199 protein-coding genes, 1 pseudogene and 1 riboswitch (2 of these 201 cut by a window edge) are annotated in these 230686 nt (G+C 62.2%); of the genes and pseudogenes, 107 read left to right on the top strand and 93 right to left on the bottom strand.

The genetic code is table 11. The features are described 5' to 3' along the window. Together DWV00_RS02280 and DWV00_RS02275 are read left to right on the top strand one after the other, a co-directional pair. Window positions 1–1063, top strand: partial view of a porin gene (locus tag DWV00_RS02280; protein ID WP_115531889.1) — the 3' portion only. Its footprint begins 80 nt before the window's first position; only the last 1063 of its 1143 coding nucleotides appear in the window; the start codon falls outside the window, past its left edge; the stop codon is at window positions 1061–1063. 120 nt (window positions 1064–1183) lie between these two features. Next, window positions 1184–2698 carry a carboxylesterase/lipase family protein gene (locus tag DWV00_RS02275; protein WP_115531888.1) on the top strand — a complete coding sequence of 505 codons (1515 nt, stop codon included), beginning with the start codon at window positions 1184–1186 and terminating at the stop codon, window positions 2696–2698. 67 nt (window positions 2699–2765) lie between these two features. On the opposite strand, the gene DWV00_RS02270 is transcribed toward DWV00_RS02275, so the two are convergent. The 10 genes from DWV00_RS02270 to DWV00_RS02225 form a co-directional block, all read right to left on the bottom strand. Beyond that, window positions 2766–3470: an ABC transporter ATP-binding protein gene (locus tag DWV00_RS02270; protein WP_115531887.1), complete on the bottom strand. Its 705-nt coding sequence runs from the start codon at window positions 3468–3470 to the stop codon at window positions 2766–2768. Then, a complete protein-coding gene (locus DWV00_RS02265; protein ID WP_115531886.1) occupies window positions 3470–4177 on the bottom strand; it encodes an ABC transporter ATP-binding protein in 708 nt (235 codons plus the stop codon). Before DWV00_RS02265 ends, DWV00_RS02270 begins: the two co-directional genes overlap by 1 nt. Further along, entirely contained in the window at window positions 4167–5123 is a 957-nt protein-coding gene (locus DWV00_RS02260; protein ID WP_245964681.1) for a branched-chain amino acid ABC transporter permease, read from the bottom strand. Before DWV00_RS02260 ends, DWV00_RS02265 begins: the two co-directional genes overlap by 11 nt. Next, window positions 5116–5997, bottom strand: coding sequence for a branched-chain amino acid ABC transporter permease (locus DWV00_RS02255; RefSeq protein WP_115531884.1), 882 nt, complete (start codon window positions 5995–5997; stop codon window positions 5116–5118). The genes DWV00_RS02260 and DWV00_RS02255 overlap by 8 nt, the downstream gene beginning before the upstream one ends. Before the next feature lie 105 nt (window positions 5998–6102). Beyond that, window positions 6103–7362, bottom strand: coding sequence for an amino acid ABC transporter substrate-binding protein (locus DWV00_RS02250; RefSeq protein WP_115531883.1), 1260 nt, complete (start codon window positions 7360–7362; stop codon window positions 6103–6105). Between the two features lie 704 nt (window positions 7363–8066). Further along, window positions 8067–9383 (bottom strand): MFS transporter, encoded by a 1317-nt coding sequence (locus DWV00_RS02245; protein WP_245964680.1) that lies wholly within the window; start codon window positions 9381–9383, stop codon window positions 8067–8069. Between the two features lie 61 nt (window positions 9384–9444). Beyond that, on the bottom strand, window positions 9445–10518 hold the full coding sequence (locus tag DWV00_RS02240) for an isocitrate/isopropylmalate dehydrogenase family protein (RefSeq protein ID WP_115531881.1): 1074 nt from the start codon (window positions 10516–10518) through the stop codon (window positions 9445–9447). Between the two features lie 13 nt (window positions 10519–10531). Beyond that, window positions 10532–10957, bottom strand: coding sequence for a cupin domain-containing protein (locus DWV00_RS02235; RefSeq protein WP_115532232.1), 426 nt, complete (start codon window positions 10955–10957; stop codon window positions 10532–10534). Window positions 10958–10989: 32 nt separating this feature from the next. Beyond that, the gene (locus DWV00_RS02230; RefSeq protein ID WP_115531880.1) at window positions 10990–12360 is read right to left on the bottom strand and encodes an NAD-dependent succinate-semialdehyde dehydrogenase; all 1371 of its coding nucleotides are present in this window, start codon (window positions 12358–12360) and stop codon (window positions 10990–10992) included. Window positions 12361–12389: 29 nt separating this feature from the next. Further along, window positions 12390–13277 carry an amidohydrolase family protein gene (locus tag DWV00_RS02225; protein WP_181885321.1) on the bottom strand — a complete coding sequence of 296 codons (888 nt, stop codon included), beginning with the start codon at window positions 13275–13277 and terminating at the stop codon, window positions 12390–12392. Window positions 13278–13564: 287 nt separating this feature from the next. Here DWV00_RS02225 and DWV00_RS02220 point away from each other — a divergent pair, with 287 nt between their 5' ends. The 4 genes from DWV00_RS02220 to DWV00_RS02205 all read left to right on the top strand — a co-directional run bounded on the left by DWV00_RS02220 (window position 13565) and on the right by DWV00_RS02205 (window position 18366). Further along, entirely contained in the window at window positions 13565–14440 is an 876-nt protein-coding gene (locus DWV00_RS02220) for a GntR family transcriptional regulator (protein WP_115531878.1), read from the top strand. A gap of 268 nt (window positions 14441–14708) precedes the next feature. Further along, entirely contained in the window at window positions 14709–15350 is a 642-nt protein-coding gene (gene otnC, locus DWV00_RS02215) for a 3-oxo-tetronate 4-phosphate decarboxylase (RefSeq protein ID WP_115532231.1), read from the top strand. Window positions 15351–15392: 42 nt separating this feature from the next. After that, window positions 15393–16598 carry an AAA family ATPase gene (locus DWV00_RS02210; protein WP_115531877.1) on the top strand — a complete coding sequence of 402 codons (1206 nt, stop codon included), beginning with the start codon at window positions 15393–15395 and terminating at the stop codon, window positions 16596–16598. 4 nt (window positions 16599–16602) lie between these two features. After that, complete coding sequence (locus tag DWV00_RS02205; RefSeq protein ID WP_115531876.1) at window positions 16603–18366, top strand: cobaltochelatase CobT-related protein; 1764 nt, start codon at window positions 16603–16605, stop codon at window positions 18364–18366. 44 nt (window positions 18367–18410) lie between these two features. On the opposite strand, the gene otnK is transcribed toward DWV00_RS02205, so the two are convergent. The 6 genes from otnK to DWV00_RS02175 all read right to left on the bottom strand — a co-directional run bounded on the left by otnK (window position 18411) and on the right by DWV00_RS02175 (window position 25684). Further along, window positions 18411–19685 carry a 3-oxo-tetronate kinase gene (gene otnK / locus DWV00_RS02200; protein WP_115531875.1) on the bottom strand — a complete coding sequence of 425 codons (1275 nt, stop codon included), beginning with the start codon at window positions 19683–19685 and terminating at the stop codon, window positions 18411–18413. 18 nt (window positions 19686–19703) lie between these two features. After that, window positions 19704–20690, bottom strand: coding sequence for an amidohydrolase family protein (locus DWV00_RS02195; protein WP_181885320.1), 987 nt, complete (start codon window positions 20688–20690; stop codon window positions 19704–19706). Between the two features lie 80 nt (window positions 20691–20770). Next, the gene (locus tag DWV00_RS02190) at window positions 20771–21841 is read right to left on the bottom strand and encodes an isocitrate/isopropylmalate dehydrogenase family protein (protein ID WP_115531873.1); all 1071 of its coding nucleotides are present in this window, start codon (window positions 21839–21841) and stop codon (window positions 20771–20773) included. Between the two features lie 111 nt (window positions 21842–21952). Beyond that, window positions 21953–23293 carry an MFS transporter gene (locus DWV00_RS02185; protein WP_115531872.1) on the bottom strand — a complete coding sequence of 447 codons (1341 nt, stop codon included), beginning with the start codon at window positions 23291–23293 and terminating at the stop codon, window positions 21953–21955. A 14-nt stretch (window positions 23294–23307) separates the two neighbouring features. Next, a complete protein-coding gene (locus DWV00_RS02180) occupies window positions 23308–24402 on the bottom strand; it encodes a porin (protein WP_115531871.1) in 1095 nt (364 codons plus the stop codon). Between the two features lie 343 nt (window positions 24403–24745). Beyond that, on the bottom strand, window positions 24746–25684 hold the full coding sequence (locus tag DWV00_RS02175; protein WP_115531870.1) for a GntR family transcriptional regulator: 939 nt from the start codon (window positions 25682–25684) through the stop codon (window positions 24746–24748). Window positions 25685–25875: 191 nt separating this feature from the next. On the opposite strand from DWV00_RS02175, the gene DWV00_RS02170 reads away from it, so the two are divergent. Both DWV00_RS02170 and dctA read left to right on the top strand, forming a co-directional pair. Further along, window positions 25876–26538, top strand: coding sequence for an aspartate/glutamate racemase family protein (locus DWV00_RS02170; RefSeq protein WP_115531869.1), 663 nt, complete (start codon window positions 25876–25878; stop codon window positions 26536–26538). Window positions 26539–26607: 69 nt separating this feature from the next. Continuing rightward, window positions 26608–27969 carry a C4-dicarboxylate transporter DctA gene (dctA, locus tag DWV00_RS02165; RefSeq protein WP_115531868.1) on the top strand — a complete coding sequence of 454 codons (1362 nt, stop codon included), beginning with the start codon at window positions 26608–26610 and terminating at the stop codon, window positions 27967–27969. Between the two features lie 35 nt (window positions 27970–28004). On the opposite strand, the gene DWV00_RS02160 is transcribed toward dctA, so the two are convergent. Continuing rightward, a complete protein-coding gene (locus DWV00_RS02160) occupies window positions 28005–28298 on the bottom strand; it encodes an antibiotic biosynthesis monooxygenase family protein (protein WP_115531867.1) in 294 nt (97 codons plus the stop codon). 250 nt (window positions 28299–28548) lie between these two features. On the opposite strand from DWV00_RS02160, the gene DWV00_RS02150 reads away from it, so the two are divergent. Then, entirely contained in the window at window positions 28549–28764 is a 216-nt protein-coding gene (locus DWV00_RS02150; RefSeq protein WP_181885319.1) for a hypothetical protein, read from the top strand. 38 nt (window positions 28765–28802) lie between these two features. Next, a complete protein-coding gene (locus tag DWV00_RS02145; RefSeq protein WP_147297817.1) occupies window positions 28803–30026 on the top strand; it encodes a S53 family peptidase in 1224 nt (407 codons plus the stop codon). Window positions 30027–30035: 9 nt separating this feature from the next. On the opposite strand, the gene DWV00_RS02140 is transcribed toward DWV00_RS02145, so the two are convergent. Further along, complete coding sequence (locus DWV00_RS02140; RefSeq protein ID WP_115532230.1) at window positions 30036–31151, bottom strand: aromatic ring-hydroxylating oxygenase subunit alpha; 1116 nt, start codon at window positions 31149–31151, stop codon at window positions 30036–30038. Window positions 31152–31392: 241 nt separating this feature from the next. Then, entirely contained in the window at window positions 31393–31839 is a 447-nt protein-coding gene (locus DWV00_RS02135) for a MarR family winged helix-turn-helix transcriptional regulator (RefSeq protein ID WP_115531864.1), read from the bottom strand. A gap of 174 nt (window positions 31840–32013) precedes the next feature. Here DWV00_RS02135 and DWV00_RS02130 point away from each other — a divergent pair, with 174 nt between their 5' ends. Continuing rightward, window positions 32014–32631 (top strand): glutathione S-transferase family protein, encoded by a 618-nt coding sequence (locus tag DWV00_RS02130; RefSeq protein ID WP_115531863.1) that lies wholly within the window; start codon window positions 32014–32016, stop codon window positions 32629–32631. A gap of 190 nt (window positions 32632–32821) precedes the next feature. Here DWV00_RS02130 and DWV00_RS34440 read toward each other — a convergent pair whose 3' ends face one another. Next, complete coding sequence (locus DWV00_RS34440) at window positions 32822–33070, bottom strand: hypothetical protein (RefSeq protein WP_245964723.1); 249 nt, start codon at window positions 33068–33070, stop codon at window positions 32822–32824. On the opposite strand from DWV00_RS34440, the gene DWV00_RS02125 reads away from it, so the two are divergent. Both DWV00_RS02125 and pstS read left to right on the top strand, forming a co-directional pair. Next, window positions 32958–34250 (top strand): MFS transporter, encoded by a 1293-nt coding sequence (locus DWV00_RS02125; RefSeq protein ID WP_245964717.1) that lies wholly within the window; start codon window positions 32958–32960, stop codon window positions 34248–34250. The genes DWV00_RS34440 and DWV00_RS02125 overlap by 113 nt on opposite strands. Window positions 34251–34340: 90 nt before the next feature. Beyond that, entirely contained in the window at window positions 34341–35432 is a 1092-nt protein-coding gene (gene pstS / locus DWV00_RS02120; RefSeq protein ID WP_115531862.1) for a phosphate ABC transporter substrate-binding protein PstS, read from the top strand. A 64-nt stretch (window positions 35433–35496) separates the two neighbouring features. Here pstS and DWV00_RS02115 read toward each other — a convergent pair whose 3' ends face one another. The 5 genes from DWV00_RS02115 to DWV00_RS02095 all read right to left on the bottom strand — a co-directional run bounded on the left by DWV00_RS02115 (window position 35497) and on the right by DWV00_RS02095 (window position 40878). Then, complete coding sequence (locus tag DWV00_RS02115; RefSeq protein ID WP_115532228.1) at window positions 35497–36282, bottom strand: IclR family transcriptional regulator; 786 nt, start codon at window positions 36280–36282, stop codon at window positions 35497–35499. Window positions 36283–36389: 107 nt separating this feature from the next. Continuing rightward, window positions 36390–37298, bottom strand: coding sequence for an SMP-30/gluconolactonase/LRE family protein (locus DWV00_RS02110; protein WP_115531861.1), 909 nt, complete (start codon window positions 37296–37298; stop codon window positions 36390–36392). Then, window positions 37295–38131 carry a citryl-CoA lyase gene (locus DWV00_RS02105; RefSeq protein ID WP_115531860.1) on the bottom strand — a complete coding sequence of 279 codons (837 nt, stop codon included), beginning with the start codon at window positions 38129–38131 and terminating at the stop codon, window positions 37295–37297. Before DWV00_RS02105 ends, DWV00_RS02110 begins: the two co-directional genes overlap by 4 nt. A gap of 19 nt (window positions 38132–38150) precedes the next feature. Next, window positions 38151–39611 carry an MFS transporter gene (locus DWV00_RS02100; RefSeq protein ID WP_245964679.1) on the bottom strand — a complete coding sequence of 487 codons (1461 nt, stop codon included), beginning with the start codon at window positions 39609–39611 and terminating at the stop codon, window positions 38151–38153. 55 nt (window positions 39612–39666) lie between these two features. Further along, window positions 39667–40878 carry a CaiB/BaiF CoA transferase family protein gene (locus DWV00_RS02095; RefSeq protein WP_115531859.1) on the bottom strand — a complete coding sequence of 404 codons (1212 nt, stop codon included), beginning with the start codon at window positions 40876–40878 and terminating at the stop codon, window positions 39667–39669. Window positions 40879–41161: 283 nt separating this feature from the next. Here DWV00_RS02095 and DWV00_RS02090 point away from each other — a divergent pair, with 283 nt between their 5' ends. From DWV00_RS02090 to tal, 12 genes are all read left to right on the top strand, one after another. After that, complete coding sequence (locus DWV00_RS02090) at window positions 41162–42139, top strand: sugar-binding transcriptional regulator (protein ID WP_115531858.1); 978 nt, start codon at window positions 41162–41164, stop codon at window positions 42137–42139. Then, window positions 42136–43737, top strand: coding sequence for an FGGY-family carbohydrate kinase (locus DWV00_RS02085; RefSeq protein ID WP_115531857.1), 1602 nt, complete (start codon window positions 42136–42138; stop codon window positions 43735–43737). The genes DWV00_RS02090 and DWV00_RS02085 overlap by 4 nt, the downstream gene beginning before the upstream one ends. Before the next feature lie 26 nt (window positions 43738–43763). Then, the gene (locus tag DWV00_RS02080) at window positions 43764–45272 is read left to right on the top strand and encodes a glycerol-3-phosphate dehydrogenase (RefSeq protein ID WP_115531856.1); all 1509 of its coding nucleotides are present in this window, start codon (window positions 43764–43766) and stop codon (window positions 45270–45272) included. Window positions 45273–45314: 42 nt separating this feature from the next. After that, window positions 45315–46247: a TIM barrel protein gene (locus DWV00_RS02075; protein ID WP_115531855.1), complete on the top strand. Its 933-nt coding sequence runs from the start codon at window positions 45315–45317 to the stop codon at window positions 46245–46247. Between the two features lie 148 nt (window positions 46248–46395). Next, window positions 46396–47052 carry a DUF2291 family protein gene (locus DWV00_RS02070; protein WP_245964678.1) on the top strand — a complete coding sequence of 219 codons (657 nt, stop codon included), beginning with the start codon at window positions 46396–46398 and terminating at the stop codon, window positions 47050–47052. Further along, the gene (locus DWV00_RS02065; RefSeq protein ID WP_115531853.1) at window positions 47049–48611 is read left to right on the top strand and encodes a sugar ABC transporter ATP-binding protein; all 1563 of its coding nucleotides are present in this window, start codon (window positions 47049–47051) and stop codon (window positions 48609–48611) included. The genes DWV00_RS02070 and DWV00_RS02065 overlap by 4 nt, the downstream gene beginning before the upstream one ends. Before the next feature lie 27 nt (window positions 48612–48638). Further along, complete coding sequence (locus DWV00_RS02060) at window positions 48639–49730, top strand: ABC transporter permease (RefSeq protein ID WP_115531852.1); 1092 nt, start codon at window positions 48639–48641, stop codon at window positions 49728–49730. A gap of 69 nt (window positions 49731–49799) precedes the next feature. Then, on the top strand, window positions 49800–50753 hold the full coding sequence (locus DWV00_RS02055) for a D-ribose ABC transporter substrate-binding protein (RefSeq protein ID WP_115531851.1): 954 nt from the start codon (window positions 49800–49802) through the stop codon (window positions 50751–50753). 92 nt (window positions 50754–50845) lie between these two features. Beyond that, complete coding sequence (locus DWV00_RS02050; protein ID WP_245964677.1) at window positions 50846–51625, top strand: triose-phosphate isomerase; 780 nt, start codon at window positions 50846–50848, stop codon at window positions 51623–51625. A gap of 43 nt (window positions 51626–51668) precedes the next feature. After that, the gene (gene derI, locus DWV00_RS02045; protein ID WP_115531850.1) at window positions 51669–52124 is read left to right on the top strand and encodes a D-erythrulose-4-phosphate isomerase; all 456 of its coding nucleotides are present in this window, start codon (window positions 51669–51671) and stop codon (window positions 52122–52124) included. A gap of 1 nt (window position 52125) precedes the next feature. Next, window positions 52126–54153, top strand: coding sequence for a transketolase (gene tkt / locus DWV00_RS02040; RefSeq protein ID WP_115531849.1), 2028 nt, complete (start codon window positions 52126–52128; stop codon window positions 54151–54153). 98 nt (window positions 54154–54251) lie between these two features. Beyond that, window positions 54252–55205 (top strand): transaldolase, encoded by a 954-nt coding sequence (gene tal, locus DWV00_RS02035; RefSeq protein WP_115531848.1) that lies wholly within the window; start codon window positions 54252–54254, stop codon window positions 55203–55205. Window positions 55206–55553: 348 nt separating this feature from the next. Here the strand turns inward: tal and DWV00_RS02025 are convergent, their stop codons facing one another. Further along, window positions 55554–56846 (bottom strand): NRAMP family divalent metal transporter, encoded by a 1293-nt coding sequence (locus DWV00_RS02025; protein WP_115531846.1) that lies wholly within the window; start codon window positions 56844–56846, stop codon window positions 55554–55556. A gap of 144 nt (window positions 56847–56990) precedes the next feature. Between DWV00_RS02025 and DWV00_RS02020 the strand changes: the two genes are divergently transcribed. Continuing rightward, window positions 56991–57590: an FUSC family protein gene (locus DWV00_RS02020; protein ID WP_115531845.1), complete on the top strand. Its 600-nt coding sequence runs from the start codon at window positions 56991–56993 to the stop codon at window positions 57588–57590. A gap of 9 nt (window positions 57591–57599) precedes the next feature. On the opposite strand, the gene DWV00_RS02015 is transcribed toward DWV00_RS02020, so the two are convergent. Then, window positions 57600–58490, bottom strand: coding sequence for a LysR family transcriptional regulator (locus DWV00_RS02015; RefSeq protein WP_115531844.1), 891 nt, complete (start codon window positions 58488–58490; stop codon window positions 57600–57602). A gap of 210 nt (window positions 58491–58700) precedes the next feature. Between DWV00_RS02015 and DWV00_RS02010 the strand changes: the two genes are divergently transcribed. Beyond that, a complete protein-coding gene (locus tag DWV00_RS02010; RefSeq protein WP_115531843.1) occupies window positions 58701–59441 on the top strand; it encodes an SDR family NAD(P)-dependent oxidoreductase in 741 nt (246 codons plus the stop codon). A 22-nt stretch (window positions 59442–59463) separates the two neighbouring features. Here DWV00_RS02010 and DWV00_RS02005 read toward each other — a convergent pair whose 3' ends face one another. From DWV00_RS02005 to DWV00_RS01995, 3 genes are all read right to left on the bottom strand, one after another. Beyond that, window positions 59464–60696, bottom strand: a complete 1233-nt coding sequence (locus DWV00_RS02005; protein ID WP_115531842.1) for an NAD(P)/FAD-dependent oxidoreductase — start codon at window positions 60694–60696, stop codon at window positions 59464–59466. 132 nt (window positions 60697–60828) lie between these two features. Beyond that, window positions 60829–62358: an amidase gene (locus DWV00_RS02000; protein WP_115531841.1), complete on the bottom strand. Its 1530-nt coding sequence runs from the start codon at window positions 62356–62358 to the stop codon at window positions 60829–60831. A gap of 28 nt (window positions 62359–62386) precedes the next feature. Then, on the bottom strand, window positions 62387–63670 hold the full coding sequence (locus DWV00_RS01995; protein ID WP_115531840.1) for an MFS transporter: 1284 nt from the start codon (window positions 63668–63670) through the stop codon (window positions 62387–62389). A gap of 103 nt (window positions 63671–63773) precedes the next feature. Here DWV00_RS01995 and DWV00_RS01990 point away from each other — a divergent pair, with 103 nt between their 5' ends. The 10 genes from DWV00_RS01990 (at window position 63774) to DWV00_RS01945 (ending at window position 75136) form a co-directional block, all read left to right on the top strand. Next, complete coding sequence (locus tag DWV00_RS01990; protein WP_115531839.1) at window positions 63774–64370, top strand: helix-turn-helix domain-containing protein; 597 nt, start codon at window positions 63774–63776, stop codon at window positions 64368–64370. A 35-nt stretch (window positions 64371–64405) separates the two neighbouring features. Next, entirely contained in the window at window positions 64406–65299 is an 894-nt protein-coding gene (locus tag DWV00_RS01985; protein WP_115531838.1) for a LysR substrate-binding domain-containing protein, read from the top strand. 211 nt (window positions 65300–65510) lie between these two features. After that, the gene (locus tag DWV00_RS01980; RefSeq protein ID WP_115532225.1) at window positions 65511–66869 is read left to right on the top strand and encodes an MFS transporter; all 1359 of its coding nucleotides are present in this window, start codon (window positions 65511–65513) and stop codon (window positions 66867–66869) included. A gap of 38 nt (window positions 66870–66907) precedes the next feature. Beyond that, complete coding sequence (gene gudD, locus DWV00_RS01975; protein ID WP_115531837.1) at window positions 66908–68248, top strand: glucarate dehydratase; 1341 nt, start codon at window positions 66908–66910, stop codon at window positions 68246–68248. A 67-nt stretch (window positions 68249–68315) separates the two neighbouring features. Next, window positions 68316–69233, top strand: a complete 918-nt coding sequence (gene kdgD / locus DWV00_RS01970; RefSeq protein ID WP_115531836.1) for a 5-dehydro-4-deoxyglucarate dehydratase — start codon at window positions 68316–68318, stop codon at window positions 69231–69233. Window positions 69234–69455: 222 nt separating this feature from the next. Next, window positions 69456–70157: an ABC transporter ATP-binding protein gene (locus DWV00_RS01965; protein ID WP_115532224.1), complete on the top strand. Its 702-nt coding sequence runs from the start codon at window positions 69456–69458 to the stop codon at window positions 70155–70157. After that, complete coding sequence (locus tag DWV00_RS01960; protein WP_115531835.1) at window positions 70154–71557, top strand: ABC transporter permease; 1404 nt, start codon at window positions 70154–70156, stop codon at window positions 71555–71557. The genes DWV00_RS01965 and DWV00_RS01960 overlap by 4 nt, the downstream gene beginning before the upstream one ends. Window positions 71558–71581: 24 nt before the next feature. Next, on the top strand, window positions 71582–72358 hold the full coding sequence (locus DWV00_RS01955) for an outer membrane lipoprotein-sorting protein (RefSeq protein WP_115531834.1): 777 nt from the start codon (window positions 71582–71584) through the stop codon (window positions 72356–72358). 21 nt (window positions 72359–72379) lie between these two features. Next, entirely contained in the window at window positions 72380–73633 is a 1254-nt protein-coding gene (locus DWV00_RS01950; RefSeq protein WP_245964676.1) for a hypothetical protein, read from the top strand. An 81-nt stretch (window positions 73634–73714) separates the two neighbouring features. Then, on the top strand, window positions 73715–75136 hold the full coding sequence (locus DWV00_RS01945) for a sensor domain-containing diguanylate cyclase (RefSeq protein ID WP_115531832.1): 1422 nt from the start codon (window positions 73715–73717) through the stop codon (window positions 75134–75136). Window positions 75137–75326: 190 nt separating this feature from the next. Here DWV00_RS01945 and DWV00_RS01940 read toward each other — a convergent pair whose 3' ends face one another. The 3 genes from DWV00_RS01940 to DWV00_RS33580 all read right to left on the bottom strand — a co-directional run bounded on the left by DWV00_RS01940 (window position 75327) and on the right by DWV00_RS33580 (window position 77407). After that, window positions 75327–76559 (bottom strand): type II toxin-antitoxin system HipA family toxin, encoded by a 1233-nt coding sequence (locus DWV00_RS01940; protein ID WP_115531831.1) that lies wholly within the window; start codon window positions 76557–76559, stop codon window positions 75327–75329. After that, entirely contained in the window at window positions 76556–76864 is a 309-nt protein-coding gene (locus DWV00_RS01935; RefSeq protein WP_115531830.1) for a helix-turn-helix domain-containing protein, read from the bottom strand. The genes DWV00_RS01940 and DWV00_RS01935 overlap by 4 nt, the downstream gene beginning before the upstream one ends. Before the next feature lie 135 nt (window positions 76865–76999). Then, window positions 77000–77407 carry a hypothetical protein gene (locus DWV00_RS33580; RefSeq protein WP_147297816.1) on the bottom strand — a complete coding sequence of 136 codons (408 nt, stop codon included), beginning with the start codon at window positions 77405–77407 and terminating at the stop codon, window positions 77000–77002. Between the two features lie 571 nt (window positions 77408–77978). Here DWV00_RS33580 and DWV00_RS01925 point away from each other — a divergent pair. Genes DWV00_RS01925 through DWV00_RS01915 form a run of 3 tightly spaced genes read left to right on the top strand, consistent with a single transcriptional unit; the run spans window position 77979 to window position 80411 of the window. Beyond that, the gene (locus tag DWV00_RS01925) at window positions 77979–79031 is read left to right on the top strand and encodes an aromatic ring-hydroxylating oxygenase subunit alpha (protein WP_115531828.1); all 1053 of its coding nucleotides are present in this window, start codon (window positions 77979–77981) and stop codon (window positions 79029–79031) included. Between the two features lie 22 nt (window positions 79032–79053). Then, window positions 79054–79224, top strand: a complete 171-nt coding sequence (locus tag DWV00_RS01920; RefSeq protein WP_115531827.1) for a rubredoxin — start codon at window positions 79054–79056, stop codon at window positions 79222–79224. Beyond that, entirely contained in the window at window positions 79221–80411 is a 1191-nt protein-coding gene (locus tag DWV00_RS01915; protein WP_115531826.1) for an FAD-dependent oxidoreductase, read from the top strand. Before DWV00_RS01920 ends, DWV00_RS01915 begins: the two co-directional genes overlap by 4 nt. 256 nt (window positions 80412–80667) lie before the next feature. Here the strand turns inward: DWV00_RS01915 and DWV00_RS01910 are convergent, their stop codons facing one another. Beyond that, entirely contained in the window at window positions 80668–81588 is a 921-nt protein-coding gene (locus DWV00_RS01910; protein WP_115531825.1) for a LysR family transcriptional regulator, read from the bottom strand. 217 nt (window positions 81589–81805) lie between these two features. Then, window positions 81806–82648, bottom strand: a complete 843-nt coding sequence (locus tag DWV00_RS01905) for a class I SAM-dependent methyltransferase (protein WP_115531824.1) — start codon at window positions 82646–82648, stop codon at window positions 81806–81808. A gap of 73 nt (window positions 82649–82721) precedes the next feature. On the opposite strand from DWV00_RS01905, the gene DWV00_RS01900 reads away from it, so the two are divergent. Then, the gene (locus DWV00_RS01900; protein ID WP_115532223.1) at window positions 82722–83162 is read left to right on the top strand and encodes a helix-turn-helix domain-containing protein; all 441 of its coding nucleotides are present in this window, start codon (window positions 82722–82724) and stop codon (window positions 83160–83162) included. 7 nt (window positions 83163–83169) lie between these two features. On the opposite strand, the gene DWV00_RS01895 is transcribed toward DWV00_RS01900, so the two are convergent. The 3 genes from DWV00_RS01895 to DWV00_RS01880 all read right to left on the bottom strand — a co-directional run bounded on the left by DWV00_RS01895 (window position 83170) and on the right by DWV00_RS01880 (window position 86485). Continuing rightward, window positions 83170–84099 carry a DMT family transporter gene (locus tag DWV00_RS01895; protein WP_115531823.1) on the bottom strand — a complete coding sequence of 310 codons (930 nt, stop codon included), beginning with the start codon at window positions 84097–84099 and terminating at the stop codon, window positions 83170–83172. 239 nt (window positions 84100–84338) lie between these two features. After that, a complete protein-coding gene (locus tag DWV00_RS01890; protein ID WP_245964675.1) occupies window positions 84339–85745 on the bottom strand; it encodes an ATP-binding protein in 1407 nt (468 codons plus the stop codon). Window positions 85746–85762: 17 nt separating this feature from the next. Continuing rightward, window positions 85763–86485: a response regulator gene (locus DWV00_RS01880; protein ID WP_115532221.1), complete on the bottom strand. Its 723-nt coding sequence runs from the start codon at window positions 86483–86485 to the stop codon at window positions 85763–85765. A 252-nt stretch (window positions 86486–86737) separates the two neighbouring features. On the opposite strand from DWV00_RS01880, the gene DWV00_RS01875 reads away from it, so the two are divergent. The 3 genes from DWV00_RS01875 to DWV00_RS01865 all read left to right on the top strand — a co-directional run bounded on the left by DWV00_RS01875 (window position 86738) and on the right by DWV00_RS01865 (window position 88834). Then, a complete protein-coding gene (locus DWV00_RS01875; RefSeq protein WP_115531822.1) occupies window positions 86738–87010 on the top strand; it encodes a hypothetical protein in 273 nt (90 codons plus the stop codon). 45 nt (window positions 87011–87055) lie between these two features. Further along, window positions 87056–87382 (top strand): hypothetical protein, encoded by a 327-nt coding sequence (locus DWV00_RS01870; RefSeq protein WP_115531821.1) that lies wholly within the window; start codon window positions 87056–87058, stop codon window positions 87380–87382. A 552-nt stretch (window positions 87383–87934) separates the two neighbouring features. After that, a complete protein-coding gene (locus tag DWV00_RS01865; RefSeq protein ID WP_245964674.1) occupies window positions 87935–88834 on the top strand; it encodes an LAPAL motif-containing putative phage structural protein in 900 nt (299 codons plus the stop codon). A 72-nt stretch (window positions 88835–88906) separates the two neighbouring features. On the opposite strand, the gene DWV00_RS01860 is transcribed toward DWV00_RS01865, so the two are convergent. Beyond that, complete coding sequence (locus DWV00_RS01860) at window positions 88907–89611, bottom strand: SDR family NAD(P)-dependent oxidoreductase (RefSeq protein ID WP_115531820.1); 705 nt, start codon at window positions 89609–89611, stop codon at window positions 88907–88909. Between the two features lie 184 nt (window positions 89612–89795). Here DWV00_RS01860 and DWV00_RS01855 point away from each other — a divergent pair, with 184 nt between their 5' ends. Both DWV00_RS01855 and DWV00_RS01850 read left to right on the top strand, forming a co-directional pair. Further along, complete coding sequence (locus DWV00_RS01855; RefSeq protein WP_115531819.1) at window positions 89796–90728, top strand: LysR family transcriptional regulator; 933 nt, start codon at window positions 89796–89798, stop codon at window positions 90726–90728. Window positions 90729–90751: 23 nt separating this feature from the next. After that, window positions 90752–91255, top strand: a complete 504-nt coding sequence (locus DWV00_RS01850; RefSeq protein WP_115531818.1) for a GNAT family N-acetyltransferase — start codon at window positions 90752–90754, stop codon at window positions 91253–91255. A gap of 36 nt (window positions 91256–91291) precedes the next feature. On the opposite strand, the gene tam is transcribed toward DWV00_RS01850, so the two are convergent. Then, a complete protein-coding gene (gene tam / locus DWV00_RS01845; protein WP_115531817.1) occupies window positions 91292–92095 on the bottom strand; it encodes a trans-aconitate 2-methyltransferase in 804 nt (267 codons plus the stop codon). Between the two features lie 135 nt (window positions 92096–92230). On the opposite strand from tam, the gene DWV00_RS01840 reads away from it, so the two are divergent. After that, window positions 92231–93127: a LysR family transcriptional regulator gene (locus DWV00_RS01840; protein ID WP_115531816.1), complete on the top strand. Its 897-nt coding sequence runs from the start codon at window positions 92231–92233 to the stop codon at window positions 93125–93127. Between the two features lie 30 nt (window positions 93128–93157). Here the strand turns inward: DWV00_RS01840 and DWV00_RS01835 are convergent, their stop codons facing one another. The 6 genes from DWV00_RS01835 to DWV00_RS01810 form a co-directional block, all read right to left on the bottom strand. Then, window positions 93158–93982 (bottom strand): OmpW/AlkL family protein, encoded by an 825-nt coding sequence (locus tag DWV00_RS01835; RefSeq protein WP_115531815.1) that lies wholly within the window; start codon window positions 93980–93982, stop codon window positions 93158–93160. Window positions 93983–94005: 23 nt separating this feature from the next. Next, window positions 94006–95262 (bottom strand): DUF2957 domain-containing protein, encoded by a 1257-nt coding sequence (locus tag DWV00_RS01830; RefSeq protein WP_115531814.1) that lies wholly within the window; start codon window positions 95260–95262, stop codon window positions 94006–94008. A gap of 170 nt (window positions 95263–95432) precedes the next feature. Continuing rightward, window positions 95433–95903, bottom strand: coding sequence for a hypothetical protein (locus tag DWV00_RS01825; protein WP_115531813.1), 471 nt, complete (start codon window positions 95901–95903; stop codon window positions 95433–95435). A gap of 84 nt (window positions 95904–95987) precedes the next feature. After that, a complete protein-coding gene (locus tag DWV00_RS01820; RefSeq protein WP_115531812.1) occupies window positions 95988–97592 on the bottom strand; it encodes a DUF2957 domain-containing protein in 1605 nt (534 codons plus the stop codon). A 756-nt stretch (window positions 97593–98348) separates the two neighbouring features. After that, window positions 98349–98549: a hypothetical protein gene (locus DWV00_RS01815; protein WP_115531811.1), complete on the bottom strand. Its 201-nt coding sequence runs from the start codon at window positions 98547–98549 to the stop codon at window positions 98349–98351. Window positions 98550–98709: 160 nt separating this feature from the next. Continuing rightward, window positions 98710–99339, bottom strand: coding sequence for a LysE/ArgO family amino acid transporter (locus DWV00_RS01810; RefSeq protein WP_115531810.1), 630 nt, complete (start codon window positions 99337–99339; stop codon window positions 98710–98712). Between the two features lie 97 nt (window positions 99340–99436). On the opposite strand from DWV00_RS01810, the gene DWV00_RS01805 reads away from it, so the two are divergent. Both DWV00_RS01805 and DWV00_RS01800 read left to right on the top strand, forming a co-directional pair. Then, a complete protein-coding gene (locus tag DWV00_RS01805) occupies window positions 99437–100333 on the top strand; it encodes a LysR family transcriptional regulator ArgP (RefSeq protein WP_115531809.1) in 897 nt (298 codons plus the stop codon). Between the two features lie 180 nt (window positions 100334–100513). Continuing rightward, a complete protein-coding gene (locus tag DWV00_RS01800) occupies window positions 100514–101089 on the top strand; it encodes a helix-turn-helix domain-containing protein (RefSeq protein WP_115531808.1) in 576 nt (191 codons plus the stop codon). Between the two features lie 70 nt (window positions 101090–101159). Here the strand turns inward: DWV00_RS01800 and DWV00_RS01795 are convergent, their stop codons facing one another. Together DWV00_RS01795 and DWV00_RS01790 are read right to left on the bottom strand one after the other, a co-directional pair. Then, window positions 101160–101996, bottom strand: a complete 837-nt coding sequence (locus tag DWV00_RS01795) for a DUF72 domain-containing protein (RefSeq protein WP_115531807.1) — start codon at window positions 101994–101996, stop codon at window positions 101160–101162. A 37-nt stretch (window positions 101997–102033) separates the two neighbouring features. Continuing rightward, the gene (locus tag DWV00_RS01790; RefSeq protein ID WP_181885317.1) at window positions 102034–103548 is read right to left on the bottom strand and encodes a peptide MFS transporter; all 1515 of its coding nucleotides are present in this window, start codon (window positions 103546–103548) and stop codon (window positions 102034–102036) included. 478 nt (window positions 103549–104026) lie between these two features. On the opposite strand from DWV00_RS01790, the gene DWV00_RS01780 reads away from it, so the two are divergent. Then, window positions 104027–105382, top strand: coding sequence for an OprD family outer membrane porin (locus tag DWV00_RS01780; RefSeq protein ID WP_245964715.1), 1356 nt, complete (start codon window positions 104027–104029; stop codon window positions 105380–105382). A 108-nt stretch (window positions 105383–105490) separates the two neighbouring features. Here DWV00_RS01780 and DWV00_RS01775 read toward each other — a convergent pair whose 3' ends face one another. Both DWV00_RS01775 and DWV00_RS01770 read right to left on the bottom strand, forming a co-directional pair. After that, a complete protein-coding gene (locus tag DWV00_RS01775) occupies window positions 105491–105736 on the bottom strand; it encodes a hypothetical protein (RefSeq protein WP_115531803.1) in 246 nt (81 codons plus the stop codon). A gap of 256 nt (window positions 105737–105992) precedes the next feature. Beyond that, window positions 105993–106562, bottom strand: coding sequence for a TetR/AcrR family transcriptional regulator (locus DWV00_RS01770; protein WP_115531802.1), 570 nt, complete (start codon window positions 106560–106562; stop codon window positions 105993–105995). 431 nt (window positions 106563–106993) lie between these two features. Here DWV00_RS01770 and DWV00_RS01765 point away from each other — a divergent pair, with 431 nt between their 5' ends. Next, on the top strand, window positions 106994–107566 hold the full coding sequence (locus DWV00_RS01765; protein ID WP_115531801.1) for a J domain-containing protein: 573 nt from the start codon (window positions 106994–106996) through the stop codon (window positions 107564–107566). Between the two features lie 48 nt (window positions 107567–107614). Here the strand turns inward: DWV00_RS01765 and DWV00_RS01760 are convergent, their stop codons facing one another. The 3 genes from DWV00_RS01760 to sbcD all read right to left on the bottom strand — a co-directional run bounded on the left by DWV00_RS01760 (window position 107615) and on the right by sbcD (window position 113317). Continuing rightward, complete coding sequence (locus tag DWV00_RS01760; protein WP_425452706.1) at window positions 107615–108454, bottom strand: oxidoreductase; 840 nt, start codon at window positions 108452–108454, stop codon at window positions 107615–107617. A 154-nt stretch (window positions 108455–108608) separates the two neighbouring features. Next, a complete protein-coding gene (sbcC, locus tag DWV00_RS01755; RefSeq protein WP_115531799.1) occupies window positions 108609–112079 on the bottom strand; it encodes an exonuclease subunit SbcC in 3471 nt (1156 codons plus the stop codon). Further along, a complete protein-coding gene (sbcD, locus tag DWV00_RS01750; RefSeq protein ID WP_115531798.1) occupies window positions 112076–113317 on the bottom strand; it encodes an exonuclease subunit SbcD in 1242 nt (413 codons plus the stop codon). The genes sbcC and sbcD overlap by 4 nt, the downstream gene beginning before the upstream one ends. Window positions 113318–113591: 274 nt before the next feature. Between sbcD and DWV00_RS01745 the strand changes: the two genes are divergently transcribed. The 4 genes from DWV00_RS01745 to DWV00_RS33875 all read left to right on the top strand — a co-directional run bounded on the left by DWV00_RS01745 (window position 113592) and on the right by DWV00_RS33875 (window position 116346). Continuing rightward, the gene (locus tag DWV00_RS01745) at window positions 113592–113960 is read left to right on the top strand and encodes a helix-turn-helix domain-containing protein (RefSeq protein ID WP_115531797.1); all 369 of its coding nucleotides are present in this window, start codon (window positions 113592–113594) and stop codon (window positions 113958–113960) included. A gap of 9 nt (window positions 113961–113969) precedes the next feature. Further along, window positions 113970–115295, top strand: coding sequence for a type II toxin-antitoxin system HipA family toxin (locus DWV00_RS01740; RefSeq protein ID WP_115531796.1), 1326 nt, complete (start codon window positions 113970–113972; stop codon window positions 115293–115295). A 129-nt stretch (window positions 115296–115424) separates the two neighbouring features. Then, complete coding sequence (locus tag DWV00_RS01735; protein ID WP_245964673.1) at window positions 115425–115712, top strand: hypothetical protein; 288 nt, start codon at window positions 115425–115427, stop codon at window positions 115710–115712. Between the two features lie 117 nt (window positions 115713–115829). After that, a riboswitch (SAM-I-IV-variant riboswitch) is annotated at window positions 115830–115933 on the top strand. A gap of 41 nt (window positions 115934–115974) precedes the next feature. Next, window positions 115975–116346 (top strand): hypothetical protein, encoded by a 372-nt coding sequence (locus tag DWV00_RS33875; RefSeq protein ID WP_181885315.1) that lies wholly within the window; start codon window positions 115975–115977, stop codon window positions 116344–116346. Here the strand turns inward: DWV00_RS33875 and DWV00_RS01725 are convergent. Continuing rightward, a complete protein-coding gene (locus DWV00_RS01725) occupies window positions 116325–117728 on the bottom strand; it encodes a GntP family permease (RefSeq protein WP_115531794.1) in 1404 nt (467 codons plus the stop codon). The two genes, DWV00_RS33875 and DWV00_RS01725, sit on opposite strands and share 22 nt — an antisense overlap. A gap of 350 nt (window positions 117729–118078) precedes the next feature. On the opposite strand from DWV00_RS01725, the gene DWV00_RS01720 reads away from it, so the two are divergent. From DWV00_RS01720 to DWV00_RS01695, 6 genes are all read left to right on the top strand, one after another. Next, window positions 118079–119545: a sigma-54 interaction domain-containing protein gene (locus DWV00_RS01720; RefSeq protein ID WP_115531793.1), complete on the top strand. Its 1467-nt coding sequence runs from the start codon at window positions 118079–118081 to the stop codon at window positions 119543–119545. A 104-nt stretch (window positions 119546–119649) separates the two neighbouring features. Next, window positions 119650–119931, top strand: a complete 282-nt coding sequence (locus DWV00_RS01715; protein ID WP_115531792.1) for a hypothetical protein — start codon at window positions 119650–119652, stop codon at window positions 119929–119931. A gap of 164 nt (window positions 119932–120095) precedes the next feature. Then, a complete protein-coding gene (locus DWV00_RS01710) occupies window positions 120096–120383 on the top strand; it encodes an H-NS histone family protein (protein WP_115531791.1) in 288 nt (95 codons plus the stop codon). A 155-nt stretch (window positions 120384–120538) separates the two neighbouring features. Continuing rightward, complete coding sequence (locus DWV00_RS01705) at window positions 120539–121816, top strand: NupC/NupG family nucleoside CNT transporter (protein ID WP_115531790.1); 1278 nt, start codon at window positions 120539–120541, stop codon at window positions 121814–121816. Window positions 121817–121858: 42 nt separating this feature from the next. Continuing rightward, window positions 121859–122248 (top strand): cytidine deaminase, encoded by a 390-nt coding sequence (locus tag DWV00_RS01700; protein WP_115531789.1) that lies wholly within the window; start codon window positions 121859–121861, stop codon window positions 122246–122248. Window positions 122249–122274: 26 nt separating this feature from the next. Further along, entirely contained in the window at window positions 122275–123240 is a 966-nt protein-coding gene (locus tag DWV00_RS01695; protein WP_245964672.1) for a nucleoside hydrolase, read from the top strand. 243 nt (window positions 123241–123483) lie between these two features. Here the strand turns inward: DWV00_RS01695 and DWV00_RS01690 are convergent, their stop codons facing one another. Next, window positions 123484–124284, bottom strand: coding sequence for a CerR family C-terminal domain-containing protein (locus tag DWV00_RS01690; protein WP_245964671.1), 801 nt, complete (start codon window positions 124282–124284; stop codon window positions 123484–123486). Window positions 124285–124408: 124 nt separating this feature from the next. Between DWV00_RS01690 and DWV00_RS01685 the strand changes: the two genes are divergently transcribed. The 8 genes and pseudogenes from DWV00_RS01685 to DWV00_RS01645 all read left to right on the top strand — a co-directional run bounded on the left by DWV00_RS01685 (window position 124409) and on the right by DWV00_RS01645 (window position 135693). Then, a complete protein-coding gene (locus DWV00_RS01685; RefSeq protein ID WP_115531787.1) occupies window positions 124409–125551 on the top strand; it encodes an HlyD family secretion protein in 1143 nt (380 codons plus the stop codon). Further along, entirely contained in the window at window positions 125544–127145 is a 1602-nt protein-coding gene (locus tag DWV00_RS01680; RefSeq protein ID WP_115531786.1) for an MDR family MFS transporter, read from the top strand. Before DWV00_RS01685 ends, DWV00_RS01680 begins: the two co-directional genes overlap by 8 nt. A 27-nt stretch (window positions 127146–127172) precedes the next feature. Further along, a complete protein-coding gene (locus DWV00_RS01675; RefSeq protein ID WP_115531785.1) occupies window positions 127173–128660 on the top strand; it encodes an efflux transporter outer membrane subunit in 1488 nt (495 codons plus the stop codon). A gap of 269 nt (window positions 128661–128929) precedes the next feature. Continuing rightward, a pseudogene (locus tag DWV00_RS01670) lies at window positions 128930–130726 on the top strand (glycosyltransferase); the annotation flags it as partial. A 353-nt stretch (window positions 130727–131079) separates the two neighbouring features. After that, on the top strand, window positions 131080–131988 hold the full coding sequence (gene galU / locus DWV00_RS01665) for a UTP--glucose-1-phosphate uridylyltransferase GalU (RefSeq protein ID WP_115532219.1): 909 nt from the start codon (window positions 131080–131082) through the stop codon (window positions 131986–131988). 385 nt (window positions 131989–132373) lie between these two features. After that, the gene (locus DWV00_RS01660) at window positions 132374–132676 is read left to right on the top strand and encodes a hypothetical protein (protein ID WP_115531783.1); all 303 of its coding nucleotides are present in this window, start codon (window positions 132374–132376) and stop codon (window positions 132674–132676) included. A 189-nt stretch (window positions 132677–132865) separates the two neighbouring features. Continuing rightward, window positions 132866–134974: a phosphocholine-specific phospholipase C gene (locus DWV00_RS01655; RefSeq protein ID WP_115531782.1), complete on the top strand. Its 2109-nt coding sequence runs from the start codon at window positions 132866–132868 to the stop codon at window positions 134972–134974. A gap of 272 nt (window positions 134975–135246) precedes the next feature. Next, a complete protein-coding gene (locus DWV00_RS01645; protein WP_115531781.1) occupies window positions 135247–135693 on the top strand; it encodes an HU family DNA-binding protein in 447 nt (148 codons plus the stop codon). Between the two features lie 133 nt (window positions 135694–135826). Here the strand turns inward: DWV00_RS01645 and DWV00_RS01640 are convergent, their stop codons facing one another. Then, on the bottom strand, window positions 135827–137290 hold the full coding sequence (locus tag DWV00_RS01640) for a cytochrome-c peroxidase (RefSeq protein WP_115531780.1): 1464 nt from the start codon (window positions 137288–137290) through the stop codon (window positions 135827–135829). Between the two features lie 122 nt (window positions 137291–137412). Continuing rightward, the gene (locus tag DWV00_RS01635) at window positions 137413–139101 is read right to left on the bottom strand and encodes a phospholipase C (protein ID WP_115531779.1); all 1689 of its coding nucleotides are present in this window, start codon (window positions 139099–139101) and stop codon (window positions 137413–137415) included. A gap of 504 nt (window positions 139102–139605) precedes the next feature. Here DWV00_RS01635 and DWV00_RS33870 point away from each other — a divergent pair. Then, window positions 139606–139773, top strand: a complete 168-nt coding sequence (locus DWV00_RS33870; protein WP_181885314.1) for a hypothetical protein — start codon at window positions 139606–139608, stop codon at window positions 139771–139773. A gap of 156 nt (window positions 139774–139929) precedes the next feature. Here DWV00_RS33870 and DWV00_RS01625 read toward each other — a convergent pair whose 3' ends face one another. Both DWV00_RS01625 and DWV00_RS01620 read right to left on the bottom strand, forming a co-directional pair. Then, window positions 139930–141099 carry a porin gene (locus DWV00_RS01625; RefSeq protein WP_115532218.1) on the bottom strand — a complete coding sequence of 390 codons (1170 nt, stop codon included), beginning with the start codon at window positions 141097–141099 and terminating at the stop codon, window positions 139930–139932. Window positions 141100–141475: 376 nt separating this feature from the next. Next, on the bottom strand, window positions 141476–142384 hold the full coding sequence (locus DWV00_RS01620; protein WP_115531778.1) for a YihY/virulence factor BrkB family protein: 909 nt from the start codon (window positions 142382–142384) through the stop codon (window positions 141476–141478). A gap of 321 nt (window positions 142385–142705) precedes the next feature. On the opposite strand from DWV00_RS01620, the gene DWV00_RS01615 reads away from it, so the two are divergent. Beyond that, window positions 142706–143035 carry a hypothetical protein gene (locus DWV00_RS01615; protein WP_115531777.1) on the top strand — a complete coding sequence of 110 codons (330 nt, stop codon included), beginning with the start codon at window positions 142706–142708 and terminating at the stop codon, window positions 143033–143035. Window positions 143036–143078: 43 nt separating this feature from the next. Then, on the top strand, window positions 143079–143279 hold the full coding sequence (locus DWV00_RS01610) for a hypothetical protein (protein ID WP_147297815.1): 201 nt from the start codon (window positions 143079–143081) through the stop codon (window positions 143277–143279). Here the strand turns inward: DWV00_RS01610 and DWV00_RS01605 are convergent. Together DWV00_RS01605 and DWV00_RS34860 are read right to left on the bottom strand one after the other, a co-directional pair. Continuing rightward, window positions 143269–145440, bottom strand: a complete 2172-nt coding sequence (locus tag DWV00_RS01605) for an EAL domain-containing protein (RefSeq protein WP_115531775.1) — start codon at window positions 145438–145440, stop codon at window positions 143269–143271. The two genes, DWV00_RS01610 and DWV00_RS01605, sit on opposite strands and share 11 nt — an antisense overlap. A 111-nt stretch (window positions 145441–145551) precedes the next feature. After that, window positions 145552–147105: a methyl-accepting chemotaxis protein gene (locus tag DWV00_RS34860; protein WP_115531774.1), complete on the bottom strand. Its 1554-nt coding sequence runs from the start codon at window positions 147103–147105 to the stop codon at window positions 145552–145554. Between the two features lie 344 nt (window positions 147106–147449). On the opposite strand from DWV00_RS34860, the gene DWV00_RS01595 reads away from it, so the two are divergent. The 5 genes from DWV00_RS01595 to DWV00_RS01575 all read left to right on the top strand — a co-directional run bounded on the left by DWV00_RS01595 (window position 147450) and on the right by DWV00_RS01575 (window position 153338). After that, entirely contained in the window at window positions 147450–147911 is a 462-nt protein-coding gene (locus DWV00_RS01595) for a DUF3331 domain-containing protein (protein WP_245964670.1), read from the top strand. A gap of 69 nt (window positions 147912–147980) precedes the next feature. Continuing rightward, window positions 147981–149033, top strand: coding sequence for an alpha/beta fold hydrolase (locus DWV00_RS01590; protein ID WP_115531773.1), 1053 nt, complete (start codon window positions 147981–147983; stop codon window positions 149031–149033). 220 nt (window positions 149034–149253) lie between these two features. Then, complete coding sequence (locus DWV00_RS01585; protein ID WP_115532216.1) at window positions 149254–151008, top strand: cytochrome c biogenesis protein DipZ; 1755 nt, start codon at window positions 149254–149256, stop codon at window positions 151006–151008. A 91-nt stretch (window positions 151009–151099) separates the two neighbouring features. After that, entirely contained in the window at window positions 151100–151891 is a 792-nt protein-coding gene (locus DWV00_RS01580) for an alpha/beta fold hydrolase (protein WP_115531772.1), read from the top strand. Between the two features lie 28 nt (window positions 151892–151919). Beyond that, window positions 151920–153338, top strand: a complete 1419-nt coding sequence (locus DWV00_RS01575) for an amidase family protein (protein ID WP_115531771.1) — start codon at window positions 151920–151922, stop codon at window positions 153336–153338. A gap of 75 nt (window positions 153339–153413) precedes the next feature. On the opposite strand, the gene DWV00_RS01570 is transcribed toward DWV00_RS01575, so the two are convergent. Both DWV00_RS01570 and DWV00_RS01565 read right to left on the bottom strand, forming a co-directional pair. Then, window positions 153414–154118 carry a response regulator transcription factor gene (locus DWV00_RS01570; protein WP_115531770.1) on the bottom strand — a complete coding sequence of 235 codons (705 nt, stop codon included), beginning with the start codon at window positions 154116–154118 and terminating at the stop codon, window positions 153414–153416. A 37-nt stretch (window positions 154119–154155) separates the two neighbouring features. Further along, window positions 154156–155436 carry a GAF domain-containing sensor histidine kinase gene (locus DWV00_RS01565; protein ID WP_115531769.1) on the bottom strand — a complete coding sequence of 427 codons (1281 nt, stop codon included), beginning with the start codon at window positions 155434–155436 and terminating at the stop codon, window positions 154156–154158. A 330-nt stretch (window positions 155437–155766) separates the two neighbouring features. Here DWV00_RS01565 and DWV00_RS01560 point away from each other — a divergent pair, with 330 nt between their 5' ends. The 4 genes from DWV00_RS01560 to DWV00_RS01545 all read left to right on the top strand — a co-directional run bounded on the left by DWV00_RS01560 (window position 155767) and on the right by DWV00_RS01545 (window position 161513). Continuing rightward, on the top strand, window positions 155767–156444 hold the full coding sequence (locus DWV00_RS01560) for a TetR/AcrR family transcriptional regulator (RefSeq protein WP_115531768.1): 678 nt from the start codon (window positions 155767–155769) through the stop codon (window positions 156442–156444). A gap of 57 nt (window positions 156445–156501) precedes the next feature. Then, the gene (locus tag DWV00_RS01555; RefSeq protein WP_115531767.1) at window positions 156502–157356 is read left to right on the top strand and encodes an FAD binding domain-containing protein; all 855 of its coding nucleotides are present in this window, start codon (window positions 156502–156504) and stop codon (window positions 157354–157356) included. Further along, window positions 157337–160156: a molybdopterin-dependent oxidoreductase gene (locus DWV00_RS01550; protein ID WP_115531766.1), complete on the top strand. Its 2820-nt coding sequence runs from the start codon at window positions 157337–157339 to the stop codon at window positions 160154–160156. The genes DWV00_RS01555 and DWV00_RS01550 overlap by 20 nt, the downstream gene beginning before the upstream one ends. 79 nt (window positions 160157–160235) lie before the next feature. Next, the gene (locus DWV00_RS01545; protein WP_115531765.1) at window positions 160236–161513 is read left to right on the top strand and encodes an MFS transporter; all 1278 of its coding nucleotides are present in this window, start codon (window positions 160236–160238) and stop codon (window positions 161511–161513) included. 81 nt (window positions 161514–161594) lie between these two features. Here DWV00_RS01545 and DWV00_RS01540 read toward each other — a convergent pair whose 3' ends face one another. Both DWV00_RS01540 and DWV00_RS01535 read right to left on the bottom strand, forming a co-directional pair. Continuing rightward, entirely contained in the window at window positions 161595–161981 is a 387-nt protein-coding gene (locus DWV00_RS01540; RefSeq protein WP_115531764.1) for a BON domain-containing protein, read from the bottom strand. 255 nt (window positions 161982–162236) lie between these two features. Next, window positions 162237–162785: a GNAT family N-acetyltransferase gene (locus DWV00_RS01535; RefSeq protein WP_115531763.1), complete on the bottom strand. Its 549-nt coding sequence runs from the start codon at window positions 162783–162785 to the stop codon at window positions 162237–162239. A 217-nt stretch (window positions 162786–163002) separates the two neighbouring features. On the opposite strand from DWV00_RS01535, the gene aldA reads away from it, so the two are divergent. The 3 genes from aldA (at window position 163003) to DWV00_RS01520 (ending at window position 167403) form a co-directional block, all read left to right on the top strand. Further along, window positions 163003–164424 carry an aldehyde dehydrogenase gene (aldA, locus tag DWV00_RS01530; RefSeq protein ID WP_115532215.1) on the top strand — a complete coding sequence of 474 codons (1422 nt, stop codon included), beginning with the start codon at window positions 163003–163005 and terminating at the stop codon, window positions 164422–164424. A 121-nt stretch (window positions 164425–164545) separates the two neighbouring features. Continuing rightward, window positions 164546–165763: a mandelate racemase/muconate lactonizing enzyme family protein gene (locus tag DWV00_RS01525; protein ID WP_115531762.1), complete on the top strand. Its 1218-nt coding sequence runs from the start codon at window positions 164546–164548 to the stop codon at window positions 165761–165763. Window positions 165764–165789: 26 nt separating this feature from the next. Further along, the gene (locus tag DWV00_RS01520; RefSeq protein ID WP_115532214.1) at window positions 165790–167403 is read left to right on the top strand and encodes a GMC family oxidoreductase; all 1614 of its coding nucleotides are present in this window, start codon (window positions 165790–165792) and stop codon (window positions 167401–167403) included. A gap of 134 nt (window positions 167404–167537) precedes the next feature. Here the strand turns inward: DWV00_RS01520 and DWV00_RS01515 are convergent, their stop codons facing one another. The 3 genes from DWV00_RS01515 to DWV00_RS01505 all read right to left on the bottom strand — a co-directional run bounded on the left by DWV00_RS01515 (window position 167538) and on the right by DWV00_RS01505 (window position 170488). Next, window positions 167538–168416 (bottom strand): LysR substrate-binding domain-containing protein, encoded by an 879-nt coding sequence (locus DWV00_RS01515; protein ID WP_220274654.1) that lies wholly within the window; start codon window positions 168414–168416, stop codon window positions 167538–167540. A 172-nt stretch (window positions 168417–168588) separates the two neighbouring features. Then, a complete protein-coding gene (locus DWV00_RS01510) occupies window positions 168589–169413 on the bottom strand; it encodes a quaternary amine ABC transporter ATP-binding protein (protein WP_115531760.1) in 825 nt (274 codons plus the stop codon). A gap of 115 nt (window positions 169414–169528) precedes the next feature. Then, window positions 169529–170488: an ABC transporter permease gene (locus DWV00_RS01505; protein ID WP_115531759.1), complete on the bottom strand. Its 960-nt coding sequence runs from the start codon at window positions 170486–170488 to the stop codon at window positions 169529–169531. 336 nt (window positions 170489–170824) lie between these two features. On the opposite strand from DWV00_RS01505, the gene fae reads away from it, so the two are divergent. From fae to DWV00_RS01490, 3 genes are read left to right on the top strand one after another with little or no spacing between them, the layout of a single operon-like run. Then, window positions 170825–171355, top strand: coding sequence for a formaldehyde-activating enzyme (gene fae / locus DWV00_RS01500; protein ID WP_115532213.1), 531 nt, complete (start codon window positions 170825–170827; stop codon window positions 171353–171355). 31 nt (window positions 171356–171386) lie between these two features. After that, complete coding sequence (locus DWV00_RS01495; protein WP_115531758.1) at window positions 171387–172406, top strand: aldo/keto reductase; 1020 nt, start codon at window positions 171387–171389, stop codon at window positions 172404–172406. Next, the gene (locus DWV00_RS01490; protein WP_115531757.1) at window positions 172403–173857 is read left to right on the top strand and encodes an NAD-dependent succinate-semialdehyde dehydrogenase; all 1455 of its coding nucleotides are present in this window, start codon (window positions 172403–172405) and stop codon (window positions 173855–173857) included. Before DWV00_RS01495 ends, DWV00_RS01490 begins: the two co-directional genes overlap by 4 nt. Before the next feature lie 137 nt (window positions 173858–173994). On the opposite strand, the gene DWV00_RS01485 is transcribed toward DWV00_RS01490, so the two are convergent. From DWV00_RS01485 to DWV00_RS01470, 4 genes are all read right to left on the bottom strand, one after another. Beyond that, a complete protein-coding gene (locus DWV00_RS01485) occupies window positions 173995–174903 on the bottom strand; it encodes a LysR substrate-binding domain-containing protein (protein ID WP_115531756.1) in 909 nt (302 codons plus the stop codon). A gap of 82 nt (window positions 174904–174985) precedes the next feature. Then, complete coding sequence (locus DWV00_RS01480; RefSeq protein ID WP_115532212.1) at window positions 174986–176098, bottom strand: porin; 1113 nt, start codon at window positions 176096–176098, stop codon at window positions 174986–174988. A 167-nt stretch (window positions 176099–176265) separates the two neighbouring features. Next, window positions 176266–177306, bottom strand: a complete 1041-nt coding sequence (locus tag DWV00_RS01475) for an ABC transporter substrate-binding protein (RefSeq protein ID WP_115531755.1) — start codon at window positions 177304–177306, stop codon at window positions 176266–176268. A gap of 91 nt (window positions 177307–177397) precedes the next feature. After that, on the bottom strand, window positions 177398–178528 hold the full coding sequence (locus DWV00_RS01470) for a mandelate racemase/muconate lactonizing enzyme family protein (RefSeq protein ID WP_115531754.1): 1131 nt from the start codon (window positions 178526–178528) through the stop codon (window positions 177398–177400). A gap of 215 nt (window positions 178529–178743) precedes the next feature. On the opposite strand from DWV00_RS01470, the gene DWV00_RS01465 reads away from it, so the two are divergent. Then, entirely contained in the window at window positions 178744–180204 is a 1461-nt protein-coding gene (locus DWV00_RS01465; RefSeq protein WP_115531753.1) for an aminotransferase-like domain-containing protein, read from the top strand. A 132-nt stretch (window positions 180205–180336) separates the two neighbouring features. On the opposite strand, the gene DWV00_RS01460 is transcribed toward DWV00_RS01465, so the two are convergent. From DWV00_RS01460 to DWV00_RS01430, 6 genes are all read right to left on the bottom strand, one after another. Continuing rightward, window positions 180337–181269 carry a LysR family transcriptional regulator gene (locus DWV00_RS01460; RefSeq protein ID WP_115532211.1) on the bottom strand — a complete coding sequence of 311 codons (933 nt, stop codon included), beginning with the start codon at window positions 181267–181269 and terminating at the stop codon, window positions 180337–180339. 78 nt (window positions 181270–181347) lie between these two features. Continuing rightward, window positions 181348–182298, bottom strand: coding sequence for a DUF979 domain-containing protein (locus DWV00_RS01455; protein WP_115531752.1), 951 nt, complete (start codon window positions 182296–182298; stop codon window positions 181348–181350). Continuing rightward, a complete protein-coding gene (locus DWV00_RS01450; RefSeq protein WP_115531751.1) occupies window positions 182295–183104 on the bottom strand; it encodes a DUF969 domain-containing protein in 810 nt (269 codons plus the stop codon). Before DWV00_RS01450 ends, DWV00_RS01455 begins: the two co-directional genes overlap by 4 nt. Window positions 183105–183220: 116 nt before the next feature. After that, on the bottom strand, window positions 183221–186877 hold the full coding sequence (locus DWV00_RS01445) for a hydantoinase B/oxoprolinase family protein (protein ID WP_245964714.1): 3657 nt from the start codon (window positions 186875–186877) through the stop codon (window positions 183221–183223). Window positions 186878–187137: 260 nt separating this feature from the next. Continuing rightward, window positions 187138–190878, bottom strand: a complete 3741-nt coding sequence (locus DWV00_RS01440; RefSeq protein ID WP_147297814.1) for a hypothetical protein — start codon at window positions 190876–190878, stop codon at window positions 187138–187140. Between the two features lie 718 nt (window positions 190879–191596). After that, on the bottom strand, window positions 191597–193234 hold the full coding sequence (locus DWV00_RS01430) for an amidohydrolase family protein (protein ID WP_115531748.1): 1638 nt from the start codon (window positions 193232–193234) through the stop codon (window positions 191597–191599). A gap of 345 nt (window positions 193235–193579) precedes the next feature. On the opposite strand from DWV00_RS01430, the gene DWV00_RS01425 reads away from it, so the two are divergent. The 6 genes from DWV00_RS01425 (at window position 193580) to glnA (ending at window position 200011) form a co-directional block, all read left to right on the top strand. Then, window positions 193580–194650: a M35 family metalloendopeptidase gene (locus tag DWV00_RS01425; RefSeq protein ID WP_115531747.1), complete on the top strand. Its 1071-nt coding sequence runs from the start codon at window positions 193580–193582 to the stop codon at window positions 194648–194650. Window positions 194651–194710: 60 nt separating this feature from the next. After that, a complete protein-coding gene (locus DWV00_RS33575; RefSeq protein ID WP_147297813.1) occupies window positions 194711–195004 on the top strand; it encodes a hypothetical protein in 294 nt (97 codons plus the stop codon). A 322-nt stretch (window positions 195005–195326) separates the two neighbouring features. Next, window positions 195327–196550 (top strand): M20 aminoacylase family protein, encoded by a 1224-nt coding sequence (locus tag DWV00_RS01420; RefSeq protein ID WP_115531746.1) that lies wholly within the window; start codon window positions 195327–195329, stop codon window positions 196548–196550. Next, window positions 196547–197692 carry a trans-sulfuration enzyme family protein gene (locus tag DWV00_RS01415; RefSeq protein ID WP_115531745.1) on the top strand — a complete coding sequence of 382 codons (1146 nt, stop codon included), beginning with the start codon at window positions 196547–196549 and terminating at the stop codon, window positions 197690–197692. Before DWV00_RS01420 ends, DWV00_RS01415 begins: the two co-directional genes overlap by 4 nt. 161 nt (window positions 197693–197853) lie before the next feature. After that, window positions 197854–198381 carry an Lrp/AsnC family transcriptional regulator gene (locus tag DWV00_RS01410; RefSeq protein ID WP_115531744.1) on the top strand — a complete coding sequence of 176 codons (528 nt, stop codon included), beginning with the start codon at window positions 197854–197856 and terminating at the stop codon, window positions 198379–198381. A 214-nt stretch (window positions 198382–198595) separates the two neighbouring features. Further along, a complete protein-coding gene (glnA, locus tag DWV00_RS01405; protein WP_115531743.1) occupies window positions 198596–200011 on the top strand; it encodes a type I glutamate--ammonia ligase in 1416 nt (471 codons plus the stop codon). A 148-nt stretch (window positions 200012–200159) separates the two neighbouring features. Here glnA and DWV00_RS01400 read toward each other — a convergent pair whose 3' ends face one another. Further along, entirely contained in the window at window positions 200160–200726 is a 567-nt protein-coding gene (locus tag DWV00_RS01400) for a helix-turn-helix domain-containing protein (RefSeq protein ID WP_115531742.1), read from the bottom strand. A gap of 599 nt (window positions 200727–201325) precedes the next feature. Between DWV00_RS01400 and DWV00_RS01395 the strand changes: the two genes are divergently transcribed. After that, window positions 201326–202408 carry a branched-chain amino acid ABC transporter substrate-binding protein gene (locus DWV00_RS01395; protein ID WP_245964713.1) on the top strand — a complete coding sequence of 361 codons (1083 nt, stop codon included), beginning with the start codon at window positions 201326–201328 and terminating at the stop codon, window positions 202406–202408. 50 nt (window positions 202409–202458) lie between these two features. Here DWV00_RS01395 and DWV00_RS01390 read toward each other — a convergent pair whose 3' ends face one another. After that, window positions 202459–203361 carry a LysR family transcriptional regulator gene (locus tag DWV00_RS01390; RefSeq protein ID WP_115531741.1) on the bottom strand — a complete coding sequence of 301 codons (903 nt, stop codon included), beginning with the start codon at window positions 203359–203361 and terminating at the stop codon, window positions 202459–202461. A gap of 175 nt (window positions 203362–203536) precedes the next feature. Here DWV00_RS01390 and DWV00_RS01385 point away from each other — a divergent pair, with 175 nt between their 5' ends. From DWV00_RS01385 to DWV00_RS01375, 3 genes are all read left to right on the top strand, one after another. Continuing rightward, the gene (locus DWV00_RS01385; RefSeq protein ID WP_115531740.1) at window positions 203537–204562 is read left to right on the top strand and encodes a carbon-nitrogen hydrolase family protein; all 1026 of its coding nucleotides are present in this window, start codon (window positions 203537–203539) and stop codon (window positions 204560–204562) included. 94 nt (window positions 204563–204656) lie between these two features. Further along, window positions 204657–205646, top strand: coding sequence for a molybdopterin-dependent oxidoreductase (locus tag DWV00_RS01380; RefSeq protein WP_115531739.1), 990 nt, complete (start codon window positions 204657–204659; stop codon window positions 205644–205646). Between the two features lie 44 nt (window positions 205647–205690). Further along, entirely contained in the window at window positions 205691–206869 is a 1179-nt protein-coding gene (locus tag DWV00_RS01375; protein ID WP_115531738.1) for an aminotransferase class I/II-fold pyridoxal phosphate-dependent enzyme, read from the top strand. A 229-nt stretch (window positions 206870–207098) separates the two neighbouring features. Here the strand turns inward: DWV00_RS01375 and xopAK are convergent, their stop codons facing one another. From xopAK to DWV00_RS01350, 6 genes are all read right to left on the bottom strand, one after another. After that, entirely contained in the window at window positions 207099–207650 is a 552-nt protein-coding gene (xopAK, locus tag DWV00_RS01370) for a XopAK family type III secretion system effector (RefSeq protein ID WP_115531737.1), read from the bottom strand. A 565-nt stretch (window positions 207651–208215) separates the two neighbouring features. Next, window positions 208216–208377, bottom strand: a complete 162-nt coding sequence (locus DWV00_RS33865; protein WP_181885313.1) for a hypothetical protein — start codon at window positions 208375–208377, stop codon at window positions 208216–208218. Between the two features lie 126 nt (window positions 208378–208503). Then, on the bottom strand, window positions 208504–209196 hold the full coding sequence (locus tag DWV00_RS01365) for a response regulator (protein WP_115531736.1): 693 nt from the start codon (window positions 209194–209196) through the stop codon (window positions 208504–208506). Between the two features lie 11 nt (window positions 209197–209207). Next, window positions 209208–210371 carry a M24 family metallopeptidase gene (locus tag DWV00_RS01360; RefSeq protein ID WP_115531735.1) on the bottom strand — a complete coding sequence of 388 codons (1164 nt, stop codon included), beginning with the start codon at window positions 210369–210371 and terminating at the stop codon, window positions 209208–209210. A gap of 24 nt (window positions 210372–210395) precedes the next feature. Continuing rightward, complete coding sequence (locus DWV00_RS01355; RefSeq protein ID WP_115531734.1) at window positions 210396–211928, bottom strand: amino acid ABC transporter permease/ATP-binding protein; 1533 nt, start codon at window positions 211926–211928, stop codon at window positions 210396–210398. Window positions 211929–211978: 50 nt separating this feature from the next. Beyond that, on the bottom strand, window positions 211979–212818 hold the full coding sequence (locus DWV00_RS01350) for an ABC transporter substrate-binding protein (RefSeq protein ID WP_115531733.1): 840 nt from the start codon (window positions 212816–212818) through the stop codon (window positions 211979–211981). A gap of 216 nt (window positions 212819–213034) precedes the next feature. On the opposite strand from DWV00_RS01350, the gene DWV00_RS01345 reads away from it, so the two are divergent. After that, a complete protein-coding gene (locus DWV00_RS01345; RefSeq protein ID WP_115531732.1) occupies window positions 213035–213517 on the top strand; it encodes an Lrp/AsnC family transcriptional regulator in 483 nt (160 codons plus the stop codon). 360 nt (window positions 213518–213877) lie between these two features. Beyond that, window positions 213878–214714: an ABC transporter substrate-binding protein gene (locus tag DWV00_RS01340; protein WP_115531731.1), complete on the top strand. Its 837-nt coding sequence runs from the start codon at window positions 213878–213880 to the stop codon at window positions 214712–214714. Between the two features lie 162 nt (window positions 214715–214876). On the opposite strand, the gene DWV00_RS01335 is transcribed toward DWV00_RS01340, so the two are convergent. Beyond that, on the bottom strand, window positions 214877–216010 hold the full coding sequence (locus DWV00_RS01335) for a M24 family metallopeptidase (RefSeq protein WP_115531730.1): 1134 nt from the start codon (window positions 216008–216010) through the stop codon (window positions 214877–214879). A 183-nt stretch (window positions 216011–216193) separates the two neighbouring features. Then, window positions 216194–216670 carry an Lrp/AsnC family transcriptional regulator gene (locus DWV00_RS01330; protein ID WP_115531729.1) on the bottom strand — a complete coding sequence of 159 codons (477 nt, stop codon included), beginning with the start codon at window positions 216668–216670 and terminating at the stop codon, window positions 216194–216196. A 176-nt stretch (window positions 216671–216846) separates the two neighbouring features. Here DWV00_RS01330 and DWV00_RS01325 point away from each other — a divergent pair, with 176 nt between their 5' ends. Then, window positions 216847–218085 (top strand): diaminopropionate ammonia-lyase, encoded by a 1239-nt coding sequence (locus DWV00_RS01325; protein WP_115531728.1) that lies wholly within the window; start codon window positions 216847–216849, stop codon window positions 218083–218085. 5 nt (window positions 218086–218090) lie between these two features. Then, window positions 218091–219284, top strand: a complete 1194-nt coding sequence (locus DWV00_RS01320; RefSeq protein ID WP_181885312.1) for a M20 aminoacylase family protein — start codon at window positions 218091–218093, stop codon at window positions 219282–219284. Window positions 219285–219383: 99 nt separating this feature from the next. Here the strand turns inward: DWV00_RS01320 and DWV00_RS01315 are convergent, their stop codons facing one another. Continuing rightward, window positions 219384–220256 (bottom strand): branched-chain amino acid ABC transporter substrate-binding protein, encoded by an 873-nt coding sequence (locus tag DWV00_RS01315; protein WP_425452693.1) that lies wholly within the window; start codon window positions 220254–220256, stop codon window positions 219384–219386. An 820-nt stretch (window positions 220257–221076) separates the two neighbouring features. Between DWV00_RS01315 and DWV00_RS01310 the strand changes: the two genes are divergently transcribed. Further along, complete coding sequence (locus DWV00_RS01310; RefSeq protein ID WP_115532207.1) at window positions 221077–221547, top strand: Lrp/AsnC family transcriptional regulator; 471 nt, start codon at window positions 221077–221079, stop codon at window positions 221545–221547. 22 nt (window positions 221548–221569) lie between these two features. Here DWV00_RS01310 and DWV00_RS01305 read toward each other — a convergent pair whose 3' ends face one another. From DWV00_RS01305 to DWV00_RS01295, 3 genes are all read right to left on the bottom strand, one after another. Then, a complete protein-coding gene (locus tag DWV00_RS01305) occupies window positions 221570–222595 on the bottom strand; it encodes a bile acid:sodium symporter family protein (protein ID WP_115531727.1) in 1026 nt (341 codons plus the stop codon). 86 nt (window positions 222596–222681) lie between these two features. Further along, window positions 222682–224118 carry a M20 family metallopeptidase gene (locus DWV00_RS01300; RefSeq protein ID WP_115531726.1) on the bottom strand — a complete coding sequence of 479 codons (1437 nt, stop codon included), beginning with the start codon at window positions 224116–224118 and terminating at the stop codon, window positions 222682–222684. A 46-nt stretch (window positions 224119–224164) separates the two neighbouring features. Further along, entirely contained in the window at window positions 224165–225397 is a 1233-nt protein-coding gene (locus tag DWV00_RS01295) for a diaminopropionate ammonia-lyase (protein WP_115531725.1), read from the bottom strand. A 472-nt stretch (window positions 225398–225869) separates the two neighbouring features. Between DWV00_RS01295 and DWV00_RS01290 the strand changes: the two genes are divergently transcribed. The 4 genes from DWV00_RS01290 to DWV00_RS33565 all read left to right on the top strand — a co-directional run bounded on the left by DWV00_RS01290 (window position 225870) and on the right by DWV00_RS33565 (window position 229782). After that, window positions 225870–227168: an SLC5/6 family protein gene (locus tag DWV00_RS01290; protein WP_245964669.1), complete on the top strand. Its 1299-nt coding sequence runs from the start codon at window positions 225870–225872 to the stop codon at window positions 227166–227168. A gap of 61 nt (window positions 227169–227229) precedes the next feature. Continuing rightward, on the top strand, window positions 227230–228816 hold the full coding sequence (gene ggt, locus DWV00_RS01285) for a gamma-glutamyltransferase (protein ID WP_115531724.1): 1587 nt from the start codon (window positions 227230–227232) through the stop codon (window positions 228814–228816). A 275-nt stretch (window positions 228817–229091) separates the two neighbouring features. Further along, window positions 229092–229529, top strand: a complete 438-nt coding sequence (locus DWV00_RS33570; protein ID WP_147297811.1) for a hypothetical protein — start codon at window positions 229092–229094, stop codon at window positions 229527–229529. Window positions 229530–229557: 28 nt separating this feature from the next. Then, window positions 229558–229782 carry a hypothetical protein gene (locus DWV00_RS33565; RefSeq protein WP_147297810.1) on the top strand — a complete coding sequence of 75 codons (225 nt, stop codon included), beginning with the start codon at window positions 229558–229560 and terminating at the stop codon, window positions 229780–229782. Between the two features lie 266 nt (window positions 229783–230048). Here the strand turns inward: DWV00_RS33565 and DWV00_RS01275 are convergent, their stop codons facing one another. Beyond that, window positions 230049–230686 carry the 3' portion of a TorF family putative porin gene (locus tag DWV00_RS01275; protein WP_181885311.1) on the bottom strand. The gene runs 46 nt beyond the window's last position, so only the last 638 of its 684 coding nucleotides appear in the window; its start codon lies beyond the right edge, outside the window; its stop codon occupies window positions 230049–230051.

The raw sequence follows: 230686 nt of genomic DNA, 5'->3' as shown, positions 1-230686 counted from the left end.
CTTGTACGGGATCTTGGATACCGGCATCGAGATGGTGACGCATGCCGACGCAGCGGGAGACCGAGTCGTGCGCATGCCGGGCCTGACGGGTTCGATGCCTTCGCGCTGGGGATTGCGCGGCAAGGAAGATCTGGGTGGCGGCCTCGCGACGATCTTCACGCTCGAAAACGGCTTCAACACGCGCGCCGGCGACATCAACCAGGGCGGACGCCTTTTCGGGCGCCAGGCGTGGGTGGGATTGTCGAGTCCATACGGTGCGCTGACGTTCGGCCGTCAATACACGATGACGTTGTGGGCGATCGTCGACTCGGACATCCTCGGCCCCGACATCTATGGCGGTGTCGGCTCGTTCGACGCTTATGTGCCCAACTCGCGCAGCGACAACACGATCGCCTACAAGGGCACGTTCGACGGATTCACGGCCGGCGCGACCTGGTCGTTCGGCCGCGATTCGGCCGGCACCGGCAACTCGCCGGGGCAGGGGACCTGCGCGGGCTCGCTGCCGGGCAACGCCGAGGCTTGCCGGCAGTGGTCGGTCATGCTGCGTTACGACGCCGCCAACTTCGGCATGGCGAGCGCCTACGACGAACAGCGCGGCGGGCCCGGTGCAGCGGCCAACATCTTTAACGGGGCCGCGCCGTTTCCTCTGACGTCGAGCGGCGACAAGGATGTGCGGATGCAGCTCAACGGCTACTACAAGCTCGGCGCATTCAAGGTGGGCGGAGGGTGGCTCGGCCGTCACGTCGAAACCATGTCGCCCGGCGTGCCCGACGTGCGCACGAACACCTGGTACCTCACCGCCAGCTACTTCGTTACGCCGGCCGCGATCGTGGACGGCGGCGCATATCGGACCATCGACTCGGAACAGGACACGCGCGGCACGATCGCCACGCTGCGCGGCACCTATTTGCTCTCCAAGGCGACATCGGTCTACCTGCAGACCGCGTATCTCTTCAACAGCGCCAAGGCGAAATACACCTTGAGCCAAGGCGGACCGGGCGCGACGCCGGCAGCGGGCGCGGGTCAACTGGGTTTGATGGTGGGCCTTCGCCACAGCTTCTAGGCGGATGGTGAAGTGGGGCAGTTCCTCATTCCTTCAACTGGGACAAACTAGATCATGAGAAGACATAGCGCAAAGCGGTGGTTGGCCGCGGGCGTCGCTTTATCCGCGTTGGCAGGATCGATGTCTGCATTAGCGGCGAGTGCCGGTACCGGTAGCATCGCGATGACTCAGTCCGGCGAAATCATGGGCAACGCACCGGATGCATCGGGCGTTGCGAGCTACAAGGGCATTCCCTATGCCGCTCCGCCGGTGGGGCCGCTTCGCTGGCGCGAACCGCAGCCGGTTCAGCCGTGGACGGGCGTGCGCGATGCGACGCAGTACGGGCATACCTGTTGGCAAGGAACGGCGTTTGGGCCGGTGGACAACAGCCAGGCGAGCGAGGATTGCCTGACCGTCAATGTGTGGACCGCAGCGAAGGGGCCGGGTGCGCGTCTCCCGGTGATGGTCTGGCTGCACGGCGGCGGCTTTCAGTTCGGGACCTCCGGCGACCCGCGTTGGGAAGGCGAAAATCTCGCGGCGAAAGGCGTCGTCGTCGTCTCGGTCAATTACAGGCTCGGCGTACTCGGCTTTCTCGCTAGAACCGATCTCGACCGGGAGGCACCCGGTCATTCGTCCGGCATGTACGGCATCGAGGACATGATCGCGGCGTTGCGATGGGTCAAGGCAAACGCGACCGCATTCGGCGGCGATCCCGGCAACGTGACCGTGTTCGGCGAATCGGCGGGCGCTCACGCCGTCGGCATCTTGATGGCTTCTCCGATGACGGCGGGACTCTTCTCGAAGGCGATCGCAGAAAGCGGTGCGTTTTGGGAAACGCCTAAAGGCGTGATGGCGAGCCATGCCGCGGCCGTGCAGGTCGGCGCGCAGCTCGGCGCGGCATCGGGGCCGCAGACGATCGCCTCGCTTCGCGCTATGTCGGCGGCGCAGGTCATGGCCGATCCGACCGAGCCTGCGTATAGTCCGAGCGTCGATGGCTTCGTGCTGCCCGCAGACCCTGAAAGCCGCTTCGCTCAGGGGCTGCAGCGCGCCGTGCCGCTGCTCGAAGGTCAAAACGCCGATGAAGGCACGATCTTCGCCGCAACGTCCGGCATACCCGGCGATTCGGCGAGCGACTTCATTTCCGCGGCGACCAACGCATTCGGCGCTTCGAACATCGACCGCTTCTTGCAGCTCTATCCGGCCGCCAGCGACGCACAGGCCAAGCAGTCTCAGGTGTTGCTCAGCGGGGATCTGGTGATCGCATCGCAGACCTGGCAAATGGCGAACCTGCAGTTGAAAAGCGGGCACCAGCCCGTCTATTCCTATTACTTCAGCCAGACGTCCGCCTACAATCCGCTGCCGATCCACGTTTCGGAAGTTCCATACGTGTTCGGCAATCTGGTGCCGAACGGCCATGGCGCGCCCGACGCAACGGACGTTGCGCTGTCGAATGCCATGTCGTCGTACTGGACGAACTTCGCGAAAACCGGCAATCCGAACGGAGCGGGGTTGCCGGGTTGGCCGGCCTATACCGGCGCGGGCGGCACGGTGATGGGCCTGGCTACGCCGTTGCAGCAGCAAGCGGAGGTAGGGACCGCACGGTTCCAGTTTCTGAATAGCTTCCGGACGCCGGGCAATCTCGGTTTTCATTTCTAGTGCGTAAAGCCGGAGCGGCTGTGCTTCACCTGCCGCCGCTCCGGCATCTCCGCCTATCGCTCCGTCGTCACAGCCCGAAGTAAGTCTCGCGCACGGCGTCGCTCGCCTCGAGTTCCTGGCGTGTGCCTGATACACGCACCTTGCCGTGGTCGAGCAGATACCCTCGGTCCGCCAAATCGAGAAACGCGATGTTCTGCTCGGCGATCAACAGCGACGTCCCATCGCCGATCGCCGTGCGCAGCGCGTCGATGACGTTCTTGACGAACACGGGCGCGAGCCCCGAGGAGGGCTCGTCCATCAGCAGCAGGCGCGGTTCGGAGATCAACACCTTCGCAATCCCGAGCATCTTGCGTTGCCCGCCGGACAAGCTCGCCGCCGCGGCGCGCCTTTTTTCCGCCAGCGCGGGAAAGAGGCCGAACAGCACTTCCTTGCGCTGCCGAATCTTGGCCTCGGACATGAAGTAGCCGCCGAGCGCGATGTTCTCGTCGATCGACAGCGTCGGGAACACGCCGAGTTCCGACATGAATGCGATTCCGCGGCGGATCCGCTGATCAGGCCGCATCATGTCGATGCGCTCGTCGTCGAGCGTGATGCGCCCGCCGCGGCAAGGCAACAGCCCGATCAGCGTGCGCAGCAACGTCGTCTTGCCCGCGCTGTTCGCGCCGAGCAGCAGCACGGTCTGCCCGGGATCGACCTGCATGTCGACGCCCCACAGAACTTGCATGGCACCGTAGCCGGCTTCCACGCCTTCGATTACCAGGGATGCCGTCATCAGGCCACTCCAATGAATGCCGCAATCACTTCGGGGTCGCGCGAGGCGGTCTCGAGCGAGCCCTCGAACAGCATGCGCCCTGCGCCGAGCACAATCACGCGCTCGGTGATGCGGTTGAGAAAATCGAGCAGGTGCTCGACCACGATCATCGCGATGCCGCGCGCCGACAGTTTTTCGAGCAGCTCGGCAATCACGTTCAACTCGGCCGGGTTGAGCCCGGCACCGATCTCGTCGACGAGCAGCAGCTTGGGCCGCGTCGCGAGCGCCCGCCCGAGATCGAGCAGCTTCTGCTGATTTACCGTCAATGCCCCGGCGACGCGCGACGCCAGGCCGGCCAAGCCGATGTCCTCGAGGATCGGCTCGATCTCCCGCGGATCGAGCCGCACGCTGCGCGCGGCGACTTCGATGTTCTCGCGCACGGTCATGTCGCGGAACACCTTCGGCACCTGGAACGTGCGGTTGATGCCGAGATGCGCGCGCCGATGCATCGGCAGACGGTTGATCTTGTGCCCCATGAAATCGATCGTGCCGTGGTCGGCCTGCAAGAGCCCGGAGATCACGTTGATCGTGGTCGTCTTGCCCGAACCGTTCGGGCCGACGAGGCCGACGATCTCGCCCGGGGCGACGCGGAAGTTCACGTCGTTCAGGACGACTTGCGCGCCGAAGTGCTTGTGGATGCCGGCGAGTTGAAGCAGTTCAGAAGACATGGATCCCCCGGCGTTGCAGCAGCGACAGGAGACCGCCCGGCAGAAAGAGCACGAGCAGCACGATCAAGCCGCCATAGATGAACTGGAAGTACTGCGGTGTCGAGATGCCGATCACCGAGTACAGCGTGTAGAGCAGCGACGCGCCGACGATCGGCCCGATGACCGTGCCGACGCCGCCGAACAGCGCGAACACGATGGCGAACACGGAGAACTGCAGCGTGAACACCGCGTCCGGATAGAACACCGAGATGCCCCATGCGTAGACGCCGCCTGCCAATCCCGCGACGAACGCGGAGACGAGCCATGCGGCCAGACGCATGCGCACGACGTCGATGCCCGCCATCGCCGCGCTCACCGGATCCTGCTTGACGGCGCGCAGGGCCATGCCGAAGCCCGACGTGCGGAAGTAGGCGGCGAGCGCACAGGCGATCAGCAGCACGGCGAGCATGCAGTAGTAGCTCGCTTGCGGGTTGTAGACCTGTTCGATCTTGAGACCGTACGGGCCGCCCGTGATGCTGGCGAGATTCGGGTTCGACACGACGAAGTAGATGATCTGCGACGCCGCGAGATTCGCAATCGAGAAGTAGGCGCCCGACAGACGCAGCAGCGGCCCGAGCACGAGCCCGATCAGCGCGGCCGCGAGACCGCCGCCCACGACGCAGGCGAGCACCGGCAGGTGGGTGTGCATGACGAGCAGCGATGTTGCATAGGCGCCGCTGCCGAAAAAGCCCACGTAGCCGAACGGCAAGTAGCCCGTGAACCCGTACAGCAGGTTGAGTCCCTGTGCCAGGACGATGAAAGCCATCATCGTGAACAGCAGCGACTGGTTGCCGTACAGGTGCGGCGCGACGAGAAAGACCGCGGCGAGCACCGCGAGCAGGATGGCGCCCGCGCGCATGCGGCGCGGCGCGGGCGGGCGGGTTTCGGTCACAGTGGGATTAAGCAAGACGCACCGCCTTTCCGAGCAAGCCTGAGGGGCGAATGAGCACGATGATCAAGAGCAGCGCGTAGGGCACCACGTTCGACCACGACGAGTAGTAGGTTTGCATCAGCATCGTGCCGAGCCCGAACACGAGGCCGCCGGCGATCGTGCCGAGCGGATTGCCGAGCGAGCCGATGATGACGATCGCGAAGGCGGTGGTGGTGAGGCTGTCGCCGAGGTCGGGCGAGACCGATCCGAGCAGATACGGGACGAAGACGCCGGCGATGCCGGCGAGCGCGAGACCGGCGACGAACGCGATCGTCGAGACGCGGCGCACGTCGATGCCGGTTGCGATGGCCTCTTCCTGATTGGCCATCACGGCGCGCGTCGCATAGCCGAGGCGCGTGCGCGAAAAGTAAAGCCACAGCACAACCAATGCGGCGATGCTGACGCCCGCGGCCCACCACCAGCTGTCCGGAAACTGCTGGCCGAAGAGGCCGAGGTTGCCGCCGCCGAGCGCATCCTCGGGCAGCGAGCGCTGATCCGCGCCGAACCACAGCACCGTTAGTGCTTCGAGCATTTGGCCGATGCCGAAGAACAGGATGAACGAGAGCATTTCGGGGTCGTCGCTGCGCTGCAGCCGCGGGACGACCGCACGATACAGCGGCCAGCCGACCACAATGGCGCCGGCCACCGAGAGCGGCACGGCCCACAGCGGATTGAGCCCGAAGCGATCGACGGCGAGCCAGGCTACATATCCGCCGAGCACGATGAACTGCCCATGCGCGAGATTGATGATGCGCATGACGCCGAACACGAGGTTCAGCCCCAAGCCCACCAGCGTGAAGAAGATGCCGTACAGAATGCCGCCTAGAACGGCATATGCGAGAAGTTCCACGTTTGTCCCTTCGCAAGCGAGGAGGAGGCGGCCGGCGCCGTCGCGGGCACCGGCTGCGTCCTAATTACTGATTCCCGATTCCTGATGAAGCGATGGGGTCGGCGATCAGTGCTGCGGTGCCGGGAACACCGGCTTGCCCGTGGCATGCTCTTGCGGATACACGACAACGAACTTCAGGCCTTTGTTGCCGTCCGGCACCATCTGCGCGACCGGGAACGGCTGGCCGAGCTGCGCGCCGTTGGCGTTGATCTGGAACGCGCCGAGCAGCGTGGTCGTCTTGCCCGACATGTCCATCAGTGCCTGATGGAAGTCCGTTTGCGTGAATGCCGGCGCATCGCCGAGCATCTTCTGCATGACGAGGCCGGTGTTGTAGCCCGCCGAGTCGAGGAAGGTCGGATCCTTGTGCAGTGCCGCTTGGAACGCCGTCGAGAACTGCTCGGTGTTCATCCCGTAGCTCACCTTGTCGTACTTCACGAGCGGCGGCGTCGGATACGTGTACGTGTAGGCGAGCGCGTCGACGCCGACGTTCTTCGTGAGCAACTGCAGCAGTTGGCCCGGGAAGATCGTGAAGGTCATGTCGAAGTGCAAGCCGCTTTGCGACAGCGCGCGCAGGAACGCGATGTCGTTCGGCGCATAGCCGAACTCGAGCACGGCTTGCGGGTTGGCGGCCTTCACCGTGTGCAGGAGCACGCTGTAGTTCGATTCCGTCGTCGGGACGCTGTGGTAGTAGACGGGCGTGATACCGCCCTTACCGAGTTCCGCCTTCATCGTCTCGGCTTGCGATGCGTCGAAGTCGTTCGCGCCGTAGACGATCGCGACGCGCTTGATCTGCTGCTGCTTCAGGAAGTTAGCGAGCGGAATCGGCCAGACCGTCGACGAAGGAATGCTGACGTCGGCGAGATAGTCGGTCTTCTGCGTGAAGAAGTTCGCGCCGGAGCCGGTCGGGTCGATCAGCAGAAGATGATGCTCGGCCGCGAGCGGCACGGCGACCGACGTCAGCACGGAGCCGAAATCGGCGACGAGCACGTCGACCTTGTCTTGCGTGATGAGCTGGTTGTAGAGCGTCGTCGCGGTCGACGTCGAGCTTTGATCGTCATAGGCGACGATCTTCACCGGAATCTTCTTGCCGAACGCTTTGACGAGCACGCCGCCTTGCTTGTTGACGTCGTCGGCCCAGAACTTCAAGCCTTCGTATTGCCCTTGGGACGCGACGGCGAACGGGCCGGTGCTCGCATAGAGCGTACCGATCGTGATTTGCGCGGGCGCCGTTGCGGCATGTGCGCCGAAGCTGGCGAGGGCGCAAGCCACGGCCGCGGCGGCGGTTTTCAGGGTAGCGAGCGTTTTGCGGGTACGACTGGCGTGCATCGAGGTCTCCTCAGGAGCGTGATGAAACAACACCGACCCACGGCACGTCACGGCACGAAGCCGGCGCGCGTGGCCCAGTTCTTCTGAATAGGGAAGCGGAAAGGAATGGATGATCGACGTCCGGGGCGTTTGCCCAGATCCGTTACCCATCTCTGAGGGATGAGTTCATTGGGGTGTCTCCTTGCGAGTAATCGAATATTTTGGAGTTATCTAATGCAATGAGCGTGCCAACTCGCGCGGATGCCGGCAGCCTCGATGCGGCGGCCGATCGGCAAGCCGCCATGTGCCAGGTGTGCGGAAACCCGCAAATTTCGAGGAATGGCTTGGCTGGAAAATGTGACAGCTCCTGCTGTGGCCCGACTCGCCGAAGCGCCGTTCAATTCGGTTTCGGACCGGTTCGCAGCAAATACTGCGCGGGGATGACCACACAGTCAATCCGTACATCATTCCATTTCGCTCGGCGAGCGGGCCGCCGGCATCATGGGGGCGATCCGCAGGCCGGCTTCAGCATACGAACCTCTTGACGAGACCTTTCGTTTGCTTGACTGGGCGTGAGGCGGCGCCGAAAAGGTGCGAGGTGTGAGCAAGACGCTCAAGGGCCGCTCGCTGAAAAGCCGCCGAATTTAGAATTCGAAGAATGGCGGAATGCGCATGAAAAATGCCCCATTTGAGGTCGCTATGGTGCCATAGCGACCTAGCTCGATCTAGCGAGCTTTCTTGAGCAGCAGCGGGATGGTCGAAGTCAACACGGCGGAGGCAACCAGAACCGCTGCCATTGCCCATATGCCCGCGGAGAACGTTCCGGTGGCCTGCTTCAGGACACCGACGAGATATGGACCGGCGAACCCGCCGAGCGTGCCGATCGAATTGATGAAGGCCAATCCTCCCGCTGCCGCTATGCCGGTAAGAAACTGAGTCGGAATCGTCCAAAAGATCCCCCGCGCAGAACTGACCGCCAGCACCGCGAGACTGAGGCCGACCATCTCCATCGCGATTCCATGCGCGACCGCGGAGATGACCATGCCGATCGCGCCAAGCAAGCATGCGCTAGCGAGGTGGAAGACGTTGCGGCCGCTCCGATCGACGGCGCGTGCCCAGATCAGCATGCCGAAAACCGCCGCGATATACGGAATCGTCGACAGCATTCCGACCGAGAATAAGGTGAAGCCGTGCGATTTGAGGATGATGGGTAGCCAGATGCCCACACCGTACGAGCCGAGCACGAAGCCGAACTGAATCGCCGCCAGCAGCAGCACGCGGCCATCCTTCAGCGCGGAGAAGAGCGCTTTCTTAGGCTGCGCTTTGGGCTCTTCCCGCAGCATCGCGATCAGTTCGCCGCGCTCTTCCTGGGTCAACCAATGGGCATCCTCCGGCGTATCGCGCAGCCAAGCGAGCACGGCGAATCCGACCAAAACGGCAGGCAGGCCCTGGACGATGAACATCCACTGCCACCCCTGCAAGCCGGCGAGACCGTTCAGGCCGAGCAAGGCCGCCGAAAACGGACCGCCGACGATCGATGCGAGCGGCACACCGAGCGTGAAGAAAGCAAGCACGCGCACGCGATATTGCGCGGGGAACCAGCATGCAAGATAAAACGTGACGCCTGGAAAGAAGCCTGCTTCGGCGATGCCGAGCAATAGCCGAAGAAGGTAAAAGCTCGTTGGCCCCTGGACGAGCGCTGTCGCCGTTGCGGCAATGCCCCAAGTGATCATGATGCGTGCAAGCCAACGGCGCGCACCGAATCGATATAGCGCAAGGTTGCTCGGAATTTCGAACAGGCAATATCCGGCAAACAGAACACCGGCACCCCAACCGAACTGCGCAGGCGTCAACCCGATGCTGCGGTTCATCGTCAGCGCGGCGAACCCGACGGTCGTGCGATCGATCATGTTGAAGATGAACGCGAGCGTCAACAAGGGCAGCAGGCGCCATGCGTTCTTGCGCAGCACGCGCTGCCGGATCGCGGCCCGATTCGATTGAAGATCGGCCGCCCCGTCCATCGGTACGGATTGGGAGTGCATGTGTGTCTCCGGATTGTTTTCGTGGTGCTAAAGGGGCGGGCGCCCGCCCCGCGGTGCGCGGTTAAGCGGCGATGACCGCGTCCGCGACTTGCTTGCCGAATGCACTGCAGCCCATCGTGCCGCCGAGATCGGCCGTACGCGTTGCGGGATTGGACAGAACCGCATCGACGGCGGCGTCGATCGCGTCCGCCGCTGCGACAAAACTCGGCTTGCCGCGACGCTCGCCGATCCATCGCATCAACATGCCCACCGACAAGATCATCGATGTCGGGTTGGCCTTGTCCTGATTTTGGATGTCGGGCGCCGACCCATGTTGAGCCTGCGCGCAGCAGAGGTCGTCACCGGCCATCATCGAGCCGCCGAGCCCCAGGCTTCCGCACAACTCGGCTGCGAGATCGCTGAGAATGTCTCCGTAGAAATTGCTGGCCACCAGCACGTCGAAGCGCTCGGGCGATCGGACCAGGTGCGCGGTCGAGGCATCGACCAGCAAATCGTTCAGCTCCACTTCCGGGAAGTCCTTCGCGACGTTGCGGACGCATTCGAGAAAGAGCCCGTCGGTCATGTGGAAACTGTTCGCTTTGTGGATCGCCGTCACCTTCTTCTTGCGCTTCATCGCCAGCTCGAATGCCCGGCGTGCGATGCGTTCGCTGCAGTGACGCGTGATTTTGCGCACGGATAGCGCCATGTCGGGAGAAGGCATCATTTCGCCCCAGCCCAAATGCATGTTGCGATCCGGATAGAAGCCCTCGGTCGCCTCGCGCATGATGACGAGGTCCATCGTCTTGCCTTCGCGCAGGTTCGACGTGAGGAACGGGCGAGTGCGCGACGGGCGCACGTTCGCGTATAGATCGAGATCGCAGCGGAACGCGGCGGAGACGTTGCGGCCGCCTTTGTCCGGCGGCGGATAGTCGGCGTGCGACACAGTGCCCAGAATCAGGCCGTCGTAGCTGGGGGCTTTCTCCAGCACGTCCGGCCGGAGGGTCGTCCCATACTTTTCGAGGCTCGCGAAGCCGATGTCTTCGAAGTCGAATTGCAGGCCGAGATCGAACAGTTGATCGGCGTGGCGAAGGACGTCGACCGATGCTGCGACGATTTCAGGACCGATGCCGTCGCCGGGGCAAACAAGAATACGCATGATGTTTCGCTCTTCAGTTCGAAGGAGTTTGGTGTTCGGCGGAGACGGGCCGGGTGTCGCCGTTGCTCGCGAGCGTGCGCGTCGCGTCGGTGCGCGCGTAGATCCACAAGATCTTCATCGGGTTCGTCTGCGACAGATTGCGGAAGCGATGCGGGACGTTGGGCGGAATGAACGTCGCGTCGAGCGGTTTCAACCGGTACTCGAGCCCGTCGATGTCGAGCATCGCGTCGCCTTCGACGAGCACGACGCTTTCCTGGCAGTTATGGCTGTGAAACGGGATTTCGACGCCGGGTGCGAAGGCGGTATAGCCGGTGATGAAGCTGTCCGATCCGACGGATTTGCCGACGAGCGGCGTGGTGCTTGCGCCGCCTCCGCGATCGTAGGCGGGCAGGTTGTCGGGCTGCAGCAACACGGCACCGGAAGGGGTCTTGATCGTCATGATGTACTCCGATTGAGCGGGAGGGGCTTGGCTCAGCGAGCCGGGCCAACCCATACGGTCTTGATGTTGGTGAATTCGCGAATGCCCACGGCGCCGAGTTCTCGGCCGTAGCCCGATTGCTTGATTCCACCGAACGGCAGGCGGGCATCCGATGCGACGAGGCCATTGACGAACACGGCGCCGGCTTCGATGCGCCGTACGAGCTGCTTCGCGCGAACGAGATCGCCGGTCCAGAGTGCGGCGCCGAGCCCGAATTCGGTGGCGTTGGCGAGCGCGATGGCCGAGTCGATATCCTTCACGCGCAGAATCGCGGCGACGGGGCCGAACGTTTCTTCGCAAGCGGCGGCCATGTCGCCCGTGACGTGGTCCAGTACGGTCGGCGCATAGAAGAAGCCCTTGCCCGGCAGCGGCTGTCCACCGGCCTTCAACACTGCTCCGGCGGCGACCGAGCGCTCGACCTGCGCGTGTAGCTCTTCGCGCAGGTTCGCGCGAGCCATCGGGCCGATCGTGGTCGTGCGATCGGTCGGGTCGCCGACCTTCAACTGAGCGACCCCGGCGCAAAACAATTCGGTGAAGCGATCCGCAACGGCTTCGTCGACGATGAAGCGCTTCGACGAGATGCAGCTTTGACCGGTGTTCGAGAAGCGTGCTTTGACCGCGGTTTTCGCGGCCGCTTCGATGTCGGCGTCGGCCAGCACGATGAACGGATCCGATCCGCCGAGCTCGAGTACCTGCTTCTTCATCGCGCTTCCGGCTTGCGATGCGACCAGTTTGCCGACCGCGGTCGAGCCGGTCAGCGTGACGGCTGCGATACGCGGATCTTCAATGAGGGCGGCGACGTTCGCGGGCTCGATCAGCAGCGAGGCCACGAGTCCCGCCGGCACGCCGGCTTCGGCGAACACCGAGTGGATCGCGAGCGCGCATTGCGGCACGTTGCCCGCGTGCTTGAGGATCGCGCCGTTGCCCGCGCAGAGGGCCGGTGCGGCAAAGCGGATGAACTGCCACACCGGGTAGTTCCACGGCATGATCGCCAGCACCACACCAAGTGGGTCGTAGACGATGTAGCTCTCGTTGGCGTTGCTCCCAACGGCTTCGTCGGCCAGGTACTGTGCCGCATGCTCAGCGTAGAACTTGCACGTCCATGCCGATTTTTCGATCTCGCCTTCGGCTTCGACGATCGGTTTGCCCATCTCCAACGTGATCAAGTTCGCAAGCTCCGCCTTGCGGCGCAGAAGAACGTCGCCGATGCGCGCGACGGCTGCCGCGCGCGCGTGCACCGGTTCGAGCGCCCAGCGACGCTGCGCGTGCTGCGCATCGGCAAGGGCATGCTCGATACGTTCTGGCGAATCGGCATCGAAAGTGGCCACCACGGCTTCGGTGGCCGGATTCAAAGTACGGAACATGTGAAGTTACCTTTGATGGAGAGGCGGGGTTAGCGAGTCGGTGCGGCGAAGCCGTACAAATTCATGGGGTTCTCGACGAGGATTCGGCGACGCAGCGGCTCGTCTTTTGTCCACGTCTGCAAGCGATCGAGCGCGCAGGCCGCGTCGATATTCCTGAACGGCTCCACCTGCGAAAGATCGCCGCTGCGTTGCGCGGCGCTGCCGGTATGAGGCCAGTCCGATGCCCAGACCATTCGATCGGGCCGAGCCTCGATCAGGCGAACGGCGATCGGGTCCAGGTCGGCATAGTCCGGTGCTTGCTTCGACGCGCGATAGGGCGCCGAAAGCTTGACGTACGTGCGCCCTGAACGAACGAGGGCAATGACGGCGTCGAATGCATCGTGTTGCCCGGGCTGATTCGCGGCTCGCGCGCCGGCGAAGTGATCGAGGACGACCGGCACGCTCAGTTGCTCTATCCCTCGCGCCATCGAAGCCACCACGTCGACATCGGCGTAGATCTGGATCGCCCATCCGAGTTGGCCGACAACGTCGGCTGCATGCCTTAGCTGTTCGAGCGCGGCCGAGTGATCGCGATCTAGGTTGGCGGCGAGATTCAAACGGATACCGCGCACGCCTTGATCGTGCATCGCGCGCAAATCGCCGATGGTTGCGGCCTTCGGGTCGATGACGGCGACACCTCTCGCCCGGTCTGGCCCGAGTTCGCGGAGGCCGGCCAACATCGCGGCGTTGTCGGTGCCGTATACGCTGGGCTGCACAAGCACGATTCGATCGATGCCCAGCCGTTCCTCGAACGCAAGCAAATCCGCGACGCGGACGGTGCCTGGCGTGTACGAGCGCTTAGGCGCATACGGAAAGCGCTCCGGGTCGAACAGGTGCACGTGGCAGTCGCAACTGCCGGGTGGAAGCTTGAGATGCATGTCCGTCCCGAGCGGCGTAAGGTGGATCAGCGTTGGTTGGTATTTTATGCATTCAAGAAACCAAGTAAAGTGTTTTTTGAGATGATAAAGTACCATCAAGGGTAAACGAGTATTTGTCTGCGATCCTGGGGTGAATCGGGAAATGCCGCGAAGAATGTGGAAAGAGGAGGCGTTGGAAGCCCTTCGAGATGCCTGAGGCTGGCGGGGTGATTAGGGATATTGAATCGATAAAGTGCCAACTATGCCTGTGCTAATATCGACGCGGACGACACCACTTCCCTCACAACATGGCCCGCCCTCTCGCCGACCTTCTCGCGGCGAACATTCATCAGCACATCGCGACGTCCGGAATCGCGCCGGGCACGCGTCTGCCCGAGCGGATGCTGGCCGAGCAGTTCAACGTGTCTCGCTCACCGGTGCGCGAAGCGCTGAAGCGTCTCGCGGCGCAAGAGATCGTCTTCGCGCATCCCGATGGCGGGTATGCGGTGGCGGCGGCCGCGTCGAAAGCGACAGTCGATGCCGACGAGTCCAATGACGGCGACGATGACGAGGCAACCTACCTCGCGATCGCCGAGGACCGACTGGCCGGAACGCTCGCGGATCGCTTCACGGAGAACGAGTTGATCCGCCGCTATGGTGTGACGCGCGCGCAGTTGAACGCGATCCTTCGGCGCATGGCGCAGGAAGGGTGGATCGAAAGACGGCCGGGGCACGGATGGATGTTCTTGCCGGTGCTGACTTCGGCGGAAACCTATCGGCAGGGCTATCGCTACCGCTTGCTGATCGAATCGGCCGGCGTGATGGAGCCGACGTTCCGGCTCGACCGCGAGGCATTGCTGCGTTGCCGAGCCGAGCAGGAAGCTTTAGTGAACGGCGGTGTTCGCACGGCCTCTCCGGCAGCGCTGTTCGATGCGAACAGTCGTCTTCACGAAACCATCGCGGCGTGCTCGGGCAATCTATTCATTCTGGAAGGATTGCGTCGGCTCGACCGCCTGCGCCGTCTGATGGAATATCGCAAGGCGGTCGATCGCGACCAAGCCGAGCGACGTTGCCGGGAGCATTTGACGTTGATCGACCTGCTGCTTGCCGATCAGCGCGAGGCAGCCGCGGACTTTCTGAAACTGCATTTGCACAACGCCGCGCGCGAGAAGGCGAGCGATTGATTAGCGGCCAGGCTGCGGCGCGCTCGAGCGCAGCACAAGCGATTACTGCGGCACCCCGCCAGCCGTAGAACAGAGGAAGCCGGAGTCGTTGGCGGAAGCACCGTGTTCAAGCCCCAGGTCATGCCGGGCATGAGTTTCATTTTGTACTTTATGATAAACGAGTACAATTTAAGGCAAGCCAATTCTGATGAGTGGCGGCGCGGCTGCGGTTGAGCACATCGCCGCGTCGCTCGCCGCTCGTCTTGCCATGCGTTTGCCCGGAGGATCCATGGGAACTGCCGAATCTAAAATTCGCGAAGAGATCTGCACAGTCGGCGCGAGCCTTTACGCTCGCCGATACACGGTCGGCAGTGCGGGCAACATCAGCGCGCGCCTCGACGATGGGTGGCTCATTACGCCGACCGACGCGTGCCTCGGACGGCTCGATCCGAATGACATCGCCAAAGTCGGTCCAGACGGCCAGCATGTGTCGGGCGGCCGGCCGTCGAAAACGCTGGCGCTTCATCGACGGATCTACGAGCGTTCGAGCGAAACCCGAGGCGTGGTCCACACGCATTCGACGAATCTTGTGGCGCTGACTTTAGCGGGTGTCTGGAGCGTCGATGATGTGCTGCCGCCCATCACACCGTACTATGTGATGAAAGTGGGCCACGTGCCGTTGATCGGCTATCGCCGGCCCGGCGCCCCGGAGGTGGCCGACCAAGTAGCGGCGGTTGCCGGGAAAGTGCGAGCCGTGTTGCTTGAGCGACTAGGCCCAGTGGTGTGGGAACGATCGGTGTCGGCCGCATCGTTCGCCTTGGAAGAACTCGAGGAAACCGCGGCCTTGTGGATGTCGCTCGGCGCTTCGGCAACGCCGCTGCCGGATGATGCGATCGACGAACTACGCAATACGTTCGGTGCCCGCTGGTGATACACGGCCAACGGGCATGAGCCTAGCATCGACTAACGTGCCATGAAATCGACAGCCGAAAATACCGCCCAAGATCAGAATTTGCTCGGCGCCTATCGTCATCCGACGGATCGGTCCGCCGGTCAGTGGGCCGTGAGCCGATCCGACCGCCCACAGCTGTACCGGATCGAGCATCGGCTCGCCGGCGGCGAGGTGCATATCGATACGGTGGTGGATCTCGACAACCTCAAGTCGAAGCTGCGGAAATGGCGGCGGGAAGGTTTTGTCCGGCACGACGCTGGGGCGCCCGACAAGCCTTCTGCAAATGGGTCTGCGTTCCTGCGCGATTTGCGCGAAGGACCACCCCATGCGCAGCACGACGCGGGCAAGCCGGGCCGCACGGCGGCCATTGGCCAAGTCGTCATGCCGCTCGGCGCGGGTGGTCCTCTCGTGCCGGAGGAGAACCCAGCCTATCTATTCGCCGCGCGTTCGGACGATATCCTGCGCGACGTCGTCGAAAATCGCCGCCTCCTTCTGATCGGCCACACGGGCACCGGCAAGACCAGTCTCATCGAACAGATCGCCGCGCATACTCATCAGGGTGTGCTGCGCTCCAACATGAACGGCCAAACGACCGTCGGCGATTTCGTTGGTTTCTGGACCGTGAAGGGCGGCGAAACGATATGGATCGACGGCGTGCTGCCCACGGCAATGCGCGAGGGCCTATGGCTCATCGTCGACGAGGTCGATTTCGCCGAGCCGGCTATTCTCGCCGTGCTCACGGCGGTGCTCGAACCGGGCGGCCGCTTGCTGCTGAAGGAAAAGGGCAACGAGATCGTCGCTCCTCATCCATCGTTCCGGCTCTTCGCGACGGCCAACGCCGTGGGCTCGATGGGGCAGTATCGTCATCTCTATCAAGGGGCCAACGTGATGAACGAGGCCTTTCTCGATCGCTGGCGCGTCTATCGCATCGACTACCTTTCGCGAGAAGACGAAGCGCAGGTGCTGCGGCGTACTTTCGGCCCGCGCATTTCGGAAGCGATGGCGCGCACCTTGGCATCGATCGCCGCCGAGTGCCGCGAGGCATTCATGCGCGAGGACCTTGCGGGCGCGTTTTCCACGCGGCGGCTGCTCGACTGGACCGCCCTCATGCTTCGCACGAAGGACCCCGAAACCGCGGCGGGGCCGACCATCTACTCGAAGGTCAGCGCCGAGGATGCGCGGTTGATCCGCAGCATCATCGAGCATCATATCGGCGTCGAAGAGTAGGGCGATGAGCGAGGTACCGATCGAACCGGGCGACGACACGTTAGCGTATCTGTCGCGGCTCGCTCGGGCGCTGACGGGGCGCGATCGTCTCGAAGTGGTGATCGCGGACGATGGCGATGACCCGCACCTGAGCGAGGACCGGTTCGTGCTGCCGGAGATTGCGTCGGGCGCCGATGCGTCGATCCGGATCATGACCATGACCGGGTACGTCGACTTGCTGGCGGCGCGTGCGCGCTTTTCCGACTACGATGCGCTCGATCGCTTGCACGCGTCGGCGGCACGTCGGCTCGCGCAAGCGATCGAAGACCGGCGCGCGTGCGAACGTCTCATGGAGATCTTCCCGGGTGCTGCCTCGTTTCTCTCGCATTCGCGCGTGCAAACGGCGCGTGCCATGAGCGTTCGCTGGACGAAACTCAGTTGGGCGGAGAAGCTGACGTGGCGCGTCGAACGCTTCCTTTGGAACGAAACGCCGACGGCAACCGAATCGAGCCGCTCGCTCGATGCCGCGCTAGGTGCGAGCGGCGATCTACTCGATCGAGCGCGCATGACGGCTTCGACGGGCGACAGCATTCGCATCGCAATCGATCTGGTTCAGCGCATTCGAGGCCTTTCCGCCGGCAACGTGAACAACATGATGTTCACTGCCGGCCCTCAGAGCACGCTCGACGCTGCCGTCATCGAGAGCGAGATGGCGTTCGACGATCCGGGAGCCGCGGAGGACCCATCCACGTCGAATGCGGCTGCTTCTTCGAGCGGCGGAACACCAGCGCAAACGCAAGCCGAATCCGACGCCACCGATCAGCCCGCCGGCGAAGCGTCGGCGCATCCCTCCGCTTCGTTTCTTGGCAGCCGCCCAACGTTGTCCGTGCCGATCACGACGCAATTCGACGTCGAAACCGATTTGACCGGCAAGGGAGATCCCGTTGGTTGGCGAAAGCTGAGAAGCGCGGCGCGCGCCCAGACCGAATCGCTCAAGGCCAAGCTCGAGCGAGCGCTCAAAGCCGACGAGCAAACTCACTGGAAGCGCGAACAGGAGCGCGGCGAACTGGATCGTCCCTCGCTTGCGCGGCTCGCGACGTCGCCCGGGTACCGCACGCCGTTTCGGACGAAACGTGTCCGACCCGGGCGCGATGCGGCCGTGACGCTGCTCATCGATCGCAGCGGTTCGATGGCGGGCAACAAAATCGAGTTGGCCAAGCTGTGCGCCGCCGCGCTCAGCGATGCGTTGAGCCGGCTGGATTTTCCTTTCGAAGTGCTCGGCTATAGCTCGATAGAGGACGAGGCGATGCGCGAGTACCACCAGCGATGGTTGGCAAACGGCAACACGCCGCGCGGCTATAACCGCTTCGTCGAGCGGCTCGATCTGCAGATCTACAAGCGCTTCGATTCCGACAACCTCAGTGGCTTGGCTTGCGTCGAATGCGGCCACGAGAATCCGGACGGAGAAGCGTTGAGTTGGGCGTCGGCACGACTGCTCGCGCGGCGCGCACACCGGCATATCTTGATGGTGCTGTCCGACGGCTACCCAGCGACGGGCGACGGCCATCCCGCCGTACTTCGTACCGATCTGCACCTGCGCGTCGACGAACTGCTGGAGCGTGGAGTGGAGTTGGTCGGCGTGGGCGTTCTCGCCGATGCGGTCAGGGACTTCTATCCGACGAGCATCGTCGTCGAGCAACTGCACGATTTGCCGAGGGCGGCTTTCGACGTGCTCGGCCAAACGCTTCTGAAGCACAGGGAGTGGATGCTCGAGACGCCGCGCGCCTGAGCATCCTGGCGCGCGGCTTTACTGTGCGGCGCCTCGCGGCTGCATCACGGTGCCGTCTTCAGGGCCTTCTCGAAGAAATCGATCGTTCCGAAGTTTCCCGACTTGAGCGCGAGCGCCAACGGCTGCTTGCCGCTGCCGATGGTCCACGGCACACCCGGATCGATCGGGGCGCCGATGCGCAGCGCCGGAACATCGAGCGCCTTGACGACCGCGCCTGAAGTCTCGCCGCCCGCGACGACGAGCTTGCGCACGCCGTGCTGTTCCACCAAGGCGCAGGCGATCTTGGCCAATGCCTGTTCCATCAACGCACCCGCCTTCTCGACGCCGAGCCTTTCCTGCGCAAACTTGACGACATCCGGCATTGCACTGCCGTAGACGAGAACCGGTTCGCCGCCGACGCGCTCGGCGGCCCAGGCGATGGCCGCTTCGATTTGCCCGTCGCCGTCGGCCAGCTTCAACGTGTCCAACTGGAATGCCGGACGAGTGCGCTTCCAATGTTCGACCTGGGCGTTCGTCGCGACTGAGCAGCTCCCCGAGAGGACGACGCTGCGCCCCATGATGGCTGGCAGGACCGCTGCCGTGGATATCGACGCCGTCAGCTTTCCGGCGGCGCGAAAGTTGCCGGGAAGACCCATGGCGATGCCGGACCCACCGGTGATCAATCGATGGCCCGATAGCGCGACGCCGATGTCGAGCAGATCGCGCTCAGTCACCGCATCGACGATCGCGTACTGCACGCCCTCCTTGCGAAGGGCATCGAACTTGCCGGTAATCGAACCGGGGCCGCTCGAAACGACGTCCAGCATCACCGAACCGACCTTGGCTCGCGTCTGGCATTGCAGGACGCGAACAAGATTCGATTCGGTCATCGGCGTGAGCGGATGATTGCGCATGCCCGATTCGCTAAGCAGCGCGTCGCCGACGAACAGATGTCCCCTGTAAATCGTTCGGCCGTTTTCGGGAAAGGCAGGACACGCGATCGCGAAGTCGACGCCGAGCGCATCGGCCAGCGCGTCCGCCACGGGGCCGATGTTGCCCTTCGGCGTCGAATCGAAGGTCGAGCAGTATTTGAAGAAGAACTGCTCGCAGCCGGCGCGCCTTAACCATTCCAACGCGGCGAGCGACTCGCTGACGGCCTCTCTCGGATCGACCGTCCGGGTCTTCAGTGCGATTACGATGGCGTCGGCGTCCGGCACGCCGGCCTGCGTCGGCACACCGATGGTCTGAACGGTTCGCATCCCGCCGCGCACGAGCGTGCTGGCTAGATCGGTGCCGCCCGTGAAATCGTCGGCGATGCAACCGAGTAAAGGCTTATTCAAGAGTTCACTCCGATCGAATTACGCCGCGGCTTTCGAGAAGCCGAACAGGCGCGTGGCGTTGTCCACGAGCAGCTTGTGTCGTTGCGCTTCCTGGGGTGCCCAGTCCTTGACGAGCGTGAAGTTGCGTCCTTCGTCCTCGTCGCGAAACGGCTCGATGTCCGTGGGTTTTGCATTCGCCGGGCGGGAACTGCCGCCCGTATGCGGCCAATCGCTTCCCCAGATGACCTGATCCGGCGAGGCTTCGACGAGCGCCCGGCCGATCGGAATCGTATCGGCATATCCGGGCTTCTTCGCCGAGATCTGATAAGGGCCGGACAGTTTGACGAATGCCTTCTTCGATGCCATCAATGCAACCAGGGCCGACATGCCGGGCTGCTCCGGACCGGCCGCCGCCTTCGCCAAACCAAAGTGATCGATGACGACTCGATGGGGTTGAACTTGGATGCGCGGCGCGAGCTCGTCGAGAATCGGCAACGCGGCATAGATTTGGATGATGAACGGCTTGCCGCGCAAGGTCTCGACCGTTTGCTCGAGGCGCGTCACGGCCAAGTCCAAGTTGCGGTCCTTGCCAACCTCGAGATTGATGCGCACGCCGACCACGCCGGCACCCGCCAAGTCGTCCAACTGCTGGCTCGAGAACGTCCGATCGATCACGGCGATCCCGCGTGCGTTGCTTCCGACCTGGCGCAGCGCGTCGAGCAGGCACGCGTTGTCGGTGCCGTAGACGCTCGGTTGCACGAACACGGTCCGGTGCACATGGATCGCGGCGTGAAAGCGCTGCAAGTCCTGCACGGTCGCGGACGGCGGCGTGTATTTCCGCTTCGGAGAATAGGGAAACTTCTCCGGATTGAAGATGTGACAGTGTGAATCGACCACCCCGATCGGTACCTTGAAGCCGATGGGAGACATATGTCCCAATTCCTTTGCCATGACGTCCTGAAACCCGGTAAGCGACGCGCCCAGTGCTGCCCCCGTCATGATCAGCATCTGCCTGCGGTTGACCATTTCGCTGTCTCCTAGATTTTTATCGATGTAGATCCGCATGAAGGCGCGGGGCGCACGCGGCGCCCGCGCCGAGAAGGGTGTCAGCCCGCCAGCACGCGAGCGACTTCGTCGCCGAATGCCTTGCAGCCGAACCGGCCGCCCAAATCCGGCGTGCGCATGGCCGGATGCTCGAGAACCTTGTCGACGGCCGCTTCCATCGCCTTGCCGGCTTCGACGAACGACGGGTTGCCGTGGTGTTCGCCCATCCACTGGATCAGCATGGCGACCGACAGAATCATCGACACCGGATTGGCCTTGTCCTGGCCGGCGATATCGGGTGCCGAGCCGTGCTGGGCCTGAGCGCAGCAATGCGTGTCGCTCGCCATCATCGAGCCGGCCAATCCCAGGCTGCCCGAAAGCTCGCTGGCCAGATCGCTGATGATGTCGCCGTAGAAATTGGTCGCCACGAGCACGTCGAAACGCTCGGGCGTACGGACCAAATGGGCGGTCGATGCGTCGACGAGCAGATCGTCCACCTGCACTTCCGGGAAATCCTTGGCAACGTCTCGAACGCATTCGAGGAATAGCCCGTCCGTCATGTGGAAGCTGTTGGCCTTGTGGATCGCCGTGACTTTCTTATTGCGCTTCATGGCGAGCTCGAACGCGCGGCGTGCGATCCGCTCGCTGCAATGGCGCGTGATCTTGCGCATCGAGATGGCCATGTCGGGGCTCGGCATCAGCTCCGCCCAGCCCTTGGTCATGTTGCGGTCGGGGTAGAAGCCTTCGGTCGCCTCGCGCATGATCACGAGGTCCATCGTCTTGCCTTCGCGCATGTTCGAAGTCAGGAACGGGCGGGTGCGTGCCGGTCGAACGTTCGCGTAGAGATCGAGGCCGATGCGAAAGCCCGCCGATACGTTGCGGCCGCCTTTTTCCGGAGCGGGATAGTCGGCATGAGACTGCGTGCCGAGAATGACGCCGTCGTAGGTTTTGGCCTTCTCCAGCACTTCGTCGCGCAGCGTCGTGCCGTATTTTTCAAGACTGACGAAACCGACGTCGTCGTAGTCGAACGACAAATCGAGGCCGAATTTTTTGTCCGCCGCCTGCAGGACGGCCATCGAGGCGGCCGTGATCTCGGGGCCAATGCCGTCGCACGGCAACACTAGGATACGCATCAGAGAATCTCCACAAAGTCGGCAGCTCGCGCGCCGAGGAAAACATCGATCAAATTGTACTTTATCGCATGTTAGTACAATTTAGGGGTTTATTCTAGAGTTAGAGGCGGCTCAATTTGCCCGTGGCTTGGTCAGCGAGGTGGGCTGCCCGGCCCGTTCGTTACCCACCGCGTCCGATCGGCCGACGATTAGGACGATGATGCCGCTCAGCGCGAGGAAGCCGCCGAGCATGGCCAGCGCCCAGACATACGAGTGCGTTGCCTGCCGAATCCAGCCCGTCACATAGGGGCCGACGAAGCCGCCTAGGTTGCCGAACGCATTGATGAAGGCGATGCCGACGGCCGCGGTGGCGCCGGCCAGCATGCTCGCCGGCAAGGTCCAGAAGACGGTGTTCGCCACCCACAGGCCGGTTGCCGCAACGCAGAGCGCGCCCATGGCGATCCACGGGTTCGCCGATAGGCTGGCGATCACGAAGCCCGCTGCTCCGATGAACGCGGGCAGGGCGATATGCCACTTCCGCTCGCCGGTCTTATCCGAGTGCCGGCCGATGACGATGCTCGCCAAGGCCGCGAATACATACGGCAGGGCTGAGGCGAATCCGATCTGAAACGTGTCGAGGTTGCCGAAGCTTTTCACGATCTGCGGGAGCCACAGCGTGATGCCGAAGAACGACAAGAGCACGCAGAACTTCGAGAGCGCGAAGGCAAGCGTCGGCCCGTGGACGAACACGTCGCGCAGGCTGACAGGCGCCCGAGAGAGCGCTTTTTTTGCGCGCGTCTCTTCGGCGATCTTTTCGGTTAGCCACACGCGCTCTTCCGGTTCGAGCCAGCCGGCATCCTTCGGTTGCTCGGTCAGCCAGACGAACGTGAGGATCCCGAGCAGGATGGCCGGCACCCCTTCGGCGATGAAGAGCCACTGCCACCCCGCGAAGCCGCCGAAATGGTGCGAATACCGGAGGATCGCCGTAGAGAGCGGGCCGCCGATGATGATCGAGATCGGATTGCCGAGCATGAAGACCGTGATGGCCTTTGCCCTTTCCTCCGCGGGAAACCAGCCCATCATGTAAAAGAGCAGCCCGGGAAAGAATCCCGCTTCCGCGATCCCGATCAGCGCGCGCACCGTATATAACGACGACGCGTTGAAGACGAATGCCATGAGCGTCGCGAGGATGCCCCAGGTAATCATGATGCGGGCGAGCCAGACGCGCGCGCCGACGCGCTGCAGAACCAGATTGCTCGGAACCTCGAATGCGACGTAGCCAATGAACAGGATGCCTGCGGCGAATCCATAGGCGCTGGGCGAGAGGCCCAGGTCCTTGTTCATTTGCAGCGCGGCAAAGCCGATGTTGACGCGATCGAGAAAGTTGACGAAGAACATCGCGATCATGAAGGGAATCAAGCGTCTCGACACCTTGCCCATCGTCCGCACGTGAATGTCGGGTTTCATGTTCATTGGCCGCTCCGGAATCAGAAGAAGTGCTGCAAGCCCACGCCGACCATCGTTTGATGGTCGGTGTTCGCCGGCGAGAGGGTGTAGATCTGCGCGGTGTAGCCGTGCTTGGCGCGCTGGTAGTCGACCGTCGCGTAGACGCTCGTCGCCTTCGACAGCGAGTAGGTCGTCGTGAAGCCGACTTGATTGCGCGTGCCTTGCAGGATCACGTTCTTCTTTTCGTCGTTCGGCTTGGAGTAGAAGTACCCCGCCGCAACCGAGAATGCCGGCGTGATCAGGTACTGCGCGCCGAACTCGATCGTATCGACGCGGTCGCCCGTCGCGGTCCAGGTGGAATTCGTGTAGAGCGCCGACACGCGCATCGGGCCGAACTGATAGCGTGCGCCGGCTCCATACGTGCGATAGCTGCTCAGCGCGTTGCTTTCCTTCAGGTTCGTCCAGACGGCGTTCGCGAGCAGGCCGCCGTGTTGGTACTTGAGCCCGAAGCTCTGCGTGGTGCCGTTGGAGAACGCGCCGGCTTGGCCTCCGAAGCCATAGAGTGCGCCGAGCGTGAAGCCCCCGACGGCTGTGCTCGTGAGTTTGGCCGAATTGTCGACGCGCGCACCGCCGACGCGGTCGAGGTCGGCCGTGCTGCCGTTGTTGCCGAGCAGCGCATTCGCGGTTCCGGGACGATGCATGAACGAGCCGACGTAGTTCGATACCGCGATCGGCGCGAAGTCGTACATGAAGTCGTACTGACGGCCCAAGCTCAACGTGGCCCACGGCGATTTGAGCCCGACCCACGCCATGCGGCCGAACAGCCGAGTGACGGCTGCCGTCGAGCCGGAAGCACTCGTTCCCTGCCCGAATGTGCCGTTGTTGCCGTTGAACCCGTTCTCGAGTTGGAACAGAGCGTGCCAGTTGCTGCCCAGGTCTTCGTCGCCGCGCAAGCCGAATCGGTTGCCGTTGAACATGCCGCTCGTTTCTTGCGTTTGGGCATGCCCACCGGCGTTGCTCGCGTACTGAACCCCCACATCGATGATTCCGTACAGCGTCACACTGCTTTGGGCAAAGGCGCTCGTCGCCAACAAGCATCCGGCCGCGGCGCTCAACCCCATCACTAACTGCTTCATCTAAACGTCTCCGTTTGTCGTTGTGATTTGTACTATGTTGATATAAAAAACAATGAAGATCGCGAAAGAGAGGCTGATTCGACGTGCAGGCAGGGACTTCATCGAAGTTTCATCTGCCGGCACGTAGCCGTCTTTGCCTCAATCTCATAATGTACTTTATATCAACAAGATACAATTTACGACGAAGATGTATGTGCTTGGCACCCGCGTATACCCGACTTTCGGGATGCCGTCGAAATAGGGTGGGTTGTGGGCGCGCGAAAGACGCGGGGGGGGCAAATCGTCAGAGAGCCGCTGTCGGGCCGGCCCCTGACGATAGGATGTCAGGCTATTGAGAGTCGGGCTAGAGGTGCGCTTCCGGGGCCGTGCGCGCAGCGGCTTCCTGCGCTTCCTTTTCTTCGGCGCGCGCCTTGATCTTGCTGACGACGTCGAGGTGCTTGCGCATGAACGCGGCCGCGTGATCGCGGCTTCCGCTCTCGATGAGATCGAGCATCTCGAGATGTTCTTGGCACTGCCGGATCAGGCGCGTCCGGTCCGTTGCGGCCTTGTATTCCATGAATCTGCGCAGCTGATTCTGGCGCTCGAGTGCTTCGATGAAAAAGCGGTTGCCCGAACAGCGCACGAGCATCTCGTGGAAATCGGACCCGTTCTTGAACAACGTCGAGCGCGGCAGCTTGAAGATGTCGCCCTCGAGCATGTCCGTCTGGATTTTGCGGGCTTTCGCGAAGCCGGCCTTGTCGATGCGGAACGTGGGCTCCAGCAGTGCTGCGGGTTCGATGGCCATCCGGAAGCGATAGCTTTGGATGTGCGCCTCGCGATCGTGCAGGAACGGATTGATACGCCAGCCCTGTCCCGGTTTGCGCGAGATCATGCCTTCATTGGCAAGCCGGGTCAGCACCTTCAGCAATTGCCCGCGCGGGACGTCCAGCCGCCGCAGCAGCTCGGCTTCGTAGAACTCCTCCGGTATCTCGCCGCTGAGGCATTCGTCCGAGACACGCAGATAGAGGTCCTCGTGCGGGTCGACGCCGAACGGCAGTTTCGCGATGTCGATGCCATGTGCATCGACCGCGAGAAAAATGCCCCGGTTCGGCTCTTTGACGACCAGTCCGTGCTGGGCGAGCAGTGCCAGCCCCCGGCGAATCGGCGAGCGCGACAGGCCAAGCTCGGCGGCCAGCGCCTCTTCGCGCAGATGCTCCCCGGCGGGCAGCGAACGCGTGCGCGCGATATCGATGATTTTGGCGGCGACCTGGTCGGCCAGCGCGCCTGTTGTCTCGCTTTTCATGATGCTCGACAGTCTAACCGAAGCTTGGTGCCAAGGATTGTCCTGTGCCCGAAGGAAGGACGCTCCCGACATGGCGCGCTTCCTCTGACTGCGCGCTGCGGCGAAGCGCCCGGATTCGGGTCTTCCCGGGCGTTGTTCCGTGCAAAAATGTACTATATTGCGATTAAATACAATTTGGAGTTGCGCCGTTCATGTCGGGTCGTCCTCGCATCGGTCTTATCCATGCCACCGCGCTTGCGATGGCGCCTATCGCGGAGAGCTTCGCGCGGCTTTGGCCCGAAGCGATGCTTCATCACGTGCTCGACGAGTCGCTGACCGCCGACCTCGCGGCGGCGGGCGGTCGGATCGAGGCAATGACGCCGCGAGTGGCGTCCCTGGCACGCTACGTCGTCGATGCCGGCGCGGGCGGTGTGTTGTTCACCTGCTCGGCGTTCGGCCCCGCCATCGAAGTCGCGCGGGAACAATTCCGCGTTCCGGTCTTGAAGCCGAACGAAGCGATGATCGACGAAGCGTTGGCGCTCGGCGACAGGATCTGCCTGGTCGCTACGTTCGAGCCGGCGCTTGCGCCGATCGAGCAAGAGTTTCATGAACGGGCCCACCAGTTGAAGCGCGCGATCGTCGTCGACAGATGTTTCGTGCCTGGCGCGATAGACGCACTGCGTCGTGGGGACGAAGCGCTTCACGATCGCTTGGTCGCGGAGGCCTGTTCGAAGCAGCGCGGCGGCGACGTGTTGTGCTTCGCGCAGTTTTCGATGACGAGCGCTCGCACCGAGGTCGAGAAGCGCGTTGCCAAGCCCGTTCTGACGACACCCGACAGCGCAGTCCAAAAATTGAAGTCGCGCCTCGCGGCCTGAGCACGAGACGCTCGGCGGGCGCGGCGACGCCGCGAATACACCCATACAACGCACACGAAGGAGACAGTCGTGCGGATCTCGATACGAAAGGCCATTAAGCCGCTCTATGTCCAAGTTCTGATCGGTATGTTGCTCGGAATCGCGTTCGGCGCGCTCCAGCCTTCGCACGGAACGGATATGAAGGTACTCGGCGATGCCTTCATCAAGCTCGTGAAGATGCTCGTCGCGCCGATCGTTTTCGCAACGGTCGTGACCGGCATCGCCAAGATGGGCGATATCAAAGCCGTTGGGCGGGTCGGCCTCAAGGCCATGATCTACTTCGAAGTCGTCACGACGGCGGCGCTCGCGATCGGTCTGATCGTCGCGCATCTCATCAATCCGGGGCGCGGGATGAACGTCGACCCGCATTCGCTGAACCTATCGGCCGTGGCGGGCTATGCCAAGGTGGCGCAGGAGCAGTCGCTCAGTCAATTTTTCATGCACCTTATCCCGGAGAGCTTTGTCGGCGCATTCGTGCACGGCGATATTCTTCCGGTCGTGCTCATCGCCGTGTTGTTCGGTCTGGCACTGGCTCATGCAGGCGAGCGCGCATCGCTTCTCGTGAGCATCGTCGATCAATTTCTGCATACGATGTTCGGCGTGATCGGGTATGTGATGAAGTTCGCGCCGGTGGGCGCGTTCGGCGCGATTGCTTTTACGGTGGCGAAGTACGGACTCGGCAGCCTGCTCGCGCTCGGCCATCTCATGCTCGCGTTCTACATCACGTGCATTCTGTTCGTCTTCGTCGCACTTGGAGCGGTGTTGAAGCTTTGCGGCATCAACGTGTTCCGGTTTCTCGGCTACCTGAGGACGGAGCTGCTGATTACGCTTGGCACCGCAAGCGCGGAGCCCGCGCTGCCTCGGTTGCTCGAGAAACTCGAGCGGATGGGATGCGAGAAGTCTGTCGTCGGTTTGGTCGTTCCGACCGGCTACGCATTCAATCTCGACGGCGTATGCATCTATCTGACGATGGCCGTCATCTTCATTTCCCAGGCGACGAATACGCCGCTGACGCTGGGGCAAGAATTGACGATTCTTCTGATGGGGTTGTTTACGTCCAAGGGCATGAGCGGCGTGCCGGGCGGCGGATTCGTCGCGCTCGCCGCCACGTTGTCGAGCGTTCATGTGCTGCCGCTCAGTGCCATTGCGCTGCTCGTCGGCATCGACCGGTTCATGGGCGAAGCGCGCGCCGTGACGTCGATCATCGGCAATGCGGTTGCCGCGGTCGTCGTGGCGAAGTGGGAGCACGCCTACGATCCGATGAAAATGCGCTCGGCACTCTATCGGATCGACGGGGAAGGCGAGAACGAAGGGGCGGGAGTTCGATCGCAGAGTTCACCGGTGCCGAGCATCGCATCCGATATGATCGGGCGGGACGTACCCGCCCGGTGAGATGCCCGCATTTCATCGGGCGAGGCGCGAGGCGCTTACTCCACCCGCACTTCGGTATGAACGACCTCGGGAGGCTTGGCGAAAAACGAGCCAACCAAGCCGCGCCACACTTGAAAATCGTCCGATTCCCGGAAGTGGACCATGTGATCTTCGACGGTCTCCCACCGAACGATCAGGACGTAGCGGGCCTCATGTTCGACGATCCGATGCAATTGGGCACCGCCGCACCCTTTCGCGCGTGCGAACAAGGGGAGTGCTTCTTTCACTTTCGATTCGAATGCTTCGTTCGTTCCGGGGAGCACTTCGATGTGAGCCATTTCCAGTACCACGCTTACCTCCAGTTATCGAGCAATGGGTTCGATGGGTTTCGATGAATTTTGGCCTATGCGATCGCAGGCGGCTTCGCCGCGAGTGCCGCAATACTATGCCTGAAACGAACTACCTGTTGCGACGATCTTGCGCACAGCGTACAGAATCGCGTGCTACGCGATTTCAAGGAGCTTGCTCGTGATTTCGGTAAGGCAAAGAACCCCGACATCGAAAGGATGCTGGCGCTGGGGGAACTGATGGAGATTTGCGATGGCTAAGACCCGTTTCAGAAGCGATGTATCGGAAGCGATGTACAACGCAGCTTCTGGCTTGCATCGTGTGAAGATCATCGACAAGAAGATGATGCGTGAGTACGACGACCTATGCATCGAAAAAGCACCGGAGTTCAATCCCCGGCAAGAAAGGGTTGCCTCCTCGCCCATGAGCGTTTCCCAGCCAACAGAACGAGTTCGATACCTCGACTAGCGTGTACGCGACATTCCTGCGAGGAAGGAGCGACCGTGATGAAACGACCCGTATCGTACGCCTGTGCCCCAATGCTTTTGACCGCAGCATTGTGCGGCCCATCCGCCTGGGCGGATCCGCCCGCTTCCGGCACGGTCCTCATCCCCGACTCGACCGTCGAGCATCCCGGCGACGTTGGCCGCAAAGCTCACACCAATCATCTCGTCTTGCTGCACGACAAGGCGCAAAGTGTCGGCACCGCGCCGTCCGGCGAAACGCCGCATTCCATCACAACCCAGGTCTACGCCCTGCCGGATCCGTCCACGTCAGGAACGGGAAGCGGCACGATCGTTCTCGTCGATGCCTATGACTACCCCACGGCGGAAAGCGATCTGAACACGTTCTCCAGTACTTTCGGCCTGCCTCAGACCTGCAGTTCGGGCGCCGCGCAGTGCTTCAACTTCCAGAGAATTTACGCGAGCGGCAGCCAGCCGCAGTTGAATTGCGGCTGGGGCCAAGAGGCTGCACTGGACATCGAATGGGCGCACGCGATGGCGCCGCACGCCAATATCGTGCTGGTCGAGGCCGCGAGCAGCAGCTTCAGCGACCTGTTCGCGGCTGTCGACGTAGCGGTCAACACGATCAAGCAGAGCGGCGCGGGTGGCGAGGTGTCGATGAGTTGGGGTGGCAGCGAGTTCGCATCCGAATCGTTCTACGACAGTCACTTCAACCCCACGGGCGCGACCGTCGTGTTCTTCGCCTCCGCCGGCGACACCGGCGGCGTGAACATCTATCCGAGCGTTTCGCCCGACGTCGTATCGGCGGGCGGCACCACGATCAACCGCAGCACAACGGGCCAATTCCTGAGCGAAACGGGCTGGAGCGGCAGCGGCGGCGGCGCCAGCAAATACGAGCCCCGCCCCGCTTGGCAAAAAGCTATCTCCAGGATCGTCGGCACTCGGCGCGGTGCGCCGGATTTCTCGTTCGACGCCGATCCGAATTCCGGCGTGTCCGTATACGACACCACGTCGTGCCAGGGTTACAGCGGCTGGATGGTGTTCGGCGGCACCAGTGTCGCCTCACCTTCGCTTGCCGGGATCGTCAATTCCGCCGGGAAGTTTCATCCGAGCAGCACCAGCGAACTCACCACGATCTACGGTAACCTCGGCAACGCGCTGGACTTCCGGGACATCACGTCCGGCAAGGCCGGCAGCAACCGAGCGGGCCCAGGCTGGGACTTCGTGACCGGCGTGGGATCGGACCAGGGCTTGAACGGGAAATAGCCGGGGCCATCAGGCCGTACCGCCCGCCTTGTGGATCGGGATCACGGTGCGGCCGCCGCAGTTGCGCAGCAGGTCCCGCAACTCATTGATGACCGGAAACACTTCGTGGTTCCAGTCGGCGCCCTGTTTGTCGTGAGCCTCTTGCTCCTGCTCGACGATCCAGCGGTCTTCCTTGAAGATGCGTTCGGTGAACCAGACCAGCAGCGGCCACGCCAAGTCCAGCGCGAACGGAATACCGGGCCTGCGGATCGAAAGCAGGCCGAACGTGCGGTTGGTGCGCTGTGCCGCATCCAGCGGCACGTAGACGATCCACAGATCCATCACCAACGTGCCGTCGCTCGAGAGGATCCGAAGGGTTTGGTACGGATAGCCGGTGCGTACCGTCATCACGTCCTTGTGGTCCTGGTCGCCGTCCTTCTTGCTGGCGCCGAACACCAGCGCCTCGCCCACAGGCTGTTTGCCTTCCATGCGCGCGAACGTGTAGTCCACTTCCACCCAATCCTCACCGCGCCGGCGGCCCAGCGAACGCGCACGCATTTGCCCCATCTGCCGCCGATGCAGGAACTGATGGTTCATGTCCATCAGGTTCTCGTGCATGAAGGAGTAGTGGCACTTGACCTCGCGTCCGAAGCGGCGCGTTTTGTACGCCTTGTCCTCCACGGACGGCAGGTCAGGCAGCGGCCGCTCTTCGGCAAGTGCCGCGTCGCCGGGAAAAACGAAGATCAAACCGTACATCTCGCGGCAGGGATAGGAACGCACGCCGTTGGGCAAGCGTTCGCGCCCGAGGTAGGGCACATCGATGCAGCGGCCGGTGCAGTCGTAAGTCCAGCCGTGATACCCGCACCGGATGGACTCGCCGTCCACCACGCCCGCATGCAGCGGCACCTGGCGATGCGCGCAACGATCTTCCAGCGCGAATACGGTGCCCGATTCGGAACGTGCCAGGACAATTGGGTCGCCGGCGAAGTGCACCCCAAGGGTCCTGCCCCGCTTGACCTCCTTCGACCAAGCCAGCGGATACCAGTGATCGGCATGGATCGGTACACGGCGCAGATCGCGCACGGGTGCGGTCGCGGGTGGTTCGAGGGTGCTGCTGTTGCTGTCCGGCTCTGACACTGCGAGCATGCGCGACGTCTCCTTCCATGATGGGAGCTTCGACCGTCGCCACGGATAGACGCAACAGCGAACGGGGACCTGCGGCAGTTTACGCGAAAGCGGCGACACGCCGAAATTCATTTGATTGCCGCAACATCCTTGCCCGGCGGCGCCGCGAGCCTCGGGCCTCGGGCCTTTCGGTGCGCACTCGGATATGTGTCTAGTTGAAGTAGGGGGCGGTTAGGCTTTGCCGCTCGCGTGCGGTTACCGGTTACGACAGCGCGCGCAACTGATCGCGCAACCGGTCGATCTCGCCCGGGGCGAACGGTTTTTCGATTTCCGCATGTGTCTGCTGCCACAACGGGAATGCTTCGGCCAGCAATCGATGACCGGCGGGCGTCAGGCTGAGCAAGCGGCTGCGCTTGTCGTTCGGATCCTGCTCGATCAAGACCAAACCTCGCCGCTCGAGCGGTTTGAGGGCGGCCGTCAGCGTGGTGCGATCCATCGCGAGCAGCGACGACACGTCCTTCATTGCCGGGGGATGCGGCCGGTTCAGCGACATCAGCAGCGAAAACTGCCCGTTCGTGAGATCGAGCGGGCGTAAGACATCGTCGAAAATTCGCGCAAGGTTTCGTGCCGCCCGTTGCATATGAAGACACAGGCAGCAATCGCGCACCATCAACGTCGTTTCGAAAGGGAGATTCTTCACGCGTGCCATGTTGCAATTATGTTGGTATCAACCTATATTGTCAAGGACCGGCGCTTGACTCTAGTTCTCGCTTTGGTTCGAACGAACGAGACTGCGGGTACCACGAGGCGCCGATGCGGTAGCCGTCGAACAAGCGAGAGATTTCTTCTACGTATTCACGTATCACGTACTCGGAGGATCGTCATGAAGCTATACGGATTTGCTGGAACCCGTTCGCAGCGCGCGCTTTGGGGGCTGAAGGAAGTCGACGCCGATTTTGAATTTGTCTCGGTCAACCTGCTCGAAGGCGAGCATAGTCGGCCCGAATTCCTCCGTATCAATCCGGCAGGAAAGGTCCCCGTGCTGATCGACGGCGACCGCGTCATTCCGGAATCGGCGGCGATCGTGCTGTACCTCGCGGAAAAATATCCGGAGAAGGCATTGATGCCCGCCGGTCTCGAGGAGCGTGCGCAGGTCTACCGCTGGATCATGTTCGCGGTGACGGAACTCGAACAGCCGCTCTGGAGAATCACCCGGCACTCATTCCTCTACCCGCCCGACAAGCGTCTTCCGGCCGACATCGAACTCGCGCAAGCCGATTTCCGCAGCATGGCGGCGATTCTCGAGGAACATCTCGATGGGCGCCAGTTCATCGTAGGCGACAAGCTGACGGCCGCCGACTGCGTAACGGTCTATCTGATCGATTGGGCCAATGAGAAAGGCTTGGTCGACACGTTTCCGCGTTTGAAGGCGTACCTCGAACGCCTGTATGCACGGCCTGAGGCGCCGCAACGGATCGCCGAGGCGCGCAGGGCCGCGTGAGATAGGCGACCGGGCTGGCAGGAACGAAACGACTTCCTGAGGCCCTGTCATCCGCGCGACATCGTCCAGCGACACCATCCCGTCACAAAGAGGGCCGGGGCAGCGGCCATCACCTGACGAGGAGGTTTCGCATGCACGAAATGGCGGCGACGGACGACTTGGAGAAAGCGGCGCTCAGGTCGGTTCAGGATTACATCGACGAGCGGCCGATGTGGCCGGACGGTACGCGGCTTCCCTCCATCCCGATGACGGGTATGCAGTGGCGCATCTGGTCGCTCGCGGCAGCCGGTAAGTTCTTCGAGGGCTTCGTCGTCTTCATGACAGGGGTGGCATTGCCGCTGATCTCGCGCGAGTTCGGCATCGGGGCGGCACAGAACGGTTTCATCAGCGCCGCGAGCCTTTGCGGCATTCTCGTCGGCGCGGTGGGCTTGGGCGGCATGTCCGATCACTTCGGGCGCAAACGGATGTTCATCGTCGAGATGATCATCTTCGTCGCGTTTCTCGTGCTGCTGGTGTTCTGCACCAATTTCGTCTCGCTCGTGGTGTGCCTGTTCGGTTTGGGCGTGGCGCTCGGCTGCGACTATCCGACCGCCCACATGATCATCTCCGAAAGCATTCCGAGCACGAGCCGGGGCAAGCTGGTGCTGGCGGCGTTCGCGTTTCAGGCCGTGGGCGCGCTGGCGGGAACCGGGGTCGGTTTTCTGGTGCTGTCGACGGTGCCGACGCTCGACGCGTGGCGCTGGATGTACGGCACGGCGATTTTCCCGGCATTGCTGGTCACCATCGGGCGCTTCTTCATTACGGAAAGCCCGAACTGGCTGCACGTGCGCGGCGCGACCGACCGCGCGGAGCTGGCCGCGCGCCGGCTGCTGGTTCGTTCCCCGCAGTACCCGGCCGAGATCGTGCTGGCACGCGAATTCGTCGTGGTCGGCAAAGGCGAGCACCAGAAGGGCGGCTTTCTCGCGCTGTTCGAACGGAAAAACCTGCGTGCGACGATCTTCGCTTCGGTCCCCTGGTTCCTGCAGGATCTGGGTACGTATGGGATCGGCATCTTCACGCCGACGATTCTCGCCACGGCGTTCGGCGCCAAGGCGGATCACGTGCGCAGCATCTCCGATCTGATTCTGAACGACATCCTGGCCGCGAAAGGCGCCGCGCTGATCACGGCGTTGCTGATCGTCGGCATCCTCTTCGCGGTCGCGTTGGCGGATAAGTTCGGGCGGATCTGGCTGCAGGTGATCGGGTTCGTGGGCTGTGCTGCCGGGCTGCTGATCGCGTCGGTCTCCGGCAGCCTGGACGGCACCGCGAAAACCGCTGTGATCTTCGTGGGCTTCATGCTCTTCAACTTCATGACCAACCTCGGGCCGAACGCGCAGACCTACCTGATTGCCGGGGAGGTCTTCCCGACCGCGATCCGCGGGGCGGGCGCCGGATTCGCGGCGGCGGTGGGCAAGATCGGCGCGGTCGCCACCGCGTTTTTATTCCCGATCCTGCTTGTCAGCATCGGTACCGGCCCGCTGCTTTATATCCTCGCGGCCACGTCGATCCTCGGCGCGGTCGTGACCTGGATGTTCCGTATCGAAACCAATGGCGTGAACCTGGACGAGATCGGCCGGTGAGCGTCGGCGCTCGCCGTCAGGTACACGGGTGCGTGGACACTCAGGTACGCAATCGAAGCAACGGTTTCCCCAAAGGGGATGGAGACTCGCATGGCTTACCCGCACGAAAGCCGGGCTTCCCGGCTACGTTGGCGCAAGTTCGCAGGGGCGACGCTCGGCATGGCTGCGCTAGCCATGCTGACTAGTGTGTCCGGCTTCGCGCAAGAGACGACGCTCAACGAGACGGGCTCGACGCTCTTGTATCCGATGTTCACGACGTGGGTTGCGCAATATACGAAGTCGCATCCCGGGGTGCACGTCAATCTCGGCGCCACCGGTTCCGAGGCGGGCATTCAGCAAGTGATCGCGGGGGCCGTGAATATCGGTGCTTCGGATGCCTATATGTCGGATGCGGACATTCGGCAACATCCGCAGATCATCAACGTGCCGTTGGCGATCGCCGCCCAAACGATCAATTACAACGTCCCGGGCTTGAACGCGCTTCATCTGAAGCTCGATGGTCCGACGCTCGCCGGAATGTATTCGGGGGCCGTGCGCTCTTGGGATGCGCCGCAAATCGCGGCGCTCAATCCTGGCGTGTCGCTGCCGCATCACGCGATCGTGCCGATCCGGCGCGCGGAAGGGTCCGGCGATACCTTCGTCTTCACACAGTTCCTGACGTTCTCGACCCCTTCGTGGGAAAGCGATCATGGATACGGCACGACGATCTCGTGGCCCAGCGTGCCCGGCAGCACGACCGCAGTAGGCAATGCGGGGATGGTGAAGGCGATTGCGTCGACGGCGTATTCGATCGGCTATGTCGGGGTCAGCTATCGCGACAGCGTCGCCCAAGCGAAGATCGGGACGGTGGCCTTGAAGAACGGGGCAGGCGAATTCGTTCTCCCTACGACCGATTCGATCATGGCGGGTGCGGCTTCGCTTGGCGCCCGCACGCCGTCCGACGAGCGCTTGACGCTGGTGTTCGCGCCCGCGAGCGGCTCCTATCCGCTCGTGAATTACGAGTACGCGGTGGTGTCGACGAAACAGCACGATCCCGCAATGGCCGCTGCGATCCGCCGCTTCCTGCTCTGGACGATCGTGCCATCCGAAGATAACGCGGCTTGGCTGACGGCGGCGCACTTCATTCCGCTGCCGCCGCACATCTGGGAGTTGAGTCAGGCGCAGATTCAGTCGATCAAATAGCGCTGAAGTTCTATCCGCAGGCGGGTGTGGGGGCGCGGATCGGCGATATCGCCTTTATTGCCACCTAGCGCCCTTTCCCCGTATCGAGTATGGCGAGCGCGGCACGTAGCGGTGCCGCGTCGCCCCCGAGCAATTCGCTCGCGCGAATCGACGTCTCGACCATCGGCCGGCGCATCCGCCTCAACAACACCTCGTCGACCCGCGAGCGCGGTCCCGCGAGCGTCAGCACGCCAGCGAGCGGTTGCCCTGCTGAAAACACCGGCGTCGAAATCCCGGCCGTTTCCGCATCGCGCTCGCCGATCGAGAGGTAGTAGCCTTCCCGTCTGATCGTTTCATAAAGTTGGCCGTGCGCGCCTCCGAATGCGGTCAGTACGCGGCCACCCGATCCTTTGTCCATCGGCAGCACGTCGCCCTCGCGGACATGGTCGCGAACCGCATGCGTCGAATCCACCCGATGCAGGCACACGCGCAGGTTCTGCTGCCTGACGTAGAACGAAATGCTTTCGCCGCTTTCGTCGCGCAACCCGCGCATCAACGGCAAGATCACGTCGCCCAGTTGAAGGCCGCGTTGAAAGAGCGCACCGAGTTGCAATGCGCCGGGGCCGACGAAATAGCGGCCGTCGTCGGAGCGCAGCAGCATGCGATGATGGGTGAGCGACGCGATCAACCGCAGGATCGTGCTTTTATAGAGCCCCGTGCGTGTCGCGAGCTCCGCGAGCGACAGCCCCTTGTCGTCGGGGCGGAACGCGAACAGGATCGCGAAGGCGCGATCGAGCGCGGCAACGCCATCGGGCGATGTCGACGGCGCGGCAACGGCATCGGCGGAGGGGCGATTCGAAGAAGCAGCCATGGATAGCGGGAAGTCGGAAATGGCGCGGCACAACCCGGGCGAACCCGGCCGCGCGGCGCGCATTGCCTACCTCGCGCTCCGGGCGTTATGCCTGACGGAGCGTCATTTTACTTCGCGATGCCCGGCTCGCTCCAATCGGTGCGCAATACCGCCCCGGTACTCGAATCGGTGATGAAAAGCGTTTGCCCTTGCGGGCCGCCGAAGGTGACGTTGGTGATCGTGCGGCCCGCGCACGATTCGATCTTCGCGATGCCTTCGCCGTGCGCGTTGAGCACGAAGACGGCGCCAAGGGACGCATGAGCGACGAACAAGTTGCCCTGGGTGTCCATCGTCAAGCCGTCCGGGCCGCTGGTGCCGTAAAACTGAGCGAAGCGCCCGACCTTGCTCGTGCTGCCGTCGGGCAGCAGCGGCATGCGCCATATCGAGTTGTCGCGCGTCATCGCGACGAACAGCACCTTTTCCTTCGCATCGAGCACGAGACCGTTCGGACTGGGGCCGTTGTCGATCAGGCAATCGAGGCGGCCTGCCGCCGTCAAGCGAAAGACCCGGCCCGTCGGATCGTGCAGACCCGTCTGCCCTTGATCCGTGAAATAGATATCGCCGTTGCGGGCCACGATGAGATCGTTGATGCCCTTGAAGCGCTCGCTGTTGCGCCGCGTGAGCAATGGCTGCGCTTCGCCGCGTGCCGGATCGAGTTTCATCACGCCGTTCTTGTAATCGGCGATGATGAGGCGATGTTCCGGATGCCAGGCTAGACCGTTGGGTTCGCCATCGTAATTCACGATCTCGCGCCATTCGAGCGACGGCGAAATTTGAAAGATTCGCCCATGCGGAATATCCACGACATAGAGATTGCCCTCGGGATCGAAGCACGGTCCTTCGATGAAGCAGTCGATCGCCTCGCCGCCCTTGTTGGCGCGCGACCAATCCGTGACGACACCGTGCTTGCGCAATGCGTCGGGCATCCCCGTGTGGACGGTCGTTCCGATGAGCCGCGGTGTAGGGTGCCAGCTCATTGATCGTCTCCGGGGTAATGACGCTCGGCCTTGCCCGTATATCGATAGGGCATTTGACGCGGCATCGGGCCTTTGTTGCGTTCGGCTCGCCCTTTCTGCTCCCACGCATGCGACAGAATGCCGACCGCGCGCGAAAGGCAGAATACGCCGCGCGCGAGTTCGGGCTCGAAGCCGAGTTCGGCATAGATGACCGCCGTTGCGCCGTCGATGTTCATCGGAATCGAGCGGCCTTTGCGCGTTTTCAACAAGGCCTCGATGCCGCGTGCGATCGCGGCATAGTGTCCGGGCACGACGCGCTCGGCCGCGGCTTCGTCGACCATCGCCAGCAGCCGGCCCGCGCGCGGATCGACGGGATGGAATCGATGTCCGAAACCAGGCAGGTACTTGCCGTTTTCGGCGATGAACGCATCGATCGATTGTTCGACGGCGGCCTCGAGCGTCGCCCCTTGCGCTTGCTCGCGTTCGATCGCATGAAAGAGTTCGACCGCTTGCTGTCCGGCGCCGCCATGGACATCGTCGAGCGTATTGAGTGCCGAAGCCATTGCGCCGTTCAACGGCAAGCCGCAACTGACGGCCATGCGGGAAATGGCGATCGACGGCGCGTGCGGGCCGTGATCGACGGAAGCGACGAGCGCCGCCTCCAATAGGCGCGCCTGTCCCGGCGAAGGCAACTCGCCGCGCAGCATCAGCCAGATCATTTGCGGGAAGCTGATTGCGCCGATCAGCTCCTGAATCGGATAGCCGCGCACGCGAATCGAGCCCGGGTGGATGTCGACGATCGAGGTGCGCCAATAGTCGGCGGCGAGCGATCCGAAATCATCGGTATGAGTCATAGAGGATTCCTAATTGCAGTCAGCGATTGATGTCTTCGAGCGCAAGGCCTTTCGTCGACGGTCCCATGATGCCGATCAGCAGCATCACGAGCACCATGCAGCCGGTGATCATGTAGAACACGCCCGACGCACCGAAGTCGCGCAGAAAGAACGCGACGACGAAGCCTGAAAAGATCGCGCTGAGCCGGCTCCACGAATAGACGAAGCCGATAGCACGTGCGCGGATTTCGGTCGGATACAACTCCGACTGATACGTTTGGAACGAGTAGCTCATGATCGTGAGCGAGAGGTTCATGAACAGCCCGAAGGCGATGAGCCCGGCCGCTCCGGTCTGATTCGCGAACAGCAGGCCGAACGCGGCGGCGGCCCCCGCCGCGCCGACGAGACTCCATTTGCGTTCGACCTTGTCGGCAAAGTAGAAGAAGAGGGCCGGGCCGAACGGCAACGCGATGGACATCATGAACGAATACTGCAGGCTATGGACGAGGCCAAAGCCCTTGCTCGCCAGCAGCGACGGAATCCAGTTGCTGAAGCCGTAAAAGCCGATCACTTGGATCGCATTGAATAACGACAACATGACCGTGCGGTTCAGATACGGCGCTTTCAACACGTCGCGGAAGCGCCGCTCGATCGTCGGCGCGGCGTGTTCTTGAGGCGCGGGCTCCGGCAATGCTCCGCCATGCTGACGCGCGACGATACGCTCGATTTTTTCCGTTACGCGCGCTGCCTCGTCTAGCCGTCCTTGCGTCACCAGCCAACGCGGGCTTTCGGGGATGCCGAGCCGAATCAGCCAGACCAGTGCCGCGCCCGCTGCACTCGCGAGCACGACCCAGCGCCAGCCGTCGATGCCGAGCGGGTGCATCGGCACGAGCCACCACGACATCAGCGCGACTGCCGGCACGGCGCAGTAAGGCACGATTTGAGTGATCGCGAACGCGCGGCCCCTTAAGTTCTTCGGCATCAATTCGGCGACATAGGTATTGATCGTCACCATTTCGACGCCGAGCCCGATGCCGGCGAGCAAGCGGAACACGTTCACGCCGAGCGCACTTTGCTGGAACGCCATCAACACGCTGGCCGCGGTATAGGCGAGCAAGGCGACGACGAAAATGCGCCGACGCCCGAAGCGGTCGGCTAGAAAGCCGAGCCCCAACGTTCCGATAAAGAGTCCCGTGAACGTTGCCGCCACGAACGAAGCGATGCTGTTCAGCGCGAAGATCGACGTGGAGGCCTTGGCGAACAGTCCGCTTGCGATCAGGCCCGGCGCGATATAGCCGGTCATGAATAGGTCATAGAACTCGAAGCAGCCGCCCAGCGACAGCAGCAATACGATGCTCCAGATATGGCGCGTGGCGGGCAGCCGATCCAGTCGGGCCACGATTGCGCGAGCGGCGGGTTCGTGGTCGGCTGCCAGGGTTCTCGTTCGTGTCGATGCGGTCTGCACCGGCGGGATCGCTCCCGCGGCAATGGTCGGTTTCAAGTCTTCCTCCTATTCCTTTTCCTGTTCGGTGTCTCGAAGCGTCAGGTCGGATCAATCAGATCGCGCCTTCGTCTCTTAGTCGTGCGATCGTCTCGGCATCGAATGCAAGCCGCTCCAGGCGCGCTTGTGTGTGCTCGGACAAACGTGGTGCGCGCTTGGCGGGTCCGCCTGAAGACGGCTTGCCCTGCGCATCGATCAAGCGAAAGCCTGAGCGTGTGACACGCTGCACTGTCTCGCCGTCTTCGAATTCGCGAATGAATTGACGGCCGGCGATCTGCGGTTGGCGCACGGCATCGGGCACGCTCAAGACGAGCCCCACCGGCACGCCTACTGCGATCAGGCGAGCTTCCCAATTGGCGGCGCTATCGGTCCGTAGCGCAGCCTCGATCTCACGCTTGAGTTCGGCGCGATGCCGCTTGCGTGTATCGCGCTCGCGGAATCGTTCGTCTTGGGCGAGCTCGGGGCGGCCGATGACTTCGCATAGCGCGATGAATTGCTTCGTTTCGTTCGCAGCGATGTTCAACTTGCCTTCGCCGCAAGCAAAAGTGCCCGAGGGGGCCGCGGTGAAATTCTCGTTGCCCATGGGCGTGGGCTCGACGCCTGCGTTCAGGTAATTCGATACGACCCAGCCCATCGTCGACATGGTGGCTTCGAGCATCGACACGTCGATGATCCTTCCTTCGCCGGTGCGTTGCGCGGCGAGCACCGCCGCGCAGATGGCGAGCGCCGCGCTCATGCCGCCCACGGTATCGGCCACGGGATAGCCGACGCGCAGCGGTGCGGTATCGGGGCCGCCGGTGACGCTCATCGCCCCGGACATGCCTTGAATGATCTGGTCGTAGGCGGGCCTATGTGCGAGCGGCCCATCGTTGCCGAACCCGGAGATCGCGCAGTAGACGAGGCGTGGATTCACGGCGAGCAGCGACTGCGCGCTGAGCCCCAGGCGATCCATCACGCCGGGGCGGAAGTTTTCGACGAGCACATCCGTCTCGGCCACGAGCCTGCGCAGTATCTCCTTGCCGGCTGCGTGCTTGAGATTGAGCGTCATCGATTCCTTGCCCGCGTTCACCGCGACGAACGACGCCCCCATGTTGCGCGCCGATGCTTGGGGGTCGGCGCCCAAGCGGCGGGCGAGATCTCCGCCGTCCGGGTTCTCGATCTTGAGGACGTCGGCACCGAGCAGCGCGAGTTGGTACGTGCAAAACGGTCCAGACAAGACGTTGGACAAGTCCAGGACACGAATGCCGGAAAGAGGAAGTGAAGCCATTGGAATCTCATCGCTCGTGTCGTTCTATCTAACAGAACAACGTTCTATAAAAATCACGGAGCAATGCTAGATCTTGGTTTGGAGCGCTAGAAATTGGGGATTACCCGGATGTGTGACGATGCGGGGATCGGTCAGACATTTGACTTCAGGTTCCCTTGGGCCGCCGACCCTATCTAGGGTTAAAGCGGATGGCAAGCGACGACTCGGATGTTTATCTTAGGCGCAATGAAATAAATTTCAGTACTCGCAAAAAATATCACTTTCGAGCGCACTTGGAGAAACCATGACGAAGATCGCTGGAAAGCGGGATGCCGAGGACAGTCTTGCAATACGAGCGGCGTGGCTGCACTACGCGGCCGGGCAGACCCAGGCCGATGTCGCTTCGCGTCTCGGCGTAAGCAGCGTCAAGGCGCATCGGCTGATTACGCGCGCCAACCAGAGCGGTGCGATCAAGTTCACGATCGACGGCGACGTTGCCGAGTGCGTCGTGCTCGAAGCCGAATTGGCCCAGCGCTATGGCCTGAGCTATTGCGAAGTGGTGCCGGATCTGCACGAAGGCGAACTGCCGTTGCGCGCGCTCGGCGTCGCGGGGGCCTATTTCATGCAGCGCGAGATCGCCGCGCGTCAAGACGGCGTCATCGGCATTGGGCACGGGCGCACGCTGGCCGCCGTGGTGGCGAATATTCCGCGCATGGATGCGGGCACGGTGCGCTTCGTCTCGCTGCTCGGCGGCGTGACGCGCAAGTACACCGCGAACCCGTATGACGTCATCCACAAGCTCGCCGATCAGACAGGTGCGGTGTCGTACGTGCTGCCGCTGCCGTTTTTCGCGAATACCGCCGAGGATCGTGAAGTGCTGCTCTCGCAGCGCGGCGTGCGCGAAGTGTTCGATCTCGCGGCGCATTCGGACTTGATGGTCGTCGGGATCGGAGCGGTGGACGCGGACGCGCAACTCGTGGCGTCGCAGATGATCGAGCCGGCGGAAATCGAGGAAGTGCGTGGCAAGGGCGGCCAGGGCGAATTGCTGGGGCACTTCTTCAGCGATGCCGGCGAATGCATCGAGACTTCATTGGCGGCGCGCACGGTGGCACCCTCGCTGGACGATCTGACGAGCCGGCGCATCGTTGCCATCGCCGGGGGAACGTCGAAGATTCCGGCGATCCGCGCCGTGCTGAACAGCGGCTTGCTCAGCGGCTTGATTACCGACGAGGCCACGGCGCTGGCGCTGAAGCAGGAACCTGCCGCGACGGAGGCATCGTGACAGGCAACGCGGCGCGCGATCTCCTGATCGGCATCGACGCGGGCACGTCGGTCATCAAGGCCGTCGCCTTCGATTTGTCAGGACGACAGGTTGCTGTCGCCTCGCTGCCTAATCGTTACACGACGAGGGCCGATGGTGCGGCAACCCAGTCGCTCGATCGGACTTGGGCGGATTGCGCGCAGACCTTGCGCGATCTCGGTGCGAAGGTCGATGGCCTGGCGCAACGCACGCAAGCATTGGCGGTCACGGGCCAGGGCGACGGTACTTGGCTCGTCGGCGCGGCAAACGAGCCCGCCACCGACGCGTGGCTATGGCTCGACGCGCGTGCAGCGAATACGGTGCGCGCGCTGCAGGAGGGGCCGGCGAGCCGTACGCGCTTCGAGGCAACGGGGACGGGACTCGCCGCATGCAACCAGAGCGCACAGATCGCGCATATGGCCGCGACGACGCCGGAAGTATTGAATCGCGCTGAAGTTGCGCTGCATTGCAAGGACTGGCTTTACCTCAACCTGACCGGAGTGCGTGCGACCGATCCGTCGGAGGCCAGCTTCACCTACGGCAACTTCCGCACGCGCCGCTACGACGATGCGGTGATCGAAGCGCTCGGCCTGAGCGCGTGGCGCGGCTTGCTGCCCGAGATCATCGACGGGACCGAGATCACCCATCCGCTGTCCGCCAAGGCAGCGGATGCGACGGGCCTGCTGGCCGGCACGCCCGTATGTCTCGGGTTCGTCGATATCGTGCTGACGGCGCTCGGTGCGGGCATCCACACTGAAGGCGCGGCGGGCGCGAGCTGCTCGATCGTCGGATCGACGGGCATGCACATGCGGGCGATGCGCAACGAAAACGTGCATCTGAACGCGGAAGGCACGGGCTATGTCATTGCGCTGCCGTTGCCGGGCATGTCGGCACAGGTTCAGTCGAATATGGCCGCGACGCTGAACGTCGACTGGGTGCTCAATCTCGCATGCGACCTGCTCGCGCAGTTCGGCACGAGCCTGTCTCATAGCGACCGGATCCAATGCATCGAGAGATGGCTGCAAACGGGCCGGCCTGGTTCTCTGCTGTATCACCCGTATATCTCGGACGCAGGCGAGCGCGGACCGTTTGTCGAGCCCAACGCGCGCGCCGACTTTATCGGATTGACGAGCGAGAGCCGCTATCCCGACCTGTTCCGCGCTGTGGTCGAGGGGCTCGGGATGGCGGCACGCGATTGCTATACCTCGATGGGCATTCCGATGCCGGACGAGCTGCGCCTGACCGGAGGAGCGACGCGTTCGCGCGCATTGCGCGGCGTGCTCGGCGCCGTGGTCGGCGCGCCGACGCGGATTTCCACGCGCGAGGAAGCGGGCGCGGCCGGAGCAGCCATGATGGCTGCGGTCGCGCTCGGTGTGTACCCGGACATGAACGCATGCATCGCCGAGTGGGTGACGCCGCTGCTTGGGCAACCGGAGCACCCCGAGCCGGAATTGATTCAGTTGTATGCGCAACTTTTTCCGGCGTATCGCAAGGCGCGCGAAGCACTCGTGCCGACATGGGCCGAAACCGCCCGATTGCTGAAGTCGCGGAATCGGCCGGACCCGCTTCCCCAAGTCTGAACTAACGTCGAACATGGAACGCTGAGATGAGCGAGAAGGACATAGTGGACCTGTGTATCGTCGGTGGCGGCATCAACGGCGCGGGTATCGCGCGCGATGCGGCCGGCCGCGGGCTGTCGGTGGTGTTGTGCGAAAAGGACGATTTGGCGCAGGGTACGTCGTCGCGTTCCGGAAAGCTGGTGCACGGCGGGCTGCGATATTTGGAGTACTACGAATTCAGGCTCGTGCGCGAGGCGCTGATCGAGCGCGAAGTGCTGCTCAATGCCGCGCCGCACATTATCTGGCCGCTGCGTTTCGTGCTGCCGCACAGTCCTGGCGATCGTCCCGCGTGGCTCGTGCGCACCGGTCTATTTTTGTACGACCATCTCGGCGGACGCAAGAAGCTGCCTGGCACGCGATCGCTCGACCTGTGGCGCAATCCCGAAGGCGCGCCGATCAAGGACGAGTACCGCAAAGGCTTCGAGTATTCCGACTGCTGGGTCGACGACGCGCGTCTCGTGGTACTCAACGCCGTGGACGCTGCGCGGCTTGGCGCTGAAGTCCTTACGCGCACCGCGTGCGTAGCGGCTCGGCGCGAAGGCGGCGCGTGGCGCGTCGAACTGCGCGACGCACGCAACGGCTCGACGCGCGTGGTGAATGCCCGGGCACTGGTCAACGCGGCCGGGCCCTGGGTGTCGGAGGTCATCGGCCGCGCGGGCGCGAATTCGACGCGCAAGGTGCGGCTCGTCAAGGGCAGCCACCTCGTTACGCCGAAGTTCTGGGACGGCCCGCATTCGTACCTCGTTCAGAACCACGACAAGCGCGTGATCTTCATCAACGCTTACGAAGGCGACAAGGCGCTCATCGGGACGACCGACGTTCCCTGGGACGGCCCTCCGGAAACCGTGGCGATCTCCAATGACGAGATCGACTATTTGCTCAGTGCGGTGAACCGCTATTTCAAGCATCCGCTGCGCAAGCAGGACATCGTGGAGACGTTCTCGGGCGTGCGCCCGCTGTACGACGACGGCAACGGCAATCCGTCGGCGGTCACGCGCGACTATGTGTTCGACCTCGACGAGAACGGCGGCGCGCCGCTATTGAATGTCTTCGGCGGCAAGATCACGACCTTCCGCAAGCTCGCCGAGCACGCGTTGCGAAGGCTGCAGCCGACCTTCCCGAAGATGGGTGCGGATTGGACAGCAGCCGCGACGCTGCCGGGTGGCGACATCGAAGGCGCCGACGTGCCGCGTTTCATGGCGAACCTGCAAAAGCAGCATGAATGGATGCCGCGCACGCTGCTGCGCTATTACGCACAGACTCACGGCACGCTCACGGCGCAGGTGCTCGGCGGCGCGACCTCGCTTGCCGGTCTGGGCCAGCAGTTCGGGCCGAACTTCTACGAGGCGGAAGCGCGTTATTTGATGGCTAACGAATGGGCCGAGTCGACCGACGACATGCTCACTCGGCGCACCAAGCACGGCTTGCACATGAGCGCCGCGCAAAAGGCCGCTTTCGAGGCCTGGTTCGACGGCCTTGCCAGGAAATCCGCGTGAGCGAGACGGGCCACGCCGCAATCCTTACGACACGAGACGAACATGGCATTCACGCTTGCACTCAACACGAATCCACTGGTGAACCGCTTTGCCGAGCCGGGGGATCTCATCGATGCGATTGCGCACGACATGAAAATCCGTGATGTGCAATTGACTCACGAATTCATCAATCCGTCATGGCCGGCGGCAACCACGCGCAGGCTCACGCGCGAGATGCGCGCGGCGATGACGCGAACCGGCGTGCGCATCACGTCGGGCATGACCGGACCCTACGGACGGTTGAATCACTTCGGCCACCCGGACGCCGATGTTCGCCGCTACTACGTCGACTGGTTCAAGACCTTCGCGGATATCACGGCGGATCTGGGCGGCGACGCCATCGGCACGCAGTTCGCCATCTTCACCTACAAGGACTTCGACGACCCGGCGCGTCGCGACGCGCTGATTCGGAACGCGATCGATTCCTGGGCCGAAGTTGCCGCGCACGCGCAGGCGGCGGGCCTGAAGTACGTGTTCTGGGAGCCTATGTCGATCGGCCGGGAGTTCGGCGAGACCATTGCCGCCTGCATGGCGCTGCAAGACAGGCTGAGCGCGGCAAACATGGCGATTCCCATGTGGATGATGGCCGACATCGATCACGGCGACGTCACCAGCGCCAATCCCGACGACTTCGACCCGTACGCGTGGGCCCGCGCCGTGCCGCGGGTGTCGCCGATCATTCACATCAAGCAGTCGCTGATGGACAAGGGCGGTCATCGTCCGTTCACCGCCGAGTTCAACGCGCGCGGCCGCATTCAGCCCGAACCGTTGATCGATGCGCTGCGCGAAGGCGGCGGACGCGACAACGAGATTTGCCTCGAGCTGTCGTTCAAGGAGCGCGAGCCGACCGACCGGCAAGTGGTCGAACAGATCGCCGAGTCCGTGGCGTTCTGGGCTCCGCATTTCGATTCCGGTGTTGCCGATTTGAATATCTGACGAGATCGGACGATGCCGGGCGCGACGACACGGCTGCCGATCGGCGATGGTGCACAACGTAACTGCGGTAAACGGGAGGAGACATGACGCGGATTGAATGGGCAGACGGCATGCAACGCCGTCATTCCGATGCAAGGGAGGTGCGCTAATGGGTACCGTTGTCCCATCGATGCAGGGTCACTCCGGGCGCGGCGTTCGCATGGTGATCGAGATCGTGTTGCTGGCGATCTTGCTGGTTGCGATGGCGATGAGCACGAAGCTCGTGAAGATCGGATCCGGCGCGGACTCGCAGACCGCGCAATTCGAGCCGGCCGCCTACGGAAAGAAGCAATTTCCGAAGACGCGGGCCGCGATCGAAAAGCGCGCGATCGCGGCCGACACGCTGGCTGCGGCCATCGCGAAGGATCCGGATGCCGCGGGCAAGCAGTACGGCGTGGCGGGAGGCGGCGTCGGCCCCGAAATGTCGGTGAAGTTCACGGGCGTTGCGGGCAAGGAAGACTCGGGCGTGTACGAAGTGAAAGTGCCCGGGTTGCCCGATTCGCTCGTGGTCCGCGTGCAAACAGGGCCGGCGATCAACGGCACCGATCTGCGCGATGACACCGGCGATATCACCTTCGGTCAATTCACCAACCAGATCGACTATCAGAACGCCGGCTACGCGATCAATTCCGAAATGAAGAAAGAGGTCCTGTCGAAAATCGATACGGCCAAGCTCACCGGCAAGACCCTCTCGGTCGTCGGCGTATTTCAGCTGGTCAATCCGAACGGCTGGCTCGTCACCCCCGTGAAACTGGACGTCAAATGAGCACCGCGACCCCATTCACGGCACCGGCCCCAGCCCCAGCGACGGGCAGCGTACTGCTGGCAGCGCGCAACGTCGTCAAGTCGTACGGCGGCGTGCATGCCCTGAAGGGCGTGAACTTCGAGATCCATCGCGGCAAGGTTACGACGTTGTTCGGCGAAAACGGCGCGGGCAAGTCGACCTTGATGAAGATCCTCTCCGGCGTGGAAAAGCCAACGAGCGGCGAGATCGAACTCGACGGCGAGCGGGTCGCCTTCACTTCGTCGAGCGACGCGCGCGATCACGGCATCTCGATCATTCACCAGGAGTTGAGCCTCGCGCCCAATCTCAGCGTGCGCGACAACATTTTCATGGGCCGGGAACTGCGTACGCCGACCGGCGTGGACTTCGCCGAGGAGGCTCGCCAGACCCGGGCGCTGATGACCGATCTCGAGGAAGAGATCGACCCGATGACGCTGATCCAGGACCTGCGTCTCGGCCAGCAGCAGGTGGTGGAAATCGCGCGCGCGCTCTCGGTCGATTCGCGCATTCTCATCATGGACGAGCCGACTTCCGCGCTGAGCGCCTCCGAGGTCGAGGTGCTCTTCAAGGTGATTCGCGATCTGACGAGCCGGGGCGTGTCGATCGTGTACATCTCGCATCACCTCGAGGAGGCGCTGCAGGTGACGGACTATGCGGTGGTGTTGCGCGACGGCAGGATCACCGCCACGGCGCAGAGGAAAGACATCGATCTCGGATGGATCGTGCGCAACATGGTCGGCGAGAATTTCGATCTCGGCTCGCCGCCCACGGGTTACGCGTTCGGCGAAGCCGCTCTCGAGATCGACGATCTCAGCGTTGCCGACGAGTCCAGCACCGATGCCCCGGCGATCGACCATCTATCGCTCAAGGTGCGCGCCGGCGAGATCGTCTGCATCTATGGATTGATGGGCGCCGGCCGCACGGAACTGCTCGAAGCGGCGGCCGGCCGCACGCACCTTTCCGTAACGGGCGGCCGTGTGCTGCTCGAAGGCGAGGATATGGCGTCCCTGAGCATCGCCCAACGCATCGCGAGGGGCCTCGTGCTGGTGCCTGAGGACCGTCAGCGCGACGGCCTCGTACCGACCATGAGCGTTGGCTCGAACTTGTCGCTCGCGAGCATCCGCTCCTTCGTGAGGGGGCTCTTGATGTCGGCTGCCGCCGAGCGCGAGCTCGTCGGCGAATCGATTCGCAACGTGCACGTCAAGACCGCGGGAGCGGGGGCATCGATCCGTTCGCTATCCGGCGGCAATCAGCAAAAGGTCGTGATCGGCAAGATGCTCGCAACCGAGCCGAAAGTCATCTTGCTCGACGAACCGAGCCGCGGCATCGACATCGGCGCGAAAGCAGAGGTGTTTCGACTGCTCGCGGAGAACGCGAAGAAAGGCCTGGCCGTCGTGTATTCGACTTCGGAAGTGGGCGAGTGTCTGAGCGTCGCGCATCGCATCGTCGTGATGCGGCGCGGGAAGATATCCGCCGAATTCGGCCCGGATGCCAACAAAGACGACATCATGGCCGCCTCGGGCGAAGCCGTTGCCGTTTGACAGTAGCTACGCCTGGAGACATTGAACATGAGCTATGCCGCCAAAACATCGAGATCCCACCGCTTCGGCGCGGAAGGGTTTGACCTTGGCAAGATTCTGCTCGAAGGACGTGCGTTCTTCGCGCTGATTGCCATCATCATCATCTTTTCCTGTCTTTCACCCAATTACTTCGCGCTGGAAAACTTCCTGACGATGGCCTCGCACGTGGCCATCTACGGGATCCTTGCGATCGGCATGCTGCTCGTCATCATCAACGGAGGGATCGACTTGTCGGTCGGTTCCACGCTCGGGCTATCGGGTGTCGTCGCGGGCTTCTTCATGCAAGGCGTGACGCTGAAAATGTTCGGCGTCGTGCTGTATCCGTCGGTCTGGGTGGTCGTGGTGCTGTGCTGCGCGCTCGGTGCTTTCATCGGCCTCGTCAACGGGATTCTTATCGCGCGCTTCAAGGTGCCGGCGTTCGTCGCCACGCTCGGCGTGATGTACGTCGTGCGCGGATTCGCCCTGCTGATGACCAACGGCCTGACGTACAACAACCTCGGCGGAAGGGCCGATCTGGGCAATACCGGTTTCGATTGGCTGGGCTTCGACCGGCTTTTCGACGTGCCGGTAGGCGTGCTGATTCTGGCCGTCATCGCGGTGCTGTGCAGCATAGCGCTCAATCGTTCGGCATTCGGCCGCTGGCTTTACGCCTCGGGCGGCAATGCTCGCGCGGCGGAACTCTCCGGCGTGCCGGTAAAGCACGTGCAAATCGGCGTGTACATGCTTTCCGGCGTCTGTGCCGCGGTCGCCGGGCTGATTCTCTCCTCGCAGCTCACGTCCGCCGGGCCGACGGCGGGCACGACCTACGAACTGACGGCCATCGCGGCCGTGGTGATCGGCGGCGCGTCGCTGATGGGCGGCACCGGCAACATCCGCGGCACGCTGCTCGGCGCATTCGTGATCGGCTTTCTGTCCGACGGTCTCGTGATCATCGGCATTTCGTCTTACTGGCAAACCGTATTCACCGGCGCGGTCATCGTCCTCGCGGTGTTGCTGAACGCCATTCAATATCGCCGCCGTGTCAAGCGTCCCGCGCCGACCGGTGGACAACTGGCTTCTCCGCAAGGCGGCAAGGCATAAGCAGTACGACCTGCAAGTGGGAAGTGTATTGAAGCTCTACGTCATCACCTATTCAAGAAGAGACCTCACATGACTATGAAGACAAAGACCACCATCCTTGCTGCCGTTGCCTTGGCCGCGCCCTTGTTCGCCGGCCAGGCTCACGCCGCCGGCGGCCTCATCAGCATCATCGTGAACGATCCTGCGAATCCGTACTGGCTTGCCGAGGGCAATATCGCTTCGGCCGAGGCCAAGAAGCTCGGCTACACCGTCAACGTCTCCGCGTCGAAAGGCGACACGAATACCGAGAGTCAGCAGGTCGACACTGCCATCACCAACAAGTCGGTCGCGATCATTCTCGATCCGGCGAACGCCAGCGGTTCCGTTGGCGCGGTGAAGAAGGCGGTCGCCGCGCACATTCCGGTGTTCCTCGTCAACGCGGAAATCAACCAGCCGGGGCTCGCCAAGGCGCAACTGGTTTCGAACAACGCGCAAGGCGCCGCGCTGGGCGCTCAGCAATGGGTCAAGGATGTCGGCTCGAAGGGCAACTATGTCGAATTGCTCGGCGCGCCGTCCGACAACAACGCGGCGACGCGCTCGAACGGCTATAAATCCGTGCTGAGCCAGTACCCGGATCTGAAGATGGTGGGCTCGCAGGTGGCGAACTGGGACCGCACGCAAGGCTTCAATGCGACGCAAAGCCTGCTGCAGGCGCATCCCGACATCGCCGGCGTCATCAGCGGCAACGACGAAATGGCACTCGGCGCGATCGCGGCGCTCAAGCAGGCCGGCAAGCTCAAGAGCGTGAAGGTAGGCGGCTTTGACGGTTCGCCTGCCGCGGTCGAGGCGGTCAGGGCCGGCGAGTTGCAGTACACGGTGCTGCAGCCGGTTGCCGTGTTCTCCGCCAAAGCGGTGCAGGAGGCGGATCAATTCCTGAAAACCGGCAAGACGGGCGCATCGAGCGAGAAGCAGCTTTTCGACTGCGTACTGATCACCAAGGCGAATGCTTCGAAGTACACCTCGCCGTTCGTGCTGTCGAAATGATGTGACGGACGCGTGCCGTTCGGCGCCGTGCCGACGGCTCGATGCATTTCCGTCGGTTCCGGCGCGGTATGCGCCGCGAAACGTAAGCTCCCTTGCGCAACAAGTTCATCATGACTGATTCCCTGTTTTGGGTCGGTACCAGCTGGAAAATGAACAAGACGCTGGCGGACGCCATGGCGTTTGCCGAGCGCATGCTCACCAGCTCCGACGATCCTCGAATCCAGCGCTTCGTGATTCCGCCGTTTACCGCGATTCGAGAGGTCAAATCGATTCTGGCCGAGACCGGCGTCAAGGTTGGCGCGCAAAACATGCACTGGGCCGAGCGTGGCGCGTGGACCGGCGAAATTTCTGCTCCGATGCTGGTCGATTGCGGCATGGACCTCGTCGAGCTAGGCCATTCCGAGCGGCGCGAGCATTTTGGCGAAACCGACGACACCGTGGGCCTCAAAGTCGAGGCGGCCGTGCGCCACGGACTCACGCCGTTGATCTGTATCGGCGAGACGCTCGAGGACAAGCACAGCGGCCGCGCCACGGCGGTTCTGGCTGCGCAAGTTCGTGGCGCACTGGCGAAACTCGCCCCGCAACAGCGTGCCGCGCCGATTTTGCTCGCGTACGAGCCGGTGTGGGCGATTGGGGAACACGGCCTTCCCGCCAGCCCCGAATACGCCGACGCGCGGCAGGCGGAAATCATTCAGGCAGCGCAGGCGATTCTCGGTCGCCGCATACCGTGCTTGTACGGTGGGTCGGTCAACCCGGACAACTGCGCGGAACTCACCGCCGGCCCGAATATCGACGGTTTGTTCATCGGCCGTTCGGCGTGGAGCGCGAGTGGGTATCTGGACATATTGAAGCGCGTCGGGGCCGTTCTCTGACCCCGACGCCGGCTTGCAAACCCTTATTTTCAAGGAGATCGCCATGAAAGTGGCCATTGGAGGCGACAGCGCCGGAGTCGGATTGGCTCGCGTGCTGGCCGACTATCTGAAGGATCGCTTCGAAGTCTTTGACGTGTCGAGCAACGAATCGAATCCGAACGAGTTCTATGCCGATCTTTCAGACCGTGTTGCAACGGGCGTGATCGGCGGCGAATACGACCGGGCGATTCTGGTCTGCGGCACCGGCATTGGTGTCTGCATATCGGCGAACAAGGTGCCGGGCATCCGAGCCGCGTTGTGCCACGACACTTATTCCGCGGAGCGCGCGGCGCTCTCGAACAATGCGCAGATCATCACGATGGGTTCGCGTGTGATCGGGCCTGAAGTGGCCAAAGCCATTGCCGATGCATTCCTGGAAAATTCGTTCGATGAAAACGGACGGAGTGCGAGCAACGTCGCGGCAATTAACGGCGTGGATTCGAAATATCACCACCGGTAACATGAAAACCACCGACATCTCGAACACGGCAATGGCCAACGCGATTCGCGCGCTCGCCATGGACGCCGTTCAACAAGCGAATTCCGGCCATCCAGGCATGCCGATGGGCATGGCCGAAATCGGCGTTGCGTTGTGGTCGCGCCATCTGCGTCACAACCCGAATAACCCGCATTGGGCCGATCGCGACCGCTTCGTGCTGTCGAACGGCCACGGCTCGATGCTGCTGTACGCGCTGCTGCATTTGACGGGCTATGCGCTGCCGATCGAAGAGCTCAAGAACTTTCGCCAACTGCATTCGAAAACGCCGGGTCACCCCGAATACGGGATCACGCCAGGCGTCGAGACGACCACGGGGCCACTGGGGCAGGGGCTTGCGAACGCGGTCGGCATGGCACTGGCCGAGTCGCTACTCGCGAACGAGTTCAACAAGCCCGATGCGAAGATCGTCGATCACCATACGTACGTGTTCCTCGGCGACGGCTGCCTGATGGAAGGCATTTCGCACGAGGCGTGTTCGCTCGCCGGCGTTCTGAAGCTGAACAAGCTGATCGCTTTCTACGACGACAACGGCATCTCGATCGATGGCGAAGTCGTTCACTGGTTTCGAGACGACACGCCGAAGCGTTTCGAAGCGTATGGCTGGAGTGTGATTCCCGACGTGTCCGGCCACGACGTGGAAGCGGTCGATGCGGCGATCCGCAGGGCAAAGGAATCGGACAAGCCGACGCTGATCTGCTGCAAGACCGTCATTGGGGAAGGTTCGCCGAACAAAGCCGGCACGCACGACGCGCACGGTGCGGCGCTAGGCGAGAAGGAGGTCGCCGCGACCCGAGAGAAGCTCGGCTGGCATTACGCACCTTTCGCGATTCCGCAGGAAATCTACGCGGCGTGGGACGCGACGAAAGCAGGCGCGACGGTCGAAGCCGAATGGAACATCGCGTTCGCGGCCTATCGTGCCAAGTATCCGCGGGAGGCGGCCGAATTCGAGCGCCGCATGGCGAACGAACTCCCGGAGAACTGGGAGGAGAAGGCAAGGGCCATCGTTGCGGTCGCGAACGACCGGGCTGAAACCGTCGCGACCCGGAAGGCGTCGCAGCAGGCCATCGAAGGTATCTCCGCGGTACTACCGGAACTATGCGGCGGCTCGGCCGACCTGACTGGATCGAACCTCACGAACTGGCGTGCGGCGACATACGTGCGTGTCGGCGAGGGAGGCGCGGCAGGCAACTACATCAACTACGGCGTGCGCGAATTCGGTATGAGCGCCGTGATCAACGGCCTCGCACTGCACGGCGGCCACAAAGCGTTCGGCGGCACGTTTCTGACGTTCTCCGACTACAGCCGCAATGCGCTGCGCGTCGCCGCGCTGATGAAGTCGCCGTCCATCTTCGTATTCACGCACGACTCTATCGGCCTGGGCGAAGATGGTCCGACGCACCAGTCGATCGAACATGTCGCGAGCCTGCGCCTCATACCGCACATGGTGGTGTGGCGTCCGGCCGATACCGTTGAGACGGCCGTTGCGTGGACGCAAGCCGTCGAACACAAAGGCCCATCGTGCCTGATCTTCAGCCGTCAGAATCTAGCATTCAATCCTCGCACGGATGAGCAGATCGCGAACATTGCAAGGGGCGGCTACGTTCTAAGAGATTGGCCAGACAACGTCCCGGGCCGAAAACTCGTCCTGATCGCCACGGGTTCCGAAGTCGAACTTGCGATGAAGGCCGCACAAGCCCTGGAACGCGACGGAGTAGGCGCTCGCGTGGTGTCCATGCCGTCGACCAACGTGTTCGACAAGCAGGACGCTCAATACCGGGAGAGCGTGCTTCCGAGGGGCACGCGCCGCGTCGCGGTCGAAGCCGCGCATCCGGACTTCTGGCGCAAGTATGTGGGCCTGGAAGGCGGTGTGGTCGGCATCGACACGTTCGGCGAGTCGGCCCCGGCCGGTGTGCTGTTCGAGCATTTCGGGCTGACGGTCGAGCGTGTGATCGAACAAGCCCTGGCGATCTCGGCCGAGTCGGATCGCTGACGTCGTACCCGCAGGCCGCCGCCTCCCCGGAGGTGAGCGGCATTCCAAAGCCCAAATAGTCGTTCTCCATCCATGGCGCCATCGCGCCGGAGCTTGATATGACCAATGCTCTCGAGCAATTGAAGCAATATACGACCGTCGTGGCGGACACCGGCGATTTTCAGGAACTCGCGCAGTACCAGCCGCAGGACGCGACCACGAATCCATCGCTTATTCTGAAGTCGGTGCAAAAAGACGCGTATCGCCCGCTGCTGGAGAAAAGCGTGCGCGACAACAAAGGCAGCGCGACCGCCACGGTCATCGATCACCTGCTCGTTGCGTTTGGCTGCGAGATTCTGAAGACCGTGCCGGGCCGCGTATCGACTGAGGTCGATGCGCGACTCTCCTTCGACGCTGAGCGCTCGATTCAAAAGGGCGTGGATCTGATCGAACGCTATGAGGCAGCCGGCGTTTCCCGCGAACGGGTGCTGATCAAGCTCGCTTCGACCTGGGAGGGTATCCGAGCAGCCGAAGCGCTCCAGAGGCAGGGCATCAACTGCAACATGACGCTGCTGTTTGCCCCCGTCCAGGCGGCGGCCTGCGCCGAAGCGGGCGCCAAACTGATCTCGCCTTTTGTCGGTCGCATCTACGATTGGTACAAAAGCCGGGCCGGCGGCCATTGGGACGAAGCTAGCAACGGCGGTGCGAACGATCCCGGCGTGCAGTCCGTACGGCGGATCTACGCGTATTACCGGAAATTCGGTTACGCCACTGAGGTAATGGGGGCGAGCTTTCGCACGATTGGCCAAATCACCGAGCTCGCGGGGTGCGACTTGCTGACTATCAGTCCGGATCTGCTGAAAAGGCTTCACGACAGCACCGGCCTCGTCGAACGAAAACTCACTCCGCAGATTGCGAGGAACGAGGCGATCGAACGGATTGACGTCGACGAGCCGGCATTTCGTTTTCAACTCAACGACGATGCGATGGCTACCGAAAAGCTCGCCGAGGGGATCCGGGTCTTTGCGCAGGATGCTCGCAAGCTCGAGACATTGATAGACGAGTTGCGCTGAATCGCAACCGCTCCGAGCGACCCTCGCCTAACTGGCTCGCCAAGCGTACGATATTCGGTTTGACGACTGAATTTCGGGAGGCACCATGAACGCCGTGTGTCCTCTGCACGGACCGACCACTATCGTCGGCACGAACGCCTTTGGATTCCCGATCTACGCATGCTGCTGCGACGACTTGCCCTACGTCGCGCCGCCGGATGCCTGCGCCAGAGAGCCGGGACGACGCGGGTCGGACCCGCGGCAGCCGCCCCAGCGGCCGAAAACAAAAGAAGAAGGGTGCCGATGATCGGCCCGATAAAAAATCCTACCAAGCTAGAACCGGAGGGTCGTCGCAACTAAACGACGACCTTACCCCGGCACGAACACCCCCACCGCCGCGATCGCCATCGCGATCGTCGCAAGCCATCCGCCCCAGGCCATCGCGCCTTTGACGGCGAACTGGCCCATGATTCGCTTGCTTCGAGCCATGTGCATGATGATCGCCATGATCGGCACGGCGGTGACGCCATTGATCACCGCGCTCCAGTACAGCGCACGGATCGGATCGAAATGCATGAACGCGATCGTTACGCCGCCGACGATCGACAAGGCGATGACCGCATAGAATTGGCGCGCGAGCGTGAGATGCAGTGCGAGACTGCTGCGCCAGCGAAAGCAGCCCGCGGCGGCGTAGGCAGCCGATCCGGCAAGCACGGGAAGCGCCAGCAACCCCGTCCCGATGATGCCCAACGAAAACAGCACGTACGCGAAACGGCCGCCGATCGGTTCGAGCGCCCGCGCCGCGTCGGCGGATGTCTTAACGTCGACGTGATGCAGATGAAGCGTCGCTGCCGCGGTCAATACGATAAAGAACGCGATGACATTCGACACGCCCATGCCGACCCACGTGTCGAGGTTGATGCGGCGCAACTGCGCGGGCGCCTGATGCGGCATGCGGCGCAATGGCTTTTGACCGGGCTCCGATCGCATCTCCTCCACCTCCTGCGACGCCTGCCAGAAGAACAGATAGGGGCTGATGGTGGTGCCGAGCACGGCCACGACCGTCGTGAGGTAGTCGGACGAGAGGGAGAAGCGCGGCAGCACGATCGCATGAGCAACGTCGCCCCAGTGGATCGGCACGACGAGGGCGACGGCGACGTAAGCCAGGAGTACCAGCGCAATCCACTTGAGCAGGCGCGCATAGCGATCATAGGGAATAAAGATCTGCAGGATGACCGACAAACCGCCCAGCACCACGACATTGAGCTGCTGAGGAGTCCTTATCAGTAATTGGGCCGATACGCCCATCGCCGATAGATCCGCCGCGATGTTGATGACGTTGGCGATGACCAACAGGATCACCGCGCCATAGAGCAGCCACCTCGGGTAGTGAGCACGCATGTTGGATGCGAGGCCCTTGCCCGTGACACGCCCGATGCACGCGCTGACGAGCTGTATCGCCGTCATGAGCGGGTAGGTCAGCAGCAGCGTCCACAACAGGTTGTATCCGAACTGCGCACCCGCTTGCGAATACGTGCCGATTCCCGAGGGATCGTCATCCGCCGCACCCGTGATCAAGCCCGGGCCGAGCCGTTTGGTCCATGATCGTTCGACCGCGTCCTCGACCGCACTTTCCGGTTCTTGGAGCTTCTCGTCGTCCATGCGACCCTCCTTGAACGACAAACCGTCTGCAATTACCGGGCCTGGTCGGCAACGCGGGTCCGGCGAACCCATCTTGTTCGCCGACGTCGAAGGCTTCGAACGATATTTGCCGACTTATACAATCTTCACAATCCAAACCAGCCTATGACCGACGACGAGCGCGAAGTGACGACGGAAACGGAAGGAGAGACGAAAGCAGAGCGCCACGAGGCGCGCATGCAGGCTGCCAACGTGTTGATCGATCTGGTGAAGGGCTCGCCGTTTCTGGATCGCATTTCGGAGGGCGTCCTGATGGCGTTGCAGGCCGTCTGCGGTGCGTGCCTCGCCTATGGCATCGCGAGTGCGTTCGACACGAAGCAGCCCTTCTGGGCCGCGATTACGGCCATCGCCGTCACGCAGCATCGGTATTCGGACACCCGCAATCTGTCTCGCGATCAATTCATCGGCGCATTCGCCGGCGGGCTATTCGGTTTCGTCGGCGCATGGCTCGGCGCCGGGGCGCACGAGATCGTCGGCTATGCGACGACAATAGCGGCCGTGATCCTCGCCTGTTGGTGCGTGAACGTGGGTAGCGCGGCGCGCCTCGGCGCGATCACGGCGACGATCGTGCTGTTGGTTCCGATGCAAGGCCCGCTCTGGGGCGTACCGTTGTCCCGGCTCTTGCAAGTCATTCTCGGCACGACGTCCACGCTCGTCGTGAGCGGGATTTTCACGCAGGCGGGCAAGAGACTGAGTAAGCGCTAAATCAGGCGGCTAAAGCCGATCCGGCAGCGCCGAAGCAAAGAACTCGGTCGCGCGCCGCACACGTGCGGGTACGAACCGCCGTCTTGGCCAGACGATGCTGACGTCCCTGGCATCGCCGATGAACTCGTCGAGCACCGTGATCACCTCCGGATGCCGCAGTTCATCCGCAAGAGACACCTTGGCGAACAGCCCAATGCCGACGCCGGCCAGCACCCCCGCGCGGATCGTCTCGACGCTGTTGGACGAAAGATTCCCGCGAACGGCCACGCTGTATCGTCCTTCGGGCCCGACGAACGGCCAATTCGTCGACTCCATCAGCCCGCCGTATAAGAGGCAGTTGTGATCGACGAGATCGGCCGGCGTCTTGGGCATCCCATGTTGCTCGAAGTAGCGGCGGGAACCCACGCACACGAGCGGCGTGCGGCCGATGCGCTTGACGACGGCATCGGGATCGTCGACCGGCCCCACTCGGATCGCCAGGTCGATCCTGTCTTCGGCCATATCGCGCATGGAGTCCGAAAGCACGAGATCCACCTGAAGGCCGGGATGGCGCGATAGCAGTTCGGGGATGAGCGGCAGAACGTGAAGGCGGCCGAACGTGGCGGCTACGGCGATCCTGATCAGCCCAGGGACATTGACGGTGCTATCGGCCAGTTCGCCGTCGGCTTCATCCATCTCGTCGATGAGCGGCTTGATCCGGTCGTAGTAGTGCAGCCCCTGGTCTGTCAGCGTCACGCTGCGTGTGCTTCGGTTCAGCAGGATGACGCCGAGACGCTTCTCCAGCGCACCGACTGCTTTGCTGATAGCCGACTGCGAATCGCCGGTTCTGCGCGCCGCGGCGGAAAAGCCGCCTGCTTCGACAACGGCGACGAAGGCGCTCAATTCGTGAAATCGATCCATTGTCGTAGTCGTCCGAATCAATCATTGGCGATATGCGGCGCCGCATGCTTCCCAGCGGCTCCGGCTCGATCTGGATTTAGCGATCAACCGCCGCCACGCCGTCGATCTATTCTATCAGGGAATGGAACTTATGAAAAATAGCCGGATTATCATGCGAACGGGCGGCAATTACGATCCCCTCTGTCCATCACCACAAGACAGAGGGATTCAATGTCGACTCTTCAAGGCAAGACGGCCGTCGTCAGCGGCGGCACGACCGGTATCGGTTTGGCGATCGCGCAGCGATTCGTCGCCGAAGGCGCTCATGTAGTCATCTTCGGCCGGAGGCAAGCGCAGCTCGACGAGGCCGCCGAGTCGATCGGACGCAACGTCACCGCAATTCGAGCCGATGCGGCGAACCTGGACGACCTAGATCGCGTCGCCGCCGCGGTCAGGGAAGAACGGGGTGCCGTCGACATCGTCGTTTCGAACGCGGGCTATACCGAGCAGGCTTCGATCGAGACCATCACGCCCGAGCATTTCGACAAGGCGTTCAACCTCATGGCGCGCGGCCCCGTCTTCATGGTGCAGAAGCTGTTGCCGATGATGACGGGGCGTGGATCGATCATCCTGGTGTCGTCGGCCATGCACCTCATGGGCATTCCCGGGCACACCGCTTACGCTGCGACCAAGGCGGCGCTGCGTTCTTATGCACGCACCTGGGCGGCGGAATTCAAGGATCGTGGCATTCGCGTCAACATGCTCAGCCCCGGCGTGACCGATACGCCGATCCTCGACTCGCAATCTGCCACACGCGAGGAACTCGTGAGCATGTATCAAGCCATGGTGCCGATCGGCCGAGTCGCTCGCGCTGAGGAAATCGCCGGTGCGGCGCTTTTCCTCGCCTCCGAGCAAAGTTCGTACGTCACGGGCGCCGATTTGATGGCCGACGGCGGTATCGGCCAGGTCTGAGCGCGGAAAGCCGGGATTCGGCTCAAAACCGATCGGCGCGAAACGGTCGAGGGTCCACGACCGTCGGCGTGCCGGTCATCATCTCGGCGATCAGCCGGCCCGTGATCGGCCCGAGCGTCAGGCCATGATGCGCGTGGCCGAACGCAAACCAGAGATCCCGATGTTTCGTCCCGGGCCCGATGATAGGGAGCATATCGGGCGTGCACGGCCGGCTTCCGAGCCATGGTTCCGGGTCGATGCGTTCGCCGAGCGGGAACACGTCGCGCGCGAGCGGTTCGACGGCCTCGAGTTGCACGGGCGTCTTTTGGGTGTCGCGAAAGCCGAGTTCTACCCCGGTGGTCAACCGGATGCCGCGCGCCATCGGCGTGATCAGGTAGCCGTTTTCCACGTCCAGTACCGGGTGATTCAACCGAGCGCCGTCCCGTGCCGCGTAATGCATGTGATAGCCGCGCTTCACGGCAAGCGGCAGTTCGTAGCCGAGCCCCTGCGCGATATCGTTCGACCAGGGGCCCAGCGCAACCACGGCCGAGTGCGCTTCCACAGGGCCTTCCTGCGTCGCGACGCGCCACGACGGTTCGAGCGTGTTCGCGTCGCCGATCAGGATGTGTCCGCCGAGCCGCTCGAAAAGACGCGCATAGGCCGTCACGAGGCCGTTCGGATCGCTGGTCGAATCGGAAGACGGGTACCGCACCGCGCCGACGAGCGCATGGCTCAGTGCGGGCTCGGCCGCGCGCAGCGCGACGCTGTCCAAGACTTCATGCGGTACGCCGTATTCCGCCTCCCAACGCCGCGCATCCGCGATGGTCGCCTCCATCGCGCGAGCCGAATGAAAGATCTTCATCCACCCGTCGCTGCGCACGAGCGATTGAGCGCCGGCTTCTTCGACGAGCGTCCGATGCTCGGTCACGCAATGCTCGATCAGCGTCGAGTAGGCGCGTGCAATCGCGGCATGGCGGTCGGCACGCGAATGGTGCCAATACTTGGAGAGAAACGGCAGCAGTTTCGGCATCGCCGCCGGGTGGTAGCGCACATCCGTCGCGCGGTTGCCGGCATAGTGGACGAGCGAAGCGAACTGCCGAGGAAAGGCGTAGGGATAAACGCCTTCGCGCTGGATCAGCCCGGCGTTGCCGAGCGACGTTTCGTTGCCGGGCGCCTTGCGATCGACGAGCGCGACGGATAAGCCGCGCCGCTTCAGTTGCAGCGCCACCGAGACGCCCACGATGCCGGCGCCCAACACGATTGCATCGACTTTCATTGTTTTCTTTCCCGAGTCCGCGTTGCTATTTCTATGTCGCACCGCCAATCCCTTGTTGCGGCAGCAAGCTCCACGACGCGCGATGGGTCAACAGCATCCCGGTCAACGTATCTTCGTTCTGGCACATCGCACTCATACCGCCGAAGGGCCGGACGCACCGCCTTCGCTCGCATTGAGATCCGGCGGTGCGGTGACGATCGACTTCAGCGCCGGGTTCGGCTCCGTGAGACGCGCGAGATCGGGGCGAGGACGGCGCAGCGTCGGCGAAGCCGCGAACGCACGCTCGAGCGCTTGCGACACGCGCAGCGTTTGCAGATCGCCGCGAAACGGCCCGACGATCTGCAGGCCGAACGGCATGCCGGCCGCGTCGACGCCGCACGGCAGTGCAAGCGCGGGATTCGTGGTCAACGTCACGACGTAGGTCAGCGCGAGCCAGCGGTAATAGTTCTCCTGCGGCCGGCCTTCGACCGTCGTGGCATACAGGTCCGTCCACGGGAACGGCGAAACCGGCGTGACGGGCGAGACGATCACATCGAACGTCGAGAATGCCCGCTGGAAACGCTGAAAAATGCGCGTTTGCTCGGCATGCGCCCATGCGCCGTCGGCGAGCGACATCTTCGCGCCCATTTCGTAGTTCGCGCGGGTGTTGGGCCCGAGCGCGCTCGGATCGCGTTCGTAGAGGGCGTGCAGGCCCGCGACGAAACTCTCCGCACGGATCACGTCGAAGCAGCGATGCGCGTCCCCGAAATCGAAATCGACCGGCTCGCAGGTGTGGACGATGCGCGCGAGTTCGGCCATCCTTGCGCGGAAGACGGCGCGAATATCGCTGTCGACGTCGCAGCAGCCGAAGTCTTCGGTAAAGCCGATCCGCAGCGTCGACGGATCGAGATCCGCGGGTAGGGAGAATGCAAGCGGATCGACCGCATAGCTGAGCGGATCGAGCGCCGATTCACCCGCGGTCGCCGCGAGCTGCAACGCCGTTTCGGCCACGTCGCGCCCCATGGGACCCACCACGGAGATTGGCGTCCACCCGAGCACGCGCCGCGAATTGGGCACGAGCCCCGGGGATGGGCGAAAGCCGACCACACCGCATTTCGACGCGGGAATGCGCAGCGAGCCTCCCGTATCCGAGCCGGTACAAATCGGCAGCATGTCGCAGGCGAGTGCCGCGGCCGAGCCGCCCGACGAGCCGCCTGCGTTGAGCGCCGGATTGAACGGGTTACCCGTCGCGCCCCAAACCGGATTGCGCGTATTCGCCCCCGCGCCCAGTTCCGGCACGTTCGTTTTCGCGGCGAGAATCGCGCCTGCCGCGCGAAGGCGCTCGACGACCAACACATCGCTGGACGGAACGTGGCCACGCGATGCCGGCGAACCGTAGGTGGTCAGCAGGCCCGCGGTATCCTCGAGATCTTTGACGCCCAAGGGAAGGCCGTGCAGCAAGCCGAGGGGCTTGCCGTCCATCACGGTTTGCTCGGCGGCTTTCGCGGCATCGCGCGCGGCATCGAAACAGGTTGCCGTCACGGCATTGACGGCCGGATTGACTGCTTCGATGCGGGCAATGCATGCATCGAGCAGTTCGACCGGAGAAATGGCCTTGGCCCCGATCAGCCTTCTCAATTCGACGGCCGATAGACTGGTGACTCCGGAGTTGTCTTGCGTCATTGGGTGCTCCAATGGAAGAGATGGGGGATCAACCTATCGCTTCGCCGGTGCGATCGCGCAGCCAGAACACCGGAATCAGCGACACCGCGCAGGCCGCGGCAACATACCACGCCGGCGCGAGCGGATTGCCTGTGCGCGCAACGATCCAGCCGGCGATCAGCGGAGAAAAGCCGCCGAAGAAGGATGCGCTTACCACGTAGGTGAGCGCAATCCCGGTGGCGCGCACCTCGCGCGGGAAGAGTTCGGGAATCATCACGAGCACCGGCACGATCTGCCCAGCGACGAAGATCGCGAGAAACGCGGACAACGCGCACAGCAAGCCGACCGACGGCTGCGCCGTCAGCCATGCGAACGCGGGATAGACGGTCAGCAACAGGATCACGCGCGACGCGATCAACACAGGCTTGCGGCCGATGCGATCGGCGAGCTTGCCCGCGAGCGGTGCGACGACGAAGAGCACGAGTGCGCTGACCACGGCCGATAAGACGGCGGTCGTATGCGACAGGTGGAGCGTGCGTACCGCATGGTTGGGCAGATAAAACGTCATGACGTAGATCGATACGGACCCGCCCAGCTCGGCGAACGTTCCGAGGACGGTCAGCCGCCAATGCGTGGTGAGCGCTGCCTTCAGTGCGTTGCCGCGATGCGCGCGCTGATCGGCGACGCTGAGCGTTTCTTCGAGCCTGCGGCGAATCAGCGCTCCGACCGGCGCGACGAAAATGCCGAGCAGGAAAGGCAAGCGCCATCCCCATTCGCCGACAGCTTCCTTCGGCAGCGCGAAATTGATCAGCGATGCGACGGCTGCTCCCAACGCCACCCCGAGCGCCGTGGCCGCGAAGTTCCAGCTAGCGAAATACGCACGCGTTCGATCGCTCGCGTATTCGACCAGCAGCGTGGTGCCGGGGCCGAACTCGCCGCCGGCCGCGAATCCCTGAACGAGCCGTGCCGCGAGCACGATCAGCGGCGCGGCCACGCCGACGACCGAGTACGTGGGCGCGCAGGCGATCAGTGCGCAACTGAGCGCCATCAGCATGATCGTCAGGACCATCGCGTTCTTGCGGCCGGCACGATCGGCATATGCGCCGATGACGATGCCGCCGAGCGGTCGGACGACGAACCCGACGCCGAAGATCGCGATGGACAGCAGGAACTGATTGACCGGCGACGCGGAAGGAAAAAAGAGCTTGCCGATCGGGATCGCGAAAAAGCTGTAGATCGTGAAGTCGTAGTACTCGAGCGCCGTGCCGAGCGTCGTCGCTGTAATGATCTGACGCTTCGAGAGCCCTGCTTTTTGTAACGCGATGGATGCCACGGCTCACTCCTCTTAGGGATAAAGGACGGCGTGAGCGTTATCATATATGAGAAAAATAGAATTCTCGTATACGATAAAACCCGCACGGAGAGCCGCTGCTTCCATGGAAATCGACCACAAGATCGTCGGTGCACGCCTGCGCGAGGCTCGCAAGTCGCGGGGCTTCACGCTGATGCAGTTGTCGGACCTGTCGGGGATTGCCTTGTCGACGATTTCCAAGGCGGAACGGGGCGACATTGCATTGACCTACGACAAGTTCGCCGCGCTCGCGCATGCATTGGGTGTCGACTTCGATACGATGTTCGGGAAAGACGAACGCGCGGCGACGGGATCGATCGAGCCGTCGCTGACACGCTCGGGCGAGCAGATGACGTACAACACGCCGCTCTACGAGTACGGGATGATCGCCAACGACCTCACGGGCAAGCGCATGGTCCCCATGCGCGGACGCATCCGTGCGCGTTCGCTCGAAGAATTTCCGGACTTCATCCGTCACAGCGGCGAGGAATTTCTCTTCGTGCTCTACGGCGAGCTGGAACTGCGCTTCGAGACCGGCGCGGCGTACAGCTTGTCGCGCGGCGATAGCCTGTATTTCGACAGCGCCGTGGGGCACGTGTACATCAGCATCGGCGATGAAGATGCGGAGGTGCTCGTGTGCTGCCTCGACGTCGATCCTCGGCGTTCGCCGGAGGTGCTTTGAAGATCGTTTGAGATCGCTTGAGGCCGCAGCCCACCATGTTCGAGATCAGCCAAATCCGTTGTTTCGTCGCCGTTGCCGAGGAACTGCACTTCAGCCGCGCGGCCGAGCGTCTGAACATGACGCAGCCGCCGCTGAGCCGGCAAATCCGGCTGCTCGAGCATCAGATCGGCACGCCGCTGTTGGATCGGACGAGCCGCACGGTTCGGCTCACCGCCGCGGGCCGTTCGTTCTTGCAAGAGGCGGCGCGGATCCTTCGCCTTGCGGAGGAAGCCGCGTACACCGCTCGCCGCGTCGCGAAGGGCGAGACCGGATTTCTGTCGATCGGCTTCACGGCGGCCTCCGGGTACGGCCTGCTGCCGAAACTCGTGCGCCTCGTGCATGAACACTCGCCCGGTGTCGCGCTGACGCTCAAGGAGCTAGTGAGCCGCGATCAACTCAAAGCGCTCGCTTCGGGACAGCTCGACATCGGCGTTTTGCGCCCGCACGTCGATAGCGGCGAACTCGAAACGGCAATGCTCGGCAACGAAGGCCTCGTGCTAGCGATTCCCGAGAGCCAGGCCGCGAATTGGCCCGAGCACCCCGTTGCCGCCGATTTGCATGGCCGCCCGCTTCTCATGTACTCGCCCTATGAGGCGGATTACTTCTATCGGCTGATGCAGACGATCTTCGACCGGGCGGGCGTGGTGCCGGATTTCGTCGAGCATGTCGCGCAGATCCATACGATGCTGGCGCTCGTTCACGCCGGCATCGGCGCGGCGCTCATTCCGGAAGCGGCGACGCGGCTGCGTTTCGAAGGCGTCGTCCTGCGTCCGATCGAGACGGATCCGCCGCGGCCGGTCGAAACGATCTGCGCATTCCGGCGCAGCAACGACAATCCAATCCTGGCGATCGTCAAAAACCAAATCCTGCCGACCTTCGCGAATCGATAAACGCCCACGATGCGGATCGGCGCACGTGTGGAAGAAATCCGTCCTAGAAGTTCGTCCGTGCCGCCCGTTCGACGCATTGATCCAAAATTTGAATCAATCGAGTCACTTGTTGATTTGATCTTGAATCGACCTCCTCCGAGAATGCAACGAACAACCACTCCGGAGCTATTCGTTGCCGTGCGGCGAACGCTTCGAATCGGAGGAGACGAAGATGGAACAGATACAAGCGTCGAGTGCGCCGATCGCCGGGAAGCTCGCGTCTCGCACGCGCTGGGGCATCCTCGCGATGCTCTTCATCGTCACGACGGTCAACTACGCCGACCGCGCGACGATCTCGATTGCAGGCGCGGCGATTCGCAAGGCGATGGGGCTCTCGCCCGTCGAAATGGGCTATATCTTCTCGGCGTTCGCGTGGTCCTACGTGATCGCGCAGTTGCCCGGCGGCTGGCTGCTCGACCGATTCGGCTCGCGCATTACTTACTTTTTCAGCATTCTGCTGTGGTCGATCTTCACGCTGTTTCAAGGCGCGGTCGGTTTCCTAACGGGCGGCGCGGCCGTCGCCGCGCTGTTCTTGCTGCGGCTTGTCGTCGGCGCGGCCGAAGCGCCGTCGTTTCCGGGCAATAGCCGCATCGCCGCGGCGTGGTTTCCGTCGCACGAGCGAGGCATGGCCGCGGCAATTTTCAACTCGGCCCAGTACTTCGCGACCGTGTTGTTCGCGCCGATCATGGGCTGGCTCGTGCATACCTACGGGTGGCAGAGCGCATTCGCGTTCATGGGCGTGGTGGGCATCGTCTGCGCGGGTGTCTGGCTCAAAGTCATCCATGGGCCGAAGGAACATCCGAACGTCAGCGAAAGCGAACTCCGATATCTCGAGGAAGGCGGCGCGCTCGTGGCGCTCGACGCCGGCCGCGGTGCCGCGCAGCCCAAACAGGTCGAGACCTGGGCTTGCGTCAAAGAGCTGCTCGGCAATCGCATGCTGCTCGGCGTCTATATCGGCCAGTATTGCATCACGACGCTGACCTACTTCTTCCTGACATGGTTTCCGGTGTATCTCGTCCAGCAGCGCGGCATGACGATCCTGAAGGCCGGTTTCGTCGCATCGCTGCCGGCGATCTGCGGCTTCCTCGGCGGAATCATCGGCGGCTGGATCTCGGACAGGATGTCGACGTCGGGCTGCTCGCTTTCTGTGTCGCGCAAGACGCCGATCGTCATCGGCATGCTGATGTCGATGAGCATGATCGCCTGCAGCTACATCAGCGACAACACGCTCGTCGTCATCGTGATGTCGCTCGCGTTCTTCGGGAAAGGCGTCGGCGCACTCGGATGGGCCGTCGTGTCCGACACCTCGCCGCGCGAAGCGGCAGGCCTGTCGGGCGGGCTCTTCAACACCTTCGGCAATACGGCAGGCATCACGACCCCGATCGTGATCGGCTACATCGTGCAGGCGACGGGCTCGTTCGCAGGAGCGTTGGTGTTCGTCAGCGCGAATGCTGCGATGGCCATCGTCAGCTACCTCGTCATCGTCGGCGAGATCAAGCGCGTGCACCTCGTGAAATCGCTGGCGAGGTAAGCCGTGCCGCCGATCATTTCTACTCAGCGGAGCTTTTGATGAATACGACTTTCCTCGGCACGCCGGTTGTCACCGATCTGCGGGTCATTCCGGTCGCAGGCCGGGACAGCATGTTGTTGAACCTCAGCGGCGCGCACGGTCCGTGGTTCACGCGAAACATCGTCGTCGTGCAGGACAGCGCGGGCCGCGTCGGCCTCGGCGAAGTGCCCGGCGGCGAGGCGATCCGCAAGACACTGGAAGATGCGCGTGCGCTCGTCGTGGGTCAGTCCATCGGGCGTTACAACGAGGTGCTGAACGCGATGCAAGCCGCGTTCGCCGATCGTGACTCGGGCGGCCGCGGCCTGCAGACATTCGATCTGCGCACGACGATCCATGCGGTGACCGCGATCGAATCCGCGCTGCTCGATCTGCTCGGCCAATTCCTCGACGTGCCGGTCGCGGCGCTGCTCGGTTCGGGGCAGCAGCGCGACGCGGTCGACATGCTCGGGTATCTGTTCTACGTGGGCGACCGAAGCAAGACGTCGCTCGACTATCGCGCGGAGCCGGACGACGGCGACGCATGGTTCCGTTTGCGCAACGAAGAGGCGCTCACGCCCGAGGCCGTGGTTCGGCTCGCCGAAGCCACGCAGGCGCGCTACGGCTTCAACGACTTCAAGCTCAAGGGCGGCGTGCTGAGCGGCGACGCGGAAATGGAAGCGATCGTTGCCCTCCATGAGCGCTTTCCCGATGCGCGCGTCACGCTCGATCCGAACGGTGCTTGGTCGCTCGCCGAGGCGGTGCGGCTGTGCCGCGACAAGCATGGCGTGCTCGCCTACGCCGAGGATCCGTGCGGCGCGGAAGGCGGTTATTCGGGCCGCGAGGTGATGGCCGAATTCCGTCGCGCCACGGGTTTGCCGACGGCGACGAACATGATCGCGACCGACTGGCGCCAGATGGCGCATTCGATCCAGTTGCAATCGGTCGATATTCCGCTTGCCGATCCGCACTTCTGGACGATGCAGGGTTCGGTGCGCGTGGCGCAGTTGTGCCAGATGTTCGGGCTCACGTGGGGGTCGCACTCGAACAATCACTTCGACATCTCGCTCGCAATGTTCACGCACGTCGGCGCGGCCGCGCCGGGCAAGGTGACGGCGATCGACACGCACTGGATTTGGCAGGACGGCCAGCGTTTGACGCGCGAGCCGCTGCGAATCGCCGGCGGCAAGATCGAGGTGCCGCGCAAGCCCGGCCTCGGCATCGAGATCGACATGGACGAAGTGGAAAAGGCGCATGCGCTCTATCTGAAGCACGGTCTCGGCTCGCGTGACGATGCCGTCGCCATGCAGTACCTGATTCCGAATTGGAAATTCGACAACAAGCGTCCGTGCCTCGTGCGCTGAACGACGCTGACGCCGACGCAACGATACCCCCGATACATTCACGAACATTACGAGCAGGACCACGATCATGACCACACCGCAAGAGCTGAAGACTATCGTTTCCGAAGGACTTCTGTCGTTTCCCGTTACGGATTTCGACGCCGACGGCGAATTCCGGGCCGATACCTATGCGTCCCGCCTCGAATGGCTCGCGCCTTACGGGGCGAGTGCGCTGTTCGCCGCGGGCGGCACCGGCGAGTTCTTTTCGCTGACGAAGCGCGAGTACTCGAACGTCATTCAAACGGCCACCGAAACGTGCAAGGGCAAGGTGCCGATCCTGGCCGGCGCCGGCGGCCCGACGCGCGTGGCGATCGAATACGCGCAGGAAGCCGAGCGAAAGGGGGCTCAGGGCATTCTCTTGATGCCGCATTACTTGACGGAGGCGCCGCAGGAAGGCATTGCCGCGCACGTCGAGCAGGTCTGCAAGGCCGTGCCCAAGATGGGCGTGATCGTCTATAACCGCGCGAACTCCAAGCTCAGCGCCGACATGCTCGAGCAATTGGCAGATCGTTGCGAGAACCTGATCGGTTTCAAGGACGGTGTCGGCGAGATCGAGGCGATGGTGACGATTCGCCGCCGCCTCGGCGATCGCTTTGCCTATCTCGGCGGCTTGCCTACCGCCGAGGTGTATGCGGCTGCGTATAAGGCGCTCGGCGTGCCGGTGTATTCGTCCGCCGTGTTCAATTTCATTCCGAAGACGGCGATGGAGTTTTATCGCGCGATCGCGTCCGACGATCACGGCACCGTGGGGCGCTTGATCGACGAATTCTTCCTGCCTTACCTCAAGATTCGCAATCGTCGCGCGGGTTATGCGGTCAGTATCGTGAAGGCGGGGGCGAAGCTCGTGGGCCGCGACGCGGGGCCGGTGCGGGCGCCGCTGGTCGATTTGACCGAGGAGGAGATGGCGCAGTTGGATGCGCTCATCAAGCGGCTTGGGGCGCAGTGAGCGTCATCGCATCGAATATCGGCCGTATGCGGCCCGCCGGGCGCAATAAGGCCTATCGGTAAGTCCGTCGTAACTGCAGCGCGTTCGAATCGGCCGGGATCGATTCGTCGCGCTGCGAAGCATTCTATCGGCGCATTTCGCCGTTCGTCGCATCTGTTCGCTGGACGCCTGAGAAGCGCTCAAAGTGCCCCCCATCGATAAACGACCAAGGGGGCGCACGTGATAGCGGCCAGCGTACATAAAGCGACGAGGACATACGGCACCGGGGCGACGGTTGTGCCGGCGTTGCAAGACGTATCCGTCGAAATCGTCTCCAGCCGGTTCACCGTCTTGTCGGGGCCTTCGGGCAGCGGCAAGACCACCCTGCTGAACCTGCTCGGCGGAATCGACCGAGCGACGAGCGGCAGCGTCGTCGTTGCGGGCCAGGCGCTCGATCAATTGAGCAGCAATGCCCTTTCCGATTTCCGTGCGCGCCATATCGGCTTCGTCTTCCAGTCTTTCAATTTGATTCCCGTTCTGAGCGCTTATGAGAACGTGGAATATCCGCTGACGTTGCTCGGCGTATCGAAAGCGCGCCGCCGTGCGGACGTGATGGCGTTGCTCGACGCCGTCGGCGTGGCGCCGCATGCGCATCGCAAACCCGGCGAACTCTCCGGCGGCCAACAGCAGCGCGTTGCAATCGCTCGCGCTTTGGCGACGCGTCCGTCGCTCGTCTTGGCCGACGAACCCACCGCCAATCTCGACAGCACGACCGGCGCGGCGATCCTAGGCCTCATGCGCACGATGCAGCGCGAGCGGGCGACGTCGTTCGTGTTTTCGTCGCACGACCCGCAATTGCTCGCATCCGCCGACGACGTCGTCCACATCCGTGATGGGAACATCGTCTCGATCGAGCGGATGGCCGAAGAGGAGGCGCCGCTGTGAAAACCTGGATCCTCGCTTTTCGCAATCTGCAGCGCAACCGGCGCCGCTCGTCGACCACGCTGCTCGCCATGGTGATCGGCCTCACGGCCGTGCTGTTGTTCGGCGGATATACGCGCAATATCAACTACGGCCTGCAGACCAGCTTCGTGCGGTACGGCGGCCATTTGCAGATTCAACGCCGCGGCTACTTTCTTTACGGTAGCGGCGACCCGGTTTCATATGGGATCGCCGACTACGCGCGCATCGTCGATGCCGTGCGCGGTGACCCGCAACTGAGATCGATGGTCACCGTCGTCACGCCCGTGCTGGCCGTCAATGGGATCGCCGGCAACTTCGCCGCGGGCGTGTCGCGCACGGTCTTCGGCAACGGCATCGTCGTCGACGAGCAACGCCGCATGCGCGAGTGGAACGATTACGGCTTCCCCATTGCGTCCGGGTCGCTTGCGCTCGCGTCCACGCTGCCCAATGCAGTGGTGATCGGAACGGGTGTCGCACGGGTGCTGCGCCTATGTACTTCGCTGAAGGTGCCCAATTGCCGCGATCCGCAGCCGGCGCAGGACGCGTCCTCGCAGCCCGCGACCCCTAACGATCTCGTTCAGCTCGCCGCGGCCGAGTCGCGTTCGCTGCATGGCGATTCACCTGAGTCGCGAACCGCGCATATCCAACTGCTGACGTCGAACGCCTACGGCGCCCCGAATGTCGCGCAGCTAGACGTCGTGGCGGCGCAGAAGCAGGGCGTCAAGGATATCGACGACATGTACGTCCAGTTGCATTTGGCACAGGCGCAGCGTCTCGTCTACGGCGGCGGTCAGCCGCGGGCGACGTCGATCGTCGTGCAGCTGCGCCATACGGCGGACATCGGCCGTGCCCGGACGGCACTCGTTGCGCTGCTGAAGCGGACGCCGGGAGGCAATGCGCTCGACGTGCTCGATTTCGCGACGTTGAACCCGCAATACGGGCAGATCACGGGGATGTTCAACGCGGTGTTCGGCTTCATCGCGATTCTGATGGCAACCGTCGTGATGTTCACGGTGGGCAACACGATGAACATGGCCGTGATGGAGCGCACGCATGAAATCGGCACGTTGCGCGCAATGGGGCTGCGAGATGGCGGCGTCAGCCGAATCTTCGTCTGCGAGGGGTGCTTGCTCGGTCTTTGCGGTGCGGTTCTCGGCACGTTGATCGCGCTTGCCGGCGCCGCTCTCGTCAATCACGCGGGATTGCGCTGGATGCCGCCGGGCCAGACGGACAGCGTCGCATTGACCGTCCGCGTGTGGGGAGAAACCGCAATGATCGCGCGCAACGCGCTCGGCATCTTGCTCGTGGCGACTGCTTCGGCCTGGCTGCCGGCGCGGCGCGCGTCGAGAATGCCTATCGTCGAAGCGCTGCGCTTCTCTTGATCGATCATTCTTATCGGAGTGCTCATGAAATCCGCATTGTCACGCTGGTTCGCCGTCATCACGTTCTGCGTATCGGTCGCGGCCAACGCGTCGCCGAGCGCGCAGCAACTGCTCGAAGCCAGCGACGCAATCCGCAACCCGGGCAAGCCCTTCAGTTTGACGACCACACTGATCGAATTTCATCAGGGCCGGCAGACCGATCAAAACATCCTGTCGGTCTATTCGAAAATCGACCCCGACAACGGGCAGTATCGAAGCCTTGTCCATTTCGATGCGCCGGCGCGCGACGTCGACAAGCTGCTGCTGAAAAACGGCTTGGACCTCTGGTTCTACGATCCGTCGAGTCAGGCGAGCGTTCGCATCTCGCCGCAACAGCGATTGCTGGGCCAGGCGGCCAACGGCGACGTCGTCACGGTCAATTGGGCACATGACTACACGCCGTCGCTCGCGGGCGAGGAAGACATCGCCGACGGCGACCGGCAAACCAAACACTGCTACAAGCTGGCGCTGGTGGCGCGTTCGCCGGAGGCGACTTATCACGCGATCGACTTATGGCTCGACAGCGCGACGATGCGGCCCGTCAAAGCGCGCTTTTACGCGGAAAGCGGGACGTTGCTGAAGGTCTCGTATTTCCGGCGCTTCCAAGAGGAACTCGGCGCGGTGCGGCCGACGGAAATCGTCATCATCGATGGGCTCGATCCGGGCTGGGTGACCGTCATGCGCTATTCGAACTACGCATGGCGCGACATTCCCGATTCGTGGATGCAGCGCGAATATCTCGCGCGCTTCAAGCCGAACTGAACGAACTGAACGATGCGATGCTTGTCGAAAAGCGCGTTGCTCGTGGCCGGGATGATGTTTGTACCTGCGGCGCATGCGGCCGCGGACGCCGACGCCGATGCGCTCGGGCTGGCCGATACGGCTAGCGCGACGGTGACGGTGCCGAGCAACTGGCGCGGATCGTTCGAACTGGCGGCGGCGAACTACAACGCGGCCAATCAAGCGGGGCGCGTCGAGTTGAACGATACCGTGCGCGCGGCATCGTCGCTGTCGTATGACGGCGCTCTATTTCCCGGTTGGCGTGCGGTGTTGTCGAATCGGTTCGATACCGGCTGGCGCGACGCGAACGGAAAGTACAACGCGGTCGATACGCTGAAGCAGGCGTACATCAGTTGGCAACCGACGCAATCGACAATCGTCGACGCCGGGCGAATCAATTTGCGCGAAGGCGTGGCATCCGGCTTCAATCCCACGGATTTCTTCAAGGCCGATGCGATTCGGTCGATCGTCTCGATCGACCCGGCGAGCCTGCGCGAGAACCGGCTTGGCAGCGTGATGCTGCGTGGCCAACTGCTGTGGGCGGGCGGGTCATTGAGCGCGCTCGTATCGCCGCGGCTCGCCGCGAGTTCGAGCGATGGAACCTTCAGCCCGGACTTCGGTGCGACGAATCGGCAGTGGCGCTACTTGATCAGCGGCACTCAGCGTCTTTTTGGAAGGTTCTCGCCGCAATGGCTCGTGTACGGCGGCACCGATATCCCGCCGCAATTCGGTGTGAACGCGACCGCGCTGCTCGACGACGCAACGGTGTTCTTCGTCGAATACGCGGGTGGGCGGGGCAAGGCGCTCGCGGACGCCCCGAGCGCGGGCAACAGCTTTCATTCGCGTCTCGCGACAGGGGCGACCCGCACGTTTCCGGGCAAGGTATCGGCCACGCTCGAATACGACTACGACGGCCTCGGTGCGAATCGCGCTACGTGGAACGCACTCGCCATGGATCCGGCTCGTTATGGCGCATACAGAGAGGCCGCGACTCAGGCTCGGGAATTGACTACGCGAAATTCAGTATTTTCCTACGTCACATGGCAGGATGCTTTCGTCCTGGACCTCGATGTGACGCTGATGGGCCGATACGACCTGGTCGACAACAGCTTTTTCGCCTGGATCGAGGCCCGCTATCATTGGCCTCGCGCCGATTTCGCCGTGCAGTGGCAAGCGGATCATGGGGGCTCGCATAGTGCATTCGGGGCCGCGTCGCAAAGCAATATCCTGCAGGCGATCGTGACGTTTTATTTTTAGCGCTGCGGGGGGGGGCGTAGTAAGATCGCGCACCCGCGATGTCTTCGTTCAGCGGGATAGCGCCCACCTCGATCGTCACTTATGCCAAGCTTGACCGCCCGCCGGGCCGATCAGCCCACCGTCTTTCCTCAGACGGAATCCACGAGCCCGCATGCCCGCGCGCTGCCCGCCGTCATCGCGGTGTTCTCGTTGTTGGTGCTCTTCGCCGTTGTTCCTTTTGCGAAGCGGCATCTGCCGCCCGTTCCGGCATTCATCCCGGTGTATGAAGCCGCGCTTGTGGTCAACGATTTGATCACTGCTGTGCTCTTATTCGGGCAGTGCGTGATCGCCCGATCCCGGGCTATCGGTGTATTGGCCAGCGGCTACCTGTACACGGCGGCGATTGCGCTCTTGCACATGCTGAGCTTTCCCGGGTTGTTTTCGGCGGCCGGATTGTTGGGCGCGGGACCGCAAAGCACGGCATGGATCTACATGTTCTGGCATGCCGGTTTTCCGTTGTTCGTCATCGCCTATGCGTTGCTCAAGGACGGCAAGCGCGATCGGATGTCCGGGAAATCGGTGCGAGTTCGCTGGCTGCTGTTCTGCATCGGGACGGTGCTTGCGGCCGCCGGCGGTCTGGCCTTGCTTGCAACGGCTGGCGAGCACCTGCTGCCACAGATCATGCGAGGCAACGGCTATACCCCGCAGATGATGTCGGTGGTCGGAATGACTTGGGGAATGTGTCTGGTCGCGCTTGCGGTGCTGTGGAGAAAAAGGCGCGATTCCACGGTCGACCGATGGCTGATGGTCGTGCTTTGCGTCTGGATATGCGACATCGCGCTCAGTGCCGTCTTCAATGCCGGCCGTTACGATCTCGGGTTCTATGCTGGGCGGATTTACGGGTTGCTTGCGGCGAGCTTCGTGCTGTTGCTCCTGCTCGTCGAGAATTATTTTCTGCAATCACGGCTGGCGGCGGCGCTCGAAGAACTGAAACGGTTGGCCACCACCGATCCGTTGACTGGTGCCGCGAACCGCCGCGCATTCGACGCGGCGCTTGCCGCACGGTTGCAGCGGGCCAAGCATGACCGCTCGCCGCTTTCGCTGCTGATGATCGATATCGACCATTTCAAGGCCTTCAACGATCGTTATGGGCACTTGGAAGGTGACCGTTGTCTAGTTCGCGTCGCTGAATCCCTGAACGATGCTGCGCGCCATGGGCATGATTTGGTGGCGCGCTATGGCGGGGAGGAATTTGCGGTTCTGCTGCCGCAAACGGATACGTCCGCGGCGGCGTCCGTCGCGCAGCGGATGTGCGATGCGGTTGCCGCGATGGCGATTCCCAATGCGGGATCGACCGCCGCGTTGCATGTGACGATCAGCGTAGGCGTGGCCAGTTGCATCGATGATGCGGGCGATTCGAGTCACGCGCTCGTGCGGGCGGCCGACACGGCGCTGTACGCCGCGAAGGCCGCAGGGCGTGGGCGGGTGGAACGGACGGCATCGGTGGAAACGATCGCGGGGTGAGGGCGCTATGTTGCGTCGGATATCGACTTTCATTCCACCATCTACCGAGTGCGCGGCTAGTTTCCGTGCGACGTGGAAACTTTCGTCGATCGAGAAAGAATATCGGAAGTAGGTCTAGGGTGGTTATAGTGCGGGACGATTGCGCCGTTGAACGAGGGCTACCGAGTCAATCGTCTTCGTGCCGATCGTCCTACTTACTCGCACCGGCCACTCTGCGAGAGTGCGCGATCTTTGCGCAAATATGCGTATAGGTCGAGATGTTTATTGGCAGGTTTCGAGCGGATTCCGGGAAATATCCGGCGGCCTCGCATACCTGATCGATGATAGCGGCGGCATCGTCCTTTTTGATTCCTGCTTTCGACGCTAGGTCGAGCAGATGCGGGCGCTCGATTCGCATGGCCTCGCCGCAAACATCCATCTGATGATAGCCGCCGGGGCCCTCGTTGAAAGTGAGGTCGTATCCCGGAGCAACATGCCACGAACCATCGCGTCGCATCAGAAACGATAGGTTCTTCGAATGGTCGTCCCGGTTGTGAAAGACTACATTGAACACGCAGCGCCGGTACATCTCCAAAACTTCACGCTCGTCTGCGGTGAGTAGGCGAGTGAGTCTGAGTACTGACAAATAGTCGAGACTCGGATGCCTGAAGTCTGCGTGTGCCAGTCCGGAAACCGTGTGCACCGGGACACGCATTCCGTCCACGCGGTCAAACCGCTCAATGCCGAAAGCAGTCAAGTCATCGGCAAGCGCGAAGAAATGCGTCGCGGGCATGAGAATTCCCGCTCTGCGAGCCATGTCCGCGTACACATATTCGATTGCGCAGACCTCCGAGGCCTCGTTTTGCCCAGGGAATTTGACGAGCCACGGAACTCCGGGGCCATCTTCTGTCATCGATGCAACCCCCGCGGCCCAATCGAGGTTCACACGAATCTTCGGACGCGCACCGTGCGGGGAGCCCCCCATCAGTGCCAAGTCGCGTAGCATGTCTTCGCTGTCTCCCGATAAAACACTTCGCACGCTATTAGCAATCTGAAGCAGATTGATGTCGCGATTTTCGAGGTGCGGGCCCGACGGTGGCTCGAATGCCAGCGCGCCCATTGCATCCTCACCGATGAAGGCTAGCCGGTCGAGCGGAGAGATGGTCGCGACATCGATGCCGTTTTTGCGAAAGAGACGGTCCATTACCAGCATGCCCCAGCCGTCTGGAAGCGCGTCGCTTACCAGACCGGGCAAACGCTGCTGGTGCTCCGGAAAATCACCGAATGCCTCGCGCGTCAGTCCGAGGTGATAGGGCGATAGGTCGAGCCCGCGAGCCAGTGCATCCGGCGTGTATTGGAAAAGCAGATTTCGACCATCGTCGGCCAGTTGCGCCAGCGGAAACCGCTCGCCCCACCCAACGTACATCACAGTCAGTTTCTTCATACTGCGTCCTTCTTGTAGCCAGCGCGGCGACGCGAGCGACTGGCCGCTTCCATCTGTTCGATGCTGACCGGGCGGGTGACGAAGACGGGCTCAAGTTGTTGCAGCAGTCCGAGCGTGCCCGCCACGCGCAACAGGACGTCGACTGTTACTAAGCCGGTCCGCTCAAGGTTACGGAGCGCGCCGAGCGATACGCCCGCCCGCGCAGCCGTTTCCGCTTGCGATAGATTGAGGGACAGGCGGCGAGTTCGCAGGCGCTGGCCGAGTTCGCCCGCAATCTCCTGTGGGGTAGCTAGCTTAAAAAGCATTTAAATGACAGTTGACGCTGAAAATTCAGGATAACTGTCATTATAGTGGTGATTATTTTATTTTCAATCAACCGGGGCAGCGCGCGTTCCGCTGCAGTGGGGTAAGGGTTTGACTGCCCGCGAGTGGACGCTTCCTCAACGCACCGCCTCATCAAACGGCACCCCCGCCCCCACCTTCGATACAACCTCGACGGCCGACCCCGGCCCCCCGTGGGCCGTGATCCAACGGCTAGTCGCACAAGCGGCCTTCGCATAAAGATGCTGGTCGGTCAGCGCATGCCGTCCCCAGTCGAACAAACCGGAGGGAAGCGGAGCAGACGGTGCGATGAGGCACCGATCGCCCGCACCTTCCGGGCCGAGATAGCGCAGGTCATCCGAGGCATACATCGCAATGCCTTCGTTGAACCAGACGGGGATCGCCTCGCGAGCGAAGCCGAGCAAGCCGACACGTTTGTTCAACTCGATCATCGACAATTCATGCGCGGCGATGACCGGATCGCTGCCGCGAGGCGACAGCACGGCGACGAAATCGAAAATGGACATCCCGCGTCGCCTACCGCCTCCCAAACGTTCGAAGCACGCACTATCGCTGCAGACCAAAATGCGTGGCGAGGCTTGACGAGGCCCCCAGAATTTCCGCACGCGTTGGCGGCCTTCATCGACAAATTTCACGATCGCTTCCGCTTGCTCGGAAGCGAGTCCCTTTTCGACATAAACCTGCGGCGCCGCTCGTTCGAAGCCGTAACAAGAAGGACAGACGGATGCTGTCGCCGCGGGGAGCGCCCACGCGAGTCCCGTCAATCCGGCGAAGATCGACCCACCCAAAACGACGATCGCGATTCGCAGTTTCATTCGTGTTTTCAAGTCGCATCCTTTTAAGGCAAATACGCATCGGCGTCGATACGAAATGATAGCGAAGCTTCGCCATTACCTCTGCCGAACCGCGCGCCGATAGGCCGGCGTTCGACGATCGCACCATGTCGATCGGTACATGGACTACATGACCGAACGGGGATGGGTTGTGCGCTCGCACATGAATATCGTTGTGTCCATGGCGGCACCGAACACGCATCGAGCAACGCCATGACCACCGCATACGATTCAGGAGACACGCATGACTCAACCCCAGGTGATTACGCTGACTCGCACAGCGTCCGCCATGCCCCGCAACTGTACGTTCGACTCCAGCGACTGGGAGATCCTGAGCCGCTATTGGCATCCCGTTGCCTTCGCCCACGATGTCGCCGACAAGCCGCTCGGCGTCACGCTACTCGACGAGCCGCTCGTTCTGTTTCGTTCGGAAGGCCGGATCGTTGCGGCACGCGATGTCTGCCCGCATCGCGGCGCGCCGCTGAGCCAAGGATGGGTCAACGGCCCTAATCTCGTGTGCCCCTATCACGGCCTGGAATACGGAGCGAGCGGCAAATGCAACTACATTCCTTCGCAACCGGAGGGCCCGATTCCCGAGCGTCTGTGTCTGACGACCTACGCAGCGCAGGAAGCGTATGGGCTGGTATGGGTCTCGCTCGGCGGCGGTGAGCTGCCGTTGCCGGACTTCCCCGCGTGGAACACCGAGGGCTTTCAGCAAATCCTTCCGCCGTCGATCGACATTCGCGCGTCGGCCGGGCGTCAAACCGAAGGCTTCATCGATGTCGCGCATTTCGCGTGGATCCATCACGACAGCTTTGCCGACCGCCGGAATCCCGTGGTGCCGCAATACTCCGTCGAACGACGCCCGAACGGCTTGCGCGCGGAATACGTGAGTACCGTGAGCAACTTCCCGAAGTCGATGCAGCATCGCGCGCCGGAGGGCTTTGTGTGGCGCCGTGTGTTCGAGGTGGATGCGCCGTTCTTCGCGCGGCTGACGGTGCATTTCCCCGAGGGCGGGCGTCTGGCGATTCTCAATGCCGCGAGCCCGGTATCGGCGCGCCTCACGCGTCTTTTCGTTCCCATCGTCCGCAATTTCGACCAGGACTTGCCGCTCGAAGACGTCTATGAGTTCAACCGCCAGGTATTCGAAGAGGACCGCGCGATCGTCGAGTTGCAGTGCCCGGAGGATCTACCGATCGACCGCTCCCAGGAAGCGCCGATTCTCGCGGATCGCTCCTCCGGCGGATACCGGCGCGCACTCGCCGAGATCGGACTCGGCAAAGCGTACGTGCGTTGATGCGTGTGAGAAGGAAAACATCATGAAGATCTGGGAATGCGTCATTTGCGGATTTCGCTACGACGAGACCGAAGGCCTGCCCGAAGCGGGGATTGCGCCGGGTACGCGCTGGGAGGATGTACCCGACAACTGGATGTGCCCGGACTGCGCGACGGGCAAGCACGACTTCGAGATGCAGGTGGTGGCGGCATGAGCGAGCCCTTACATGAAGGCGTGCGGCCCGACCCGATCGTGATCGTCGGCACGGGGCTCGCCGGTTACACGGTAGCGCGCGAATTGCGCAAGCTCGATACGAAGACGCCGCTAGTCATCGTCAGTCGCGACGACGGCAGCTTCTATTCGAAGCCCACGCTCTCGAACGCGCTGGCGATGAAGAAGGCGCCTCACGAGCTAGCGAGCTTCGCTGCGCAAGCGATGGCCACGCAACTGAATGCGTTCGTCTGGACCTATCGCCACGTCGAGCGCATCGTGCCGGACGAGCATGCGATCGTCGTCGCGGGATGGCGGCTGCGTTATCGCTCGCTGGTGCTCGCAACGGGAGCCGATCCGCGGCGCGTGCACTTCGAAGGGGACGGTGCCGCCGGCGTGCTGTCGATCAACGACCTCGCCGATTACGCACGCTTTCGCGATGCACTCGAACCGGGCCATTCGGTTGCGATAGTCGGTGCCGGGTTGATCGGCTGTGAGTTCGCGAACGATCTGGTCGCGGCGGGCCATTCGGTATGCCTCGTCGATCCGGCCGACACGCCGCTGTCGCGACTGCTTCCCGCGGAGGCGGGGGCTGCGTATGCGCGTGCCTTGTTCCGTGCCGGCATCGACGTGCGGCTGGGCCGCGGCGTTGCGTCGGTATCGCGGCGCGAACGCGGCTACCGCTTGACGCTGACGGACGGAAAGACACTCGATGTCGATATCGTGGTTTCGGCGGTCGGTCTCGTACCGAGAACGACGCTCGCCAGCGAGGCCGGGCTGAAGATCGAAGGCGGCATCAGCACGGATGCCTGGTGCCGCACGAGTGCGCCGGACGTCTATGCGCTCGGCGACTGCGCCGCCGTCGACGGCCGCTTTCAGCCGTACGTGCTGCCTATCATGCATGCAGCGCGCGCCCTCGCCCGCACGCTGTCCGGGATGCTCACGCGGGTCGATTTCCCGGTGATGCCGGTCGTCGTCAAGACGCCGGCGGTTCCGGCCGTCGTGGTACCGCCGGCGGGACCGGGCGGCCAATGGTCGATCGAGACGGTCGCGCAGGATTCGCCGAACGCGGTGCGAGCCGTGTGCGAGGATACCGCGACCAAATCGATGACGGGATTCGCGCTGGTAGGTGCTGCCACCGCTGAAAAAGCTGCTCTGTTGAAGCAGATGGCGTCCGGTATTCCGAGGTAGTCGGAATCCGGATTCACAACAACCGGGCGCAACCTGCACGCGCCCGGCGACAGGCAGCTTTTGCTGACCGACCCCTGTCGCGCACTAGCGTTCCGCCTCCGTCTCCCTGTCTATCGGAGCCCGACGCCAGACGTTTTCGAACCGCGAGCGAGCCTCGCGGTTTTTTTATGCGCACCGATCCTGCCGACACGCTGCTCTCGCGGCGGCTCCCGGTCGAGGCGGTGGGCGCGTATGCACGCGCTTCTCGCCGCAAGCTTCAGCCTGCGAGCCCCTTTGCGACGCCGGATACGAGACGGCGCAGCCAGACCGCCGCGGGGCTCCGATGCGTGCGGTCATGCCAGAGCTGGTAGTAGGTGAGCGCCTGCGGATCGGAGGGGAGCGGCTCCATCCTTAGGGGAAGCAGTTTGCTGTAGTGCGCGGCCAGCGCGCGCGTCGTCGTAAAAAGCAGGTTCGAGCGCATCAGCACGTAAGGCGCCATGCCGAAGTACGGCAACGTGGCGGTCACGTTTCTGGACAGGCCACTGCGCGCGAGTTCGATATCGATTGTCCCCAGCCCCGTGGCGTTGTGTGTCGTGACGGCCAAATGCTCGGCATCCTGATAGAGGTCACGGCTCAGCTTGCCCGGCTTGATCGGATGTTGCGTGCGCAAGAGGCAAACGAGATCGTCCTTGCACAGCGGCTGCAGATGCAGATGCTCGGGCGGCGTGCGCCAGTTGCCGATCACGAGGTCGAGCGTGCCGCTTTCCAGGCCGTGCTGATAGCCGCCGTCCACCATCATCAAGTGCTGGAATTCGATCCGCGCGCGTGGGGCCTCGGTGCGAAACGCGTCGACCACGGCCGGCAGGAAGAACACATCCAAGTAGTCGGGCGATCCGATCAGAAACGTACGGCGCGTGGTGGCCGGATCGAAAGCGGTCGTGGGATGCAGAACCTCGGCGATGCCGGCGAGCGCTTGCGCGGCGGGCTCGAGCAGCGTCAGCGCATGGCTCGTCGGCACCATGCGGCTGCCGCTGCGCACGAGCAATTGATCGCCCGTCAGCGCGCGCAGTTTTCGCAGGGCGACGCTGATCGCCGGTTGTGACTGACCGAGCAACGTGGCCGTGCGCGAGACGCTTGCTTCGATGATGAGGGTGTGAAGCACCTTGAGGAGGTAGGAGTCGATGACTTCCTTGGACATGCGAGCCGCCGTTGTTTGAATCCATTCACTGCTGTATACGGGGCTATATAACGAACTGTCAATCCAGGAAAAATGCGGCCACGCGGCGTCAGCCTTGACGCGCGGGGATCATAACGGAGCGGGCATTCGCACTATGTGTTTGGCATCATGGCGGGTTCGTTCATATGGAATGACAGAGATTCATATATCGGCTTGCCTGCGAACCGGCATTTGCGAATTACGCGCGTGCTCGCACCATCCAGCAGGCTGCGGTAAAGCGCACCTCGGCGCCGTGGACGTAGGGCTCGAAGGCTGCGGCGACTGTTTCAACGATGTTCTCTCGGGTTGGGTCCTTCGTTCCTTGAAGCGCTGCGCCGACGGGCCCGAGCCTGCTTAGGTAAGGGATCAAGTCTTTCTTGGCCATGACGCAGGGGACATCGATCGGCCGAAGATCGATCTCCGACCAGCCGCTTTCCGCGAGAACGGCATTGACGCGGGCCGGATCGGCAAACGCGAATTGCCCGGGCGAGTCCGATCGACGCGCGGGCAAGTTGGGCAGTAGGGGCGCCGCTGCGCGTTCCGCCGTCGTCATGAACGGATTTTCGGCCGCGCTGCGCCATGCAATGACGTGAAGCCAGCCGTCGCTGGTCGTGGCGTGCCGAAGGTTCGAGAACGCCGCGACGGCATCGGCGAAGAACATGACGCCGAAGCGCGAAATGACCACGTCGAAGCCGGCCCGTTCGAGCACATGGTTTTGCGCATTGCCGTGAATGAAGGTTGCCGATGAACCTTCTCGTTCGGCACGCGCCCGAGCGGCCGCGATCATCGGCTCCGAAACATCAATGCCGACGCAGCGCCGCGGTGCATTGGGCTGTCGTGCGACTGCGAGCGTGGTGCTGCCGGTACCACACCCGACGTCGAGTACCCGCTCGCCCCGGCTTGCCGACACGGCCTCGACAAGCAAGTCTTCAAACGGCTCGAACAGCCGGTCCAGCACCCCTTGCAGGTCGACCCAAGCTTGTCCCGCGGGACCGTTCCACCGCTTCGCCTGTTCGTCATCGAGCCGTGACATCGCATTCATGACCTTCTCCTTGATTGTCTTTGCGAAACACACGATGCACTATACAAATTCAAGTCGACTTGAGGTCAAGTACGTGGAAGATCTGGACATCACCGAAGTGGCGCGGTCCACCGGCGTTCCCGCTTCGACGCTGCGGTTTTACGAGGAAAAGGGGCTGATCGCGTCGATCGGGAGGCGCGGCCTGCGCCGCGTGTTCGACGCCGCCGTGTTGGATCGCCTTGCGCTGATCGCGCTGGGGCGTGCCGCCGGTTTTTCGCTCGATGAAATCGCGCAAATGTTTACGCTGGACAAGAAGCGGCCGCGGATCGATCGGACGATGCTCTCGGCGAAGGCGGATGAGTTGGACAAGACGATCCGCCAACTGAGCGCCATGCGCGACGGCTTGCGGCACGCCGCCGCTTGCTCCGCGCCGAGCCATATGGAATGCCCTACGTTTCGCCGGTACCTGCGCGCGGCCGCATCGGGGGTGATTCGGGCGCCGGAGAAGGCGGCTCGGCCGCGTAGCGAGATGTGACCGTCAGTCAGTCACAACTGACCGCGCCGCGAATCGGCGCGGCTTCGCTTCGGCCGATGCGTTGGCGGCCCACTTCCAGCATGGCAATGCTGCCGAAGATGAGGGCGACGGCGAATAGCTCCAGCGGGCCGACGTGCTCGCCCACGGCCCAGCCGATCGAAAGCGCGACGATTGGTGTGATGTAAATCGCCCCGGCGGCGGCCACGGCGCCCAGCTCTTGCAAGAGGAAGTAGTAAAGGATGAACGACGCGCCGGTACCGAGCAATCCGAGGCCGACCGCGAGGCCCACGGCAGCGTGCAAACTCTGCAGTATCTGCCCGATTCCACTGAGGTCGGTCACGGCGAGCAGCATCAGAAACGCCAAGCCGTTCTGCCATGTCACGATCGCCAACGGCGCGATGTTGAGCGGGGCAATGAAGCGTCGAACGTAGATGTACGACAGCCCGAAGACGATCGTTCCGGACAGGATCCATGCAACGCCCGTCAAATTGATTGCGTCGCCGGCGCTCATGCTTGCCCAAGGGCGGCTAATGAGTGCGATGCCGGCCATGCCCAGCGCGACGCTGTACACCATCAGCCGGTTCATTTTCTCTTCACGCAGAAGAAGGCCCGATGCAATCGCGGTGAACAAAGGCGGCGATGCGCCCAGCACGCCGGCGATACTGGACGGAAGCAGCGCTGTGCCCTTTGCCATGGCGAAGTAGGAGAAGGCCGTCGCGAGTGCCGCCATCAGCGCGAAGTGGTGCAGATGACGCACTTGGTGCAGCTTGATCGCGCGCTTATGCCACGCGAGCGCCGCCAACGGCGCGAAGCCGAAAAAGACTCGTAGAAGCGATATCTGCGCCGGGCTGATGAGCGACGACGCCCATTTCATGTAGATGAAATTCGATCCCCAGAAGACACCGAGAAGCACGAAGGCGGTATAGATCCGTTTCAAGGGACGATCCAAGCGGGGAAAAGGTGTTGGGGGCCGGGAGAAGGGCGTTCGATCGAGTGTCGGTGACGCCGCTTCGAACCGTCAATGCACTTATTTTCACGCTCGCATGACTTCTTGTTATGGGACGCGCGCAGTGACGGAGGGCGGCTGGCTGCCGGCCTGTCGTTCCGCAGGCCAGGACGATGGCTGGCTGCGGTGCTGCGTCTATCGGCATGCGACTGCGACCAGCGATGTCGTCGCTATTGCATCGGCAGCGCGACGCTAACCTGGAGTCCCCCCTCCGGATGATTGCTCACTTCGCAGCGGCCGCCGCGATCGCGCACGAGCCTCGACACGATCGCAAGCCCCAGTCCGCAATGCCCTTCGCCTCCGCGCGCGGCATCGAGCCGTACGAACGGCTTCATGGCCGCTGCAATTCGACCTTCGGGGATGCCGGGGCCATGATCGCGTACGGTCAGAAGCCAATCGCCGTCCTTGCGCGCCGTGCCGATGCGGACCGGCGCCGCACCATGCTCGAGCGCATTTTCGACGAGATTCGTGACGAGACGATCGAGCAGCACGCGAGGCAGCATGAATGCGGGGCCTGCCTGCAGATCGAGTTCGAACAGCGGGCCTTCGCCGTCATCCGCGGGGTCGGCCGCATCCGCCGCCGTAAATTGCGTGCGCAGGAACGCGTCGGTCTCGACCGGCGAGCCTTCGTCGATGGACTGCCCGGCAAACTCGAGAAACTGCTCGACGATGTTCGACAGCGAATCGACGTCGTGCAACAAGCCGGCGCGATCATGCGCGTCGGCGAGCAAGCTCGCGCGCAGCTTCAGGCGCGTGATCGGTGCCTTCAAGTCATGCGCGACGCCGGCGAGCATGACGGCTTGGTCGTCGTCCGCTTCGCTGAGCCGGCGCATCATGTCGTTGAATGCGCTGATCAGTTCGCGCAACTCGCGCGGCCCGCGCTCGCCGACCGGCCCGGGCCGTCCGCCCGAGCCGAACGTCCGGGCAGCCAGTGCAACGCGCGACAAGGGGCGCTGCATCTGCCACGCGACGAGTACCGAAAGAACGATGGCGGCGAAGAGGATCGAGCCGGTCGCCAGGAGGAAGTGCGGCGGCGGAGGCATGTCGATCGGCACGACTGTCCAATCCGCCGCGACGGGCGAGCGCACCCAGAGATGCCGCGGATGATCGTCGTCGACCATGATCGTGCTGCCCGTCGGCAAATGGTCGCGAAGGAAGGCGATCGTGTGGACGAGCGGCGGCTCGGTCGGCTCGCGTAGATGAGTCGCCGAGGGCATTTTGTTCCACGGTACGATGCGTATGGGCGGCCCCGGCGGTGGAGGCGGTGCGCTGATGCCGTTGCCATCGTCCATGAGCGGCGGCCCCGGTGGCCCGGGCGGCCCGTGAAAACGAGCGTTCGGCGGCATCTCGTCGAAAGGCAACGGGCGCGTCGCCGGCCCCGGCGGCAGTGCGGGGAGATTCGTTTCGCGGCTGTTCGCCGCCTGTAGCGCGAGCAGGATGCCGCGAGCGAACCCGTCCGCCTGGTGCCGCGGCTCGCGAATCGCGAACAGGATGAACCAGCTCGATTGGATCACGAGCAGAACGACGGTCGACAGCAACGCCATTCTGCCGAACAGCGTATTCAGCGGGTTGCGCATCGATGCTCTGTCCTCGGTTATTCGCGGACCGCGGGCTCTTCGGCGTCGGGCACGAATACGTACCCTTTGCCGCGCACGGTTTGAATGTAACGGGGGCGCGAGGGATCGATCTCGATCGTGCGGCGCAGCCGCCAGATCGGCACGTCGAGACTGCGATCGTGGAATGCGACCTCGTCGCGATGCATCAGGTCGTGCATCCGTACGCGCGACAGCACTTTGTACGGATGATTCGCGAAAATCTTCAGGAGTCCGAATTCGCTGTTGCGAAGCGGCAGCGCCTCGCCGTCACGAAACAGCACCCGCGCGCCGAAGTCGAGGGCGAACGGGCCGAAGCGCAATTGCGCGCGCGTATCGGGTGCGCTCGCCAACGCGGGCCCACGCCGGCGAAGAACCGCTTCGATTCGCGCAAGGAGTTCGTCCGGATCGAACGGCTTCGGCAAATAGTCGTCCGCACCGAGCTTGAGACCGGCAATGCGTTCGGGGATCGAGCCGCGGGCGCTGACGAAGATCACGGGGATGTCGTCGCCGGCCGCGCGCAGTGCCGCAAGCGCGGTCAGGCCGTCGGTGTTCGGCATCATGATGTCGAGCACGATCACCGACGGGCGTTCGAGTTCGAGGCGCCGCCGTAGATGCGTGCCGTCGTGCAGGACGGACGTATCGAGTCCGTTCGATTGGAGGAAACGCGACAGCAGATCGCGGACGACCGGGTCGTCGTCGACTATCAGAACCTGGGGCTTCATGTCGGGCATGGGGACGGATGGTGCCGGCGGGCGCGAGGCCTCGGTGGCGTGCGAATCCGCGATCATCGCATGGATCGAATCGCGAAAACGCTGCGGCGGCGGGGGCACATGCCCGCGTCGCCGCAGAAGCCTAGCACGGCACGCTGTACTCGTGCCGGCCGGTTGTGTTGCTTTGCCTTACCTTTCCTTACCGTTCATCAGGCGGACGTGCTGACGAAGACCCCGCTCGATGAACCGCCGCCGCTTTGAAGGTTGCTGGCGAGCGCTGTCAGAAACTGCTGTAGCGTTGCCGTCGAATCGCTCGAACTGCCGCTGCTCGACGTGCCGAATGCCGACAGCAGATTCTGGAAGTCGCTCTCCAACGTACTCGCGGTCGACGACGTACCGGTGCTGGTGCTCGTCGAATCGGTCGTGGTCGAAGCGCTTGCCGTGGAGTCCGTCGACGTGCTGCTCGAGCTTGAACTCGAGCTCGACGTCAGCGACTGCGCAAGGCTCTCGAGTGCGGACGCAAGGTCGTTGCCGTAGCCCTGCCCTTGGGGCGGAGGCGGCGGGGGCGGTTGCATTGCGGCGGTGGTCGCCGACGAGTCCGTCGATGAAGCGCTCGTCGATGCCGAATCGGTCGACGAGGTAGACGAGGTAGACGACGTGGAGCCTGAAGTGCTGGCCGTGGTCGATGCGTCTGCCGTGCCGCTGCCTTGCTGCGACGCGGCCGAGAACAGGTCGCCGAGGAATTGCTGGAGCGCACTGCTGATCGAGCTCGACGACGTGCTGCCCGAGGTATCGGTCGCCGATGCCGTCGAACCCGAGCACGCATCGGTACTCGTCGACGATGAGGTCGAGGCCGAGCTCGAAGTCGAGGCCGAGGTCGCACCGCTCGACGTGGTCAGCCCGATTTGAGCCAGTGCCGCCGCGATGGCGGCCGCCAGCGGGTTCGTGCTTGCGCTGTCGCTCGAGGCCGAGTCGCTCGAATTCGCTTGCGATTCGTGGCGCTTCGCCTTGAGCGTTTGCCAAATTTGAGCGCTGGCGCTCGTATCGGTCAACGCGGAAATTGACATGAATGGTCTCCGTAAGTGTGGCGGTAAGCTGCGCATCTCGACCCGGATGGTCGAGGCACATGCGACATTACGGCCTACGGCGCTCAATTTGAATGTCGAACCGGTTTACGACGCCTTACCTAAACTTTCATCCGAGGGCGACGGACCGGCGATCGCGCGTGTCGGCGCGCCCTGCTGTGGGGGAAACGGAGTTGCGGGTGATGGAGGCGCTGGCAGCTGTGCGTTGAGCGGGGGCTCATTCGGTCTGAAAAGAGAGTGCTTTGTGCCGCGGTAGCTCGCTGGCGCTGTACGCTGCCGCACTTTGCCGCTGGCGTTGCTGTGCGGCTTCTTGCCGTCGTGCGGTTGGCTGTCCGGCCGTTCGATGCGCCTTTGCATTCTTTTTTACGCGTCGAAAATGGAAATGAGCAACCACGAGCGATTTCAGGTCTTCTACGACGGACCGGCCCTGTCAGACCATCGTATGGATGTGCGCGATCTAGCGCCTGCACTTGTTGCGTTCGCTGACCTTTTAACTGCTGCGAATAAGGAGGTCAACGGGGTTGGCACGGAACTCCGCGTAGAGGTCAGCACGAAGTTCAAGGCTGGGTCCTTCGGGATTGACCTGTCAGTCAGCCAGCAGCTGCTCAGTCAGATCAAGGAAATCTTCTCCGGGAACGGTGCAACCGCCATATCCAACGCGTACACGATCGTGACGTTGGTCGGCTTCACCGGCGGTGGGCTGATCGGCATTTTGCGAATACTAAAGGGGCGACGGCCCGTAAGGGTCGAGGAGAAGGGCGACGTTGCCGCAGTCTGGATTACGGAGTCCGAATGCGTGGAGGTGAGCGACAGGATCATGAGGCTATACAGAAGCATCGCCGTCCGGCGTAGTCTGGAGAAGGTGATGTCGCCGCTGGAGCGCGAGGGGATAACCGATTTCGGTATCGTCATGAACGATCGGGCGGTGCTCGACATCCACAAGGACGAGGTCGCTTCCTTTGGCGCTGAGCTGTTGCATTCGGCTGCGGAGATCGTGTCCGACTCGACGTCTAGAAGGATGCTGCTGATTGAGTCCCTAACCTTCAAGGACGGCAACAAATGGCGTGTAAACGATGGTGCGTTGACCTACCACGCTTCCATCGAAGATAAGGAGTTTCTTGACGAGATAGACTCGGGAAAACGGTTCGGGAAGGGCGACGTTCTAATCGTCGACTTGCGGCAGATCCAGACGGTCTTAGGCGCAAAGCTCGCCACTGAGTCTTTGATCGTCAAGGTGTTGGAGCATCGCCAATCGTTACAGCAGAGTGTGCTTTGATTTCCGTGGTCTCGCCCGCGCGAAGCAGTGCGTCCCTGACTGAGGTGACGGAATTCCGGTGCGTCCCGCAGGTCACCACGGTACGACCCTCCCGAGGTAATCGAGGTAGTGTAGCCCCGCCCGTCCTTCGTGCGCGCCGATCGTATTCACCAGATTGGGGATACTTTCTTCGATGCTGAGCCGCGCTTCGGGCCCGCCCATATCCGTCCGTACCCAGCCCGGCGCTAGCAGCAGGAGCGTTCTAGGATCGTCGGCGTGCCGCGCGGCGAAGCTGCGCATGAACATATTTAGCGCGGCCTTGCTGCCGCGATACACCTCATAGTTGCCGTTGACGTTGTTCGTGACGCTACCTTGGCCCGACGACATCACTGCAATCGTTCCGCTCGGCCGAACCCGATCTTGAAACGTCTCGATCACCCGCATCGGGCTTAGCGAGTTCGTCACCATCACGCGGACGAATTCCTCGGTTGAGACATCGGCGATCGTTTCGCGATCGTCGTTCTTGACGCCGGCGTTCACTAGCAGGACATCCAATCGTCGGTCGTCGAGCCGGCGGCGCAAGACGGCAACCTGTTTCGGAACGGTGATGTCGACCGTCTCGACTTCCAGCGCCCCCTTACTCTTTTCCGACAGTCGAAGCAGTCGCTCCGTGGAGTTCTCCCGGCCGGTTGCGATGATGTGCCAGCCGCGCGCGAGGTATTCCTCCGCCATGGCGAATCCGAGACCGCGGGATGCGCCGATCAGAAGGATGGTTTTTTGCTGAGATGTGTTTTGCATGGCTAGCGCCCTAAACTTGAGACTGCGGCGCGCAATAAAACGTGGATCGACGTTTTACATGCACACGCGGTCATGAATCGGTACTTGCAATATAGCGGCGAGACCGGCGTACCGGAACACGCGGCAACTACACTTGTCAGTTGCACGGGGCGCCTTGCCTCGATTGCCCATGCTACGATCGGGCATGCCCGATCCCGATTTGAACCTACTCGTTGCGCTCGATGCGTTGCTTACGGATGGCAGCGTAGTCGGTGCCGCGCGGCGGCTGGGATTGAGTACGTCGGCCATGAGCCGAACCCTCACGCGGCTGCGCGAAACGACCGGTGATCCGCTCTTGGTTCGCGCCGGGCGCAGCATGGTATTGACGCCGCATGCGCAAGCCATTCGCGAACGCACGCGCAATGCGCTCGATGAGACTCGCGCCGTTCTCCGGCCCGCTACGACGGAGCTTGATCTTTCGACGTTGCGGCGTGCGTTTACGATTCGCGCGAACGACGGCTTCGTGGAAGCGTTCGGTTCGCACTTGATCGCGGCAGCATCGGCAGCAGCGCCGCAGGTTTGTTTGCGCTTCGCGCCCAAACTCGAAAAGACCGCGTTGCACTTGCGGGACGGTTCCGCCGACCTCGAGATCGGGGTGTTGGGAGAAATGGGCCCCGAGGTACGCCTGCAGGCGCTATTCCGGGATCATTTCGTGGGCGTTGTCCGAGAAGGACATCCGCTGCAGAGCGTAGGCCGGATAACGGCTGAACGATATGTCGCGTTTGGACATGTCGTCGCTTCGAGGCGAGGCAATTCCAAAGGGCCTGTCGATGAAGCGCTGGGCGCTTTGGGACTCGTGCGAACGATCGCCGCCGTGGTGCCGAGTTTTCCGGCCGCGCTGAGCGTGGCTCTAGCTTCGGATCTCATCGCACTCGTGCCCGCGTCGATCTTCGGTAATCAGGCAGCAGGAGAAAACGAAGACGCGACGCGAAACGGAGCCTACGTTTTCGAACTGCCTGTCGCGACGGAGCGGATCACGGTCTCCCAGATGTGGCATCCCAGGCTGGAGGTCGATCCTGCTCATCGTTGGCTCCGGCAGTTGGTGTTGTCGGTGTGCCGTCGAATCTCTAATATTTAACAATAAACGAAGGTAGCCTCGGAATGGATCACGTAACGATCAGAAGGATCCGCGAAGCGGACGCCGAATCACTAAGGCAGCTGTACGAAGACCCTGACGTCTACACCGATACGCTGCAGCTGCCGTTCCCTTCGCATGAAAATTGGAAGAAGCGGTTGAGCGAGATGCCGCCGACACGCTATGCGTTAGTCGCTGAAATCGCGGGCGAAATCGTCGGGAATGTCGCGCTCGACGTCCTGACGAATCTTCGCCGCAGGCACGTGGGTGACATCGCCATCTCGGTGAAGGGCGTTCGCCAAGGGCAAGGGATCGGCAACAAACTGCTGAGCAGCGCGATCGAGATTGCCGACAATTGGATCAATTTGATGCGGCTCGAACTCACTGTGTTCGTCGATAATGAACCCGCGATCGCACTCTACAAGAAGCATGGATTCGTCATCGAAGGCGAGTTCGTCAAATATGCCTTCCGAAACGGCCAATATGTCAACGCCTATCACATGGCGCGATTGAAAGCGGACGTCGTTTGACGGCGTGCGAGCGATCCAAACGCGCACGCCATCGCCTCATTTGCGCGTCGCCACGATGAACAGGCGCGGGAACGGCAGCAAGACCGTGCCGTTGCCGAGCGCCGGATAGGCAGCCGCCACGGCATCGCGATACCGCACGATGAACGCGTCGCGCTCGCCATCGTTCAACGCTGCGAGGAACGGCCTCAGCCCGGTGCCCTTGAGCCATTCGACGACCGCATCCGCCCCACCGGCAAGCGGGTGATAGTAGGTCGTACGCCAGACGTCGACGTGCGAACAAAGCGGCGATAGGAGCGTGTAGTAATAGCGCGCATCGAAGCGCTCGGTCCGCCCCACGCCCTTTAGCTTCTCGGCCCATGGCCCGGCCGCGGCGACTTCGCGCATGAGCCGGTGCGTGGGCTCGTCGAGATTGTCCGGCATCTGTACGGCGAGGTGGCCGCCATGCGCGAGCTTGCCGACGATCTTGGGAAATAGTGTGTCGTGCGCGGGCACCCACTGCAGCGTCGCATTGGAAAGAATCAGATCGTACGTGGCCGGCTCCTCCCACTTAGTGATGTCCGCGACGTCGAAACGGAGGGTGGGCAGGCGCTTGCGCGCCGCTTCGATCATATCCGCCGATGAGTCGAGCCCTCGAATCTCGGCGGCGGGTGCCAGCGCCAACAGCGCCTCCGTCGAATTTCCCGGCCCGCATCCGAGGTCGATTGCCGTGCGGATCGGTGTCGGTGGGACTGCGGCCAGCAGATCCCTGACCGGCCGCGTGCGTTCGGCCTCGAATTTCACATATTGCGCGCTCTCGAACTGCGCATATCGTTTGGCGCCTTGATCGAGCGGGTTCGTCACGGTGCACCTCCTGGTCGAGTTGAGCGGAACGCCATGTCCGGATAAAGATGAGCACGGCCGTCGATGAAGCGAATTTTGCGACCGGCGTCTTCATCAGTAAAATGAATTTAATATCGTTATTGATTCATTTTTCTCATGAAGATCGATACGCTCGGCGTCCAGGCTTTCGTCGCAATCGCCGACGGCGGCAGCTTCAGGCAGGCGGCGGATATGCTGCATGTGACGCAGACTGCAATCACACAGCGGTTGCGCAAGCTCGAAACGTACCTGGGCGTCGCGCTCGTCGAGCGCACGACGCGCCGCACGACGTTGACCGAGATCGGCCGGCGTTTTTTGCCGCAAGCTCGCCGGCTGTTGAACGAGTTGTCCGACGCGCTCACCGAGATCCGCGAAACGGGCCTGAGCCGGCGCGGCGACGTATCGATCGCATGCGTGCCGACCGTCGGCGTTCAATATCTGCCTCGCATCCTTCGCGCGTTTTCCGAACGCAGGCCGCACGACCGCGTGAAGATTCTCGATCATGCGTCGGAGTCGGTGCTGCAGGCGGTGCTGCGACGCGAGGCCGAGTTTGGAATCGGCATCGCCGGAGATCAGCATCCGGAACTGGTGAGCGTGCCGCTCGCGGTCGATCCGTACGTGCTGATTTGCCGCGACGACCATCCGCTCGCCAAGCGGCGACGCGTTCGTTGGGAAGCGTTGCGATCGTATCCGCTGATTTTCGCGGGAGAAATGAGCGGCAACCGCGGCTTGCTCGACGGCGCGCTCAAGACCCGCGGTGTGACGCTGTATTCGTTCTATGAAGTGCAGCGCAGTTCGACGGCGCTGGGCCTCGTCGCCGAAGGCCTGGGCGCCGCGGTGGTGCCGAAGCTGGCCATGCAGAAGAACGCGTATCCGATGGTGCGGACGATCGAACTCGTCGAGCCCTCGGTCTCGCGCACGCTCGTGCTCGTCACGCGCAAGACCGCGCAATTGTCGCCCGCGGCGCGGGCGCTCTACGACATGCTCGCCGAACAGGCGCCGCCGGCTCGTTGACACACCGGTGCGCCGAGCCGCTGCTTTTCGTCAAAACCGATACGAAACGGCCAAGAACGTGATGATCGGATCGGCTTTGAGTTTCGCCTTGCTGACGGCAAGCAGGGTGCCGTCGGCCGCTTTGATGTCGGTTTCCGCGTACGTCTTCAGCGGCAGGTAAGACACCGAGGCATTGAGCTGCCAATGCTTGCTCAGCGAGTAAGTTGCACCGAGATTAAAAATCGGCGCCCACGAGGCAGACGACTTCGCCGAAATGCTCGTCGGCCCCGGTTTGCCGGCCCCGGCCGCGAGGATGCTGCCAAGGTTTTCGTTGAGCGATTGCGAGAAGTAGGGATTGAGTTGGAACGAATTGAACCAGCTGTAGGTGAGACCGATTCCGAGGAATGGCCGAAACGTGGCCTCGGCCTTGCCGAAGAAATACTGCAGCATCGCGCCGGCCGTCCATTGGCGCACTTTCCCGACGATTGGATTGTTCGACGGCTCGTTCAGATTTTGCTGACCGAGCGCGCCGGCCGGTCCCGGCGGTTGAATCACGCCATAGCCGCCGATACGAAACTGCGGCGGGATGCCGCCCATGGCAGTGAGCGCGATGTGGTCGGTGAAGAAGTGGCTGAACGTGAGTCCGAGCGTGTTGGCATTGTTGACCGTCAATCCCGTTCCCGCGGACGTGAACGAGGCGGGCAGCCCGAGCGGCCCGTTGATCGGCGTGGGCGCGACGTGTGTCGTCAGCGGATCGCTCGAATACTGCGGCGCGATATGAAACCAGCCCAGCGAGACGACATTGTCGCCCGCCTGCTGTGCATGGGCGCCGGTCGTGATACAAGCCGCGGCTAGCGGCGCGAATAGTTTCCTCATCCCCATTTTTCCTTGTTATGCGATCACTGGACGAATGCGCTCACGGCAAAGTACGGCGCGTTCGGATCCGACATATCGAGGTAGCCGATCGTGCCGCCCGTGAAAATCATCTTTCCGGTCGGCGTTGCGCCGGCCGAGGCCTTCGCCGTTTTGACGAGTCCGGGCAGCGATTGCGCGTAATCGAGATCGAGCGGCGTGGCGAGCGATGCGATCGAGGCATTGAACGGATCGAGCATCGTCGCTTGCCCATTCATGAGCGCCGTCGTGCGATAGGCGAAGTCGCTGTCGACGCCGTCGTACTCGCCGTTTTGCGAACCCGCGGCGACATTGGCTTGCGGCGCAAGCATGGCAATACCCGATTCGTCGTCCGCGAGTGGTGTTTTCGGCGGCGAGCCGGGAGGCGAGACGATCGACGGATCGGCTGCGCCGACGCGGATCAGGATCGGCACCAACTGGCCGCGCAGCTTGCCGACGATCAAGATGCCCTGCGCCTGCGGACCGTTCACGGCCTGCGTCGGCGCAACCTGCCCCGTGAAGCGGTCGGTCTCGAACGTCGGCGAATCGGTGCGCGCGGCGAAGTTGCTTCCCGACTGCCGGCATTGCCCCGCGTATAGGCCGTTGTTGTCGCATTCGGTGAAGCTGCCGTCGGCATCGATCGTGAAGGAAGCATCCACCGCGACGGGTGCGAAGTTTTGCGACGGCACCTTGTGATAGCCGAGCATCGAATACGTGCCGGCGATCTCGGCGAGGTTCGTCGACGTTTGCGCGAACGCGATGAACGGGTAGTACGGGAACGTCGTGTCGGGCACGACGCCGACGCCGGCCACGCCGGCGAAGGCGATTTCGGCGCCCGGGATCGTGCCGCCCAACACGCCTTCGCCGAGGAACACGCGAGCCGGACGCGTCGGATCGAGACTGGCGTCGTTCAAGCGGAACGCGCACTGATTGAGCTTCTCCGTCGGCAGCAACGTCTCTTGCGTCAGCGTGCCGGACACGACGTTGTTCGGTGCCGACGAACGCGTTGGCAGCACGGTGCCCTTGGTCACCGGTACCGGCGACGCCAGATACGTGATCTTGTAGGTCATCGCCGTGGTGTCGAGCTGCACTTGCACGAGTTCGCCCGAGCCGGCGCCACCGGTGAAGACGGTGCTGTAGTCGACCGCTTGCGGGCATAGCCGGGTCGCGACCGGGGCCGGCGGATCGCCGCCGCCGCTGCCGCCGCCGCAGGCGGGGAGGATGAGGGCGGCCAGCGCCGTCGAAAGCAGACTACGCCACATCATAGTAAGGAGTCCCGAATAAATGGTTCTGAACGAAAACCGGCGCATCGAGCAGCCGGCGTTGAAGCGTGGGCGCGAATACCCTTCGCCCTTTGGGTTGTCGGCGCGCCCGCTCCTCGTGAGGCGGGCGCGCGCGACACCGCGGCGGATCAGCCGCGGCTAGCCGGAGCCGGTCAGTTGACCGTCAGGAAGGGCGTCGTCGTGAGCGAGCCCGATACGGTGCAGCCGCCCGAGAGGACTTGATCCACGAGGCCGATCGTCGTTTCTCTTTGCGTCGTGTTCTGCGCGACGCTTGCGTTCAGCGCACTCGGACCGCAGTTGCCCAAGGGCGTGTTGACCGCCACGCCGGTGAGCGTCAGGCTCGTCGTCGAATTCACTTGGCCGGACCACGGCAAGTTCGCTGCCGTCACGGCCGAACACAAGGCCTGCCCGGTGAATTTGGCCGACGTGATGCTGACCGCGCCCGTGCTGGTGATGCTGCCGACCAGGTTCGCCGTGCAACCCAGCGGAATGAGCGACTTCACCAGTGTCGTGGCGCCCTCCAGACTGATCGGGCCGGCGGGGGAAACCGTCACGGCGAATGCCGGAACCGAAACGAACAACGCCAATGCCGCACCTACGGGGATGAGCTTGAAACGCTTCATGTTGAGAACCTCTCATCAGGTTGAAGGCAGGATGGAATGACGGCCGGTTGGCGCCGCCGGCCGCCTCTTGAAGCGCTACCGCAACTACTGTACGAACGCGCCAATCGTGAAGAACGGGTTCGGCAGGCCCGCGCCGTTCATGAGCATCGCGAATACGGAGCCGGCCTTGATCAGATATCCGGTATCGCCGGTCTTGAAGACGGTGGCGGTGCCCGACGTGAAGTTGTTTTGCGCGGTGACTTTCACGAGCCCCGGCTGCGTTTGCGTGAAGTCCAATGCGAAGTTCGTGGACGCCGTCGACGTGAACGGATCGAGGAACGCGGCGCTCGTCCCTTGAAAGATCGTGGACGTGTAGTTGACGCCCGGATTCACGGTGGTCGTATCGTCGAGGCAGGCGCCCTCATAGATTGGCGGCGACGTGGAAGTCGGCGCGTAGGCGCTGACGAGGCCGCATGCCGTCACGCTGTTCGCGCCGATGAATGCACCCGTCAACGACGCGGGATCGACGTTCCGCACGGGCGCCAGCAGCGAGATGCCGAGTTGATCGTCGACCGACGAATCGACGATGCCCGTGCCCGCATGGGCATAGCCGACGCGAATGACGACCGGGATGACCTGGCCGTTCAATTCGCCGGCGATCATGACGCCGTGTGCTTGATTTCCGGCGAACGGGGTCTGCAACGCTCCCTCGCCCGCGTCCGGGTAGATGTTGCCCAGTCCGTTGTTGATGTTCGCCGCGCTGGTGAACACGTTGTCCGGCGAACCGTCCGCATTCGCTCGCGGCGTCCAGTTGCCGCCCGTTGTCGGGCAGGCGGCATAGGACTGCCCGCTGTCGGGCGTGCACGATCCGTCGCCGTTCATGGTTTCGGTCAACTGGATGCCGTCCACTTGCCATCCGAGCGCCACCCCAAGCGGATTCGCGGCATTCGTCTGCAAGGTGCCGCCCGACGGCGTGAAATGAATGCCGAGTTCGTTGTAGCGGCCCGCCACCTTCGAAAAGTCCGTGGCGGTTTGACTGAACGCGATGAACGGGTAGTAGTCGAACGTCTTGCTCGGCACGGCCGCCACGGCCAAGCCGGGCGCGATCTGAAGGCCGTCGAACTGCACCGTCGATCCAGGAATGCCGCCGCCGACGATCCCATTGCCGACGAACAGCATGGGCGGATCGTTCGGATTGATCGCGACCTTGTAGGTTCCGTCCGCCGTTCGCCCGTTCTCGAGCACGAATGCGCAGCGGTTCTGCTCGGCCGTGGGCAGCTTCAACGGCGTCGTCGTCACACCCTGCGCGTTCGAGATCGAGTAAAGATCCGGATTCTGGTAGCTGCCGGTGATCGTGAGCCCGGCGCGCGTCGTATTGACCTGCCCCGCGGAGGTCGGCACTTCCGATTCGACGAACGTCATTTGGTACTGCTTCTTCGACGTGTCGAACTTGACTTTGATGTACTCGCCGCTGCCGGAGCCGCCGGTGAACGTCGTGCCGTAGTCGAGCGACGCGGGACACAGCACCTTCGGATCGGTCGGCACCGTGGTGGCGCCCGCGCTCGAGCAGGTGTTGCTCGAACAGGGCGCCGCGGCAATTGGTGCCGGGTCGTCCGAGCCGCCGCCTCCGCAGCCGCTCGACAGCAGCGCGACGGCTAGCGCCCCGGCCGATGCCGCAATAATGGATTGAATGCGCGCGGTAGGCGCCATAGTCTGTCTCCATGCTTCGCAATCGGTCGAAGTGAGTGCTTCAACGTCCGACGGGAATCGGCGCTCGAGCGCCTTTCTCCGTTTTACGCGGAGCACTCACCCGGATCCCTGCGGAGTCCGAAATATCGATGGGTGGTTATTTGCCCTTATCGGGCATATCGAGGGCAGCGGGCGTTACCTTACGGGTGTCTCTCGATTTGTGTAAATAGAGACCCTGATCCAAACAAAATTCTCAAATTTATTCAATGCTTACGCGGGGTTGGGTGATCGTTTAAAACAACGGAGAATATGAGATTTCATCTGCGATCGATGCGAATTGAGTAAATGTTTTTGAGACCCCGGTGCGACGTATGAATCGGTTTTGGACCGGGCGAATGATTGGATTGGACTATTTGATGCGAATCGGATAGGGAAAATGCATTCGGAATAAATAATTGAGGGCTACGGATTGGTCTACGCCGCGTCGATTAATGCAGCGTGCTCGCATGATTGGAGTACATGCGAATTTTGGTCGACAAAAATGGCGTAGCGGAGGTGGGATGGATGAAGCAGGCGTTGCCGGCGACGGATGCCTGATATTGGAGCAGGGGTTGTGTCCCGTCGCGCCTGCAAACAAATGCGGATTGCGTTTAGGCGGCTTCGGATGAGGCCGCTTGCCTCACGCGCTAAACGGTGTGACAGCGCCGACACCGGCACGGTTGCCGGTGTGATATTCGACGCGGGCCGCGGCGGATGGTGAACGGCCGCCGCCCTGCCTTAGACCGCGCCCAGCGCGGCGTGCGAAATGGGCTTCGACGTCGGCGGCTGCGCCGAGGAGCGGCTCACGATTTTGCCGGCAACGGCGTCGCTGTCCGACGGGGCGCCGTTATCGATGCGGCCTTCCTTCAGGATGGCGCACATGGAGACGAGCAGGGCGAAGACGATAGCCCAAAGGAAGCTGTAGCCGATGATTTTCATGGACGGAGCACCTCAGCCGTTGAACGTGCAGTTCGAAGCGCAAACGATTGCCGCTGCGCGTTTATAACACGAACGTATGACGATTCGATAACGCGAACGGCTAGGTGTCCGATCTATCGGGGGCCGTGGCTATGGGGCGGTGAGATGTCTGCCCGCCGCGTCAGCGTAGTTGCGCGGCCGCGACGAATAACACCATGCTGCCGATGGCGCCGTCGAGCACGCGCCACGCCGTCGCCTTGCGGAACAGCGGAGCCAGCAGCCGGGCCCCATAGCCGAGCGATGCGAACCATAGCGGGCTGATCGTCATCGCCCCCAGCGCGAACGCCATGCGCGCGCCTTCCGGCTCGCGCGCCCCGGCGGTGCCGATCAATAGCAGCACGTCGACATACACGTGCGGATTGAGCCACGTAAACGCGAGCGTCATTAGGACTACTGACCATCTGCTTTGACGCGCCGGAGCGGACTGCGCCGCGTGTTCGCCGGCCGCGTCCATGACGGCGTGACCGGGACGCCAGGCGCGCCTCAGTGTCGATAGGCCGAACCAAGCGAGATACGCGAGCCCACCATACAAGATGACCTCGACCAGGCGCGGGTAGTGCATCGCGAGCGCCGAGGCGCCTCCGACCCCGGCCCCGATCAGCAGGAAATCCGAGATCGTGCACAGCGCCACGATCTTGCCGACGTGCGAGCGCATGATCCCTTGGCGAAGCACGAACGCGTTTTGCGCGCCGATGGTGACGATGAGCGAAGCGCACAGCGCCGCGCCGTGAGAATAGGCGGTCCAGTTCATGATGAGGCGGGTAGACGATGCGGATGGATAGCGTTAGTCTGCATGCCGTACGAATCTAAGAACAGCTAATTCCTCTAAACGCGATTAAGGAATGCTAATGATCGACTATGCTTTGCTCGATGCGCTCGCCGCCGTCGTGCGTCATGGCTCGTTCGACCGGGCGGCGAGCGAAATGAACGTGACGGCGTCGGCCGTCTCGCAACGGATCAAGCTGCTCGAGGAGCGCGTCGGCAGCGTGCTCGTGAAGCGCGGGCAGCCGTGCGTCGCTACCGCGTCGGGTGCCTTGCTGTGCCGCCATACCGAGCGTGTGCGCTTGCTGGAGGCGCAGCTTGCGGACGACATGCCGTCGATGGCCGGCAGCCTGCTTGGGCAGTCTTGGCCTACGTTGCGCGTGGCCGTCAACGACGACAGCGTCGGTACTTGGTTCGTCGACGCCGTGGCGGCCTATTGCGCGGGGCGGCGGATGCTGCTCGATCTCGTCATCGACGATCAGGATCACACGGCCGAGCGGATCCGCGACGGCAGCGTACAAGGGGCCGTGACGACGCAAGCGGAGCCCGTGCAGGGGTGCCGTTCGGTGCGGCTGGGCAGGATGCGCTATTTGGCTGTCTGCTCGCCGTCGTTTTTCGATCGGTATTTCACTGCTGGCGTGAATCGCGAGGCGCTTCGGCGGGCGCCGTGTGTCGTGTTCAATCGGAAAGACGCGTTGCAGGCGCGGTTCATACGCCGTTTGACGCGTGCGGAAATCGATCCGCCGCAGCACTGGCTGCCGCATGTCGGCGGTTTTTTACGGGCCTGTATCACGGGGCTCGGCTGGGGCATGTGCCCGACGCAAATGATCGGGGAGTCGCTCGAGCGGGGCGAACTCGTCGAACTGGCGCCGGGCCGTCATCTCGACGTCGACCTGTATTGGCAGAGCTGGCGTTTGTCGATCGGCTGGCTCGACGAATTCAGTGCGGTATTGAAGCAGCGCGCCGCGGAGTTTCTGGACTAGGCGCGCGTTGTTTGTAAGTTGCGGTAAACCCTCGGGGATCGATCTTTTGCGTATTACGTTCCGGTTCTGGCAACATAGAGTGCTTTGTCTATTCGGAGAAACGTTGCGCGAAGACGCGACAGGCGCCTGGCTCCGCATAACTAGCGGTCTTTTTCAACCACTGCGAGCAGCGCATTTCATATGGTTTTGAACGTCGAAAGTGCCCGCCAAGCTGCGGATCTGGGCAGTAAGATCCGAGCGCTGAGGCACCGGCTGCGTAAGACGCTCGACGAAACGGCAACGGTAGCCGGCATTTCGAAGCCGTTCCTGTCGCAAGTCGAGCGTGGCCTGGCCACCCCGTCCCTCACGTCGCTTGCCGGTATTGCCACGGCGCTCGGCGTCACGCTGCAGTATTTCGTGGATACCCCGAGCGAAGAACGTTCGGTGCGCCGCGCGGGCCAGCTACGGTTCTTCAGCTTCGCCGATTCGACGGATCTATTTGCTCGGCTGACCAACTCGTCGGTCGGCAGTCAGCTCGAAAGCATCTTGGTTCGCTTGCCGGCGGGGAAGCCGTCCGCGGCCGAAGTGACGACGCATGCGGGCGAAGAGTTCGTTTATGTGATTTCGGGCGAGTTGTCGCTGACGTTGGAGGGTAAGACGTTCAAGCTCAATACGGGCGACAGCGCGCACTATGAATCCACCGTGCCGCACAGCTGGGCGAATACGGGCGATATCGAAACCACGCTGGTTTGGGTGGGTACACCGCGGTTGTTTTGATTCTCGGCGTTCGCTGAGCGCCGATCGGTGTGCACATGAGAGACAGCGCGGGTGCCGCATCGAAAGCGCGCTAAACGTTTGCGACGCGCTCAACCAACGCCATGCCCGCCGCGGGATTGCTCGCTTTGTGGCCGCTGATCACGTAGAGGTAGACGTCGCGGTGTAGCGGTTCGGGCGTCGCTTTCTCGACGACCTGCAAGCCCTCGGGCTGCGAGCCGGCCGACCATTGCTTTGTTCGCTCGGCCCAAACATCCAACGCTCGCTTCGAATACCCGAGCGATTCTTTTTCTACTGTGCCCATGATGCGCGCATAGACGAACGGAGCCGTGACGTCCGCGATCTGCGGATAGTCGCTATCGCCCGCTACGACGACGGCGACGCCGTGCTCGCGTAAGAGCGAAATGAACTCGGGATGACGGAAGCTTTCATGTCGCACCTCGACAGCATGACGAATGGCGCGGCCGTCCACCTGCTTCGGCAGCAACTTCAAGAACGCGTCGAAATCCTTGGTATCGAATTGCTTGGTCGTGGCGAATTGCCAGTTGATCGGCCCGAGCTTGTCTTTGAGCGCGAGCACGCCGCTCGCAAAGAAGCGCTCGATGGAGTCACCCGCTTCGGCCAGCACGCGGCGATTCGTGGCGAACCGCGGCGCTTTTAGCGCGAAGACGAAATCGTCGGGCGTCTCGTCATGCCACTTCTCGAAGCTCGTGGCGCGCTGCGTGCCGTAGAACGTGCCGTTGATTTCTATCGAGGTGAGCTTGCGGCTGGCGTACTCGAGTTCGCGCTTTTGCGTGAGATCGTCAGGGTAGAAACGACCGCGCCACGGCTCGTAGGTCCAGCCGCCGATGCCGATACGGATTCGTGCGGCGGGGGTGTCCTTTTTGCGGGTGCGAGGCGTGGCGGTCATGGTCGCTCCGTCGGTTGCGCTGCTGGTCTTCAGGTGTTTATTCCGTAGCCATACTATGCGCGCCAGAAGCCGCAAGCGCTTCGTTCGTCGCACGATGATGCTGATCCGACAGCTTCCTCATCAGCGGCAGCAACAACAGCGACATCACGACACCCGCCGCCGCGAGCCAGCTCAGTTCGGTGAACAGGTTCGTGTAAAGCGGCAGCGATTGCGTGGCGGAGAGCGTGCCCGACGGCATCTGCGCGAAGTTCGCGACGACACTGCCGAGATACTGCGAAATACCCGTGGCAAGAAAATACGCACCCATCATGAAGCCGCTCATCCGAGCCGGGATGTAACGCGCGATCATCGCCAGGCCCAGACCGCTGACGAGGAGCTCGCCCAGCGAGTTCAACCCGTAGCCCCACACCATGAACCACGACGAAACCCGGCCGTCGACGGCGTAGCGGCCGCTCAATGCGTAGATCACGAACCCGATTGCAACGGCAACATAGCCCAGTGCGAATTTCGCGGCGATGCTGATGTCGCCGCGGCCTTTCGCGAGCCGCGTATAAGTCGATGCGAGGATCGGGCTCAGCAGCATGATCCAGATCGGGTTCAGCGCCTGGAATTGCGCCGCGCTCCATGAGAACAAATGCACGCCGAACAGCGAGAAGGTCGGATCGACGTTGCGCAACGCGAACAACGTCAGCGACGTCATCTGCTGCTGATAGAAGATGAAGAACAGAATCGACTGCAGCACGAGGATCAAGGCAGCGATCAGCCCCGCGCGTTCCGAACGGTCGCATTTGGCGATCATGTACCCGAACAGCCCAAGGATCACCACGGCCCCGATGTCGACGCAGGTCACGGCGAGCGCCTTATGGCCCAGCACGTACGTCGTGATCGAACCGACCACGACCGCGCCGATGGCGACGGCACCGAGATGGCGCCATACGATCGGCTTGGTATCGGGACCCGAACCGACGTGCGACAGCGAGCGGTAGCGCAGCAAGAAGTTCAGGACGCCCAACACCATGCCGGCGCAGCAGACGGCGAACGCCGCGCGCCAGCCCCAACGGTCCTTGATCCAGGGCGTGGCGAGGATCGAGATCGTCGAACCGATGTTCACGGCCATGTAGTAGATCGTGAACGCGCTGTCGATGCGCGCATCGTCGCCTTCGTAGATACGGCGCACGAGGTTCGCGGAGTTGGCCTTGAACAGCCCGTTGCCGACGACGATGACGCCGAGCGACATGTAGAGAAACGACAGGTGCTCGTTCGGCATCGCAAGCATGCCGTAACCGAACGAGAGCACGATGGCGCCGAACAGCATCGTGCGGCGCGAGCCGAGTATTTTGTCGCCGATCCATCCGCCGATCGACGGAGCGGCATAGACGAGTGCGGTGAACGCGCCCCAAGTGAGGTTCGCGCGCGCATCGCCGAAGCCGAGCCGCTCGACCATGTAGAGCACGAGCAGCGCGCCCATGCCGTAATAACCGAAGCGTTCCCACATCTCGACTAAAAAGACCGTCGTGAACGATTTCGTTTGCGAAACCGACGAATTCATCAAATGTTCTCCCTGATAGGTCGAATTACGTTCGCACGTTGTGGGTGCGGAGTTCGAACGCCGCCGATTCATTGCGCGCGGTAGCGCGCGAATCGCCGAGCTCGCTTGGCGAGCTTGCGCCGGCACGTCGCTGCCATGCAGCGACGCGCGCGATTTTCCTAGCGTTGGTGCCACGCGTCACTTCGGGTATGCACCAGTGAGCCGCCCAACACCGTTGCTAGCTGCGCACGCAACCATGCCCATGCTCTGATGCGCGTTGCAATTGGCCGATTGCTTTGTCCCCGCCGTCTTTCTCAATCCGTCATTCGCCATTATGAAAGCCACGCATATCTTTGCGAGGGCGTCGTCGCGTATCGATGCGACGGGCGCTATCGTACCCGTAGTTGCACGCTCGTGGTCGAGGCCACACTCCCTTGACAGGGTGAGCGCCGTGAAGTCTCGCGTCGTCGCATTGACGTGCGGCATGCAAGCGCTCGCGACCATGACGAGCGCTTGCGCCGAGGAACCCCCGCCCCAAGTGGCGCAGCAGGCCACCACGCCGAACGCCCTCGTCGGGGCGGAATCCGCGTTGACGCTGAAGCCGCCGGCGCCGGTATCGAGCCAAGCGCGCGGCGCCGGGTTCGCCGCCGATAGCCGGTTCGACCTCGAGTGGCGCAACTACACGGACCATTTTCATGCGACCGGGGTAAGCCGCCATGCGTGGGCCGAAGGCGTTCAGGCCAAATTCGAATCCGGTTTCACGCGCGGCGCGATCGGTCTCGGCCTCGACGCCGCGCTGTTCGGCGAGCTCAAACTCGATGGCGGACGAGGCGCGCACAACATGGTGTACGCAGGCCGCCACGGCGACGGCGAGCGTCGGCTCGCCTGGGCCTATCCGGGCATGTACGGCGTGAAGGCACGTGCTTCGGAGTCCGTACTAAAGTACGGCCTGCAAGACGTGTCGAATCCGTTCCTGGATCCGCACGACAACCGCGCATTGCCGCCGGCCTTTCTCGGTGCCTCGCTGCTGAGCCGGGAAGTCGATGGCCTCTCGATGCAAGCGGGCAGTTTCACGAAGGCGGACCCGCGCGGCCAGACGAATCTGACTGCGCTGCGCACGTCCTACGGACGTGTGCCATTCAAACGCGTGAGCTATATGGGCGCGACGTGGGACTATGCGCCGAACGGTACGGCATCGGTTTATGCCGACCAGGCGGACGACGTATGGCGCCAGTATTACGCGTCGCTGCAACACGGCTTCGGCAGTATCCGGTCGATTCGGCTGACCGGTTTCGCGAATATCTATTCGACGCACGATACGGGCGCGGCGCTCCAAGGTCCGATCCATAGCAACGCGTACAGCGTTTCTCTATCGGCACAGCATGGTCCGCATGGATTGCTGGTCGCCTACCAAAAGATACTCGGCGATCAGTTCTTCGATTACATCGACGAGACGGCCGGCGTTTATCTAGTCAATTCGATGGACGTGGATTACAACGCGCCGCATGAGCAATCGCTTCAACTGCGATACACCTTCGACGGCAAACACGCGGGGGTGGCGGGATTTTCCGCCATGGTATGGGCGCAGCAAGGCTGGGGTGCGGATGCGTCGTTAGCCGCGCAACGATACGGACCGAACGCGCCCTCGTTCGGTGCACCGTACTTCCGAAACGGACAACCCGTGCACGGCCGGCATCACGAGTTCGGATTCATTCCTTCCTATGTCGTGCAGAGTGGGCCATTGCGCAGTGCAAAAGTCACACTGATTGCTCAATGGCACGTGGGATCGGACTATTACTCCGATAGCACGAACCAGGTCTACCGGCTCTTGGTGACGATGCCCATGCGGTTTTTTTGACTGAGGCGGAGCAAGTGTCATACACCTGCGACGGCGATCATGGCCGCCGCAGATGCTTGCAAACGGAGAGCGAGGGGCGGGGTTGAGTCGCGTTGGCTTTCGGTAAATTCAGCGAACGTGTTGTTCGCCCGGTAATTCTGCCCCATGAGCACGAATGGCCGCGACGAGTTCGGCCGGCGTGATCTCGTAGCGCACTTCACGGTGGATGCCGGGCTTGCGTTCGTCGATTTCGATCAGATGAATGCTTTTTCCGTCCTCTGTCGCTTCAAGCCGCAATGTACGGACGACATGTCCGCCCGTTTCGTGGATTTCGGTGAGCAGGGTCATTGCCCCGGAAGAGCCGGTGGTGCGCATCGAACATTTCCTCGAGTCGTGGGTCAAGCGATTGTACGGGCTTACGTTGGCTTCTGTCTGTCGCCGCGCGCGCATGGCGCAACCGGCGACAGGCATGACAAGCATGCCTCGCGCCCATTTCATGCCGATGAGTGTATCGCGAAGTCCGGTCGCGCCAGCGCCTTTTATAAGTGCGCGAACACAAAGCGCCACACAGTGTGCGCTTGGGCTTGACGCTCCCGAATTTTCTCACCGCCGGCCTGCTCGCCGGCGATCGTCAGGCGACATGAATACGTTCGTTTTCGACGAGGGCCTGCGCGATTTCCCACGCGTCGCGCGCGGAATCGACGCGACCGCTCAGTTGCCGCGCCAGCGTGGCGCCGTCGAGCAACAGCGCGCAGCGGCGCGCGAGCCGAGTGGCCGTTTCACCGTCGAAGCGTTCGCCGAGAATGCGCTCGAGCGAATGAACGAACGCACGGCGCTGGGCTTCCGATGCCGCGAGAATTTCGTTCTCTTCGGCATGGAATTCCGCGGCCGCATGGATGAGCATGTTGCCGGTGAACGCTTCCGACCGAAACCAGGAGTCGTGCCACAGGAAGATCGCATGGAGTTTGTCGAGCGCATCGGTATGCGCGGCCACCGCGGCGGCGATTCCGGCCATCAATGCCGCGCCCTGCTCGTTCAGGACTTCGACGACTAGACGGCTTTTGGAAGGGAAGTGCTTGTACATCGTCATCTTGGCGACGCGCGATTCGGCGATGATTCTATCGATGCCGACGGCGTGAAAACCGAACTGGGAAAATAGGCGAGTTGCGGTTTCGACCAGCGCTTTCTTTTTTTCGCTCATTTAGAGGCCCGCTTCTATAGTGGAAGTTATGTGTTTTCGCGTCGAAACCCGTTGGTTGCGATGCTTCTTCCTCAAACGAACGGCTTTTAGAAGAAACGTTTCGCAACGGATGACTGGGTTCGGCTTGCCGCGCACTCTCTCAATACGCGGCCATGATCTCGAAGCCTCGTCATTCAAATCTAAGCGCGCGATGAAATCAAGCCCTTTGCGTGACTAATCCGATTAGACGCGCGTTTTATTCGCGCGCTTGCCAGATGCGTTCACCCGCGCCGTCGTGCGGTAAACACATTTCTAACATTTAGCTTTCATTGCCGCGCATTCGCCGTGGACCTGCCGCGCGCCGTTTCGCGACACGACGCAACGCCTGGCGGTCGCTCGCGCGAGCCCGGTGATAGCATCGGTGGGCCGGCAACTTTTTTCCTCGAGGGGACATGGTGACGCTGTACGACACGCTAGGCGTGCGCGAAGACGCCTCCGACGATGAAATCAAGCGCGCGTACCGAAAGGCTGCGATGCGCGCGCATCCCGATCGCAACAAGGGCCGGGAGGCCGCGGCGCACGATGCGTTCCAGGAAATCAAGCAGGCTTATGCGATCTTGTCCGACTCCGAGCAGCGACGCGTCTATGACGCGGTGTTCGCGGAGGAAATGGGCAAGCTGCGCGAGCAAGAAGAACGGCAGGCGCGCGAAACGCGCGAACGGGCCGAGCGCGAAGCGCAGGCCGAACGCGAGCGTTACGAGAAATTCGTGGCGCAGGCGATGCGCTACGCCGAGCGAGGGCATAACCGCGATGTCGTGTTCGGCGTGTTGCTCGGCCGCGGGTGCGATGAAGCACTCGCGGCGCGCATCGCCGATGGAATTGCCGCGCTAGCGGCGGCGCGCGCGCAGGTTCCGCCCGCCGCGCCGCCGGACGCGCCGGAGAGCGAAACTCCGCAAGCCGAGGCGGCCGCACACGCGGGCTTGTTCACCACGCTCTGGCACGGCATGTTCGGCTTGCGCTCGTGAGCCGCTGACCGGAGTCACGAATCACAAATGACGAATCACGGTCACGGCTCACGACGAGAAATCGGTCGACGTCGAGAGCGATTCCCATGCATCGATTTGAGCACGCAACGAATCGAGTTTGTCGCGTGCACGCTTGACTGCATCCGGTCCGAGCAGCAAGTGCACGGGCGGGTTGTCCGATGCGACGATCTCCAGGATGGCGCGCGCGGCCTTGACCGGATCGCCGGGCTGCTTGCCGCTGATTTCCTGGCGGCGTTCGCGTACGGGATTGAATACCGCATCGTAGTCCGCGATCGAACGTTCGGCACGCACCATCGAACGGCCGGCCCAATCGGTGCGGAACGCGCCGGGCGCGACGGCCGTCACTTTGATGCCGAAGCCGGCGACCTCCTGCGCAAGACTCTCGGAAATGCCTTCGAGCGCGAACTTGGTGCCGTGATAGGCGCTCAGTCCCGGCAAGGTGATATAGCCGCCGACCGACGTGATGTTGACGATATGACCGCGCTTGCGCCGGCGCATGTAGGGCAGCACGGCCTGAATCATGGCGACGGCGCCGAACACGTTGACGTCGAATTGCTTGTGCCAGTCGGCCAGCGCCGATTCTTCGAGGATGCCTTCGTACCCGTAGCCGGCGTTGTTGACGAGCACGTCGATCGCGCCGACCTTGCCTTCGACGTCGGCGATGGCTTCGGCAATGGCGTTGGTGTGCGTGACATCCAAAAGCTTGCCGATGGCTCGGCCGGGGCCGAGCAACTCGAATTCGCCGAGCGCGGCTTGGTCGCGCAACGTACCGACGACGCGATGGCCTTCAGCCAAGGCCTGCTGAGCCAGCGCTCGGCCGAAGCCGCTGCTGACGCCCGTGATGAGAAACAGCTTGCTCTGCGTGATGGACATCGATCGCTCCGGACGGGATGAAGTCGATGCCTATGCTACGGCAAGCAAGGCATCTCGGTGGATCGTAAGAAAATACGCCAGGGCGAAGCCGCAAACGCCGTGCCTATGGCGAGGGCATTCTCGGCGAGACGTCCGAGCGGCTGGGCCATCAGAAGACGAGGCGAGAATGTCCTATTCCGCCGCCCTTTTCCACCTTGATTTGCGTCGCAATACGCTCCTTGAGACCTTCGACGTGACTGATGACGCCGATCATCTTGCCGCTGGCGTTGAGGCTATCCAGTGCATCGAGCGCGATTTCCAGGGTATCGCTGTCGAGCGTGCCGAAGCCTTCGTCTAGGAACAGCGATTCGATCGACGTCTTGTGGCTCACGAGATCGGATAAGGCCAATGCCAGGGCTAGGCTGACCAGAAAGCTTTCGCCTCCGGAGAGCGTGCGCGTATCGCGGGTGACGTCCGCTTGCCATCCGTCCACGATCTCCAATTCGAGTTCGCCCGTGGATTTGCGCCGCAGCAGATAGCGTGCATGCAGGCGGTCCAGATGCTTGTTCGCCAGCCTCAGCAGATGGTCGAGCGTCAGGCCTTGCGCGAACTTTCTGAACTTGTCCCCTCTCGCGGAGCCGATCAGGGAATCGAGGCGCTGCCACACGTCCGATTCCTTCGTTTGCTCCTCGATCCGCGTGAAGAGGGCCTGTTGATTGGCACGCAGCGTATCGTCGCGAGTCAGCAGCTCGCGCTTTGCGCCGAGCTGTTCGTTGATCGACGTCGTCTGCGCTTCGGCCGCCGTGAGTTGCGCGTTTAGCTCGTCGAGTGTGGCTTCCGTGCGGGCCGGCGCTTGGAGACGGGCGAGCTTGTCCTGTGTCGACTGAAGCAGCGCAACGGCCGTTTGTCTGTCCTGCTCGTGTTGCAGCTTGATGCCCTGCAGCCGCTTGCGTTCTTCCGGCGGCAGCAAGGCGGCGAGAAACGCTGCCGCGTCGGCGAACGGGCTTTGCCCGAGCGCAGCTTGCCAATCCGCGTTCGCTTCGATTGCCGTTGCGCGTTGCTGCGCCAGCGCCCCTTCGAGTTGGCTGACGCGCCCATTCAGCGTCGCCAACTCGGAAACCAGCTTCTCGACCCGAAGCGCGCATGCCTGCAGCGCTTGTGTTGGATCGCCGATGGTGGAAAGGTCGAAGCGTGCGTGCTCGTCCCTTTCCGCGGCATCCGCGGTTGCATCGTCGGCAAGTGCGCGCAGCTTTTCTTTCCAGGCGTCGAGTTCGGCCCGAGACTTTTCGAATCGATCGGTGTGACGAACGCGTTCCTGCGACACGGTCTGCAAGCGTTGCTGCGCACCTTGCCACTTTTGCCATTCGCCCGCGCGAGCTTTCAGCCAGAGCTCGGCATCGGCTGGTATATCGCGCTGCTCGATTCCTGCTTCGCGAATCGAGGCGAGGAGTTGGGCCTCGTCGTTTCCGAGTCCGATGCGAAGGTCCGCGATTTCCTGTCGAAGTTCGGTCTGGCGGTCGGTCATCCCTTGGATGGACTTCTCCAACACAGCATGGGTGCCGCGGGCTTCCTGGAGCGACTGGGCGCATCGCGCGCTTCGGTCGCGCGCATGAATCAGCGCTTCTTCGGCCTTTTCAGCCGCGTCGAGCGTCTGCTTCAACGCAGCGGCAGTGTGCTCCGCGGACTCGCGGCGCGCTTCCAGCATGTCCGCTTGGGACCAGTCCGTCGGCGCGATCGGCCGCTCGGAAGCGAGTGACGCTGCGAGTTCGATCCATGTGTTTTGGCTCTGCTCGATGTGCGCGAGAAGGCGCTCTTGGCGTGTGGCTTGCTGGTCCCGTCCGGCGCGGCTCGTCGCCAGCAGGTGATCGGCTTCGCGTAACTGCTTCTCGGATGCCTGGATTTTTTCCCTAAGCGTTCGCAGGGACGTTTGAGTCGCCGATACGTCGATCGCTCGATAGTCGGCGATGGCCGGGTGGTCGAGCGAGCCGCAAAGCGGGCAAGCCTCGCCGGGCTGTAGTCGATCCCGATGGTCCGCGAGGCTGCGAATGATCTGCTCTTGTTCGAGCAGCGTTTGTTTATCGTTCGCCTGAGCGCGCAGCGTTTCGGTATCGCTTTGGAGCGCGCCGAGTTTGGCCGTGCGCTCCGTGATTTCCGCCTCGGCGGTCTTCAGCGCCGATGCGAGCGATTCGCGTTCGCCGGCCTGCTCACGCCGAAGCCTCGCCAGTTCCTCGAGTTTTTGCCATTGACCGAGACTCGTGTGCGCGGACTGCCAATGTTGGCGCAGTGCAACGAGCGTCTTGCCGGCCATGCGCTGTTGCTGGGCGGCGTCGAGCGCCTTGACCTGCGCATCGGCTGCGGTCCCGGCCTTTTCGGCCAGCTCGACTGTCGTCGCCTGACGTACGCGCTTTTCGCGCTCTTCGGAGACCTTTGCCGCCAACTCGCCCTGCGCCTTTTCTCGTGCTTCGATGTCGACGGTCGTTTTCCGGCGCTGTTCGAATTGCTGTCGCCAGGCGCCGATTTGGGCACCGAGCGATTCGTGATGCTTGTTCTCCGTGCAAAACGTGTCGAGCCCACGCTTTTCGGCTTCAAGGGCTTGCAGCGAATCGTGGACATCGGCTGAAATGCGTTCGGCGAGCTGCGCGGCGAGGGCGTGTTCGCGGCGCTGCGTCGAGCGCTTCGCCTGCCGATGACCTCGCAGCGTATCCAGATCGCTTTCTGTCTTGCGAGCAGTCGTCGCCGCGTTTTGATGGGCTTCGTATTTCGGCCGCAACGCTTCCGCGGGCTCGCTCGATGCGAGTCGCGCCAGGTCCGCGGCGGCTGCCTCGATCGCGTCGGTCGCTTTTGCCAGGCGATCTTGGGCGGTTTTGACGTCGCTATCCGCCCGAGATAAATCGACGCGCCATTGACGATGCTCGCGAAGCACCTTCGCATGATTGTTGATGGTGTCTCGTTGATCGGCGAGCGCCGCGATGTCCAGTTGCGTGGCTTCTCGCTGCTCCTTCGTCAGCAGGTCCACACCGTCGGCTTGCGCGCGAAGCTGTTTGAGTGTGTCTCTCGCCTGCGCGGCTTGCTCGAATACGCGGCGCGAGATTTCGCCGTAAATCTCGGTCCCGGTCAGCTCTTCGAGCAGTTCGGCCCGGTCATTCGCGTTCGCGTTCAGGAAGGCCGCAAAGCCCCCTTGTGCAAGCAGCATCGAACGAGTGAAGCGGGGAAAGTCGAGGCGTGTGATCTCCGTGATCCGCTTGAGTTTCTCGCTGACATGGCTCGTCAGGATGGTGCCGTCGCCCGTGGCGAGTTCGACGCGCGGCTGCTGCAGCGCGCCGTCGACCTTGTCGCGTGCGCGCCGCTGGCTCCAGAACGCGCGATACACCTCGCCCTTTACCTCGAACACGACCTCGGCGAGGCAATCGGCGGTGTGGCGCGTCATGATGTCGTTCGCCGATGCGGAAACGGTCTTCAACCGAGGCGTTTCATGATAGAGCGCGAGGCAGATCGCATCGAGAAGCGTCGATTTTCCCGCGCCGGTCGGGCCGGTGATCGCAAACAGGCCGTTCTCGGAGAATGGCGGCTTCATGAAGTCGATCTGCCACTCGCCTTTGAGCGAGTTCAGATTCTTGAGGCGAAGGCTGCGGATCTTCATGCCGCGTCCTCCGCGGTCGAGGCCACGATCGCTCGGTAGCGCTCGGTGAGCGCCGCGCGCAAATCGTCGGCCAGCTCTTCCTGCTCCAATCGTCGGGCGAATACGTCGTGCGGATCGAGTTCGTCGAGCGTGACACCCGATTCATCGCTCAGTTGCGCCTGGGCATTGCCTCGCTCGCGGCGGATCCGCAGCACCTCCACGGGCAAATCTTCGGCCATGGCTTGAATGCGCGCCGGCAGGTCGGATAGATAGTCGTCTTCGGCCACGGTGACTTCCAGCCATGCCGGCCGTTCATGCGTGGCGTCTTGCGCAACGCGCCGAAAGTCCTCGGCCAGCGATTTCAAATTGCCGCGCAACGCAACGAGCTTTTGGAACGCCGGGACGGGAAGGGGCGTGATCGGGTGGAGTCCCGATTCGTCGATCTCGACGAGCAGCATTTCTTTCTGTTGCGACGCTTCGTCGAAACTCAGTGCGATCGGCGAGCCGCTATAGCGGATGTGCTCGAGGCCGGCGACCTTCTGGGGACGATGAATGTGCCCGAGCGCTAGATAGTCGACGGGCGGAAACGCCGCGGTCGGAAAAGCATCGAGCGCGCCGACATAGATTTCACGCACGGATTCCGTCGCGCTGGCGCCGACTGTGGTGAGATGGCCCGTGGCGATCAGGGGCAGCTTCCTGCCGATTTCGGCGGAAAGCTTTTCTCGAAGCGTGTCGGCCGCTTCATACACCGCTTGGTAGTACCCCTGGATGGAACGCAATAGAAGCTGTTGCTTGTCTTCGGCGCTCTGTCCGAACTCGGTTTGCATGACATCGCGAGCGCGAATGAACGGAATCGCACAAACGACACACCCCGGTTCGGCCGCGCCGTCGCGGCGGCGTGTCGGCAGCACCCGCACCTGGCTGTCCGGTGCCTGCGCCGAGGGCACGACGTGCGCGGACAGATATTCGAGCAAGGCGCTGCTTTCCCGCAATGTGGCGACGGAGTCGTGGTTGCCGCCCAGGAGCAGCAACGCCACGCCGGCCTCATGAAGGCGGACGACGAGCTGGCTGTAGAGTTCGCGCGCATAGCTGGGCGGCGCGCCGGTATCGAAGATGTCGCCTGCGATCAGAACGGCATCCACGGCGTGTTCTTCGGTTCGAGCCATGAGCCAGTCGATGAGCGCCTGATGCTCCGCATGCCGGCTTTTGCCCATGAAATTCTGGCCGAGATGCCAGTCTGAAGTGTGGAGGAGGCGCATGGAGTTGAGATGCGTGCAGCGTTGGGGATGCCGAAACCGGCTCCGGTCGTGAGAATCGGATGTAACGTAATGTCCCGTATTTTAAGCGGGAGGGAACTGGCTCGGCCGGGTAGCGTTGGACGGCCGGGCCATGGCGAATCGAGGTGCGGCAGCGGTTGCTCGTTATTTTTGTAAAGATCCTCATAGGGACTGTTATAGCTTTTAAAGGTTCTGATGGGACACTTTATGTGGTTGCGGCTTGAAATTTACTGGAGCGTTTGCTATAACGGTTCTCATGGGAGCCACTAAAGTCGTTAAAGGTCCTGTGGGAGACCGTAAGGCGGACAGACCTCTACCCACTCCGGCCGAGCGAACGCTTAAAAAGCTAGGCGAGGATATCAATCGTGCGCGCCGCAGGAGAGGCTTGACCCAGCAGGCGCTCGCAGATCGAGCCGCTGTCGGGCTAAGCACCATCAAGCGATTGGAGGCGGGAGATCCTCGTATGCAGATCCACGTCCTCGCGCGGGTCATGCACCTATTTGGCGAACTTGGCCGGCTGAGCGAGTTGCTCGATAGTGGGCAGGACGACATCGGACTCGCGTTGATGGATGAACAGTTGCCTCAACGCGTTCGGGTCCGTAAGAAAAAGACCAACGCATTTTGAGGGTTGCCCATGAAGAGCAAGACGGCCAGGCTCGGTGTGAGCGAATTACTGGAGGTCCATCTCGGGGCCTCCGGCCTGCCGGTTGGAAGAGTGAACTACGTCAGCCAAGGGCGACGAGAGGTATCCCAGTTTGCTTATGCCGATAGCTGGCTGAATCATCCGGATCGTTTCGAGGTCTCCCCAGATTTGCCTCTGCAACCGGGCTATCAACCGAGACGCGCGGCCAATCCGCGGGACTCGGTGTTTCATTTTGCTTTGGCCGACACCGAGCCGGACGCGTGGGGCCGCCGAGTGATCGAACGTGCGCATGCCAAAGCCCGGCGAGCTGACCCCGCCCTCGCGCCACTCAATGAACTCGACTATCTGTGCGCCGTGGATGATTTCAGCCGGGTAGGCGCCTTGCGTTTTTGCAAGGAGGGCAAGTATCTTCGCACCGTGGATGAGGGCCGCCGCACTACGCCGCCGTTCATCGAGTTGGAACAGATATATCGGGCCACCCGAGCGGTCGAAACAAGCAAGGAGACTTCGGAAGACTTGCGCTACTTGCAAGGCAAGGGTACATCGCTTGGCGGGATGCGGCCGAAGTGCACCGTGCTCGATGAAGACGGCAGGCTTGCGATCGGGAAGTTCCCGAGTGTCAGCGACACCATCAACGTTACCCGAGCGGAGGTTCTCGCCCTGAGGCTGGCTCGCAATGCCGGTATCGAAGCGGCGGGTTCTCGTTGCGTAACGATAAACGGCACGCCCATTGCACTGATCGAACGGTTCGACCGGGTCGGCGAAGACAGGCGCATTCCGTATTTATCGGCAGCATCGATGCTTCAGGCCTCGCGTCAGGAGGATCGCGCCTATACGGAAATCGTCGACATCATCCAACAGCGATGTGTTCGCCCCGATGAGGACGCCCAACAGTTGTGGCGGCGGCTTGTCTTCAACCTGCTCATCACCAACACCGACGATCACCTGCAGAACTTGGGATTTCTGTATGACGGCAACGGGCTATGGCGACTGGCGCCGGCCTTCGATTTGAATCCGATGCCGGACAAGCTGCGGGAATCCAAGACATGGCTTACGGAGGATGCGGGGCCCATCGAAACAGTCGAGATGCTACTCAAGTCGTGCAACTATTTTGCGCTGTCTCGCCCGCAGGCTCTGTCGATTCTGGCCCAGGTGCTCGATGCCGTCCTACACTGGAAACACGTGGCGCTGAGCGCCGAGGTCGGCCTGACGGCACCGGAGTTGGATGCCTTTTATGACGCTTTCGAGCATGACCAAACCGACGATGCGCGGGAGGCATTGGGACGTCCTCGGCTGCGGTCGAAGGCGACCGCTTAGAGCAATTCGAAGCGTTACAGTCACGCAGTTGCCCGCTCCGTGGAGTACGATGTCTAGCGGATGTTGAAGAATCGGGGGTACGCAATGGAGTCGACTTCTGGACAGCACGCCGTATCTAGCGTGGAAGCAATGGCCACTTTATCGGAGTACTTGGAGCTTGCTCTGAACAAAGGCGGCCATCTGGTCATGGTGAGAAGCCGGAGCAACGGTACCAGCACGCTTTACGTCGGCGACGTCACCCAATCGGACGAGAACCTCCCGAAATGCGGCGTGATCCAGAACGATTTCGCCGATGCCATTCTCGAAGCGACCGGGTCCGGCTTCAACGAACTGAACATCAACGGCGAAGCGTATCGGTTCATGCGATTCTTCACCGAGGTCGACAATCAAGGCGCGGTGGTGTTCGCGGCCGTCTAGTCTTGCACCGGCAGTCTTACTGTTCGCCTACGCGCACGCGAAGGCAATATTTCGTGCAGCCTTTCGAGTTTTCGATATAATGGAAGTTCGTTCGAGATATCGAACGAAATGTAAGAAGCAATGCATCCAGAGTCGGACTATCCGACGCCAACCTGCCTTCCCGGGCAAGGTGGACGCCTTCGAGGCGATGCGGCCGATTTGCGGCAACGAAGCGGGAACAGCGTAGCTGGCACCGGTTCGATAACATTCATCCGGAGCATCTATGCAACCCGATACCCTCTCCCCAGCCATCCGCGAAGACTGGTTGCACTGTCTTCCGGGCTTCAAGTTGACGCACACGATTCATCTCGTATCGAGCCCGAGCCTCAGTGTCGTCTCGTTGGCGGCAGAGTTGCTCGAAGCTGAGAACGCCGCGGTCGAGCGATGGGTCGTGACCCGGTGCGGCGACCTTCTTGAGCAAAGAATCGTCCTGGAAGACATGACGGAAAAGCGAGCCGTTCGACTTCGCGAACAGCTCGCCGTGCTCGAAGGGGTGCTGCGCGCGCGCGTGGAACATCATTTCGTTCGAGCGCGGGCGGCGGCGGCCAGGAGTACGTTAGCGCAAGAGCGGACTCAAACGATCCCAGTGGCGTAATACACGCCGATCACGAAGAAAACCGCGAGCGTCTTGATCACCGTCACCGCGAAGATGTCGCGATACGACTCTTTGTGCGTGAGCCCCGTCACGGCCAGCAAGGTAATGACGGCTCCGTTGTGAGGCAGCGTATCCATGCCCCCGCTTGCCATCGCCACGACCCGGTGCAGCACTTCCAGTGGAATGTGCGCGGCCGTCGCGTTCTTGATGAACCAATCCGACATTGCCGCGAGCGCGATGCTCATGCCGCCTGACGCCGAGCCCGTGATGCCCGCCAGCGAACTGACGGAGACCGCGGCGTTGACCAGCGGGTTCGGGATCGACTTCAGCGCACCGCCGACAACGAGAAACCCCGGCAATGCCGCGATCACGCCGCCGAACCCATACTCCGAGGCGGTATTCATCGAGGCGAGCAGTGCACCGGCCACCGCGCCTTTCGTGCCGGCCGCGAAGTGCGTCCGCACGCGATTGAACGCGCTGACGACGACGAGCAAGATGCCGGCGATCAACGCGCCTTCGACGGACCACACGGCGACGACCGTCTTGATCGTCGCGGACAACGGCGCATGTACGCCAGGCAAAACGTCGGGCGGTACCGTGTAGGTGCCCGCGCCGTACCACTGCGGAATCAGCTTGGTGAGCGCGAAGTTCGCCACGCCGACGAGCACGAGCGGCGCAATCGCCACGAGCGGGTGCGGCAACGCGGCGGTGCCGAGATGCTCGGGCTCGTTCAGGAGCGAGGTGCCGTATCCCTCGCCCTTGGCCAGCGCCGAGCGCCGGCGCCACTCGAGGTACGAGAGCCCCACGATGATGATGAACACGGAGCCGATCGTGCCGAGTGCCGGCGCGGCCCATCCCGTCGTCTTGAAGAATGCGCTCGGAATGATGTTCTGAATCTGAGGCGTGCCGGGCAGCGAATCCATCGTGAACGAGAACGCGCCGAGCGCAATCGCGCCGGGCATCAGGCGTTTCGGAATGTTGCTTTGACGATAGAGTTCGGCCGCGAACGGATAGACCGCGAACACGACGACGAACAGCGATACGCCACCGTAGGTCAGCAATGCGCACACGGCGACGATGACGGCATTCGCCCGGCCGCGGCCGATATAGCGAATGGCCGCCGCTACGATCGCCTCGGAAAAGCCGGCGAGTTCGATTACTTTGCCGAAGACCGCACCGAGCAGAAAGACCGGGAAGTACAGCTTCACGAAGCCGACCATCTTCTCCATGAAGATCCCGGTGAACACTGGGGCGACGGCGGCGGGATCGGTCAGCAAGACGGCGGCCAGGGCGGCGATCGGTGCGAACAGAATCACGCTGTAGCCGCGGTAGGCGGCGAACATCAAGAACGCCAATGCGGCAAGAACGATGACGAACGACATCGGGTCTCCAAATTGTGATTGTGAGTGCGAGCGGGCGCACGGGAAAAATGCAGGGAGCGCCTATTGCACGTTCCATGCCATTGCTTGCCGACGTGGGTTGCGCGCGGTCCGCTCGCTCGCTTTGCGCGAAAATCGGTTCTATCACGGGTGGCCGCATCTCCAAATGGAGATTTTTCGCCGATCCGGAAAATCAGAAGTGTCTTATGCCCATGAATTCATAATGATTTTTGGCGCCGTCTCTGTTCTGAGATATGCTGTCTCTACTTAGAGAATAATCGTCGAATCGAGGAATCGGCGCCAATGCTGGTGACTCGTTTCGCCAAGCGGCCCAGCATGGAGACAACTCGGAAATGACCGACCTCATCGGCGTACCGGTCGATTACAGCGCGATCGTGCGCCGCGCGATGAATTCGCTGTTCAAGGCGTTCGAGAATTTCAGCGAAGGCACGCTGATCGTCGATGCCGATGCGCGCATCGTTTGGATCAGCGAACGCTATGCCGCTCGCTTTGGTTTTACCGATACGCGGCAAGCGATCGGCCTCGACTGCGAGGCCGTCATCCCGAACAGCCTGATGCGCGAAGTCGTGCAGACGGGCAAGCCCATTTTGCTCGACGTCCTCGAAAACGGGCGAGAGCCGCTCGTCGTGACGCGTTTGCCGCTCGAGGACGAATCGGGCAAGACAGCCGGCGCAATCGGCTTCGCGTTGTTCGACGAGATGAAATCGCTGACGCCGCTTTTCTCCCACTATTCGCGCATGCAGGAGGAATTGGCCGCCGCCCGGCAATCGCTCGCGCAGGCGCGACGGGCGAAATACACGCTCGCGAGTTTCGTCGGCACGAGCGCGGCCAGCTTGGAGGTCAAGCGGCAGGCGCGTCGCGCGGCGAACGTCGATTCACCGGTGTTGCTGCTCGGCGAAACGGGTACGGGCAAGGAGTTGCTCGCGCATTCGATTCACGGAACATCGGCGCGTGCGAGCGGCCCGCTCGTGACCGTCAACGTCGCCGCGATTCCCGATACGCTGCTCGAAGTCGAATTCTTCGGGGCGGCGCCCGGCGCTTATACGGGCGCCGAACGCCGCCCCCGCGTGGGCAAGTTCGAGCTCGCGCACGGCGGTACGCTGCTCCTCGACGAGATCGGCGACATGCCGCTGCCGCTGCAAGGCAAGCTGTTGCGCGTGCTGCAAGATCAGGAGTTCGAACCTTTGGGTTCGAACCGGATCGTGCGGACCGACGTGCGGATCGTCGCGGCCACGTCGGCCGATTTAGCCGCGCTCGTCGCAGCGGGACGGTTCCGCGCGGATCTCTTTTACCGGCTCAATGTTCTGACGATTCACGCGCCGTCGCTGCGGGCTCGGCGCTCTGACATCGAAGCGCTGGCCTACGCAATCTTGGAGGAGCTTTTGGCCCCCGGCCGCGGAGGGCATGGCCGGCACTTCGAATTGCAAGACGATGCGTTGCGGCTGCTGGCGGCGCATGATTGGCCCGGCAACGTACGCGAGTTGCGCAACACGCTCGAACGTGCGGTCATGCTGTCCGATACCGAGCGCATCGACGCGCGCACGCTGGCGCCGTTCATCGGCGCCGCGGGACTGCCGGTGCCGAGCGTGGCCGCCGAGGCGGGCGAGCCCACGCTCCGGTTGCGCGCGCAAGCGGACGAAGCAGCGTCGTATGCGCAGGCAATGGACGATTTCGAGCGCCGCTTTCTCGGCGATGCGCTGCGCGCGACCGGCGGCCGCGTGGCCGAGGCGGCTGCGCGCATCGGCATGGGGCGCGCCACGCTTTATAAAAAGATCGCTGCCCTGGGAATCGATATTTGAGCGATCGACGACATATAGAGGCATTGCTGTCACGGCGCGCGCGCTATGGCGTGGCATACTCGGCCATTCGAAAAAAACGACGTTAGGCCAAAGGAGTTCGTTCAATGCAGGACACGTCTTTCTTTCATTCGCGTGCCCGCGCGTTCGCGCGAGCCGCGGCGGCGGCATCGGCATGCGCGGCCGTCCTCGCGGGATGCGGCGGCGGTGCGCCGCTCTTTACGGGCGACGGGCGCCCGACGACGGTCGTCCAGTGCTCCGCGAGCAGCGCTTGGGACAACTGCACCGAGCATGCGCGCGCCATTTGCGGCGGCGACATCGACATCCTCAAGCAATCGGACGCCGACGGGCAGCACAAGCTGCTGTTTGCCTGCAAGGCTAAACAATGAGCCGGCGTGCCTTGGTCATGCATCGGGCAATCGCTGCATAGCCAAGGCCCAATGCTTGCTGCTTATCGATCTAGAGACCCGTATGTAGAGGCCCGGCGATTGCACTTTTACTCGAACGGGCAGTCAGAGGAGCGTTAACCGTTAATCAAAGGAGGCGATGATCCATGGCGACGTACAAGCAGTTGACCGAGCAGATGGCGAAGGTACAAGCTCAAATGGCGGTAGCGCGCGAAAAAGAGCTGACCGCTACGATCGAGCAGATCAAGGAGCAGATTGCGGAGTACGGCATCACGGCCGAGGAGCTTGGCTTTTCGAGCAAACGGTCGGCGTCGCGTAAAACGGGTGGATTGCCTCCGAAATACCGGGATCCGAAGACGGGCGCGACCTGGAGCGGGCGCGGGCGGGCGCCGGGATGGCTCGGCAAGCGGCGCGACAAGTTCCTCATTCAATAGTTAATAGTTTTAGGATAGCTTTAGGGGCGTTTTAGCACCGCATTCGCGCGGTTCGCGCCGGCGGAACCGAACGAAAAGCGCAATTGTGCTTTTCGTTCGGCTAGCGTTTCGTATAGCATCGCTGCCATCAACAGAACTTCATAATTCCGAGAGACATGGCCCCGATCGCTCGAAACCTGCTTGGTATGGCCGCCCTATTGGCGATCGCGTTTCTATTTTCGACGAACCGCCGCGCGATCAAGCCGCGCACTATCGTCGGCGCGTTGCTCGCGCAGGTAGCGATCGGCGCATTCGTGCTATTCGTACCGGTCGGTAAAGTCGTATTGGCCGATATGGCCGCCGGCATCAATCATGTTCTGGACTATGGCAATGCCGGCATAGAGTTTTTATTCGGCGGCCTCGATCAATCGAAAATGTTCGCGCTTTTCGGCGACGGCGGTTTCGTATTCGCCGTGCGGGTGCTGCCCGTGATCATTTTCGTGACCGCGTTGATCTCCGTGCTTTATTACGTCGGCATCATGCGTTGGATCGTCATCGTTCTGGGAACCGTGTTTCAGCGGCTGCTCGGCGTCTCGAAGCTCGAATCGTTCTCGGCCGTCACGACGATCTTTCTGGGGCAGAGCGAAATGCCGGCCGTCGTCAAACCGTTCGCGCGCGACATGACCGGCGCCGAGCTGTTTGCCGTCATGTCGAGCGGCATGGCCGCGGTGGCCGGCTCGGTGCTGGCCGGCTACGCGGGCCTCGGCGTGCCCATGCAATACCTGCTGGCCGCTTCGTTCATGGCCGTGCCCGGCGGGCTGCTGTTCGCGAAGATCATCCATCCGACGACGGAGGCGAGCCGCGTGCAGCTCGAGCAGCTCAGTTTCGACGAGCGGCGCCCGGCGAACGTGATCGAGGCGGCAAGCTCCGGCGCGGCAGTCGGCCTGAAGATCGCGGTGATGGTCGGTGCGATGCTGATCGCGTTCGTCGGATTGATTGCACTCCTGAACGGTTTGGTCGGCGGCATCGGCGGGTGGTTCGGCCATCCGAATCTTTCGATGCAGTCGATTCTCGGCACTGTATTTGCACCGCTTGCCTATCTAATCGGCGTGCCTTGGAACGAGGCGATCGTGGCGGGGAATTTTCTCGGCCAAAAGATCATCCTCAATGAATTCGTGGCCTATGCGTCGCTGTCGCCGTATCTGAAGGATTCGGCGAGCGTGGCGGCGGCAGGGCTGCAGGTGCTGCAGCCGCGCACGCTCGCGATTCTGTCGTTCGCGCTGTGCGGCTTCGCGAACTTCGCCTCGATCGCCGTGCTGACCGGCGGCTTCAGCGCCGTCGCGCCCGAACGCCGTTCGGAAGTCGCGCGTTACGGACTGCGCGTGGTGCTGGCCGGAACGCTGTCGAATCTGATGAGCGCGACGATCGCCGGCATGTTTTTGACCTTCCATTGATCTGCGGGAACGAGTCGAGTCAGTCGAAGAGGGTTTAACAAAATGACGCTGGAACAATTGCTCGAACGAGCGACGACGGCACGCGAAAGGGCATACGCGCCGTATTCGAAATTCAAGGTGGGCGCCGCATTGCTGACGAAGGACGGGCGTGTGTTCGACGGCTGCAATGTCGAGAACGCTTCGTACGGCCTGTGCAATTGCGCGGAGCGGACCGCATTCTTCAGCGCGATCGCGTCGGGCTGCCGGCGCGACGAGTTCGCGGCGCTTGCGGTCGTCGGCGATACCGATGGCCCGATCGCACCCTGCGGCGCGTGTCGACAGGTCATCATCGAACTGGGCGGGCCCGATCTTACGATCCGGCTCGGCAATATGCGGGGCGATACGCGCGATACGACGGCGCGCGAACAATTGCCCGACGCTTTCTACCTGTGACCTGTGAGTGACTGATGAGTACGCGCATGCATAAGGTTATCTACGATACGGATCCGGGTGTCGACGATGCGATGGCGCTCGTCTTTCAGGCGCTGCACCCGCGGATCGAACTGCTTGGGGTCACGAGCGTGTTCGGCAATTCGACGATCGAAACGACGACGCGCAATGCGCTCTATCTGGTCGAGCGGTTCGCGCCCGGCGTACCCGTTGCACGGGGCGCGGCGGCGCCGCTCAAGCGCGCCGCGCCGGATCCGGTCGATTGGATTCACGGCGACGACGGCCTCGGCAATCTGCAGACGCAACTGCGGTTGAAAACCCACACCGCGCCCGATGCGCGTCCCGCGCACCGCTTCATCATCGATACGGTTCGGGCGCACCCGGGCGAGGTCACGCTGATCGCCGTCGGTCCGCTGACGAACCTCGCGCTGGCGGTCCAAGAAGAGCCGGACATCGCGCGGCTCGTCAAGCAGGTGGTCGTCATGGGCGGCGCGTTCGGGACGAACGGCGCGAACGGCAACGTATCGCCGGCGGCCGAGGCGAACATGGCCGGCGATCCCGACGCGGCCGACATCGTCTTCGGTGCCGCATGGCCCGTTGCCATCGTCGGTCTAGACGTGACGGAAAGCACCATCATGACGACGGGCTATCTCGCCAAACTGCGAGACGACGCCGGCGAGACCGGGCAGTTCGTCTGGGACGTTTCCCGGCACTACGAAGCCTTCCACCGCTCGAGCGCGGCACTCGAAGGCATTTATGTGCACGACGCGTCGGCCGTTGCCTATCTGCTCGCGCCGGAACTCTATAAGACGCGCAGCGGGCCCGTTCGCGTATTGACCGAGGGCATCGCGGCGGGCCATACGATCCAAAAGCCCGCCAACTTCGCGGCGCCCGCTCCGCAATGGGATAACCGGCCGTCGTGCGAAGTGTGCGTCGACGTGGATAGCGAGCGGATGCTCGCGCTCTATGCGAGCACACTGTGCGGGACGGTGTAGGTGTTTAGGCATCTAGGCAGGCGCCCTTTCACGCGGATGTCGGCCGCTCGAACGAGCCTAGCGCGCCGGCTCCCGAAAACGCTCACCTTATGCGTCGCTCCGCTAGCGGAGGAGCCTTATCGCAGGCGGTGCCGGCTGGCCGCCATCGAGTAGATCCCGGAAACGCTCACCTTTCGAGTAACGCGTAGCGAACTGCTCGCTCGAACTCGCTCGAAGTTTGAAGCAGGCGGCTTTCTCTTTCTATCAGCCGCGCGCGGTGCCGCGTGGCGCGGCTTTCTTGCGGCGCGGGGACGCGCCTTCCGGTTTGTCGTCGGCAGCGCAATGTGCCGCCGCGCCCGTTGCGGCGCGCTCGGTGGCCCACATCTGCAGCAATGCGCGCGAGTTCGAAAAAACCGTCTGCTTCACGAATGCGATTTTCTCGGCATCGAGACTGGACCAGCCGAGCAGCGTCAGCATGCTGCGCGGCGCCATTTGAAACAGCGAGAACTGGCCGTGCAAGGCGATCAAGCGGACGGTCGCGAGCGGATTGTCGGGCGCCGTGCCGCAGATCTTCGCGATGATCCGGGTGGCGACTTTGTTCAACGGGCGACGGACGCGCTCCTGGATGATGTCGGTCGCGATCTGGGGCTCTTGTCCGCCTTGCTCCCGCACGAAAAAGAGCTTCAGCGCCGGCGCGCTCGGTGCCTGTAACGCTTTATCCATCATGACGTCTTGCAACTCGATGAAAGCTTCGATCAGCGATGCATCGTCGTCGGCCGTCTCGAGCGTCGCCGCCGAGCGCTGCACGACCGGCTCGAACTTGCTCCATACCTCGTCGGCCAGATGCTCCGCGCAGGCCCGATAGACCCCTTCCTTGTTCTCGAAGTAGTACTGCAATGCCGGCGCGTTGACGCCGGCCTTCGCCGCGATGTCGCGGGTCGAAGCCGCGACGAATCCGTGCTCGCCGAATAGCTCGATGGCTGCCTGGATGATGCGAAGGCGTGTCTCCTCGCCGCGCGCATAGCCCCCTTCGGTGGAACGGCGGGGGCGCTTCGTCTCGGTCATGACGTCAATCCTTTCTAACGGTTACGGCGGTGTCCGTCAGAAATATATCACTTGACACATTTTTTCCAACTGGAATAATTGTGGACGAATCTGAAACTCATACCCTCGGCAGGACACTGGAATCATGTCAACGACAATCGACGCCCGGCCACGCGGTGACACGCAGCAGGAGCGCGGCGGCAGCGCCCCGCGGCGCGGGCGCAATCGCGGCTGGCTCATCGCCGGGATCATCGTCGCGCTCGTCGCCGGGATCGCGTGGCTCGCGCAGTGGTGGACGGTCGGCCGTTTCATCGAAAGCACCGACGATGCGTATCTGCAAGCCGACAGCGTGACGGTCGCCCCGAAGATCAGCGGCTATATCACGCAGGTTTATGTGCGCGACAACCAGGCGGTGGCGGCCGGTGCGCCGCTCGTGCGGCTCGATACTCGGCAGTACGAAGCATCGCTCGCACAGGCGCAGGCGACGGTCGACGCGCGCGAGGCCGATTTGGCGCGCGCCCAGGCCGATCTGAAGCAGCAGCAGGCGGGTGTCGTCCAAGCGCAGGCGCAAGAGCAGGTGGCGCGCGTCGCGGCCCAGCACGCGCAAGACGACGTGAGCCGCTACGCGCCGCTCGCCGCGACGGGCGCCGAGACGAGCGAGCGGCTCGCGAGCCTGGTCAGCACGCGCGATCAAGCGCGTGCCACGCTCGCGGCCAACGCCGCGGCCGTGCGTTCGGCGCAGACGCAGATCGATGCCACGACCGCCCAGATCGCGCAGGCCAAGGCGCAGGTCGAAGCGTCGCGCGCGAGCTTGCGGCAAGCGCAGTTGGACGTGAACGACACGACGTTGTATAGCCCGATCGCGGGACGCGTCGGCGATCGGTCCGTGCGCGTCGGCCAATACGTGCAGCCCGGCACGCGCCTGTTGACCGTGGTGCCCGTGCAAAACGTCTATTTGGATGCGAATTTCAAGGAAACGCAGATCGGCCATATGCGTCAGGGCCAAAGCGCGACACTGCACGTCGACGCACTGCGCGGCATCGATCTGCACGGTGTCGTGGATAGCTTTGCGCCCGGCACGGGCTCCGAGTTCGCGCTGCTGCCGCCCGAGAATGCGACCGGCAACTTCACGAAGATCGTGCAGCGCGTGCCGGTTCGGATTCGCATCGATGCCGGCCCGAAAACGCGTGCGCTGCTGTTGCCCGGCTTATCGGTGACCGTCGACGTCGACACGCGCTCGGCGAAGGCGGACGATCGGCGCCTCGCCGCCGAGAACGCCCATGGCTGACGCCGCGACGCAGGCCGGCGCCGGCGCAGCGCCGAGCCATCCCGAGCGCGCGCACGCCGCCGATTGGGTCGCGGTGGCGGCCGGATCGCTGGGTGCGTTGATGGCGACGCTCGACATTTCGATCACGAACTCGGCATTGCCGCAGATTCAAGGTTCGGTCGGCGCGACGGGCACCGAGGGTACCTGGATCTCGACGGGCTACCTGATGTCGGAGATCGTCATGATCCCGCTCGCGGCCTGGCTCACGCGCGTGTTCGGGCTGCGCAACTTCTTGCTGACGAACGCCGTGTTGTTCATGGCGTTCTCGATGATGTGCGGGCTGTCGCATTCGCTCGAATGGATGATCGTCGGCCGCGTCGGGCAAGGGTTCACGGGCGGCGCGATGATCCCGACGGCGCAGACGATCATTCGCACGCGGCTGCCGCGTTCGCAGCTCGCGGTCGGCATGACGATCTTCGGTCTCATCGTGCTGCTCGGCCCGCTGCTCGGGCCGGTTCTCGGCGGATGGCTGGCCGAAAACGTATCGTGGGCGTGGTGCTTCTTCATCAATTTGCCCGTGTGCATCGCGCTGTTCGTCTTGCTCGTCGCGGGGTTGCCGGCCGATCCGCCGCATTGGCACGACTTCGTCAACGCGGACTGGATCGGCATCGTCGGGCTTTCGATCGGCCTCAGTTCGCTCACGCTCGTACTCGAAGAAGGGCAGCGGCATCAGTGGTTCGAATCCAGCGAAATCGTCACGTTCGCGATCGTCGCCGTCCTCGGCTTCATCTTGATCGGCATCTCGCAGTTCGTCGCCGCGAAGCCGATCATGCGGCTTTCGCTGCTGCGCAACCCGCGCTACGCGAGCGTCATCGTCATCGTGTTTGCGGTCGGCGCGGGACTCTACGGTGTCTCCTACCTCGTGCCGCAGTTCTTGAGCCTCATCGCCGGATACAACGCCGAGCAAGCGGGCGACATCATGCTGCTTTCGGGCGTGCCCGCATTCCTGATGATGCCGTTGCTGCCGCGGCTGCTCGGCAAAGTCGACTATCGCTTGATGGTCATTTCCGGCCTCGTGTGCTTCATCGCGAGCTGCATGCTCGATACGAGCTTGACCGCGCTAAGCACGGGGCACGATTTCGTTTGGTCGCAACTGCTGCGCGGCGTCGGGCAGATGCTGGCGATGATGCCGCTCAATCAGGCATCGATGGCCGCGGTCTCGCGCGAAGAATCGGGCGACGCCGCCGGGCTCTACAACATGGCGCGCAATCTCGGCGGCTCGGTGGGGCTTGCCGTGATCGGCGTCGTCATCGATCGGCGCAACGCGTTTCACGTCGCCGTGCTGCGCGACTCGGTGAGTGCCAATTCGCTCATCGGGCAAGAGCGGATCGCGGCGAGCGCGGCCGGCTGGCTGGCGCGGACCGGCGATGCCGCCTACGCGAAGATGCAGGCGCTCGCGCAATTCGCGGCGCAGATTCAGCAGCAAGCCGCGGTCATGACGTACTCCGAAACGTTCTACGTGCTCGCCATCGCGCTGCTGACCTGCATTCCGCTCGCGCTGCTCTTGAAAACGCCGGCCTCGCAGCCGGGCGGCTCCGCCTCGGCGGGGCATTGAACTAGATTTAGGTTTTAGGTCCCGACTATGTCGATTCGTCGTTCCACGCGGTTTGCCGCCGCTTCTTGCACCGCCTTGGCACTTGGCGCGCTGTCGGCCTGCACGGTCGGGCCCGATTACCGCGGTGCGCCGCCTGTCGCGGCCGATGCGATGAAAGCATCCTCGTTCGTGCGTGCGCCGGCTACCGGCGTCGCCGCTACCGCGCCGGCCGCCAGCGCATGGTGGCGCGAACTCGGCGATACCCAACTCGATGCACTCGTCGATGCGGCGCTGGCCCACAATCCCGACGTGCATGTGGCGCAGGCGCGCTTACGCGAGGCGCGCGCGCAACTCATGGGACAGCGAGCGAACGAGATGCCGAAGGTGTCGGCCGATGCCGCCGCCGTGCGGACGCGCAGCCCCGACTTGTCGGCGCTTTCGTCGGGCAACAGCGGTAGCGGCAGCGGAAACAGCGGCGGCGGTTCGGGCCGGGGCCCCTTGCAGCTCTATACGGCGGGGCTCGACGCGTCGTGGGAGATCGATCTGTTCGGCGGCACGCGGCGCTCGATCGAAGCCGCCTCGGACGAGGCCGATGCACGCGACGCGGATCTCGCCGATACGCAGGTTTCGCTCGCGGCGGAAGTGGCGCAAGCCTATATCGATTTGCGCGACGAGCAGCAGCGGCTCGTGCTGGCACGGAAATCGGCCGATCTGCAGCAGCAGATGCTCTCGCTGACGCAGCAGCGCCGTGCACATGGAACGGCGGCGGACGTCGACGTCGAGCGGCTTGCCGGTCAAGTCCAAACCACGCGTGCCGCGCTCGTGCCGCTCGACGAACAGATCGACGAATCGCTCGATCGGCTCGCCGTTTTGACTGGGCGCGCGCCGGGCGCGCTCGACGCGGAACTCGCTGTCGCGGGGCCGCTGCCGACGTTGCCCGCATTGGTGAGTATCGGCGATCCCGCGGCGTTGCTGCGCCAGCGTCCCGACATTCGCGCGGCGGAGCGCCGCCTCGCCTCCAGCAACGCTCAAATCGGGGAGCACGTCGCCGACTATTTCCCGAAAGTCTCGCTGCTCGGTGACCTCGGATACACCGCGGCCAACCCGGGGCACTTGCTGAGAAAAAATAATTTTTCATGGCTCGGCGTACCGTATCTGCAGTGGAACATCCTCGATTTCGGACGCGTGGCCGCCGACGTTCGTTCGGCAAAGGCGTCGCGGGACGAGGCGAGCGCGCATTACGAGCACACGGTGCTCGCGGCGCTTCAAGACGCGAATTCGGCCCTGTCACGCTATGGTCATCAACGCGAGCATGTCGTGCGGCTCGAACAGGTGGACGACTCGGCCGAGCGCGCATCGACACTCATGCGGCAGCGCTACGCCGCGGGCGTGGCGACGGCAATCGACCTGCTCGACACTGAACGCACGCAGTTTTCGGCGCAGCAGGACGTGATCGCCGGCCGTGCTCAGTTGCTCGAGGATTTCGTACAACTACAAAAGAGCCTGGGTCTCGGCTGGCAATTGCAGCGAAGCTGAGTTCGCGCACGCATCGGCAGCTTTTACAAGCAATGTAATTTCGAAACGGCGGCCGGTCCGGCCGCTTGCGTTCGACAGGCCGGCGGCGCGCTGCGCCCGCGCGCGGCAACCGCAAAAAATAAATCAAAAACAAGATAGGGCGCGATCAATGTTTCATCGCGCATCCCCGCCCCGCGCACGCCGAGCGGATGTCTGCATTTTTTTGAAATAATTTCGAGGTGTATTGGGAATACTTTGTTCGTAGGCTATGGCGCCTAGAGGAGAAGCGCATGAGCCACGACAATTTCGCCGACGCATCCGCCACGCTCGATCGACACAGCGAGACCTATCGGGCCCCGCAACGGGCGCCGATCGCACGCGCGCCCCGTGTGGCGATCGTGCACGATTGGCTGGTCACCTATGCAGGGGCCGAGCGGGTGCTCGAGCAGATCATCGCCTGCTTTCCGCAAGCCGACGTATTCAGCCTCGTCGATTTCGTCGAGGACAGGAAGTTCTTGCAGGGCAAGCACGCCACGACGTCATTCATCCAGCGGCTACCGCTGGCCAGAAAGAAGTACCGGGCCTATTTGCTGCTGATGCCGATCGCAATCGAGCAGCTCGATTTGAGCGCCTACGATCTCGTCATTTCGAGCAGCCATGCGGTGGCCAAGGGCGTGCTGACCGGCCCGGATCAAGTGCACGTCAGCTATGTGCACTCGCCGATTCGCTACGCGTGGGACTTGCAGCACCAGTACCTCGAGCAATCGAACCTGACCCGGGGCATGCGCTCGATCATGGCGCGCATGGTGCTCCATTACATTCGCACCTGGGACACGCGCACGTCCAATTCCGTGGACCATTTCGTCGCCAATTCGCAGTTCATCGCGCGACGGATCAAGAAGGTCTATCACCGCGATTCTCGCGTGATCTTTCCACCCGTCGACGTTCAATCGTTCCTCGTCGGCGAGCAAAAGGAAGATTTCTATCTGACGGCTTCGCGCATGGTGCCGTACAAGAAGATCGACCTGATCGTCGAGGCGTTTTCGCGCATGCCCGGCAAGCGCCTCGTCGTGATCGGCGATGGCCCCGAGATGAAGACGATTCGCGCGAAGGCCGGCCCCAACGTGGAGATCCTCGGCTATCAGCCGTTCGCTGTGCTGCATGACCATATGCGTCGCGCCAAGGCCTTCGTCTTCGCCGCGGAAGAGGACTTCGGCATCGCGCCGGTCGAGGCTCAGGCGTGTGGCACGCCCGTCATCGCATTCGGCAAGGGCGGCGTGCTCGAGACGGTGCGTGAGCTAGGCGAAGATGCGCACCCGACCGGGCTCTTTTTCCGCGAACAGAGCGTGCCGTCCGTCGTTGCCGCCGTTCGCGAGTTCGAGCGGAACACCGATCGTTTCTCGGTACGCGATTGCCGCGCCAATGCGGAACGCTTTTCCATCGCCACGTTCCGCGAGCGCTTCATGGGATTCGTCGAACAAGTCATGCCGGGCGCGACGAAGCACGATAGCGGCGAGCCGTCGTCGGACCACTCGGGCGGCACGGGGCAAGCGAGCGCGCCGGACGCCGTCCGCGTGCTCGCGCTCGATCAAAGCGGTGGACTCGACGAGGCGGAAGTATCGTTACTGAAGGTGGCCAGTCATCTGAAGGAATCGGTCGAAGTCGTCCTGTTCGACGACGGCCCGTTCCGTCTTGCGCTCGAGGAAGCCGGCGTGGCCGTCGATGTGCTCGACACGCCCGCGCTTTACGGCGTGACCGGGCGTCAAGGGCCGCCGAAGTCGCGCACGCTGTCGGGCCTCGTGTCGCTCGTGCGCGAGACCGTCAAGCGTGCACGGCACGTCGACGTCATTTATGCCAACACGCCGCGCACGATGCTCGTCGGTGCGCTCGCGGGCATGATTGTGCGGCGTCCGGTGGTATGGCACTTGCGTCAGAGCGTGGGCGCCGATCCTCTCGGACGCGTGCAGCGCTTCGCGCTCAAGTGGTGCGCGCGCGTGGCGCTCGATCGCGCGATCGCCGATAGTGCCGCGTCGAAGCGAGCTTTCGAAGCTTTCACGAAGGCCCCGCGCCTGCGTGTCGACGTCGTCGACGAGGAACCGCAAGGGCTGCGCGGCACCGAGGCGGCCAAGTCGCAACCCCAACCGTACGCCCCCGGCAAGCAGATCGAGAGCGTATCGGCCATTCTCGCGCAGGCTGCCGTGCGCGGGGCGCGCTAAGCGCTGACAGCGCTGATAGCGCGCTACTAGACAACATAAATAGATCGTTGTACGTCGGCGGGTTCGACATAAAAATGCGCGTCGCATGGATGGACGCGCAATGGCCGGATTTGTATTGGCGGTATGCGATCGCGTTCGAAGATCGATCGTGTTCGGGCGGCGCGAAGCTTGGGATGAGCTCGCGCCGCGCTTGCGATATAACAAGTACACCAAGGGAACGAACGATGTTGAAAGTCACTAAAGCGGTGTTTCCAGTGGCGGGACTGGGGACTCGATTTTTGCCCGCTACCAAGGCAAGCCCGAAGGAGATGCTGCCTGTCGTCGATAAGCCGTTGATCCAATACGCGGTCGAAGAGGCGATCGAAGCGGGCATCACGGAACTCATCTTCGTCACGGGACGCAGCAAGCGCGCGATCGAAGATCACTTCGACACGTCGTACGAGATCGAGGCGGAACTCGAAGCGCGCGGCAAGGAGAAACTGCTCGAGCTCGTGCGCGGCATCAAGCCGAGCCATGTCGATTGCTTTTACGTGCGTCAGCCGGCTGCCCACGGTCTCGGCCACGCCGTCCTGTGCGCCGAAAAGCTCGTCGCCGACACCCCGTTCGCCGTCATTCTCGCGGACGATCTGCTGCATGGCGCGCAGCCCGTGATGAGGCAGATGATCGAGGTCTTCAACCACTATCACAGCACGATCGTCGGCGTGGAAACGATCGCTCGAGAAGACAGCCGCTCGTACGGGGTCGTCGAGGGACGGGAGTGGGAGGAAGACATCTTCAAGCTGTCGGGCATCGTCGAGAAGCCTTCCCCCGAGGCCGCGCCGTCGAATCTCGGGGTCGTCGGCCGCTATGTTTTGATGCCCAGCATCTTCGAGCATTTGCGCCGGCTCGAGCCGACCGTGCTCGGCGAATTGCAATTGACCGACGCCATCGCCGCATTGTTGACCGAAGAACAAGTGCTCGCCTACCGGTACCTGGGCCAGCGGTTCGATTGCGGCAGCAAGCTCGGCTATTTGAAAGCGACCGTCGAATTCGCGCTGCGGCATCCCGAGGTGGGCGCGGCATTCGATACGTATCTGCGCGATTACGTCGGCCATCTCGCATCGCCGCCGCATAACGGCGCGGTGGCGCGCTGAGCTAACCTAGGGTTAGGGGGGGCGGCTATTTTCCGGCGCCCCGAAGCCGCAACCGCGCTTCTTTGCGTTTTGTGCGCTCGGCGTCAAGCCGCGCGCGCGTTGTTCGTATACGTGGCCGTCTCGTACTCGCATTCCCATTCATCAAGCGGACACGATTTCTTCCTTTGCTGGGCGGCCATTCCGACGGACGGCGTGGATCGATGCGGTACCGATCCGTTGCCGCAATCCGTTGCCTTTTTAGTGTGCTGACTTTCGTACGGGAGCATCTAGTGCGATGATCGAGCGTCGATCGTGGATAGCGCTTGCGCTACGGAGCAAACGTTTGTCGTGTTTGTCGTGTTTGTCGCGTTGGTTGGGTGCCTCGTCCCCGGCGACGCATGGACGGATGCTGACCGTCGCGGTGGCGGCCGGTATCGGTTGCGCGCTCGCGGCCGGATGCGACGGCGGTCATGACGATCTCGATGCGCAATCGAGTGCCGCGGCCGCGGCGCCGATGCTGCCTGGGACGCGGGGCGCGGCGACGCCGGCGGGGGCCGGCGCGCAGCGCTTCGATACCGGCGACGACAGCCCAGCCGCGACGCTGGTTGCGGCAAGCACGCCGAGCATCGCGGCCGCAGACGGCACGCTGCCGCAGGCCGCGTCGGATGCGCTGCAGCCGCGCGTCATGCGCAGGGCCGACTGGAACTGACTCGCCCGTTTCACTGCCTCACTGCCGTTCGGCGGAACCAAGTATTTGCCGTCCCGTTGCCTGCATTGCCTATCTTCGTCGTGCATTCGTCGTTCTTCTGGTGGTTCGTTTTGCCGTAGTGCGCCGACGTGCTTCGCTACCGGCGAGGCCGTCTCCGTTCCATTCCCTCGTCAGATACACGAATTCAATATGACATCGACTAGCCGCCGTGATTTTCTGCGCGCCGCCGCTCAAGCGGCAGGCGCGGCCGCCGCGATGGGCGCATTGCCCGCCGGCATTCGCAACGCGTTGGCCATCCCCGCCAACGACGCGACGCGCAGTATCAACGACATCGAGCATATCGTGATCCTCATGCAGGAGAACCGCTCGTTCGACCACTACTTCGGTACGCTGCGTGGCGTGCGCGGCTACGGCGACCGGCGCGCGATCCGGCTGCCGAACGGCAACAGCGTATGGCATCAGCCCGGACTGGCCGATGCCGGCTACGTCCTGCCGTTCCGGCCGAGCGCGCCCGACCTCGGCCTGCAGTTCCTGCAGGACCTGCCGCACGATTGGACGAGCACGCACAACGCTTGGAACGGCGGCCGCTACGATCAATGGGTCAGCGCAAAGGGCACGACGACGATGGCGTATCTCACGCGCCAAGACATCCCGTTCCACTATCAGCTCGCCGACGCCTTCACGATTTGCGACGCCTATCACTGCTCGGGCATGACGCCGACGGATCCGAATCGCTACTACATGTGGACGGGCTGGGTGGGCAACGACGGCAAAGGCGGCGGTCCCGTCATCGACAATGCCGAGGCGGGTTATGCATGGTCGACGTATCCCGAAGTGCTGCAGGCGGCCGGCATTTCGTGGAAGATCTATCAGGACATCGGTACGGGCCTGAACGCGGCGGGCTCCTGGGGCTGGACGCAAAACGCTTACATCGGCAACTACGGCGACAACTCGCTGCTCTACTTCAACCAGTACCGCAATGCGCAGCCGGGCGATCCGCTCTACGAAAACGCGCGCACGGGCACGAACGTCGCTGCCGGCGGCGGCTATTTCGACGTGTTGAGGAACGACGTGAGCAACGGCACGCTGCCGCAAGTGTCGTGGATCGTGGCGCCCGAAGCGTATTCCGAGCATCCGAACTGGCCCGCGAACTACGGCGCCTGGTACGTCGATCAGGTGCTGCAGATCCTGACGTCGAATCCGGCGCTGTGGAGCAAGACGGCGCTGCTCATCACCTATGACGAGAACGACGGCTTCTTCGATCACGTTGCGCCGCCGTTCGCGCCTTGGTCGAACGAGTCGGGCCTTTCGACGGTCGATACCGTCAACGAGTATTTTGCCGGCAACGGGACCTATCCGGCGGGCCCCTATGGGCTCGGACCGCGCGTGCCGATGCTCGTCGTGTCGCCGTGGTCGAGGGGCGGGTGGGTGTGCTCCGAAACGTTCGACCACACGTCGATCATCCGTTTCATCGCGCAGCGCTTCGGGCACGCGCACAATCTTTGCGAAGCCAACGTCACACCGTGGCGCAAGGCCGTTTGCGGCGATTTGACGCGCGCATTCGATTTCGCCGATCCGAACGGCGTCTTCCCGGCGCTGCCGAGCACGAGCGGCTACGTGCCGCCCGATCAGCAGCGCCATCCCGATTACGTGCCGCTGCCGCCGCTCGTGCAAGCCAAGCCGCAGCAGGAAACGGGGGTACGTCATGCGCGCGCGCTGCCTTACGAGCTGTTCGTGCGTGCGACGGCCGAGGCCGGCCAATCGCAATTGCGCCTGAAATTCACGAACACCGGACGCGCCGGTGCCGCGTTCCATGTCTACAAGGCGCACAGTGCCGATGCGCCGCGCGCCTACACGGTCGAACCGCACAAGCACCTTGCCGACGAATTCGCGATCGATCTGGACGGCAGCTACGATTTCGCGGTGCACGGGCCGAACGGATTTGCGCGGCGTTTCGTCGGCCGCGCCGTCGCGGCGCATTGGTGGAGCGCGGGCGCGGCCGTGCCGGACGTCGTCGAATCGTACGACGTCGCGAACGGCAACATCGAATTACGCCTGCAAAACAAGGGCGCCGCCGCGTGCGAGTTCACGATCGCGAACGCTTACGACGGCACCAGCGTGACGCGCCGTGTCGCCGGCGGCGAAAGCGTGGACCTGTATGTCGATTTGCGCGCCTACCATGCGTGGTACGATCTGCACGTGACGGTCGACACGGACCCGCTGTTCGTGCGCATGCTTGCCGGTCACGTCGAAACGGGCTGCCATAGCATGAGCGATCCCGCGCTCGGCATGGCCTGAGTGAGAAGTGAGATAAGACCGAAAGCAGCTTGATTTCGGGTTCATCCCGTTCGGGCAAACCCTTTGTTACCCGTCGTCGTCGGTGCTTGCCGATCGTCGACGGGCCTTTCCACCGCCGAAATAGTCGGCGCCGAGCAACAAATCCCCCTGTAAACACGCTCTCGAAACACAAAATAGATGCATGAAGCCGCGCAGCGCTTGTAGAATCCGGCGTTGAAGCGGCGCATGTCATGCCCGTTTCGTGCGTTCAACGACCAACAGGTAGGAGAAACATGGTTACTTCCGCAAAGAAGGTTGCGAAAAAGGTTGCCGCCGCACCGGCGAAAAAAGCAGTTGCCAAGAAAGCTCCCGCGAAGACTGCCGCGGCTAAGAAGGTCGCCGTGAAGGCGTCCGGCGCTCCGTCGCCGATCAAGGACACCTTCACGAAGGCCTCGCTGGCTGCCCACCTCGCAGAGCGTTCGGCAATCGAGCCGAAGTCCGTCAAGGCCGTGCTCGCCGCACTCGAAGACACGATCCTCGGCTCGGTGCACAAGAAGGGTGCCGGCGAGTTCACGCTGTCGGGCCTGCTGAAGATCGTCGTGCAAGCCGTGCCGGCGAAGAAGAAGCGCTTCGGCAAAGATCCGTTCACGGGTGCGGAGCGTTGGTTCCCGGCCAAGCCGGCAAGCGTGCGCATCAAGGCACGCGCGCTGAAGAAGCTGAAGGACGCGGCTGCGGGCTAACTTAGCTCGACGCGCCTAAACAAAACCCGCAAAGGTGAGCGATCGCCTTTGCGGGTTTTTTATCGCCTATGCCCCGGTGCTCGCTCGGGCAGGCGCGGCGTCCAGCGCGCCGCGCTCCGTGCGGTCGATACGCTCAATGCGTGCTTCGGTTCGGCTGGTAGCCGTCCGTCAGCGTATTCAAAAACGCGATGATGTCTTTGATGTCGTCGTCGGTCATCGACGGCGGATCGCCCAGATTGCGGTCGAACGGCGCGTCGGCCTTGTCGATGTTGGCGTGGTACTTCGCGGGTAGATCGTCGTATTGCAAGACGTGACCTTGCCCGTCGTGCGGATAGATCTTGCCCGGCGCGATGTCGCGCAGGTTGTAGAACTTCATGACGTCGTCGAGCGTGTGATAGACGCCGTTGTGGAAGAACACATGGCGCGTGGCCGCGTTGCGCAGCGTGGGTGTGAGGAACATGCCGCAGTATTGGGTCTGCGCGCTCAGGTCCGTGCGATACGGGCCGCAGATGCCCATGTCGTAGTAGCTCGAATTGTGGTTCGCGGCGAGCTTGTTGTTGCGCGGCACGCCGAGCGCCTCGTATTGGTAGTCGGTAAACATCGGCGGCAGGCCGTCGGGCGACGGTTTGGACAGGTGGCATCCCGCGCAGTTGGCTTTCTTCGGATCGTTGAAGAGCTGCAGGCCGTGCATCTCGGCGTGCGTCAGGCGCGCGCGCCCTTCGAGCCAGTAATCGTATTTGCTCGAGTACGGGTGGAACGTCGGGTTTTCCACCTGGTAGCGCGCGACGGCGAACATCGCCTCCGACAACAGCATGTGCTGATTCTTGAAGATATTCGGGCCGAACAGCTTGAGGAAGTCGTCGCGGTAGGCGCTCGCCGAGAGCTTGCGCGCCACGTCGTCTTCGCTCGTGTTCGCCATTTCGACCGGGTTCATCAGCGGCCCGAACGCTTGCGCTTGCAGCGTATCGGCGCGGCCGTCCCAGAACATGCCGCCCTGCGGCACCATGGCCGGCGCGGCAGGCGCGACGCCGGCCGTCTTTTGCGCGCGGGCGACGCCCGATGCCGCCACGGCTTCTTGCGCGTAGTTGACCGCGGCGTCGGCGTCGGAGGCATCCGGTCCGATGCTGAAGTTCGGCTGGCGATACAAATACATCAGCGAAGGCGGCGGCCGATCGCCCTGCAGCGTCATCGACGGTCCGCCGAATTGGACGGGCAACGCGTTGGGCGGACCGTAGGCATGCGCGGGGCTATGGCACGACGCGCATGAGAGCTTGCCCGACGCGGACAGGTTCTGATCGAAGAAGATCTGCTTGCCGAGCTCCGCCATGGCGCTGAGCGGCGCGACCGGCGGGCGCTCGAGATGGACGGGGTGCGGATTGGCGCCCGTCAATTGCTCCACGATGTTGCCGACGGCGGGCGGCGTGCGTTCCGGATAAGCGAGCGCCCATGCACAGGCGCCGGCAGCGGCGACGAGCACGCCGATTGCGATGACGCGGACGAGCAAGCGGCGGCGCGCGGTGGGGTTGCCGCGGTCGGCGGGCGGGTTCGGCAAGGCGGAATCGAGCGGCTGCATCGTGTCGGTAGTGAAGCGTGGCATGCGGTCTAACAAAAACCCACAGCCCGTTGCCGGGCTGTGGGGGTTTTATCGTTCGTCCGGCCGTCTAGCTAGCTCTAGCGCACGCACGTCGTGGCGCGCTAGACGAGACGGTTCAAGGACGATTAGCTTTGCGGCGGGGTGGAGACTTGCGTGCCCAGGTTCGGATCGAGATACACCGGCGTCGTGTTCGGCGTGCCCGAGAAGTTGAACATGGCGTTGATGCTGCCCGTCGTGGCGTCGAAAGCGCCGCCGCCGAGGCGCGTGCCGCCGAGCCAGTTGTCCTCGATGAAGCGGACGACCGAAGCTTGCGAGATCTGCGTATGGTCGACGTAGTTCTGCTTCGCATACGGCGAGATGACGAGGAACGGGATGCGCGTGCCGGGGCCGCAGCGGCCGTTGACGGGCTGGCCGGCGAGGCCGTTCGGCTGCTTGCCGACCGGGCCGCACAGGCTAGCGCCGTTCAGCTGGTCCGCGGTCGAGAACGAAGCCGACGTCGGCGTCAGGAACTGGTGGTCGTACCAGCCGTCCGAGTCATCCCATGCGACGATCACGGCCGTGCTCTTCCAGTCGGGTTGCTGTTCGAGGAAGTTGACGACCTTGGTGACGAACGCTTGCTCGTCCAGCGGGTCCGAGTAGCCTGCGTGAGCGTCCTGGTAGGCGGGTGCCTTCAGGAAGCTGACCGACGGGTAGTTGCCGGCGCTGACGGCGGCGAAGAAATCGTCCGTGTCGTACTCGTGATTGGCCGGATCGACGGTCGTGGTGCCCGGCACCGTCGTGAAGCCGATAGCGGCCGTCGAGGTCGGGCGCAGGTGGTTCGGGTTCGACGTCGACTTGAAGTACTGGAACCAGTTGTGGTGCGGGATGTAGTCGGCCGTCGCGGCGCCGACTACCGTCGACATCGTGCTGCGCTTGCAGCCCGTCGTGCCGTTGCTGTTCGTCGTCGACAGGTTGAAGCCGCCCATGAAGCCGCCCCACGTGATGTTCGAGGCGTTCAGCAAATCGCCGATGTTCTTGCCCGTCATCATCGCCGTATCGGTCGTGCTCGAGCAGAGGTCGCTGCCCGGGTCGACGTCGTTGATCATCGTCAGGCCGCCTTGGCCGTCATTGACGTAATACGAGCTCTTCGACGACTTCACGATCTGCATGCCGTTCGTCTGGCCCGACACGACTTCGAGCGCGCCCGGCGTGGACGGGCCGTACGTGTCCGTGTACGCGTTATCGCTCATCGCGAAGTTCTGCGCGTAGTTCCACATTGCCGTGACGGTGTTGCCGTCGAAGTAGCCCATGACCTGGCCGGTCGTGCCGAATGCGCCGGCGCCGCCGCTCGTGCCGTTACCCGTGTACTTCGGGAAGAGGTCCATGGCGCCGTTGTCGTACGCTTGCTGTTCGGCCGTGTACGCGTGGTTCTGGTCGGCCGTCGCCGCTTGCGTGCGGTCGAGGCGGAACGGGTTCGTCGCGCCGGTGCCGTTGCCGGCGTTGGTCGCGTTCGCGTTGGCCGTCAGCAGCGCGGTGGTCAAGCCGTTGACCGACGGGGTGCCGGTGATCGTCGGCGTGCCCGAGGCAGCGGTGAATTTCGGTTCGCCCGTCGGGTTCGTCGCGTTCGGATACGTTCCGAAGTAGTGGTCGAACGAGACGTTTTCGCCGTAAATCACCACGACGTGCTTGATCGGCGTGGCGGTAGCGAGCGCGTCTTGCGCCGATACCTGCGCGACGGCCGCCGGAGTGCTGCTGTTGTTGCTGCTGCCGCACGCGGCGAGCACTGCGAGCGATGCAACGCCCACTGCGATGGGGACGAGCTTACGGCGAAACATGGGGACGAACTCCTGGATTGTCGTCGCCGCGTATCCCCCTAGCGAGGCGTCTTCATTCGATCCCGAGAGAATGAAAGCTGAGGAATGCGCGGTGAGCGGTGGTTTTTTTTCGGAAGAACGGCGGCATTGGACCACGCGTATATGAAGCGTCCGCGACACATAGCTTTCTAATCTATTTCATATGCTTACACTCGTATTATTAATGGGCCGCGCAGCGGGGAGGCGATCGGCGGCTCATCGCCTTGCGCACATGTCGGATGCATGTGTGTATGCGGGCTACGGTCCGGGGTACTGCCGCGAAGAACCCGTAACCGGCTACGGTATGATGTGCATCGTCGTCGGCGCACGCGCGCCGAACCCGCGTTTTCTAGGTGAGGGTTATGAAGCTTTTCGAGGCGCTCGGTTTTCGCTGGGATCGCGCTGCTATTCCGGGCAACATTCCGAAGCACTCGGTCGAGCGCGTCTGTTTTCGCTTCCACAAGATGCTGCCGGAGTTCGTGTGGGATGCGGGAGGAGTGGAACTACACCCCCGACGTCGGCTTGGGCGAGCATGGGCGTCATACGCCGCTACCGACCATCAAGGGCGGTTCGAATCGCGACGCCGATGAAATGATGCGGTTTCTCGTGGATTGCCATCCCGAGGCCGTACAAATCCGCGAGTCGAATCCCTAAGCCCGCTTCCTTGATCGGTGCCCGCCGAGAGGCGATCGAGCCGCCGCGCAATCCCCTCATAGAGAAAAAGAGCCAGCCGGAGATACCCCGGCTGGCTCGATACTGCGTACTGCTCAGTCGTCGTCTCGTCGATCGCTCGAACGAGACTGCTTCGATTTAGAACTTGTGGCGCAGGCCCAAAGCGACGAGCTCTTGCGAGTTCGTGCCGTTGTAGCTGTACGAGCCGATCGAAGCCGTCGCGGCAACCGCGCCGCCGGCACCGTCGCCCGTGTTGCCGCTTGCGTGCTGATAGGCGCTGACCAGGTACACGTCCGTGCGCTTCGACAGCGAGTAGTCGGCGCCCAGCGACACTTGATGGTACGTGGCCGCCGTGTTGCCGCTCGACTTCATGTAGGTGTAGCCGAGGCCCAACAGCAGCGCCGGGCTAGCCTGGTAGTTGAAGAAGCCGCTGCCCGAGTTGTACTTCTCGCTCGAGGTGAACGTCGAGAAGGCGTCCGGCTTGTACTGTGCGTTGCTGTAGCTCGCGCCCATCGTGAACGGGCCGACCGTGTATTGGCCCGCCAGGCGCGCGATGCCGATCGACTTCGCCGTGGCGTAGCCGGCGTTGATGTTGCTGTCGAACAGGTTGCCCGACGTCGCTGCCGCGTCCCACCCAGCGCGCTTGCCCAGCGTCAGCGTGTTCGAGTTGTCCGAGTGGTAGTAGCCTGCAGCCAAGCCCAGCGGGCCGTTGTTGTACGCGGCTGCGAGCGACCACGTTTGGCCGCTTTCGGTCGAACCTGCAACGCCGCCGAGTGCGTACATGGCTTCGACTTGGAGGCCGGCGAAATTCGGCGACAGGTATTTGACCGCGCTGTTCGTGCGAGCGCTGTTGTCGTAGTTGTCGACGTCGCCCGGCGTCGCGAACGAGCTGCCGAAGTAGTTGTCGCCCGTGATGGGTTGAACCAGGTCGACCACCGGGTCATATTGACGGCCGAGCGTCAACGTACCGTAGTTTTGGCTCGTCAGGCCGACGAACGCTTGACGGCCGAACTCGCGGCCGCCTTGCTGCAGCGTGCCGTTCGACGGATCGAAGCCGTTTTCCAATTGGAAGATCGCGGCCAAACCGCCGCCCAGATCTTCTTGACCCTTGATGCCCCAGCGCGTGCCGGCCAGATCGCCGCCGCTGTTGTTGCCGAGCGACCACTGACTCTTGTTGCCTGCTGCGTTGTGCACGTAGGTGAGCGAGTCATCGATCACGCCGTAGAGCGTCACGCTCGTCTGAGCATGTGCGGCACCAGCGGCGCCGAGCAGGGCGAGCGAGAGGGTCGACAAAGCGATTTTTTTCATCATTTCTCCACGCGAAGCGTTTATTAGACTGTTGCGGGACGGAGAATAGCGCAATGCCGTTGAAAGGATGAACGGGAAAAATAGCACTGTCGTCAAAACGAAACAGAGCCGTCCACTAATCCGTAAAAATGGCCTAAACGATTATTGTTGTATGCGAAATACTGAATTGGAGAAACTGCAAAATTGCGACGCAATTGAGCAAGTTTTCCCAACCGCTGGGCGGTCCGCACGGCCTTGGGCCGGGGCCGAGCCCTGGAAACACAGCGCTTTGCGATCAGTCGGTGCACCGCGCACATAAAAGCGTTTTTTACGCCCCGGCAGTGTGCGCCTTCGTAACTGGACAAATACCCGGAAATATGTCTCTGGGTAAGGTGGGTTAATGATCGGTTTTATTCGGCTGTTCGCGAAAATGGCCGCGCATACGACGCCGTCCTCTCGCGGCTGCGTATTCCGCGCCGAGCAGCAGTACCGCCGCCGAAAAGTACAGCCACATCAATAAGACCGCGAGCGAACCGGCGGCGCCGAATGCATTGGAGAGCCCTGCATGCGCTAAATACAGCGCGAAGAGCTTTTTGCCGGCGGTAAAGAGCAGGGCGGCGACGATGCCGCCCGTGAGCGCGTCGTGCCACGCGACGTGCGCGTCGGGTAGAAACTTGAGCAGCCCGGCGAAAGAGAAGGCCAGCACGATCACGCCGAGCACGAGCTGCAAGATATTGCCGAACACGACGAAGGGCGTCCCCCCAAGGAGCCATTCGCCGATGAACGTGACAACCGTATCGAGCACGAGCGAAACGATCGCGAGGAACGCCACGCCCAGTACGAGGCCGAATGAAATCAGCCTCACCTTGACGAGTGCCATCACGGTCGAGACACGTTGCGACGATTCGGCGGGCCATACGACCGAGAGCGCCGTGTTCAGCGACGCGAACGTCGCCGATGCGCCTAGTGCGAGCGCCAAGAACGACACGAATGCGGCGGTGCCCCCCGAGCCGCTGTGCGAGCGCGCGTTGACGACGATCATCTGCACGGCGGCGGCCGCCTCGTCGCCGATCAGCAGATGCGCGTCTTGAAAGATTTGCCCGCGGATCGCGTCCGCCCCGAAGAACCAGCCCGCGACCGCGATCACCATGACGAGCATCGGCGCCAAGGAGAAAGCCGAGTAGAAGGCGATGCCGGCGGCCAGCGTCGAGCAGCGATCGTTGCCGAAGTGTTGCACCGCATCGGCCGCGCAGGCCCCTTCGTTGCGCGCGGCGCGCGGCAATTGACGTAACGTGAAGGTCGTCATCGTTCGGTCCTCGTGCGTTCGCGCTCCGGATGCTTATCGCTGTTGCAGATGTCATGCCAGTACGGGGGCGAGCGGGGCGCTAGCGTGCGTGGCTGGCCCTTGCGGCGATCCTTAGCAAAAATTCAGCAATTCCTTACGCACTCGATGCTTTAGTGTGAGCGCTTATCGGCCGTTTACAGTCAATGCGGGATATTCACTGTCACTGCTCGCTGGACGGATAGCGGCGAATTCGTCGCTAATTCGTTGCGAATTCGACTCAACACGCTGGCCGGCAATGAATGAATCCGCATGCCGATGCAATAGGAAGACAAAGGAACAGCAATGATGAATACGGAGCGGGCGGCGGATGAGCTCGACGCGCATGACGAACCCGACGGCATCGACGAGCTGCGCGACGCTATCGTCGCGCTGTCCGGCGCCCATAGCAATGCCATCATTCAGCACGGGACTTGGATGCTCGTTGCGGGCGAAATGCTCAGCTCGATAACGGAGCATCTGCCGTCCGACGTGAAGATGAACATTGCAAGCACCTTTCGTAATAGAATCGAGCGCTTGCTGTCGCTTGGCGACGATGAAAGTTTGCCGAGTACCTATACGAGCGAATTGATGAAAGAGGTCAATAGATATCTGAAGGTGCTCGAATCCAATTGAGCGCACCCTGCAACGCCGCCCTATAGCTATGGAACGTCATTTCATGTCCCGTGCGGGAGCGGTCGCGGTTCTTATCGCGAACGCCGATCGTCTTCGCCACGATCATCGCGAGGCGGAGACCTCGTCCGCTCGAACGGCGCTTCAAACGCAGGTCGATCACCTCAGACAACTGATACTCGATGTGCGCGCCGGCCGCGTCGATGGGGTCCAGTCGGACCGCATCGAGATCATCGTCAAGGATTAGCGCAAGACGTTTGTCCGTTCCTGCCCGCGACGAATTGCGCGCAGACGTCCGGCGCTAGAGGAAAGCTGAAAAAGTAACCCTGAAAGCGGTGGCAGCCCAAGGTGCGGAGGCGTTTGAGTTGCAGCTCGTTTTCAACGCCTTCCACCACGAGCGAGAGATCGAGCGTACGACTGAGGTCCGCGATGCTCCTCACGATATGTTCGTTGATGCTGCCGGCGGTGACGTCCGCTAGGGACTTGTCTATCTTGACGGTGTCCAAAGGGAACTCGCGCAGATAGTGCAGCGAGGTATGGCCCATTCCGAAGTCGTCGAGGGCCACCTTGACTCCCGCATCGCGAAGCTGTTTGAGATTGTCGAGCACGTTGGCTTCGGGAAGCAACGCGGCGTATTCCGTAATCTCGAGTTCGAGCAGGGACGGCGATAGCGACTCGCGCTCGAGTATCTCGATCACTCGACGATGAAATTCGCGCTCGAGCAATTGCCGCGGCGACAAATTGACCGCGATCACGAAGTCGTCGGACACGATGCCTCGCCAACCTGCTCGTTGCCGGCACGCCAGCGAAAGGATATGTAGACCGAGAACCTCGGTCTGGCCCGTATCGTCCGCGAGCGTCACGACGATGGGCGGGGCAATGCGGCCCACGGTGGGATGCTGCCAGCGCAACAAGGCCTCGGCTCCGAAGATCCGCCCTGTTTGCGTATCGATCTGCGGTTGAAACTCGAGGAAGATCTGCTCGCCTGCCTTCATCGCTTCTTTTAGATCGTTGGCTAGCACCACGGCCATTCTTCCCTCATTGCCCGGAAGCTCCAAGAAGCGTTTCGTCTTGAATGCGGCCTCCGGCGCTTCGGCCATCCGCAGCAGCGATGCGAGCACCTGTCGGGTCTTCTTTGCGGCAAGGGTGTCGGCAATGCGAACGAACGGGGCGTAGACCAATGCGCCGGCGGCGAGGCAAAGCAATTGAACCAGCGTTCCGGCAAGCGACCCCGTCACGGCATAACCGCTGTACAAGGCGGGCGTGGTCCATGCGATGCTATGGCCCAGTCTAGGCATGAGGTGGGCTCCGATCGCGGCGTAGGCGATCAAAGCTTGAACGAGCGGGGCCAGCACGAACGGAACGGCGTATGTCGGGTTGAGCACGAGCGGCAGACCGAACAGCAACGGTTCGTTCACGTTGAACAAGGCCGGCAGCAGCATCAGAAGCGCGAGCTTTCGCTGCCGGGCCGTGCGGCTGACCACGAGCAGCGCGAGAAGGAGACTCAACGTGCCGCCCGATCCGCCCATTCGCGCAAAGGCCGAAAAAAAATCGAAGGTGAAAATGAACGGCGGGCGTGCGCCGGCTGCAAGCGCCGCTACATTTGCACTCGCCGCGGGTTCGAGCACATGTTGTTGGACCACGTGCAGCGCATTGGGCCCGTGAATGCCGAAAAGCCAGAGAAACTGACTGGCCGCCTCATACCCGATGCAAAACGATAGGCTGTTGGCGAGCGTCGGAAGGGGCGCTCCGATCGACGAACTGATCGTTTCGGGCAAACTGGGCCAGTTCAGGCCGTGCAACATCGCTTTTAGAGCGGCGAACGTCAAGATAGTCAGCGACGCGGCCGGAATGACAGTAAATACATCGCTGACCAGCGGGTCGTTGCCGAAGTTGCCGATCGGGATGCGCAGGTGCCGTACGCCGCAAAGCTTCAAAAATAAGCTTCCGCCGATGGACGCCACGATAAGCGCTCCGAACAATCCTTGCCCGAGAGAGAGCGACACGAATAGCGACGCGCCGCTGACCGGCCCCAGCGCCGTGAAGAAGCACGACATGACGACCATCGCGGCGATGGTCGGGTTCACTTGGCGATGGCCTAGCCGCTGGTTGTGCAGCGTCGTCAACGTTTCGGCAAAGCCGTACATGGCGACCAGGGAGCCGATCCCGAACGTGCCGGCGAGCACGCTGTCGCAGAAGGCGTCGAGACGTGGGCCGAAGGCCTCGAGCAAAAAAGCGCGAATGCCCGCGGAGGGCGGAAACCTGATCAACAAGGTGAACGCGCCGACCATGATCAGCGGGAGAGGAAGGGCGAGCCCCCGGCGGATGGCAACGAAATAAAGCTTGCTGTCGAGGCGTTCGATAGCCGTCTGCACCGTCCGCCATAGCGCGCGTACTTTCGCCATCATCGAATTGAGCCTTATCTTTCGCCGGGTTGCAAACGAGGATCGCCCTCGATGCGGCCGCGTTCTTCCGCTTCGAATCGAAACAGCCTCCGCGATCCGCCGGTGCCTCGACACCTAGGCGAGTGCGTGCCGACGCGCCATCGTTGGGCGAGAAATCGACGGGCCTGCATCCAAAAGCCGGAATACGGAGACGGCCTCCGTAAGCTTCGCCGCCTGCTCTTCGAGCGACTGGGCCGCGGCTGCCGCTTCTTCGACGAGCGAGGCATTCTGCTGGGTCACGTCGTCCATCTGAGAAACAGCTTGATGAACCTGTTCGATGCCTTGGCTCTGTTCCTCCGACGCCGCTGCGATCTCGCCGACGATGTCGGACACCTGCTTGATCGCTTGCTTCACCTCGCCCATCGTCGATCCGACTTGTGTCGCTTGGGTGGCGCTATCTTGAATCATCGAAACGGATGAGGCAATCAGTTCCTTGATTTCCTTCGCCGCGGCGGCCGAGCGTTGCGCCAGAGAGCGCACTTCGCTGGCGACGACCGCAAAGCCGCGCCCTTGCTCGCCGGCCCGCGCGGCTTCAACGGCGGCGTTCAATGCAAGGATATTGGTCTGGAAGGCAATGCCTTCGATCGTGCTCGTGATCTGAGAGATTTTGTCCGAGCTCGAGCTGACCTCGCCGATCGACCGGACCATGTCCTGCACCGCTTCGTTGCCGGCATCGGCCATGTCCGTCGCGCGCGTGGCCAACGCATTGGCTTGCCGTGCGTTGTCGCTGTTCTGCTTCACCGTCTGCGTCAACTGCGTCATGCTCGCGGCGGTCTGCTCCAGCGAGGCGGCCTGTTCTTCGGTTCGCGCGGAGAGGTCCGTGTTGCCGCTCGCGATCTGCTTCGAGCCGACGCCGACCGAATCGGCCGACTGCCGCACGGTGTGCATGGCTTCGCCCACCCGTGTCATCAAGACGTTGAACGCCGTGGCCGCCGCACCGATCTCGTCATGAGCGAGGACCGGCGCGCGTTCGGCCAGGTCGAGCGACGCGCTTGTGCGCTCCAGCGTCGTTTTGATGCTGTCCAGCGCGCCGAGGATCGAACGCGACAGCACCATGATCCAGCCCACGACGAGCACGAGGATCAGCGCAAGCACGGAAACGACGATCATCTTGGCACGGCGCCGCGCTTGTTGCGCTTCGTCGGCGCTTTGCTGCGCGCGCTCGCGTGCCGCCTGGGTGGCCTGCTCGAGCAAGGCGTGCAACGGCTTGAAGGTAGTGCGGTACAGCGCCGTCACCTGGTCGGTGGCCGCTTTGGCGTCGCTCGCGGCCTGATCGATGATTTCGTGCGACTTGCGGTCGTAGCCGTTCCATTGATCGACGATCGAGGCCAACTGCCCCTGTGTCGCGTTGTCCTCGATCAGCGGCTTCACCTGCTCCTGCCATTTTTCGATGTTCTGCTCCGCTTTCGCGAAGATCCGTTTGGTGTCGTCGGCGGCCGGATCGGTTTCGATCGTCGAGACCGCGCTCGCCTTGATCTCGGTCAGCCCGAGCGCGACCTGCAGATTTTGCCGTGCCGATAGCTGCGCGTAGTTGGCCGAAGTCAGCGTCAGCGCGGCAATGGCGATACCGCTGCCGATGGAGACGACGGATACGCCCACGAGAAGTTGGAGCTTTTGCTTGATGTTCATAGATATGCACGCGTGAAAGTCACACCTATTAACGGATGTGGCACCGATTTCATAAGGGTAAGGAAATCCGCATTTTTATGTAGTCCTAATCTCGCACGGATCGCGGGGATGGTGCTCGCCGGCGCTATCGGCCGTTAGCCGGCGAGCTTTAATACAAAGGTATTAAAGCCTCATAACAAGGCGAGATAGGCATATCCGCTCGACGAATATCGGGCATTGAGACTTCTCCTTAAGCTTCACGCATTGCTTCGACAGTGCCGTTTCGGCGGCGGCCCGGCCGGGCCGCCCCAGCCGGTGAGCCAGGCGGGGCAGCCGCTTTGCCTGAAATAGGGGAGTCGTCCGTCATGAATTTTCATTTGCGCGACACGTTGTCGCCGCCGCAAAACAACCCTGCGGAAAGCGCTTTCGACAGCTCGAACGGCCCATGGCGGCATGTCGTGCTCGGGCTTCTTTCCTATCCGTTCGCCGTCATGGATACGCCGTCGCGGGTGCTGTCGGCCCAGCCCCTCGGGAACCCGAGCGGCACCTCGCCGAGCTGTACGGTGACCATCGAAGAGCGGTTGGAGAACAAGCGCATTGCCCTGTCCTGGAGCGACCCGACCTGCGGCAGCTACCGGGGCCAGCTATGGAGATATGCCATCGCGCCCAAACCGGGCGTCTGCGCGCTGTCCGGTCAGCCGATCAAACGGGGCGACGCGATTTTTCGGCCGCAGGCCCGCTCGCGCAATGCGCCTCGGAACCGAAACGCGATGATCCTCGCCGCATGGATCGATCGGCCGTGCGGCCTCACGGCGGACCGGAGATGACACGTTCCGAACCGCGAGGCGCCGCATCCGCGGCGCCTTAACCCTCATTCTTTTTCCGGAGAAACGAGTATGACTGACCAGATCGACGAGCGGCGTCGCCGCATATTGGGTACCGGCATTGCGGGCATTGCGATGCTGAGTTCGGGGCTGAGCGAAATCGTCCACGCTCAATCCGCGCCGGCCGGTGCGATTGCAACGGCCACGAGCCCCGGCGGCAATTTCGCCTCGTTCGGGACGCTGCGTCAGGTCGAAGCGAATGGGCTCAGTATCGGATACGTGGAAGCGGGGCCGGCGCAGGGGCCGGTCGTCATTCTGCTGCATGGCTGGCCCTACGACGTCCACAGCTTCGCCGACGTCACGCCGATGCTCGTGTCGGCCGGCTATCGCGTGCTCGTACCTTACCTGCGCGGCTTCGGCCCGACGCGGTTCCTGTCTGCCGATACGCCGCGCAATGGACAGCAAGCCGTCGTTGCCGTCGATGTCATTGCTTTCATGAATGCTTTGACGATCGAGCAAGCCGTGATCGGCGGGTACGACTGGGGCGGCCGCACGGCCGATATCGTCGCGGCGCTTTGGCCGGAGCGCTGCAAGGCGCTCGTCTCCGTGAGCGGCTATTTGATCGGCAGCCAAGCGGCGAACAGCAAACCGCTGCCGCCGCAGGCCGAATTGGCTTGGTGGTATCAGTTCTACTTCTGCACCGAACGCGGTGCGGTGGGCTATGCGGCCAACCGGTTCGAGTTCAACAAGCTGATCTGGCGTCTGGCCTCGCCGCAATGGCATTTCGACGATGCCACGTACGCGCGATCGGCAGCGGCGTTCGACAACCCCGATCACGCGGCCATTGTCATTCACAACTATCGCTGGCGCCTGGGTCTCGCACAGGGGGAGGTCAAATACGACCCTCTGGAAAAGAAGCTCGCGGCATCGCCTGATATTTCGGTCCCCACCATCACGATGGAGGGCGACGCCAACGGCGCGCCGCATCCTCAACCCGCGGCCTACGCCAAGAAGTTCAAGGGCAAGTATCAGCATCGTAACCTCGGCGGCGGCGTTGGCCACAACCTGCCGCAGGAGGCCCCCAGGGCTTTCGCCGACGCGATTCTCCAGGTCCAGCACCTGTGAGCGAGGTCCGCGCCGATGGGTTCGCGGCCGCGGCGGAAATGTATCCGCGTGTATCTGAACGGCCGGCCGACACAGTGTGTTGCGAATCGCCCGTTCGATGAAACGGCTCGGATACATCGGGTGGTTGAAATGTGCGGGTGGCCTGATCCGCTGATCGGCCGAGTTCGGGCCCGGCGCTTGCCGCCGGGGCAACCATCGATGCACGCGAGGGGAGTCAATGATGCCGTTCATAGTCATCGGGTTTTTAGGCGGTGTGCTGACGATCGCGAGCCCGTGCATTCTTCCGGTGGTGCCGTTCGTTTTCGCGCGCTCCGATCGGCCGTTCATGACGAGCCGGCTACCGTTCCTGATCGGTTTGGCCGGGACGTTCGCGCTCGTGACGGGAATCGGCGTCGCGGGCGTGACCGGCGCCGCCCAATTGAGTCGCTACGGGCGCTGGGTTGCGCTCGCCCTCTTTGCGCTGTTCGGCGCGTCGTTGTCGTTTCCGATGCTGGCCGCCCGCATCACGGGGCCGTTTGCCTGGATCGGGAATCGTCTTCTCGCACTATCCGATGCCGGCGGCGTCAAGCACCAGGTGTTCTCCGCACTCTTGCTGGGGGCCGCGACGGGCATGCTGTGGGCGCCGTGCGCGGGGCCGATCCTCGGTGCGATCCTCACCGGCGCCGCGCTGCGCGGGGCGAACTGGCAAACGGCAACCGGCTTGGCCGCCTATGCGGCCGGCGCCGCGGCTTCGCTTGCCGTGGTATCGCTTGCGCAAAGGCGAGTGTTGAACCGGGTTCGGCGGGCCTCGGGCGCGGGCGAACTCATTCGGCGCGCGGCGGGCCTTCTGGTCATGGCAACCGTTGCGACGATCGCGCTCGGGCTCGATCGGATCGCGCTCGCCCACGTACCCGCCGTACCCACCAACGCCATCGAGAGCAAGCTGCTTGCCGCACTGGCCTCGAACGAGGGATCGAGCGGCACGTCAACCGCTACACGGGACGCGCTTGCCCTGTCGTCGGCATCCTTGCCGGTGGAAGGCTCGCTGCCGCCGCTGGACGGTGCCGGCGCCTGGCTCAACTCGCCGCCGCTGACGTCCCGCGATTTGCGCGGCAAGGTCGTGGTCGTCGGCTTCTGGACCTATTCGTGCATCAATTGCCTTAGAACGCTGCCGTACCTGAAGGCCTGGGAAAGCCGGTATGCCAAAGACGGGCTCGTCGTCATCGGTGTGCATACGCCCGAGTTCGGCTTCGAGCACGACGTCGCCAACGTCAAGCGCGCGGCGGGCGATCTCGGGCTTCGCTACCCGATCGCGATCGACAGCGGCTACCGTGTCTGGAACGCGTTCGGCAACCAATACTGGCCGGCGTTCTACATCGCGGACGCACAAGGCCGCATCCGCTACCACCATTTCGGCGAAGGCGACTACGGCACGGCGGAAGACGTCATTCGGCAACTGCTCGCGCAGCGCAACAGCGCGATGCCGGCACGCGATCACGCGCGGGTCGAGGCGACAGGTGCGCAGGCTGCCGCGGATCAGGACGAGATCGGCTCGGGCGAGACCTATCTGGGCTATCGCGAGGCAACCGGTTTCGCGTCGCCCGAAGCAGTGAAGCGGGATACGGCGGGCGCCTACTCGATTCCCGGCCGGCTGCCGCTCAACACCTGGGCATTCGGCGGCACGTGGATGGTCGGCGAGGAGGAGGCCGTGGCGGGCGAGCCGCACGCACGAATCGCCTACCGCTTTCACGCGAGGGATGTGCATCTGGTCCTGGCTCCGCCCGCGAACGGCAAGCCTGTGCGATTCCGAGTCGAAATAGACGGCCGGCCGCCCGGCGCATCGCACGGCAGCGACACGACGGCCGACGGCTACGGCACCGTCGATGCCGCTCGCTTGTATCAACTGGTGCGGCAGGACGTGCGGGTACAGGACCATACATTCACGATTCAGTTCTTCGATCGCGGTGTTCGAGCTTATACGTTCACGTTCGGTTAGCCGCTTCGCCGCTTCGCCGCCGACGTTCGCGAATATTTTTTATCCAAACCCCAACCCATCAACAAATCAATCGATACGAGGTAGGAAAACCATGTCCACATTTCTCAGCCGTTTGCTCGCGTCCGTCCTGATGATCGGCGCCGTTGCCGCCGCACCGGCGGCATACGCCGCGGGGACGAACGATCTCGGCGACACCACGGTCGTGCTGACGCACGGCGCCTTTGCCGACGGCTCGAGCTGGAGCCGCGTGATTCCGATTCTCGAGGCAAAGGGCTTGCACGTGGTGGCGGTTCAAAACCCGCTCAGTTCGCTGAACGACGACGTCGCGGCAACGAAGCGCGTGATCGAGCAGCAGACCGGCCCGGTCGTTCTCGTCGGGCACTCGTGGGCGGGCGTCGTCATCAGCGAGGCCGGCAACGACGACAAAGTCAAGGCGCTCGTCTACGTGTCGGCCTTCGCGCCCGATGCCGGCCAATCGATCGCGGATATGATCAAAGATCTGCCGCCCGCACCCTGGGCCAAGGAACTGCACAAGGATTCCGCCGGGTATCTGACGCTCTCCGACAAGGCGATTCATCAGTACTTCGCCCCGGACCTTTCGCCGGCCGAGCAGCGAGTCGTAGCGGCCACGCAAGGCCCTTGGTACTCGGGCTGCATTGACGAGAAAGTCACGCATCCGGCTTGGCGCGGCCGCCCCTCGTATTTCGTGATCAGCACGCAGGACCAGATGATCGATCCCGCTCTGCAGGAGCAGATGGCGAAGCATATCGGCGCGACGATCACGCGCGTGCACGGTAGCCACGTATCGCTCGTGAGCCATCCGCAAGCCGTCGCGGGCGCTATCATCGAAGCCGCCGAACGGATCGGGCATCCGGCGCAATGACACCGATTGCAACGCAAGGAGAGAGAGCATGACTGAGCTTTGGCAATGGTCGGCCAGCGAACTCGCGACGCGGATTCGGAACCGCGACGTTTCCGCCAAGGAGGCCGCGCAATCCGCACTCGATCGTCTCGATGCGGTGAATCCCGTCATCAATGCCGTCGTGGAGCATCGTCCGGAGGAAGTGCTCCGGCAGGCCGAACACGTGGACCGCGCGATCGCTCGGGACGAGACGGTCGGACCGCTCGCGGGCGTGCCCGTCACCGTGAAGATCAATATCGATCAGAAGGACTTCGCCACGACGAACGGTGCGCGTGCGAGCGCGCACAGCATTGCCGGGGTCAGCAGTCCGGTGGTCGACAACCTGGTCAAAGCCGGCGCTGTCCTGCTCGGGCGTACGAACTCGCCCACGTTCGCGCTGCGTTGGTTCACCTCGAATCAGGTGCACGGCAAGACGTTCAATCCCCGCAATCGCGCGCTGACGCCGGGCGGGTCCTCGGGCGGCGGTGCCGCGGCCGTGACGGCGGGCATCGGTCAGCTTGCGGTGGGGACGGACATCGGCGGCTCGATTCGGTACCCCGCGTATGCGTGCGGCGTGCATGGCTTGAGGCCGAGCTTCGGACGCGTGCCCGCTTACAACGCCAGTTGGCCGGAGCGGGCCATCGGCGCGCAATTGATGTCGGCGGCCGGGCCGATGGGCCGCACGATAGCCGACCTCGAACTCGGTCTCGCGGCGCTGTCGGCGCCCGATGTTCGCGATCCGTGGCACGTGGCCATGCCGCTCGAAGGCCGCCCCGTGCCGCGCCGCGCGGCCTTGTGCCTGCGCCCGGACGGTTGGCGGATTGCACCCGATGTCGAGGCCGCGTTGAGAGACGCGGCCCGCAGGCTTGTCGACGCGGGCTGGACGGTCGAGGAAATCGACGACACGCCGCCGATGCGCGCCGCGGCCGAAGTGCAGGAGCGGCTGTGGCTCGGCGATGGATTCGAGGCGTTGGCCAAGGCTGTTGCCGACGACGGCGATCCCGGCGCGGCAGCCGTCATCGCGGCATCGCGCGCTCGTGTGGCGGCGATGCCGGCCGACGTCGTGAAGCACGCGCTCGTGCAGCGTACGACGCTGATGCGCCGGTGGCGCGTGTTCCTCGAGCAATATGCCGTGCTGCTGCTGCCGGTGTCGTCGGAGTTGCCGTTCCCGGACGACCTCGATTTGCAGGGCATCGAGGGTTTCGAGCGCGTTTGGGACGCGCAACTGACGATGCGCGCGTTGCCGGCGATGGGCATGCCGGCGCTGACCGTGACGACAGGGCTCGCCGGCGATGTCCCGGTCGGAGTTCAAGTCGTCGCTGCCCAGTTCCGCGAGGATCTCTGCTTGCAGGCCGGCGCGGCCATCGAAGCACGCGGCGTGCCGCCCGCGCCCGTGGATCCGATGACGGACTATCCGGCTCGCCGCTGATCGGCCGGCGTCATTGCGACCGTTCGTCGCTCTCGTCGTTCACGTCGTTCTCGTCGTTCGCGTCGTTCGCGTCGTTCATTTCGCGGAGGCGGGTTTGACACCGAGTGCATCGGTCGTGCGCACCAGGTCGGCGACGGTGCGTACATTCATTTTGCGCATCGCCTGCCCCCGGTGAATCTTGACCGTCACTTCGGCGATCCCCATGATGCCGGCGATCTGCTTGTTCATGAGCCCGGATGCCACGTGGGTCAGCACTTCACGCTCGCGGGGCGTCAGCGAAGCCCAGCGCCCGCGCAGCTCGACGAGCGAGCTGTCCGTTGCGAGACGCCGCGCGTCGCGCTCCAGCGCGGCGACTACCGCGTCGATCATGTCCTGGTCGCGAAACGGCTTGGTCAGAAAATCCATCGCCCCCGCTTTCATTGCTTCAACGGTCATGGCGATGTCCCCATGCCCCGTCATGAACACGATGGGCATGGCGGCGCATTCCTTTTCCCGCAAGCACTTCTGCAGCGCCAATCCACTTTGCCCGCGCAAGCGCACGTCCAACACGAGGCACGCGGGGCGCGCGATTTTCGGCGCAGCGAGAAATTGCTCCGCGGAGCCGAAGGCCCTGACTTCCAGATCGATCGATCGGAGCAGGCTTGCAAGCGCGCCGCGCACGAGATCGTCGTCGTCCACGATGTAGACGACTCCGGCGGCGTGATTGGCGGCGAATGCCGCCGGCCGGGCGATCCCGGTCTTGAAGATCGATTCGTTACGCAGGGTTGCAGCGAAACCCATCCTAGCCTCTTCCATGAATATGGCGCCTCTCGACGTTTCAACTGGAAAACTGCGGGAGCGTGACCGTTGCCCGCGTGCCGCCTTCCAGTCGCGGCGTCAGTTCCAGCCGGCCGTGGTGCGCTTCCACGATGGACTTGCAGATCGAAAGCCCCATGCCCATGCCGTGCGGCTTCGTGGTGAACAGCGGCTCGAACAGGCGCGGCGCAGACTGTGGATCGAAGCCTTCGCCGCGATCGTCGATGCGAACGCGCACGAGGCTCGGCGCGGACTCGCAGGCCAGAACGAGTACGCGTTCGGCCTCCGGCGTATGGCGCATCGATTCCGCGCCGTTCGTCAGCAGATTGACGAAGGCCTGCTGCAATTGCACGCGTTCGCCGCGCACCGGTGTCGGGGACGACAGCCCATGAAGGCTCAAGCGCACCTTCATGGCGTCGAGCGTGCATGCCACGAGTTCGGCCGCCTCGCGAAGGGCATCGGCGAGATCGAACACGGTGAAGGTGGGCGCGGCTTGCCGTGCCTTGGCTCGCAGCGCGTCGATGATGGCGCGCGCGCGCATCGCGCAGGCACAGATGTGCGCGAGCGTTTCGCGCGCGGCATCGATGTTCGGGGCGCTGCGCTCGAGCCACTTGAGCCCGGCGCGGGCGGACGTGTCGAGTGCCGTGACGGGCTGGACCACTTCATGGACGATCGAAGCCGCTAGCTCGCCGTAGGCCTTCAGGCGGCTGGCCCGATCGAGTTCGGAAAGCGTGTCGCGCATCTTTGCCTCGGTGAGGCCTCGGCGCGTGTGCTGCTCCGAAAGCTCGTCGCGAAGACGGGCATTTTCCAGCATGAACCCGGCCTGCAGGGCGATGATTTCGACCATCGCCGTTTTTGCCGGCGTGAAGATGCCCGGTGAGGTTTGGTGTTCCAGATAGAGGGCGCCCATCAGTGCGCCGTTGCACCGTATCGGTACGCAGATCACGGAACGCGGCTTGCGCAGGCGCACGTAGTCGTCCGTTTGCCACTGCTCCGCGGCGCATGCATCGTACAGCGCGAGCCCGTTGCGCAGGCGCACGGCCGTCGTCAGGATGGAGACGGGCAGCCCCTCGACCGGCAACCGAGGTGCACCGGTGTTCGGCGCACCCGAAACCGCCGCGCCGACTGCGTCCTGCCAGCCGCCTTCGCGCATGACGGCAATGAAACCCCACGTGGCCTTCATGCTTCGTATCGCGGCTTCGAGCAATTTTTCGATGCGTCTCGCGGGCGGTGTTTCGGTCGCCATCGTCGTCGATACGTCCCGCAACGCGTGCACGTCGAGTTCGTTGTTCATTGTTCTCATTGTTCTATCTCCCGCTTGCGGGACACTGGCTCCACGCAACGTGAAATTTATGTTTCATGTAGTGAGTACTCCACAAACGAACGGTAGCACAATCTTTTTGAAAATGAAAACGTGGAACTGCTCTATGCCGGCCGTTCGGGTCGTGTCGGCATAAAGTAATACCGTTCAAGCTATTGAAAATACGTAATTTTATTGCTGTGTTGTCGATGGTATAAGCGTCGTGTATGATTCTGCATTCATGTAGCGCTCACTGTACGAAACTTGGGTTTAGGGGCGCTGAAGCGATTTTTAGGCGGTACGATCGGGTGGTCGTTCGCCATCGGGAGCAGTATGGTCCAGGCAGCAAAAAAGAAGGTCGTGCGCGGAACGGGTGTTCGCGAGGCCGCGGCACAGGAAACCCGCGAAAGCATTCTTCGCGCGGCGACCAAGGTCTTCGCGCGCTACGGGTACGAAGGCGGCAGCGTGGAAAAGATTTCCAAGCTGGCGAAGTCCTACGACCGGATGATCTACTACTACTACGGGAGCAAAGAGGGCCTCTTCGTCGCGGTGCTGGAAGGCATCTATCGGCGGATGGACGAAGCGGAACTCAAGATGGCGCCGGATCTTTCTGAGCCGGTGGAAGCGCTCAAAACCGTGATCCGCTTCAAGCTGGACTACTACTGGCGCAATCCCGATTTCATGACGCTGCTGAACACCGAGAATCTGCACAAGGGCAGGCATGTGTCCAAGTTGGAGCGCAAGGGCGAATACTCGTCGCATGCGGTGCAGGTCATCGGGAAGATTCTCGCGAGCGGTGTCGAACAAGGGTTGTTTCGCAAGGATCTGAACGCGCGCGACGTCTTCCTGCTGATCATCTCCACGGCGTATTTCTATACGTCGAATCGCTACACGCTGTCGGTGTTTCTGGGCGAGGATCTCGGTGCCCCGGAAGCGGTGCGGCATTGGGAGGCATTCGTCATCGACAGCGTGTTGCGGATCGTCCGCGCGGATACGCCGAGCGGCGATTGAACGCGTGCCGGTCGCCATGCCGGCCTTCGTCATCAGCAAGGGACATCTGCCATCGCGATGAACTATTTTCGTGCCCATACCATCGGGGAAGTGCTCCGCGCGCTTGCGGAGGATCCTCGGCCGCGCATCGTCTGCGGGGCGACCGACGTGTTTGCCGATGCCCGGCTCGTGCCGGCGAAGTCGAATTGGATCGACATCAGCCGTGTCGATGCGTTGCGCGGCATCGAGCTGCATGACGGCATAGTCCGTATCGGCGCTGCGAGCCCCTTCCAAGCCATCGCCGATACGCCGTGGCTACCTGTGGCGCTCACCGAAGCGGCGGCTTGCGTCGGCTCTCGGCAAATTCGTGTTCAGGGCACCATCGGCGGCAACCTGTGCCATGCCTCTCCGATCGCGGACGGCGTGCCTGTGCTGCTGACGCTCGACGCGCAGGTCGAGCTGGCAAGCGTGCGCGGCGCGCGTCGCTTGCCGTTGGCCGAGTTCGTGCTGGGAAGAGGGCGGACCGCGCTGAATGCCGACGAACTGCTGGTTGGCGTGCAGTTCGAACTGCCGCGCCCGCGGGATCGGACAGCGTTCGTCAAATGCGCGAATCGCGAAGGCGCCGCGCTCGCCGTCGTCTCGGCCGCCGTGCATCTGCGCGTGTCCGCGGACGATACCGTGGAGGCGGCCGCCGCCGCAGTTGGCGGGGCATCGGAAGTCGCGCTTCGGATGCGCGCGCTGGAGGCATCGCTGCCGGGCGTACGGTGCACCGATCTGATCGGCGCGATCGAAGCTGCTCCGCTTGCCGGGCTGTCCCCGATCGACGATTGCCGAGCCACCGCCTCCCATCGTGTTCATCTCGCGCGGCTGGCGATTGCGCGCGCGTTCAGAGGCTGCATCGAGGAATCTCAACATGACGCACCCGTCGCTTGACGAAATCGTCTCCGTCGGCGAGGCATCCATTGTCGAAAGTGCGCCGGCCTCGCTAGACTTCGAATGGTTCGAACTCAACGGCGTGCGGCTGCGCTTGCCGGCGGACCCATCGCAACGGCTCATCGATCATCTGCGTGCGGGGCTGCGCCGGTTCGGTACCAAGGAGGGCTGCCGCCAGGGCGACTGCGGAAGCTGCACGGTGCTCGTCGACGGCGAGGCACGCTATGCCTGCCTGATTCCGGTGGGGCAGATTGCGGGACGCCGCGTCGTCACCGTCGAAGGGCTGGCCGAAGGCACCCGTAGCGGCAGCCGTTTGCAGCAGGCGTTCCTTGCGCACCAAGCGGTGCAGTGCGGTTTTTGCACGCCCGGCATGCTCACGGCATCGGCCGCGGCGATCGACGCCGGCAGGGTGACCGACCGCGCCGGTGCGCGTGCCGCCATCGACGGCGTCTTGTGCCGATGCACGGGCTACCGGAAGATCGTCGACGCGGTGACCGAAGTCGGCTGCGGTGCGGCGGCTCGGCGCTGTACGGCCGCGCCGTCCGAAGGCCCTTCCGTCGGCGTACCGTTGACGCGGCTCGATGGGCCGGAAAAGGTCGACGGCAGCCAGCGTTTCGGCGCCGACGGCTATCCCGCCGACAGCCTCTTCCTGCGTGCGGTCCGTTGTCCGCATCACCGTGCCCGCTTCACGTTCGGCGATCTCGCTGCATTCGTCGATGCCCATCCCGGCGTGCATCGTGTCCTGACCCACGCCGACATCCCGGGCTTGAATGCGCACGGCGTGGCGACGCCCTATGCTGACCAGCCCGTCCTCGCCCATGCCGAAGCGCGGCATCATCTCGAGGCCGTGGCGCTGATCGTCGGCGAGCGCGAGGCGGTCGCGGCACTCGATCCGGATCGCTTCCCCGTCGAATGGGAGCCTCTCGCGCCGGTGCTGACCACCGCCGATGCCACGAGGGACGGCAGCCCGCTGCTGCACGCGCATCGTCCCGGCAACCTGCTGATCGAGGGACAGGTGTGCCGCGGCGATGCGGATGCCGCGGTTCGCGATGCCCATTACGTTGCGAGCGCAACGTTCGAGTCTAGTTTCGTCGAGCACGCTTACCTCGAGCCGGAAGCCGGCTGGGCTCGGCGCGTGGGCGATATCGTCGAGATCCACTCCTGCACGCAGGGCCCGCATCCTCATCGGGCGGACCTCGCACGCATCCTCGCGCTTCCGCCCGAGCAGGTGCGCGTTGTCGCGACCGCGGTCGGCGGCGGCTTCGGCGGCAAGCTCGACCTGACGGTCCAGCCGCTGCTCGCCGTCGCGGCCTGGCATGTCGGCCGGCCCGTTGCGATGGCGTTCTCGCGCGAGGAATCGATGGCTACGTCGACGAAGCGTCATCCCGGGCGCTTCGTGTCCAGCATGGCGGCCGATGCGGACGGCCGGCTGCGTGCGGTGATCTTCGACGGCGAGTTCAATACCGGTGCGTACGCTTCCTGGGGGACGGCCGTCGCCAATCGCGTTCCGGTGCATGCGGGTGGCCCCTACGTCATTCCGCACTATGTCGCGCGCTCGCGTGCGATTCACACGCACATCACGCCGGCCGGTGCATTCCGGGGCTTCGGCGTGCCGCAAACGACGATGTCGCAAGAGCAACTGATCGATGATCTGGCCTCGATGGCCGGGATCGATCCGCTCGAGTTTCGTGCGATGAACGCGCTGCGCGCGGGGGACTCGCTGCCGACGGGGCAAATTCTCGACGAAAGCGTCGGCCTCGTCGCATGCCTCGATGCGCTGCGGCCCGCATGGCGTGAAGCGCGAGCCCGCGCCGCCGAATTCAATCGATCGGCGCCCGGCCGCATTCGCCGTGGTGTCGGCATGGCCGCGTTCTTCTATGGGTGCGGCAATACCGCATCGCCGAATCCGTCGACGGTTCGCGTCGGCGTTCGACCCGACGGTACGATCGTGTTGCACCAAGGCGCCGTGGATGCCGGTCAAGGGGCGAACACGGTCATTCCGCAGATCGCGGCCGATGCTCTGGGGGTGCCGGTGGACTGCCTTCGGTTCGTCGGCCCGGATACCTTGCTGTCGCCCGATTGCGGACGCACGTCGGCTTCGCGCCAGACGTTCGTCACCGGGCGAGCCGCGTTCCTCGCTGGAGCGGCGCTGCGCCGGCGGCTGATCGCACTCGCGGGGGCGCGGGCCGATGCGCGAATAACGGCGGACGCGAGCGGTATCGCCGTCGACGGTCATCCATTGGATCTGCTAACGCGGCCTGTCGATGCGAACGGCTATGCGGTCGCCGCCGAGGAAAGCTTCGATCCTCCCACCATTTCGCTCGATGCATCGGGGCAGGGCAGCCCCTACGCCACGTACGCCTTCGGCGCGCAGATGGCGGAGCTGGAGGTGGATTGCGAGAGCGGGCGCGTGCGGGTGCTCGAGGTCGTCGCGGCGCACGACGTCGGCAAAATGGTCAATCCGACGCTGCTGGAAGGGCAGATCGAAGGCGCCGTGGCGCAGGGCGTCGGCATGGCGCTGATGGAGAAATACCTTCCGGGGCGGCACGACAACCTGCACGATTACTTGATTCCAACGGTGCATGACATGCCGCGAGTGCGGTCGATTTTCATCGAGGCGCCGACGTCGATCGGCCCCTATGGCGCGAAGGGAATTGGCGAGCCGGCGCTGGTCCCGACGGCCGCCGCCATCCTGAACGCCATTCACGATGCGATCGGCGTACGGATCCGCGAGGCGCCGGCCTCGCCCGATGTCGTGCGCCGCGCGCTGGCGGGCCGAAACGAGTCGTTCGGGCATTGACTGCCTCGCTCGCTTTGGCTGTACCGACTGCATCGACAGCATCGACAGACAAGTCCCAACTCAACGAACGGTTTGAACTATGACATCAGCAAGAAATGTCGAGCGAGCCTCGCTGACGACCGCATGGCATCCGTCCTGGTACGCGCCGCTCGATCGCGCGGGAAAGCGTGCATTCAAGGCGTCGTTCGCCGGCTGGGCAACCGATGCGTTCGATTTCATGGTGTTCAGCTTCGTGCTGGCTTCGCTGATCGATCTTTGGAAACTGGACCGGGCCGAGGCGGGACTGCTCGGTACCGTGACGCTGATCTTCTCGTCGATCGGGGGATGGGTTGCCGGCATGCTGGCGGACCGCTACGGCCGCGTCAAAGTATTGCAAGGCACGATCCTCTGGTTCTCGGTGTGTACGCTCGTGATCGGCTTCGCACAAAATTTCGAGCAGATCTTCGTGCTGCGTGCGTTGCAAGGGCTCGGCTTCGGTGGCGAATGGGCCGTGGGTGCCGTGCTGATCGGCGAGATCGTGGCACCGGAGCATCGCGGCAAGGCGGTCGGACTCGTGCAGAGCGGGTGGGCCATCGGATGGGGCGCCGCGGCGATTCTCTACAGCGTCGCGTATTCGGTGCTGCCTGAGTCGTTGGCCTGGCGCAGCCTGTTCTGGGTGGGTATTTTGCCGGCGCTGCTCGTCCTCTACGTACGAAGGAACGTGCCGGAGCCCGAGGTATTCGCGCGTGCGAACGAGGCGAGAAAGCGGGGGATCCGCAAGTCCTCGGTGTGGGCCATCTTCTCGCCCGCGCTACTGCGGCGAACGGTGCTGGCCGCGCTGCTCTGCACCGGTATTCAGGGCGGCTTCTATGCAATGTCCACCTGGCTGCCCGCATTCCTCAGGATCGAGCGGCATCTGTCCGTACTGGACACCGGTGGCTATCTGTTCACGATCATCGTGGGAGCGTTTTGCGGTTATGTCGCGGGGGCGTATCTGTCGGACTATTGGGGGCGTCGGCGCAATTTCATGTTGTTCTCCGTGCTGTCGCTCGTGTCCGTGTGTCTGTACCTGACGCTCCCGATTTCCAATGTTCAGATGCTCTGGCTGGGGCTTCCGCTGGGCTTTTCCTCATGCGGTATTTTCAGTGGGGTGGGCTCGTATCTGACGGAGTTGTACCCCTCCGAATTTCGCGCCAACGGGCAAAGCTTTACCTATAACTTCGGCCGTGGGATCGGGGCGCTGTTTCCGTCGCTGGTCGGCATGCTGAGCCACTCGACGAGTTTAGCGATGGCAATCGCGATCTTCGCGGGCGCCGCCTATGGCGTGGTGTTGTTGATGGTCCTTCTATTGCCCGAGACCAAAGGCGCATCGCTGTAGACACCCCACGCGGCGATGCAACGGTGGGGCGGACGATGGGCGCCGGCGCGACAGGAAGCGGGCGCCCATCCTATGTGCCGCTTAGCTGCCTTCTTCGCGGATCGTCATCTGGCTGTTGACAGCGCTCACCCCCTGCACCTGCTTCGCCGCATCCGAGGCGATTTGATCCTGATTGGCTTCCTGGATGAGGCCGGCGAGTACGATTTTCCCCGTGTCGGCCATCGCGAACACGACGATGCTCGTGTTTTCAAGGCCCTGGGTATGGCTCAGTTGCTCGCGAACCCGGTGCGCCAGTTCGCGATTGGCCGCGCGTTGCGCCTTTTTGGCCGCGGTCGGTGTTCCGGTGGTCATGTTGAGCATGGTGCAGCTGTCTTCCGATGCCTTGACCGTCGAGGCGGTTTCGGCGTTGGCGGTAGCGTAAGTGCAGGCGGCCAGTGCGCCGGCGACGAGTACTGATTTGAGGTTCATTCTCTTTACCCTTCGGTTCGTTTTGTCAAAGACGAGAGCTTGCTTAGACGGTGCGATTCTTCGAGCGCCGGCAGTGGAACAAATCGCTCGTGGCGAGTTCGGCCGGTCATGAATCGGATACCGCAACGCGAGGATATTGAGGCGGGGAATCAAGCACCATACGGCTTGCGGATCGTGAGACCATGCGGTGGTCGCACGAGCGCATACCTGTGTATAGGCCGTGTCCGCAGAGAAGCCGCCTATAGGCGGCCGGGCTTATCCGCGATCGGTGCGCAGCAGGCCGTAGATCGCGCCGTCGGCGATCTCTCCGTCGATGATCCACCGTTCGCGCAGCAGCCCCTCTTTGACGAAACCCAAGCGCTCGAGCAGACGGGCCGAGGCGGTATTGCGTGGATCGATCTCGGCTTCGATCCGACGCAACTGCAAGACGTCGAACCCGCAATCGACGGCGGCGCGTGCCGCCTCGCTCATATAGCCCTTGCCCCAGAACGGACGATGCAAGCCGAAGCCGAGTTCGGCGCGCTTGGACGAAGGGTCCGCATTGAACAGACAACACGTGCCGATCATCTCGTACGTCGCGGCGAGTTCGATGGCCCAGACGATTTCCGTTTCCGTGGCCGAGCCTTGGATTCGGCGGGCGAGGTAGTCGACTGCTTCCTCGAAACGCGTCATGACGGGAAACGACCAGTAGCGCATGAATTCGGCGTCCGAATACATGGCGAACAGCGCGGCTGCGTCTTCGGGGCGAAGCGGACGCAGCTTCAAGCGGTCGGTCAGGAGCGTGGAGGGGTCGTCCAGCGGCATGATGATTCGTAGATTCGTGGATTCGGAGATGCGTATGGAAGGGGCCGATCGGGTAATGGGGTAATGCAAACTTTATAGCATGCGTTTTTCGCATGGTCATGCAGACAATAAATCGTTTGCCCGGCCGATGGGCGGTGCGGATACTGCCTTCAGTTTCCGCGCCGCCGCACGGCGTGCCGAGACGGTTGCGGATCGTTCGACCAGCCGGTGCCAAACCATGCGTACATATCGAAATTTCATCGACGGCGAGTTCGTAGCAACGACGAGCGAGCGGATCGAAGTCCTCAATCCGGCGACGGGGGCCCCCGTCGGTCAGGTCTACGCGGCGAGCCACGCCGATGCGGCGCGGGCGGTACTGGCGGCAAGCGCGGCGCAACGGGCATGGCGCCGCCTGCCGGCCGCCGAGCGAGGCGCTTGCCTCAATCGCTTCGCGCAAGCGATCGACGCGCGCGCCGCCGCGATCGGCGAGGCGCTCGCGCTGGAATCGGGAAAAAGCGCCGCGGACGCCACGGCCGAAGCGCGCTATGCCGCCGAAATTCTGCGCTATCACGCGGGATGGGCGCGGCGTATCGAAGGGGAAGTGATCCCGAGCGACAACCCCGACGAAAACTTGATCTTGATGCGCGAGCCGATCGGCGTCGTCGCCTGCCTGATTCCGTTCAACTTTCCGATCTATACGCTGTTGCGCAAGATCGCGCCGGCGCTGATCGCAGGCAATGCCGTGGTCGTTCGCCCGAGCAACAACACGCCGTGCTCGGCGTTCGAAGTGGCGCTTGCCGCGCAAGAGGCGGCGCTTCCCACAGGCCTCGTGAACATCCTGGCGATGGATCACGATACGGCCGCTGCGATGTGCACGCGGCGCGGCGTCGGCATGATCACGCTGACCGGCAGCGTCGCCGCCGGGCGCAAGGTGCTCGACTATTGCAAGGAAAACATCGCGAAGCCCTCGCTCGAACTCGGCGGCAAGACGCCGGCCATCATCGAGCCGGATGCCGATCTCGAAGCGGCGGCGAGCGCCATCGTGCGCTCGAAGACGACCCATTGTGGGCAACTGTGCACGTCGATCGAACGCGTTTATGTGCACGAGCACGTGCACGACCGGTTCGTGGCGCTGCTCCGGCAGAAGATGAGCGCGATCCGCTTCGGCGATCGCGCCGGCGACGAGACGCTCATGGGGCCGCTTGCCAACGCCAAGGCTCGCGAAGACGTGCACGGCATGGTGAAGCGGGCCGTCGAAGCGGGCGCCGCGCTCGAAACGGGCGGGCATCTTCCCGAAGGCGCCGGGTACTTCTATCCGCCGACTTTGCTGAGCCGTTGCCGCCAGGACATGGAGATCGTGCAAGAGGAAATCTTCGGACCGGTGCTGCCGGTGTTGAGCTATACCTCGCTCGACGAGGCCCTGCGAATGGCGAACGATCACCAGTTCGGCCTCTCGTCCGTGCTCTACACGGAGAACTATCGGACGGCCATGCGCGTGGCCAACGAGATCGAGGCGGGCGAGCTCTACGTGAACCGGACGCCGGCCGATCCCTATCAGGGCTTCCATGCCGGATGGAAGCGCTCGGGCCTCGGCGGCGACGACGGCAAGCACGGCATGCTCGAGTTCACGCAGACGCGCCTCGTCGTCATGCCGTATTGAAGCACCGAAGTGCGACACGGCTCGCGCGGGAACGAGCGCTAGCGTTCGCGCTACTAGCCCTGCTAGCGCTACGGCTATCGATACCGCCTTCGAACATCATCCACTCGGAATTCGTCTGAACATGAAAGTCGTTTCGATGCAAACGCATGTCGTTGCCGTGCCGCCGCCGCACTTGGGCGGCATGTATTGGATCTTCGTGACCTTGCAGACCGACTGCGGCATCGAGGGCGTGGGCGAGGTCTATGCAGCCACGTTTCATCCCGACGTCATGGTGCCGGCTATCGAAGACGCGTTCGAGCGTCATTTGCTCGGCCACGATCCCCACCATATCGAGCGCTTCTGGCGGCAGGCTTATTCGAGCGGTTTCACGCAGCGGCCCGATCTCACGATGATGGGAATCGTGAGCGGGTTGGAAATGGCTTGTTGGGACATCATTGGGAAAGCCTGCGGCAAGCCCGTGTACGAGTTGCTCGGCGGGCTCGTCAACGAGCGCCTGCGCTCCTACACCTACCTCTATCCCAAGAATCACGACGGCGAATACGACTACGACGATGCGGATCTCGCCGCCGACTGCGCGGCGCAGAACGCGAAGCTTGGCTTCACCGCCGTGAAGTTCGATCCGGCCGGGCCGTATACCGCGTACTCGGGGCATCAGCTTTCGCTCGAGGTGCTCGACCGATGCGAGCGATTCTGCCGTCAAGTGAGAGAGGCGGTCGGTTCTCGCTGCGATTTGCTCGTCGGAACGCATGGCCAGATGGTGCCGTCCTCCGCGATCCGGCTCGCGCAGCGCCTCGAAAAATACGATCCGCTCTGGTTCGAGGAGCCGGTGCCGCCGGGGCAGGAGCGGGCCATGGCACAGGTCGCGGCTCATACGAGCATCCCGATCGCGGCGGGCGAGCGGCTGACGACGAAGTACGAATTCTTCAAGCTGCTCGACAGCGGCGCGGCTTCGATTCTTCAGATGAACGTGGGGCGCGTGGGCGGGCTGCTCGAAGCGAAGAAGGTCGCGAGCCTTGCCGAGGTTTACTACGCGCAAATTGCGCCTCACCTTTACAACGGGCCGGTCGGGGCGGCGGCGAGCATCCAGCTCGCGGCATGTACGCCCAACTTCTTGATTCAGGAAAGCATCGGCACCTGGGACGGTTTTCATGCCCGCGTGCTGAAGCAGCCGATTCAGTGGGAAGACGGCTACCTGATTCCGTCGAAGGCGCCGGGGCTCGGCGTCGAACTCGATATGGACGTCGTGCGCGCGCATTCGCCGTACACCGGCAAGCGCCTTCATCTGGAGATGCAGCGCGAGCCCGCCGACGTCCGGGATACGTCGCCGGCCCGCGGCTGATGGATGAACTGAGCGAGGAGCAGGACATGATCTACGACTACGTCATCGTCGGTGCGGGCTCGGCCGGCTGCATTCTTGCCGAGCGGCTCTCGCAATCCGGGCGTCATTCGGTGCTGCTGCTGGAGGCGGGTGGGCCCGACACGTCGCTCTGGTTCAAGATTCCGATCGGCTACGCGAAGCTCTACTACCACCGCGCGCACAACTGGATGTATTACAGCGAACCTGAGGCCGAACTCGGCGGGCGCTCCATTTATTGTCCGCGCGGCAAGGTGCAGGGCGGCTCCGGCTCGATCAACGCGATGATCTACGTGCGCGGCGCCGCGCGCGACTTCGACGACTGGGCCGCGGCCGGCAATCCGGGCTGGTCCTACCGCGATGTGCTGCCTTTTTTCCGGAAGCTCGAGTCGCATCCGCTTGGGGACACGGCGTACCACGGTGCGCAAGGCCCCGTCCGCATCACGTCGATGAAAGACGAGGTTCACCCGATCTGTGAACGGTTCATCGAGGGCTGCCGGCAACTGGGGTATGCGCACAATGCCGATTTCAACGGCGAACGTCTCGACGGCGCCGGTGTGTACGACATCAACACGCGCAACGGCCGGCGCGATTCGAGCAGCGCGGCGTACCTGCATCGTGCCGGAGTTCGTCCCAACTTGACGATCGAGCACCATGCGCGCGCCGCGCGCGTAGTATTCGATGAGAATCGCCGCGCGTGCGGCGTCGAGGTCGAACAGCGCGGCGTGAAGCGCACTTTCGAAGCGAAGCGCGAGGTCATCGTCGCGGCGGGCGCCGTGGATACGCCGAAGCTCTTGCAGCTCTCGGGCGTTGGCCCCCGCGCGCTGCTCGAGCGGCACGGTATCGATGTCGTCTGCGATTCGCCCGCGGTCGGCCGGAATCTGCAAGATCACCTGTGCGCCAGCTTTTATTACCGCGCGCGCGTGAAGACGCTCAACGACGCGTTCCGAAGCTGGACGGGCAAGGCCAAGTTCGCGCTGCAGTATCTGCTTAAGCGCAGCGGACCGTTTTCGATCAGCGTCAATCAAGCGGGCGGATTCTTCGCCACGGTGGCGGGCGACAGCGACGCTCGCGTGCAAATCTACTTCAATCCGCTTTCGTACAAGATTCCGAAGTCCAATCGCGCGGCGCTCGAGCCCGAACCGTATTCGGGCTTTCTCGTCGCGTTCAACGCGTGCCGGCCGACGAGCCGCGGCTCGGTGGAAATCGCATCGGCCCGGGTAGAGGATGCGCCGCTCATTCGCGGAAACTACCTTTCAACTCAGGACGATCGCGACGAAGTCGCTCGCGGCGGCCGGCTCGTGCGCGAACTGATGAAGGCACCCGCGCTGCGCGATATCACGGTCGAAGAAGTGACGCCGGCGGAAAGCGTCACCGACGATGCGAGCATGCTGCGGTATTTCCGTGAGCAAAGCGGCTCGATCTACCATCTTTGCGGTACGTGCGCGATGGGTCCGGATCCGCTCAGCGCCGTCGTCGATGCGCGCTTGCGCGTTCATGGCGTGCAAGGGCTGCGCGTCGTCGATGCGTCGATCTTTCCGAACATCACCTCCGGCAATACCAATGCGCCCACGATGATGGTGGCCGAGAAAGGTGCGGCGTTGATCCTGGAGGATGCGGCGTGAGCGTCGGCGGCGCGGCCGACGCAATCGAGCGCGACCGAAGGCGCGGTCGGCGCGGTAGGCGCCTGAAGGAAGGGCTTTAAGCGCCTAACGGTAGCCGGCGGCTTAACGTCGGCTAAGCGTCGGCTAAGCGTCGGCTAAGCGTCGGCCGCGATCTCCTCTTGAAGCCATTGGCGAAAGAGCTGAAGCGCCTTGGCTTCCTTCCGTTCGGGTCGAGCCACGAACCAGTACGACTGATGGCCGTCGACGTGAACGTCGAGGATCTGAATGAGTTGGCCGCCGGCGAGTTCGCCTTGAATCATGTTGCGATCCGCGATCGTGACGCCCAGCCCTTCGATCGCCGCTCGGATCGCATGATCGAGCAGATCGAATTCATAGCCGCCCGACGTATCGACGCCCTCCATCCGCGCCGCGTCGAGCCAATGCCGCCATGTCAGGTAGCGTTGATTGTCGCCCGAGAGGACGTGCAGCAACGTCTGCCTGGGGAGGTCGCACGCGCCGTTTTCCACCAAGGCCGGCGCGCACACCGCGATGTGCTGTTCCTGCATCAGCAGAGAACTATGAACGCCTTCCCATTCCCCATCGCCGAAGCGGATCGCGCAGTCGAGCGCCGTGGAATCGGCCAGGCTGTCCCGCAGGCGCGTGGTGAGGCTCAGCTCGATGGAAGGATGCTGCTCGCGCAGCCGGGATAGACGGGGGACGAGCCAGCGGCTCGCGAAGGTCGGCGGTACGTTCACGCGCAGGCGGTTGACGTCGCTCTTTTGCTGAATCGCGCGCACGGTCAGTTCGATCCGATCGAACGACTGCTGCAGGGTGCTGAGCAGGGAGCGGCCCGCATCGGTCAGTTCGAGCCGATGATGATGGCGTTCGAGCAGCGTTTCGCCGAGCTGCTCCTCGAGCTGGCGAACCTGCCGGCTCACGGCGCTTTGCGTCACGTTCAGCTGCTCGGCCGCGCGTGTGAAGCTGCCGCTCGTGCCGGCCGCTTCGAACGCTTTGAGGGCATTCAATGCCGGCATCTTTCGCTTCAAGGGCAGTCTCCTCTTCATGCGGCGCCGCGTTGGGGCGGCGCCTCGTATGAAGATCGGAGTATACCGGGCGAGCGGTGGCGTGCGCTTGTGTGAAGGGGCGGGCCACGTCGGCGTGGCGTCTCCTCCTCGAGCCGGCGCCGTGCGTGCGCCGAGAAGGGCGTCAGTGCGCCGTTCCCGAACGACGTTCGACGAAGCGGCTCACGTAGTCGTCCGCCGGACGATGCAGGATGTCGTCGGGCGTGCCGCATTGGATCAAGCGCCCGTCCCGCAGGATCGCAATGCGGTTGCCGATCCGCAGCGCCTCGTCGATGTCGTGCGTGATGAAGACGATCGTCTTCTTCAGCGTCGATTGAAGCCCGAGCAATTGATCCTGCATCTCGCAGCGAATCAGCGGATCGAGCGCGGAAAATGCTTCATCCATCAGCAGCACGTCCGTATCGGCGGCCAGCGCGCGGGCCAGGCCCACGCGCTGACGCATGCCCCCCGACAACTCGTCGGGATAATGATTCGCGTAGCCGCCCAGGCCGACCTTATCGAGCCACTGCCGCGCTTTTTCGTGCGCGGCTTGTTTCTTTTCTCCGCGCGTGACCAGGGCGTACGCCGCGTTGCTCAGCACCGTCTGGTGCGGCAGCAGGCCGAAGCTCTGGAAAACCATGCTTACGCCAAAGCGGCGCAAGTCGCGTAACCCGCTTTCCGAGAGCTTGAGCACGTCCTTGCCGTCGATCAGGATCTCGCCGACCGTCGGATCGATGAGCCGGTTGAAGTGGCGGACCAGTGTGGATTTACCCGAGCCCGACAGGCCCATGATCACGAAAATCTGCCCCGATTCGATCGACAGGCTGACATCGTTCAGGCCGACGTTGCAGCGCGTCTTCTCGAGCACGTCGGCTTTCGACGCGCCACCGCGCAACATGGCCAGCGCTCGCTTGCTGGATTCTTGCGTGCCGAACAGCTTGTACACGTTCTTGACTTCGATCCCGCTCATTGCGTTACCTCATTGATCGTTCGATTGGCTCGCCCGTGACCAGAGCTTTACCGATCAGAGCTTTACCGATGCCTATGCCCTTGCTCATGCCGGCGCTTGTACCGGCTTCGGCGCGTCACTTCGCCGGCTGTCCGGACAGACCATCGCCCGCGGCGGTCTTGTCCGCCGCTTCGGCACGCGCCCGGCGAAACGGGATCCGAGACGGTTGTTTCTGCTGGCGCCGCAGCCGGCGCACGCGGCTGCCTTCGCCGTAGCCTTGGCTGATCCGATCGATGACGATCGCCAGGATCACGATGGCGATGCCGGCCTGCGTTCCCTTGCCGACGTCGAGTGTCTGGATGCCGGCGAGGACGTCTTCGCCGAGGCCGCGCGAGCCGATCATCGAGGCGATGACCACCATCGACAGGGCCATCATCGTCGTCTGGTTGATGCCGGCCATGATGCTCGGCCGTGCGAGCGGCAACTGCACCTGGAACAGCAATTGCCGTTTAGTGGTGCCGAATGCGCGAGCGGCTTCGACGATCTCGCCGTCGACGTGGCGAATGCCGAGGTCGGTCAGGCGGATGAGCGGCGGCAGCGCATAGATGACGGTGGCGAAAATCGCGGGCACCTTGCCGAGACCGAACAGCATCAGCACCGGGATCAGATACACGAAGCTCGGCAAGGTCTGCATGATGTCGAGCACCGGCAGCAACACGCGCCGCAGGTTTCGGCTCGACGCGGCGAAGATCCCGATAGGAATGCCGAGGGCGACGGAAATCACGGTGGCCACCAGCATCAGCGCGAACGTCTGCATCAGCTTGTCCCAAAGCCCGAAGCAGCCGATCACGTAGAGCAGCACGACGAACATCAGCGCCACGCCGATCCGCCGCGATGCGTGCCAGCCGAGCAGCCCCACGGCGATCAGCACGAGCCACGGCGGCATCGCGCGCAGCAGGCTTTCGAGCGGCACGAGCACGTCGCGCAGCATCGCAATGCTGAAGTTGTGAAACGCATCGCCATAGCGCTGGACGAACACGGTGACCGCGTTGTTGACCCAGTCGGCGATCGACAGATGAAGAAAAAGCGAATTCATGGCGATCTCGTCTCCTCCCTTCCGGGATCTAATCGTCGGCCCGCCGGCCGCGCTGCTTGGACAGTCGAGCCAAGTCTAACGGCAGCCCCCGCGCTTGCGAAGCCAGGAATAGTCATCGAATCATTACAAGATCTCATGCTGACGGCAATCGGGACGTGCGATGAGTCTGTGTCATGCCTCCATGAGAATTCATAGCTTTTGAGCGCCCGATCCCTGTGCTGCAATGCCTCCCGACGCGCGCACCGCGCATCGATTCCAGCGTCAAGCCGTGCCATGCCACGCACGATGCGTTTCTCGGCAAAACGCCAAGCAGGCCATACAGGAGAGGCAGAGAACATGAAAGGGTTGCAGGTTTATATCGGAGAAGGGTTCGCGGGGCCCGGCGTGAACGCCGCCCATATCAACATCATGATCGGCCCGCGTAATGGCCCGGTCGGGCAGGCTTTCACGGGCAGCCTGTCGTCGCCGTCCCAGGGACATGTCCCCTTCATGGTCGTCGCGCAGCCGAACGTGCCCGTCAAACCCGTCACGCTGTACGTAAACAAGGCCGATATTCGCGGCGATCTGCACGGCAACGCCACCTGGGGCGCTTCGCAAGCGGCCATCGCGAAGGCCGTGACCGAAGCGATGCTGGACGGCACGCTGCCGCCGGAAGCGGAAAACGAGTGGTGCATCGTGACGGCGAATTGGGTGAACTGGGGCTGCGACGACCTCGACGCCGTGTACGAGAACAACTACGCGGCCTGCAAGACGGCGATCCATGCGGCGATGAACGGACTGCCCTCGCTCGAGTGCCTCGCCGCGATCCGCGACGACATCAGCAATCCTTTCTATACGCCGAAGGCAAAAGCCGCGGACGCGGCTTGAGCCGCGACGCCCACAACGACAGGTGACGACAATGCAATACGTACAACTGGGCCGCTCCGGGCTGAAAGTCTCGCGGCTCTGCCTCGGCACGATGAACATGGGCACGCCGGAATGGAAGCCTTGGATTTTCGATGAGGCGCAAAGCGAGCCGATCGTTGCGCGTGCGCTCGACGCAGGCGTCAACTTCATCGATCTCGCCGATTTCTATTCGACCGGCGTGGGCGAAGAGGTGGTGGGCCGCATCGTCAAGCGTCTGGCCAAGCGCGACGAACTGGTGCTGACGACGAAGGTGGGCTATCCGATCGGCAGCGGCGCGAACAATCAGGGCCACTCGCGCAAGCACGTGATGGAAGCGATCGACGGCTCGCTGCGGCGCTTGCAGACCGATTACATCGACGTTTACATGCTGCATTATTTCGACGTGAATACGCCCGTCGAGGAAACGATGGAGGCGCTGAACGACATCGTTCGCGCGGGCAAGGCGCGCTACGTCGGCGTCTCGACGATGTTCACGTGGCAGTTCGCGAAAATCCTGCAGGCGTGCGAGCGTCATGGCTTCGCCAAGCCGATCAACATGCAGCTGCAACTGAACTGCGCCTATCGGGAAGAGGAGCGGGAGATGATTCCGTTCTGCATCGACCAGGGCGTGGGCGTGTCGGTATTCAGCCCGCTCGCGCGCGGCTTGCTGTCGGGCGATGCGAAATCGGTCCGTAACCAAACCGATTTCTTTACCGTGCAGATGTACGACGACGAAGCGTCGCGCGACATCGCGCGTTCCGTGGCCGACGTCGCGCTGTCGCGCGGCGTGTCGTGCGCGCAGATCGCACAGGCATGGGTGCTTCAGCGCCGCGGCGTTTCGTCGATGCTGGTCGGCGCGGACAGCGTGGCCCAATTCGAAAGTGCGCTGGCGGCGTTGGACACGCAGCTGAGCGCCGACGAACTCTATGAACTCGAGCGCAACTACACGCCGTGCGACGTGATCAACGATTACGTCAGCGCGCGCATTGCACGAACGGCACGGCCGTCTCGGCGCCTGGAGATCGCGGCATGATCCCGGGGCTCGGCGATACAACATTGTGGCGCACGTCGAGCTATATCGACGGCGAATGGGTGGCGGGCGAATCGACCTACGCGGTCGTCGATCCCGCCTCCGGCCAGCCGCTCGCGCAAGTGGCCCGCGCCGGAGCAAGAGAGACGCTGCAGGCCGTCGCCGCCGCGTCGCGCGCATTCGGCACCTGGCGCGAGACGACAGCGGCGGAGCGCGCGGCAGTCATTCGCCGCTGGGGCGAACTCATGCTCGCGCACCGCGACGACCTGGCCCGCATCATGACGGCGGAGCAAGGCAAGCCGTTTGCCGAAGCGCAAGGCGAAGTCGGCTATGCCGCGAGCTTTCTGACCTGGTTCGCCGAAGAGGCGCGCCGCGCCTATGGCGACATCATCCCGGCACCGAAGCAGGGCGCGCGCATCGTCGTGACGAAGGAGCCCGTGGGCGTCGTGGGCGCCATCACGCCTTGGAATTTCCCGCTGGCGATGGTGACGCGCAAGGCCGGACCGGCGCTGGCGGCGGGTTGCACGATGGTGCTCAAGCCGTCGGAGGAAACGCCGCTGTCCGCGCTGGCACTGGCCGTGCTGGCCAAGCAAGCCGGCGTGCCGCCCGGCGTGTTCAACGTCGTATCGGGCGATGCGCCGGCGATCGGCGACACGATGATGGCCTCGAAAGCGATTCGCAAGATCTCGTTCACCGGTTCGACGCGCGTCGGCAAGCTGCTGATGCGCGCGGCGGCCGACAGCGTCAAGAAGGTCTCGCTCGAACTGGGCGGCAATGCGCCGTTCATCGTCTTCGACGATGCCGATCTTGACGCGGCCGTGACCGGCGCGATGGCTTCGAAATTCCGCAATACCGGGCAAACGTGCGTCTGCGTCAACCGCTTCTTCGTGCAATCGAGCGTGCATGACGCTTTCGTCGAGAAGCTCGTGCAAGCCGTGCGCGGGCTTAAAGTGGCGAACGGGATGGAGCCCGGTGCCACGCAGGGGCCGCTCATCAATCGCGCGGCGCTCAGGAAGGTCGAGGCGCACGTGGCCGATGCTTGCGAGAAAGGCGGCACTGTCCTATGCGGCGGCCGCCCGCATGCGCTCGGTGGGACGTTTTACGAGCCGACCGTCATCGTCGGCGCGCACGGCGGAATGGCGCTGGCACACGAAGAGACGTTCGGCCCGGTTGCGGCGGTGTTTCGATTCGATACCGAAGAGGAAGTCATTCAGGCCGCGAACGACACCGACTACGGGCTGTCCGCCTACTTCTACGCGCGCGACATCGGCCGCGTTTGGCGCGTCGGGCAAGCGCTCGAAAGCGGCATGGTCGGCATCAACGAGGGCATCGTTTCGACGGAGGTCGCGCCGTTCGGCGGCGTGAAGGAATCCGGGCTGGGACGGGAAGGCTCGAAATACGGCCTAGACGAGTACTTCGAAGTGAAGTACATGATGATGGGCGGGCTGGGTTGAAGGATCGGATAGGACGCTAAAAGGGTAACAAGGAAAGGTAGTCAGGGATCCTAAGCGTCCGATTGCGTTCGACCTCGTTCGGCGCGAGGCTGCCTGCGAAAGCAAGGCGGCCTTTTTTCGTTCGTTTTCATTCGTTTTCATTCATTGGCGGCGTAGCGCTCGATGAGCCAGTTGCTGAAATTGCGCACGCGCTGCGTCTCTTGTACTTCGGGGCGGATGTCGAGCCAATATCCGGCCGGGCCGATGACCTCGATCGCGCTCAATTGAAGCAGGCTGCCGTTCGCGAGTTCGGGCTCGATCATGTGCCGGTCGGCCACGGCAATCCCGAGACCGGCGACGGCGGCGTGAATGACTTGATCGAGCGTGCTGAATTCGAGTTCGCCGCGCGGCGCCATCTCCACGTCGAGCCCCGCCGCGCCGAGCCAAGCTTCCCACACGAGAAGCCGCCGGTCGATGTCGAGGATATAAAGCCAGGGGTGCTGCGCCAGGACGTCGCACAGCGCCTGCGCATCGCCGGGCGGCCGATCGAACACGGTCGCGGCGCCGACCAGCACGTGGTGCTCGCGCATCAGCAAGGTGCTTTGCCCGCCCGGCAGCGCCTCCATGCCGAATCGGATCTGGCAGTCCTCGTTGCGCTCGGCGCCTTGCAGCGGCCCATATTCGTTCGTGATGGAAATGCGCAGCTCGGGAAAGCGTGTCTGGAAATCCCGCAAGCGCGGCGTCAGCCAGCGCGTGGCGAGTGTCGGCGCGGCGTTCACGCTCAGCAGGCTGTTCGAGGGATCCGACCGAATCGCGTCGAGCGTATGGGCGATGCTGTCGAAGGCCGCCTGCAAGGTCGGCAGCAAGCGCTTGCCGGCCGCGGTGATCTCGAGCCGATGATGATGCCGCATGAACAGCGGCGTGCCGAGGTAGTCTTCCAGCAGCCGAATCTGCCGGCTGATCGCACCTTGCGTGACGTGCAAATGCTGCGCGGCCTTCGTGAAGCTCAGCGTGCGGCTCGCTTCTTCGAACGCGCGCAGCGCGGAAAGGGAAGGCAGTCGTCGCATGATGGATCTCGGCGCGATGCTGATACAGATACGCGCCGGCGGACCGGCGCGCAAACTTTCGGAACGTTAGGGCTTCACAACGTCAGAACGAATGCGTGATACCCACGCGGCTGACGAGCTGATTGCGCGTGCCCGACGGATTGAAGCCGGTGATCTGCGCGTTTTGCGCCGATCCCGCCGCGTGCTGATACGCGCCCATCACATAGACGGACGTGCGCTTGGACAGGCCATATTGCGCGATCAAGTTGGCTTGATGATACTTCGGATCCGAGCCGACGGCGCGGTCGTGGCCCGTCGTGTAGGTATAGCCGAGAGCCAACGTCAGAGCGGGTGTGACCGTATAGATGCCGGAAGCTTCGTAGTTCTCGAAGCGCAGGTCGTGGCTGCCGTCGAGCGACGAGAAGTAGACGTTCGAATAATCGGCCATGAACTTGACGCTGCCGAGCGTATAAGCGGCGCCCGCCGAGAGGATGCCCTGATAGCGCGCGTTGGCGAGTGCGTCGCCGAAAATCGAATTGACGAAGCTGCCGCCGCTGCCGTACCCCGCGACCGAAGCGATCGGATCGTTCACGCGCAGATAGCCGACTCCGGCGCTGAACGGGCCGTGTGCGTATCCCGCGGCCGCGCTGTAGGTGGCGTTGTTCGAGAACTGTCCTGCCTGGCCGCCGAGCGAGTAATGCCCCTCGAACGTGAAGCCGGCCAAGTTCGGGCTGACGTACTTGACCGCATTGTTGACGGGGAAACCGTTGTCGAGGTTATCCATGTCGTTGGGGTGCGCGAAGTACCAGCCGCCGTATTGGCCGTTCAGCGAGAACGGTTCGACGATATCCACGGCTGCGTCCCACTGCTTGCCGAGCGTCAATTGGCCGTAGCGATCGGACTTCAAGCCGACATAGGCGTTGCGTGAAAACGCGAGGCCGCCGCCTAGGCCGCCGGTGGCCGCGTTGAAGCCGCTTTCGACGCGGAAGATCGCCTGCAAGCCGTTGCCCAGATCTTCGGCGCCACGCAGGCCCCAACGGCTGCCGGCCGGCACGCCGCTTTGCATCTGCACGAGCTTCGAGCCGGTGCCCGGTACGAGCTTGCCGTTCGCCCCCGTGGCGACGTTGCTCGCATAATCCACACCGAGATCGACGATGCCGTAGAGCGTCACGCTGCTCTGCGCGTGGGCGCCCGCCATGGCGAGCGCAAGCGGCATGGCCGCCAAAATCTTCTTATTCAACTACCGTCTCCTTGTTGTCGATTGTTGCTTGTCGAGCCGCGGCAGGCGGCTCGTTCCATGCGTCGTTGTCGTTTGCTACGTACCCAGCGTCAAGGGCCCGGTGAAGTGCTAAGCGCTAAGCGCTACCTGCTGTGTCAGGTGTCTCAAGCACCCAGTGACTTCTGCACTTTGGCCGCCACGTCGGCCGGCACCCACGCCTTCCACATCTCGGGGTGCGCCTTGAGGAATTTCTGGGCTTCCGTCTGGGCGTCGACCTTGTGTTCGGTCATGTCCAGAATCGTCGTGTTCAGGAAATCGAGCGGGAAGCTGACCTTCGAGAAGAACGTCATCACGTCGGGCTCGGCTTGATAGAACGGTGTCGACACGCCGATCTTCAGATGCGAGACCAAATAGGACGACGCGCATTGATTGGCGCTGTTTTCGGCGCGCAGCGTTTTCCAGCAGGCTTCGTTGAACGGTGGCATCTTCAGTTGCACGAACTTGTATTTCGCCATCAGCGCGGCCGGCTCCCAGTAGTACGTGAGGATCGGTTTGCCGCGCTGATAGGCCGACGAGATCGCCGCGTCGAGCGCCGCGCCGGTGCCGGGGCGGAAGTTCGTGTAGTCGCCGTCGAGTTTCAGCAGCTTCAGCAAGCGCGTATTCACGCGTTCGCAGTCCCAGCCCGACGGGCAGTCGAGGAAACGGCCGCGATCCGGTTCCTCGTCGTCGACGAACAGCGCCTTGTACTTCGGCAATTCATCCACCGAATCGAGCGCGGGTGCGCTGGCCTTGATGCCGCGCTTCGCGTCGCCGTGGACGACGTAGTCCGGCACGTACCAGCCTTCCTTCGTGCCGCCGGGCAGCGTGTCGCCGACGAGCTTGACGCTGCCCGCCTTGACGGCGCCCGCGATGATCTCGGAGCGGCCCGTCCATTGTTCGGCCCATACCTGCAGATCGTTGCGCGAGAGGGCCGTCTCCGTGGCGGCGGTGCTGCCCGGGACTTCGTCCGTGTTGCAGCCGTAGCCGTTCTTCAGCACATAGCGCAGCACCTCGGTCGTGAAGCTGCCGCTTTCCCACGTGATGCCGGCGAAGCGAACGGGCTTGCCCTGGCTGCACCAGGTGCCGGCCGCGTGCGCGGGCACCGCGGCGAGCGCGAGTGGGACGGCGAGCCATGCGGCCCGAAAGAGCGTGGTAATGCGATTCATCTTGATGTCTCCGTTTTGTTGGATTGATCGATCGCGCTAGCGAGAAGGGTGAGGCTGCGTATCGGGTGCCATGAGTGCAGCGGGTGGGCGATTAGTCGTAGCGGTTGTTCTCCGCGAGCGTCGCGGCCAGGGTGGCTTCGTTCAGTTCGATGCCGAGGCCCGGCGCGTGGCCGAGTTCGATCCAGCCGTTTTCGTCGATATCGATGGGCGCAACGAGCGGGAAGTCGCGTCTCGCGCAGGTCCATTCGGGCGGGTCGTAAGGGAATTCGACGAACGGCGCATTCGATGCTCCGGCGGCAACGTGCAAATTGGCGGCGAGGCCGATGCCGTTGCCCCAGGTATGCGGCGTGAAGACTCTGCCGCGCGCCTCGATTTGCTGAGTCAGCCGCCGTGTGCCTTCGAGGCCGAGCGTGCAGACGACGTCGGGTTGGTAGACGTCGAGCGAATCGTGCTCGAGCAGCGCTTGAAACTCGTGCGCATCGCGCGTCAGCTCGCCGCCCGCGATGCGCACGCCGGCCTCCTTGCGCAGCCGCGCATAGCCGGCGTAGTCGCCGCGATGCAGCGGCTCTTCGACCCAATAGACGCGGTAGCGCTCCATCCGCCGGATCAAGGCCAGTGCGTCGTCGAAACGCCAGGGCGCTTGCGTGTCCCACGGCATGCGCCAGCCTTGATTGCAGTCCACCATGATTTCGATCCGCTCGCCCGCGGCTTCGCGGACCGCGGCAAGCGCCGCGAGATCGTCGGCGAGGCTCGGGCGGCCGAAGCGGATCTTCAGCGCGGGGAAGCCCCGTGCGACCGCATGCTCGGCCCAGCGCGCCATCCCGTCCAGCGGACGATGGATGCCGGAAGACGCGTACGCCCGGACGCCGCTTGCCCGCCCGCCGGCCATTTGCCAGCACGGTTGGCCGAGGATCTTGCCGGCTAGGTCCCAGAGCGCGGCGTCCAGCGGCCAAAGACGCCCGGCGTGGAAGCTGACGTTGTCGATGACCGCGCTGTGGCGCGCCAGATCGAGCGGGTCGGTGCCGACGAACAGATGCCGGTAGTCGTCGAAGCCGTACATGGCGTCGCCCGAGCCGATGCCGATGCGGCCTTCGGAATCTTCGACGCGCACGATCGTCGCGGGAAACCACTGGCGCGGCCGGCTATCCCACGAGGCGGGAAAGGCGGGGTCGAGCGCCAGTCGATGATGGGTGACGGCGATGCGTTCGATGCGATTGTTCATGGTCGCGAGCCGGCCGGGCGTGCGCGATGCGCGGCGCCGCGGCGAGTGTCTCCTTGGTTTCTTGTGGTGCGTTGAAGTCATCGTAGAGTGTCAATTTGGCCCCCTCAATGAAGTCAATTGAAGTAATTGACCGCCTTCAATTCCACGAATTGGGCGCGATAATGACGGCATCGGCCGTCGTGCAGGCCATCTCTCGATGTCATGGACACAGCGTCATGAACGGCTGGTTACCGACTTTGCAGCGCAACAGCAGCGAGCCTAAATATCAGGCGATCGCGCGTGCCTACGCGCAGGCGATCCGTGGCGGCCAGATGCTGCCGGGCGAGAAACTGCCCGCCCACCGACTGCTCGCGAAGAAGCTCAGCGTGACGACGGGCACCGTCAGCCGCGCTTATGACGAACTGTTGCGATGCGGCATGGTCATCGCGCGGGTGGGCGACGGCACCTACGTCGCGGAGCCCGACACGGACGCGGTGACGCTGGCGTTGCCGAGGCGCGCGGCGGCGGCAATGGCGCCTGCGCGCGAGGAGCCTTTCGCCGCTGCTCAAAAAGGTCTTGGTGCCTTCGGCGCGGGAAGGCCGATCGATCTCGGCCAAAACGTTCCGATGGCGACCGAGGAAGCGCGTTTGCTCGGCGTGACGTTGCGCGAGCTGGCAGCGGACGAGCGGCTGAGCGGCGATCTGCTGCTGTATCAGCCGGAGGGCGGCAGGCGGGCGCATCGCGAGGCGGGGGCGCGCTGGCTCGAGCGAATGAACTGCCCTGGCCCCGCCGAGCGCGTATTGGTCACGCAGGGGGCGCAACACGGCCTGGCGTGCGTGCTGCGCGCCGTCTTGAGGCCCGGCGACACGATCTTCGCCGAGGCGCTCAGCTATCCGGGCATCGTCGCGCTTGCGCGTCAGCTGAGGCTCAATCTCGTCGGCATCGAGATCGACGATGACGGCATCGTGCCGGCGAGCCTCGAACGTGCTTGCGAACTGCTCGCGCCGCGCGCGCTGTTTTGCGTGCCGACGCTGCACAATCCGACCACGGCCACGCTGCCCGAAGCGCGCCGTGCCGCGATCGCCGATATCGCGATGCGTCACAACCTCGTCGTCATCGAAGATCTGGTGCCCGCGGCCTTACTCGACACCCCGCCGCAATCGATCGCGGCGCGCCTGCCCGAACATGGCATCGCGATCAGCAGCTTGTCGAAAGCGATCGCGCCCGGGTTGCGGATCGGCTATGTGCACGCGCCGCAAGATTGGGTCGGCAAGATCTTGGCGGTGATCCGCAGCGATTGCTGGATGACCGCGCCGCTCAATGCCGAGATCGCCGCCCGCTGGATCGATGGCGGCGAACTCGAGTGGCTCATTTCGCTGCAGCGCGAACGGATCGATATTCGGCATGCGATTGCCGCGGAGGTGTTGGAGGGCATTGCGTACCGCACGGATCCGGCGAGCCCCCACCTGTGGCTCTCGTTGCCGGAGCCGTGGCGCGCGTCGGAATTCGCGGCGGCGCTGCGCCAGGCCGGTGTGCTCGTGAAGACGGCGGACAGCTTCGTGATCGGCCGAGGGTCGGCGCCGCATGCGGTGCGCGTGAGCCTGAGCGGTGCGGCCGACGATGACGCGCTGCGCGAAGGGCTGAGCCATTTCGCGCGGACGCTGCGGAACGGGCCCGAGGGTGTTTATTCGGCGTGATCGCTCGTGCCGGCGATGCCTTCCATGCCGATTACGGGCCGCACGGCGGCATCGCGCCGAATTTCGTTGAAGGCTGCGCCGATCGGCGCCCGGATTCGCTAGACGCTGTCCGGCGAACCTCACCGCGATAAATCAGCCGATCACCCGGGCCGCGTCGTTCCCCACCCGCTCGGCAAACTTGCGCACCGTTTCCTTGGCGATCTCGACGAGGCGCTCGGCGCGGTTCGTGCCGGTGCGCCACGTAATGACGAACGGCAGGGGAGGCGGCGACTCGAGCCCTTCGAGCTTGCGGAGCCCCCCGTTATGCAGGAGATCTTGCACGAGCGCCGACGGCATGGCCGCCACACCGAAGCCGGCCTGCGTCAATTGAATCATCGCGGCCAGCGAGTTCATGCAGCTCACGCGCGCCTCGTTGACGCCGTACGACTGCATCAACCTCAGCAGATCCTGGTGCGGACGCGAGTGGCGCGAATACGTGATGAGGCGCTCGGCGCCCAGCCGCCGCAAGGCCGCGGTCATCGTCTCGTCTTCCTGTTTGCCCGGTATGTCCGAGTCGGCAGCCGCGATCCAATCGATCGACAGCTCCAGCACCTCGACGCTGCGCAGGGTCTCGTCGCGCACCATGTCGGTCTGGATCACGAGATCGAGCATGCCGCGTCGCAACTGCTCGTTCAGATTCAGCGCCGTCTCGGTCGTGACTTCGATGTCGAGGTTGGGGTAGTGGTGCGTCGCATCGGCGACGAAGTCGACGAACCAGGAATGGATCGCGCTGTCCATCGCGCCGATCCGGATCGTGCCCGCGGCGAGATTCTCGTCTTGCACGCTCGTGTAGAGCTCCGTCATGGAACGGCTCACGAGTTCGGCGTGGTGCAAGACGCGTTCGCCCGCGCGCGTGAGCGAGACGCCCTTCGGTTCGCGTTTGAACAGCTTCGCGCCCAGTTCCTCCTCGAGCACCGAGATCCGGCTCGAGATGGCGGCCTGCGTGGAATGGAGCTTTTCCGCCGCTAGGCTGAAGCTGCGCAGCTTGGCCACCCAGATAAACGTTTCGAGAAACTTGAGATTCACCTTGCACTCCACCATCGATCGAAATACGCGAAAGCCGATGCTGCACGCGCAACCCGGCCTTCGCTTTCGCGCCCGGCTTTACATGAACGTGTACAACAGAATGATATTGACGGTCAGCAATACGATCGCCGTCGGCACCTGCACCCGAATCACCCCGTACTTGTCCGGCAGTTCGAGCAGGGCGGCCGGAACGATGTTGTAGTTCGCGGCCATCGGCGTCAATAGGGTTCCGCAGTAGCCCGAGAACATGCCGATCGCGGCGATCGGCGCCGGGTTGCCGTGGAAGACGCCCATCAGCACCGGCACGGCCACGCCGCCCGTCATGACCGGGAACGCGGCGAAGCCGTTGCCCATGATCACGGTGAACAGCGCCATGCCCACGCAGTAGACGATGACGGCCACCAAGCGGTAGTCGAGGTCGATGTAAGCCGTCGTCAGATGTGCGACCGCTTTGCCCACGCCGGCATCGGCGAACACCAAGCCGAGCATGCCCAGCATCTGCGGCAGCACGACGGCCCACGACAGGGCATCGACGAGGCGTCGCGCTTCCTTCGTCGATTGTTTGACCGAATCGCGCGTCAGCACGCACGCATAGATCAGCGCGAACACGCAGCCGATGCCGAACGAGGCGAGCGTGGCGTTCTTCGGGTCGATCAGCGCGACGCCGCCGAATACGAGCCGCGGCGCGAGCAGCGTGCCGATCACCGTGATGACCGGAATCGTCAGCGCGGGCAGGAACAAGGCGTTGCCGTGCCGCAGCGCGCTCGTGTGGCGTTCTGCGTCCGAGCGGACCTTCGGTTTCGCGCCGGTCACGCCGCCTACGCCGGCGACCACCGCCATGGCGACGACGAGCACGCCTACGATATCCGCGGGCAATTGCTCGCCGACGAGGAAGACGATGCCGTAGACGATCCAGAAGCTGCCGGCGAGAAAGCGCTTGGGATGATCGCGATCGCTGAGGATGAACCCGCCGATGACGAACAGCAGGATGCCGACCAGCCAAAAGAGCACGTTGAGCGAGACGATCATGCGTTTTCTCCTTGCGTGCGGACGGTGGTGTCCCGGGTGCCGGCATCGCGCTCGGCGGCGGTTGTCGTAGTCGTGGCGGTCGCGGCGGTCGCGGCCGTATCGTTGGCGGCCGGTTTCGCACCGCCCGTCACGCGGGCGAGCCACCCGTCGAGCCGATGCAGGCGAATGCTTTGAATGATGAAGGCGGCGAGCGCGGTAGGCATGCCCCACACCGCGACGTGCATCGGCGCGACGACGATGCCGGCTTCCTTGAGGAACGTCGTCATCAGCACGATGGCGCCGAAGGCGACGAAGATGTCCTCGCCGAAGAACAGGCCGACGTTGTCGCAGGCGGCCGCGAACGCACGCAGCCGGTAGCGGACCGCATCCGTCAGTTTGCCGTAGCGCACTTCCGCGGCGCCTTCCGTCATCGGCGCGACGAGCGGACGGACCATCTGCGCGTGGCCGCCCAGCCCGGTCAAGCCGAGCGCCGCGGTGATTTCACGGATGAACAGGTAGACCATCAGCAGGCGGCCCGGCGTGGCGGCGCGGATGCCCGAGATCCAGATTTGCGCGCGTTCGCGCAAGCCATGCCGCTCGAGCAGGCCGACGACCGCGAGCGGCAGCAGGATGATGAGCGGAATGACGCGCGTTTTCACGAAACCGCTTCCAATCGCGGCAAGAACGCCGTCGATCGGAAAATGCGCGGCAAAGCCGGTGGCGATGGCGGAGACCGCCACGATCAGCATCGGATTGAAACGTAACAGAAACCCGACGATGATCACGGCGACGCCGATCAGCGGGTACAGATTCACTGCGTGTTGCATGGATCTCCTCCAGAGCAGTGGGTGGATGTCGTCCCGCGTTGCGCGCGGGACGGTTTTTGTCGCGCGTCGAGTGCTTCGCGCTTGTCGTTATGGGAACCGTGAATCGCGATGAGCCCTTACGCCGCGTGGCCGTATCCGCCGCCGCCGGGGGTTTCGATGACGAACACGTCGCCGGGGTTGACCGTCGCCGTATGCGTCGCGCCGAATTGGTCGATCTCGCCGTCGGCGCGCTCGATCCAGTTGCGCCCGACGCTGCCCGTTTCGCCGCCGGCCAGGCCGAACGGCGGCACGCGGCGGCGATTGGCGAGGATATTCGCCGTCATCGTCCGCGTGAAACGGATCCGGCGCACCGCGCCGTTGCCGCCCGCATGTTGACCGGCACCGCCGCTACCCCGGCGGATTGCGTGCTCCTCGACGATGACGGGGAAGCGCCACTCGATCACTTCGGGATCGGTCATGCGCGAATTCGTCATGTGCGTTTGCACGGCCGACGTGCCGGGGTGCGTGCTGCCGGCGCCCGAGCCGCCCGCGATCGTCTCGTAGTACTGCTGCGATTCGTCGCCGAACGTGAAGTTGTTCATCGTGCCTTGCGAGCCGGCCATCACGCGAAGCGCGCCGTAGAGCGCATCGGTGATCGATTGCGACACCTCGACGTTGCCCGCGACGACCGCGGCCGGATACACGGGATTGAGCATCGAGCCTTGCGGAATCACGATGTCGACGGGGCGCAATACACCCTCGTTCATCGGGATGTCTTCGGTCAGCAGCGTACGGAACACGTAGAGCACGGCCGCCTTGCATACCGACATCGGCGCGTTGAAGTTCGTCGCGCGCTGCTCGCTCGTGCCGGTGAAATCGACGCGGGCCTGGCGGCGCGTGCGGTCGATCGACACCTTCACGCGGATCACGGCGCCGTCGTCCATCTCGTAGGCGAATTCGCCGTCGTCGAGCTTGGAGATCGCGTTGCGAACGGCGTCCTCGGCGTTGTCCTGCACGTGGCCCATATAGGCGAGCACGACGTCCGCGCCGTAGCGCTTGACCGCGCGCAGCAGTTCGGTCGCACCGCATTCGCAGGCGGCGATTTGCGCCGTCAGATCGGCGATGTTCTGGTCGACGTTGCGGCTCGGATACGGGCCGGTGCAGAACAGCCCGCGCACCGGCGCTTCGAGAAAGGTCCCCTCGGCCACAATCTTGACGTTGTCGAGCAGCACGCCTTCTTCCTCGATGGTCGTGCTGTTGGGCGGCATCGATCCCGGCGTGATGCCGCCGACGTCGCCGTGGTGTCCGCGCGCGGCCACGTAAAAGAGCAGCGCATCGCCATCGCCGTACACCGGCATGACGACGGTGATGTCGGGCAAATGGGTGCCGCCGTTGTAGGGCACGTTCAGCATGAAGACATCGCCGCGGCGCATCGTCTTCCCGTGCTCGCGGATCACGCTCAGCACGCTGTCGCTCATCGAGCCGAGGTGAACGGGGATGTGAGGCGCATTCGCGATGAGGCCGCCGGCTTGGTCGAACACGGCGCACGAGAAGTCGAGCCGCTCCTTCATGTTGACCGAGTACGAGGTCTTTTCGAGCGTGACGCCCATCTGCTGCGCGATCGACATGAAGATGTTGTTGAAGATCTCCAGGTGGACCGGATGCCGCGCCGTCGTCACCGTTTGAGACGTTGCATCCGCTTGCGTACCGGCATCGCGGTCCATGCGCAGCGTGCCGTCTTCGAGCAGCGTGGCCGACCAGCCCGGCTGCAGCACGATCGTCGAAATGGCTTCGGTGATGAGGGCGGGGCCTTCGAGGCGCGCACCGACCGTCAGTTCGCTGCGTGCGTGCAGCGGGACGCTCAAGGTATGGCCGCCGATGAACATCGCGGCATTCGTGTCGTGCCGGGCGTCGTTCGCGTTGAGCGACGTGGCGCTGTTCAGCGTCGGCTTCTCGGTCAGGCCCACGGCTTCGACGACGATCGATTCGATGATGAGCGGCTTGCCCGGCATCACGAAGCCGAAGCGCTTGCGATGGAGCGTTTCGAATGCCTGCACCATCGAGGCTTCGTCGCCGAACGGGACTTCGAGCGTCGAATCGGTGTTTTGATACTTGAGCCGTGCCGCTCGCGTGACGCGCGCGCGGTCGCTCGGAATGTGCTGCGCCGTCAGTTCGTCGAGCGCTTCGGTTTCGAGCGCGTCGTAGAAGCCACGCAATTCCGCGACCGTTGCCGGCTCCACCACCGTTTCGACCGCGCGTTCGCGCATGACGTTCAGATCGGCGAGACCCATGCCGAAGGCCGACAGCACGCCGGCGAACGGATGCAGCGCGATGCGCTTCATGCCGAGCGCATCGGCCACCTCGCAGGCGTGCTGGCCGCCCGCGCCGCCGAACGCGCAGAGTGCGTAATCCGACACGTCATGGCCGCGCTCGACGGAGATCGTCTTGATCGCTTGCGCCATGTTGTCGACGGCCACTGCAAGAAAGCCTTCGGCCACGCCTTGCGGGCTCATCAACCGCCCCGTTTCACGTTCAACTTGCAGCGCGAGTTCGGCAAATTTCCGGCGCACGACCTCGACGTCGAGCGGCAGATCGCCATTCGGGCCGAAGACATGCGGGAAGTGCTCCGCTTGCACGCGGCCGAGCATGACGTTGCAATCGGTGACGGTCAGCGGGCCGCCGTTGCGGTAGCTCGCCGGACCGGGGTGCGCACCGGCCGATTCGGGCCCGACCTTGAAGCGGCCGTTTTCAAAGCTGCAAATCGAGCCGCCGCCCGCCGCGACGGTATGGAGGTCCATCATCGGCGCGCGCACGCGTACGCCGGCCACCTGCGTTTCGAACACGCGCTCGTACGCGCCGTCGTAGTGCGCGACGTCCGTCGAGGTGCCGCCCATGTCGAAGCCGATGACCTTGCGCTCGCCGACGGCTTCGCAGGTCTTGACCGCGCCGACGATACCGCCCGCCGGGCCGGACAGGATCGCGTCCTTGCCGCGGAAGCGTGTTGCGTCGACGAGGCCACCGCTCGACTGCATGAACATGAGCCGCACAGCGCCCGTATGCTGCATCACGCGCTCGACGTAATCGCGCAGCACGGGAGACAGATAGGCATCGACGACCGTCGTATCGCCGCGGCCGACGAGCTTCATGAGCGGGCTCACCAGGTGGCTGACCGAGATCTGCGTGAAGCCGCATTCGCGTGCGATCGCCGCGACGCGCAACTCGTGGGCATGGAAGCGATAGCCGTGCATCAGGACGATGGCGATCGAGGTGATGCCGGCGGCATGCGCGTCCATCAATGCGGCACGTGTGGCCACTTCATCGAGCGGCCGCAGCAGCGTGCCTTGTGCGTCGACGCGTTCGTCGATTTCGACGACGCGCTCGTACATCTGCGACGGCAGTTCGATATGCCGCGCGAAAATGTCGGGACGTTCCTGGTAGCCGATGCGCAGTTGATCGGCGAAACCCTTGGTGATCGCGAGCAACGTGCGTGCGCCTTTGCGTTCGAGCAGCGCGTTCGTCGCGACGGTCGTGCCCATCTTGACGACTTCGATGCGCGCTTGCGGCAGCGCTTCGTCGGATGCGATGCCGAGCAGATCCTTCATGCCTTGCACCACGGCGTCGCGATAGCGATCGGGGTTTTCGGAGAGCAGCTTGTGCGTCACGAGATCGCCGTTGGGCTTGCGCGCGACGATATCGGTGAACGTACCTCCGCGATCGACCCAAAATTGCCAGCGCTCGTCGTGCGCCGTCATTTCTCGCGCTGCCTCGTTTGCTTCGTTCGTTTGCGGTTTCATTTCCATCGCGTCGCTCCTCGATCCTCTTCTGTCCACGATAGATGGCTGCCGGCGGGCGGATTTGTCGAGCCGATCATCGACCATCGTTCTGTTGGGCGGATTGTGAAAGTGCAAACCTTCAGGCGTCCAGGAAGAAAAATAAATTCGAGGTATAAAGAAAGTTGATATCGGTGGAAGGCACGCCGGCAAAGGCTATCAGGGCTTTTTGCGCGTTGCCGGCGTAGGGATTTTCCGATCGAAGAATCCGCGAATTCCTATCGTCAGGTAAACGTCAGAACTTGCTGCGCGCGATTGTCGTTGCGCGAGTAGGTCAGCCCGGCGATGCCGTTCACGCCCACTTGCCGCCCGTCCTGCTGCACCTGCAAGTTCGTCAAGAAGCGGCCCTCGCGGTATTTCTGATCGCTGTGAATCGCGTCGATTTCCTGACGCGCGGCTTTCGCTGTGTCCTTGTCGCCCATTCGATCCGCCATGTAGGCGGCCGCGCGCAGCTTGTTGGCGATATCGACGTTGTCGCCGAACTCCGTGTAGAGCTGCGGCGTTGCGGTCAAATCGCGCTGCTTCAAGTAATGATCGACGAACTCCAGCATGCGCGCCTTTTCGCGAGCGACGAGGTTCTCCCGTACGCGGCCGCCCTTTCCGTATTCGTCCCCGAAGTATTTCTTCGCTTTCTCGTCGGCATACTTGTCGACGCTCTGCCCGAACTCGTGCAGGAATGAAATCGGCGCCTGGAACGTGCGCGTGGCAAAGCTCGTCGCCAGCTCCTTGCCGTCCTGCATGATCTGTACGTGCCGATCGGCTACGCCGAAGCGGAAGAACTGCGCGGAACCGGAAAGGAACGGGGCGACCGAGGTCATCACCGAGGCACCCGGATCGCCCGGGTCCGTCGGGATCTCGTCATAGCCGTTCAACCCTGCCAGCGAGGCTTGGAACGATGCGTTGTACGACGACGAATCGGTTTTCCATTCGGTCTTTAGGAATCCCGATTGATCTCGGTAGCGAATCGTCGTGCCTTGCGCCTTGCCGCTCGCGCCCAGTGTCGGCGTGGAGAGTTTGAAGTGATCGAAGCGGACCCCGGCGCTGCCGTTCACGCTGAGCGTGCCTTGCGTGTCGGATTGATCCATTTCGTAGAAGCCGATCGACAGGTCGTCGCCGAATGCCTGATAGGCGGATTTGATCAGCGACTTCCGGTCTTCCTCGTTGGCCGGCTGCGCGTGGCCCTCGAGTTCGCCGCCGAGCACAAGCAGCTTGACGAGTTGCCCCTTCTTCTCGTTGAGCGCACGATCGCCCAACACCCCGCCTGAGAGATTGCGCGGAAAGCCGAGTACGGCGCCTTCCTGATGCACGACCTCGTAGGCGCCGCCGACATCCATGCCACCGCCGAGTGTGACCGGATGGTCATGACCGGTGAAGTGGCCGACAGTGCCGCCCACGCCGGCTTGACCGCGCTTGAGCGTCGTGACGCTGACACGCAATTGACTACGGTCGGTGCTCGTCAGCGATTCGAAGCGCACCGTACGTATCTTGCCGCCGCCCAGGTCAAGGTGGACGCTGCCGATGAAGTGCATCGCCGCGCGTGAGATGAGCCCGCTGACGTTCTTCGTCGTGCCTTGTACGTTGCCGGCGCTGTCGAACGCAAAGCCCGAGCCGAGTTCTTCGGCCGCGACGATCTTCGCGAGAATGTCGGCGACTTCCTCTCGCGACTTGCCGCGCAGCGAGGGGGTATCGATGGAGGCGACGCCGCTCGGGTTTTCCGCGTGCTCGAACGATTGGGCGAACGCCCGCCACGGGTGGTCGGCGGCCGTGTTGCTCGCGATCTCCTTCAGCGCGTCCGCATCGGCGGGGCCGCCGACGGCCGCGGCCCATTGGCCTAGCTTTTGCGCGGTCAGGGGCTGGTTCTCTTCGGCCACCATGGCCGCGATCTTGGCGTGCGTCGCTTCATCGGGCGCGGTGCCGGAACTCGCCAGCTTCGCCGCGACGTCGCCTGCGACCTTCTCCTGCGAGAGGTCAGTCAGCACACCGGGCTGTGCGAAGCGCGGCAGCATGACCGTTTCAGCCTTCGTCGTTTTCATGATCGACGAGCGTACGAGCAGCCGCAGCGCTTGCTCGTCGCCGCCGGCCGCGTCTTGGGCTAGCGTCGGCCGTTCGTCGATCGTTGCCTCGACCTTGTCGATCATGTCGCGGAACGCGCGGCCGACGTGCGTGCCGCCGCGGTTGCCGACGTCCATGCCGCGTCCGCCGTCGCTTTCGGCGAGCCGGTTGTAGGTGTTGAACGGGCTCTTGTTCTTGTAGACGCCTACGTACCGCCCCAGCTCCTTGAGGGAGCCGACGAAGTTGTTCCAAGCCGCGGGGCGGCGCATCGCGCGGTCCAGATGCTTGCCGACACTCTTGCCGAGTCGCGCCTCGGCGAGGCCGAATTGGCTGTGAGCACCGCTCGGCTCGCGCGTCTGATCGGTCAGCATGTCGCCGCGTATCATCGAAATCGCAAAGCGGCAGCCGTGCGTGCCTTTGTTGAAGGCGGTGCCGCGCGTCGTATCGCCTGCAACGTGCGCGTCGATTTCGGCCAGTTCCTCCTTGACCGCGAGCATCGCCTTTTGCGCGAGCGAAAGGCCGCTCGGTACTGGCGTGTTGCCGCGGCCGGGCCAGTTGCCTTCGCCGGCTTCGGCGATTGCAACGTGCAGCGCGCCGTCGGCGAAGATCGAAGCGGGATCGTGCGCGAGCATGCGCGGGCCGTCCGGCGAGGGCGATTGCGCGTTCCCTACCTGGCGCGATGGGCGGGAGAAGACGCCGAACACCTTACCGTCTTTCTTTTCTCCGGCCGAATAGCGGGCCTCGCGCACGGCTTGCTGCGATGCCTTCAGCAGTACGCCCACGAGCATTCGATCCTTTTCGACGACGGAGGCATGCGTGCCGGCAGGGCGGGCGGTTTGCGGCGTGAGCTTTTCGAGCAGGCTCGCGCCGACGCCCCCGGGAATATGAACGAGTTCCTGCGCGAGCGCCCAGGCTCGATCGGCGTCATAGTCGGCGCGCTGCACGGGCTCGGCATTGTCGCGCAGCGCGTCGAGCAGATTCGTTTGCGGCAACGACTGCAGCGCCGCACGTGCATCGTGGGCGGCGTCGTATGCGGGATCGTATGCCGTGTCGCGCGGGCGATCGGGCGTGCGGGCGAACGCAATGTGCAGTGCCTGCGCGAGGCTCGTTGTCTCGAGCGGCGTCAGCTGCTTGTCCTCAGCGGCTTGCTTGATCGAGTCGATCAGTTGGCGGCGGTCCGTACCGGGCAGGAAACTTTCGTCGAGAAACAATTCGTCGAGCGCGTGCTTGTGTTCGAGTCCCTTGACGACCGCGCTTTCGTGCAGCACGGCTGGCGGTGTGCCGCCGGGCAGATCGGCTAAGCGCTTGTGCGATTCGATGGCCGCGTCGCCCTCGCGAACGACGCCGGTAAACGGCTTCGCGCGCGCCGTGCGCGTGTTCGTCGAGAACGGCGTTAGGGATAAGCTCGTCGACGAGATGCCGAAGCCGTGGACGTACGCTTCGTCCGCGGCATGTTTGCGCAATCCGTTGAGCGCTTCCTTGAGTTTGCCGAGCCCCGTACGCCGAGCCGTGACGCTCGTGCCGGGATCTTCCGGGGGCGGCTCGGGCGTGGCGGTGCCGACGTGGATGTCGTGCGAGCCGGATTCGCTGCGGTGCGAAGCGCTCGATTCAGAAGGGGTGGCTTGCGTAATTCGATCGTTCTCGGCCTGCAAGGCGGCCGGCGGTGTGTGAATTTCGCCGAGATCGAGGTCGATTCGAACACCGTCGTCGTCGCCGTCCGCCTCATCGAAAACTGGGCGGTCGGTGTCGTGCTGCGTTGGTTGGGTATTCGATGTTTGCGATTTGCGGGAGACGTCGGATAGGTTCGATGCGTCCGATGCGTCCGATGCGTCCGATGCGTTCGATACATTCGATGCGTGCGATGCGTGCGATTCGCGCGATGACTCGCTCTGTTCGTTCGCCGTGATGTTCATGGGGGGCGCGGCCGCGATGCGCCCATCGTTGAGCCAGCCGACAAGTTCTCCGATCGGGTCTTCACGGGGGATGGAAATTTGCGGCGAAACAGGCGGCTGCTCATTTCGTACGGGTACGTTGGGTGCCTGACTAGACGGTGCCCGACTGCGCGCGAAAAAGCGGGAGAAGCCGTGTCGTTTTCTCGGGGCAGGCCCCTCCGGCGAGATGCCGAGATCCGGCGCGATGAAATGCGCTAGCGTGGGCTGCGGCTCTGCGGTGCTGGAAGAGCCGGCTCGATCGCCGTCGCGGTGCAGGCTTTTTTGCGAAACGATGCGGGCGACCTTGACGCTGATATCTTCGTCGTCGGATCGACGCGAGGTGGCGCCGCGACTTTCAGCAGTACTGACAAATTGCGCGGCCGGTTGTCGACGTTGGGCGTTATTCCCGGTCCGTGAGGATGAATTCCCCGACGTGCTTCCAAAGTTCGTCAGCTTGGAAAACATATTGCCGATGGAGCGCTTCGCGTTCGAGCGCGAAGCGCCCGTGCGGGTGCCGTTGCCGGTCGGGGATGCGGCCTGGCCGGTGTCGGTGGTCGACGATCTGCCGAAGATTTTCATGGTCTTGCCTCGCACTTGGGGGCGAAGTGGTAAGACGTGCCGCCCCGCACGGATTGGGTGTGCATAGGGTCGTACGGCGGCAAGCTCGTCGATGAGCTTGCCGCCGCACGCCTTTCTTCGATCAATGCGACGCGTCGGACACCGGCTCGCCGCGCTCATTGACGCCGGCAGCCTCGTACGCCGCATCGCGCAACGCGCGCAGCTTGGCAGGCTCGGCGTGCGGGCCATCGCGCATCGGCGTCGGCCCGGACGGACGGACGCTCGTCTTCAGGAAATCGGGCGTCAGCACGTGCTTTTCGAACGCACGCACCTTGGCCCGCGAGCCGACGATCACGCGCTCGTAGTTGCCTACCGTCACCTTCTGGCGCACTTCCGGCGAAAGCTTGTCGAGCAGCGGCTTGTACATGTTGCCCGTCTCGGCCCACGTTGCTTCCTGCTTCGGGTCGAGCGCGTCCGAACCCATCAGGAAGCGGTCGGGGAATTGCTCGATCAGATCGGCCGCGGCCTTGATCGATGCCGGATCCGGTTCCTCGACGCCCTGCGCGTTCTGCTTCATGACGATCTGCCGCGCCACGCGCGACCACGAGATATCGACGTGCACGTGCTTCATCGCCGGATCGCTAAGGATCTTGCGCAGGTTCTCCATGTGGTTGTCGGGCTTGGCGACGAAACGGCCGATACCGCCGAAGTGCGCCCAGATCATCGTGGTGTCCTTGGCCTCGGGCGAAGCGAGGAGCTTCTTGATCCCATCGAGGTGTTGCGGCGCGCCGAGCCCGTTGGCCCGTTGATTGGCAGTCGAGTCGACGTCGCAATGCAGCACCACCGGCATGCCCACGACGCCTGCCGTTGCAAGCAGGTTCTTGAACGATTGGACATTGTCGGTGAGGTTCGCTTGACGGGCGTCGGCATATTGGCGCTCGACGAGTTCCTTATGAATCGTCACCTCGCCGATACCGGTGAACATGCCGGGAGCATTGGCAAGCTTTTTCAGGAGTGCCTCGGGGCTCAGCGGCGAGCCCAGATGCAGGCCCGTCACCATCGGATCGAGGCGATCGCGCTGGGCGTCGGAGAGGCCTGAAATGTGCATGAAGGTGGCGGTGTCGGCATCGACTTGCTGGTTGACGAACAGATGCGCGCTACCCGCGATCTTGTCCTCGCGCGGCCCGGTCAACTCATGGCGCGCCATGCTCATGTCTTCCTTCGGAACGTAATAGTCTTCCGCGGGAATATGGTTGTTGTCCGGATGGCCGCAGGGGATCACGTCGGTCGGGATCGGCATGATCACGCTGCGAAACACGCCCACCTTATCCATCATCGCGAGCATTTCCTCGGGCAACATGCCTTGCTGCGTGTATTGCGTCGGATGGAAGTGGGAATCGGACGTCCAACTGCCCAGCGTCGTCTTGGTCGCTTGTTCGAGCGCCTCCTTGCCCGAGGCGTGCGTCACGGCATCGAGCTGGCGTCCGCGCAATGCGGCGGCGATGTGCCCCGCGCGTTCGGCGATCGGCACGCGCGACGGCACGCGCGAACCGGTTGTCGTCGTGCTGCCGTCTTCGAAGAAGCGCGTATGCGATTGCAGCGTGGATGCAGCTTCGCCGCCTTCGTACTTCGCGCGTTTGGTGAAATTGCCGATCGGCGATTCGGTGTTGTTGCGTTTGGCGGTGCCGGTGGGGGCATTTTTGCCGGAGCTTTCGGGCTCCGACGCCGTGTTGAGATGCGACGCCGATGTCGACGCGCGGGTGGATTGAACGTTGGTCATTGAATGTATCCTCGAAACGGTTGAACAAATCGAGCGAGCCACGGAAAGATGGCCGCTCGTCGCAGGCGGCCCGATCTCTCAGGGTCTTTTGAGCAACGTCCGAAGTATCGTGAAGCGGATATGAATGCCTGTCGTCCACCGGCGAAATTGCCGGTATCGCGGCGAATCGAATGACCGGGTCATACTGGCTAGGCGAATGGAAGGTATCTAGGAAAGAAAGGTGCGCATCCGTATTCCGAGGTTGATTTATCATCGCGCGACGCGGTGAAAGCTGCGGGATGCAATGGCTGAGTGGAGTGTCGGGGAACAGCCAGCGATACAAACAGCGATACGGAGTGAAGTTCGATGGCAAAAACAAACATTGGAGCCGCCTTTGGTACCCTGGTGCGGAACAAACTAGATGACCCCGGGCTGGCGCTCGCAGCACGGATCGCCTGTTATCTGAGCCACGACATTACGCCCGCGAGAGTCCGATCTATCGACTCCGACCTAAGCTTCTCCATCAGGTCGATTGGATTGCGGCCGACACCCGGCTATTCAACGGAGGCTCTCATCAACCTTCGGCGGGCGTCCAAGCTGATCCATGAGACCAGACAGTCGCCACCACCCCACACACCCAGCCCCAGCAACTTCGACCCAGTCCAGCACGAGGCGTACATCAGGCGCGCGAAGGTCGCAAGCGCCGCGATGCCTAACCGGCCCGGCTACTATTTAGCCAGTAGTTATTGGGCCTACTCCGCGCACAACGACCGCGTCAAGACCCTGAGCGCTTGGCACGAGGCGGCTCAATTGCTGGCTGCCGGCATCGGCGTCGCTCAATCGCTCAATGTCCCGGGCAACGCCCAGCTCTTTCGGCGCTGGTTTGGCACCGCCAATGCGTTGGACGTGATCGGTAGGCTCCAACGCACGCGGGACGGCCTTGTAAACCAATGCACTGGCCTGAGCTACGGCGGCACCGCCGCAACCGGCAACCCTTTGGACCTCAAAGAAGGCGGTTTCGCTACGGACGGCGGCGCTGATAGGGTCGGGCGCCTTAAGGAAGGGGAATGGGGCACTGCCAAGGCACCCAGGCCATACATTTGCCTCGGAGTCCCTTTCTTCAACGACTCCAATACTGGAGGCCAGCCCACGCGTCACCACACGTACAACAGCAATGGGAGCATGGAGGTGTCTCGCGGCGGCGCTATTGTGCATGAAGCTACACACCTGTTCGCGCGCACTGACGACGTGCCGCTCATCGATGGGCTTCGCGGCTTGATTTTCGCGCACTTGAACGCGCCCCCGGAGGAGCGTTTCCGCGCGGCCTATGGTCCGTGGATTTGTTACGGACTTGCCCAAGTCAGGCCTGACGCCGCCGCGAGGAACGCAGACAACTACCGGTTGTTCTGCGAAGACGCCTTTGTGGGACGTGCATGACGTTTGCCTAAGGCAACGCCGAAGGATTCAAAAAGCCCAACGCACTTGCGCGACCCACCGATGCACGAGCATCGTGCCCATCTGCGCTGGGATACGTGCCGGATTGCGCGTACCGAAGTAGGCAAACTGCACCTGTCGCGCCATCCGGCCTCGAGTCCCGCCTCGTCGTATTCGTACCTCGTTGCGGCGCGCGTATGGGAGAACTGGGAGTGGGAAACCGTCGCCCGCAGGCTCCGGTCTCCGGTGCGCCACCCACAATCGGCGGCGCCGGCCAACTCCGCACCCATGGACGAACCGTTGAACGGCCCGACGATCGACCCTGAAATGTCCACGAACGAACGCTTGCCGATATAGCAAATGGCGGATGCGTCGACCGACGGCTCGCCTTTGCTGGGACCGATGCCTCGGTTCTCGAGTGCTTTCGCTTCCCCCTTCTTGTGGTCCTTCCAGACGTAGCAAGACATACGAAACTTCGCCGAGCCGCTCGCACGTGCGGCTTGGGGAAGATGCCCGGTCTGGCTCATCTCGCTGACTGCTACCTCGCGTAAACCCCAGCGTAGAAATTTCTTTTGCAGTGTCCGATCGTCCACTATAGTAAACAACAACGGGATGCATTGAGTCGTCCGGACGAGATGCCGAAAGAGATCAGCATAGAGTCCTTCTAAAGGTTGGATGAATGGATAGCGCAATACAATCTGCAATCGATTCGTTGATCAAGGCGCATCTGCCTCATTGGGTGGCACTCAGACGAGATCTACATGCGAATCCAGAACTGCGCTACGAAGAGTTCCGGACTGCGGAAGTCGCTGCTACAGAACTCGCGTCGCTCGGCTATGACGTGAAGCGGGGATTGGGCGGCACGGGCGTGGTAGCGACCTTGCCCGGAGCGAGCGGGGCGGGTGCGATATTGCTTCGGGCGGACATGGATGCATTGCCGATCCATGAAGCCTGTCAGCACGAACACGCATCGCGTTTTGCAGGAAAGATGCACGCTTGCGGCCATGACGGACATACGGTGATGCTCTTGGGCGCCGCGCGTGTGCTCAAAGAACTGCCGCCGTTGCCCGGCACCGTGCATTTCGTCTTTCAGCCAGCTGAAGAGGGTGGCTTGGGCGCAAAACGTATGCTCGACGACGGACTGCTGGAACTGTACCCAACAGATGCCGTGTTCGGCATGCACAACTGGCCGAGTCTGCCGGCCGGGCACTTCGGACTACGCACCGGGCCCATCATGGCCGCGAGTACCCGATTTCGCATCGAGGTAAAAGGAAAGGGCGCGCATGCCGCACAGCCCGAAAAGGGTATCGATCCGATCCCGATTGCGTGTGCCGTGGTCCAGCAATGCCAAACACTCTGCGCACGCCACAAATCTCCCGTTGACCCAGCCGTCGTGTCGATTTGCACAATGCTCGCAGGAGAAACGGACAACGTCTTGCCCGAATCCGTGGAAATGCGAGGCACCATTCGCGCGCTCTCTACACGGCTGCTAGAGCAACTGCAGACCGACATCCTGCGGCTTTGCAAGGGGGTTGCACAGTCTTACGGGGCACAGATTGACGTCGACTATGCCGAGTTTTGCCCAGCGACCGTCAATTCTCCGGTGGAAACAGCTTTCTGTGAAACCGTTCTTCGATCGACGTTCGGGGACACATGTGTTCATGCAAGCGTTCCGCCGAACATGACAGCAGAAGATTTTGGCTTCATGTTGCAAGCCAGGCCTGGCACCTACGTATTGGCCGGCGGCGGTCAGGATAAGGGACTGCATCATCCTGAGTACGATTTCAACGATGCCCTCATCCCAACGGGAGTCCTCTATTGGGTGGCGTTGGCCAGCGAATACTTCAGCCCGCATCGCGCGCGCGAAACGTCAAGGATTAACCATGAGGAGGTATCGCAGTGAAAACAAGCAGGCCTTATCGCTTTGAAACATTGGCTGTCCACGCTGGTCACGAAGTCGATTTGAGTACTGGTGCGGTTTCACCGCCCATTCATATGTCGACCACCTTCGAGCGCGACGTCGATGGCAGCTATCCACGCGGCTTCATGTATGGCCGTAACCATAACCCCAATCGCAATGGGCTTGAGGCGGCAATCGCCGCGCTCGAAGGCGGTGCGGCTAGCGCAACTTTCGGGTCGGGATTGGCGGCCGTCACCGCGATCATGCAAGGACTGCAGCCGGGTGATCACGTCGTAGCACCTTCAGACATTTACCATGGAACAGCAAACGTTCTAAAGCATTTGTTCTCCAAATGGGGAGTCGACGCGAGCTTTGTCGATATGACGCACCTAGACGTGGTCGCGAAAGCGATTCGTGGCAACACGCGTATCGTATGGATCGAGACACCGTCGAACCCACTGCTGCAGTGTGTCGATATTGCGGCACTAGCCGATCTCGCGCATCGCGCGGGTGCGCGTGCAATTGCAGACAATACCTTTGCAACACCCGCGCTTCAGAATCCGTTGGCGCTCGGTTGCGACATGGTGATGCATTCGACCACAAAGTACCTGGGTGGCCGCAGCGATGTAATGGGGGGCGTGGTCGTCTCCTTGAAAGACGATGAGGCCTTCGCGACGGTTCGTCAAACGCAACTGTTCGGTGGCGGCATTCCATCGCCGTTCGACTGTTGGCTTGTGATGCGTAGCCTTTCGACGTTGTCGTACCGCATGCAGGCACATTGCGCGAACGCACGCAAGGTTGCGACCTGGCTGCATGAGCATCCGAAGGTTTCAGTGGTTCACTACCCGGGCCTCGAAGACAACCCGTTCCATGCCATTGCGGCCCGACAGATGAATGACTTCGGCGGCATGCTGTCGTTCGAGGTCAAGGGTGGCAAGGATGCAGCAATGGCCGTCGCGGCTAGCGTCGACGTCTTTACGCGCGCCACGAGCCTGGGTGGAGTTGAAAGTTTGATTGAGCATCGTGCTTCGATCGAGGGGCCGGAGAGCAAAACCCCTCAGGGCCTGCTTCGAATGTCAATCGGACTTGAACATCCCGACGATCTCATAGAGGACCTGCGTCAAGCCCTTGATCGTGTGAATTGACTGCTTTTCGATCCGAGGGGCACCGCAACTACTGGCACGCCGCGAGCGGCGATCGAAGTCGAGATCCTCCGTAAGACGGATGATGCGACGGGCGGTGCCCTGGTCAATTGCTACTGAACAATCGGGATACTGCTCGCGGTCGTCCGTGCAGGAATACGGTCATGCTGACACAATCTAAGCGCCTCGATAGGATCGATATTGCGATTCTCGGTCAGTTGCAAAAAAACGCTCGCATTACGAATGTGGACCTCGCACGATCCGTTAATTTATCGACGACCCCTTGCTTTAACCGTGTTAAGAACATTGAGGCTCTTGGGTTGATTCGGCAGCAAGTGACACTGCTCAATCCAGAACGTCTGGGCTTGAGTCTCAACGTATTTATAAATATCAGCCTCGAGAGACAAGTCGAAGACGCGCTACGCCACTTCGAGCACGAGATATCGGCACGCCCAGAGGTAATGGAATGCTATTTGATGACAGGGGATGCCGACTACTTGCTGCGCGTGGTTGTGCCGGATACGAAAGCGCTAGAACGCTTCATTTTGGAACATCTCACAAAAATCAAAGGAATCTCAAACATCCGATCGAGTTTCTCTCTCAAGCAGGTTCTTTACAAAACCGATCTTCCATTGCCGGCCAATGGACTTACGTTGAACGATGAAGATTCGACGTCTGAAGAGTGGCTGTAACGATGGGTGCGTCGATGGCCAACTGTTCGGCGCTTCAGTGTGTGAAGCTCGATATCTTCACGCATAACGACACCCATGTTCGCCGATACGCCGACCACCGATACATACACGCGGGACCGCATTGCACCGCATGAGCACATCGCAGCTACGCGATGAAGATGAATCCCGACGGGTCGAAAAATACCACCAAATTCGTTAACAAGGAGTAGAGGATATGAGTAAGACTGTCGCCGACGTCATGCAAATCGTCAAAGACGAGGACGTCAAGTTCGTTGACTTCCGTTTCACAGATACGCACGGCAAGGAGCAGCACGTATCTGTACCAAGGTCTGCATTCGGTGAAGACAAATTCGAGAGCGGCCATGCATTCGATGGTTCATCGATCGCGGGATGGAAGGGCATCGAAGCATCGGACATGCTGCTGATGCCTGATCCCAACACGGCTTTCATCGATCCCTTCTACCAAGAGCCGACGCTTGTGATGACTTGCGATGTCGTCGAGCCGTCCGACGGCAAAGGTTACGAAAGAGATCCGCGCTCGCTAGCCAAACGCGCCGAAGCGTATCTGAAGAGCACGGGCCTTGGTGACACGGCCTTCTTCGGTCCGGAACCGGAATTCTTCATTTTCGACTCGGTTACGTGGAACGTGGACATGTCGGGCTGCTTCGTCGAGATTGGCTCCGAAGAGGCCCCGTGGTCTTCGGGTAAAGAGCTCCAGGGCGGCAATAAGGGGCACCGCCCCGGGTCGAAGGGAGGCTACTGCCGAGTGGCACCGGTCGATGAGTTCCAAGACATTCGCTCGAAGATGTGCCTGCTACTTGAGCAAATCGGCGTACCCGTCGAAGTTCACCACCACGAAGTGGCTGGTCAAGGTCAGAATGAGATCGGCACAAAATTTTCGACACTCGTGCAGCGCGCCGACTGGACTCAACAGTTTAAGTACATCGTGCGTAACGTCGCGCACAACTACGAGAAGACTGTCACGTTCATGCCTAAGCCCGTCGTCGGCGACAACGGCTCGGGCATGCACGTGCACCAGTCGATTTGGAAGGACGGTCAGAACCTGTTCGCAGGCAGCGGCTATGCCGGCCTATCGGAGACGGCGCTTTTCTATATCGGCGGCATTGTCAAACATGCCCGCGCGTTGAACGCAATCACGAACCCGACGACGAACTCGTATAAGCGTCTCGTGCCGCATTTTGAGGCGCCTGTGAAGCTCGCCTACTCGGCACGCAACCGTTCCGCTTCGATCCGTATTCCACACGTGTCGAATCCGAGGGGGCGTCGCATCGAAACGCGCTTTCCGGACGCGATGGCAAATCCATATCTGTGCTTTTCAGCGTTGATGATGGCGGGGCTTGACGGGATCCAGAACAGAATCCATCCGGGTGAGGCTGCCGACAAGAATCTGTACGATCTTCCTCCAGAAGAGGATGCGAAGATTCCGACGGTGTGCGCGGGCCTAGATCAGGCTCTCGAAGCGCTCGACAAAGATCGAGAATTTCTGACACGCGGTGGCGTCTTCACCGATTCCATTCTCGATGCTTACATCGCGCTGAAGGAGGGCGAACTGCAGCGCTTTCGAGTGACAACACACCCGATCGAGTTCGATATGTACTTCTCGCTGTAAGCCATTTGACGTGCTTCGCCTCTTGAGGGAAGGCGAAGCACGGTTCCGATGGGTTACGCTGGTAGGCCCCAGCCTTGGCCAAAATGGCCGGAACTGGGGATATCAGTTGCATCCCGGCACTCCATCCGCACCGCGGGAACCCGAGAAACTACCGCCGCACCAGCGCTACCACATAGACGCACGGCTTGGTCCCCGGATTAACGAAGGTACACGGAGCCGGCGGTCCAAGTTGCAGGCAATCTCCCGCATGGAGTTCATGCGTCAGTTCGCCTTCTTCAAAAATCAGCTTGCCGCTGCGTACCCACACCTGCTGATAAAGAAAGGCGAACGCCGAAGATGGATACGACACACGCTCCCCCCCAGGTAGCGTGACTTCGATCAGCTCGAGCATTCCCCCAACCCGCGGAGACACCGCGCGACGTGTATACCCTGTCTCTGGATCCTGCCAAACCGGTTGATCGGCAGCACGGCAGAGTCGCTCCCCCGTCTGTTCGGAAAGAGCTAGGAGCATTGACAACTGAAGGCCAAATGCACCGGAGAGACGCCCCAGTATTGTTGCCGAAGGGCTGGTCTCATCCCGCTCAATCTTACTGATCATCGCCTTCGAAACGCCGGAACGTTCAGCCAAATCAGATAGCGACCATCCGCGTGACTCGCGTTCGATTCGCACGCGGTTTGAAATCGCCGAAGTTGGGTCCGTGGGTTGTCGGTTCATGGTTGGGAGGTCATTTTTCAGACGGAATTGCCCTCATTGTATGGGCAATCCGTTCCGCTCAAAGCAAGGAGGCGCGCGATATGGCATCCAGGCAATGCACCTGAGGATGTTGGCAAGCTCGGGGCTTGATCGCAGTGTAAGCCACACCTCGCAACGACTCTTAGGTGCCCGATCGTACACAATAGTAGACGACATGCCAACACGCGCAAGACACGCTTGCAGCATTGACTCTATCAGAAGTGCTCACACGGCGCGTGAGGCTCGCTCACGTGCTTTCTCCTATGCGGCACACACAGCTAGGACGGATCACCCAAAGAATCGCCAGCCGGAAGAACAAAATTGTTAACCGCTATAAATTACGGCATTGATTCATTTACTTATTCTTCTCCTGTCGTTCTAAAATAAACAAGACGTCAAAAATTCATGGGTTTTTTGTGAACATCATTCTGTCGAAGTATTTGTGATTTATTAATTAAAGGGTGGCTTATTGGGTGTGAGTGGGGGTGGTGTGGATTTATAATATTATCAGGAGACAGATTATGAAGACCGGTTTGTTTTGTGTTTGCAAGTTTTTGGTCGTGCTGCCGATATTCTTTACGATGCAGACTCCTGCGTTGGCAGACGACCTGATAGAGATTGGGTTTGTTGCAGGATTGACAGGTGGATCCGCTCAAATCGGCAAGGACGAAGAGAATGGTGCTCGTCTCGCGGTCGAGGAAATCAACAAACAGGGGTTGCTTATAGGTGGCGAGAAAGTCGTACTGGCATTCGACGCGCAAGACGACGCAGCGGATCCGCGTACTGCCACCCAGGTTGCTCAAAAGCTTGTCGACGACAAGGTCGTCGCCGTCATCGGCCATCAGACATCGGGCACCTCCATTCCGGCGTCGAAGATCTACAGTGACGCCGGAATCGTTCAGATCTCACCCGGAGCAACGAATCCCGCGTACACAAAACAATGTTTCAAGACGACCTACCGGGTTGTCGCAACTGATGCACAACAAGGGCCGGCGCTTGCTAACTATGCGAAACAGCAGGGCGTAAAAACCGTCGCGATTGTCGACGACGCCACGGCATATGGGCAGGGCCTTGCCAGTGACTTTGAGAATCGAGCAAAGGCGATTGGCATCAAGGTGCTTTCGCACGACGCGACGAACGACAAGGCCGTCGATTTTCGAGCAATCCTGACGAAAATCAAGGGCGAGAACCCGGACGCGATCATGTACGGCGGTATGGACGCGACGGGGGGGCCGCTTGCCAAGCAAGCGGGCCAACTGGGTCTTCGTGCGAGAGTGCTTGCCGGAGACGGTGTTTGCTCCGATGGTCTTTCAACTCTGGCCGGCGCCGCGACCGACAACGTCGTCTGCTCCGAGGCCGGTATGGCGCTCGAGAAAATGCCCGGTGGCGACGCTTTTGAAGCGAAGTACGAAGCTCGCTTCCACCAGCCGATCCAGGTCTATGCTCCGTTTTCGTATGACGCTGTGTACATCATTGTCGATGCGATGAAGCGTGCGAACTCGACCGCACCAGCAAAAATTCTGGCCGAAATGCCGTCGACGGATTACAAGGGCGTGACGGGTGAAACCACGTTTGATTCTAAAGGTGATCTGAAGCATGGCGCGATTTCTTTGTATGGATTCAAAAACGGTAAGAGAACGCTGCTCGATGTAATAAGAATGTAGGGTCGCGTATTGGTGCGTTCCGGGGTTACATACCTCAGGCGATGTTCTGGTCAAATGTTTGATATGGGGAAATCTCTCATGAAGATTTCCCCGAGAAAAGCAAGCACTCGCCGGATGCGAGGCACCCTTCGCACATACCGATGCGTACTCATCCATACGTCCCGGTGCACTTCAATACGATCTTTAAGAATGGGAACGAGCCCGAAGCGTTCCGCATGCGCGAACGCGGGGAGCATCACAATACCCGCGCCTGCGGCCGCGGCGAACATCTGGGACAGCATGCTGCTCGAATAGAAGTCGATGGCCGGGTTGGCGATCGCATCATCGAGCCACCGCACTGCCTCCAACTGAATCAGGTCATCAATGTACCCAACGAATACCTGGTTGCCTAACGCTTTGACCGAGCAGGGTGTCCCGTGCCGCGAGAGGTAGTCGGAACTCGCATATAGATTCAATGCAAAACGCCCGATTCGAGAGACCTCTAGGTTGGTTCCCCGCGGCTCGAAGAAGCTGAGAAAAATATCGGCTTCGCGCTGTGAAATGCGCACCTCATTGGAGGACGTCACGAGTTCGATGGAAATTCGAGGCTCCTCTTGTTTGAAACCTGCGAATTGTTCACTCAGATAGAGCGACGCGATACCTTCCATTGTAGCGATTCGAACGTGCCCCGCCGGACCCGGCGTGCCGCTTTCGAGCGTGTCTGCCAGTGTCAGCAAGTTGGCTTCGACCGCCTCGACGTGTTCCAGCATGGCTCGCCCTTGCGCATTGAGTCGGCAGCCTGTCCGATCCCGCTCGAAAACCGGCGTTTCCAGCGCGAACTCGAGCGCGGAAACTCTCCGGCCGACGGTGGCGTGGTCCATGCCGAGACTACGCCCCGCGCGCGAGAGGTTACCGGTTCGAGCGACCGCCAAGAAGACGCGCAGGTCGTCCCAACTCAGTCGGTTGATGTTCATGGATCCGTCCACGTCGCTCAGTTGAGGACATATTGTGGCTGTGCAAATTTGCACAGGCTAGTGATTCTTTTCCACTTCTGCGAGCGCGTCCGGCTGCATAGACTGTGATCGAGGCGCGGTGATGTCCACCGTCGGCCTCGATCACTGAAAACAGCGCACTTAAAGAGTCCGACTCATGTCCAGTCTTCCCGTCGTCAAAGTTGCGGCCGCGCATGTGGCATCGGTGTTTCTCGATCGACGCGCGACGGTCGCGAAGGCGCTCTCGCTGATCCGGGAGGCTGCCCGAAATGGTGCGCAGCTCGTAGCGTTTCCCGAGTCATTCGTGCCGGCATTTCCTGTATGGGCGTCGCTGTGGGCTCCGATCGACAATCACGATCTGTTTGAGCGCTTCACTGAGGAGAGCTTATACGTCGATGGGGCTGAAATCGCAGGGATTGCAGCCGAAGCAGGGCGTTGCGGGGTTTTCGTGTCGCTCGGGTTCAGTGAACGCTCGCGTGCAAGCGTCGGTTGCATGTGGAACTCGAGCGTACTCATCGACGACCACGGTGTGATTGTCAATCATCATCGTAAGCTCGTGCCGACATTCTACGAAAAGCTCGTTTGGGCAGCGGGTGATGGGGCGGGCCTGCAAGTCACGCAGACTCAAATTGGGCGCATCGGGGGCTTGATCTGCGGCGAGAACACGAACCCACTTGCCAGATACGCCCTCATGGCGCAAGGCGAGCAGATTCATATTTCAAGCTGGCCTGCGCTTTGGCCGACGCGCCGCCCGGCGAGTGGCGGCAATTACGACAACGTCGCCGCGAATAGGCTGCGCGCGGGCGCGCACTCGTTCGAGGCGAAGGCGTTTGGGATCGTCTGTGCAGGCTACATGGATACCTCGATGCGCGATTTTCTGGTTGACCGCGACGCCGGGGCCGCTGCCGTGCTTGATGGGTCGCCTCGAGCAGCGACAATGTTCGTCGATCCGACGGGTGCGCCGCTTGGGGATCTCCTATGCGAGGAGGAGGGCATTGCGTATGCCGAGTTCGATCTTGGTCGTTGCGTTGAGCCGAAGCAGTTTCATGACGTGGTCGGCTACTACAACCGATATGACGTCTTTTCTCTGACCGTCGACCGAACTCGACAGGAGCCCGTCAGGTGGAGCGAGCGCATAACTTCATCGACGTCGTCCGATCCTGACGTAACTGCGCTCGGATGATCGTGTAAGCGCGATTGCTTACGGAATTCGGGCGCGCTATTAATCTGCGAAGCTGCGCGTCGGCCTTCCCCTGGCCTGAAAGGTAACAGGAATCATGAAAGCGAGCGACACCGTTCGAATCACGCACGCGGGGTATCTGTTGCAGGTACCTGACCGCGGGGTCCATGCATTGACAGAGTATGTGACGGACGATGAAAAACTCTTCATCGTCACCCACATGGCGCTCATCGAGATTGATCCTAGCGCGTGGTGTTTGAGAGTTGACGGAATGGTGCGGCGACCATGCGAAATTACCCTCGAACAAATCCTTTCTCTACCTCAGTACGAAGTGACTTCAGTTCACGAATGTGCGGGTAGTCCATTGACGCCCCTGGAAGCTAAGCGTCGAGTTGGCAACGTTGTCTGGGCTGGACCACGGCTATCCGATGTGCTGCATGCATGTGGCATAGAGCAGGAAGCGTCATACGTGTGGAGCGAAGGACTGGAGTGGGGCGAGTTTGCGGGTATCCAGAATCAGCCTTTCGTCAAGGATCTTCCGATCGAAAAGGCCCTTGCACCTGAAGTGCTTCTTGCCGTAGCAATGAACGGAAGGCCGTTGCGTGCTGAGCGTGGGGGGCCCGTTCGGCTGGTTGTACCAGGATGGTATGGGACAAACTCTGTGAAATGGCTAGGTAGGATTACGCTCGCCGGCACACGTGCTCCTGGCCCATATACGACCCGCTTTTACAACGATCTCACACCCACCGGCTCGCGGCCTGTTTGGCAGATCGCCCCCGAATGCGTGGTGGTGTCGCCAGCCAATAACGACTCGGTGACTTCTGATCGCCAGATCTGTATCGAAGGGTGGGCATGGGCCGATGCCGGGGTCATCAGGGTCGAAATTAGTGTCGACGGAAGGCAAAGTTGGGCCGAGGCGGAACTAGATGAGCGCCGCGACTTCGGCTGGCAACATTTCCGCTTCCATTGGACTCCCGCTGCGGGCGAGCATCAGCTCTCGTGCCGGTGCTTCGATGCGCATGGCGCCGGCCAACCGGACGCATCCGCGCGGAATGAAATTCATTCGGTTGTCGTTTCCGCCTCCTGAACATTCCGTCAACTACTGATTTCACGCTTCAACGCGAGCAGGTTATGCCGAAAAATCTGAGCACCAAACTGATTCACGACGATTACTTCCCCCCCGTCGGCTATCAAGCGGTTCCACCCGGTGTATTCAAAGGGTCGACGGTACTGTTTCCCGATGCCGTCACTGTGCGCGAGCGTATGAGGGCGTTCGGCCGGCGAGACGGATACAGCTACGGTTTATATGGAACGCCCACGACCTACATCTTGGAACAGCGTCTGTGTGCACTGGAAGGGGCACGTCACTGCCTGTTGGGGCCGAGTGGACAGGCCGCGATCGCCCTCGTCAATCTTGGCCTGCTTGCGGCGGGTGATGAATTGTTGCTGCCGTCCAACGTATATGGTCCGGCTCTGCGGCACGCCCGTACGACTTTGCCTCCTCTAGGTATCACGCATCAGTGCTACGACCCAATGGATCCCGCGGATCTAGAGCGCAAGCTGGGGCCGCGAACGAAACTGGTATGGATGGAAGCGCCAGGCTCCATCACCATGGAGTTTCCCGATCTTCGCAAGCTCGTAGCGATTGCGAAAGAAAATGGAGTGGTAGTGGCGCTCGATAATACGTGGGGAGCCGGTGTCGCCTTTAAGCCTTTCGAGCTCGGCGTCGACATCAGCATCCATGCACTGACGAAATACCCGTCTGGTGGTGCCGACGTACTGATGGGCTCGGTAACGACGAATGACGACGCCCTTCACGAGCGACTTCGCATTGCCTATCTCGACTTGGGCATGGGCGTCGGAGCGAACGACGTGGAGTTCGTATTGCGTGGCTTGCCGACCCTTGAGGCGCGCTACCATTTACATGACGCGAGCGCGCGTAGTCTGGCCACATGGATGGCGAGCCAACCGGCCATCGGGCAGGTACTTCACCCAGCGCTGGATTCGTGCCCTGGACATGAACATTGGGCGTCGCATTGCAGCCTCGCGGCAGGACTCTTTTCCGTACTCTTTAAGAGCGGCTATGCCTCTTCACAGGTCGATTCCTTCTGCGACCGCCTCAAGCTGTTTGGAATCGGCCTGTCTTGGGGAGGGCCAATGAGTCTGGTTATGCCGTACGATCTGCCGAGCATTCGCAGCGGAAAGGGCTGCTATGAGGGCCATCTGGTCCGCTTTTCGATCGGTCTCGAAAATACCGATGATCTACGGGAAGATCTGGAGCAGGCTATGAAAGCGAGCTTTGGCCGTTGAATTTTGAGCTCGGCGAGTGCTCCGCATCTGTATTGAGCCTCGCCCGATACGACGAGGCATCGCTTGCCACCTGTTCGGATTCCGATGATCTTTCGAACCCGGCAACGATGGGCCTCACTTCGTCTTCCGCTTTAAAGGTCGAGTTGAGGCTTACGTGGCGACGGGGGAAGACCGCCGCCAACCTATTGATGAGCTGGCACTGACCGCTGGCGGGAATCGCTCGAGTGCTCTAGTCATCGCTCTGATACAGAATGTTCTTCGAGAAAAGAATACGATCAGAAGTCATCAGCACGTGAAGCATGTTTTCCTCCCCATGCTCGTCGTACTCTCCTTCAAGCTGATGAAGTCGCACACCGCGAATATCGTAGTGCCCGCGCAATGAGAGTAATGCCCTCTCGGCGCTCAGACTACCCGGGTGCCCGGCAGGAAGTATCATCCCCCCAACCAGATAGTATTGTCGCTGGACGGCACCACCATTTCTCATCTTGCTGTCGAGGTGGTGCAAGACTTCCGACGCTTCGGCGCGCCCGTCATAGTGGTGAAGCCCGAGGATTGCTTGCCCGTGCGCATTCCACCCTCGTGCGCACACAGCGATACAGGTAGATAGGGCCGTCGTCCCAATCCCACCAAATCCGCTGGTGCTGGCATTGACTACCTCGTACTCGTCGAGGTCAACATCCTTGATAGGGTAATTCGGCTGATCGGGAGATCCACGGACCTCTCGGATTTCGCTGCTTGCGAACAAGTCGGCATGCGACCTCTCCAACTGCCGATACGGCATTCGGTCCCGGTCAGTCAATTCGCCGGGCGCGAAGTAAAAGTCTGCACTTCTAGCGCGCGCGGCTGTCTGCAGTCTGATGCTTTCCCCAAGGCGGTAGAGTTCATCCGAGGGGGATCCATGGAGGCGCAACGCGCGGCTCGGCCAGCTGTCCGGCGAAGGCGGAGGTGAAAGCGAGCTACTGGTGGCGCCATCGTCATCCCTGACCTGGGATCTTCGAGGCTGGAGCCCACCAAGCGCACCGTCCCGTGGTGAGATGCCCGAGGGGTGCCGTGTCGACGTGCCGGCCGTTGATCGCTGGTGATCTGAAGATGAGTCGCTGTGTGACGTTTCTGATTTATTACCGAAGATTCGACTAAGCATAGAAGGGAGATCTTGGTTTGCGGGAAAGCAACTGGAGCGAGACCATACTCAATCCGGGCCTCGTTTTGGCATGTCATCGTCAAGGTGCGGCTGGTTTCGCAAAGCGGCTTGTTTCAAGTTCTCTGCCACGCTCCGACAGCATCCAACGCTGGTAGAGCGCTGCAGCTTTCCCAGCGGTCACGCTCGGACGCTTTGCGCAACCGGGTTACACATGGAGAGTGCGGAACACCATGCAAGCATTATTTTTAGCGCGTACCGGATGGAAGATCGATTTTGACAACGAAAATCCACCTCCCGAGGCGAAGAAGATCTGGTGCTCGAGAAGGCGCTGAGCGAGCGCGCGCTGGGCGGCGAGATGAACCATCATCTTGGCTATCCGCCCTGTTCCGTTAAGCCGACTAACTGTCCGGAGACAATTCCCTTTGTCGACGGTTGTGGTTGAAACTCATTGAAAGGCCTGCCGGGCGAACTTGGCACACAGCATTGGAAGCCTTCATCGAGGTACAGCAACCGTGCTCGACTTGGTGTTCTCCAAAAAGTAGCCAACTCCTCGCATCGTTGTGATGCAAACTCCGCTAGCCCGAATTTTTGCTCGCAGACGATGCACGGAAACATCGACCGCATTCTGACCGACGCTACGGTCCCGTCCATAAAGAAGGTCGATCAGTTGTTGTTTCGACACCAACCGGCCGTTGCGCTGGATCAAGATCTCGAGAAGTCCGATCTCCCCAGCAGACAATTTGAGAGGACGGCCATGCAACGTCACGCAACGGTCGACTTGATCGAACGATAGTGCGCCGCGCTCTATAGCGCTCGGACGTCCGCAGCGGCCTCGTCGAATAAGAGCCCGAGCGCGTGCCATCAATTCTTTCAAGGCGAACGGCTTGGGCATGTGGTCATCCGCACCAAGATCCAGCACGCGTACTTTGGCTTCTACGTCACATGTTCGGCTTAAAACGAGTACCGGTAGACGCGTGTTTCTCGCGCGCAGTCGATTGAGCACCTGCACGCTAGGCATCCCCGGAAGATCGAGATCAAGGATCAGCAAGTCGAACGTTTCGGCAGCTAGAACGGTGTCGGCCACCAATCCGCTGGATACGCGATTCACAGCGTATCCAGCGTGCCGTAGTGCCGCCTTCATGTTGTGGGCGACCCGCTCTTCAGCTTCGGCGATAAGAACTCTCATATACGATGAGGCTAGCTGAGCCGCCACATCTCGCGCGGCGCCCTGATTGTCAGCACGTCGGCAAAGCCGTCTTCGGTGATCGCGATATTTTCTTCGTGAACGATCAGCTTGCCCTCCTCATACTCCATTCCAGGCTCGATCGTGATCACCATCCCCGGCTCAAGCATGGCTTCGTCAGCCTCGCAGTTCGATGGGGGCTCGGTAAGCTGTAGCCCGAGTCCATGCCCGAGGCGGCCTGCGTTATTGCCGCGCATGCCGGCCGCATGAAGTACCCGCATCATGGTTTGCCAAAGATCACGAACTTTCACCCCTGACCTTGCCGCCTTGATTCCAGCTTCCGTCGCATCCCAAACTGCTTCATTGGCGCGCATTGCTCGATCGGCAACCTTGCCGACGGCGTAGTTGCGGTCGAAGTCGCAGAAATAACCGTCCACGGTCGCACCAACATCGATGATGAGCACGTCTCCATCACGCAACTCGCGTTGCCCACCTCGTGCAATGATCTGGTCGTAGCCCCCTTGTCCTGAAGCACAAGCGACATAGGGCACGCTGTGAGCGCCTTTTTGGAGAATATCCACGGTTAGACTGCGGCAAACCTCAGCCTCGGTCATTCCCTTGCTCGCGTAAGAAGCCACCGCTTCAAAGGAGTGGCTTACGATGTGTCCCGCGAGCCGAATTTTCTCGATCTCGGCTTTCGATTTGATGTTCCGCACTTCCCAGATGCACGGCGCGCCGTCGACAATTTGAACACCGCTCAACAAATCGCGTAGGCGAAGAAAATCAAGCACCGGCATCCGCAAAAATGACTCTCGACCAAGTTCAAAGCCGATCTTGGCGAAGCGCCGCGGCACACTTTCGAGCACGGAAGCCAACAACGTCACGCCTTCGTCTTCAGGCCGCGGCGACGGCCAAGTTTTGATGCTGCCGGCAACGCATTGCTTCATCGCAACTTCGGCGATTTCTGGAATCACCGCGATGGTCGAGCCCTGGGCTGGAATGACTAGGAACCACGGGCGGGCGGGGCTCTCCCAAAACTGACTGTCCAAACCCGTGAAGTAGCGAAAATTGGCGGGAGCAGTCAGCACCAGGGCATCGAGTTCCCTATGGCGCATGCTGGCCTGAACCCGCGCCGCCCGGTTCTCAAATTCGCAATTAGGAAACGAAAGATCATTCATTTTCAGCTATCTCCTCCACTACGATCACGCAGTTGCGCTTTGCTCGACTCGATAACCCTTTAGGAATCGACCGACTCTCGAGTCGCGTGGCATCGACTGGTAGTCGGCCGGAGACATGTCGTGTGCAACAATGCCTCCCTCCATGAACAGGACTCTGTTGGAGACCTTCATTGCAAAGTCGATTTCGTGAGTCACGATGATCATCGTCATACCCTCGCGGGCGAGGTCTTCAATCACGTGCAGCACCTCGCCGACGAGTTCAGGATCAAGTGCGGAAGTGGGCTCGTCGAACAAGACGATTGACGGCTCCATCGCGAGCGCTCGGGCAATTGCAACGCGCTGCTGCTGACCACCGGAGAGTTGGTGCGGATACTTGTTCGCGTGGGCGCCCATGCCGACCTTGTTGAGAAGTCGCATGCCATGGCGTTCCAACATATCGCCCTTCATCTTGGCGTGATACGAGGGTGCGAGCGTGACATTTTCAAGCACGGTTCGATGAGGGAAGAGGTTAAAGCTCTGGAAGACCATTCCGACATGGAGAATGCCTTCGTGGTAGGCGGAGCGCGCTTCGCGGCTGAGAGCCGACTTGTGGCTCGACAAAAACGGCTTGCTGTTGAGACGGACGTTGCCGTCGTCGAGCACCTCCAGACCGTTTAGAGTGCGAATAAGCGATGTTTTTCCCGAGCCGGACGGGCCAATGACAGAGACAACCTCCCCCGTCATAACTTTCAAGTCAATGCCTTTGAGTACGTGATGCGTGCCATAGTGCTTGTGGACGTTGACCGCCTCAATTGCCGGTAGTGGTTTCCGCAATTCCGCCGCCGCCTCAATCGGCACGACGGTTTCTGAGATGGCTGCTTCATTGGCGTGGATGTCACCACTTCGCCGGGTGAAATCGAGACGCTTTTCCAGGCAACCGAGCAAGTAGCCGAAAACGGTAACGATCACCACGTAATACATCGCAACAGCGAGCATTGTCTCGAGTACTTTGAAATTCTGCGTGTAAAGGCGCTCGCCAACAAGCAGGATCTCCTCGAGCGAGATTACGGACACCAAAGACGTGAGCTTCACGATGCTGATGTACTCGTTGATCAGTGCCGGCAGCGCAACGCGAAAGGCCTGTGGCAAGACAACGAGGCGTTGGAGTCCAAAATATCCGATTCCGAGCGCTTTGCCTGCCTCGAGTTGTCCCCGCTGAACGCCTGCAAGTCCACCGCGATGAATTTCCGCGACGTAGGCTGTTTCGCTCAACGCTAGGGCAATCAGTCCTGCCCAAAAGGAGTTGGAGAAAAACGACCCCGTCCACGGAACCATTTGGGGGATGTTGTAGACGAAAATTAGCAGTACGAGCAGAGGGAGACTGCGGAAGAACCATACATAGCTGCGGCAGAACCATGCGACTAGGCGCCATGTCGATTGCTTGCCGAGCGCAAGCACGAAGCCGGCCACGATACTGATCAGCCAGCTTGCAATGCTGAGCTTGATGACTAGCCAGGCGGCCGTCCAGAAGTCCGCATAGGTCAGAAGTGAAAGGGCATAACGCCAGTCGAAAGTCATTTGTGTCTCCTACAATGTAGCCCGATATCTCTAGTAACCGCGTTGGGCTTTTACTGTGCCGTTCCCAAAGCTTTGGCGACTTCCACATCGGTGGGGGCGGTTACGTGGTACTTCTTCAGCAAAGCTTGGTATTCACCCTTGCTTTTCATTTGCGCGATCGCCGATTCGATTTGCGATTTCAGCTCTGCGTTGCCCTTCCTCAGCGCGATGCCGCACACCACGGGATCAAGGGGACCATTCGAGGTGACCTTCAGGCGACCGCCCGAGCGCTCGACGATCATGCCCGCGATTGAGACGTCTTCGTATTGGGCGTCGACACCGCCGGACAGGACCGCTTGGGCCGTTTCCGCGGATGTGTCGTATTCACGAACCTGCACAGCCGGTTTGCCTTGAGCGACGCAATATTTATCCGATGCATTGTTTATAAACTTAATCCAGGCCGCGCCGTTGATCGAACCGATGCGTTTTCCACAAAGATCCCCAACGGTTTTCGGATTCAGCCCGCTGGTCGCGCTGACCATCAGCGATCCCCCGGTCATGAAGTACGGCACATAGTCGACGACCTTCGCACGCTCAGGCGTCACATACAACGCGGATGCCACGATGTCGTAGCGATTGCCCGTGATGCCGAGGATCAGATTTGCGAATCGCGTGTCCACAAATTTCGACGTGTCCTTCATGTAGGACGCCACCGCTCCGATGAATTCTGGGTCGAAGCCGCTCGGCTTACCGTGGTCGGAATAGGTGTAGGGCGGCAAAGTCATGTCGCTTCCCACGGAAAGCACGCCCGGAACAAGTGTGGCCGCTGCCATTGCGGTGCCGCTGATGAACATGCAGACAACGGAAATGGCCGCGAGCGACAGCGAACCGGCCAACGATCGATTTTTCATGCAGAACTCCTAGTGTGGTCTCTCAAACGGCGACGCTAGCGCCGGCCCGTCACGTTGTGACGCTGAAGACAAGCGCTTTGTGGGCTGATTAGCGGTTAGAGGGGAAACCCGAACTCGCCTGGCCGGTGTGGTATAACGCTTGACGAAGAAAGTTTATTGCGAGATAAGCTTTAAAAGTTATCTATTAAGTTCGGTAAAACGAGAAAAATTCTCATCATGCCAAAACTTCGCCCGGCCTTCGAACTCGATGAATTTGATCTGAAGATTCTCGAAATCGTCCAGCAGAACAATCAGACGCCTCACCGCGAGATAGGTCAGCAGATTAATTTGTCCGTACCGTCAGTTGCGAGGCGCCTGCAGAGGTTGCGTTCTAGCGGCGTGATTGCCGCGGATCGCAGCGTATTGAACCCAGACTCACTGGGCACACGTGTAACCGTGATAGCGCATGTTTGCGCCGAAAATGAAGCGATTGAACTGCTAGACGAAATGCGTGCCCGTTTCAAAGCTTGCGAGCAGGTGCAGCAGTGCTACTACGTGACGGGGGACGTTGATTTCATCCTGATTCTTTGCACTCGAGATATGGCTGAGTACACGGCACTGACCCGCACGCTATTCTTCGCGGCGGGGAACGTGCGCAGCTTTCGGACGTTTGTGGCGATGGAGAGAGTCAAGGCAACGCTGAATGTACCGATTGGTTGAATTTGTCGGTGGCCCTCCCGAACAAGGGGCGGCGGCGATGTTGGGCTCCTGGCTTTGCTGGCCGTCGATGAGGGTTAGCGCAGGAAGGTTTTGACTGCCCGCTGACGATCGTCGGGATCGTGAGGTCGTCTACCTCCGGCCGGCGTTGCAAGGGGTGAGCTGGAGAGAATTTCTCTCATTTTGAGGCCTGAGATAAATAATAAATAACGCGACCCTCGAAATAAACTGTCGTTGTCAAGCGCCCTTTTTCGATGATCGGTCTGTGGCGGAAGTGCTGTCCACCCTGCTGATTTCGCTCGAGTAAGCGTTTGGCAGAACGCTCACGCCGTCACCACCACAAGACCACGCCTGGAGTTCGGTATGAAGAATCGCTCACTGGTAAGCTTGCTCTCGCTGGCTGCCGTATGTGCCGCATGCGTTATCCCTTGCGTCGCCTCTGCGAGCGCAACGCTGACGCCGGGTGTGCTTGCTGTTGGTAGTGACATGACGCTGCCGCCGCATACATACCTTGATCACGGCAAGCCGGCCGGCTTTGATCCCGAGTTCGTAACGAAGGTCGCGTCTTACATTAACGCTGCGCCGAAGTTTGTAGATACGCGCTTCGCAAACTTGATTTTGGGGCTGACGGGCGATAGGTACGACATCGTTGCATCCGCTTTATACGTCACGCCGGAGCGTACGAAGGTGGTCGATTTTGTGCCGTACTTCATGACCGGCGGTTCGCTCATGGTTAGCTCGTCAAGCACTCTCAAGCCTAAAACGGTAGCGGACCTGTGCGGTAAAAAGGTCGGCTCGATCAAGGGTGCCGCATGGATCAAGTTCATCAACAACGTATCCGATAAAGCTTGCGTTGCGGCCGGCAAGCCGGCTGTACAGGTGCACGAATACGACACATCCGCTGAGACGGCGCAAGCTGTGCTGTCCGGTGCATTGGATGCTCAATATGAAGACGTTTCGATCTCCGGCATGATCGTCGAGCGCTCGGGCGGACGCCTTCAGATATCCTCGGTTGGGCCGCTCGATCCGGTGGTATGCGGGCTCGCGATGAAAAAGGGCAATACCGAGCTTAAGGCTGAGATCGAGTTGGCGATAGCTCAGATGAAGAAGAAAGGCGAATATCAGTCTCTCCTGAAGAAATATCATCTTGCAGAGCCGACGGATGAAGCGATTGCCAAGGCTACTGGTGTGACACAGTGAACATAAGTTCTCGGGTCCAGAGGGCACGCCCGCATGTTGGGCGACGACGCTGGCAGGCTGGGCAACGACTTGGGCCGCACTCGCCGCCCCGTCCGATGCTTGCGCGTGACGCGGACGCGTCGCCGATGACGCGAGGCAGGTGCACCTCGCGTCTCCATCCTGTCATTTCTCAAACAGGATGCGGGGTGATCGTGTGAGCCGTTCTCCCCCCTTTTCAGTCACGACCACCGTCTCGCTCAATGCGATTCCGGCCGCAGATGTATAGACGTGGAAGACCATGCCCGCTTCGAGAGCCCAATGAGCGTTTGGGGTGAAGCAACGATAAAGATCGCTAGTCCTTTGCGTAACGATCGGCGTCAATCCAAGAGTGTAGCCGGTAATGTTTTCGTAGGACTCTCGAAGTCCCAACGAGAGTGCGCCGTCTCGAACGATGCGATCGATGTCGCAGGCCCGAACTCCCGGCTTCATCGCCTCGATCTGTCGGTCTTGCAGTTCGGCAAGTTGTGCTGTTGTCCGCTTTTGGCTTTCGTTGGCCTGTCCGATCACAGCGCATCGCATGATGCGGGCCGAATAGCCCCTCAACCGCGGCAGCAATTCGATATGAACGATATCGCCCTTCGCAAGCGGCTGCTCCGGAAGAAAACCATGCAGAGAGTCCCAACTCGTAGCCACCGTGATGGGACCGATGAAGCCGTCATCGAAGCCGAGCCTATACGCCTGGGCTGCCGTTTCTGCCGCGACGAGCCGAGGAAGTGTACCTTCTCCAATCGCCGCCACTGTATGCTCAAGCAGTTGGTCGACAAGGGTGGAAGCGCGTCGCATCAGGTCGATCTCATCGCTGGATTTGCAGCGCCGCAAGTCCCACAGAGATCTGTCGAGATCGAGGATGTCGGTCGAAGGGAGGAGTCTTCGAAGATCATTCATCCGCGCCACGGTGAAAGACTGAGACTGGAAATCGACACCCACGCGACTCATCGCAACGCCGCTTTCGCGAAGTGTCCGGACAAGGAGAGCGAGCGGATCTTCCCAGTCGGCAAAGCCGACGTACTCTTCAAACCAGCTACGTTCCTTGGCCGGCGCTATATCCAGCTTTCGTATCAGAAGAAATGGTGTGCCCGATGCAGGCACTACGCACGCACGCCAGAGATTTTCCGTTGTCGCGTAGCCCGACAACCAAGCCATCAACTCCGGCTCATCCACAATGGCGAAATCAATCTTGCGCTCTACAAGCTCCTTCTGCACAGCGAGAAGCCGGGCGCGATATTCATCGATCGTGAAGCTCAAATCCTTACTCATACTGATCCATTCCCTCGTTGGTGTCGCGGTTGGATCAATGATAGACACGGTGCCGCTCGCGGCAATATCTATAGTCGTGCAGTTGACGAAATTTTTTTGCAGTTTGCTATCACTCCGCGGTCTTTTATTTCTTCAACCGCGTGCGAGGACGCCCCCAAACCCCAGGCGACTGCCAACTGGGCATCACTCGTCAACATCGATCGGGATACTGAGGCCAACCTTTACTCGGCTCATGCTCACCAGCGTCTTGAACCGTTTGATGTTGTTGTTAGAAAGAAAGAGCTGCCGCGTGAGTTCCGTGTACTCGTCCATGCTGCGCGCGGTAAAAATCAGAACGAAGTCCCACTCTCCCGCTACGTAGTAACACTGCTGCACTTGAGGGCACTGCGTGAAGCTGCGCCTCATCGCGTCAAGGTGATCGAGCTGCTCGCTCTCAACCTCGACAGTGGCAATGATGGTGAGGTTGTACGTCACCTTATCCGGCGAAACGATCGCAGCATATCGTTCGATGATGCCGGCCTCGCTCAGACGTCGAAGACGTCGATTGACCGCCGCGGTCGACAGATTGACTCGCGCGCCCAACTCATTCTGAGGGATCTGGGCGTTCTCCTGAAGCTCCATGAGCAGCTTGCGATCAAACGAATCGAGGGAGGTGCTCATAGCCGTTCCGGTATGTCGAGGAGAGAAATTTTCTTGCAAATTCGTCGCCTGAATAGAGACGAAATAAACGTTGAGCTGAAATATTATTGTGCTCGGCAAGTGCAAACGCGACAAGTGCTTTTGCGGTGTGCACAACAACCGACTGTGGTAGGCCTATTCTTTGGAGCAACGCAATCATGCTGATCGTCAACTCCCGATCGTCTCGCATCCCTTACCCCGAGGAACTTCGGAAGATCATGAGCATGAAGGCCGCTCGAGAGAGCGGTGCTTGGCTCTCGCACTGGGATCAAATCAACCGTTCGGTCACCCCGCTGTGGGATTTGCCGGATGCTGCCAAGCGAGCCGGAGTCGCGCAGGTCAATCTTAAAGACGAGTCCTTCCGCTCGCCTCTCGGAAGCTTCAAAGCGCTGGGCGCACCTGTCGCGCTGATGCGTTTGATCGTTCGCCTTTGGCGTTCTGAAGCTGCACTCGATCCCAAAGCGCTCATCAAAGGCCAGTACGCCGACATGGTGTCGAGTCTGACGGTCATTAGCGCGACCGATGGAAATCATGGAAAGTCCCTTGCAGCCGCGGCGAAGGCCATGGGGTGCCGATGCGTCATAGTTCTTCATGCCAACGTGAGTGTCGAACGCGAAAAATCCATTGCGGCATACGGTGCCGAGGTCATTCGGATCGCGGGAAACTATGACGAATCTGTCGAGCACGCCGCGAAGATGGCCAGTACGAACGGATGGCACGTTGTATCGGATACCTCATATGACGGGTACGAAGCGGTTCCACGCGACGTGATGCAAGGCTATGGCGTCATTCCGGCGGAGATCTTGTCTCAACTTGAGAGCACGCCAGCTAGGTCTCCGCTCACCCACGTGTTTCTTCAAGGTGGCGTTGGGGGATTGGCCGCCGGCATTGCAACCTATCTTTGGGAGCACTATGGTGCCGAGCGGCCAACATTCATAGTGGTCGAACCTCGACAGGCGGATTGCCTCTATCAGAGCGCCATCGCGGGCCGGGCGACGGTTGCGACCGGATCGGTCGACTCTGTTATGGCTGGGCTTGCGTGCGGCGAGGCTTCTCCGCTCGCCTGGAAGTTCCTCCAGCCGTGCATCGACTACTTCATGACGATCGACGATGGCGATGCGATCGCGGCCATGCGAACGTTGGCTGCGGGCTCGGAGCGAGATGCTCCACTGGTCGTGGGCGAATCCGGCGCGGCCGGGTTCGCCGGGCTAATGCGGCTGACAGAAGACGCGGAGTTGGCTCGTACGGTAGGACTCGATGCAACCTCTCGCGTATTGGTCATCAATACCGAGGGAGCGACCGCGCCTGTGGCATATACGAAAATAGTAGGGGAGGCTGCCGAAGCGGTGATGGCTCGACAGCGTGAGTGGCTCCTCAGCGCGACTACTGCGAGGTAACTAACATGACGTTCGCGACAGAAATGCTCGACGAGACGGGGCGCCCGCTGCAGGAAAAACTGAAAGGCTGGCGACGCCATCTGCACCGCTATCCAGAAACCGGCTTCGAAGAATTCAAGACCTCCGACTACGTATCGAACGTTCTCGAACAGCTTGGCCTCGACGTTCACCGCGGCATCGGCGGTACCGGGGTCGTAGCCGATCTTAAGGTAGGAACCGGATCCCGAGCCATAGGACTTCGCGCCGACATGGATGCGCTCAATATCATTGAGAGCGTCTCGGATCGAGAGTATGCATCCTGCACACATGGCAAGATGCATGCGTGTGGACACGACGGTCACATGGCGATGGTATTGGGCGCGGCACGTTTGCTGTCCGAGAAACGCGATTTTGACGGAACAGTTCGCTTTATTTTTCAGCCGGGCGAAGAGCACGGGCGCGGCGCGAAGGCGATGATGGCCGATGGATTGTTCGAGCGTTTTCCGGTTGATGCGATTTTCGGCGCGCACAATATGCCCGGCATGCGCGCCGGGAGCTTCGCGACGCGCGCCGGCGGTATCATGGCTAGCGAAGATAATTTTCTCATCGAGATCCGAGGGCGTGGTACGCACGCCGCGCGGCCTCATATGGGAGTGGACCCGATTGTCATCGCGTCGCAAATCGTGCTTGCCCTGCAAACGATCGTGTCGCGCAACCTCGACCCCAGTCTGTCCGCCGTCATTTCCTGCACCGAAATTACAACCGACGGTCTCCGGAATGTGATCCCATCTACCGTCACGATAAAAGGCGATACACGCAGCTATCTGCCCGAGGTTCAGCAACTTCTCGAGACTCGAATGCGAGAGGTCAGCGAGGGTATTTGCCGTACACACGGCGTTGAATGTGGTTTCAGTTACACGCGCGAATTCGCGCCAACGGTGAACACGCCCAGATTCGTGGATACTGCCGTCGCTGCCGCCACCCGCGTAGTCGGCGCTCAAGACGTCGATGCGAACGTGCAGCCGATGATGATTTCGGAGGACTTCGGCGCCTTTCTCCATGTCGTGCCAGGCAACTTTATTTTTATTGGCAATGGCGAGACATCAGAGAAGGGCGGCGTGCCCCTGCACAATGCCACTTATGATTTCAACGATGACATTCTTGAGATCGGCGCACGTTACTTTGCGGAGGTTGCGCGCGTAGCACTCGCGAATGCATAGCGCGGAGGCCGGCTAGAAAGTCGCAATCGACGCCGTGGGTTCGGCAGACTTCCTCCCTAATTTCGCCCACGACGTCGTGTTGCGGCGGCGCCTCGGTGGCTATCGAACCACCGACTTATCGTTCCAGACCTTCCGCCCGAACTGTCGTACTGTGATGGCGCCATTTTCAATATCGCCAGCGTCGTCGAATCGGATGAGGCCCGTCACGCCGTCAAACTTCACCGTCCGCAATTTTGGAAGATAAGCTTTGGGGTCGGTCGAGTTAGCTGCTTGCATGGCCGCGGCCATCGTCATTACGGCATCGTATGCATACGGCGCATAGAGCTGCACTGGCGTCTTGAACCGCTGCTCGAACCGCTTGAAAAATGCGGCCCCTTGTGGCATCTGCGAGGGAGGGACACCTGCAAGCGTGCAATACATGTTGCTAGTCATAGCCGAACCTCCAAGCGCGATAAATTGCGGCGTGCACGCCTCGTCGCCGGCAATGAACTTGACGTTCATACCAAGCCTTTGCATCTGCTGGACAAATGAGGCTGCTTGCGTATCGCCACCGGTGAACGCAATGGCGTCCGGGCGACGATTTTTCATCGTCGTGAGAATGGCCATCCAATCCGTCGTTTTATCGGTACCGAACTCTCGGTCGATGACTGTGCCGCCGGCGGACTTCACTGCTTTTGCGATCTGGTCAGCGAGGCCCTGTCCGTACGCCGTTCGGTCGTCGACGATAGCAACCTTGGTCGCCTTTAAGTCGCGGACAAGATACGTTCCGATGACTGAGCCTTGACGGATATCATTGGCAACCATCCGAAATACGGATTTTAGACCCTGCTGGGTAAGCAAGGGGTTCGTTGCCGACTCCGTAATCATCGGAATTCCAGCCTCGGCGTAGATCCGAGACGCAGGAATCGAAGTGCCGGAATTGGCGTGGCCCACCACACCAACTACGTGGTCGTCGACGAGCTTCTGCGCCATGGTGACAGCTGTCTTGGGGTCGGCAGCGTCGTCTTGCGAGTCTAATTCGAACCGTACTGCCTGACCACCGATGCGCAGATTCCGATGCGCAGATTCTTACTGTTCAAATCTTCGATTGCGAGTCGCACCCCGTTCTCATCGTCTTTTCCGATATGTGCCAATTCGCCGGTGAGGGGGGAGACCTGGCCAATTTTGACGAGCGTGTCTGCATGTGTAACGGATGTCGATGTGGCAAGTGCTGCGAGGGTGAGGAGATGGAGTATGTGGGGGCGATTCATAGCGATGTCGGGTCTCACGCATTAGTTGGAAAAGGACACTTGGCGAGAAGAGCTTATTCCGATGTTGAGGTTAATATTTATTTATTATCGGTATGGTTTTAAGAAGAATTCTCATCGAGGAATTCCAACAAAGAGTCTGATCTAACAGCTTCGACTTCAAAATTTTGGCAATCGCCCAGAGCGGAACGCTCAGACGCCCCGTCGACAAATGGGGGCAGGCTGCAACGCGGTTGGCCGTCTTCACAACGGCAACAGAAGACCAATATCCCGTCGTCAAGACCCCATTCGCGACGCGCTTACACAGAGAGGCTCGACGTTTGGGTGCTTTTTAGGTCTCGTCGTTGCATTTTGAATTTTGCATGCAATATAATGCGATGAGCTACGGTAGCATGCGCGAGGCATGGGGCTCGCGAGGAGATGGTCGCGTTTGATTCGAGCTCGGTGTGAGGAGCCACACAACGCCAATGGTGCTATCCAGATGCTCCCGGCATTGGCCCGGCATAAGCCGGGCGATGATTCTCCCTTTTTGCCCGATAGCCATCATGCTCGACAATTTCGATATCAAACTGCTTGGAGAGATCCAGCAGGACGCACAGACATCTCAAAGCGAGCTGGCAACGCGTGTGAATCTTTCTCCGGCTGCTGTGAATCGCAGACTGCGAAAAATGGCCGCGGAGGGTGTGATCGACCGGTACACTGCAATCGTCGCGCCGGAAAAGGTTGGTTATCCACTTACAGTCATTTGTACGATCGAAGTGGAAAGCGAGCAGATTGATGTTCTTGACGTTATGAAGCGCTCTTTCGAACTATGCCCGCAGATTCAGCAGTGCTATTACGTTGCCGGAGAATGGGATTTCGTTTTAATTTTCTCTGTGCGGCATATGGACGAATTCAACTTGCTGACAAGGAAGCTTTTCTTTTCTAACGACAATGTCAAGCGATTCAAAACATTGGTCAGCATGAACCGCGTCAAAGTCGGATTGCAGGTACCGGTCGCGGCTAGCGACGAGTAGCTGAAGTCACGCCTGCGGCCGTTTAGGGATCGCTCGCATCGATTAGATCCTGCGGGGACGTACCGCGAGTCTCGGTAGTGTGCATCTCGCGTGCGCCCCACATCGGAGCGAGCGCCGCGCAAACCATTAACTGGATCTGATGGAATAGCATCAGTGGCAGCACGATCGCGCCAACCGCATGGGTGGCAAAGATCACCTTGGCCATTGGTACCCCGGAGGCAAGGCTCTTTTTCGAGCCGCAGAAGATGATGGCGATCTGGTCTTCACGGTTGAACCCAAGCCGCTTGCTCACGACGATAGTCGCGGACATCGCAATGGCGAGCAAGATGATATTGACGATGATCAGACCGCCTAGTGCAGTAGGCGGAACCTGATGCCAGAGTCCCTGATTGACGGCCTCGCTGAACGCGACATAGACGATCAGCAGAATCGACCCTTGATCTACAAATCGCAGCACGCTGCGGTTGCGGTCGGTCCACCCTCCTATGATCGGGCGCAACACCTGCCCGCCGACGAACGGTACGAGCAGTTGCATGACAATGCTTCCAATAGTGCCCCATGGGGATCCCCCCGCACTCGTCTGCGACGCGACTATCAGCCCGACTAGCAGTGGTGTAATGAAGATCCCGAGGAGACTTGATGCCGATGCGGAACAGACGGCAGCAGGGACGTTACCCTTCGCGATCGATGTAAAAGCAATCGATGACTGCACCGTCGACGGCAGCGTGCAAAGGAACAGCACGCCTGCGTAGAGCGCCGGTGTAACAAGAGGTTGCAGGATCGGTCTCAATGCCAGCCCCACAAGCGGAAAGAGCGCGAAGGTGCTGAGCAGTACGACGATGTGTAAGCGCCAATGCGTCGCGCCGGCGACGACTGCCTCCCGTGACAACTTCGCACCGTGCAGAAAGAATAGTAGTCCGACAGCGATGTTAGTCGCCCAGTTGAAGGCATGTGCCGTCGCGCCGCGGCAGGGAAGAACGCTCGCAAGCGCTACAGTGCCTACGAGAGTGAGCGTGAAGTTGTCGGGGAAGAAGCGAGGGCGTGTCATCCTAACTCTGTTGCATTTGAATCAGCATCTACGATCAAACGGTGATTGCTGATGGCCACCTCGGTCCGAAGCGGCCATCAAGTCGACTACCGCTGTGATTGGGTTCGCTGGTTGCGTTTTGCCATGACGGCGAGACCTTGATCGCCCAGATCCCACCACAATCCCGCCATCAGTGCCAAAGCCTCACGACCGAGAGAACCGAGGAAGTGCTCGTTCGGCGCGTGTTGGGAGCATGCCGGATAGGAATGCGGCACCCAGATGGTCGGGAGTCCAAGCGTTTTCGCGAAGATTGCATTCGGCACAGTCCCGCCGAGATTCGGGATCAATGCAGGTTTCTTGCCGGTGGTAGTTTGCATCGACGACAGCGTCCAGTCGACCCAGGGGTCGTCAAGCTCTAGCCGCGTGGCCGCCACGCCCGGCTTGACGATCACCTTCACATGCGAGAAGCCATGTTTTGCGAGATGTTCGTCGAGATATTTTTGTGCGTTTTCCCAGTCGGTGCCGACCACGAAACGCAACTGGCAATGGGCCCTCGCGGTGGGGGGGATCGCATTCACCGGAGCGTCGGGGTTGCCGGCCTTGAAGGCCAACACTTCAACGGCATTCCATGCGAGCACGCGTTCTGCGGCAGTCAGGCCCGGTTGTCCCCACGTGGGATCGATGACAGGCGCATTCGCGTCCTTGCCGAGTTCGATGTCTGCAAGGGCCTCTCGTACGACATCAGGGATAGGTGGCGGGAGCAGTCCGTCAACGAGGATACGGCCGTTTTCATCCACGAGCGAGGCGATCGCATGTGACAGCACAACGGCGGGGTTGCGAAGAACTCCGCCCCAGTTACCCGAGTGGTGACCGCCGTCGCGAAGATTGACTTCGAGATCGAAGTTCAATTCTCCGCGCGAACCGAGAAACACGGTCGGGCGTTCAGCGGATACGCGGGGGCCATCGGACGCGAGAAATAGATCGCCGGCTAAATACTTCCTTTCTGCCGCGCAGACCAAATTGAGACCTGGGGAGTCAACCTCTTCTCCAGTCTCGAAAATGACCTTTATGTTGTAACCGAGGTTTCCGTTCCGTGCACCAATGACCGCTTCGAGGGCTGCGAGGTTGACTGAGTGCGGCCCTTTGTTGTCGGCAATGCCTCGGCCATACCATCGATCGCCTTCCACCACGATTTTCCACGGCTCGAGGCCAGCGTTCCATTGGTCGTCGTAGCCGCGCACGACGTCGCCGTGCCCATACGTGACCACCGTGGGGAGGTGATCGCCCTCATGTCGCGCGGCCAACAGGACCGGCGCATCGTGATCAGTGGGGTTGTTGACTAGCTTGGTGGAAAAACCAAGTCGTTGCAACGCCGGCGCGATCTCGTCGTTCAGATAGGCGTGGAGTTGTGCGGCTTGTGTCGGTTCCTGACTCTCTGTGTGATAGCCAACGCGACGATCGAGGTCCGCGTAAAACTTGCCGGAATCGTATTGGGCGATAGCGGCAGCGATCGCTTCATCGCGGGTGCCAACGGTAGTGTTCATTCAATGTCTCGCTTCGTGTACTTGAAAAGACGTGTATGCCTGCAGATCAGGCTGTTACGGAATTCTCCCAGGCGAGTTGCCTGCCAAGCACCTCATCTCCGCTTTCACCAACCAAGCTCTCATAGAGGGCGGGCGCGGTGGCGCCTTCCGTGTTGATCACCAGCACCCTCGCGTTTATGTCCAAACCGATCAGACGTCGAGCATCCGAGTTGTCGTTGAGGGCGGCAAGCCCTGCAAGGCCTGCGGCACCGGACTCACCCAACACGATGGGAACGTCTCTTTCCGAGCCCCTTGCAAGGAGCCGCATTGCGAGCACCGCATCACTGTCCTTGATGGTCATGAAGTAGTCGGCACCTTGCAGGAGGAAACGCCACGCAATCGGAGACGTTTCGCCGCAGGCCAGCCCTGCCATGATGGAATCGACCGACCCGGTTGCCTTTTCCGGTGCGCCGGTGATGGCGCTTTGATAGAGACAGTCTGCCTGCTCGGGCTCGACGATTACCACTGTCGGGCGCCTCTCGCCGTACACCTCCCACAGGTAGCTGACGATGCCGGCTGCGAGACCGCCAACACCACCCTGCAAAAAGACGTGAGTGAACGTGGGGGCAGCGTCCGCATCCTTTCCGCAGGACTCTACAATTTCTGCGGCGACGGTTCCGTAGCCCTGCATCACGTCGCGCGGGATGACCTCGTAGCCTTCATAGGACGTGTCGGAAACGACATGCCATCCATGGTGCTCGGCCAATCGAGCCGCCTCGGCAACAGATTCGTCGTAGTTGCCTGTAATCCGGATAATTTCGGCATCGTATGCAGCGATGGCCGCCTCACGCTCAACGCTGACATTTGCGTGCAAGACGATCACACATTTGCAGCCAATGCTTCGCGCCGCCGCGGCAAGCCCTTTACCGTGGTTACCGTCAGTGGCGCTAACGACAGTAAAGTCACGAAGGGAAGACTGATAGGCGCCCTGGAATAACGCAACCGCGTCCATCGAGGCTTCGGAGTGCAAGCGCATGATGAGACGCACCAGCGCGACCGGGGCTCCTAGTGCCTTGAAGCTACCTAGTTCCGAGCGCACGGATTCGTCTTTGACGAGGAGCTCGGCCACCCCCAACTTCCGCGCAAGATCGGGGAGTGTATAAAGCGGGGTCACGCCGCTTGCGATGCCTTCCCAATTGGACAGCCATCTGCGGCTTTCTTGAGCCTTCTCAACCGACAAAAGATCTCTTTGTGATGCAGGATAGGGAAGTCGCTCCGCGCGGCTGTTTACAACAAACATGTTCTCGCTCCACTTTCAGATGGCCTAGGTGGGCATGCGTCCCGCCCGTCGAATATGTCGTCAAATGTTACGGTCGGTCGGCATCAATTTTTGAGCTAATTCACGACGGGATTCGAAAGAAAAAATCTTCTGACCCACGCCTACAAATAAACCGTTTCGGCTCGGGTAAACGACACGTATCTTGTGCTTTGGCACCTTCTGCGAGCGAGACACCCGCCCGGTGGTCGGTTGCGAGGTGTCCCTAAAAAAAAGTCACCGGAACGTATCTGCGACGAGAAAAAAGCTCATTTCACCGCCTGATTCAGATTCCTTTCTCCGACCTGCGCTGCATACGATCTCCCCCATCCTCCGGTCGGATTTGTATTGCCCACGGCATTCAGGATCGGTGGACCTGCATGGCTTCTGACCGCCATAGCACCTGTTTACACGAATCCGCAGAACACTGCGGACGCTCGCCGCTGAGGAGCTAGTGATGGAGATAAGTACGACAAATGAAAGTGTTATGTCTGGCCGCTCAGGTTGGAGCCGGCATGACACTTTGTGGGTATTCGGGATTTACGGTTGTTCGGTCGGGGGAGGTTCACTGTTTTGGCCGGTCGTGCTCGGCCTACACGGCTTCTGGCCAATGCTGATTCTTTCGTTGCTGGCGTTCCCGATTACCTATTTCCCATACCTTGCTCTTTCCCGATATGTTCTCGCGGGATCGGAGCGGGATGGTCACGACGGCAACATTCTCGACACGACCATCGAGTACTTCGGCCAGGGGTGGGGAAAATTTTTGACCACCACGTACTTCCTGACGGTGTTCCCGGGCATGATGATCTATACGATTGCCATGACGAACACCGTCATCGACTTCGCACGCGTACAACTTCACTACAACGGGTTGTCGCGTTGGGTTGTGGCGCCGATAGCGGTGGGCCTCCTGATGGTGATTGCCCGATACGGAACGAACGTAGTCGTGCGAGCGATGGGTTACATCGTCGCGCCGTTCATCATTTCGATCGTGATTTTCGGCTTCATGACCATGCCGCATTGGAATGGAGCGATGTTGGCGACAACATCAAACTTCGGTGGTGTGGGCACGCTTGCGATCAATACCTGGAAGGGCCTACCGCTTGCGGTGTTTGCGTTCAGCTTTACATCGATCACGTCTAGCTTCGTGGTCGCGCAGAAGCGGCAATACGGCGTGGACGCGGAGCGCAAGGTCTCCCAGATCATGTTCGTCGCTACGCTTCTTGCAGTTTCAACCATGTTGTTCTTCTCGTGGAGCTGCATCTTCGCGCTATCGCCGGCAGAGCTGGCCCAGGTGAAAGCGAGCAATCTCACGGTCCTGTCGTTTCTGGCCAGAAAATTTGACACGCCGCTGTTCGCGTTCGCATCGCAGTTGATCGTGTTTACCGCCATGATCAAGTCGTTTCTCGCGCACTTTTTGGCAACCGAGGAAAGCGTGCGAACTTTTGGGAAGACGTTGTTCAAGATCCCTGAGGCTAAGCTCCACAGCCCGAATTTCTCTCGCTTCGTCGTGCTCTTGGTATTCCTTCTTACAACGGCGTCTGCAATCTATAACCTCAACATCATTGATCTCATCACGGTTGCGCTGGTCCCGGTGAGCGTCTTTGTCGTCTATTTCCTTCCGCTATACGCGTTTAGAAAGATTGACTCTCTGAAGAAGTACAGTGGCCGTCCGACAAATCTGCTTATCGTCGCCGTCGGCGTGATCTGCCTTATCAGTGGCGTGACGTCGATCATCGATAAATTTGTTCATTGATCTCCAAATGCGGCGGTAGCAGGCTACCGCCGCGACCGAACTAGTGTGAGGTAGGCGAAGTATGCGTGATTTTCAGATTCCAGGCCGTTCCGTCGCTATAGGCACGTCGGGAATGGTGGCGACGTCGAATCCTCAGGCGGCTATGGCTGGGCTGGATATTTTGCGATCCGGTGGCAACGCTGTGGATGCTGCCGTGGCGATTGCCGGGATGCTCGCAGTGGTTGAGCCCACCCAAACCGGTATCGGTGGTGATTGCTTTGCCCTGCTGAAGAGACCTGGTCACAGCCCAATTGCACTCGATGGAAGTGGATGGGCCCCGCAACACGTCAATGTCGAAGAGGCCCGCAGATCGAGCTTGGGCGCGATTCCTCCGTCCAGTCCGCTCGCGGTCACGGTTCCTGGGGCTGTTGGCGCTTGGGAACGTCTGCTGGTGGATTACGGAACGCGTTCCTTTGCCGAGCTTTTGGTGCCGGCGATCGAAGCTGCCGAGTCCGGATACGTGGTGACGGAGCGACTGGCGCGCGATTGGGCACGGCAAACAGCAAAGATGACGGCGACACCGGAGGCAACTGAGCTTTTCATGGGGAATGGGATAGCGCCTCAAGCTGGCGACCGCCGCAGCAACAGAAAACTTGGATGTACGCTCAGGACAATCGCCCGACGGGGTGCGGAGGGGTTCTATAGCGGCTCGGTTGCGGAGGATATTGTCGCCTTTCTGCGGCGCCTCGGGGGCACGCACACGCTGGACGATTTTGCCGAGTTTTCCCCGACATACGTTGATCCCATTTCTGTTGAATACCGCGGCTACCGGCTTTGGGAGTGCCCGCCGGGTGGGCAGGGAGTAGTAGCCCTGCAGATCGCTGGGATGCTTGATCAGTTCGATATCTCGACGTTGGATCCGCTCGGAGGCGAGCGTTTTCATCTTCAGGCTGAGTTGTCGAGGCTCGCTTATGCGGAGCGGGACTCATTTATCGGTGACCCCGCATTCGGTCGTATTGACGTCGAAACGATGCTTTCCACAGCCTATCTAACAAGGCTCGCCGGAGCGTTCGATTCGAACACCCGTATCACTCATTTAATACCGCTACCTGTGCCCGAACACCGCGATACCGTTTACATTACGGTCGCCGACAAAGACGGCATGGTCGTTTCGTTCATCAACTCTATCTTCGATGATTTTGGGAGTGGCCTAGTAGCACCGCAGAGCGGAGTACTTCTACACAACCGGGGATGCGGATTCGTCCTGGACTATGGGCATCCCAATGTGCTCGAGGGTCGCAAGCGCCCAATGCACACCATCATTCCTGCGCTGCTCACGAAGGGCGACGACGCAGTGATGTCATTCGGCGTGACGGGCGGCCATTTCCAGCCCACCGGTCAGATACAGATCCTGTCGAACATCATTGACTACGGTATGTCCGTTCAGCAGGCCATCGAGTTTCCACGAATGTTCGCTCGGGGCGACTCCTTCGAGGTCGAACGAACTGTACCCGAAACGGTGAGGAATGATCTCGAACGCCGTGGGCACAAGGTCTCCTCCGCGGAGAATCCGCTCGGGACGTGTCATGCTATTTATGTTGATCGAGCAAGAGGCGTCTTTCTTGGCGGCTCGGATGGCCGCCGGGATGGCCTCGCGATTGGTTACTAGTTCCTCAGTTTCGATACGTCGAAGGTTCTGCGGCAACTTCTCGCCCCGCCCACCCTGCGCATCTGGCCGCGTTTTCACCGTCCTTCTACGCCGCGTCGCGGCGCGGCGAAAACCGCGCTTTGATCGAACTCCGAACTGTCCAGCGGAGCCTGCGTGGGCCGACGCAGTGTTGCCGCGGAGCCGGCCGCAGCATTCGGCATCGGTCGCGAACGTGTTGCGGCCGGCGTCCGAGGCCCTAGGGCAGCGCGAACCTGTCGGTCGAAGGCAAGCAATGGATGACGTCCGTCGAAGGCCTGCGTCGCATCGATGTGGTGGGGAATTCCAGCGTTTCGAAGGAATGCCGTGATGTCGGCCGGCAAGTCGTGGCCAAAGCTAAGAAAATTCGCAACGGCCGCGTTGAACGCATGCGGATCGATACCTGCGCGCCTCAGCGTTTCGAGCGGCGCGTGGCTCGTTTGTTCGCGTGGCGCCAAGCGAGCTTGGGCCGCTTGCGGCGGGGATGTCTCGCCACCCGCGCGTCTCAGGCCCGGACTCCTAGTCAGCCCTGCGGGCCGTGGCTGCGCGGCGGCCGGCATGCGCGAGCCGAGTTCGCTATGGATGCTATTGCTGAGCGCCAGCAACGGATGATTGAGGTTGAGCGCCATGCGCGAATCGAAGTCGAGCTCGGTGCTCACCCCCGCTTCATCGAGTGCCGCCCGGAAATGCGGGGGTAAAGCCTGGCCGAGCGACAGGTAGTTGCCAATGGCCTGGCGTAATGCCGGCAGGTCGACGCCGCGCGCTCTCAACGTGTCGATGGGCGCGCGTGCGGAAGTGCCGCGCGCCGGCGACGCGGTGGGCGAGGCACGTCGGGGCGGACTGCCGGAAGCGCTTCCGCTCGACGACGATTTGCGCGAGCGGCCGATGTTGCCGAGTGCCGCCCCTAGCGATCCCAAGAGCGAGCGATGTCGGGTATTCGACGATCCTTGATAGCCATTGCACGGCGTTTCATTGCCTCGCGGCGCAATGGGGGTAGCGGGGTTACTTCCGTTTATTCTCGGCATTTCGACTGACTCCCGTTCTCTTCCGCGTCTCGTACGCGTGCGCATCCAACTAGGTGGATGGAAGATAGGGAAGAAGGCGCTGGGGTTGCCGTGTATTCGACGAAATGCGAGGCAACTCGGCGAAATAAGTCGGCGCCGATCGGAGTGAGCCTGCCTGCGCGCATGACGCCTGCCGGAGGCGCACCGGCGGTTTCAAAAAGCCCAACTCACTTGCGCGACCCAGCGATGCACGAGCATCGGGCCGAATTGTGCTTCGATGCTCGCGGGGGCTTGCGTGCCGAAGTAGGCGAGTTGAACTTGGATCGATCGGTACTGGTAGTTCAGGCCGATGTCGTCGTAGAAGAAGCCGCTGCCGAGTCCCGCGTGCAGGTCGTAGTAGCCGATGCCGGCCGTCGCCGAGAATCCATGCGCGAGCGGATAGTGCCCGACAATGTTGTAGGTCAGCGCGAGCGTGCGGGGAGAACCGGCATACGAGGTATTGGGCGACGCGGTGACGGAGGCGAACACCACTTCTCGCCATCCGACTTCGAGGCCGGCCTCGTCGTATTCGAGCAGGGTCGCCTCGGGCGTATGGGCGAATTGGTAGTGCAGCACCATCGCCTGCGCGCTCCAATCGCCGGTGCGCCACCCGTAGCCGGCGTCGGCGACGAACTCTGCGCCGGTGGAAATGCCCGGGAATGGCCTGACTGTCCAGCCCGACACGCCCGCGAACGGACCCGTGCCGGGATACCAGTTCGCCGATACATCGACCGACGGATCGCCCTGACTCAGATCGATGCCGCGATTGAGCCTGTCGGTGGTGCCGCCCACTTGGAAATGCCACGCATCAT

It is taken from the genome of Trinickia dinghuensis (assembly GCF_003367175.1).
Lineage (GTDB): Bacteria > Pseudomonadota > Gammaproteobacteria > Burkholderiales > Burkholderiaceae > Trinickia > Trinickia dinghuensis.
The sequence above is the reverse complement of the archived record's forward strand: the minus strand, read 5'-3'. Positions and strand labels throughout refer to the sequence as shown.

Bases quoted from the DNA above. Each gene is read 5' to 3' on its own strand.
- xopAK (WP_115531737.1), bottom strand. From the start codon at position 207,650: ATGCCGTATCGGCAGTTGGAGAGGTCGCATGCCGACTTGTTCGCAAGC.
- glnA (WP_115531743.1), top strand. From the start codon at position 198,596: ATGAGTAAGACTGTCGCCGACGTCATGCAAATCGTCAAAGACGAGGAC.
- DWV00_RS01635 (WP_115531779.1), bottom strand. From the start codon at position 139,101: ATGTTTCGCCGTAAGCTCGTCCCCATCGCAGTGGGCGTTGCATCGCTC.
- DWV00_RS02190 (WP_115531873.1), bottom strand. From the start codon at position 21,841: ATGCGTATCCTAGTGTTGCCGTGCGACGGCATTGGCCCCGAGATCACG.
- DWV00_RS01520 (WP_115532214.1), top strand. From the start codon at position 165,790: ATGATCTACGACTACGTCATCGTCGGTGCGGGCTCGGCCGGCTGCATT.
- DWV00_RS01360 (WP_115531735.1), bottom strand. From the start codon at position 210,371: ATGAATGATCTTTCGTTTCCTAATTGCGAATTTGAGAACCGGGCGGCG.
- DWV00_RS01335 (WP_115531730.1), bottom strand. From the start codon at position 216,010: ATGAGTAAGGATTTGAGCTTCACGATCGATGAATATCGCGCCCGGCTT.
- DWV00_RS33570 (WP_147297811.1), top strand. From the start codon at position 229,092: ATGACGTCCGTCGAAGGCCTGCGTCGCATCGATGTGGTGGGGAATTCC.
- DWV00_RS02235 (WP_115532232.1), bottom strand. From the start codon at position 10,957: ATGACGATCAAGACCCCTTCCGGTGCCGTGTTGCTGCAGCCCGACAAC.
- DWV00_RS02135 (WP_115531864.1), bottom strand. From the start codon at position 31,839: ATGGCACGCGTGAAGAATCTCCCTTTCGAAACGACGTTGATGGTGCGC.
- DWV00_RS01290 (WP_245964669.1), top strand. From the start codon at position 225,870: ATGGAGATAAGTACGACAAATGAAAGTGTTATGTCTGGCCGCTCAGGT.
- DWV00_RS01400 (WP_115531742.1), bottom strand. From the start codon at position 200,726: ATGAACCGACAACCCACGGACCCAACTTCGGCGATTTCAAACCGCGTG.
- DWV00_RS01855 (WP_115531819.1), top strand. From the start codon at position 89,796: ATGCCCGATCCCGATTTGAACCTACTCGTTGCGCTCGATGCGTTGCTT.
- DWV00_RS01770 (WP_115531802.1), bottom strand. From the start codon at position 106,562: ATGAGCGAAAAAAAGAAAGCGCTGGTCGAAACCGCAACTCGCCTATTT.
- DWV00_RS33565 (WP_147297810.1), top strand. From the start codon at position 229,558: ATGGCCTGGCGTAATGCCGGCAGGTCGACGCCGCGCGCTCTCAACGTG.
- DWV00_RS33575 (WP_147297813.1), top strand. From the start codon at position 194,711: ATGCACGAGCATCGTGCCCATCTGCGCTGGGATACGTGCCGGATTGCG.
- DWV00_RS01925 (WP_115531828.1), top strand. From the start codon at position 77,979: ATGACTCAACCCCAGGTGATTACGCTGACTCGCACAGCGTCCGCCATG.
- DWV00_RS01375 (WP_115531738.1), top strand. From the start codon at position 205,691: ATGCCGAAAAATCTGAGCACCAAACTGATTCACGACGATTACTTCCCC.
- otnC (WP_115532231.1), top strand. From the start codon at position 14,709: ATGGGAACTGCCGAATCTAAAATTCGCGAAGAGATCTGCACAGTCGGC.
- DWV00_RS01980 (WP_115532225.1), top strand. From the start codon at position 65,511: ATGGAACAGATACAAGCGTCGAGTGCGCCGATCGCCGGGAAGCTCGCG.
- DWV00_RS02270 (WP_115531887.1), bottom strand. From the start codon at position 3,470: ATGACGGCATCCCTGGTAATCGAAGGCGTGGAAGCCGGCTACGGTGCC.
- DWV00_RS01440 (WP_147297814.1), bottom strand. From the start codon at position 190,878: ATGAACATCACGGCGAACGAACAGAGCGAGTCATCGCGCGAATCGCAC.
- DWV00_RS02000 (WP_115531841.1), bottom strand. From the start codon at position 62,358: ATGACGCAAGACAACTCCGGAGTCACCAGTCTATCGGCCGTCGAATTG.
- DWV00_RS01445 (WP_245964714.1), bottom strand. From the start codon at position 186,877: ATGAAACCGCAAACGAACGAAGCAAACGAGGCAGCGCGAGAAATGACG.
- galU (WP_115532219.1), top strand. From the start codon at position 131,080: ATGTTGAAAGTCACTAAAGCGGTGTTTCCAGTGGCGGGACTGGGGACT.
- DWV00_RS33875 (WP_181885315.1), top strand. From the start codon at position 115,975: ATGCAACCCGATACCCTCTCCCCAGCCATCCGCGAAGACTGGTTGCAC.
- DWV00_RS01465 (WP_115531753.1), top strand. From the start codon at position 178,744: ATGAACGGCTGGTTACCGACTTTGCAGCGCAACAGCAGCGAGCCTAAA.
- sbcC (WP_115531799.1), bottom strand. From the start codon at position 112,079: ATGAAGATCCGCAGCCTTCGCCTCAAGAATCTGAACTCGCTCAAAGGC.
- DWV00_RS01470 (WP_115531754.1), bottom strand. From the start codon at position 178,528: ATGAACAATCGCATCGAACGCATCGCCGTCACCCATCATCGACTGGCG.
- DWV00_RS01535 (WP_115531763.1), bottom strand. From the start codon at position 162,785: ATGCCGCTGGACGACCCCTCCACGCTCCTGACCGACCGCTTGAAGCTG.
- DWV00_RS01410 (WP_115531744.1), top strand. From the start codon at position 197,854: ATGCTGACACAATCTAAGCGCCTCGATAGGATCGATATTGCGATTCTC.
- DWV00_RS01555 (WP_115531767.1), top strand. From the start codon at position 156,502: ATGAACTATTTTCGTGCCCATACCATCGGGGAAGTGCTCCGCGCGCTT.
- DWV00_RS01865 (WP_245964674.1), top strand. From the start codon at position 87,935: ATGGAAATGAGCAACCACGAGCGATTTCAGGTCTTCTACGACGGACCG.
- DWV00_RS02025 (WP_115531846.1), bottom strand. From the start codon at position 56,846: ATGGACGACGAGAAGCTCCAAGAACCGGAAAGTGCGGTCGAGGACGCG.
- DWV00_RS02220 (WP_115531878.1), top strand. From the start codon at position 13,565: ATGGCCCGCCCTCTCGCCGACCTTCTCGCGGCGAACATTCATCAGCAC.
- DWV00_RS01920 (WP_115531827.1), top strand. From the start codon at position 79,054: ATGAAGATCTGGGAATGCGTCATTTGCGGATTTCGCTACGACGAGACC.
- DWV00_RS01320 (WP_181885312.1), top strand. From the start codon at position 218,091: ATGACGTTCGCGACAGAAATGCTCGACGAGACGGGGCGCCCGCTGCAG.
- DWV00_RS01575 (WP_115531771.1), top strand. From the start codon at position 151,920: ATGACTGAGCTTTGGCAATGGTCGGCCAGCGAACTCGCGACGCGGATT.
- DWV00_RS34440 (WP_245964723.1), bottom strand. From the start codon at position 33,070: ATGCCGCCCAAGCCCACCGCGCCGACGAGAATGCCGCAAAGGCTCGCG.
- DWV00_RS01705 (WP_115531790.1), top strand. From the start codon at position 120,539: ATGGCCCCGATCGCTCGAAACCTGCTTGGTATGGCCGCCCTATTGGCG.
- DWV00_RS01880 (WP_115532221.1), bottom strand. From the start codon at position 86,485: ATGAAGCCCCAGGTTCTGATAGTCGACGACGACCCGGTCGTCCGCGAT.
- DWV00_RS01425 (WP_115531747.1), top strand. From the start codon at position 193,580: ATGGCAAAAACAAACATTGGAGCCGCCTTTGGTACCCTGGTGCGGAAC.
- DWV00_RS01735 (WP_245964673.1), top strand. From the start codon at position 115,425: ATGGCCACTTTATCGGAGTACTTGGAGCTTGCTCTGAACAAAGGCGGC.
- DWV00_RS01385 (WP_115531740.1), top strand. From the start codon at position 203,537: ATGTCCAGTCTTCCCGTCGTCAAAGTTGCGGCCGCGCATGTGGCATCG.
- DWV00_RS01390 (WP_115531741.1), bottom strand. From the start codon at position 203,361: ATGAACATCAACCGACTGAGTTGGGACGACCTGCGCGTCTTCTTGGCG.
- DWV00_RS01615 (WP_115531777.1), top strand. From the start codon at position 142,706: ATGATGAATACGGAGCGGGCGGCGGATGAGCTCGACGCGCATGACGAA.
- DWV00_RS01430 (WP_115531748.1), bottom strand. From the start codon at position 193,234: ATGACCAACGTTCAATCCACCCGCGCGTCGACATCGGCGTCGCATCTC.
- gudD (WP_115531837.1), top strand. From the start codon at position 66,908: ATGAATACGACTTTCCTCGGCACGCCGGTTGTCACCGATCTGCGGGTC.
- DWV00_RS01350 (WP_115531733.1), bottom strand. From the start codon at position 212,818: ATGAAAAATCGATCGTTGGCCGGTTCGCTGTCGCTCGCGGCCATTTCC.
- DWV00_RS01625 (WP_115532218.1), bottom strand. From the start codon at position 141,099: ATGAAAAAAATCGCTTTGTCGACCCTCTCGCTCGCCCTGCTCGGCGCC.
- DWV00_RS01490 (WP_115531757.1), top strand. From the start codon at position 172,403: ATGATCCCGGGGCTCGGCGATACAACATTGTGGCGCACGTCGAGCTAT.
- aldA (WP_115532215.1), top strand. From the start codon at position 163,003: ATGCGTACATATCGAAATTTCATCGACGGCGAGTTCGTAGCAACGACG.
- DWV00_RS01560 (WP_115531768.1), top strand. From the start codon at position 155,767: ATGGTCCAGGCAGCAAAAAAGAAGGTCGTGCGCGGAACGGGTGTTCGC.
- DWV00_RS01830 (WP_115531814.1), bottom strand. From the start codon at position 95,262: ATGATGTGGCGTAGTCTGCTTTCGACGGCGCTGGCCGCCCTCATCCTC.
- DWV00_RS01795 (WP_115531807.1), bottom strand. From the start codon at position 101,996: ATGACCGCCACGCCTCGCACCCGCAAAAAGGACACCCCCGCCGCACGA.
- DWV00_RS01815 (WP_115531811.1), bottom strand. From the start codon at position 98,549: ATGAAAATCATCGGCTACAGCTTCCTTTGGGCTATCGTCTTCGCCCTG.
- DWV00_RS01890 (WP_245964675.1), bottom strand. From the start codon at position 85,745: ATGCGCAACCCGCTGAATACGCTGTTCGGCAGAATGGCGTTGCTGTCG.
- DWV00_RS01740 (WP_115531796.1), top strand. From the start codon at position 113,970: ATGAAGAGCAAGACGGCCAGGCTCGGTGTGAGCGAATTACTGGAGGTC.
- derI (WP_115531850.1), top strand. From the start codon at position 51,669: ATGAAAGTGGCCATTGGAGGCGACAGCGCCGGAGTCGGATTGGCTCGC.
- DWV00_RS02005 (WP_115531842.1), bottom strand. From the start codon at position 60,696: ATGAAAGTCGATGCAATCGTGTTGGGCGCCGGCATCGTGGGCGTCTCG.
- tkt (WP_115531849.1), top strand. From the start codon at position 52,126: ATGAAAACCACCGACATCTCGAACACGGCAATGGCCAACGCGATTCGC.
- DWV00_RS01380 (WP_115531739.1), top strand. From the start codon at position 204,657: ATGAAAGCGAGCGACACCGTTCGAATCACGCACGCGGGGTATCTGTTG.
- DWV00_RS01800 (WP_115531808.1), top strand. From the start codon at position 100,514: ATGGTTTTGAACGTCGAAAGTGCCCGCCAAGCTGCGGATCTGGGCAGT.
- DWV00_RS02065 (WP_115531853.1), top strand. From the start codon at position 47,049: ATGAGCACCGCGACCCCATTCACGGCACCGGCCCCAGCCCCAGCGACG.
- DWV00_RS01825 (WP_115531813.1), bottom strand. From the start codon at position 95,903: ATGAAGCGTTTCAAGCTCATCCCCGTAGGTGCGGCATTGGCGTTGTTC.
- DWV00_RS01945 (WP_115531832.1), top strand. From the start codon at position 73,715: ATGCCAAGCTTGACCGCCCGCCGGGCCGATCAGCCCACCGTCTTTCCT.
- kdgD (WP_115531836.1), top strand. From the start codon at position 68,316: ATGACCACACCGCAAGAGCTGAAGACTATCGTTTCCGAAGGACTTCTG.
- tal (WP_115531848.1), top strand. From the start codon at position 54,252: ATGACCAATGCTCTCGAGCAATTGAAGCAATATACGACCGTCGTGGCG.
- DWV00_RS01860 (WP_115531820.1), bottom strand. From the start codon at position 89,611: ATGCAAAACACATCTCAGCAAAAAACCATCCTTCTGATCGGCGCATCC.
- DWV00_RS02090 (WP_115531858.1), top strand. From the start codon at position 41,162: ATGACGAAGATCGCTGGAAAGCGGGATGCCGAGGACAGTCTTGCAATA.
- DWV00_RS01300 (WP_115531726.1), bottom strand. From the start codon at position 224,118: ATGAACACTACCGTTGGCACCCGCGATGAAGCGATCGCTGCCGCTATC.
- DWV00_RS01340 (WP_115531731.1), top strand. From the start codon at position 213,878: ATGAAGAATCGCTCACTGGTAAGCTTGCTCTCGCTGGCTGCCGTATGT.
- DWV00_RS01835 (WP_115531815.1), bottom strand. From the start codon at position 93,982: ATGAGGAAACTATTCGCGCCGCTAGCCGCGGCTTGTATCACGACCGGC.
- DWV00_RS01675 (WP_115531785.1), top strand. From the start codon at position 127,173: ATGTCGATTCGTCGTTCCACGCGGTTTGCCGCCGCTTCTTGCACCGCC.
- DWV00_RS01640 (WP_115531780.1), bottom strand. From the start codon at position 137,290: ATGCCACGCTTCACTACCGACACGATGCAGCCGCTCGATTCCGCCTTG.
- DWV00_RS01295 (WP_115531725.1), bottom strand. From the start codon at position 225,397: ATGTTTGTTGTAAACAGCCGCGCGGAGCGACTTCCCTATCCTGCATCA.
- DWV00_RS02095 (WP_115531859.1), bottom strand. From the start codon at position 40,878: ATGGCTTCACTTCCTCTTTCCGGCATTCGTGTCCTGGACTTGTCCAAC.
- DWV00_RS01685 (WP_115531787.1), top strand. From the start codon at position 124,409: ATGTCAACGACAATCGACGCCCGGCCACGCGGTGACACGCAGCAGGAG.
- DWV00_RS01850 (WP_115531818.1), top strand. From the start codon at position 90,752: ATGGATCACGTAACGATCAGAAGGATCCGCGAAGCGGACGCCGAATCA.
- DWV00_RS02020 (WP_115531845.1), top strand. From the start codon at position 56,991: ATGACCGACGACGAGCGCGAAGTGACGACGGAAACGGAAGGAGAGACG.
- DWV00_RS02185 (WP_115531872.1), bottom strand. From the start codon at position 23,293: ATGAACATGAAACCCGACATTCACGTGCGGACGATGGGCAAGGTGTCG.
- DWV00_RS01935 (WP_115531830.1), bottom strand. From the start codon at position 76,864: ATGCTTTTTAAGCTAGCTACCCCACAGGAGATTGCGGGCGAACTCGGC.
- DWV00_RS33870 (WP_181885314.1), top strand. From the start codon at position 139,606: ATGCGGGAGGAGTGGAACTACACCCCCGACGTCGGCTTGGGCGAGCAT.
- DWV00_RS01305 (WP_115531727.1), bottom strand. From the start codon at position 222,595: ATGACACGCCCTCGCTTCTTCCCCGACAACTTCACGCTCACTCTCGTA.
- DWV00_RS02210 (WP_115531877.1), top strand. From the start codon at position 15,393: ATGAAATCGACAGCCGAAAATACCGCCCAAGATCAGAATTTGCTCGGC.
- DWV00_RS01585 (WP_115532216.1), top strand. From the start codon at position 149,254: ATGCCGTTCATAGTCATCGGGTTTTTAGGCGGTGTGCTGACGATCGCG.
- DWV00_RS33865 (WP_181885313.1), bottom strand. From the start codon at position 208,377: ATGATGGTTCATCTCGCCGCCCAGCGCGCGCTCGCTCAGCGCCTTCTC.
- DWV00_RS01780 (WP_245964715.1), top strand. From the start codon at position 104,027: ATGACGAGCGCTTGCGCCGAGGAACCCCCGCCCCAAGTGGCGCAGCAG.
- DWV00_RS01680 (WP_115531786.1), top strand. From the start codon at position 125,544: ATGGCTGACGCCGCGACGCAGGCCGGCGCCGGCGCAGCGCCGAGCCAT.
- DWV00_RS01510 (WP_115531760.1), bottom strand. From the start codon at position 169,413: ATGAGCGGGATCGAAGTCAAGAACGTGTACAAGCTGTTCGGCACGCAA.
- DWV00_RS02175 (WP_115531870.1), bottom strand. From the start codon at position 25,684: ATGAAAAGCGAGACAACAGGCGCGCTGGCCGACCAGGTCGCCGCCAAA.
- DWV00_RS01395 (WP_245964713.1), top strand. From the start codon at position 201,326: ATGCAGACTCCTGCGTTGGCAGACGACCTGATAGAGATTGGGTTTGTT.
- DWV00_RS01610 (WP_147297815.1), top strand. From the start codon at position 143,079: ATGTCCCGTGCGGGAGCGGTCGCGGTTCTTATCGCGAACGCCGATCGT.
- DWV00_RS02245 (WP_245964680.1), bottom strand. From the start codon at position 9,383: ATGCACTCCCAATCCGTACCGATGGACGGGGCGGCCGATCTTCAATCG.
- DWV00_RS01840 (WP_115531816.1), top strand. From the start codon at position 92,231: ATGAAGATCGATACGCTCGGCGTCCAGGCTTTCGTCGCAATCGCCGAC.
- DWV00_RS01515 (WP_220274654.1), bottom strand. From the start codon at position 168,416: ATGCCGGCATTGAATGCCCTCAAAGCGTTCGAAGCGGCCGGCACGAGC.
- DWV00_RS02145 (WP_147297817.1), top strand. From the start codon at position 28,803: ATGAAACGACCCGTATCGTACGCCTGTGCCCCAATGCTTTTGACCGCA.
- DWV00_RS01660 (WP_115531783.1), top strand. From the start codon at position 132,374: ATGCTGACCGTCGCGGTGGCGGCCGGTATCGGTTGCGCGCTCGCGGCC.
- DWV00_RS02275 (WP_115531888.1), top strand. From the start codon at position 1,184: ATGTCTGCATTAGCGGCGAGTGCCGGTACCGGTAGCATCGCGATGACT.
- DWV00_RS01655 (WP_115531782.1), top strand. From the start codon at position 132,866: ATGACATCGACTAGCCGCCGTGATTTTCTGCGCGCCGCCGCTCAAGCG.
- DWV00_RS02080 (WP_115531856.1), top strand. From the start codon at position 43,764: ATGAGCGAGAAGGACATAGTGGACCTGTGTATCGTCGGTGGCGGCATC.
- DWV00_RS02075 (WP_115531855.1), top strand. From the start codon at position 45,315: ATGGCATTCACGCTTGCACTCAACACGAATCCACTGGTGAACCGCTTT.
- DWV00_RS02055 (WP_115531851.1), top strand. From the start codon at position 49,800: ATGACTATGAAGACAAAGACCACCATCCTTGCTGCCGTTGCCTTGGCC.
- DWV00_RS01325 (WP_115531728.1), top strand. From the start codon at position 216,847: ATGCTGATCGTCAACTCCCGATCGTCTCGCATCCCTTACCCCGAGGAA.
- ggt (WP_115531724.1), top strand. From the start codon at position 227,230: ATGCGTGATTTTCAGATTCCAGGCCGTTCCGTCGCTATAGGCACGTCG.
- DWV00_RS01820 (WP_115531812.1), bottom strand. From the start codon at position 97,592: ATGGCGCCTACCGCGCGCATTCAATCCATTATTGCGGCATCGGCCGGG.
- DWV00_RS02195 (WP_181885320.1), bottom strand. From the start codon at position 20,690: ATGGTCAACCGCAGGCAGATGCTGATCATGACGGGGGCAGCACTGGGC.
- DWV00_RS34860 (WP_115531774.1), bottom strand. From the start codon at position 147,105: ATGAACATCAAGCAAAAGCTCCAACTTCTCGTGGGCGTATCCGTCGTC.
- DWV00_RS01985 (WP_115531838.1), top strand. From the start codon at position 64,406: ATGTTCGAGATCAGCCAAATCCGTTGTTTCGTCGCCGTTGCCGAGGAA.
- DWV00_RS01955 (WP_115531834.1), top strand. From the start codon at position 71,582: ATGAAATCCGCATTGTCACGCTGGTTCGCCGTCATCACGTTCTGCGTA.
- DWV00_RS02140 (WP_115532230.1), bottom strand. From the start codon at position 31,151: ATGCTCGCAGTGTCAGAGCCGGACAGCAACAGCAGCACCCTCGAACCA.
- DWV00_RS01745 (WP_115531797.1), top strand. From the start codon at position 113,592: ATGGGAGCCACTAAAGTCGTTAAAGGTCCTGTGGGAGACCGTAAGGCG.
- DWV00_RS01590 (WP_115531773.1), top strand. From the start codon at position 147,981: ATGACTGACCAGATCGACGAGCGGCGTCGCCGCATATTGGGTACCGGC.
- DWV00_RS01540 (WP_115531764.1), bottom strand. From the start codon at position 161,981: ATGAACCTCAAATCAGTACTCGTCGCCGGCGCACTGGCCGCCTGCACT.
- DWV00_RS01580 (WP_115531772.1), top strand. From the start codon at position 151,100: ATGTCCACATTTCTCAGCCGTTTGCTCGCGTCCGTCCTGATGATCGGC.
- DWV00_RS02105 (WP_115531860.1), bottom strand. From the start codon at position 38,131: ATGACTCATACCGATGATTTCGGATCGCTCGCCGCCGACTATTGGCGC.
- DWV00_RS01565 (WP_115531769.1), bottom strand. From the start codon at position 155,436: ATGAGAACAATGAACAACGAACTCGACGTGCACGCGTTGCGGGACGTA.
- DWV00_RS01765 (WP_115531801.1), top strand. From the start codon at position 106,994: ATGGTGACGCTGTACGACACGCTAGGCGTGCGCGAAGACGCCTCCGAC.
- DWV00_RS01940 (WP_115531831.1), bottom strand. From the start codon at position 76,559: ATGAAGAAACTGACTGTGATGTACGTTGGGTGGGGCGAGCGGTTTCCG.
- DWV00_RS01720 (WP_115531793.1), top strand. From the start codon at position 118,079: ATGACCGACCTCATCGGCGTACCGGTCGATTACAGCGCGATCGTGCGC.
- DWV00_RS01605 (WP_115531775.1), bottom strand. From the start codon at position 145,440: ATGATGGCGAAAGTACGCGCGCTATGGCGGACGGTGCAGACGGCTATC.
- DWV00_RS01365 (WP_115531736.1), bottom strand. From the start codon at position 209,196: ATGAGAGTTCTTATCGCCGAAGCTGAAGAGCGGGTCGCCCACAACATG.
- DWV00_RS02060 (WP_115531852.1), top strand. From the start codon at position 48,639: ATGAGCTATGCCGCCAAAACATCGAGATCCCACCGCTTCGGCGCGGAA.
- DWV00_RS01345 (WP_115531732.1), top strand. From the start codon at position 213,035: ATGCCAAAACTTCGCCCGGCCTTCGAACTCGATGAATTTGATCTGAAG.
- DWV00_RS01475 (WP_115531755.1), bottom strand. From the start codon at position 177,306: ATGAATCGCATTACCACGCTCTTTCGGGCCGCATGGCTCGCCGTCCCA.
- DWV00_RS02170 (WP_115531869.1), top strand. From the start codon at position 25,876: ATGTCGGGTCGTCCTCGCATCGGTCTTATCCATGCCACCGCGCTTGCG.
- DWV00_RS01595 (WP_245964670.1), top strand. From the start codon at position 147,450: ATGAATTTTCATTTGCGCGACACGTTGTCGCCGCCGCAAAACAACCCT.
- pstS (WP_115531862.1), top strand. From the start codon at position 34,341: ATGGCTTACCCGCACGAAAGCCGGGCTTCCCGGCTACGTTGGCGCAAG.
- DWV00_RS02240 (WP_115531881.1), bottom strand. From the start codon at position 10,518: ATGCGTATTCTTGTTTGCCCCGGCGACGGCATCGGTCCTGAAATCGTC.
- DWV00_RS02015 (WP_115531844.1), bottom strand. From the start codon at position 58,490: ATGGATCGATTTCACGAATTGAGCGCCTTCGTCGCCGTTGTCGAAGCA.
- DWV00_RS01485 (WP_115531756.1), bottom strand. From the start codon at position 174,903: ATGCGACGACTGCCTTCCCTTTCCGCGCTGCGCGCGTTCGAAGAAGCG.
- DWV00_RS02110 (WP_115531861.1), bottom strand. From the start codon at position 37,298: ATGAGCTGGCACCCTACACCGCGGCTCATCGGAACGACCGTCCACACG.
- DWV00_RS02010 (WP_115531843.1), top strand. From the start codon at position 58,701: ATGTCGACTCTTCAAGGCAAGACGGCCGTCGTCAGCGGCGGCACGACC.
- DWV00_RS01915 (WP_115531826.1), top strand. From the start codon at position 79,221: ATGAGCGAGCCCTTACATGAAGGCGTGCGGCCCGACCCGATCGTGATC.
- DWV00_RS01450 (WP_115531751.1), bottom strand. From the start codon at position 183,104: ATGCAACACGCAGTGAATCTGTACCCGCTGATCGGCGTCGCCGTGATC.
- DWV00_RS01775 (WP_115531803.1), bottom strand. From the start codon at position 105,736: ATGCGCACCACCGGCTCTTCCGGGGCAATGACCCTGCTCACCGAAATC.
- DWV00_RS01495 (WP_115531758.1), top strand. From the start codon at position 171,387: ATGCAATACGTACAACTGGGCCGCTCCGGGCTGAAAGTCTCGCGGCTC.
- DWV00_RS02150 (WP_181885319.1), top strand. From the start codon at position 28,549: ATGGCTAAGACCCGTTTCAGAAGCGATGTATCGGAAGCGATGTACAAC.
- DWV00_RS01905 (WP_115531824.1), bottom strand. From the start codon at position 82,648: ATGAATGCGATGTCACGGCTCGATGACGAACAGGCGAAGCGGTGGAAC.
- DWV00_RS01810 (WP_115531810.1), bottom strand. From the start codon at position 99,339: ATGAACTGGACCGCCTATTCTCACGGCGCGGCGCTGTGCGCTTCGCTC.
- DWV00_RS01525 (WP_115531762.1), top strand. From the start codon at position 164,546: ATGAAAGTCGTTTCGATGCAAACGCATGTCGTTGCCGTGCCGCCGCCG.
- sbcD (WP_115531798.1), bottom strand. From the start codon at position 113,317: ATGCGCCTCCTCCACACTTCAGACTGGCATCTCGGCCAGAATTTCATG.
- DWV00_RS02265 (WP_115531886.1), bottom strand. From the start codon at position 4,177: ATGTCTTCTGAACTGCTTCAACTCGCCGGCATCCACAAGCACTTCGGC.
- DWV00_RS33580 (WP_147297816.1), bottom strand. From the start codon at position 77,407: ATGTCCATTTTCGATTTCGTCGCCGTGCTGTCGCCTCGCGGCAGCGAT.
- DWV00_RS01550 (WP_115531766.1), top strand. From the start codon at position 157,337: ATGACGCACCCGTCGCTTGACGAAATCGTCTCCGTCGGCGAGGCATCC.
- DWV00_RS01480 (WP_115532212.1), bottom strand. From the start codon at position 176,098: ATGCCGCTTGCGCTCGCCATGGCGGGCGCCCACGCGCAGAGCAGCGTG.
- DWV00_RS02115 (WP_115532228.1), bottom strand. From the start codon at position 36,282: ATGGCTGCTTCTTCGAATCGCCCCTCCGCCGATGCCGTTGCCGCGCCG.
- DWV00_RS01455 (WP_115531752.1), bottom strand. From the start codon at position 182,298: ATGATCGTCTCGCTCAACGTGCTCTTTTGGCTGGTCGGCATCCTGCTG.
- DWV00_RS01805 (WP_115531809.1), top strand. From the start codon at position 99,437: ATGATCGACTATGCTTTGCTCGATGCGCTCGCCGCCGTCGTGCGTCAT.
- DWV00_RS02130 (WP_115531863.1), top strand. From the start codon at position 32,014: ATGAAGCTATACGGATTTGCTGGAACCCGTTCGCAGCGCGCGCTTTGG.
- DWV00_RS02205 (WP_115531876.1), top strand. From the start codon at position 16,603: ATGAGCGAGGTACCGATCGAACCGGGCGACGACACGTTAGCGTATCTG.
- DWV00_RS01570 (WP_115531770.1), bottom strand. From the start codon at position 154,118: ATGGGTTTCGCTGCAACCCTGCGTAACGAATCGATCTTCAAGACCGGG.
- DWV00_RS01645 (WP_115531781.1), top strand. From the start codon at position 135,247: ATGGTTACTTCCGCAAAGAAGGTTGCGAAAAAGGTTGCCGCCGCACCG.
- DWV00_RS01355 (WP_115531734.1), bottom strand. From the start codon at position 211,928: ATGACTTTCGACTGGCGTTATGCCCTTTCACTTCTGACCTATGCGGAC.
- DWV00_RS01330 (WP_115531729.1), bottom strand. From the start codon at position 216,670: ATGAGCACCTCCCTCGATTCGTTTGATCGCAAGCTGCTCATGGAGCTT.
- DWV00_RS01725 (WP_115531794.1), bottom strand. From the start codon at position 117,728: ATGTCGTTCGTCATCGTTCTTGCCGCATTGGCGTTCTTGATGTTCGCC.
- DWV00_RS01545 (WP_115531765.1), top strand. From the start codon at position 160,236: ATGACATCAGCAAGAAATGTCGAGCGAGCCTCGCTGACGACCGCATGG.
- DWV00_RS01690 (WP_245964671.1), bottom strand. From the start codon at position 124,284: ATGACCGAGACGAAGCGCCCCCGCCGTTCCACCGAAGGGGGCTATGCG.
- fae (WP_115532213.1), top strand. From the start codon at position 170,825: ATGAAAGGGTTGCAGGTTTATATCGGAGAAGGGTTCGCGGGGCCCGGC.
- DWV00_RS01990 (WP_115531839.1), top strand. From the start codon at position 63,774: ATGGAAATCGACCACAAGATCGTCGGTGCACGCCTGCGCGAGGCTCGC.
- DWV00_RS01505 (WP_115531759.1), bottom strand. From the start codon at position 170,488: ATGAATTCGCTTTTTCTTCATCTGTCGATCGCCGACTGGGTCAACAAC.
- DWV00_RS02230 (WP_115531880.1), bottom strand. From the start codon at position 12,360: ATGTTCCGTACTTTGAATCCGGCCACCGAAGCCGTGGTGGCCACTTTC.
- DWV00_RS01310 (WP_115532207.1), top strand. From the start codon at position 221,077: ATGCTCGACAATTTCGATATCAAACTGCTTGGAGAGATCCAGCAGGAC.
- DWV00_RS01715 (WP_115531792.1), top strand. From the start codon at position 119,650: ATGCAGGACACGTCTTTCTTTCATTCGCGTGCCCGCGCGTTCGCGCGA.
- DWV00_RS01700 (WP_115531789.1), top strand. From the start codon at position 121,859: ATGACGCTGGAACAATTGCTCGAACGAGCGACGACGGCACGCGAAAGG.
- DWV00_RS01420 (WP_115531746.1), top strand. From the start codon at position 195,327: ATGGATAGCGCAATACAATCTGCAATCGATTCGTTGATCAAGGCGCAT.
- DWV00_RS02180 (WP_115531871.1), bottom strand. From the start codon at position 24,402: ATGAAGCAGTTAGTGATGGGGTTGAGCGCCGCGGCCGGATGCTTGTTG.
- DWV00_RS01620 (WP_115531778.1), bottom strand. From the start codon at position 142,384: ATGACGACCTTCACGTTACGTCAATTGCCGCGCGCCGCGCGCAACGAA.
- DWV00_RS01695 (WP_245964672.1), top strand. From the start codon at position 122,275: ATGCATAAGGTTATCTACGATACGGATCCGGGTGTCGACGATGCGATG.
- DWV00_RS02225 (WP_181885321.1), bottom strand. From the start codon at position 13,277: ATGCATCTCAAGCTTCCACCCGGCAGTTGCGACTGCCACGTGCACCTG.
- DWV00_RS02070 (WP_245964678.1), top strand. From the start codon at position 46,396: ATGGGTACCGTTGTCCCATCGATGCAGGGTCACTCCGGGCGCGGCGTT.
- DWV00_RS02250 (WP_115531883.1), bottom strand. From the start codon at position 7,362: ATGCACGCCAGTCGTACCCGCAAAACGCTCGCTACCCTGAAAACCGCC.
- DWV00_RS01315 (WP_425452693.1), bottom strand. From the start codon at position 220,256: ATGGCGCAGAAGCTCGTCGACGACCACGTAGTTGGTGTGGTGGGCCAC.
- DWV00_RS01710 (WP_115531791.1), top strand. From the start codon at position 120,096: ATGGCGACGTACAAGCAGTTGACCGAGCAGATGGCGAAGGTACAAGCT.
- DWV00_RS01910 (WP_115531825.1), bottom strand. From the start codon at position 81,588: ATGTCCAAGGAAGTCATCGACTCCTACCTCCTCAAGGTGCTTCACACC.